Genomic DNA, 230686 nt, shown 5'->3' with positions numbered 1-230686 from the left:
TAACAATTATGAATAAAGCAGAATATTTGTCATTGGTTTTGCCCATGAAAACCCTCCATTACACTTCTTGCCTGGTAAAAATGAAAACGTATCTGAAATTGATTACACCCAGGGTTTTGAAAATTTATCTTATTTTTAAGGATTATTAAAAAAAGAAATTGGCCTTAGTCCAGATAGTTAAAAAAAACAAATGACCAATTATATGACAGGAACAGCACTCGCCAGCAGATTACTGGATAATATACAAACATCTTTAGCTTTAAGATCCCGCATCCCCTATCTGGATATGTTAAGAGAATTAAAGCAAGGGGGGATGTCAATCTCTGCAGATACTTTAAATACATCCTCAAACTTTGGAAGTTTTGACAGGGCCTTAAAAGAAGTACTCGCGCTATTGCATAGCAGTCACAGTAATCTGATTGCACCACCGGATGTTTTACCCTTACCCCTTACTCAAATCTATCAGGATCTGGCTGATAATTTTAATCTGTTAAGTCAAATACTTCAGGATGACCTGAACGATAAAGAATCAGATTCCTGGCTTCTTTTTGATCAGTTAGAGACGATTAACTTCGCGTCGGTTTAACTATCAGACCTTGCTGCCGGAACAGGTTCAATGCTAAAAGACGTTTGGTGAAAAAGAAATCTTTAATTCCATATTACGAACGTCCATACAGTTTAACCAAATCATGTAAATAAACACGTACAGCATCATTTAACTCCTTTGATTTAACACGCCATACCCAATTTTTCTTAATCGATGCAGGAACATTCATCCTTGCTTTTGCCCCTTTATTCAAAATATCCTGTATAGGAACAATGACCACATTAGCCGTTGATGCATAAGCTAACCTGATCAATACCCTTGATATGTTTCTTTTAGAAACCTTTAAACCTGTATAACTGTCAATTCTTGCCCTGTCATCCTGATCAATATCTTTCTCATACCAGTTTCTGGTTGTATTGTTATCATGAGTTCCCGTATAAACCAGGCAATTTGCAGCAGTAAAATTATGAGGTGCATGAACAGAAGCCGGACTATCTTCCCCAAAAGCAAACTGTAAAACCTTCATACCAGGCAAATGATAATGATCACGAAGCGCTACCACTTCAGTATCAATTTCTCCCAGATCCTCTGCAATAAAAGGAATATTCCCGAAATTTGCTGCTAATATATCAAAGACCTGGCTTCCCGGCCCCTGTTTCCAGTTGCCAAACCTGGCAGAGCTGCTACCCGCAGGAACTTCCCAATAAGACGAAAAAGCACGGAAATGATCCAAACGGATTAAATCATATAAATCAATATTTCTTCTGATCCTTTTTACCCACCAGTCATAATTGGACTTTTTCATCGCTTTCCAATTGTAAACCGGCATTCCCCAAAGCTGTCCATCGGCATTAAAATAATCTGGAGGAACTCCTGCAATTGCTCTCATCTCTCCTGAAGAACCGATTTCAAACAGCTCCTGGTTTGCCCATACATCACAAGAATCCAGTGCAGCATAAAACGGCAGATCGCCAATCAACTTGATATTCAGGTTAACTGCGTAAGCCTTCAATTCATTCCACTGCCTGAAAAATATAAATTGATACCATTTAACCTCATTTATTGCCTCTTCATACTGTTCTTTAACTTTCGATAAAGCAGACAACTCTCTGCCTTTCAATTCTATGGGCCATTCATACCAGTGCTTGTCGGCATTTAAAGTTTTTAAAACCTCATGCATTGCATAATCGTCCAGCCAGTAAGCCTCATCGAAAGAGAAGTCTGAAAATGCCTGATCTTTCCCCTCAGTTTTCTGTTTGAACCGCTGATAAGCTGAGCTTAACAAAAGCTTTTTCTCCTGAACAGCCGAAGCAAAATTGACTTTTCTTTTAACTTTGCGATGCTTTGCTTTTACCTCGCCGGGCTCCAGGAACCCATCTTTAATTAAGAGTTCCGGGCTAATTAAAAGAGGATTTGCAGCCATGACCGAACTGGATGCATACGGAGAATAAGCCTGCGTTTCCAGCACAGGATTTAAAGGTAATATCTGCCAGTATTTTTGACCAGAAGAAGCCAGAAAATCCATAAAATTAATAGCTTCAGGCCCAATGTCACCAATTCCAAATGCAGAAGGAAGAGAAGTGATATGCATGAGGATACCAGCTCCCCTTTCCTGATGCTCAATTTTTTGATGCAGCACGCCAAACGGTACTGATTTAAAAACATCCCGCAATACAAGCACATTATGCTCAACTTTACAAGACTGATTCTCTATTAAATCCAGGTAAGCTGCAGGTGCCCCTGCGGGTAAAACAACCTGAGTATCCCCTAATTCAAAATGCAGATTCTTCTGATCATCCAAAAGCGCCGCAACATTCACAGGTACCACAAATATCGCCCAGTCTGTTTTGTATCTGCGTGCAAAAGCAATAAAATCAGCGGCATGTATACCCGTAACTTTTAGCGGGATATATAACCCATCCCTGAATAATTCAGCATATTCCGCCCTGAACTTTAAAAGTTTTTGCAAAATCAGCAATTTGATTTCTCCTGCTGAACTTTCCTGCCACAATAACTTGATACTGAATGATTTCTTTAAAAAGTCATCCATATACTGCCTCCGCAAGGTATAATCCACAGCCCTTCTGTTATCAGGATCTACCATACTAAAATCCCAAAGTTCCGTTCCCTGATAAGTGTCAGGAATACCCGGAACCCCATGTTTAAGAATTAAAGAAGACAGTGATTTTACCATGCCCAGGTGTGCCAGCCTTCGGAAAAAATCGCTGAAGATAGTCCAGAATTCACGTTTAGTATCTAATATTTTTTTTATAAATGCACGGGTTGCAGCCTCGTAATCCATGTTCGGATTCTCCCATCCAGAATTTTCTTTAGCCTCCCGCAAGGCTTTTTCAATATACTCAAGCAATCTGTTCTGATAGACTTCACGATCTTCGCGTTCATCATAGGTAGCTACTAAAGTCTGATAAATAAAATAGGCATCATTTTCATCAGGGGCCGCGCCTTCCGTTGCATTTAACACGTTCCAATCTTTTACTTGCTGCAGCCATTCTTCTTTAAGGTCAGTAAGGATGCTTAGCCTTGCTCTTGCATCTTCCCCACGTTTGGTATCGTGCGTGGACGTGCAATTCATAGTCAGTGGCCAGTTTTCGCCCCTGTTTAAAATAGCTGCATGAAAATCTGACACCTTTAGCCCGAAAACCGCCGGAGAATCTCCAACTTCATTATTTCCAATATGCCTGTTGTAAGTATACATTAAAGTGTCTTCCACCCCTTTAGCCATTAACGGTCCGGAGAACTGCATTAACCTCTGATAAAAAGATATATGCTCGTAAAGCAGTGCTTTTTTTATGAGTTGAACCGGCTTTAATAGTTCCTTATCTTTTTCCAATGCTGCAAACACCTTTTCCATAGCCTCTATTTCCTGTGGAGGCAGTGGATAAGCATTTCCATAAAACCTGTAAACAGGACATTGAATTAAAAGCTCAGAGATGATATGCTTAAATACCCCAAAATCTCCGATTGTCATTCGTTCTGATCCCTCTGGTATAATATTCAGCAAAAGCTGGTAGAGATTTTCAAGCTCTCCCTGCATCGCAGTACTTAGAATTTTGCGTTTTTTTTCAAGGATCTGTTCTTCAACAGACTGATGATCATCAGTCAGGTTTTCATAAAATTTATTAAACTTCTTCTCTGATTGCTGATTGGTAAACAGCTGATTGGCTAGTCCAAGATAATCGTACCCTGTCGTTCCTTGTATGGGCCATGCTGCAGGCAGGACTTCCCCGGGCTCTAAAATTTTCTCCGCAACGATATAAACATCTTCACCACAAAGCGCTCTTAAGTTTTCCAGGTATTGCATGGGATCAAAAAGCCCGTCAATATGGTCTATTCTCAATCCCTGAAATACCTTTTGCGCTACAAGTTCCTGAATCAAAACATGGAAATCGTCAAAAGTAGCCCTCAACTGCATATTGAGACAAATCAAACTATTTACCGTAAAAAAACGGCGGTAGTTCATCCGTACATTGCTTTCCTGATAACAGCACAACCGGTAAAACTGCTGTTCAGCAATTTCCCGGATTGAACCATTCAGGTTAGTACCAGCTCTCAATGGCCAGTAACTCTCGTTATATTTTAAAAACCATTCTCCCTTTTGCTCTGCGATTGAAAGCTTTTCACTGGCAATCTCTTCCTCCAGATCAGTGCCCAGGAAAGGGGCCATTAATGGTTCTTGTGCTAAATCCGGTGAGATAATATCAAAATGATTCCTGTATTTTGATTTTTCCCCTTTCTTTAACACATCCATTAGCCACGGATTCCGGGGGTCATAAGCCATATGGTTGGGTACTATATCTTGTATCCAGCCCATTTTTAAAGCAGCAAGTTCTTTAGCGATCAATTTAAGTTCAGCCAGCGAACCGATCTCCGGATTAATCTGTATTGGATTTAAACCATCATAACCATGCATGCTGCCGGGAACAGCAGTAAAAATTGGGGAAGCATAAATCGTCTTTACACCTAATTGATGTAAATAAGGGATCATTTTGCGAAAATCATTCAAAGTAAAACCCGCATGAAATTGAATGCGGTAAGTAGAGATCGGATTAAACATATTTAGCGGAATAAGCTATAAAAGATTCTGAGGATACACTAATTTGACGGTTAAGACCAGTTGTGGAAGGCTCGCCGGGGCCAAGCCATACTGAGGATGAAGAGTTAACCAGCTCTTTTAAAATATGGATATGACCGGGAATATCCAGCACCAGTTTTTCAGCTGAAAAATTAAGTACACACCAGATAAGCTGTGTGGGATCAGCACATTTTCTTTCCAGCAGCAAAGAATTATTTGCCTCCAGCACACTGACTTGCGGAGCCTCATGCGAAGTAAAGCTGAAGTACTTTTTACGCAGCGCGATCAACTGCTGATAATAACGGAAAATACAGGCATGCTGATGCTCTCCGATCCTTCCCCAATTTAACCGGGATTGATTAAAAGTAGCTTCATCTTGCGGATCAGGTGCTTTTCCCTGATCAAACATCGCTGCAAATTCTTCCGCTCTCCCCTTCCTCACCTGCTGTATTAACTCCGGATCTGAATGGTCAACGAAATAAAGGAATGGGTTCGTCTCTCCCCATTCTTCCCCCATAAATAATAAAGGTAAAAAGGGAGAAAACAGTACAGCACCAGCCATTAGCTTGCACATTTCAAAACTGAACAGTTTACTGGTACGTTCCCCCAGCATCCTGTTGCCAATCTGATCATGGTTCTGTGAAAAGACAACAAACTGGTCATTAGTCTTCCCGAATGCTTTGCGTCCAAATGTTTTTTCACGCACCACCGAGTACATCCCTGTATAAACATAAGCGTCCTTATAAGACTTGGCAAGCTGTTGTATACCAGAAAAGTCTTCGTAATATCCTCTGGCAGGTTCACTGGCAGTTACCCGTAACGCATGATGAAATTCATCTGCCCACTGCGCATCCATTCCAAGTCCATTCTCACTGATCGCAGTAATATACCGGGGATCATTCAAATCACATTCAGCAATCAGGTAATGTTTGCGGCCCGTCTTTTCCAGCAATAAACTCGTATGGCACCTGATTTCTTCCAGAATATGCAGCGCACCAAAATCTTTAATAGCATGAACTGCATCAAGTCTTAAGGCATCAATGTGAAAATCACGAAACCACATCAGTACATTTTCTATAAAGTAATTCCTGACACCATCACTTCCTTTGTCATCAAAATTAATGGCGTTGCCCCAGGGTGTCTTATATTTATCCGTAAAATACGGGCCAAAAGTACTTAGATAATTTCCTTCGGGGCCTACATGGTTATAAACCACGTCTAAAACAACAGCAAGCCCTTTCTGGTGACATATATCGACCAATTCCTGCAAACCGGCTGCTCCTCCGTAAGATTCCTGTACTGAAAAAGGAAAAACACCATCATATCCCCAATTCCGCTTTCCAGGAAATGAAGCAACAGGCATCAGCTCAATGGCTGTAATTCCCAGTGCTATTAAGTGATCCAGGTGGTTTATTATTCCTTTGAAAGTACCCTCATGACTAAAAGCAGCAGTATGTATTTCATAAAAAATATAGTCGTGTAAAGGGATGTTTTCCCAGGAAGAGTCTGACCAGTTATATGCCGTATTTATAGCCTGAGAACCACCATGTACGCCATCAGGCTGTGCTAAAGATGCAGGATCGGCCAAACGTTGTTCTTTATCTATTATAAACCAGTATACATCGCCAGGCTGGATCAGTGCTGTGCAGAGCGCCCAGTATCCAGCCAGGTCAGGTTTAAGCTCCAGCAGCAATGTTCCGGTAGCCACGGAAACCTGAGTTGCGTCAGGTGCCCAAACTTTAACTACTGCCTCATTATGCGCATTAAAATTTACACCGATGCCTCTTTTTAATATATCCATAAACAATTAATCTCCCTCTTTTAATTAATTTAAGAACACCAGGTCCTAAAAAGTGTTTTAAGATTTTAATGCAGATTTTGAGAACAGGTTTAATCGGTGGAGCCCGGATCTGCCCGGCTCCCGCACGATTTCGCCAGCGTGCCCGTTTTCCCCTTTTATAAAACCTGACGTTTAGGTAGATTTAGGTATTAATAAACAATTAAACGATGAATAAACCTTTTTATAAAAGAAATACAGTAAGTGTGGCAGCCATCCTGCTGCTCTGTTCTGGTTTGCTGCAGCTTTACCGGCCTGACTTAAAAAAACAGCCTGTAAGCGCAGATTTTAACGGGCCTGAAAATGTAAAGGCCATTTTAAAAACTGCCTGTTATGACTGTCATTCCAATGAACCTGAACTGAAGTGGTTTGACCATCTTCAACCAGCTTACAGTATTGCACTTGCGGATATTGAAGCAGGTAAAGCGGGCCTTAACTTTTCTGAATGGGGCAACATGGCACCAGGTGATCAGAAGGCTAAGCTATTTGAAATCCTTAACCAGATTACTACCGGAAGCATGCCATTGAAAAGCTACCAGGTGCTGCACCGCTCAGCTAACCTGAATCCAGCTCAGATAGCCATTGTCAAAAACTATGTGGCAGGTATGATTAAAGACCATCCGGCAGACACTGCCCTGGTCAATGCAGCCCATAAACAATTCAACAATTGGAATGCGCAAAACCTTAAAGCGGATAAATTACCAGAAACCTTAACAGGCGTTCCCTATCAGCCCGACTATAAAAACTGGCAGGTGGTGAGCACAACAGACCGCATTGACAACAATACTATGCGGGTGATCTTTGGAAATCCCATTGCAATCAAAGCAATCGCCGAGCATCATATTAATCCATGGCCAGAAGGGACTATTTTCGCTAAAGTTGCCTGGGATAAACTACAGGATGCCGATGGAAATGTCAAAACCGGAGCATTCAAGCAAGTAGAATATATGATTAAAGACAGCGGGAAATATAAGCGCACAAAAGGCTGGGGCTGGGCAAGATTTAAAACCATGAAACTGCTTCCTTATGGTAAAAACATAGGCTACGCAACAGAATGTGTGAATTGCCACCGTCCTGTATCCAATAATGATTTTGTATTCACCCTTCCAGTTAAACATTAAAAATGCGATTTAAACTTCAATATGCAGCCTTTATTTTACTATTGCCAATGGCAATGGGCTGTCAGCAACAAAACAATCATGCAGGTGAATTAAATAAAGCCGCAGGCCTGCCGGAACAATTACATTTCAATCAATTGGGGCTGAAAGTAATTACCTCCACGATCAGCAAAAAGGAAGCGGCCATGTCTACCTTATATGGGAATGATCTGGCCCTGAAATATGCGAAATCAAAGGGCGACAGTACCATTGGAGGGATGGTATTTGCACTGGTTACCTGGAAACAACAGGACGATGAAAGATGGTTTGGTGCAAAAATTCCGGGGCAATTTCAAAGTGTCGAGACGGTCACTACAAAAACCAATGGAAATGCTGTCCAGACAACCTATAAAATAGATAAAGGAGAAAAATTAAACATTGGTTTTTTGAACGAAAAAGAACGGATAAAATATATCTTAGCTCAAAAAGCTTCAGTAATGCCTTAATTCATTTCATGCTATTCCAAAAAACCATTTACTCCGCCCATAAATCAGTTTTCTTTGTCTCGCCAAAAATCATTTGGTTCAGTTCCTTATTTATGGGCATACTTGCCTCTATACCAAAAATCCTGCAACTTCACGTAACCCTTTTAGAATTAGCTGCAGATGCTTCTATTGCTTTTTTATTCTCTCTTGCTACCTGGTATTTCAACATTTACGGATTACCTAAATTTTCCAGTATCCAGGTCACCAACAGGTTTTTTAACCTGAGGCTCTTTTACAGTATCTTCTTTGGACTCGTATTGATGCTGATATTGGTTGGCATTCATCAGCTGTTATTCCCAAAGTATCATTTTCAAAGTATGATTTTAATGTATCAGTTCCGGGGGATACTCATTAACCTGACAATATATATGTTCTTATATTTCTTATATCAAACATATAGAAATCATCAAATCGAACTGGAACTGGAACGTGTTAAAGCTGATCACCTGAATGCACAATACGAGTCACTGAAACAGCAGGTTAATCCGCATTTTCTCTTTAACAGCCTGAATACATTAAAATCAATGGTGGAGATTGAAGACAAGCATAGTGCTGAATTTATTCTGAACCTCTCAGATTTTTACAGATTTACACTCGAGAAACGAAAACAGGATGTTATCCCTTTAGCAGAAGAATTAAGCATTTTGCATTCGTATATGTTTTTACTGAGTGCCCGGTTTGAGGAAGGGATTAATTTTGATGATCAGCTGCCTGAAAGCTATTCAACGTCTCTGATACCACCATTTACTTTACAGCTACTGGTAGAAAATTGTATCAAACATAATGTAGTTTCACTCGAACAGCCTTTGACTATTTCCTTGTACATCAAACAAGATATGCTTTGTGTTCAGAACAACTTGCAGTTAAAAATGAACCCTGATCCCTCTTTAAAAATGGGACTGGAAAATATAAACCAGCGTTACCAGCATTTGACAAATCAAACTATAGCCATAGAAGAAAATTCCGGATCATTTACTGTTAAACTTCCATTGATATGAATATCGTCATCATAGAAGATGAGATCAAAACTGCTAAAGCATTAGCAAAAATGATTCTCTCCCTCCAGCCCTCTGCTCAAATTACGGCAACCATCCAAAGTGTCAAAACAGCAGTGGCCTATTTTTCAGCACAGGTTAGTCCTGACCTTATCTTCATGGATGTTCAATTAGCCGATGGTAACTGTTTTGAGATTTTTAAACGAACAGAAGTGCGTGCTCCGGTTATATTTTGCACGGCTTTCGATGAGTATGCACTGGATGCTTTTAAGGCAAATGGTATTGATTACATTTTAAAACCTTTCTCAGCAGACAGTCTGCAAAGCGCATTTGAAAAAGTGACCTTGCTTCAGAACTTTTTTCAGGTCAATGAACATGCTTCAGTTCAAATGAACAAGCTACTGGATCCGGTGGGTAAAACGGGTTTTTTGGTTTTTAAAAATAATAAATACAGCACAATACAAACCCAAGATATTGCCTGCTTTTATATCCGTGATGAAATCACAACCCTGGTCACAGCTGCCGGTGAAGAATATGGAATTTCACAATCACTGGAAGAACTTTATAAAGTGCTGAATCCAAAGCAATTCTTTCGTATTAATCGTCAATATTTGATTAATTATAGTGCTGTCAAAGAAGTAGAGCACTATTTTGCCCGTAAATTAATGGTTAAACTGAATATTTCCACTTCCGGGCAGCTGATTATAGGTAAAGATAAAGCCACGTTATTCTTAAACTGGCTGGATAACCGGTAGCAAAGCGTTTAAATAGGTTTTTATTAGCTGCTCAGACAGATCTTCCTGATTCATCATCTTCAGTTTCCTGATTCATTATCTTGATTTGAACGTCCATATTATTTGTTCAATCTGTATTATCTTTTATTGAATGTAAATTATCTTTTGTAAGATCTGCATTAAATTTTATTCAATCCGTATTTGTTGATATATTGCGTGAATTATTTATCACCTGAAGAAATAGCAGACATTTTATGGAAATTGTTAAAATACCGAAAAAACTCAGAGACGTATTAGACACTTTAAGAAGCGGGCAAATAGAATCCGGATTAGCGCAACTTGCAGAAATTGCAGCGTTTGAACCGCAAAAATCTATTGTTTTAGCAGAATATAACTATTTCAGCAGTAATTTTGAGTTGGCGATGGAAAATGATGAGAAGGCTTTACCATTTGACGGACAATGGTATGCGGGAAACATTTTATCTGAACATTTCTTTGCTTATACCAGTGCGGCCATCAGCAGTAATCATCAGCAAAGAGCAGCGGATTTCTACAAAACATATCTGGCAGAAAAGAAGAAGCTGGATTTGGAAGACCATCGTTTTAATACCTATAAACACCAGGTGAACCAGCATTTAGCTAAACTTAAGGGTAAAAAGAACTTAACAATTGATCCGGCACCACTTCAAATTATTAAAAATGGAAAAGAAATGCCTGACTTTATTGCACAATTAAAAAAGTACAAGCCAAAATTAACGCATGACAGCCTTAAAGGAGCAGAATATTTACTTGGCTTTATGTTTGAAGAGGGAAACACGGACGAAAGTTTAGCGTATTATGAAAAATTTGCGGAAGAACTGACTAATGAAGATAGTCACCTGCATGCCGCAAGGCTTTTCCTTTTAGCAGGTGAGCCTGAAAAAGCAAAAACGGCAATCAGAAATTATGTGAAAATATGGTATCCGGTTGAGTATATTCAAATTACGCCCATGCGGCTTTGGGAATTTGAAGACTTATATCCGATTTTGACCAGAGAATTCAAAGAAGAAATATTACGGATACCCAAAGCGAAAGCGTAAATGGACATCTCCTTATGCTAAGTTAAAGTTCCTCTTTATACTATTACAGCTCTTTTTCATTCAATTTTGAAAAGAAACCGATGAGATCATCTGCCAGTAATCCGGGTTGTTCTGAAGCAGCAAAATGTCCGCCTGCAGGCATGGGATTCCAGTGCCGGATATTAAAACTTTTTTCCACGTAAGCGCGTGGCGGAGTTGGCAATTCTTTCGGGAACTTAACAAAGCCTACCGGTACTTTTATAAAATCGTTCTTTCCGAAAATTAATGGGTTTTTACTATTTTCGTTATAAATTCTCATCGAGGAATGGATCGTTTGTGTGATCCAGTATAAAGTGACGTTAGCGAGCAGGTCATCCTTCTTAAAAGCGTGCTCGATATGACCATTGTTATCGCTCCAGCTATTAAATTTTTCAATAATCCATGCACACAATCCAGCTGGAGAATCATTTAGCCCGTAAGCTGCAGTAAGAGGCTTTGTAATATGCATGTGAATATATGCACCTTCTCTGGCAGACGAACTCAAAGATACTTTATGCCTGAACTCCAGCCCTGTCAGGACTAAAGGCAGGACTTATGAAGTATTTATAGTCTTTAAAGATGTGATGAATGATGAGGTTTCAAAAAGTGTCTATTGTGGAAGCTTTGAAAATCTATTTTAATTATTGTACGGCCCAATTCCGTTTTCAATATTAAACGGAATTGATTTTACAAATTTGGGCAATCCTGATCAGGATTGCCCGGAATACTTATGGTTGGCCACTACCGCCGGCAGCGCCATAAATCTGGCCAGTGGAATAACTTGCGTCATTCGCTGCCAGTTGTACATAGATGGAAGCTAACTCCGCTGGCTGACCCGGTCTGCCTAAAGGAGTTTCTTTGCCAAATTGTTTTACTTTCTCTTGGGTTGAACCTCCTGTAACTTGCAGCACTGTCCAGATCGGGCCAGGTGAAACACCATTGACACGGATACCTTTAGGCCCCAGTTGTTTTGCCATTGACCTCACAAAACTCGTATTTGCAGCTTTGGTTTGCGCATAATCAAAGAGATCTGGTGAAGGATCTGTAGCTTGAACTGAAGTAGTTACAATAATTGAAGAACCAGGTTTAAGATGAGGTAAGGCCGCTTTTGTAATCCAGAAAGGTGCATAAATATTGGTCTTCATTGTCCAGTCAAACTGCTCTGTACTCAGATCCAGGATAGACTGATGGCTTTGCTGTCTGCCTGCATTGTTCACTAAAATATCTAATCCACCAAGTTCTTTTACCGCATCTTTAACAAGCTTTTCGCAAAATTCTTCTGTTCTGATATCTCCGGGAATAGCTATTGCTTTACGTCCTGCTTTTTTGATCAGCTCAATAACCTCCTGAGCATCTGGTTCTTCTTCAGGCAGGTAGTTTATAGCCACATCAGCACCTTCTCTGGCATAAGCAATGGCGGCTGCTCTTCCTATACCAGAGTCACCACCGGTGATCAATACTTTGCGTCCGGTGAGTCTGCCAGAACCAACATAACTTTTTTCACCGTGGTCAGGTACCGGTGACATCTTTGAAGCGAGTCCTGGCCAGGGCTGTGTTTGTTCTTTAAATGGAGGTTTGAAATATTTCTTTGTCGGATCTTCAAACGGAGATACGTTAGTTTCAGTCCTGGTATCGATTTTACTTTCTTCTTTCATAAGATAAAGGTTTAATGTTTACTTAGGCGTCAACACTGTAATTTAACAAAAGTTTTCAAAAAAAAATGTTTACCTTAATACCTCAATAAATCAACGAAAAACTAAGCTAAAGCCCTCGAAAATCATTAATTAACATGAAATCACACGACCTGGAAAGATTTATAACTGCTCAAAAAGGGGTATTCCAAACTGCGCTTGGCGAGATTCAGCATGGTAAAAAACATACACACTGGATGTGGTATATTTTTCCGCAGATCCAGGGTCTGGGTTTTACTGAAATCTCAAAATATTATGGAATAAAGGATCTGCAGGAGGCTACTGAATTTATGCATCACCGGGTACTTGGTCCAAGGCTGATTTTGATGTGTCATACACTGCTTAATTTGGATACCAATGATGCACACCTGATACTGGATAGCCCGGACGATTTGAAACTGAAATCATGCATGACTTTATTTTCTGAAATTCCAAACAGTGATCCTGTTTTTGAAAAGGTATTAAATAAATTCTTTAACGGCCTGAAAGATCATATTACTTTAAAAATCCTCAACCTCCAGCGTTGATTTTAATGGATCAGGTTGCTGAATCATTAGCATAAACAGGCTATATTAATCAGCTAAGGGTCTGTAAATAAAAGTAAAATACTGATCCTGCTTTTTCTTCACTTTCAACCCTAATTTCACTGTCATGATAACGCAGGATCTCTGAAACAAGATATAAACCTATACCGAATCCAGGTACAGTTTTTATCCCATTATTATTGACTCTGTAAAAGCGTTCAAACAATCTTTTTTGATCGTTAGGGCTTATACCTATACCCTGATCGCTGACATAGATTTTTACTTTTCCGTTTTGTTTTTCACAACCCAGTGTAACTAAGCCTCCTTCAGGTGAATATTTAATGGCATTGCTAACCAGGTTCATTAATACCTGACCGATTTTGTCTCTGTCGGCATTGATTATAATTCCCTCACAGTCTATTAGTTTTATCGTATGCTGTGAAGTTAAAAATTTAGCATCTTCAGCAATTTCCATCATTAAAGGATGTAATTCTACTTTCCTTCTTTCTATCTGAAGCTTTCCTTCTTCCATTCTTGCCAGACTCAAAAAATCATGAATCATAGCTATCATTTTTTTGGTCTGAGCTTCTGCTCTGATTAATGATTTAATACTGAACTCATCCCCTTCTTTTTTTGAACGCATCAGTAATAACTGCAGATAACCCGTAAGCGCAGTTAAAGGAGTCTTCAATTCATGGCTCACCATGGCCACAAAATCATTTTTCCGCTGCTCTTCTTGTTTCCGCTCAGTAATATCTCTGGCAATCTTTGATAACCCGATAATTTTACCGTCCGTATCTTTAACGGGCGATATAGTCAGGGACACATCGATCGTTTTTCCGGATTTAGTAATTCTTCTGGTTTCAAAATGATTTACCCTTTCGCCTTTACTTAACCGGGAAAGAATCTGGACTTCTTCTTCCTGGCGGTCAGGTGGTATTAATTTAAGTATTGGCTGACCTATTATTTCTGCCGCACTATAGCCAAAAGTCCGCTCTGCTGAGTCGTTCCAGCTGGTAATGATTCCATTTAAAGTTTTACTGATCACAGCATCATTGCTTGAATTGACAATAGCAGCTAACTTTGCACTTTTCTCTTCTGCATATTTAACGTCTGTGATATCCAGTGTAGTTCCGATTAATAAGCTGGCGTAACGATCTGTTTTAAAGCTCCTTCTCCACTGCACTTTAATCCAGCGCATTTCGTTGTTATCCAGACGGTAAATCCTGTAAGTCAGGTGATGCGTTTCACTGTTACCGGATTCAATAGATTCATGCATAGCCTGAAGCACATTTGATCTGTCTTCAGGATAAATCATCTCACTGAATTCATCAAAAGTTATTTGTTCAGCAGCAGGATAGCCAAAGACATTTCTGCATTCTTCTGACCAGATTAAAATATTTGTTTTTGGATCCCACTCCCATGTGCCAAGGTTAGTGGATTCTATGGCTATTTTTAACTTGGTTTCATTCTGTTCCAGCTCATTTATCAGCTCTGCCTTTCTTTCCTGTTCGTGGATCAGGGGCGTAATATCCCTGGTAAAACACCGGGTATGAACAAAGTTATCTTCTTTCCAGAGTACACTTGAATTGATGAGTACGTGTTTGATATCACCATTTTTACAGCGCAGCCTGGCTGGATAATTAAGCAATGTCTGGTTGTTGGTTAGCCGGTATAGAATATCTTGTATAACTTCCTGATCTGCATGAAAATTACTGATAGGAAATCCAATATATTCTTCTTTTGTATAACCTAATGAAACAAATTCAGCTTGATTAGCCCAAATAATTATTCCTTCAGCGTTAACCCAATGTAGTGGCAATGAGGCGTTCTCCACAAAGTCATTCAACTCCGCTAAGCGAAGTTTCAGCTCTTTGTTTTCCTTCTCATATTGAGCAATTTTCCCCTGAAGTATCCTGAAATCTTCCATAAATAGTTAATAGAACAAAACTAATCATTGTTAATCTATTTCACTAAGAAAGATAAACAAAATAATCAGTTATAAATTAAGATAAATTAATGAGTAATGCTTTTGATTGTGATGCTCAGGTGTTCCATTTTAATGACTCCAAAATCTCCCGGACAGAGAAGTCAGCTCCGCATACAAATTCATCGGCAGCGCCGTAATAAATAGTCAGATGATCTCCGTGAACTATATGGCCATTGGTAAAAACAACAAAACCAAAAAAACCGCTTAGTTCATAGCTTTCTGTTGGCACCATAATTGGCTCAATACTTCTGGCCAGAACAATTGACGGATCTTCCAGATCCATTAAAAATGCACCCAGACAATATTGGTGTTCTGCGGTAGCACCGTGATAGATTTCCAGCCAGCCTTGCTCAGTTTTAATTGGTGATGCACCACCGCCAACCCTTGCACTGTCCCACATTCCAGCACGGGTTTTCAAAATACATTGATGATTTCCCCAATGCAGCCCATCAGGGGATTCTGCAAGCCAGATATAATTACCGCCAATATCTTTACTGCTTGGTCTGTGTAATGCGTAAAACATACCGCCAATTTTTTCCTCAAAAATAGCGACATCTTTATTGTGGGGAGGCAAAATCATTCCCTTACGTTCAAAGTGCTGCCAGTCTGTAGTAGTTTGCAACCCTACCCCAACCCCATTTTCAGAAACTGCGGTGTAGGTAAGATGATAAAGTCCTTCTACGAGTGAAACCCTGCAATCTTCGATACCATAACGTTCAAGTTTGCCTTTACCAAACAGACCAGGATAGTTTACATCTTCTGAAAAGTTTATTCCATCCAGACTGCTCAGCAAACGCAAGTGTGATACCGTAGTCAGGTAGTCTAATCCTTTGTAATTAAATATCCTGGCATCTGTTGCAATCAGATCCGGGTCATTTAGTGGTACCTCCATGATCTCTAAATGTCCCTCTTCGTTGAGAACAGGAATGAAGGCCCAGCCTTCAACTTGTTTTATACTTTCTGCTACCCTGACCAGCAGCCAGGTTTTTCCACCAAAAATAAACACGCCGGGGTTGAGTAAACAGATCACCTGAAGCCCCTGGGCACTAGGTGTAATATCTTTAGGCATTAGTAGTGGATTTTCGGGAAAACGTTTCGCAAGATCCTTCATTGTAATTTATTATTTTTTCGTGAACTCAAAATCAATCCTGAAAGGATGAATATGCCGCCAACTACCTGAATAAGACTAACCTGCTCGTGTAAAAACAATACTGCGATTAATACCCCAATCAGGATATCCAGATTAAGAAAATTCCCTACCATTGCAGCTGGCAACTGTTCCAGTGCTTTATTATACATTAAGTAGCACAAAGCAGAGGAAATGGCACCCAGATAAATCAAGGCAAACCATCCTTTAAGCCCAATCTGAACTGGCTGCGTTAATTGACTAAACTCATATATTGAAAGTGGCAGCAATAATACAGTACCTATACAACCACTCCAAAAAGTAATGATAATCGGCTTCAAATGATTCAATTTACGGGAAATCAAAGTATAAATTGTCCAGCAGAGTACGGCAACAATCATGAGCAGATTACCTGTTAAACTGCTTTTTTCGCCCTTATCTTCCGCAGCAATTAAACCAACCAGAATTACACCGATAAAAGACAAACAGATTCCTGTAAGCTGTAGCCTGGATAAGTGCTCTTTGAGAAAAATAACTCCAGATAAAGCAATACAAATTGGAATAAAGCCCTGGATTAATGCCCCGCTGGACGCAGAAGTATACATCAGAGAATAATTAAAAAAAACGTAGTAACCTGAAATACCTGTTATTCCCATGAGGAAAAGCCACCAATAATCAGCCTTCTTAAATTGCTGGGCAGCCATAGCTTTACGGTCTGAGAGATAAACCGGTAAAAGGCATAACAAAGCGATCATAAAACGAACAAAAGCAAAGCAACCTGGCGGCAGCACATGAACAACAGATTTGGTTACTGCATAAGTACTCCCCCATACCAGCATGATAAAAATCAGCCATAGCATGGCAGAGGTTTGTTTATTTTTCATTCGAAGTGCTACAAATTGATTGAGTAAGGTGACAAATAATTAACATGCCTTAAGATAGGATTGTTTAAATAATTTGAAAACATCAATTAAAACAAAGCTTCGGCATGGGTGTTAAATGTTCATCAAAATTAAACATAACTTATGAGGAAAGGATTATCTCCCTGGGCATTAAGCGCAAGTGCTGAATTATCGGAAATTAAAACAGTACTTTATACTCAAACAGCAGGTAGTTTTGAATTTAAGGTTTATCAAGGGAAAGACTCCATCTGGATTACGACTCAAATGCCTGATGGCGGTCTTGTCGCTTTTCGGGCAGCATTTAGCCCTGAAGGTTTTTTTGCAGTAAAAAAAGTAACAGAAGATAACCAGGGTATCGGATTTAAGCTCGATAGTTATAGTGGAACACATCAGGTAACCATCTTTATAGATGAGCAATCAGCAGTTCCTGTATTACGGTATACGACAAAGCTGACACCAGCAAAGGATCTTTTTATTCCATTCTGGCCAAGAGATATATTCTTTACCGGTAAAAAGGGCAATCCTGAAAATACAGCGGGAAAGATACACGTAAGTCAGGAAGGTACCCGGACAGGATTAATTTATCTGACCGAAACCAGACCCAGTTCCGCAGCTATTCTTTATTTGCAAAATTTAACCGCCCTTGCCGATTATTGCCAGCAAACGCTAACCTCTTGTGCAAATGTTGTTGGTGGCAGCTGGCCAGAACTGGGCTTTGCATTACCTGCGGCAACAGAACAACCTTTAAAGGCAGGAAAAGAGGTGACTATCTCAGATGCGTTTATAGCTTTCGATGAACAGGTTTCTGGTGAGGAATTTCAAATGACCAAACAATTTCCCGATCTGCTGGCCAGAATTTATCTGCTGCTTCCAAGACCAGAAACCAATTATCAGGATTGGCCTGAAATTCTGGACAAGGGTTTAAAAGACCTGATAGAAAGCCCGGGATGCTGGAGCCAGGTAGCGGGACATAAATATTTCAATGCTTATGTGAGTGATTACAGTACTCCACCAGAAATCATGGTGCAGCTTGCAGTATTGCTTCCATTACTGGATTATGTGGAATGGAGTAAAACGGAACTTGACGTCATGCAAACTATTAAAGATGGCTTACCTGCGTTTTATAACGAGAAGATAGGTTCGATTATGCGCTGGTTACCTTCTGCAGAAGAAAAGCTTGAAGGAGAAGAAGAACAGAAGCAGCCGGGTGTGATGGATTCATGGTATTTGCACCATCCTTTGCTTAATTTGTCCAGGCTTGCTTTGAAAGGCGATCGGATTGCGGAGAAACTTTTTCTGGATTCGCTTGAATTTGCAATCAAGGTAGCGCATCATTTCAACTATCAATGGCCGGTTTTTTACAAAATGGATACGCTGGAGGTACTTAAAGCAGAGACCGCTGAAGGTAAAGGAGGAGAAAAAGACGTAGCCGGGATCTATGCCCATGTGATGCTTCAGGCCTGGGAGTTGACCAAAGAACAACGCTTTTTAAATGAAGCGGAAAAGGCAGCAAAAACATTGCAGCGTTATGGGTTCGAAGTGTTTTATCAGGCCAATAATACGGCGTTTGCTGCTGGCGCATTATTGCGTCTTTACAAGATCACTGAGAATGAGCTTTACCTGAACCTTAGTTATATGTGCTTGGCAGGGATATTCCGCAATACACAAATTTGGGATTGCAATTATGGTTATGGCAGAAACTTTCCGAAATTCTTTGCACTGTTTCCGCTTAATGATGCACCATATACTGCAGTTTATGAGGAACAGGAAGTGTTTTGTGCGTTACATGATTATCTGAAACATGCGGAGGGTGTTGAAATCCTTCCGTCGCTAAAGTTATTAATCGCAGAATATATCCGCTACCTGGTAGACCGGGCAGCATATTATTATCCTGATATGCTGCCTGAAGAAATGCTGGAGGTAAAACCAAAGATCGGGGAAGTTGCCCCTAAGCTTTGGATTGCGCTGGAAGACCTGCAAGATGGCTGGCAAAAGTCTGGTACGGTTGGTCAGGAGGTTTATGGTGCAGGAAATGCCTTTGGTATTTTACCAAGACATTATCTTCGGGTACCAGATGAATCTTTTATGATCTATGTAGATTATCCAACTACAGGTTTCAAAGCTATTAAAGGGAAAAATATACATTTTTCTACCCTTGGAGATGAACGGCTGAATTGCAGAATGATGATCATTAAGGACGATGCTACCAGATTACCGGATTTCACAGTCACTATTAGTGGGGAAACAAAGCCTTTAAAAGGGAAGGTAACTCCAAAGGGGCATCTTGAATACCCCCTATCTGGAAATCAGCAAATCAATATAAGTTGGAAACCTGGAAAATAATTAATCCTGAATGGTTAATTCTTCCTCAAACAATTCAAAAAACAGGTTTTGTAATTTATGAATATGTTGCATTGTTTTAAAATCTCCTGTTTCGTCATTTGCGGGTACTTGTTTGTAACAATCGAAATATTCATCTTCTGCAACGTGATATAAAAAAAAGTTGAATTCCGGATGCTGATAATAACCCTGGCCATTATTTTTAAAGCCAAAATGATTAACCAGCCAGTTTTCAGTAATCGGGACAGGAAGGATTTCTTCTGTGTCAATATGAGTATTAATGCCTTTGTTATGAATAGATTCTACTTTTACCGGATCATTTCCAGCTAAAGTTTTAACGTAATTTCCGATTCTTAATTCGCTTGTTTTCATGGGGTAAAGCTAAGGTTTTTGATTAAAACACATATTAAACAGCAGCAAAAGTATTTGAAAAAATAGTCTTGTGTTTTATGGTTTTCCGTAAAAAAATCAAACTAGTGCTTTATATTTTTGAAGAATAAATCAACCTGTAATTCTAAAAAATATGGCCTGGAGTTTTCACAAACGCTTAAAAATCATTCCTGTAATACATTTAAACTTAAGCAAAAGTGGTATATCGACTTCAATTGGTACTAAAGGAGCAAATATACCTCACTCCTATACAACACCTTTTGCCTCCACCAGCAATATTTTTAGTGCAGATATCCATAAAATAACCAGTCAGGACAGGCAAGGTATAAAAGAAGTAATCGTTCTGGCTCATCAGCAAAAAAAAGAATTAGCGCATGATCTGTTAAGCATACAGACAACTTTAGGAACTTCAAAATTGAAGCGTATGCTCAGCTTTATATTTCTTTATGGGCTGTTTATTAAGCGTATCCCTGAGAACCTGGCGGCAGATATTGAGCTGCAAAAAGAAGCAATTCATCAGACCAAGACAGTAATTGAAAATTGTTACGTAAAACTTGATATTGATTTTGACTCAGAAATGAAAGAAAAGCATGACAAGCTGGTTAACGCATTTAAGAAATTAGCAACCAGTCATAAAATCTGGGATATTACAAGCGCACATTTTCAAGACCGTGTAGTCGCGCGTTCTTCAGCAAGTACCATCGTCAATAAACAGGAGGTCAAATGCTCGTTCAGGTCAGTTCCCGGCCTGAGATCAAATATTGAAGCGCTTTATTTCGAAAATGCAAATGGAGCAGACTTGTATTGCTATCCGGGTTTTATAATCATACATCATAACCCGGCAGATTTTGAAATTATCGGCATTGACGAAATCAACTTACAACAGCGCGCTGTACGCTTCACAGAGACAGCTACTGTTCCTGCCGACTCAAAAATAATTGATAAAACATGGGCCAGAGTTAATAAAAATGGTACACCAGATAAACGATTCAATGACAATTATCAAATTCCAATAATCAGGTACGGTGAAATCACATTATCAACTCACACCGGGTTAAATGAGGAATATGAATTTAGCAACTATGAGTTTACTGAAGAATTCAGCAACGTATTTAAGGAATATCAAATAGCAATTAAACGATCTGTAATGACTTTTTCATCATGATATCTGTTTGTTCATCTGTGCCCATTTTGAAGATGTGTTTGTCAAAAGCGATAAAGCCATTCTTTTCGTAAAACCTGATTGCACGCGGATTTTGCTCCCATACACCCAACCAGATATAGGCTTTCTGTTGAAACTTTGCTATTTCCAATGCTTTGTCATAAAGCAGCTGACCTACTTTTTTACCATGAAAAATCTTTTTGACATAAATACGTTCAATCTCCAGTCCTGTATTGTCCTGTAATTCAGTCTGTGCCTGACCGATGTTTAATTTCAGGTATCCTATAGGATTTTCATCTTCCCATGCAATAAAAAAGAGCGAATCTGAATTTGCCAGTTCTGAACTTATTTGCTGATCACTGAAACTTTCTTCCAGATAATTTTTCATGTCCTGTTCAGTGTTGTTTGTTGAAAAAGTTTCCAGAAAAGTTTGCCTGCCGATGAGCTGTACAGTTTCTTTATTTTCAATTGTAGCTTTACTTATGGTGATAGTCTTCATTTTATTCGGTTAAACAGTACAAACTTAATGGTATATTGGCTTACCTTGATAGTCCAATTAAAAGATAATGAATAGTCCATTTTTACGACAGATTTTTGAAAGTATTACGCTGGATTCTTTATTGCCAAGATCGGTATACCTGCAACTGGCCGATGCCATACTTTTATCTATTAAAAACGGTCAGCTTCAGTCTGGCCAGAAACTGCTGAGTACCAGAGATCTTTCTGATTTACTAAATATCAATCGTATCACAGTTTCCAAAGCTTATGCCGAATTGCAAATGCAGGGATGGCTGGAAAGCACAACAGGCAGTGGTACTTTTGTTTCCAAACATATTGCTGATCATATACCGGCTGCTCTGGGCAGCGAATTGGTTCATGCACCACAAAAGATAGCTGGCTTTACTGTACCTTCCATCAGTTATCCAGAGCGTTCCGGAGATGCTATTGTCACGGAGCTGCATTTAGATGATGGTTATCCTGACCCCAGATTTTCACCATTAAAAGAATTTTACCGGGCTTACCGGAATCAGCTTGAAAGAAGTGGGTTGTATCATAAATTTGGTAGCTATGGAAATCCTGCAGGCCCGTCTGCTTACAGGCAAGCTTTATCCGATTATCTCAATGAAACAAGAGGACTGAAAACAACCGCTGACAATATACTTTCAGTAAGAGGTACCTTGATGGGAATTAACCTGGTTTGTAATGCTTTGATCAGCCCTGGCGATGTAGTTGTTTCTGAAATTCCCGGATGGAAAAGAGCTGAACATAATTTTCTGCACGCAGGTGCTAAACATATCGGCGTTCCTGTAGACGAACATGGCCTGATCGTAGATGAACTTCGTAAGGTTTGTCGGCAACAAAAAATAAGAATGGTATATGTGACACCCCATCACCAATATCCTACAACAGTATCTTTAAGAATTGACCGGCGATTGGAACTGCTCAGGCTGGCTAATGAATATGGTTTTATCATTTTTGAAGATGACTATGATTTTGATTTCCATTTTAAACACCGTCCGCTGTTACCACTGGCCAGTGCAGATGAAAACGGAATGGTCATTTATTGCGGATCTTTCAGTAAAAGTTTTTCTCCGGCTTTTCGAATGGGGTACCTGGTCGCAGCAAAAAACGTCATCGAACAGCTGGCGGGAGTCCGGATATTGTTAGATAGACAAGGTGACCATGTGCTGGACAATGCAATGGCTGATTTATTGAATGACGGCACGATACAACGTTATTTAAGGAAAACATTAACTATATATCAGGAAAAGAGAGATTTTTTTTGCGGCTTACTGTATAAAGAGTTGAAAGGCGCTGTAAACTTTACCCTACCTGAAGGCGGCATGTCGGTATGGACCATGTTTGACACTTCAATTAACCTGGAAAAACTGGCTAAAAATGCCCATCAGAAAGGTTTATATTTAGCTGATGGGAAGGCACATATTTACCCCGATTTTAATGCAAATGGGATAAGACTTGGTTTTGCTTCTTCTACTAAAGATGAATTGAGCAGCAGTGTTCAAATTCTGAAAGAGCTGATCAGATGATTTTCATTTTCTCTGCCAATGATAGCCGGATGTACAAATAAAATTATCAGTTGTCAGGGATAAAATGAGTGTCTGCACCTTCCTCAAAGATCGCATAAACACGTTTCCAGGGTTCATCATTCAATAATCTCCATTTGTGCCCTGTTCCGGTATGATCAGTAGCTAACAGAATATCCCCTGGATGAAGGATAAAAGTCTCGCCATTTTTCATAGTAAATTCGAGTATACCTGACAGGGTGATCACATACTGTGGTATAGGCGCATTATGCCAGTCAAAGGTAGAATGAGCAGGACTTTCCTTAAAAAGAACGTGGTCGGCTTTAACAAGCGCCCCTTCAGCTATACTACCAATTTTAAAATGAGAATCACCGTCCTCACCAGTATACATTAAATAGGTTTTAATCATGATTTATATTTTTAGCTGGAACATTTAATGGCCATATTGAAGATCCAATGGTATCGGAATACCATTTTTTTTATGCGTAATGCCTGGTGTAAGATAACTTAGCTTCAATTTATAACCTTCCTCTTTATGGAAAGATTCTATACGAAACGGATAAAACCCTTTAGTTAGTGGTACCATATATGTGCACAATTTGCTATTAGAATCAGTTATTCGCATTAATAAGCGATTGCAAAGATATAGGTTTGCTTCTTCACCGTTCTCTAAAATAAATATATAGTATCCTTCTTCTTTACTTTCCAGTTGTCCATCAATAATTACAGCAATATTGTCTTTTTTCTGGATTTTATCCAGCTTAAAATCACCATTTGTAATTCCTGCTTTCACTGGGTTTTTCAAGTTTTTAAAGTCTGGCCAATTCGCCCATTTACCTTCGTAATAAGCATAATTAAAACCACCTGGTTTTACATTTTTCTGTTTTGAAACAGGAGGCAGAATTTTTCCTGCTGCAAAATCTCCTGTTACGGTGTGATTATAACGGGCCCTGGCAGTAAAATTTTCGGTAGTGACCTTTGCCGCAGTATTTAAAGTCAGTTCATGCTGCATTTTATCAGATAAAATTGTAGGTATTGTTCCGTCAAGGGTATAATGCACAGTTGTGGTATCATTAAAAAACCATATTTTAAAAGGTTTATCTTTCAGTATAATACCATTCATAGGACGAAATTGTGCTTTATTATTAAAGCCGGCATAGCAGAATTTTAACCCGTCATAGGTGCTTTTCAGCCTTATTGAATTATGTGTTTCATTGGGGTAAGCTATACTTTTCCAGGTTAATCCCGCAGGGGCATATTTTTTAAGAATAGTATTCATGGTATCAATTTTCATTACTTTACCTTCTTCGCCTTCTCTGCCACTTATAAAAAGTGTGAGCGCTAAACCTGCTAGTCCAGGCAATTTACTGGATGCAATTTTTTGTATATAACATTTGTCCCACCAAAGACTCGGATCAACTGCGATATACGATTTAAAAGTTTGCGGTTCATTTAATAAGGCATAAGTAACAAACAAACCGCCTAATGAGTGTCCCCAAAGTGTATTGTCACCATTTGAAGGATATTTTCTGTTAATATAAGGGATAAGTTCATTTTTGAGAAAACCCAGAAATTTATCTGCCCCGCCTGAGGTTGCCCAACCATCAACACGAGTTGGACTCAGATCTTTATTGCGGTCGATGCCCAAAACACTAACGATAATTGTGGAGGGCATAAAAGAAGTTCCTTCTAAAAAATGTTGGGCGTCTTTGATCAAACCTGTATTCCAGTTACCGCCATCCAGCACATAGAGTACATCATATTTACGATCGCTGCCCGATTTATAATCCTGGGGAAGAAATATCTCTACCATTCTTTTTTCCTTCAGCAGGTTTGAGTTTAAGGAATCAAGTATTCCATAATCAATTTCTCTAATGACAGTATCCTGAGCCTTAGCTATATCTATCAGACACCCAATCATTAAGATCAGCACAAAAAAGAAGCGGAATTTGTTTTTGATTTTCATTGTTATTGAATAGACTGGATATCCGGAGAAATGTTACTCCTGCTAGTGTTTTTTAATTGTCAATCTTGTAGCGTAATTATAATCTTTAGCGTTTAAGGACAATAAACACACCTAATCTTCCATCAATTTCATCCATATGAAGTATCTACTTACCTTATCAGCAGCCCTGTTAATCTGCCTTTCTTCCGGGACTTCTTTTGCTCAAAAGAAGTTTGCCCCTCAAAAGTCAAAAATCAATCGTACTAAACAAGCCACGTATTATTGGGCTGGTGTATTGCAAAAACAAGGAGTGACTGCTTACCAGTATGGCACGCATGTGCTGAAAGGCGAGTCTTTATCTGCTGAGCTGAATGAACCGGAAACTATTTTTGCATTAAAGGCGGGCAAAAAGATAAACCTGAATAAGTTTGTTGGCAAAAAAGTCATTATAACAGGCAAGAAGGTTAATGGTTATCCGTTAGAACTTGGCCCTGAGCTTATTGAGGTTTCAGCAATCGAACTGGATAAGGTTGTGAAGATCAATATGAACTAATTTAGTTCCGGTCAGTACCCTTTTTATTCTCCGCAATCGTTACCGGCATCGATTGCGGATTTTTATTTCTCTGTTTAACTTCTTTCCATTTTTTCAGTGATTATCTTAATAGTTAATCATTTATAAACCTAATATGAAAAACATGAAAACGAGAGTAAACTACCTCACCTCTTCGGCTGTGGCCTTGTGCATTGCCTTTATTTCCTTTGGTTGCCAGAAAAGTAAAGATCCGGGTGCTGGCACAGAAAACTTAGATGCAACAAAGCTGAAAACGGCAACTGAAGCTACTTGTACTGTGCAAGGATGGGCCTCACAAAACGGAGGGACTACAGGTGGCGGGACAGCTACGCCAACAGTAGTCACTAATTATACAGCTTTAAAAGCTGCCATACAAAATGTTAATGTGAAAGTGGTACAAGTTAATGGGACGATTATAATACCAGATGCCGGAAGAATCTCTTTCCAGGACCAGACAGGAAAAACCATCTTTGGTTCTGCCGGAGCAAAACTGGTTTCCAATGATCAAAGCAAAGCTAATTCTGGTATTATTAATGTTAAAAGATGTACAAATATTATCATCAGGAACCTGATCTTCGAAGGCCCTGGCGCTTATGATACTGACGGCTGGGATAATGCAATATTAGACGCAAGTACAAATGTATGGGTTGACCATTGTGAGTTCAGAGACGGCGTTGATGGCAACTTTGATATTAAAAATATCTCTGATTATATTACAGTGTCTAATTGCAAGTTTGGTTATTTAAAACCGCCAAGAGCAGGTGGTTCGGGTGGTTCAGATGATCATCGTTTTTCGGGCCTGATCGGTTCAAGCGATAGTGCTACTGCTGATAGAAACCGGCTTCGTGTTACATTTGTACGTTGCTGGTGGGCTGAAGGCTGTGTAGCAAGAATGCCCCGTGTAAGGTTTGGTAAAGTGCACCTGGTCAATAACTACTTTAGCAGCACAGTAAGCAAGAGCTGTATACAGGCAGGTTTTGAAGCAAATATTCTGGCAGAGGCGAACGTTTTTGAAAACGTTAAGAACCCTGTAGATTTAATGGACAATAAATCTACAGCTGTTCAGCTTAAAAATAACACGTTTACTAATGTAACGGGAAATATTCTGGGCAATGGTAATACTGCATTTACACCTTCTTACAGCATTTCAACGCTGAATTCATCCAGTGTTAAAGCTGCAGTTACTTCATCGGGTGGCGCAGGAGCTACACTGTCTGGTAATAACTGTTCCTGATTTTATACGGGAATACTAAAATAAATAAGGCGGTGTAACCTGGTAAAGGTTACACCGCCTTTGTTGTTAAATACTTTCTGTTTCTTCAATGGAGAGTGAGCAAATTTCAACTCTTAAAGTAATACACTGGCTTCAATATTTATTATTGATACCCAGGATTCTGTGTGAATTCACTTTTATTAGTAACCGCATCAATCTGTGTTCTGGGAATTGGCCTGATCAGGTTAAAGTCAGTTATACCTTTCGCATCAGGGTTAAATGCTTTGACCCTTTCCAGTAATTTACCAGTTCTTTTCAAATCAAACCAGCGTATTTGCTCACCGGCAAACTCCCTTGCCCGTTCATCTAATATAAAGTCCAAGCTAACCTGCGCTGGCGTAATCTGCATGGCAGCCACTTTACCAGATTTAGCCGCTCTGGTACGGATCACATTTAAGTAGGTTGCAGCAGCTCCCGGATTCCCCAGATTAAATTCAGCTTCAGCAGCAATCAGATATAACTCGGCAAAACGAATCACAAAGACATCTCTTGCACTCTGTGCCTCATTGATACTCGTTCTGACAGGATCTGCAAATTTATTCAGAGAAACATAATGTAATTGATCCTTAACTGTTCCGTTTGCATTGTAAACGGCATTGCGATCAAATACTTTATATATTTTACCCGTGGATGGAAATACTTTTTTAGTAGTCAGAATAGCAGTATCTCCTATTTTCATCCCTGCTGGTCTGGTCGTACCGTTTGCATACCAGACCGTTTGAAATGAACCCTCATACCTGGAATCATTGTCATCATATAGATCCAATAGAAAACGTGTAGGCATATAACGGTCAAAAGGTCTTCCGTTAGCAAGGTCACGCAACATACCTGGCTGGTCGTCGTATTTCATCGCATACAACATGTGTCCGCTATTACTGCCTCTGCTATGGCCTAATGGATTGAGGATCGGATCCAAAAGATCATTCAATGATAGATTTGTTGAGTAATTAACGGTATAAACAACTTCCTTATTTTTGAGATTCGACATTTTCCACAGGTCAGCGTAGGCAGGCAATAATGTAAAGCCATAACCACCATTAATTACTGCAACAGCCATATCCCTGGCCTCTGTATTTTTCTTTTGTGTGAGATACATTCTTGATAAAAAGGCCTGGGCAGCAGGTTTGGTCACTCTCCCATAATCTGCTGTGGTAACCGGCAGATTGGCAACTGCAAATAACAGGTCCTCAATAATTTGCTTATTAAAGGTCTCTACAGGTGTTTTATTCGCCGTGGTGATTACTCCCTGAGTTTCATTCAATGAAAAATGAACCCCTCCCCAGGTTTCAACGATATGCCAGTAATAAAATGCACGCAAAAACTTTAATTCAGCCTCTCTTATTGGCCTGGCAGTGGACGACAGCCCTGCTCCTGCGATCTTATTTATTCCTGCATTGCACAAATTAACTGCCGCATACAGTTGCTGCCATTCGGTAGTAATAGCAGCATTTGTGCCCTGAAGGTTAATATATTGGGTTAAATCAGTATTGATATCACCAGCACCACTCATCCAAAGATCTGTACCCATCTCAGAAATACTATGACCTTCTTCTTTTCCATACCACCAGCGCTGATAGGAATAGGCTGCGTTAACAAGCGTTTCAAATCCTGCCGGCGTGGTATAAACACTTTCAGCGGTAATTCCTGAGGGATTATTTTCTACAAGTGATTTTTTGCAGGAGAAAGTTACAGCCAGCCCTGCAAAGACAATCAGGCTTTTATATATATAATGTTTCATTTCTATTAATTTGAGTTAAAAAGTAACGTTTAAGCCAACGGTGTAAAGCTTGGTCATCGGAGCACCCTCTGATCCACCCCGCTCAGGATCATATTCTTTAAGCAAAGCTGATTTTGTATAAGTAAAAGGATTTCTGGCGGTAGCATAAACACGCACGCTTTTGATAAAATTCTTCTCCAGTATATTTTTGGGTACGGTATAGCCTAACGTGATATTTCTTAATCTGATAAAAGATCCGTCTGTATAACCTAAAGCAGTGGAGTATAAGGTAGAATTAAACGAGATATTCTTGTTTGGGCGTGGAAAATCATTCGAAGCGTTTTCTGGCGTCCAGTAGTTAATAATAGTAGAGCTGTTATTAATTCCCTGCGGATCGTATCTGCGTAAAAAATCAGCATATACAGTCTGTCCCATCCTGGCGAAAAGATAAATATTCAGATCCCATGCTTTATAGGTAAATGTATTTTCCAGTCCTCCACTCCAATCAGGGCGGTTAGTGCCTATAATCTTACGATCGTTAGTGGCATCAATTTTACCATCGTTATTGAGATCACGAACTCTGATATCCCCTGGTTTTTGCCCATATTTTGCCGCTTCTGTGGCATCAGCTGTTTGCCAGATCCCTATTTTGTCATAATCATAGAAAGATTGGATCGGTGAACCTACAAACCAGGAATTCAATACATCAGATTGCGCTCCTCCTGCAAGTTCAACAATCTTCTCTCTGTTTCTGCTGAAACTGATGTTTGTAGTCCACTGAAAATCTTTATGGATGATATTTTTTGAAGAAATGTAAACCTCAATACCTTTATTACGTGTTTTTGCAATATTCTGAATTACACTGATTACCCCATCTGTTGGTGGCAGACTTCTGTTTAACAGTAAATCATAGGTTTTGGAATCATAATAATCAACGGTTGCAGTTATTCTATTTTTAAAGAGTGCGATCTCTAATCCAAAATCACTTGTTTTCGTTTTTTCCCACGTTAACGCCAGGTTACCAATTCTTGGAGAGTAACCGTAAGCCAGCGCCGGAGCATCGTCATAAGCAAATGCAATCCTGGATAAGCTACTCTGAGTAGAATAAGAATTGATATTATCGCTACCTGCGATACCGTAGCTGTACTTTAATTTTAAATCACTGATAATTTTATTGTCTTTTAAAAACTGTTCATCACTAACTCTCCAGGCTACAGCGGCAGAAGGGAAAAATGCCCATTTGTTGCCTTCTGCTAATTTCGAAGAACCGTCTGTACGTCCTGTTGCTGTTAACAGGTATTTACCTTTGTAAGCATAATTTAACCTGCCAGCGAATGAAATCAGGTTATTCATGGTATAAGCTGTATTTACCGCCTGATTCTGCGTATTTCCAAGACCATAGAACAATTGTGATTTTAACAACTGATTTTCACCCGAAGCAGCAATATTATCCGATCTGTTATACAATAAACTATTAATACCAGTAACTGTAAAAGCATGATCTTTGATTTCTTTACTATAGGTAATATAGTTTTCTATGTTAATCAAATGTCCATTTGAGGCTGAATAGGTAGCTTTTGGTACAGAGCCATTGCGATCCAGGGAAAAACGGTCTGCATAAGTTCCTGTCCTGTCAGTATTTAGATTCACTCCAAGATTCGAGCGGGCAACCAATCCTTTGAAAGGTTTGAACTCCATATAGGCGGATAACAGTGTCCGGTTAATCACGGTCTTATTGGAATAGACATCTGGTTGTTCATCTGCAAGCGGACTCACAAAAGTACCTGCCAGTGGATAAACAATGAATTTGCCATCTTTGTCATAAAGCGTACCGAGTGGAGAGATTTTGTTCACCTGGTTTAATGGATCACGGCGGTTATCTTGTTCATAATGTGTAAACTGCCCTTGCATTCCTGTTGTAAAATATTTACCGATAGACTGATCAAGGTTTAAACGGGCGGTATAACGACTAGATTTATCCATTTTTAAAACACCTTTTTCATCCAGGTAATCGAGAGAGAAATATACTTTGGTTTTTTCTGTCCCGGCCCTTACGCCTAACTGGTAATCCTGCTGACTTCCGTCATGAAAGATCAGGTCCTGATAGTCCAGAAAATCTTTGTTTTGTATGGCTGTATATTCTGCGGAATTGAAAATTTTGACATCGTCGGCCGGCCCTGACCAGTTACCCGTTGTACGGTTGGCCTGTCTGCGCTGTTCAATGTATTGTTCTGCATTCATGACCGAAGGATATCTGGATACTTTTGACACGCCATAATAGGAGTTTAAGGAAACTGTAGCCTGTCCTGAGATCCCTTTTTTAGTGGTAATCAGAATTACGCCATTCGCGCCTCTGGATCCATATATTGCTGTAGATGAAGCATCTTTCAGGATTTCCATGGAAGCAATATCGTTGGGATTTAAATCTTGCAGGCTTGAATACTGTACACCATCTACAATGATCAGCGGGCCATTACCTGCCGAAATTGATCTTGTCCCCCTGATATTGATGTTTACGCCTGAAGAAGCCGCACCGCTGCTTCTGGTCACATCAACGCCTGGTACTTTACCCTGAATAGATTCTAATGGATTGGAGGAAGGAACTTTAGCAATATCTTCGCCTTTAACAGAAACTACTGAGCCCGTAAGATCTCTTTTCTTTACTGTTCCATAACCAATGACCACGACCTCATTTAAGGCTGTTTCATTGGGTGTGAGTTTAATTTGAATTTGTGTCTGACCTGCTGCATTCACTTCTTCTTTGAGATAACCTACATAGTTGATGACCAGCACTGCGTCATTACCTGAAATGTTTAAAATGAATTTACCGTTGGTATCGGTACTGGTTCCCTGGCTGGTCCCTTTCACCAGGACGCTCACGCCGATTAGTGTTTCTCCGCTTTTTGCATCAGTCACCTGCCCCGAAATTTTACGGGTTTGTGCGGATAGGAAACTGCAGAAAAAGCAGAACCCTACAATTAAAAGATAAAATTTGCTCATAAATATTTGGTTAGGATAATCGCTTAAGGGTATAATTCTTTATTCCCGGGAGAAATCAAAAAATTAAATCAATTAAGTTTTATAACAAGTCTACATAGTTTTCCTGCGAAATGAATTTAAATCCGTGAAAATAACTACGCAATCGTTGCCGAAATACTGAATCAATAATCCACATAAAAAAAGGGAGTCTGAATTGGCTTCAGAACTCCCTTTTTTACAGTGATCAATTTATTTTTTTAGAACAGATATTTAGTGCTTAAGAAATTAGAATCATTACCATCAATTATTTCATTGATTAATAGCTTATTACTTTCATTCAGCTTTGTGGCTACCAGAGACCGGATAGAGAAAGACCGAAGTGCATCTACGACCGATAAGGTACCTTCTGCACTATCTTTTCTACCAGTAAATGGAAATGCATCAGGCCCGCGCTGACATTGGCAATTGATATTTACACGACTTACCTGGTTGATCAGCGGATCAATTAATGCAGCAACTTCTATCGGGTCATTACTGAAAATACTAACCTGCTGCCCATGGGTAGATTCGATCAGGTATTCAATTGTTTCTTCCAGGTCATCAAAAGGAACAACAGGAATAACCGGTCCGAATTGTTCTTCTGTATAAAGTTTCATGTCTTTATTTACAGGATAAACAATTGCAGGATATACGAAAGATTCATTGGTAGCCCCTCCATGTTCATTGATTACTGAAGCACCATGCGCTATGGCATCTTCAATACATTCTTTAAGATAGGCTGGTTTATGTGGTTCAGGTAAAGGGGTTAAGGAAACTCCTTCTACCCATGGCATACCAAACTTTAGTTTGGATACTGCCGCTGACAATAATTTCAGGAATTCATCAGCCAGAGAACGGTGGATGAAAATAATTTTTAAAGCGGTACATCTTTGTCCGTTAAAAGACAAAGATCCCAGCACTGTTTCCTGAACTGCCAGTTCTAAATCTGCATGTGCAGTGATTATTGCTGCGTTTTTCGCATCTAATCCTAAGATAGCCCGTAGTCTGTTCACTTTTGGATGCAGTTTTTTCAGTTCATTCGCTACTTTACTGGAACCGATTAAAGTTAACACATTAATCTTTCCTGATTTCATGAGTCCGGGAATGATCACATTTCCTCTGCCGTAAATCGTATTGACTACGCCTTTTGGAAAAGAATCCCTGAAAGCTTCTAATAATGGATAGTGTAAAAGTGTACCATGTTTAGGCGGTTTAAACAATAAAGTGTTCCCCATAATCAACGCGGGAATTAATGTGGTAAAAGTCTCATTCAAAGGATAGTTAAATGGGCCCATACAAAGTACTACACCAAGTGGAGAACGCCTTACTTGTGCAACAATCCCCTGTTCGATGGTAAACCTTGATGACTGACGATCCAGATCTTTAAGGGCGTCAATGGTCGCATGAATATACTCCACTGTCCTGTCAAATTCTTTCACAGAATCGGCGTAAGATTTACCAATTTCCCACATCAGCAGTTTAACGACCTCTTGTTTCTTTTCAATAATTCTGCCTGTAAATTTTTCTACATGGGTAATCCGGTCTGCCACACTCATGGTAGGCCATTCGCCGCGACCATTGTTATAGGCTGCAACAGCTGCGTCAAGCGCTTCCATAGCTTCTTTCTCGCTACATAAAGGATAGGTACCGATCACTTTACGTTGTAAACCCTCAGGTGTTTTTACGCAAACAGGGGAAACTACAGTGTGAACTTCTCCGTCCCAGGGATGCATGGCACCATTACTTAAATACGCGCGCTGATGCAGTTCCTGCTGCAATCTGAATGCTTCGGGTATTTCATGCTCTTCAACAAAAATGGAATTGAGCTGGTCTTGAAAATTCATCCGTTAAAATTTATATTTATGAATAGTTATCAGGTACAAAATAGGAAATAGTTTATACTTAAACGTTTAAATTATATAATCATATTAATTATTTTAGAAATTAAAGTAATCTTTTGCGTTATTATAGCATATATTTTGAATAATTTCTCCTATCCAGTCCAGATGATCGGGTAATTCTCCGTTTTCTATGTCCTCGCCGAGCAAATTACAGAGTAATCTTCTGAAATATTCGTGACGGGGATAAGAAAGAAAACTTCTTGAATCGGTAAGCATTCCTATAAAACGACTTAATAAACCCATGTTTGACAGCGCATTGAGCTGCCGGGTCATTCCATCTTTCTGATCCAGAAACCACCATCCTGAACCAAACTGAATCTTCCCGGCTATAGTTCCATCATTAAAATTACCAATCATCGTTGCCATCAGTTCATTATCTGAAGGGTTCAGGTTGTAAAGAATAGTTTTGGTAAGCTGGTTACTGGTATCCAGTCTGTTTAGAAATTTTGATAACTGAGGCCCCTGCTGAAAATCACCGATAGAGTCCCATCCTGTATCTGGTCCCAGACGCTCCAGTAAACGTGAATTATTATTTCTTAATGCACCAAGATGGTATTGTTGCACCCATCCCTTTTCATGATCCCAGGTTGCGAAATGATAAAGCATGGCAGATTTAAATTGCAAAATCTCCTGCTCATTTAATTTTTGCTGATGAATAATCTTATCAAATATCAAATCGATCTCCAGATCGGTATAACCGGCCGCATATAGCTGTTCTAATCCATGATCAGAAACTGAGCAACCATTTGCCGAAAAGTAATCATGCCGGTCTTTTAAGGCCTTTAAATAGGTTTTGAAATTCGTTATCTGATGAGATGAAATGTCTTGCAGTTTCTTGATATAAGCAAGCATTGCAGGTAAATCATCTGCATTCATAGCTTTATCCGGCCTGAATGCAGGCAGCACTTTCACTTCAAAACCATCTGCTTTGATCTTTTGATGATGCACCAGGTCGTCTGTTGGATCATCGGTAGTGGCCAGGGCACTGACTTTCATTTTTCGTAACAGGTTTCGTACGGAGTAAGCTGGCGTTTGAAGTTTTACAGCACATTCATCATAAATTTTCCTTGCCGTAGCCGGAGATAAAATATCATAAATATCGAAATAGCGCTGCAGCTCCAGGTGTGTCCAGTGGTATAAGGGATTACGCAGTGTATAAGGCACCGTTTCTGCCCACTTTTCAAATTTCTCCCAGTCACTTTTATTTCCGGTGATATATTCTTCCGGAATTCCATTAGCACGCATTGCACGCCATTTATAATGATCTCCGTAGAGCCAAACCTGTGTCAGGTTTTCAAAATTCTTGTCTTCAGCAATCTGATCTGGTGGTAAGTGACAGTGATAATCTATCACTGGCATATTTTTCGCGTATTGATGATAGAGCAATACGGCCGTTTCATTATTTAATAAAAAGTTTTCATCAATAAATTTTTTCACAGCAATAAATTAGTATAAGAAATTGGTTGTTATATATTTTTAAGATATTTTAAGGCATTTCAGCAATTTCCATTTCTGAAGCAGCCAATAGAAATGCGCCTACGCCTTTAGGGTCATTGGTGATTACCTTTTCACTAATATAATAAGCATAACTGCCATCACGATATGGTTTTCCACCTAAGCCGGAAACACTTACTGTACCTTTTAAGTTGATTTGCCCGGGTTTTGCTCCAGCTTCAATGAACTCTTTTTGTATGCCCTGAAAGCCATTTTTGGCTATTGTAGAATATTTATGGTCTAAATATCCTTTGCGAACCCCTTTGCTGATCGTATAAACAAACATGCAGGATGCCGAAGCCTCTTTGTAATTTCCTTTACGTTCCGGCTGATCAAGAATATCATACCATAAACCAGAATTTTTATCCTGATATTGACCGATAGCATTTGATAAACGATCCAGAATGCCCAGCAGGGCTTTTCTTTTGGGATGATTTTCCGGAAAATAATCCAGTACATCGACTAAAGCCATCCCATACCATCCCATTGCCCTACCCCAGAAATTTGGAGAAACACCACTTTTTTTATCAGCCCAGCGTTCTTGTTTTGATTCATCCCAGCCATGATAGAGTAAACCTGTTTTAGCGTCGCGCGCATTTTTCTCCATGTAAATAAACTGGTTTGCGATATCATCATAGGCTTTATCAGCTTTAATTAAAGCCGCATATTCTGCGTAAAAAGGTTCTCCCATGTACAACCCGTCCAGCCACATCTGATTCGGATATATTTTTTTATGCCAGAACCCGCCTTCTTTGGTACGGGGCTGCTTTTTAAGCTGATCCCAGAGCAATGTGGCTGCTTTAAAATATTTCTTCTGCCCGGTTGCTTTGTATAAAGAAAGCAGTGTGCGCCCGTTTTTGACGTTATCAATGTTATAGTCTGCTTGTTTATAGCGGCTGATACCTCCATCTTCTTTGACAAAAAAATCCATAGACTTTTGCATATACTTAAAGTAGACATCAGATTTGGTTCTTTTCCAGATGGCCTCTATTCCTTCCAGGATAACCCCCTGGTCATAGGCCCATTTAACTGGTCTGGGATTAGCTGGATCAAGATTCAGGGAATCCTGCCAGATATCCATTACCGTAGCAGCCATGGCCTCACTTAGTGGTTTAGTTTGTGCAGTTGTCACTGCATTCATATACATAACGAGCAGGCAAACCAACCCTGTTTTCAGGAAAAATGATCTTTTCATAAGCGTTTATTTCAGGAGAAGTGATTGGGAAGCCGGATCAGGATTTTTATAGGAAACGTTATTTCCATGCTGTATCCTGATCAATGGTCCTGACTGTTCAACAATCAGATTGATATGATTCATTTGTATGTTTTTAGCCTCTTGTAAGTCAATGCCTTCTTTAGATTTGATAGTCAATTGATCAAAATAAATATCACTGATATTCAGCTCTGGCAAACCGCGGATGAATATGGCTTTAGCAGCACCATCGCAAACAATGTTACTGATATGAAAATCTCTGAACACAGGGGTTTCTTCCGTAACAGGCAAGAGTTTAATTTTTGGTATTGCTCTTTTTTCTCCGGATAAAACTATCGGATCAACTGCTGCGTAATACATATCAAAGAGAATAGCTTCCCCAACAATATCCTTCATATTGATATTCCTGGCATAAATGCGTTCCACTACGCCGCCTCTCCCCCTTGTGGTTTTAAACCGCAGACCAATGTCTGTACCGATAAAGGTACAGTCAGTAATATAAATGTTCCTGGCTCCGCCAGACATTTCACTGCCAATTACAAAACCTCCATGGGCATGATAAACGGTACTGTTCCGGATCACCACATTTTCTGTTGGAATCCCTCGTTTACGACCAGCAGCGTCTCTTCCTGATTTGATACAGATTCCATCATCACCTACATCAAATGTACTGCCTTCGATGAGTACATTTTTACAGGATTCAATGTCTATTCCATCACCATTCTGTGCATACCATGGATTTTTCACGTATACATTCCGGACAGTAAGGTCACTGCACATCAGCGGATGTAAATTCCATGCTGGAGAATTTTGAAAAGTAACGCCTTCCAGCAAAATTTGCCTGCAGTTATTCAGTACCAGCAAGTTTGGACGCAGAAAGTCTTTAATCGAATCGTAAAATGCAGCAGATTTATCTTTGGTGATCAGCCCTGGATCTTTCATTCCAGCTCCTTTAAATGTTTTTTCTGAAGGATACCAGATTTTTTTTTCTTCATTCACTAAACCACCGGAAGCTATACGTGCCTTCCACTGGCTTTCTGTCAATTTATCTTTCTTGACCATCCGCCATACATCTCCTGCCCCATCAATAATTCCATAACCGGTTATTGCCATATTTTCCTGCGCATTAGCCCAGATTGGTGATTGATTCCGCATTTGCGCTACGCCTTCCCAATTTCCTTCTACCAGTTTGTACTGGTTAAGGTCTTTGGTAAACTGGAGTAAAGCGTTTTTTTGCAAGTGCAGGTTTACGTTACTTTTGAGTTCAATAGGTCCGGTCAGCCACATTCCTCCGGGTATCAAAACTACCCCACCACCATTTTTACTGCTGGCTGCTATAGCCTCATTAATTTGGATGGTATTTAGTGTTATGCCATCATTTACCGCCCCGTATTTAATGATACTGATCGTATCGGTTTTGAATACGGGTTCTTTCACTATGGGCAGATGATCAAAAGGATCTGCTTTTTTATCCTGTGCGCTTATATTCAATGCCAGGCTGATGATCAGGCCTGTAAGGGTTAGATGGAAATTATTCATGAAAATCTGGTTAGCTGTTTGCTCTTCAACAGGTAACAAGTCTACATAGTTTTAGGACAGCATAAAACTATTACACTTAAAATAAATACGCAATCGTTGCCGCAGGTGTTTTCTATCATTTTACAATCAGAATTTATATGTAAACTTGTGTTAATTCTAACCAATAGAAAAAGGCGTTATGTTTGTACCCTCTACCTTAAAAGATATAGCCAGTGCTCTGGGCTATTCAACTTCTACGATTTCCAGGGCTTTACGTGATACTTATGAGATCAGCCCGGAAACCAAAAAGATTATCCGGGAGTATGCACAGAAGATAAATTACCGCCCTAATCCTATTGCACTGAGCTTAAAGGAACGCCGGAGCAAATCAATTGGTGTGGTAGTGGCTGAAGTTGCCAACCATTACTTTTCTCAGGCCATTAACGGGATTGAATCTATTGCTTATGACCGTGGTTACCATGTAATCATTACGCAGACCCATGAGTCTTATGAGCGTGAAAAAATTAACATCCATCATCTGGCTTCCAGATCTGTAGATGGCTTACTGGTTTCTTTATCTGCGGAAACAAGTGATACTTCACATCTTCAGGATTTGCATCAAAAAGGATTACCAATGGTGTTTTTTGACAGGGTTGCAGAAGAAATAATCACCCATAAAGTTATAGCTAACAATGAAAAAGGAGCTTTTCAAGCCACAGAGCATCTGATTCATAATGGATATAAAAGAATTGCACATTTAACGAGTTCTGCGCATTTATCAATTAGTATAGAACGGCTGGAGGGTTACAAAAACGCATTGGCCAAGCATCATATCCCTTTTGAGCAGGACTATGTTAAATATTGCCCGCATGGTGGGATGTTTTATCAGGAAACAGAAAATGCAGTCAAAGAATTGATGAACCTGAAGGAAAAACCTGATGCAATTTTTGTAGCAGGTGACCGGTTAAGTATTGATTGCCTGATGGTATTTAAGAATTTAAATATCAAAATTCCGCAGGATATTGTGATTACAGGATTTAGTAATTCTGATGTCCTGGACCTGATGAATCCTTCGCTGACTTCTATCCGGCAGCCTGCCTTTGAAATCGGACAGATAGCCACTCAAATGCTGCTTAAAGTCATAGAAAGTAAGTATCCAGTATATGATTTCGAAAAAAAGATACTGGATACAAGCTTATTTGTAAGGTAATAACCTGGGATGATTTATAATGATATCCCTCTTTTCCAGGGAATAAAGTCATCCTGGTTTAACAGCACAGCTTTAGGGGTCACTTCGCCGCTGGCAGCTTTAATACAGTAGGTCAAAATGTCTTCTCCCATTTGTTCAATTGTTTTCTCCCCTGCAATGATTGATCCTGCATTAATATCAATAATATCATTCATCCTGGCTGTTAAGGCATTGTTGGTCGATATTTTAATCACCGGGCAAACCGGATTTCCTGTGGGTGTGCCCAGCCCTGTAGTAAATAAAATCAGCGTAGCTCCGCTTGCAGCTTTACCAGTAGTCGCTTCCACATCATTTCCTGGTGTACAAACCAGATTCAAGCCAGGTTTCAAAGCAGGTTCAGTATAATCAAGTACGTCTTCTACAGGTGATGTTCCTCCTTTTTTCGCTGCACCATTACTTTTGATCGCATCTGTAATTAAACCATCTTTAATATTACCCGGTGAAGGATTCATATGAAAACCAGAACCTGCATTTTCGGCGGCCTGGCTATAGGCAGACATCAGCTTCATGAATTTTCTGGCTGCATTTTCGTCCTTTGTCCTGTCTATGATATCCTGTTCTGCTCCGCAGAGCTCAGGAAACTCAGCCAATAAGACTTTCGCACCAAGTCCAACCAGCAAATCTGCACAATAACCAACCGCAGGATTTGCAGAAATGCCACTAAAGCCATCGCTGCCACCGCATTTTACCCCAATACATAATTTGCTTAAAGGAGCCGGCTGACGCTCCATTTGATTCGCTTCAATTAATCCTTCAAAAGTTTGCCGGATAGCTGTTGTAATGAGCTGCTCTTCACTTTGCGATTGTTGTTGTTCAAAAATATAGAGCTTTTTATCGAATGCGGGATTACGTTCTTTTAAATCACTCAAAAAATCTTCCACCTGCAAATTCTGACAACCCAGGCTCAGTAAGGTAACACCTGCAACATTAGGATGGTCTGCATAAGCAGCCAGTAACTTACTCAATACAGCGGCATCCTGACGGATACCTCCGCAGCCCCCCTGATGATTCAGGAATTTGATCCCATCAATGTTTTTGAATGGTCTTTTATCGTTGAAGTGTCTGGTTTCCAGCGCGATTGGAATCGCTGCCATCGCTGCAGTATCAGCTCCGTTCTGATAGGCTTCTACTAATTGATGGGTATAAGATTTGTATTTTTCAGTTACAGCATACCCCAGTTCATTGTGCAATGCCTCTTTGATGACATCAAGGTTCCTGTTTTCACAGAATACAGCCGGTATAAACAGCCAGTAGTTTGCTGTACCCACATTTCCATCTTTACGATGATAACCGTTAAAAGTAAGACCTTCGAATTTACTGATATCAGGCGCCTGCCATTGATACTTAGAGGGTCTGAAAAAGTAAGGAGCAGCGGCATGTTTCAGGTTATCTGTGGTCATTAATGAACCTGCCTGCACAGGAAATTGTATTTTCCCTACCAGAGTTCCATACATGATCACTTCTTCACCTGCCTCCATAGCTGAGGTGTAAAACTTATGTTTTGCAGGAATATCTGCGGTCAGCAAATAATAATTATCCTGATATTGAACAGTTTCACCTGCTTTAAGATCAGTTAATGCGACAATCACATTGTCATTGGGGTGAACTTTTAAAATGTTAGTGTTCATAATTGATATATTTCCCAGGTACTTTCAGGGTTGTTTCTGGATTCCATCCTTTAAAAATTAAGTCTTTTGTATAACTTTTTACTTCTTCTTCACTGAGCTGGTGTGACCATGCCACACGCTGATCAGGATTAAAACCTTCGCCCTTGTTTTTATATTCTGCATAGTAAGCAGTTTTTTCATTGCTTTGCTTTCGCCAATTATCCCAGCCTTCTGTTTTGATCAGTTTTGGCAATTCGCAGTTGATATAAACGGCTTTGCTATAGGGCCGCCATGGTCTGCCCAGATAAACGGTACGTTCCAAAGCATCACCGGTGATCCGGCAATTTAAAAATACATAACCATATTTGATTGTATCCGGAGCAGAAGATGCGGTGATATAATGGGCACCTTGTTTACAAAAAATGGTACAATCTTCAAATAAAGCAGTCGCAGCACCAAAAATAAAATCTACTGTTCCTTCAATGTAACAGTTTTTGAAATATTGCCTGTTTCCTGCACCAAAAGTATAAAGTGTATCTTGAAACCCCTTTATCCGGCAATTGAAAAAGGTGGTCTGATCTCCCGATATCCAAAGTGCAACGGCCTGACCGACCGGGCCGGAGGTGTTTTGAAAGGTAATGTTATAAGCAGCAAATCCATCTCCGCAAATGTAAAAGCTTGCAGATCCTGAAGTACCCATTTCTTCACCGAAACGGTTTTTCTTTGCTGCATAGTCGTTGTAAGTTAAAATTGTTCTGGTAACGTCCTCTCCGACCAGTTTCACAAGTTTTTTTGAGGAAGGCAGGTTTAATTTCTCCTGATAGAGCCCATTCCTGATCAAGATCGTAGTCGTGACTTTTCTGAAATCCGGAACCGCATTGATGGCTTCCTGTACAGTCAGGTAATCTCCGGTCCCGTCTTTGGCAACAGTTATTGGTTTATCCTGAGCCTTTGTGAAAAATGTCAGGGATAAACAACCAAGGATAAGCAGTACTGATTTTACTTTCATAGACAATGCTAATTGTAATTTTTCAGGAATTAATTGAGCGCCGGATTTAAATCTGTGCAAACGATGCCGGACGTTGTCCTGATGCTTTTTCTGATACGAATGATTTTGTCTATTTTTAGCTATACAAATCAGCAGCAGCAGATTTGATCAATGAAAAGTTTTATGGCAACAGTATCACTCCGAAGTATCCAGGGCAAATGGGTTATGGCTTGTACGATAATGGCTTCAGCAATGGCTTTTATCGACGCCACAGCACTGAACGTGATCCTGCCTTCTTTACAGCAACATTTAAAGGCTTCGGGCCCTGACCTTTTCTGGGTATTAAATGCTTATTTACTGATGCTGGCTTCCCTGATGCTGATCGGCGGGACATTGGGTGACAGGCTGGGCCGGAAAAAGGTCTTTATGACCGGGATCTTTATTTTCATTCTTGGCTCTGCGGCTTGCGGGTTTTCTTCGACAGCCACTATGCTGATTATTTTCAGGTTGATACAAGGTATTGGTGGTGCATTAATGATTCCGGGAAGCTTATCACTGATTTCTTCTGCTATTGATGAAAAAGAACGGGGAAAAGCTATTGGAACGTGGTCTGCGGCCACTACTTTAGTGACTATGGGCGGACCTGCACTAGGCGGGGCATTAGCAGATGCGGGTTTATGGCGTTATATTTTTTTTATCAATGTGCCTATCGGAATTATTGTGCTTTTCTTTTTAGCGACAAAAGTAAAGGAGATCAAAGATGATCAAAACACAAAAAAGGTGGATTTTTACGGCGCAATTGCTATAGCTTCCGGACTGGCTCTGCTCACTTTTGGTTTCCTGCGTTTGCCAGCAGCTGGCTTTAGTCATATTCAGGGATATGGTTCCATTAGTGCAGGAATTTTATTGCTGTTTACCTTTATACTGATCGAACGTAAAAGTACACATCCAATGATGCCGCTGGATTTATTCAGCAACGCTATTTTCACCGGAACAAATCTGCTTACTTTTTTCCTTTATGCCGGTCTAGGTGCAGGAATGTTATTTATTTCATTAAATATGGTACAGGTACAGGGTTATACACAAATGGAATCTGGCCTTACTTTTCTTCCTTTTACTATTTTCATGGTTGTGAATGCACGTTTTGCCGGTAGCCTGGCTGATAAATACGGGCCAAGGTTATTTCTGATTGCGGGCCCCTTTCTAGCTGGCCTGGGTTTACTTTTACTATCTTTTATTCAACAGACGAATGGCCCTTCGGCTTATTGGACTACCTTTTTACCAGGTATTCTTGTTTTTGGTTTTGGGATGTCTCTGACTGTTGCTCCACTTACCGCAGCAGTAATGGGCTCAGTAAGTGATCAATTTACTGGTACAGCTTCAGGTATTAACAATGCAGTATCGAGAATCGCTGGTGTTTTCGCAAATGCCGTTCTGGGCTCCATGGCAGTTTTACTGTTTTCCTCAGCTTTGCAAAACGAGCTCAAAACGTTACCTTTTAATCCGCAGCAAAAGCAGGCGATAATTGCGCAGACTTCAAATCTTGGAAATGCTGAGGTTCCGGCAGGATTAACTGCAATTCAGGAAAAGAAAGTATTGGCAGCGTATCATGCTGGTTTCATAGCCGCTTACGGAAAGATTATGAAAGTGTCTGCTGGTCTTGGTTTTTTGGCTGCGTTAATGGCACTGGTCTTCATTCAGCCCCCAAAGAAGAAGCATACATGCTGACTGTAAAATTCCCTGTTAAAGGCGGAGTTCAATATGACTTAAGAAAATGGGACACCGCTGAGCTGTCCGCAAATTGCCAGTAACTTATCCTGAATATGAATATCATCAGCTGCTGCCAGATACTTCGCTTCCTTTCGATGGTAGAAATAACGGCCACTCACTCTGGCTTCTTTATCATCGCTGACTGCAAGCCATACCTGGGTCTGAAAACCTTCTTCCAGATTGTCAGGTGCTCCTGCCCCTCCCATTTTTGTTGGAACCCAACCGGGATCAACAGCATTGGAAAAAACTTCAGGCCATCTACGTGCTACAGCCCTGGAAAGCATTAAGACCTGCATTTTAGAGTCTGAATAACTGGTTTGATCAGTCTTATACGCTAAATCAACCAGCTCAGGATTACCCTGCATATGCATTTCTGAACTGAGGTAAATCATACGCTCTGGCCTGTGGATTAAAGCCGTCAGGATATAGGGAGCCATTGTATTCACAGCAAAAGTCAAATTGGCTGGGACCTGATAAACGCCTGCATTATGAATAATCACATCGAAATGTCCTATGGCATTAACTTCGGCAGCCAGCTTTTTTGTTTCTTCAATACTGGATAAGTCAGCAATGAGTACGTGCTCAGCACCAGGTACATTATCCAGGGCTAATTTAGCCCGCTCTGCATTACGTGCATGTAAAACAACCTGGTGGCCTTGTGCCACCAGTGATTTTGCTGCTAATTGTCCAAGTCCATCGGCTGAACCGGTAATAAATATTCTGGCCATCAATAAAATGTTAACTCAGTTTCCAGTCAGGTCTTTCAAAATGACAGGTGTAGCCATATGGCTGTTTCTGCAAATAATCCTGGTGCTCTTCTTCAGCATTCCAGAAATCAGTTGCCGGAACAACTTCAGTTATTACCTTTCCTGGCCATATCCCTGAGGCATCCATCTCGGCGATTAAAGTATTTGCCGTTTCACGCTGCGTGTCATCCGTATAAAAAATAGCAGACCGGTAAGAGGTTCCGATGTCGTTTCCTTGTCTGTTACGTGTTGTTGGATCATGAATCTGGAAAAAATATTCAAGTAATCCGCGATATGATAATTTTGATGGATCAAATACGATCTCTATGCCTTCGGCATGTGTTCCGTGGTTACGGTAAGTTGCATTGGGTACATCTCCCCCGGTATAGCCTACGACTGTTGAAATAACACCTGGGTAATGACGGATAAGCTCTTCCACTCCCCAGAAACACCCGCCGGCAAGAATGGCTTTTTCAGTATTCATATGATTTCCTTTTTAATTGGATAAAGGTACAGTACAGATGTGTAAAAGGCAAGTGCAATCAATTGATGGATTTTGCTTCTTCTTTAAAAATATCACCATATTTACGTATAATATCAGCAGCCTGATCCCGGGAAAGTATCAGGTAATTTTCACCATATAAGTCCTGACGAAAGAACTTACTGTCTTCTGGTAAAGGATACAGAGCATAGGGAAGTTTAGCCTCCATCAAAGCTTTGTTAATGGTATTAATCAACAAATTATTCTCCCAGAGCATATCTTCACTTTCTGCATCCATCTCATATTTTTTATGTTGCAGGTCAAAGCTTACCTTATTACGTTCACGAATTGAATAATTGGTAAAATAAGCTGTTTTGTGTTGTTGAAGCTGTTGAATTTTAGTGTCTATAAAATTTATAAACCCTTCGATTGTCTGACTTTTATCAATGGTAAATGCATTTGGCAATTCCAAAAGCAGGTTGGAAATTGATTTTGGATTTTTTTCCCTGGCTGAAGCAATTAATTGCTCTCTGTTTTGATCAATTGTGGCTTTCAAAAGTTTCTCCGCTATCAAAAAATCAACAGCGTCAGTGAGCTGAGCATGGTTGAGCCGCTCACTCAGATCGTAATATTCCCAGGCTGCATAATTATAATCACCAGGGCTTCCATTGTAGCAGGCACCTAATTTGCTGGCCAGATATACATTTTTCGCAAATCTGGCTTCGTCCTCTTTTAATAAAGTAAGGAAGAGTGTGTTTTTGTCTTGTGGTTCATAGCCAGTAAATATATCATGATTTGTAAAATACAAACGGCGCTGATCATGCTGATCTTCCAGGTAGTGATTAAGAAACTGAAAGTTCTGAGCGCTGATCCAGCTTTCTGATTCTCTTTCTTTAATTTCTTCTTTATATAATACGTTATTGATCTTTACATAAAGATAAAACTGTCTGTTACCAGATAACATCACAGATTGGTCGTCTGCCTGGTTTTTTATCACATGAACCTCAAGATCTGAATAATTAAAGTTTAAAAGAGAGGCCGCTTTTTTTAGCACTGACTCATAAAATCCCTTGATTTTATCCGGAGGAATGAGACCGTAATTATCTCTGGTCACAAAGTCAAAAGGTTTAATTTCTTTCTCTGCATCAAAAGCCATATAGTTTTTTGTTAGCAGCACAATATCATTTATATTCAGAAGCGTATCTTTTTTATAGCTTTCGGCCAATTTTTTATTAGCCGCCTGAGTTATAAAACCGCTTGCAGTCAGGCTATCCAAAAGTGCCATTTGCTGCTGTTTGTAATAGGGAAACTTATCATGATATAAAATTAATTCACTGATATCACTTATCATTTTACGATGATTAATTGCCGTATATATATCTTTTCCATTGCTGAATTTAGTTTCCATCCTGCGGTCTGAAGGATCAAGCAAACCTGCTTTCTTGATTATATTTATCCAATTCAGATAAGGTTTAACCTGATTAACCCGCTCTTGTTGCAAAGCTTCAGTATCCTCAAAGTAAGATACGCTAAACTCAATGGTACTATCATTGTAAAGTGGGCGGATAGCAGGTCCGAAATATTCACCAAACCGTTCAGCAAGAATTTTTGTAGAGTCGGTATGCGAAATATTGTCTCTATAAAAACCAGCTGCACCAGAGAGGAAGTTAAAAAGATCGGAACGATTAGGAAAATTGTCCGTCAGATAGCGTTCCTCTTTAATTGCAAGTCTCTGTTCTAAATCAGGCTTGTTATTTAAAAGGGAATCAAAGTGGCTGGTCTTGAAAATTTGCTTACCGGGAAGCATATTCTGATAGGATTTAAGAAAATATACCGGACAGTCTATTGAAACCAAAAAGTCTTCATTGAAGCCTCTGTAAATTTCTAATGGCTTTTTTTCTGAAAATCTTTGCAGTTCTGCCCTCCCCTTTTCAGTTAGCAACTGTTGATTTACTAATGATTGTCCAATCTGATTAACCTGGCCGGCAGACAGGCTCTGCGCAATTGCAGTACTGTTTAAAAACACAAATAAGATTAGGATCAGCCTTGTACGTGGCGCTATTTTAGCAGACATTGATTATAAATTTTCCTAATCTATTAAAAATCCGTTACCCGGGCACCATCGGGTAACGGATTACATTAATCTATATGGATTGTTTATGTAATGGCAGATTAAAATAGAAGGTAGCTCCATCACCAAATTCACTTTCAACCCAGATTGTACCATTATGCCGGGCAATAATTTCGGCACTGAGATACAGGCCGATTCCAAAACCAGAAACCTGACTATCATTTTCTACCCGGTAATAACGGTCAAAAAGCTTATTAATATCTTTAGTATTAATACCTATCCCATGATCTCTCACACTCACCTGGACCATTTGATTAATTATGGTACAGGTAACTTTTATATTTTTATCCACAGGTGCATATTTGACTGCATTACTCAAAAGATTAACAATCACGTTACCAATCTTATCATAATCAGCATATACGGGCGTATGGGCACAACCTTGAAATTCTATATGATGACTTGTCTCCATCATTCTGCTTTCTTCTACAACTACAGCAATCAAATCTGTTAAAGAAAAATGGCTTAGGTTAAGTACAATTTTTCCCGATTCTAATCTGGAGACATTCAGAAATCCATTAATCATACCGGTCATCTTTTTAACCTGTTTGGCAGCCATTTCCAATGAACTGTTTACAAATTTGTCCTGGAAAACAATAGCCTTACGCTGAAGTACCTGGATGTATCCGCTGAGTGAAGTCAGTGGTGTTTTTAATTCATGGCTTACCATTGCAATAAAATCATTTTTACGCTGCTCATCCTTTTTAATCATAGAAATATCCATGACTACCCCGGTAAAAGAAGAAAACTCACCTGATTTATCGGCCTTCAGATTACCTACTGCTCTAAGCCACCGGGTTTTCTTGTCCTTATATCCAATAACAGGATAAGAAACATCATAGTCTCCGTTACCATTAAGGGCATTTTCAAGTTTTTCTGCAACGTATGCCCGATATTCTTCTGTAACCTGTCCGAGTGCTTCTTCAATAGTAATTTCATGAGCCGCGTCAAATCCAAATAGCTCTCTCAAGCGTACCGAAGTTATCAATGCTCTGCTTTGGGAGTCTATATGCCAGGTTCCGAAATTAGCAGCCTCAATAGCTAATCTTAAGGCAATTTCTTTATCTTCCAGCTCATCAAAGGTGTTTTTTAAATGTTCGTGAGTTAAAACAAGCTCCTCATTTGAGGCTGCCATTTCTTCATTGATAGCTGCAAGTTCATCTGAAATTTCACGATACTTACTTTCACTGGCCGAGAGCTCTTGTACCCTGGCTTCCACTCTTCTTTCTAAACTCTCATTCATAGCCAGCAATTCTTCCTGACTTTGAGAGAGTTCCTCATTTACTGCATTGAGTTCTTCGTTAGATGCAGCAAGCTCTTCATTGAGTGCCTGTTCTCTTTCCAGTGCCACCTCCTTACTGTAGTACTCCTCCATCAGCTGGCGATTGATTACCCGCTCTGTAACATCAGTAGCTGTATGGAGAATACAGATAGTCTGGTTGAATTCATTTTTTATGGCCCGGTATTCGAAGTCAAAATAAAAGGTCCTGATTTCTCCGTTTACGTTAAGATCGGCAGCTGTATCTATACCAGAGATGGTTATTCCTTCCATCCAGACCTTTTTGAACATCTGGGCGAAAGGCTGCCCTTTGAGTTCAGGAAGTGCGTCTTCTAAAGTCTTTCCTATAACAGACTGGTCTTTATCCCAAATCGTTAACATAGCCTGGTTAGCCATCTGAATCAGTGCATCTTCTCCGATATGAATGGCAGTTGCAGTTTTGGTCTGACTCAAAACCTCGATTAATTGATTTTTATCTAATAGTTGGACGTCGCTCATATGGAAGAAGAAAAATTAGTAGTTCATATAACCAAATTCCTTGTTTTTTGTTTAGTTGCTAGTCAAATTAAATCAGATTTATGGTGAAAGCGATACTGCACAATAGCTATTTATTGCTATTGAAGCCTTATGATTTTGACAATCCGGATAGCCCTGTCAATGAGATGGAAAGGAGGCTGATCAGCCAATGAACTATGAATTCGGGGAACGGGTTTTCCCCGAATTAACAGAAAAATTAATCAGGAGTTGCTGCTATAATATTCTTCTTCGGATAATCAAACAGGATTGAAGTAATTACAGGAATAATAAATATAGCTACGGTGAAAATCGAGATCAGTAAATCTGTCTTTTCACCTTCTATCAGATGAGAGATAGGTAACGCCGGGTAGAAATGAGTAAACAAAGAAGACGTAAGTTTAAATCCCAGTACTCCAATCACAATAAACGCAACCGTCTCCAGAAAACTAAACTTCTCCATTAACTTCACAAATGCCTGTGCTACAAAACGCATGGCAAGAATCCCAATAAAAACACCAATGTAAATAAGCCAGATATGATCGGTAAATGCAACTGCTGCAAAAACATTATCTATAGAAAATGCCAGATCCATTACCTCCACTAATGCTACAGTAGCCCAGAATGCTCCGACTAAACCGACTGTAGATTTATAGATCCAGCTTTTACTTTTATCTATTTCTTCCTCCCCGCTTTCTTTCTTAGCATTCTTTTTTCTGAAGTAATCAAATGCCAGGTATAACAGATAAAGTCCGCCTAATGGTTTTAACCACCAAATCGTAACCAGCCATGCCGCAAGCAGTAAACAAATACTGCGAAATACATAGGCACCAATGATCCCGTATTTCAATGCTTTATCTCTTTGGCTTTTTGGAAGATCCATTACCATAGTCGCCAATACGGCTGCATTATCTACTGATAGCAAGCTTTCTATAACAATTAAATTCAGGATAATGAGTAATCCGGCTTGAATATCGTCGCCTAAAATAGTATGTAATAAATCCATTATATGTTATTATTTAATCGGGTGAGTGTTTAACCTGATCAGCCGGAAGTGCAATCTCAACTCTTCTATTCTTTTTCCTGCCAGCATTACTATCATTTGATGCGATTGGATTTTCAATTCCTTTCCCCGTTGCAATGATCCTGCTTTCCGCAATATGATTTGAAACCAGGTATTTTTTGAATGCATCTGCTCTTGCCTGAGAGATAGTCTGATTAATGGCTAAAGAACCTTCACTACTTGCATATCCGTTTATATGTATTAATGCAGCAGGGTTTTCAGACAAATAAGCAATAATACGTTTAATTATTTTTTTGTTTATCCTGGTAAAAGCAGAAGAGCCCTGACGAAAAGAAACGGGAATTTTACGATTTAAACTGGCTGCCTTATGAGCATTAGCTACATTTTCAACGACAGGCCTGGCTTGACTGGTAGTTGAAGCCGTAACAGATGTATCCACTATACCATGCTGTAATTTAGGCTGAGTTTCAGCTACAACTGCCGCAACCGGATCTAATGGAATGGCTTCAGTTGATGTATGCTGAATAGTGTCCGCTGTTTTTGTATGAGCTGAATAATACCAGATCCCCCCGCCTATTATTAAAACACCAATCAACCCGATAATCCATGTTTTCGATTTTGCAGGATGCGTTGTTTCGGGAACTGCTGCTGTCTCCTTTTTTGAAAGGTCAAATTTAGCTGAGCCTTTAGCTTTACCAGATGAATCCTGTGGAGCAGAATCCTCATTTTTATTTAAATTAAATGCCATAATTTCTATTGGGGTTAGGTGTACATGTCTACTAATGTTTGCAAGCTGCCGCTATGCGCTCTGCCCATAGCTTCGAATTCCCAGGTATCACCAACACGAAATAATCTGCCGAATTCAAGTGCGTCTTCATTGGTATACTGATCTTTCAGCTCATAGCGGAGAATTTCGTTTCCGCTGTTTTCATCAACAATACGGATATAGCAATCATTTACTTGTCCAAAGCTGAGCCCTAAAGTTCTACGGTCTTTTTTATTGTCATGAGGATATTTACAAATCGTACAGCAAATAATAATTTGTTCGATCTTGTGGCTGACTTTCGTTAAATCAATGAACATATCTTCATCATCATCGCCATTACTTCTGGTTCCATCGGGATCATCAATAGCCCCGACAATAGCTCCATCTTCAGTTAGCGGCCTGAACAAGCCCTTCTCTATTTTGTCTTCAATTTTATTCCCCATACGCAGCTGACCATAAAACGTGAAATAGGAATCTGAAGGGATTTTAAAATCATTGCCAATTGAAAATGCAGATACGTCAAGATCAAATTCTGGCCCTCCTGGTTCATCATTAGGATTCCATCCCATTCCGATTTTCACAATTGATAGTCCAGGCGCTGCCTTGGAAAGGGAAAATCTATCCCCTTTACTTAAATTAAAACTGCTCATAGTATGAATTTTATTGATATAAATCTATTAGTGTATTTAAACCTCCGGAGAAGGCTTGCCCAAGTGCTTCTACATTCCAATTCCCGCCATTTCTGGAAATAGTTGCAATGATCAGGGAATCTTCGGATGTGAAATTATCCTTCAACAGGTACTGACATAAAATTGAATTATCAGCCGCATTTCTGATGTTGATATAAGAGTTTAGTACGTGACCGAAATTATGCCCTCTTGTTTCACTTTGATCAATAGTAACCGCAAAATATAAAAACTCAACTTCCGGGTTTATTTTAGCTAAATCAATCTGGATAACTTCATCGTCTCCATCACCTTCACCACCTCTGCTGTCCCCGGGATAATGGGCAGACCCGTCCGGACTTGTCGCATTGTTATAAAAGATGAAATATTCATCTGCCAGGAGTTTACCATTTCCATTCAACATGAATAATGACAAGTCCAGATCTACACTTTGCCCATTAACATGGGCAGGATCCCAACCTAAACCTGCTATAATGTGTGTTAGTCCTGGTTTTTCTTTACTAATTGATATCGGTTTTTTCTTTTCTAATTGTATAGCCATTTTATAATTTATTTAGTTTGAATTATATGCCCTTTTTAGGTGGAAGTGGTGGTAATTTTACCGGATTAACTTTGACCTGAATTACAGGTTTTATTTCAGGTAACTTTGGAATGCTGACCTGCTGTTGTGAAATATTCTTCTCTTTTTTTGGTGGTAATGGAGGAGGCAGTTTTGGAAATGGAGAAGGCAGCTTTGATGCTGGTGTTGCTATTGGAACCGGTGCTGGCATCCTTGGTTTTATGGAGACTGGCGGTGTCTGCGGGGTTTTGAATTGAACAGTATAGTTTGAACTGGAAACTTCTGCAAAAATAGATTTCATAGTATCCTTGATATCAGCAGCTTTAACCTCTTTTACATAATGATATTTTTTGAGTAGTTTATCAGAAAAATAGGAAGTGCTGATTTCTTCTGTCCCCAATAAAATAATAACGTCGTGTACCATTAAACTACCTGATTTCAAAAGGTCATCTATCGCCGTATAAATCATGCTATCGTTAGCATAATACGGAAGCCTGTCTGTAAGATTTCGTTCATTGACCTTGAACCAATACTTATTGCCGTCAGATAGTTCAGCATCACCTTTGATAATGACACCCGGATTTTCAAGCAGGCTTACACAAAAAGGAAGTAAAAAAGCGATCTCGGTATCCTTATCAATTGATAAATAAGAATTCTGGCTGCTAATATATTCAACAATCATATCTGCCAGAATCTTCACTCTGGGGTCTGCCCCCTGCCCCTCTAATTTAAATGAACCAATTTCTTCAGCATTTGCATTTTTATAAAGTTTCAAATAGAGCACATCATCAATAGCACTTAGCAATAGAATAGCTTTTTCTTTACCAACGATCTCTTTTTGAACTAATACCCCGAATAGTATCTTATTGAAATGAATACGGTCTAAGTTAAAGTAACCGGCTTCCTGAAATAAGTTTTCTATCAGTGATTTCTCTTTATCCTCTATATCTGTGTCAAATAAAAAGCGAAGCGGAAAATGCTGCCTATAAGATTCAATGGAGTCAGCTTTATATAAAACAGTATTCAGAAAATAAGACAAGTATTGTTCAATTCCATAATAAAACAGCTGTTTAACAGGTTTTTTGTTCCCGTAAAGAATAAAATGTTTGCCTGGATCTTTTATAATTTCAAAGTAATTTCCGTAAGCATCAGGGTCATGTCTGTTAAACCGCTCTCTGGCAGCAGTTCCAAAAATAAAATTATGGCCACTTACATAAAAGTATAAAGGAATTTCATTTGATTCCTTTATAGTTAATGGCGCATATGCATTCCCGTCCGATTGATACCAGAAAGAAACTGAGCGTTTGGATACTTTTGCTAATACACAGAATTTCATCGATTCTATTGTTTTTGGATACCTTTAAGCAGGTGCTTTTCAAAGAATTTCATTCCTTCTAAAATGATAATCGGAGCTACATAGTCAAATTCTTTCTGGTCTTCATGTTTTCGCTTCTGGGCTTTGATAAAGCCAGGTTCCCCTTTGATATAGTTTTCCATATTCATGTCCTGGAAACCTGCCATAAAATCGGCGGAATTCATTTTTAAGCCAAACATGGTAGAAGAAACTCTATAAAATAAATCGGCAAAGTCCATAAATCTCGGACAAAGTAATTTCCCTTCCTGGGGCAGACAGATAAAGTGATTCCCTATGTGTTCTAACATTTCGGGAGTGATTGAATTCGTTGATTCCAGATATTTGAATTCACCGGCTGGTGTAACTACACAGAAATTATCTTCTCCAAGTATCTCAATAGCTTGTTTATTGGTCGGCACCAGAATACTTGTGATATTAGTGGGAATAGCTAATCCTTTGGAGACTTCGTATTTGACATCGGCATTATCAGTTCCACGCTGCGAATTAATATCAATTATTCTTAGTGGATTGGTACTGATCGGGGTAATAGTTTGCCTGGCTATTGCTTCTCCGCCCATACCTCTGATAAACATTTGAGTATAATAATCATCAGCTGCTGCTGGATTTACTGCGGTAAACCAGTCAAATATTCTTGATCCTTTTCCTGCAAAAGCAATCTTAATTTTAGGGGGAATAGCTTTAACAGCTATTGGGGCATCTTCCGATTTAACAATTTCATTCCTTAATTTACAGGCCAGCTGACCTGCATAAAACATAATTAAACCTGTAACATAAAGATTAATACTCATCATCTCTTTACATTCTGCGGCTATTAAAAGATAAAAAGTTTCGAAATCTGATGCTTCCAGCCGATCAACAACCTGTTCAAAATAATAAGGGGCCGTATTTTCAGAAAATTTATTGATCCCGTTATTTAATCCCTGAATGGAAATGTTCTTCCTTTCACACATCCTTAATAAAACATTTTTGAAGTTTGGAGAGAATTTAGTCGCTTGTGCAACCCTTTCTGCTGCAAAACGAATAGAGTTTTGCTTAATCATTGCCTTTCCACCATCCATCTGGCATAAGGCTGTGATATCAGTTGTACTACCGCCAATATCAAAGCAGAGAACCAATTCTCCCGGGTTAATGGAATAGCCTCCATTTGGCCGCACTAAATAATTCGCGACAGCACAGGCTTCTGAAAGTGATTCTTCATTGCTTAATTTTCTGAAATCAAACCGTACAGGTTTGGTTTCAGTAGCGATATGAACTGCACTGATTTTAATGGAAGATGCGTTTCCCCAACCGCCACCAGCCGCCGGAACCTTAGTCTCATTCCCCCAGCCATTGCCGCTGGCTTCAGTGGTACCCCAGCCTGAAGCTGCAACTTGCGCTTCAATGCCTTTGTTGCCCCAGCCTGAATCGGCTGCCGGACTTCCCCAAATGCTATCACCTGTAGTATCGCCAATATCTGAGAGATCTGAAGGAGGATAAGTTTTTAGTTTGACAGTACCCACAATCGGCGAGATCTCTTTTAATGAATCCCATATTCCTCTGTATTCACTCAACAGTTCTTTACCCATTGATGATGGATATGACCACTTTAAAGTATGAGGCTCATGGCCTTCAATAAATAACTGCGCGTAAACGTGTAATAATAAAGAACTTAAATAAGCAGTTTTATAACTCTTATCTATTGGCTGAGTTGACCATTTCATATTGTAAATCAACTCTGCTCTCCCTACTCTGTTATAGCTTAGAATATACCGGTTATCTTCTGCATTCTCTATGGGCAGATTTTTTTCAAAGCAAGGAAACCCACCTTTAACTGCTTGCGCCATTAAAGAGTCATTGAGCATATTATTGTCATTTATAATTCTCCTGGAATCATGAATGGTAAGCACGGACTTAATAGAGTTGGTCAGAATTTCATCGTTTTGGAAAAAGAAAATCTCATCTTCCAAAGCATGGCGTTTATCATTATTTTTGGCGTCCGTAGCTAGTAATGAAACTCTTTTGTTAGTCAATTTTAAACTTTCACAGACTTCATTTCTCTGATCTGAAAAATAAGCAATAGAGGAATTTGTACTTCCAAAATCAATACCTAAAAATGCAGGGGATAGTGTTTTGGGAGAGTTAAGCATATTTACAGGTAAAGATTGTGTATTACCAGATCCGTCATAACGGATAATCCCAAAACCACAATCAATGCCTGCATGTGCAAATTTTACACCTTTAAATGGCTTATTGCTTTCATAAATTTCATATTTGTATTTGTTGTCTGCTACCGCATTATTTGATGTTACATGGAGCTGTGCTTTAATAGCACCATATTTTTCAGCAATTACAGCTGCTCTGCCATTGCTGGCCAGATATAGGGGGATACCTTTTTCATCCAGTACTATTCTGAAAAAGTCATCATCTACATTACCAACAAATGGTGTAGCCTGAAACTGAGCATCGTTATGCGGAATTTCTGAATAAAGGAAATAGCGGTTCCATTGTTTAGAAATAAAGTTAGGCCACATTAAAATATCCTTCCCTCTGATAGATTCAGAGGTTATTTTATAGATGACCTCTTTAATAATTTCGTCACCGGTTTCTGTATACAGTTTTAAATTGACTGTTAACCGTTCGCCATTCTTATCATTCGGGTCATAAACAGCAGTGATCCTTGATTTTACGTTTGAAGTCTCCGCTATACCTACCAGTGCATCCAGTGTAGCTCCAAAGACATTCAGGGCTAATGGGGTTAGTGGCAAGGTAAAATAGGCATAGTTATTTGGCTGTCCTTTTGTTTCAGCAGCCAATAGAAGTATGGGTTTAGATTTCAGATAGTTCCTGGTTTCTAAACCTTCTTTACCAAAGTCTATTTGAGCAATCTCTGTGGTATCTGGCAAGAGCAGATCTTTAGGATCAAATAGTATTCTTGCTTCTCCCGATTCGTTATAGATGATACCTTCTGATCCAAATAATTCTGTAGAATAGTTGAACAGAATACTGAAAGGATAATTAAAAAGAGCGCCTACTTCTGGTGGTGTCTGATTCGCTAATTTCGGATATCCTTTCTTTTGCTGATAAACCACCATTTCATCAATCCATGCCTGAAGGCAAATGGACATATTGCCATATTCCGGCCTGATTAATTCTGCTAAATCTGCATAATTAAGTCTGAATTTTTCAATGTGATGAAGAATATGCTTAGCGTAACCATAAATTGTAAAGAGTTCGTGTGCGCTTAGTTCTGATTTTAAAGGATCTATAAACTTACCGTTTTGTATGTTGACAAAGGGCAGCTTGTCTTTAAGGTGGTAAGCAACCGAAGTAAATAAAAAACTGTCGGGTGAAGTACCGCCAACTACGTTTCCTTTAAAAGAGATCACATCAATAAATGGTACTTTGTCTGCGTTGTTTGCTAAAGATTGATCGCACCATAAGGGTTGACGCTCAAATAACATATTCCCGAATGCACCTGTAGGTTCATAAATATTTACAGTGTTCATCAGCTGCTGTCCGTCAGCATAGGTCAGGTGAATTCTATTCACCTCAATATCTTTATAGTTTAATGCAATACAGCTGATAAAGCCTTTCCATTCACTAAGCAAAGATTTGTAAAACAACATTAATCCAGAGGCTTCTGCATCTTTGTCCTGTATATTATCGAGTGCACTTTTAAACAAGTTAGCTCTCGCAAATACGGAAGGTATGCCAGAAACAATAGTTCCGATGTTAACGGATGAATTTCCATCTTTATCAACAGCTATTTCCGGTATTAAAATGTTTTTAGTAAAAACTTCTAATTGAGGGATTTTTTCCCAGGCAAATTCAACGCCATTTGGTTCAGTTTTAGCCTGAACTTTAATCGCCAGTGCTTTAATTCTTTTGTCTGACATGTTCCTTTAATTTATATCGAAGTTTTGTGAAATCGTAAGTGCATTAAAAATATGAGCGAGGAATTTTTCTTTTGTAGTATTTACTTTCTGCTCTTCTTTTGGATGGGTATTGATCAGTTTTTCAACAAAAGTGTCATACCTGTTTCCAAAGATCCCTCCTTTTGACCAATGGTGTTTTTCGTCCAGAAACATCGCTCCGACATCCAGTCTTTTCAATTCTGCCTGATTGTCCGGGAATGCCTTGCTATCGAATAAAAATCTGCCTGGTGCAACAGAATTTCTGATCTGATAAAGCCAGCCAGGTATAAACCTCGCATCTTTAAAAGTATAGGCGAAAAGCTTAAAGTATTCATTGATATCTTTACATGCTGCATCAGTAATGGAACTGTACTGATTTAATTTCTGATTTTCACATTGTCTGATAAATCCTTTAATACCTGAATCATTAAAAGCAGCACCGTTTTTACTTAAGGATATATGGGCCAAAGAGAAGAATGCGCCTAATTTGTTGACAAAGATTTCACCCGCTTTATTTTCCTTTCCGACAAAATCATCAAAAGAAAAATTGAATGAATTATCTTTAAATTCTACAGCTTTGTATAAGTAGTCTGCCTTTGCACTATCAAAACCCTGGGTACGGGTAAAGAAGTCATAGGCTGCACAGGCACATAACAATTCTGTTATATGACATGGATTCCTTTGTTCACTCCCTCCTGTTGTCGTTTGATTCGGTGCATTATTCCCGTCTATCTTTTTACTTTCTATTGGCCAGCCAATATGATATAATAATTTATAGCATTTTTGAACGGTAGGATCACTTTGGTAAAATTGTAATGCAGCCTGACTATTTAATGGAAAGAAAGATGAATCTGCAATAACACTATTTCCTTTACTTGATTTTTGTTTATCATCTGGTTTGTTAAAGGTGAAGTATTCGGTGAGTAAGGTAGAACCAAACTTTGCTTTAGAGAAATCTATACTTGAATTTCCATTGGAACGGATCTTTACAAAATCCTGCAGGGCTTTAGGGATCACCGGGATAGATGATGCCCCGGTTCCGCCAAATACTGATCCGAAAATAAAGACCCTGGCTAAAGCACCTGCTTTTTCCAGCTTAGCCATAAAAGAATCCAGTTCCCGCTCCTGAGATTGTACTGTGGATCCTTTCAGAATGTTTCTTGCGGCTTCCACAATTCCATGGTACATCAACATGGAACCCAGGTGTGTCTGCGCACGATAGCCATGGGCAAGGTCAAATTCTTGTACAGAACTGGTATCAAGAAATAAGTCGGAGATCAGTTTATTCGCTTTCTGCTGTTCAGGTGTTCCTGTTGAAATTTTGGAGATATTTTTATAATTCTCCCTGCCAGAACCTGAATAATTTGTCCAGAACCTGTGCAGATTAAGCTTGGCGGAAAAAAAGGTATTTGCATTTGGTGTTCCTCCCGGATTTGTATCTGATGTTTTAATCCGGTTATATAGGTTAATGAGCTCTTCAACCCGGTCTTTGTTCCCGTTATTTTGATCTGTATCTAACGTTAATACTTCTATTTCCTGGTTATCGAACATTCCAATACCACATAAATGGGTGAAAGATTCCAGACAGCGCATTCCGGTACCGCCTATGGCGATTACAAATAATTTATCCATTATAATGTTTTCGAGAATTAAAACCAGTGACCAATTTTGCCGTTAGCAAATACTTTACTCAAAATAAAGCCTAAAAGGATGTATACTATAAATCCAATAGCTGTCCCTATACTTAAAGCATTTAAATAATTGTTGATGACCATCATATTTGCATCTGGTTTGAATACAAAGTAACCCAGCAGATAGCTCAATGCCGGATTTAAAATAGCCAGAATCCAGAACCACATTTTTCGGAGTTGCGGGTCTTTCGGGTTGCTGCCGCCTTCAAATTTGATCGCATTTGCAATGATAGCTGCTAAAAGCAAAAAGATTAAAGCAGTAGTAAGTGAGATGATGTACGCTGATGTAGATTCCATTTGTTGATTAGGTTGTTGTTAATTATTGTTGAGTTTTAATGTAGTAGGAATAGATAACTTTATTTGCTGGTTTAAGCTCCTGCAAGGTGTTTTTCACAGACTCATATAAAGCTATATTAGGTACATGTTTGGCGTTGACCCATTGGAACTTTGATAGTTTCGCATTGATCAGGTTAGGAATAGCGGTATTCAGAATGATATCAACTTTAATTATCCCATTTGGATCCGGAATATTTTTCAGGTTGAACTTTGGGTCGAAAGAAACTCCAAATTCTACATTTTTATGATCCTGGTTTCTGGTATTGGTAAACAAAGTTTTATTTAATATAAAAACCTCGCTAACAGGAGTTACAGGTTGTGGTTTATAAATCCACTGTTCTTTTAACTTTCCGTCAGGCTGGTAACAGGCTAATGCAAAAACATCATTTTCATCATCGGCAAACTTATCCTGACCATCACTCCCTTTAGCTAATTTTGGTTTATGCTTCTTCACTTCAGCGGTTTTAGAAAAGTGCTCAAAATCTGCTGTGATGGACGAAACTTTCACATCAAAATCTCCAAATGTATAACTGTCATCGTTGCTGAGGTCAATGTATAGTTTTCTGAAGAAGTCGTTAAATTGCTGCTGAGCAGCGTAAGTGGTATGAAGCTGAGCGATTGTTTTCCAGTCTACACCTAAAGGATAGAATTCAAAATGATTCCCATTGTTGAGTCCATTAATGTAATTATCTTTTAGATCCAGTACATTTTTAGCGTGCTCTGATTGACCGCTGGTATCATAAAACAAACCACCAGTTTTCTCACCAGAATAAGCAGTTCGCAGTTGGTATGATTGATTAGATAAGTCAAATCTGGTAGTTAAAGAGCCCAGTTTAGATTCCAGTTTGGAAATCATGCTCGATTCATTTGGATTACCGCAATTGAAAATGGTGAAGTAAAGATGTTTGGCAACAGCACCTTCTTTATAGTCTGCAATGAAGAAATGTATTGTGTTTCCTTTTTCAAGCCATTTAGAGAAGGGTATTTTCAGGAAAGCAGTGTTTGTAACTTCGCTATTCTTTTGCCACTCTTCAAAGTCAGTAATCAGCAATGCATCATTGTTTCCATCCACGATTTTTTCAACGGCAGACTGGATTGGAGCCCAGATATCAGCATATTGGGTGGGGTCACTTACGCGCTGGCCTAATTCTGTGGTATTTGCAATATTTAAAGGAATTATTTTATTCGAGCCCAACTTATAAACATCAAAATTCTGAGCTAAAACTGTATTGAAACAGTTTGTCATCATTTCTTTAATACCAGGGTCTGCAAATGCTTTATTGATACCAGAAGAGAAATCTATGTATAATGCTGGATTGCCACTTTTTGAATTGGCATGATTTGGAGCAGCAATATGATTATAGGCTTCAATACGTTTACCTAATTCCTGATCGTATGGGTTGAATTTTCCATCTTCAAATGGATCAACTGGTACATTATTTTTTTTAGTACCGCAAGCAGCCGCTATAATTAATAGCCCGAATACTCCTGTAATCCTGACAAAACCCAAGGTCTTACCTATTTTCATAATTTATAATTTTAATAACTGTTATTTAATCAGATCAATCACTTTATGTTACCTGGCCAACTCTTCAAAAGTATCGAGGTCAAAAATGTTTTTCTTACGGGAAACCGTAAGCTGATCAATTAATCAACAATTACTAATTATCTTATAAACAGATAGTTAATTATAGTTTATGAAGAAACCGGATTCAGGTATGATAGGTAATACTAAATTGGAACGGCAGGAACAGTACCAATTTAGTATTACAGTTATAAATTTTATGGTTTTAAAACTACTTTCACACAGTCTTCTTGCTTTTCATCAAAGATTTTATAGCCGTGAGCGACTTCACTGAGTGGTAAGGTATGGGTAATAATATCATCGAGAACGACCTTCTCCTCTTTCACGAGTTCTATCAGTTTATCGATATGGTTAAGGACTGGTGCCTGACCTTGTTTAATGGTGAGTCCTTTATCAAAAATCCGGAATAGCGGGAAATTGTCATAAGGGCTTCCATAAACACCAAGAATAGAAACTGTTCCACTCCTGCGAACTGCTTCAAAGCACATTTCAAGGACTTTAATGCTACCTTTTTCAAAGTTTATAGTCGCCTTTACCTTATCCATAAAGGTACGTTCTGGCTCAAAACCTACTGCATCAATACAAACATCTGCACCTCTGCCCTGGGTCATTTCACGAATGGCTGCTACCACATCAACCTGATGCGGGTTCAGAGTGTCGACGTTATTCACAGCTTTTGCTTTATCAAGACGATAGTCTAAAGGGTCAATAGCAATAACCCGGCTGGCACCGTGTAACCAAGCTGCTTTTTGTGCCATTAATCCTACCGGGCCAGACCCGAAAATCGCAACGACTTCACCACCTTTGAGCTGTGCCCAATCTACCCCTGACCACCCGGTTGGAAATATATCAGTCAGAAAAAGTGCTTGTTCATCTGTAATATTGTCTGGAATAATTCTTGGACTCACATCACCATAGGGAACACGAACGTACTCAGCTTGTCCTCCGGAATACCCACCGTATAAATCTGTATAACCAAATAATGCAGCTCCTTTTTGATCCATCATATCTCCATTTGGCCCATAATGTTTGTAATTGGAATTCTCACAGCTTGGTGATGCACCATGGTTACAGAAAAAACAGTGTCCGCAGGCAATGGGAAAAGGAACAATGACGCGGTCACCTTTCTTCAGGTTTTTTACTTCGGCCCCCACTTCCTCCACAATACCCATAAATTCATGCCCCATCACCATATCGGTAGTTTGGGGAACTGCACCGCTTAAAATGTGAAGATCAGATCCGCAGATAGCTGTTGAAGTGACTTTCAGGATGATATCTGTGGCAAGTTCAATCCGGGGATCCGCTACAGTTGTATAACTGATATCACCTGGTTTGTGAAATACTGCTGCTTTCATAAGAATAATTTTAGTTTTCGAATAGGAAGGCAACACGTCATATCAACGATTGTTTAGAGATTTTGAATTTTGCTAAACCATAAGCAAATCCTTGTGTTATACAGAAAACAAAAAATCTAACATCATGAAAAAAATAATTTATTCGCTTGCAATAGCAACAGCTGCATTAGCATTTCAAAGTTGTAATAGTGGGACTAAAGATTCCAAAGAAACCGCTGACAGCCTCAATAAGACAAAAGATACGACCTCAAATGTGATGGCCACGGGTGGCATAGCTGTTGCGCCATCGGATGCTGAATTTGCTACAAAAGCCGCTGTTGGCGGAATGGCAGAAGTCGGATTGGGTAAACTAGCCTTAACTAAGGCAACCAATACACAGCTTAAAGAGTTTGCGAAGATGATGGTGAGTGATCATGGTAAGGCCAATGAAGAACTGATGTTAATCGCTAAACAGAAAAACATCACCTTACCTGCTGCTGTGGATGAAGATCATCAGAAAAAAATGAATGAACTTGATAAAAAAACTGGTAAAGACTTTGACAAAGCTTATGCTGAAGCCATGGTAGACGGACATGAAAAAACGCTAAAATTGATGCAGGACGAAGCAAAAAACGGTAAGGATGCCGACATTAAAGCTTTTGCTTCTAAGACTACTCCTGTTGTTCAGACCCACCTGGACATGATCAAGAAGATTCATGACAGCATGAAATAATAAACATAACAGCATGAAATAATAAAAATGGGCAGTGCTATTGAATAGTACTGCCCATTTTTAATCCGGATTAAGTTACAATTTTGCTAAAACCCGGTTGATTCTGAACATATGATGATAGTTATCATATTTTATTAAATCATAATCAGTCTGGAAATTAGCATCTATGCTATCAAAAGCTGGCTGGTCTTTGAAGCTTTTTTTAAGGTTATCTAATGATAGTAAATAAATTTCCCCATCTGCCCCTTCGCTGAAATAGTAACAAACTAAGGGTTTGAAACCATTTTGTTTATGACCCGGCTGTTTGATTTCGTAAATAACGATCTTGCCATTTTCCAGTATTTTATATGGCGTACTGTAGCTTTTATATAATCTGTAATCATTTCCCGCTTTATCTCTATAACCATAGATACTATCTTTTGAGAATTCATGATTTTGTCCTTTATGACTGATTGTAAGCGTTCTGCTACCTAAAAAATCATTTAAACGAAGTTTATTATTTGTTGACAGGTTACCTGCAAGGTGTAATTGATTATTTTTATAATCAGCAGCAGTTAAATAAATTCCACTTTCAGGATCGGCTGCTATTGTATTCAGGATAGTAGCCTGTGCAAATAGATTTGATAAAAATAAGGCAGGTAAGATTATTAAAAATTTTAAAGATTTCATATTTGAGTTTTTGATATGAATTGAAAAATAGAGTGAATTGATTATTTTACGGTTGTAAATAATCAGCGTTTAAACAAGCAGAAATACTTATTTATTGAATGGGTATGCTCAAATTCTATAGGTACAGTTAAAGATATAAATAGGCACCTCACCATGTATTGGAGGTGCATGGGCAGGGCTATTGATTGATTCACGCTCAATTGTGGTAAACACTGGCGTGCGGTAATAATTGCCACAAGCTGACAGGAACAGATTGCTCAAATGTTTGACCTGGCAGCCAGATTGACCTGAAAGAATGTGGGTGTCTTTTACTTGTAAATTATTAAACTGATTTTCACAGCACCTCTCCTTTTTACTGTGTTTGCTATATTTTTTATTGACATCCTGTTGAATGCTAAAAGTTACAGTGCTTGGTTGTTCACAACAATAAAACTCATTTACACTAAAACCGAAACTGGTTGTAGTATATAAAAGTAAAAGTAATATGGACAGTGCTTTTTTCATTTCAACGGTAAAATTATTGAAATCTCCTTAAATACATACTATAATTACCTGATTTTACACTATTTTATGACATTAATCTTTAAATACGCTCCGTCTTTAATTATAATTCCCTTATCCACACCTGCATCAATTATACCTGATAATTCCTTTCTTATCTCCTCAGTAACTCTGTTAAATCCAAATAACCTGGCAATCAATGGCACGGCTACATCAGCCTGTACTGCTATAGAATCTTCTACAATCTTTTGAATAGCCAGATCCATTTCTTCTGGTGAGATCAGCGCAATTTTTCTGGAGCCGGCAGAAAGTTTACTCCTGTCGCGTATAACCGGTGTCACCATATCAACTGGCCATAAGAAATCTCCTTTTCTCGAAAAGATAGCAGCAGTAACTGCATAATTTACTGCTGCATTGATCGTATACCTGATCCGGGAACCTATCTTACTGGCACCAGCGGCATCTGCGATCCTTCTGGCCACCTCTTCAAAATGAACTGGCCCTTCAACATTGACTACCTCACTCATCCAGCCTGCAAGCTTGCCAAAAGGAACCAGATGCAATTCTTCAGTACTGATCTCTTCTGGCAAAACGGCCAGCTTGTAAGCAGGGATTTCAACGGTTATCTCCACTTTTTCTTCACGTACCAATGTTTTTATTTCCTGTTCAAGCTCTTCATCTACAAGGTCATCTAAAGAAACCTGCGCTTTGGCATTTTCAATTGCAGCAAGCAGACGCTCAGCTTCTCTTTCAGGATTTCTATACCATTCTGTACTCCATATTTTAAAAATCTTCCAGCCTATATTTTCCAGCACTTGTTTACGAAGCCGGTCCCGGTCTGTGGCAGATTTAGCCTGACTATAAGATTCGCCATCGCATTCAATACCAATCAGATAACGGCCTGGATTAGCAGTATCTACTACAGCAAGATCAATGTAAAAACCTTCTGACCCAACTTTTTTACGGACAGTATATCCTGATTTTACCAAATGATCATAAATATGATCTTCAAAAGGACGCATTACAGGAACCGGCAGGTCTTGTTGTGTATCAAAAGTACCATGCTTTGCAAAGTATAAAAAGCTCTTTAGAGCTTTGATCCCAAATTTCGTAGCTGCAGCTGGGTTAATATCATCAGCTGTAATATTTGTAAATATCTCACATCTGTACTTAGCGCGGGTGATCAGTACATTTAATCTTTTTTCTCCCCCTTCATTATTGAGCGGGCCAAAATTCATCGGAACTTTTCCATCTTCAGTACGGCCATATCCAATACTGATAAAGATGACGTCCCGTTCATCTCCCTGGACATTCTCCAGATTTTTTACAAAAAATGGTTCATGACTATGGCTCCTGAAAAAGCTTTCAGTTTCTGGATTCTCACGTCTTTTAATCTCGATTGCATTTTGAATGGACTGCATTTGAGAAGTACTGAAAGCAACAACTCCAAGACTTTGTTCAGGATTTTTCAATGCATGCTCCATCACTGCAAAAGCTACTGCTTCGGATTCTATTGGATTGGTACGGGTTTTACCGCGGTCATATACAGCATCAGGCAAATGATGAAATACCAATCCCATGCTATGCCTGGAGCCCGGGCTTGGGAAAATCACCAGTTTGTTCTCATAAAATTCATGATTAGAGAGACTGATCAATGATTCATGTCTGCTTCGGTAATGCCAGCGCAGCATTCGCTGCGGGGCCCCTTGTCCGTCACACATGCCTAAGATACTCTGAATATCGGCAGTCACATTTTCTTCATCATCTGTCTCCATATTCATTTTATCAAAGAAATTGGTTGGCGGCAGCTGTTTGGTATCACCAACTACAACAAGCTGTTTTCCTCTAAGTAAAGCGCCTAAAGCCTCCACTGGTCTGACCTGGCTTGCTTCGTCAAAGATGACCAGATCAAAATCAATACTTCCAGGAGACAGGAAATTAGCAATAGACATTGGACTCATCATAAAAACCGGCTTAATAGTTTGAATGGCTAATCCGGCCTCTAACATGAGTTTCCTGATCGGCATATGGCGTGAACGCTTATTAAACTCACCGCGCAGTACATTCCATTGCCCTCCGCCTTCCTGCTTAGGCACCGATTCATAATGCTTTAACGCGACTCTTGCCCGGTTATATTGAAGATTCAGTAAATCAGTTTTATTGAATTTATTGATAATTTCTTCATGAGATGTACGTTCAAATCCACGCAATGCTGGCTTTTCAGTCATTATCGTTCTGATCAGATATTCATACCAGGTTTTCTGCAAAGCAATTTTGAGGTAATTCGCAGCACCTTCCCAATTTAAGGAGGCTTTGATTAAGTTATCAAATCCATCTTGTTGTACGGATTGGGAAAGATTGTTCCATTGAACTGCTTGTTGGATTTCACCAATTCTCAGCTTCCATTCGTTGAGTTTTAAGAGCTGATCTTTAAATAGTAATTCTCTGAAAGATGAGGTTGAATTATTCAATTTTTCATCTAAATCCAGTTTTTTAAATACGTTAACGATACCAGCTTGATAATCAGCAAAAAGCGTGTTCAATTTAATCAGATGCTCTTTAATCAGCATCGGATTTTCGTTCCTGCTCAGAAAATTCAGGACCAATATTGGATAATTACCCGCCGATATATTCCGATGTAGTTCAGCCATAAATGCTGATACTTCCTTTAAGGACTCCCAGTTTGTTTTCAGCTTTCGCCATCTGCTTCCAAATAAACGAAGCGCAAGTGCTGAATTTTCTTCCAGTAAATTATTTAAACGTTTAGCAGCAATGATATCATCAATATATTTAAGCTGATCATCCAGTGCATCGGGTAAAGCATTTTTTGTAAAAGATGCCAGTTGTTTAACGCTTCTTTTATAATCGCCCAAAAGGAATTTATACCATTTATGACCATGGTTAATCAGATTTTGACGCAGTTCCAATACCTGCTGATCCCAGGCTTCCGGATAAAATATGTTTTCATAAGCTGCGTGTAAATCCGAAAGCTCAGCACCTGTTTGAAAAAATTCTTCAATATCTTCATGATTCAGTATCCATGCCTGATCATTCACTGCAATCTCCCTCAGATCGGGGCTCCTGCTTAAAAAGTTCATCAGGGATATAAGCTGCACTGCATAGTCACCAGCAAATGATGGCTCTGTGCCGATAAAAGACGAAGTACGCTGGATCTCTGCTTGTAAATCCTCAGTGATGAGGATTGCCTGATCAATAATTTCAGTTGCTATCTCATTTTCATGCGGCAGGAAAAGCGTTAATCTTGTTCCATAGAAAAGTAACTTTGATGGCTCACCGATATCTTTTAGTCTGGCTTCTATTAAATCTGCATTTACAGCAGCCTGACGCATAGTACCGGCATTCCAGGATTCAATGTTTTCTATTGGTATGGCAGGAAGTTTTAATGTACCCAACTGCGCTGATATTTCTAACAGATACCCAATTACTTTCTGTGCAGAAAGTCCGCTTTGATCAATCAGATCATTAACTGAATTGCAATAGTTATTTAAGATATCTTTATAAGAGTCCAGCTGCGAAATTTCATCCTTCAAATGGGTTAATGTTGGTTTTCCCAGATCTAATACTCTTTTTAATTCTTCATGTAAATCTCTTTTATTGGCTTTATGACTATGAAGCTCTAAGCAGGCTTCTCCCAAATTAATCGAATCTAATCTCCGTTTTACTACTTCAAGGGCAGCCATTTTCTCAGCCACAAAAAGAACCTTTTTACCCTGCCCTACTGCATTTGCAATAATATTGGTAATCGTTTGAGATTTACCTGTACCGGGAGGCCCTTGTATCACCATATTCCGTCCTTCGTGGACGGCAAGCATGGCCAGAACCTGGGAACTATCTGCATCTACCACATGAAATAACTCATGTGCTTTGGTTTCTTTATCTAAATGATGTTCTTCAGTAGCTGTTGGTTTTGGTTCGTTAAACCCTCCGCCAAATAAAGACAGCAAAATTGGATGATCAAATGGTTTATTATCTTCCGGCCATTTACTGCTGTCCAGATCATGGTAAATCATAAATTTCCCAAAAGAGAAAAAACCAAGTTCAATCGCATTGGCATCCAGTTTCCAGAGTTCCTGATGACTTATTCTTTTTTGTATATCTTCAAAGTAATTATTGATATCCAGATCATCCAAATCCGGAAGATCCGGAATTGTTATATTGAAATCAGCCATCATCTTAGCCTGAAGCGAAAGATTAGCACCAACTTCACCGCCTGTAAAGCGTAATCTGAATCTTTCATTAGCACTTGACCGTTCTAAGGATACAGGAATTAATACTAAAGGGGCTAATCTGGGATCTTCGGTGTTACCTTTTTCATACCAGTTTAACATTCCCAAAGCCAGATACAGAATATTTACTCCCTGCTCTTCGATACTCGTCTTTGCAAAATAATAGGTGTTAAGAATTTTTATTTGCAGTTTTTGCTCATTTTCATTGGTCTGTAAACGGGTATCGTGCCGGGCATCCTGTATTTCCTGTTCACTAAGCACCGGAAGTTCTGGTAATTCATCGTTATCCCCTTCTTCTTTCCCAGGCCTGCCCAAAAAAGTCATCGTTTTATTCTGTTTCACCAGCATATCATAGATAGCTATTGACTTTTCCTGAACAATGCGAAGCCCTCTTGCTTTAGGTGTCTTGTAATTCAAAAGTGTATTTCGCATACCAAGATCAAGTAATTCTTTTCTCGAGGCTTCTAGCTTGGGTAAGATGTTTTCCTGCATAATATGATTAACCGTCAATTTCCTCCTGCTTTTTTTTAGGCAGGCTGTTAAATATCAATTCATAAGAATGATCTATGATCTCGCGTAATTGCTTTAAAGTGAGACGGCCGTTCATATCAACGGTATTCCAGTGTTTTTTATTCATATGATAGCCCGGAATGATCTCTTCGTATTGTTCACGTAGTGTGATTGCGCGTTCAGGATCACATTTAGCATTAAAACGATTTCCTTCGGTAAGACCAACAAGCAAAAATATTTTCTCACCAACTTTAAAAACCAGCGTTTCTTCTCCAAAAGGAAGTCCTTCTGTTGCTCCTGGTTTTGACAGACAATAATCTCTTAATTCTTCTATGTTCATATCTAAATTCAAAGATGCTAATTCTATGTAACTATTTTGCTTTTGTCAACATCATTTTAGCTGCAAGGGATACCAGAACACTATATCTAGCACCAAGTCTGCGCTATAGTTATTTTATTATATATCCCTGTTTAATCAGACTAACCATTTTTTTTCATTAATTCTGACTTTAATCTATGCTGAAAAATTAGCGGTTTAATAACGCATTAAACTCAAAGACAGGAAATAAATTATTAGCAGCAGGAAAAACATTTTGAACTATTTAATTATAGCCGGTTTTATTTTGCTAAAGCCTTTTTAAATCTTGCTTATCTGGTGGTCGGGTACCCGGGTCTTATTTGTATTAAATCCAGATAAAAGTATATTTGCCGGAAACTATTATAGATGAAACTTAAATTTTTACCCTTATTCTCTACTATTTTTCTTTTCGTATTCCCGTTGATAACAAAGGCTCAAAGCGGGCAAAGTATACTGATTGGAAGTGTAACTGATAGTATTTATCAAAAGATAAGCTATGCCACTATACAGATTAAAAAGCTGAATATAAAAACGTCTTCAGATAAAACAGGTCATTTTCAGCTCAGGGGAATTGCTGCTGGAAATTATACTGTGCGTATCTCCATGACAGGATTTGAAACTAACGAAACTCAGTTAGTAGTAAAGGCAAATGATACGCTAAAAGTAGCCTTTATACTGAAAGATAAGAATTCAGATTTAAACGAAGTGATTGTATCCGCTAGCAGAAAAGCAGAATCTCTTGCACAAACGCCATCTTCTGTAACTGTATTAACTGCTAAAGATATCAATACACAATCAGTCATCAGCCCGAACCTGGCTAATATACTGGCTTATAGTGTACCTGGACTCGGTGCCTCTACCAATCAAACAGGAAATTCCGGTCAAACCTTACGTGGAAGAAATGTATTGGTGTTGATTGATGGTGTACCGCAGTCTACTCCTTTGCGTGCAGGTGGACGTGACATCCGCAGCATTGATCCTTCGGTAATTGAAAGAGTTGAGGTGATCAAAGGTGCGACGGCTATTTATGGAAATGGGGCCGAGGGTGGGCTAATCAATTACATCACTAAAAAACCGGCATCTGGCAAGCTACTAGGGGGTTATTCACAACTTGGACTAACAGGAAATACCAAAGGAGATAGTACGCTGGGTTACCGGGTAGTACAACAATTTTATGGTAAAAGTGGCAAACTGGACTATATAGTAAGTGGTACTTATGAAAAGACCGGGGTTTTCAGAGACGCTAAAAACCAGATAATTTCCCCGGATTATGGATTAGGAGAAACAAAGACTTATAATGGATTTGTTAAAGTTGGCTATGATTTTTCTGCTAAACAAAGGTTAGAATTGATGTACAATTATTTCAGTTCGAGACAACACTCTGATTATGTTTTAAAAAATGGAATATACGACCAGGAACCAGCAATTGGGGTTCATGGCACACGCAAAGGAGAAGATGAAGGTACACGGTATAACCACAATGCTAATCTTCAATATAGCAATAAGCAAATATTCGGTCAAACGGATCTGCAGGCCAATGTCTATTTACAAGACTTTTATACTATTTATTCTAATGTAGCTTCCTTTTATGAAGGTGGTCAGTCGGCTATTAAATCTGTTAAAAAAGGTGCCAGGGTAAATTTGAATACCCCCCTTCCTGTTTCTGAAAATTTATTGATGCAATTGAACTACGGGGTTGACCTGATGAATGATAAAACATCTCAAAACCTGACAGATGGCCGGATTTGGGTACCAAATATGAACATGGTCAACGTTGCTCCATATCTGCAAACAACCGCTAATATTTTTAAGGACCTAACTATTAAAGGTGGTTTAAGGATAGAAAATATCAATATTAAAGTAGATGATTTCAATACGCTGGCTACTGGCGCAAATAATGCCGGTAGTATCGCAGTTAAAGGTGGTACGCTTAATTATAATGCACTGGTATTTAATGTGGGTGCAAGATATTCAGCAAGCAGCTTATTTAATCCTTTTATAAGTTATGCGCAGTCTTTCTCAGTATTCGAACTGGGCAGAGTGCTGCGTGCAGCTCAAAGTAATACACTTGCTCAATTACAGACCAAACCTATAATCGTCAATAATTATGAGGCTGGGTTTAGCAGTTCCCTGGGCCCGGTAAATATTAGCGCAGCTTACTATATCAGTACTTCTAAATTAGGTGCAAATTTGCTGGAAGTTAATGGAGTTTATATTTCTCAAAGGATTCCGGAACGGGTTTGGGGCTATGAGTTCCAGGCAGATTACGCAGTTACAGAGAAACTTTCAGTGGGTGGAAATTATGCTTATGTAGAAGGAAAGGGTGATGTAGATGCTGATGGGAAATTTGATGGTGCGCAGGATGTATATTTAAACACAACCCGTATCCCTCCTTCCAAATCTACACTTTACCTGAAATATTCTGGTATTAAAAACTTATCAATTGATGTGAACTGGATGAGAGTTGGAAACAGGGATCGTTTTAAACCAAATGCAACAACGGGCAAATATTTAATTGGAGAAGGGCCTGTAAAGGCTTATAATCTCTTTAACCTGGCTACGGTTTATCAGGCATCAAAAGCGTTAAAGCTAAGCCTTGGATTGGAAAACTTATTGAACAAAGCTTATTACCCAAGTATCTCCCAGTTTTACGGCAACAATTCGGTGTATACCAGGGGAAATGGACGTCGTTTTAATCTTGCTGCCAGTTATTCTTTCTAATGAAAATCAATAAAAAATTTAAGAAGGCAGTCAGGCTGATCCATTTATGGTTAGGGCTTTTTACCGGAATTATTGTGGTAATTATCGGTATAACAGGTTGTATGTATGTTTTTGAGCAGGAAATCAGAGATTACATGCAAAAGGATTATGCTTTTGTTCCGGTTCGCCAGCAACCACAGGCCAGCTTAGCTAAGCTTTTGGAGGAATTTGAAAAAATTGCTCCTGGTCAAAAGGTTACTGGCATTGAAATCAATAATACTGCTCCCAATGCGACAGTTATTTTGACAACTGGCAAACATCATGTTTATTACCTGAATCCTTACAATGGAAGCCTGGTTAAGAAAACGAAGCCAGATTTCTTAGTGACCGTTGAAGATATCCATACCTCTTTGCTTTTAGGAGATACTGGGAAATTTATTATCCGGTGGTCTGTAGCAATTTTTGTAATCATGCTGATTTCGGGTCTTATTTTATGGTTCCCCGGCCAGATCAGGTTGATTAAACAAGCTGTTACAATTAAATGGGGAGCATCTTTTAAAAGGGTCAATTACGATTTACACAATGTATTGGGCTTTTATGCTTCGGGCATTTTACTAGTAAGTGCATTGTCAGGGTTATATTTTGGTTTCAAGGAGGTAAAGACCGCAGTAAGTTTTTTTAGTGGATCAAAATTGACTGAGGGTGTTAAAGCAACACCAGCTTCACAAACCGTAATTGCGGAAACTATTCCAGAACATTATGAGCGTATTTACAGGCAGGCAATCGTTCAACATCCGGGTGCTGTACTCACCAATTTATCTATTCGTAAAGATGGAAATCTCAGGCTAAGGTTAAATTATCCTTCGGAATGGGCACGCAAACGGAATACATTTTTTTATAGTCCAAAGAATGGACAATTGATCCGCTCTAAACTTTATAAAGATTTTAACCGGGCCGATTGGATAGAAGCTGGCAACTACAATCTGCATACGGGGCAAATGTTCGGTCTGTTTGGCAAAATTATAGCGACAATAGTCAGTCTGATTGCGGCGAGTTTACCAATTACCGGTTTTATCATCTGGTTGAAAAGAGGGAAGAAAAAGAAAATAAAAGAGAGATCTTAAGGTCTTTCTTTTATTTTTAGTCCCTGGAGAAATGCCAGTTTAATAGCAAATGCGTCGACAAATTCAGCATGCATCAAATCTACCGTCTTCCCCGCTGCCAGCTCCTTATAAAGGTTCAGCAATAGCTTTTTACCAGGTGCATTAATCAAATAGTTATCAAAAAACTGCTGCGCCTCTTCTTTTGAAGCCATACAAAGCATAAAGGCTAATGGAGTTAATGATTGCGCTGTATACCGGTTAAACTTCGTTCCATTAGTAATCAAAAATTGTATAGCCTCATTTATATCTTCAAAGAGATTGAAGATAGGTATGGCATAAGTCTTTATAGTATTGACAACTTCTGCAATCGTTTTTTCCTGATTACTTTCTGAAACATTCCATGATTTCCATTCCTGGAAATGAGAGATATATCCTAATTGATCATAGTATACAATATCGTTGCTATAAACGTCATTGGTTTGTGTTTTCAACCAGTTTTTTAAACGTTTAGAAGTAATTTGAACATGTGGCAACAGCTTAATATAACCATTACTGTTCAAAGTACTGGATTGGAAACTGATCTCAAAAGTAAGGTCTTTACTGATCTTTTTCAGACAGGCTCCTTTTTGAGTGGCTTTAAACCCGAATTCAGCTAAACCCTCATTAATTTGGTTACATGCAGCTAAGAAAACTTCTCTGGAACTCATCTTTTGTGGTTTTTACTGTTCATATCTTAATTTTATAGCTTAATAACTGCATCGCAATTTAGGATTTTATTCATTTGCTGAAACTGAAAAAATGTCTATCCTGCTGTCAATTTTTCTTGCGACCTGCAAATATTTCAGCGTCAGTATACCATAAATATATAATTTCAAATTTGGCACAGGTGTTGAATATTAAACTATAAAAAATAATTTATTTAATTGATATATCATTTTTTCTAATTAAAAGGAGGATTTTATTATGTCACTTATCAAATTTAACGGAAACAGCAGTAATTCATTAAGTACAGGATTCAATGATATTTTTGAATCCATCTTTAAAGACACATTTTATTCAGACAGAATGATGTCGAGAGTGCCGGCGGTAAACGTATATGAAACACAAGACCATTATGAAATTGAAATGGCTGCTCCAGGCTTAAACAAAGAAGATTTCAATATTAAACTGGACAAGAATCTGCTAACCGTCTCTGTTGAACAACAAAATCAGGAAGTCAAAGAAAATAAGCAATACAATAGAAGAGAATTTAGTTATTCTTCATTTGTACGTTCTTTTGCACTGCCAGAAAGTGCTGATGATGCACAAATAGAGGCTAAATATAATGATGGTGTATTGCGTATTCTGGTTGTAAAAAAAGAAGAAGCCAAACAGCTGCCCAGAAAAATTGAAATCAAATAATTATTGATTCTTGCTAAATTTAATTCAACCGCCTGTACAAGGCGGTTGTTTTTTTTCTATATAACTGCGTATGAAACCAGAAGAATACGAAGAAATATTCAGCCATTTAAAGTTACCCGAAGAAATTAAGTTATGGCCAGGAGTTTATATTAGAGATATGAATAAATTCATTGAAAGTCATTTGCTTAACTTAAAAAGTGCAAGCAGTGAACGCCAAAAAGAGCAGCACATCATGCGTCTTGATCGTTTGATTGAACTGCTTAAAAACGAAGAAAGTTAAAACACAATTACAGCTGAGAACAGGTATTTTTACCAAAATTTTCTTAATCAGCTTTATAATTGTAACTTTGTTGCATCAAAATGCAGCTAAGACATCAATTCAATGTTTCGTTATTTTCCAGAATTGGAGCAATATTTTTATTGCTGATTTTTCTCAGTACACCGATGATTGAATCTTTTCACCATCATGGGAAAGCAGGTTTTAAAATAAGCATTGAAAAAAGTTCTGATAAAAAAAGCTTTTCTTCATTTGAAAAAAAATGCAAGCTATGTGAAGTGATTAAACACCGTTTTTCTCATTTTTATATGCTGGAACAACCTTTATCCAGCCTTATTTTACAACCCGATCAAAAAATGGAGTGGCATTTTTTGTTACAATCCAGTTCATCCTTTATTTTAAAATGTGCCAATAAGGGCCCGCCTGTTAAACCGATCTGGTTATTTCTTAGCTAAAAACTAAGTACCTCCTATTCTCAGAATTTCTCTAATCTCTTCATTCAGGAAAGCATATTCCTGTATCCTAATTTTATTATGCTTCAAGCTGTATCGTTATCAAAACATTACCAGGGCAACATTGCACTGGACAATCTTAATCTTCAAGTGAAACCTGGAGAAGTATTTTGTCTTTTAGGGCAAAATGGTGCAGGTAAAACTACTACGATTAATCTGTTTCTTGGATTTATAGTCCCTACCTCGGGCAAAGTTCTGATCAATAACTCAGAGGTCAAACCTGGTGCAGCAGATACCCGGAAACATCTGGCCTATATTCCAGAAGTTGTCATGCTATACGGCACTCTTTCAGCCATAGATAATTTAGATTATTTTAGCAGACTGGCAGGATTTACATATGATAAAACCCACTTGTCTGGCTTCTTATCAAAATGTGGATTACAATCGGATGCACATCAAAAACATCTTTCGGGTTTTAGTAAAGGTATGCGCCAAAAAGTAGGAATTGCAATTGCATTAGCTAAAAATGCGGATGTGATCCTGATGGACGAACCTACCAGTGGTTTAGATCCTAAAGCAACCGATGAATTTACTGAACTGGTAAAAAAACTGGGTAGCCAGGGTAAATCTATTTTAATGGCTACACACGATATTTTTAATGCAGTTAATATAGGTACACATATCGGTATCATGCGCAGAGGGCAACTGATCCATACTTTAAATGCCAGCGATATCAATGCAAATGATCTTCAGAAATTATACTTACAAACGATTTAACAGCAATGAATTTATCTATTATTACCAGCGTTAGAACTTATTTGATTTTTGGTTTTGCATTCCTGTTTAGTTTGCAGACTATTGCGCAAATAAAAGTTAGCGGAAGCCTGATCTCAGGGCAGCATGAACCTTTATCACGCGCTAATATTAAGTTTAAAAATGGAAAAGATATATTAAATACTTCCAGTGATTCCACTGGCAGGTTTCAGCTGATTTTACCTCAATCAGGTAATTATACAATGACTGTCAGTGCTATTGGCTATTTAACCTTTCAAAAGCAGTATATAATTTCAGAAAAATCGGAATTAGTATTAAAAGACATCATCCTTAACAATTCACTTGAAGAGCTGCAAACCGTAGAAATTGTAGGTACTACAGCTAAAAAATACTTTAGTGATTACTCATTTTCGGCGACTAAAACGGCGACATTAAATAAAGATATACCGCAGTCAATTTCTACCGTCTCTAAAGAATTGATTGCCGACAGACAGGCATCAACACTTGCGGATGCGGTTAAAAACGTGACTGGAGTATCTCAAAGTAGTTTTTACAATCAATTTGCTATCCGCGGAATCAATCAAAATCAGGAAGGCGCAATTATCAATGGAATGCGTACGCATCAGTATTTTTTCAATCAGCCACTGACCAGTAATCTGGAACGTATAGAAGTAATTAAAGGCCCTGCAAGTGCAACTTTCTCTAGTGTTGATCCTGGTGGGAGTATTAATATGGTTACCAAAAAGCCACTGGCAGAAGATAGAAAACAGATCAGTATCTCAGCTGGCAGCTTTAGCACCATGAGAACTGCATTGGATTTTACAGGTCCGCTGAATAAGGAAAAAACTTTATTATACAGGCTTAATGCAGCTTATGAAGACAGCAAAAGTTTCAGAGACCTGCAATATAAAAAGGCTTACCTGATCTCTCCCTCGTTTTCTTACATTCCTGATGACAAAACCAGTATGAATGTAGAGCTGGTGATGAATAACAGTAAATCAAGATTAGACCGCGGACAAGCAATATTTGGAGCAATTGCTGGTAAAACTGATTTGAACAGTACCCCTATTACTTTTAATATGGGCGGTAGTAACGATTATTTCAATAGCCAGGATTTAATGCTGATGAGTAATCTTTCGCACGCTATTACTCCTGATGTCGTTTTTAATGTAGCCTATATAAAACAGGCGTGGACTGAAGATCTGTTGGAACACCGCACAACAAATGCATTTGGTGTGGATGAAAACAATGTTGCTATACCTACCCTGGCCAGTATGCGTGCAGTTCAACGTCAGCAAAAATGGGATACCAATAACCTGAGTACTTATTTTAGCATCAATGCAAAGACCGGAATATTCAAACATAAGATCGTGGTTGGTTATGACGTGATGAGCACTCAGAAATACAGAGGTGGCGGTGAAAATTCTGCACAGGGTTACCGGTTGAAAGATGGTACAATCGCTCCTAAATACGATCCTGCCAAGAAAGACCTTTATCTTTTTAAAACAGTGAATGGCGTCAACGCACCAGTACCAAATGTTGATCATTTTAACCTGGCAAATCCGGTTTATACCATCCGTAATCTGAGTGATTATATTTTCACGAAAACTGAAATACCGCCAGCCTATTCTATAGTAAACGGGGTTTATCTGCAAGATCAGATCAGTTACCGGAAGCTGATTCTTACCCTGGGGTTAAGACAGGAATGGTATGAAGATTATAACAATTACAAGCTCAACACGGAACAGAAAATCTCGCGGAAAAAGTTACTGCCCAGATTGGGGATTACCTACGCCATCATGCCCGAAATTAATGTTTACGGTACTTATCTGGAAGGGTATCAGCCTCAGGGGAATACTTCTACGCTCGTTATCGTTCCCCCTCCCGCAGGAACCAATTACAAACCTTTGGAAAGCGATTTAAAAGAGATTGGTCTGAAATCAGGGTGGTTAAACAATACATTAATGTTTAATGTATCAATCTTTGAAATTAATCAGAGAAACCTGCTTTTAAATGCTAATGATCCTGTAGATGTTAACTTGCTTATTGAACGCGGGGCCCAGAGAAGCAGGGGTTTAGAAATAGAAGCATCTGGTTTTATCCTGCCACACTGGCAATTTAATTTGGGTTATAGTTATACTGATGCAATTATTAAACAAGACAACGATATGACTTTGATTGGTCAGCGGGTTCAGAATACACCAAAACATAGTGGCAGTGTATGGACAAGGTACGATCTGAAGGACAACAAGTTTTTTAATGGGATTGGTTTTGGTGCAGGTGTGCAGTATAGCGGTGATAAACTCCCCCTGTATATCAGAAACTTCACGCTGCCTGCTTATACAATTGCGGATGCAGCAATCTATTACGCCCCATCTAAAACAAAAGTGCAGTTGGCAATGAACATCAATAACGTTTTCAATAGTACCTACTGGGTTGGCGCACAGAATTATCTTCGTTTATTTCCGGGAACCCCCAGAAATATAATGTTTAATGTAACCTACAGATTCTGATCATCATGAAAACAATATTTATAATTTCAGGCAGAACATGGAAAACTGCCTTTGAAAATAGGGCTACAATTGCCCTGACTTTGATTTTAGGCTTGGCATTAGGCCTGGCAACTTTTATTGGCTGGCAGAATTTCAATACACAAAACAGTCAGCGTTTAAAATATAAAGAAATAGTAAGGCAAAAATGGTTGTCCAAACCTGATAAACACCCGCATAGAATGGCTCATTATGGCTATCTGGTATTCAGAGATAAGCATGAGCTGAGCTTTTTTGATTTTGGTATAGAAAGTTTTGCTGGTGTATCTATTTTTCTGGAAGCTCATAAACAAAATACCGTTAATTTTTCCGAAGCCGGCTTTTCAAATGGAATGCTCCGTTTTGGTGAACTCAGTGTTGCGATGGTACTGCAATTGCTTGTCCCTTTGCTGATCTTCTTCTTAGGATATAACAGTATTTCTTCAGAGCGGGAAGCGGGTACACTCAAAATATTATTATGTCAGGGTGTAAAATGGCATGAGCTATTATTTGGTAAGGTTCTGGGAATTATTTTTATAAGTTTCACCTTATTTATTCCGGTCATTTTAATGACTATTGTTTTATGGGCAGCATTGAGCAACTGGCACGTATCAGCAGATTCAAGTTTACGTTTATTCCTGTTGATCACTGCATACTGCCTTTACTTTATGATCTGCGCAGGAATCGCTGTACTGGTATCGGCCTTCCACCAGACATCCAGAGCAGCTTTAACCAGTTTACTGGTTTTATGGGTATTCTTCACCCTGGTCATGCCAAGAATTACACAGGCTATTGGTGTTAAAATCTATCCTTCACCAGCTAAAATTGAATTCCTGGCAGCTATAGAATCTGATTTGCAAAAAGAAGGTGACAGTCACAATCCCGATGATCCGCATTATGCAAAATTTAAGGCCGATGTACTGAAGAAATATAAGGTGGATGAGGTAGCAAAACTACCTTTTAACTATGGTGGTTATGTAATGGCTGAAGGAGAAAGAATTTCGGCAGAAATTTATAGCCGGCACCAGAAAGAATTGAATAAGACCTTTGAAAATCAAAACAGCTTTGCAGTTGCGGCAAGTTATTTAAATCCTTTTCTGGCGATAAAAAACCTGTCTATGGCACTCACAGCTTCTGATTTCAAAACTTATATTGATTTTCAGGATCAGGCAGAAACTTATCGTTATCAGCTTGCCCAGCATATGAATAAGCTTCAAATGGATAATATTAGTAATAAGAAACCTGGTGAAAAAGAAAAAGCAGCCAGTATCAGCCATAAGCATTGGGCAGAACAACCTGATTTTCAGTATATTTTTAAACCTGTGAGCTGGGTAATTACCAATCAGCTGGGCACCATTCTTTCTATTTTATTATGGTTTACAGGTATATTAATCGTCCTGACAATTTCATCAAAATGGATTAAAACATTATAATATGATTAACTATATATATCAATTAGAATTTAAGCTGTTTTTTAGCAATAAGGCAGCAAGAGTTGGCTTGTTAATCCTTTTAATAAGTGGTTTCAGCAGCCTTTATCTGGGGAAAAATTTCATAGATAAACAAAGGACTGTAATTGAAAAAGCGGAAAAGATGCAGTTGGAGCATTTAGAAAAAAACATTAAATACTTTAATAATGACCTGGGATTGTTACTGTTTTACAACAAATTTGCAATAGCTAATGTTCCGGATAACTGGGCGGCTTTTGCGAATGGACAACGCGATATAAACCCTTATCTGCTTTCTGTAACTATACTGGGATTGGAAGGACAGATGTACGATACCGATCTCAATAATCCCTCTACATTGCTACTGGGCAATATGGATCTTGCATTTGTCTTTATTTTCTTATTCCCGCTGGTCATCATTGCTTTTACTTACAATATCCTTTCCGCGGAACAGGAATCTGGTGTATGGGGACTGATCAGATCTCAATCAAAAGTCCCTCTGCGTACTATCTGGCGTAAATTAGTGGTTAGAGTTACGGTTGTTTTTACAGTGTTTCTGATATTAATGATAAGTGCGGTAATCTATCTTGATCTCAAGCCAGATCTGCGCTTTTTAATGGTTTTAATACTGATCAGCTTGTATTTGATTTGCTGGTTTTCTATTTCATTCTGGATAATTTCTTATGGTAAGGCTTCTAATTTTAATGCAGTATGCCTGATTGCTATCTGGGTTACGATGAATATAATCTCTCCTGCTATTTTGAATGTATGGCTGACCAAAAAATACCCTGTCCCGGAAGCATTGGAAAATGTAGTGAAACAGCGGGAAGGTTATCATGAAAAATGGGATCTGGATAAAAGTGCAACGATGGACAAATTCTATCAGCACTACCCTCAATTCAGACAATACCCGTTTCCCTCAGCACTTACTTTTAGTTGGTATTGGTATTATGCGATGCAGCAAATGGGAGATGAAGATGCTGCTTTGAGTTCCGCCAGGATTACTGAAAAATTAAAACAAAGACAACATTTTACCAATATTGCTTCTTTTCTTTTACCTGGAATACAAACACAAGCAGGCTTAAATGAACTTGCAGGTTCAGATCTGAAAAATCATACTGACTTTTTGCAGGCACTAAGGGTTTTTCATGAAAAAATGAGGTTGTTTTTCTATCCATCCATCTTTACAGATAGCAAAGTTGAAAGCGTAAATTGGAAACAATTTAAGATCAAATACTTCAGTAGTCATACTGCTGAACAGGTTTGGCAGAAGTTGTTTTCTTTAATTTTGTTTTCAATTATACCTTTATTAGCTGGAATTTTCAACTTCCGGAAGAGAGATAGTTTATTATAAATTAAAATGAGGCAGCTGCAATTAAGCTGCCTCATTTTAAAGCGGATTCATATTAGTCAAAACATTATTTTTCGGACTGTGTTAAAATTAATGTATGCTTTACACAAAAAACTAATTATCCGCTCATGATCAATCAATACCCAAAAGATCTTCATAAAATTATCACTTCAGTTATCTTATATACATTTGGCTTAGTTGTCCTTTTATGGTTTCTATACCAGATCATGAGCATATTTATACTATTTATATTTGCAATTGTTCTGGGAATCATTATTAATCAGCCTGTAAGCAAACTGGAAAAGAAAGGTATGAAGCGATGGCTGGCCTCACTCATCGTATTAGGGATTATTTTTATCGTCTCTACCCTGTTAGGATTTTTAGTAGTGCCGCATATCAGTGAACAGATAGATACATTAGTAGGTGATTTACCGGGATATTTTAATAGTATTTCTAATCATATTACACATATCCTCAGAAAGTATCCTGAGCTGAATAAAGAGCTTCAGGGTGATGGGATGTCAATTTCTGAAGCTGTGCCCTCTCTGGGGAAAACAGTAATCGGAATCAGCAGTATTTCTTTTAGTGTGCTTGGCGGGATATTTATGTTTATCGTGTTCTTATCAATGATTATATTTTTTGTTGGGAATCCAAGACCTATTATCAATATGTACCTGTCGGTTTTCGAGCCAGAAAAGCGTGGAAAAGCAGAAAGAGCATTACAGCATACTTCTATTATGCTGGGCGGATGGATGAAATCCAATCTTATCGGTGGTGTAGTTCAGGCCATACTGGTTTATATATTTCTAACGATTATGAACGTTCCGGGAGCATTGGTATGGGCTGCTTTAGCTTTCTTCTCAGAACTGATTCCAAAAATTGGCTTTTATATCATGGCCATTCCCCCCACCCTTGTTGCCTTATCTATAAGCCCTGCTACTGCATTTTGGTGCCTGGTGTTCTTCTTGTTATTGAATGAATTAATTTCTGACTTTGTGATGCCTAAATTAAGGTCTTCGACTATGAATATACATCCGGTATCCTTGCTTTTTCTGCTACTGGCAATGACCACAGCTTTTGGCTTGATGGGGGCATTACTTGCTGCACCAATGGCTGCCATTATCAAAGCTTACTATGAAGAGTTTTATTTGAAGAGATTTCCTGATGATCCGGAAATGGAGCAAAGGATTGATAATATCCTTTATAAGCAATAAAACAGGACATCCTAATATGAATATTTAATCACTACTTTGGGAGATTCTATAATAAATATGTTATACCAAACTCATTAATTCAACGATTTTGTAATATTTTTCGTTTCCTGATCTAATAGTTTTAATAAATCAGGAAACCTATTTTCCCCATACATTGACTTAATATTTGAAGAAGCTAAGTCCAAATCTATACCGATAGATGTTACAAATAATGGTTTTTTACTTTTACCTCTAAATACCTCAACTACATTCTTCTTATTATCATGAAAAGAAGTTTTTGCCACACCAATAATAGGCACTTTCTTTTGTAAGTAATGATATAAATATGCACCTAATCCTTCTTTACGATTATCATCAAGAAAAACATAACCATCTATTATTATAGCGTTTATTTGAGATAAATCTATTTTTAAGAACAGTTCAATAATACAAGGAAGTTCTCTTTTATAAAAACTTCCAGGTTCATAATCTTCAACATTATCTATTATGGCGGAACTAATACTAGATATAGTATTATTGTCATAAGACTCAAAAGTCACGCCTACAGCTTTTGCCTGATTATTAAAATAATAAACATCAGTAGCTAATATCATGAGACTAATACATTAATTAACCTTTTAATTCTCGAAATCTTAATAGATTTCTATATTCAGCACTATCCTCTTCTATATCTTCTCTATTAGATAAAATGCCATTTTCGTAAATCTCATAGGAAATCCCAATCCCATATTCAAAAATAATCTTCTCAATTAATTCGCCATTTTCGTCATAATATCTTGCCTCACCATGCTCTCTACCTTTTTTGTATTCAATTTGGCTTTCTAGTTTACCATCTTGATAATAGCATTTTTCAAGACCATCTTGTAATCCATTTTTCACTTCATATTCGGTTTTCAAAATATCGGTATCAGTCCAATTCTCAAAAACAAATCCTGTTAATTTATCACCTTCATAAAGATGGATCCCAAAAGTTCCGTCATTTATAGGGTTATTAAATTCTATGTCTGAAATTTTCACTTTCATTATAATTTTTATTTATGGCCTCCTACAGTTTTGACTCCATCGGTAATGACAGAGCAATTAGGACACCTATGCATTGGAATATTGTCTGGTAGTCTTCGATTGTGCAGATCAAAAGTTGATAAATCAGTTTCCGTAACAGGCTTACTTGTAGCAGCTTCTCTCGCTTTTATTGCGTCATCTAATGCTCTGACCTCTGAGTGACCTCCGGCTCTTAAATCAGTTTCAATCGGAACTTTTCCTTCATCAATTAATTTTTGTCTGGCCAGAATTCTTTTTTTAACTAAGGGGTGTGCATCCTCTACAAACTTAGCATATTCTGCTTTTCCCTTTAAGTTCTTCGTAAAGTTTTTTCCAAAAAAAGTTTTGCCGGTTACAGGGTCATAAACTGCTGATAAACATGGCCCATTTTTAGTTTTACTAAACAAAGAAATCTCCTGCGCAGCTCTTTTTGTAACATCATCAATTAATTGTGTGTTGTTTCTCCCCACCTTAAAAATCCCCTTCACCTTCGCCATCAAACCTTCCAGTTTCATCGCATTACGCAATTTAGTAATTGTCGCTGTTAATTCTGCCAGTCTTTCCGCTCCTAATGCAAATTTTGCCCCAGCCCCAACTCCTTTTACTGCTAACCCAGCTCCTTTAGTCCCAACGACAGCTTCAGCTACCGCTTCGATCAATTGTCCTCCAAGTTCACTTCGTTCCTCGGTCGTACCATTGACTACTTTCTTATCCCATGTATCTACAACAGCATCTCCAATGGCATCATGGGTGTTTTTCAGACTCGTACCAAAAGTTTCATCAAACTTCTTTAACCGTTCTGCTGGCGAAGAAATTGGATAAGTGAGTGGGCCGCCGCCATATCCAACAATAACAATACCGGCCATTGTTCCAATTCCTTTAACAGTATCAATTGGATGCGTGACCATACCAACCAATCCATTCCAGGAACTCTTTAAGCCTTTTCTAAGTCCACGGCCAATTCCCTCTGTCACATCATGGCCTCCATCAGTGAAAGCGTCAACAACAAGACCAACAGGGCCAGTCAAAGCCGCTCCAATCGCTCCATCCAACCATGGAATTCCGTCAACCCGATTGGTTTTATCATCCTCTAAAGCTTTAATTGCCTCCTTTTTATCCAGAAAGATAGTTATAGTCCCACCCTTCTGACATTTACAATAGGAGCTTTTTAGCAGTGGTGCTTTACCCAATACTTTCTGTGCACCATCATGTGTGTTTTTCCATTCCGTTCCGACAGGCGTGCATGCACTACCATTTACAGAACAAGTTACAAAACATGGAATATTTAATAGAGGTATTTTATCGGTTTCAGTCGCTATCGGTAAGCCATAAAGATTATGCTTTTTAGGGGTTACCTTTAAAGTCATAATCATTGCTCCCATATCACATTTCAGGAAAGCTCCTTCAGGAACATATAAATCATCCTTCGCCATGATTCCCCTCCTTTCCGTTAGCAGCTTGAATAATTACCTGCTCTTCCTTATACCACCCTTCAGCCAGAGTAGTTTCCAAATAACTCTCAGCGTACCTTAATAAACTAGCATTTAGCCTGGCTCCCTGTGCTAAACGATATATTTCAGAAAAATCTACCAGGATATCTGATCCCATATTTGGTCTGCCAGTAATTAAATTCAACAATTCCTGTAAATTTTGTTCCTTATATTTTTTCTCATCAAGTCCGCCAGTACGCACCCATAAATTATCATCAGTAGAAAGTAATGGCTCCTTATGAAGCCAACAAGCTTTTATAGGTAAGAGAGCTTTATTACCAAAATAACCAGGTATAGTGTAATCCTCAGCAATCTGATTAATATCACCCGACTTATTTTCTATATTGGCTATTAGTAATGTATTTATGAGTGTTTTAATAACTGGATTAAGAGGTAACATCTCTTGCACGAATTTATTGTTCCCCAGATTACCGGAGAAAAAATGTAATAATACAGACGCTTGCCTACCATCCTTTACATACTTTGAAATTAATTGTTTTTTCTCCTTTAACAGGATATTCTGACTGATCGGATAAATTTCCTCTAAAATGTTTCCGTGTGCATCAACGTAGCATTCTATACGTTGCATACAATTAAAGAACAAATAGATTTCTGGTGAACAAGGTAATGTCCAATCACATTCTACATTGTTCATCAGTATACTCCACCTTTGCACATTTCCTCCATAAAAATTGATACCCAATGCAATATCTCCTGTGATATGATGCTCCACCTGGTTTCCATCCAACCAATGTTTATGGCTATAGATAAAACTGAATTGTTGCTTGTAGGTTCCGCTTACAGATGGAAAAGCCTCCGTTTCTATTTCTGCCTCGCTTTTACCAAACCCCAGCAGATCATTCAACCAACTCATCGTTAATTAGAATTGATAATTTTAGAAGACAAGTTGATTTCATCAATACCATCCATATCGATGACTTTACCATAAATAGTAGTTTTCCCCTCTTTAACATCTCCAATTTCAACGACTTTAGCAGTCCCTTCAATTTTATCTTCTCCAATCACAGTAATTGCTTTCGCATTGAGATCAAGTGTATTAGTTACCGGAGGAGTTGGATTAGCTTTAGCATTGGCAAGCTCTTCAGCAGTTGGTGTTGGTGCTCCTTCCGCTGGTGGAGCAGATGGTGTAATATTTCCGATTGTAATTTTCGGAGATTGAATAGCTATGCTTTCAGCACCATTGATGAATATATTTTTTCCCGTTATTGCAATTTCACCAAGATGATTCATCGTAATCATGCTTTCCCCGGTTTGAATACTTACCTTATTCTTGGCCATTGTAGTGACCATGCCAGAACCGTTCTTTATTTTCATGAAATTTGCAGCACTCGTTCCTAAAATCAAACCATGAGCTAAATCATCAAATGTCAGTGCACTTCCTTTACGGGAAGTCAGTCCTTTGGTATTACTATTTTTAAACCCTTTACTATCTCCACTTTTCCCATGAAAAACACTTCCAAGAATAACAGGCCTTGCTATATTTCCTTCTTCAAAAGCAACAACTACCTGATCTCCTATTTCGGGTATTACATGAAAACCTCTATTTGCACCAGCATCCCCAGTTCCGGCATTTGGGCTCATCACCCGTAACCACTCTGTAGGGTCATTTGCCTGACATTGCCATTTAAACTTGACTTTTACACGCCCTTGCCCTTGAGGATCGTCATTATCAAGAACATCAGCCAGCTGCATATCAGCCACTGGTTTTTCTGTAGGTCTTACCTTAAGCTTTTCACTATCTGCTGCAACACCTTCAAAATTATGTTTATAATGTCCTATTCCATCAATCTCATGGTGGATAGCTGTCACGATGAATTTGCCAAAATCTTCGACTTGAAAGTCAAGTCCGCTGCGAATACTGGTACTGATATCAATGACCTTACCCAAGCCTACCTTTGGATTATCTCCACTACCATTAATATTTACCAATCCAGAGACTAAAGCTTTATGCTCATCATTGACAAAAGTATCTATCTCTTGTTGAGAATTAACTCTGACACTTAAAGGAAGATTAAATCTTTTACTAAAAACATCATTAGAAGCAGAAATTGCGTGAGATACATCTGAGAATGTAGAATTTGCCGCAGAAGGTTGAGAGCTTAACAGTTCATCCTCCTGAGAATGGTAGGCAAATTTCTTATAATTTAAAGGAGCTATTTGCATTCCATATTGTAAACTTTGCAAATCCCTTCCATAAATAAGTGGTATTTCTTCCTGTTCATCAGGCTTTCCGAAATGTAGTATTCTGCCATCATAATAAAACCATTCATGGTATTCAGACGAAAGCCTGTTGATGAAATCAAAATCACTTTCTTTATACTGTATAATATAATCAATAACCGCGGCATAAGCAGGATTGATCTGAAAATCGAGGTCATTTTGGGGCGTATCATTTGTAGCCTGTTGTAAGATCGTTTTTAGAGTCTTATGGAGATAAGATCCAAGGTCGGGACCCCTGTCCAATAAAATATCAGGACTGTAGCCTTTAATAACAATATCCCCCCTAAAGCCGTGAGTTTGGGCAATTTCTACTTTAGTAATTATTCCCGTAAAAATATTTCCAGTATCGCCTAACCGTGCAAACTGAACAGTTAAATTCTTACCTATAAAATCTTTAGATTTTGTGAGTGTAATACCGCCAGCTTCTTCAACCTGGTCATGATTGATACGAAGTTCAAAAGTATGATGTTCATTAAAACGCTGATCCAGCGTAAAACGGCTGAAATGCGTTATAGCCACCTGCTCTATGCTGATGTCTACACTCAATTTATTTACCATTGGAATGAGAGTAAGATGATTCAATAGAAAAAAGCTGCAGGAAACCGTCCCGGCTTCCTGCAGCTACAGCAGTAGATTGTACTAACTAAGCCTTAGGCCAGTCGTTGGTATGCTCAGCATTACCAATTTTAAGTTTACGCGCAGATACCACAAAACTCAAAGTCATTGGGGTATTGTCGTTCACTGCAATCCCTTCATTGTACTGGATGATGTAACCATCTTCAAAATGCAATTCTTTCATTTTTGCATCTTCTTCACCCTTTTTGAATACAATTGTTCCTGCTTGTGGTTTATACTGGTTATTTACCATAGATTCAATCACTGAAGTGTCTTCAGTTGATTCAATTTCTAAGTGAATAGTTCCACCATAAACTCCTGATGAAGGACGTCCCTTTGCGTCTACATCTCTGTTTAATGAATAGCTGCACTGCAGCACATCGAATTCTTTAGACCCTAGAGTCAATCTGGTTTTAAATGCCATGATAATTTTTTTTAAATGTTAAACTTCCTGAATTTGAATTACGCTTTTGGCCAATCATTAACATGTTCGGCATTCCCCGCTTTTAGTTTACGTGCAGAGATCTGGAATTTCAAAGTCATCGGATTATCTCCGGTGATATTGATTCCTTCGGTATATTTCACAATATACCCGTCTTCAAAATGAACTTCCTTCATTTTGGCATCTTCTTCTGATTTTTTAATCAGCAGTGTGCCAGCTAAAGGTTTGTACTGGTTGTTTACCATTGCTTCGATGACAGAGGTGTCTTCGGTAGATTCGAGTTCAATATCGATTGTTCCACCATACACTCCGGAAGAGGGTCTTCCTTTTGCATCTACATCACGGTTTAGAGAATAGGCACAGTGAAGCACATCGTACTCCTTGCCCGAAAAGTTTAATCTTGCTTTGAAAGCCATAACTTTTTGTTTTAGGGTTGTAAAATATTAACTATTTCAATCACGTCAAAAATTCTGCCATTAACAACTAGTAATCAATAGTATACAGCTATAAAAAAGGAGAAAACCTCGTTTTTAGCACCGTTATGCCTTAAACTTAAAAGAAAAAAATATGGTAAATATCTGATCTCTTGCTACAAATAATTAAGATGTCACCGCAAACGTCTGTTTTATAGTACGTTCCATTTTATATACAAAATGCAGCTATTCAAATAATGCATTTTCTTTTAGCGTAACCAAATTTTTACGAAGAAAATATAGGCAACAAAAACGTTCATTTCATATAAATGTGCCCTTTATACCTTTAAATATCAATATGTTGTTATCATACCACAGTTTCACACTTCCATATCATTGTACTATATTAGATTAGCTAATTCGACAAAGCTAACCACAACCTACTAACCAAATATGAAAAGAAAACACCTACTAACCCTTGCAGGTTTATTATTTATGAGCCTGCCTTCAACCCTGCAGGCACAAAATCAGAAATGGCAGAACCTATTTAATGGAAAAGATCTTAAAGGCTGGAAGCAACTTAACGGGCAAGCCAAATACGAAGTAATCAATGGCGAGATTGTAGGAACAACAGTTTCCAATACGCCGAATTCCTTTCTTGCAACTACAAAAAACTATGGTGACTTTATTCTCGAACTGGAACTGAAAGTAGACAATTCTATGAATTCTGGCGTGCAGATCCGAAGTGAAAGCAATGCTGCTTATCAAAATGGAAGAGTAAATGGTTATCAGGTAGAAGTTGATCCTTCCGACCGTAAGTTTTCAGGAGGTATTTATGATGAAGCAAGAAGAGGCTGGTTATATCCGCTGGATATTAATCCTACAGGACAGCAAGCCTTTAAAAATAAGCAGTGGAATAAATACCGTGTGGAATGTATTGGAAATTCTATCCGTACCTGGATTAATGGTGTGCCCACTGCCAATGTAGTGGACGCGCTTACCCCTGCTGGATTTATCGCATTACAAGTACATGCAATTGGTAAGGATGATCAGCCCGGCAAACAAATCCACTGGCGCAATATCCGTATTCAGACTGCGCAGCTGAAACCTTCAAAAGCAGATAATATTTATGTGGTTAACCTGGTACCAAATACGGTTACTCCCCAGGAAAAAGCAGAAGGCTATAGTTTACTGTGGGACGGAAAAACGACTAAAGGCTGGCGTGGTGCTTATAAAGCAACCTTCCCTGAAAGTGGCTGGGTCATTAAAGATGGAGAACTGAGTGTGCAGAAATCTAATGGTGCTGAATCTACCAATGGCGGTGATATCGTAACCGAAAAACAATATGGTGCCTTTGAGATGAAATTCGATTTTAAATTAACAGCAGGTGCAAATAGTGGTGTTAAATACTTTGTAACTCTTACCGAAGGAAATAAAGGCTCTGCAATTGGTCCTGAATATCAGATATTGGATGATGAAAGGCATCCGGATGCAAAATTAGGAAAGAATGGTAACAGAACATTGGGTTCTTTATATGATCTGATTACCAGTAAAAAGATTCCAAATGCACAACGAAAAATCGGAGAATGGAATAGCGGGTTAATCAGAGTCTATCCCGATAATAAAATACAATATTGGTTAAATGGCTATAAAATTCTGGAATATGTAAGAGGATCAGCAGAATTCCTCACTTTAGTAGCAGATAGCAAATACAAAGACTGGAAAAACTTTGGAATGGCTCCCAAGGGTCATATCCTGTTACAGGATCACGGTGATCAGGTGTTTTTTAGAAGTATTAAATTAAAACAACTTTAAATTCCGCCAGCTATGTTATCATCAAGAAGAAAATTCATCAAACAAACAGCAATTGCTGCCGCCGGAACCTATATGGGTACAATGGGGCTATCAGCTAAAAGTTATGGAAATATTATAGGTGCGAATGATCGTGTCAGAGTTGGTATAGTCGGTTTTTCAGATCGGTTTGCCACTTCACTTTTTCCCAGCTTTCTCAACCATTATAAGGAACTGAATTTTGATATTGTCGCAGTATCAGATCTCTGGAACTATCGGAGAGGATTGGGTGAAAACTTTTTAAAAGCCAAACTAGGACATGATATTACAGCTTGTCGCAACAACGATGAACTTTATCAGCTAAAAGATCTGGACGCTGTTATTGTGAGTACGGCCGATTTTCAACATGCTGTACATGCGATAGAAGCTATCAATGCTAAATGTGATGTTTACTGTGAAAAGCCTTTTGCAGAAACCATGTCTGATGCCCGTGCAGCTTTAAAAGCTGTAAAAGCATCGCGGCAAATTCTTCAGATCGGTTCACAAAGACGCAGTGGTGCTAATTATATAGCAGCCGAACAGTTTATCAAATCCGGCAAGTTCGGCGATATTACAATGGTAGAACTAAGCTGGAATGTAAATCAACCCGGACGCTGGCGCAGGCCGGAATTAGTGGCTAAATTAAAACAAGAAGATACGGATTGGAAACGCTTTTTAATCAACCGGCCATTTGAAGAATGGGATCCGCGTAAATATCTGGAATACCGCTTATTCTGGCCTTATTCTTCGGGAATGCCCGGACAATGGATGTCGCATCAAATTGACACGGTACACTGGTTTACTGGATTGAAACATCCGCGTAGTGTTGTGGCCAATGGAGGAATATATCAATGGAAAGATGGACGACGGAACTGGGACACCACTACAGCAGTATTTGATTATGGTCAGGAGAATAATCCGGAGAATGGATTTCAGGTAGTCTTTACCTCCCGCATGCATAATGGCGATGAAAACCCAGCGGAAATTTATTACGCTAATGGTGGTGAACTGAATCTGAATACAAATATGGTTTCTGCTAAAGGTGGGCTTAAAGCTGATGCTGCAAGTGCAATGCATATGCAACCGAACCTGTTGCCTGACCTGAAACTAACTAATCTGACAGAAAAAGTAGCTGCTTCTGCAAATACGGGAGGTGACAAATTAACTTCTGCCCATATGCGGAACTGGATGGAATGTATCAGGTCACGTAAACAGACTCATGCTCCTGTAGAAGTGGGCTATTACCATTCTATAGCCAATATTATGACCAATGCAGCCGTTAGAACAGGAAAAAAGGCCGTGTTTGATGAAGCAACACAGGAAGTTATGGTGGATGGCAAGATTTTTAAATACTAATTATCATAAGAAAAAGATATCCAGAAACGGAAACCCCCTACTGACTTTGAACCTATTTTATTACAAATAATCACTTATTCACCAAGAATAACATGAAAGTTCACTATGTTTGTCTAGATTCAGCAAAGTAAATCTAGACAAACCTAATGAACTACTCTATTTCTGATCTTGAACAATTATCAGGCGTACAAGTCCATACAATCAGAATCTGGGAACGTAGGTATAATGCGCTGGAGCCGATGCGTTCAGCAGGAAATACACGCATGTACAACGATGATCACCTGAGAAGGCTACTGAATATTGTAAGCATTAGTCAGACCGGTTTGAAAATATCACAAGTCTGTGCCCTCTCAGAAAAAGAGATGAATGACTTCCTGAACAAGGAAATAGAGCAGACGGTCTCAAACGATGCACATTTTGAATACTACACCTCTCAGCTTTTAAAATACGGCTTAGCTTATGATGAGGCCGGATTTGATCAGCTCATCAATAAATGTATCCTTGATCACGGGATGATCACCTCTTATAAGCAGGTAATTTATCCGCTTTTAGTAAGATCAGGGCTAATGTGGAGGAAAGATGATATCTGCCCTTCGCAAGAACATTTTTTATCCAATCTGATCAGACAAAAGCTCTATGCTGCTATTAATGATCTGCCTGTGGTGAATGAGGTAAAATCATCCTGGCTGCTTTTTTTACCAGAAGCCGAAGGTCACGATATTGGACTCTTGTTTGCTAATTATATCCTTAAACAAGCGGGGCAAAAAGTAATCTATCTTGGTAGCAGAGTTCCGCTGGACGCTGTAAAAGATGCGATGCAAAACAAGCAAATCAAACATATGTTATTGTTTATGGTGCGCAGCCAGCCATTAGAAACAGCAAATGATTATCTCAGCGAGTTAAGTACAACTTATCCCAAAAACAGAATTCATCTTGCAGGTAGCGGAAAATTGATCAGTGAACTGAAACTCGGCAAAAATATAAATTGGTTTCAATCTATTAATGAATTTGAACAAACTATCAAAAACACCTTAAATGCCAACTAAAACAGCACAGTCCTTACCCAAAATAGCAGTGATAGGTGCCGGATTTGCTGGCATCAGTGCGGCAGCTTACCTTGCCAAAAATGGTTATAAAGTGGATGTATATGAAAAAAACAGTACTGTAGGTGGCCGGGCAAGACAAATGGAAACTGAAAACGGTTATGTTTTTGACATGGGGCCAAGCTGGTACTGGATGCCAGATGTCTTTGAGAAATTCTTTAACGATTTTGGTTATCAAGCCAAAGATTTTTATGAACTGGAGCTTCTTGATCCCGGTTTTTCAGTTGTATACGGGCAAAACGATGTCCTTGATATTCCAGCAGATTTTAACGCACTCTGTGAAACTTTTGAAGCCATTGAACCAGGAAGTGCGGTAAAGCTTCAGCAATTTCTGGATGAGGCAGCTTATAAATATAAAACCGGAATTGAAAAATTAGTTTATAAACCAGGCCTGTCTTTATTGGAATTTGCGGATATGGATCTACTGAAAGGGGTTTTTAAGCTACAAGTATTCACCTCTTTCAGCAGCCATGTTAAAAAATATTTTAAGCACCCGAAACTTATTGCACTAATGGAATTCCCAGTCTTGTTTCTTGGTGCAACACCCGAAGATACGCCTGCGTTATACAGTTTGATGAATTATGCAGGTTTAAAACTAGGCACATGGTATCCTAAAGGTGGATTTGGAAAAGTGATTGAGGCCATGAAAACAGTTGCTGAAAAGAATGGTGTAAAATTCCACTTAGATGAACCCGTTTCTGCTTTAAAAATTGAGGGAAAACAAATTAAGAGCCTGAGCTCTTCCAAACAGACAAAAGTCTATGACGGATATATTGCTGCTGCCGATTACCATCACGTAGAGGAAAAACTACTTGGCGAAAACTATAGAAATTACCAGGAGAAATACTGGGATAAACGTGTTCTGGCGCCGTCCTGTCTCATTTTCTATTTGGGTGTAACCAAGAAAACAGAACGTTTAGGTCATCACACCTTATTCTTTGATGAAGACTTGAAACAACATGCTATTGAAATTTACAAAGAGCCACAATGGCCTTCTAAACCCTTATTTTATGTCTGCTGCCCATCAAGAACAGACCCTGCTGTAGCACCAGATGGACATGAAAACCTATTTGTATTAATGCCTCTGGCAACAAATATGGAAGATACAGAAGCACTAAGGGAACAATATTTTGAGCTGATTATGACACGTCTGGAAACTTATACCGGCGTTGAAATCCGTAAATACCTCGATTATAAGAGCAGTTATTGTGTAGCAGACTTTAAACTGGATTATAACTCTTACAAAGGTAACGCTTACGGTTTAGCGAACACATTAATGCAAACTGCTAACCTGAAACCTTCATTAAAAAACAAAAAGGTTGAAAACCTGTTTTATGCAGGCCAGCTTACTGTACCAGGACCAGGAGTTCCTCCATCCATTATTTCAGGCCATGTGGCTGCCAGTCAACTGATAAAATACTTTAATAAAAACCTATGAAAGAGATATTTGACCGGTTGTCTGTAGAATGCAGCAAGATCACAACCAAACGTTACAGTACCAGTTTTTCATTAGGTATCTATTTCTTAGGCAGGAAATTGCGTAATCCTATTTATTCAATTTACGGATTTGTACGCCTTGCCGACGAAATTGTAGATAGTTTCCATGACTTTGACAAACCCTTTCTGCTTGCAAAATTCAGACAGGACTGCTATGAAGCTATTGAACATAAAATAAGCCTGAATCCGATATTAAACTCTTTTCAGCAGGTAGTTAATGACTATGCCATTGACAAAGAACTGATTGAACTGTTCTTAAAGAGCATGGAGATGGATCTTGATAAAAAACAATACACTCCTGAGTTGTATGATCAGTATATCTTAGGTTCAGCAGAAGTGGTTGGCCTGATGTGCCTTAACGTTTTTACAGAAGGCAATAAAATCCAATATGAACTGCTAAAAGATTCAGCTATGAAATTAGGATCAGCATTTCAGAAAGTCAACTTCCTCAGAGATATCAATGCAGATTATTTTAACCTGAGCCGTACTTACTTCCCAAACATTGACCTTTCCGTATTCTCCAATCACGAAAAGCAAATTATAGAAAAGGAAATAGAACAGGAATTTAAGCAGGCGCTGGCAGGGATTAAACAATTACCCGCTTCTTCCAAAAATGGCGTTTATCTTGCCTACATCTATTATAAAGAACTATTTAATAAGATTAAAAATGCAACGGCCGAAAAAGTAATGTCCAAAAGAATCCGGATTTCTAACAGTCATAAAATTGGGCTGATGTGTGATTCTATCATTCGTTATAAAATGAATGCGATATGAAAATTTTGGCCCTTTTTATCCTGTTTATCTATGGAACACTACCGTCTCCGGAAATCAAACAGTTGCGTGTTTTATATTATCAGTCGGCAACTGATAAAGCAGCAGCAAGTAAACTTCAGGACCTGCTTTCCAATGTGGATGATCAATCCAGTGAACTTTTAATCTGCTATAAAGGGGTTGCCGAAATGATGCAGGCTAAATATACGATCAGCCCGATTTCAAAATACAGAAGATTTAAAAAAGGTAAAGAATTCATTGAAAGCGCAGTTGCCCTTGATCCTGAAAATTTGGAAATCAGATTTTTAAGATTTACAATTCAGTCTAACCTCCCCTCTTTTCTTGGTTACAATGACCAGATTACAGCGGACAAAAAAATATTAATTAAGAATCTTGATCAGATACATGACCAGCCATTAAAACAGCTGGTAATTAACTATTTGTTTGCCTCCAAACATATAACTGAAAAGGAACGTAACGACATTAAAAAATGAAAGATCAAGTAATACTTGTAGACCAGCTCGATCAGATGACAGGCTTGATGGAGAAAATGGAAGCGCATCAGCGTGGAAAACTTCATCGCGCATTTTCGGTATTTATTTTCAACCAGAAAGGCGAATTCCTGTTACAGCAACGGGCATTAGATAAATATCATTCGGGCGGCCAGTGGAGTAATACGTGCTGTAGTCACCCTTATCCTGGTGAAGACACAAAGGCCGGAGCAAATAGAAGACTGCAAGAAGAAATGGGCATGGATTGTACGCTTGAATTTGGATTTAGTTTTATCTATTATGCTGATTTAAAAGATGGTCTTTCTGAAAATGAGTTTGATCATGTCTATTTTGGTATCAGTGATAGCATACCAGTACCCAATCCTGATGAGGTAGCTGCTTTCAAATATATAACTTTGGAAGCGCTGGAAATTCAGTTAAAAATAAATCCGGAGCAATATACGATATGGTTAAAAATTTGCTTCGAACGTGTTAAAAGTAATTATAATCAACTGTTCAACTTATGAGTAACTGGATAATTAATACCCTGATTGTAGCGGCAACCTTTATCGGTATGGAAGGAGTCGCGTGGTTTACGCACAAATATATCATGCATGGATTTTTCTGGACTTTACACCGTGATCATCACCACAAAGATCATGAAGGCTTTTTGGAAAGAAATGATTTTTTCTTTTTGATTTTTGCTATTCCAGGTATCATTTGCCTGGGATTAGGCTCTTTTTATGGGAATACAGTTGCCTTGTATATAGGTATAGGGATTACGTTGTATGGTGCAGCATATTTTTTTATCCATGACATTTTCATTCATCAGCGATTTAAAATATTCAGGAATTCTGATCACTGGTATTTTAAAGCCATCAGAAGAGCACACAAGATGCACCATAAACACATCAATAAGGAACATGGAGAGTGTTTTGGGATGTTATGGGTTCCGTTTAAGTACTTCTTTGAGAATAAAAAAACTGGAGCATGAAATATACGTATCTCCTGATTGATTTTTTCACAATTAGTGTTCCTTTCATTTATTCTTTCCATCCAAAACTAAACTTTTATAAAACCTGGAAGGCTTTTTTTCCTGCAGTACTGTTAACAGGAATCATCTTCTTACTCTGGGATGTGTATTTTACCAGTCTTGGTGTCTGGGGATTTAATCCTGATTATCTGGTTGGTTTAAAAGTAGGTAACATGCCTTTAGAAGAAATTCTATTCTTCTTTTGTATTCCTTATGCCTGTGTATTTACCTTTCATTGTCTGGATCTGTTCATTAAAAAACCAATCCCGCTCGGCGTTGAAAAAATCCTGACACCTGTACTTATTCTGATTTGTATCCTGATGTCTATTTTATACCGGGGACATATTTATCCGGCGGCTACTTTTTTGTTATTGGCTGTCGTGCTCTTCTGTAGCAGATATGTTTTAAAGATCGGCTGGCTTCCAAAGTTTTATATCATTTACACCGTACTGTTATTCCCTTTTTTAATCGTCAACGGTTTATTAACCGGAACTTGCCTGGATGCACCTATAGTTTGGTATGATAACAACCAGATTATTGGTTTCAGAATATTAACCATCCCTGTAGAAGACGTATTTTATGGAATGGCCCTCATATTAGTGAACTTATTATGCTATAAGCATCTGCTTGGCCGCCGCTCTTTATCAAAATAGTCTATATTGCAGCTATATTTTGTTAAGGTACAACTGCAACAATTTAGCTACCCGGGAGTCTTATCATCAAACTCCCAAACATGATCGTCTTCAAAAAATCTGTAATCAGCTTAATTACCATCAGCACTCTGATGGTACCGAACCAGAAAGCCAACGCTCAAACCAGTAAATCCGCACAATTAGATTCCCTGGTTCACAAAGCAAATCGCCTCGGCCTTTTTAACGGTAATATCCTGATTGCAGAAAACAATAAAATCATCTATAAAGATGCAGTTGGTTTCGCCGGTGCGTCTGGCAAAATTAAGCTAACCGAACAATATCGTTTTCATATTGGCTCTATCGCTAAAGAATTTAATGCTGTTGGCATTATGATCTTAAAAGAACAGGGAAAATTAAAACTGGAAGATCCGGTTTCGAAATACCTGCCTGAACTGCCTACATGGGCTTCAAAAATCCGTATTATCAATTTATTGCAATACACAAGTGGTGTTCCGGATGTAAAATGGAAACTGGTTAAAAGTAATGCTGATAATATGGAAGACCTGAAAAAAATAGCAAAACTTGACTTTGAGCCCGGCAGCCAGTACGCTTATAACAACAACAATGTATTTCTGCAACGCAGGATCATCGAAAAGATTACCGGTTTATCATTTACAGCCTTTACAGAAAAGTACTTATTAAAACCTTGCGGAATGAAAGCCGCTATTGTAGATCCTCTGGCTTCAGATAAATTTGTAGCCAGAGCCTATAACAATACGCATACAGAAGATGAGCTCACCTACCCGATCAATGGCTGGGTTGCAGTTACTTTAGATGACTTCTATAAATGGAGTAATGCACTGATCAACTTTAAACTGATCAACCCGGCCTCCACTAAACAAATTCTGGAAGCTGCCGGACCCGATCAACAAGCTGGTTTGGGTGGTGGTATGATGGATGGTAACCAGATAATTGCGCACAAACACGACGGTACTGCAAGAAACTATCAGGCTTTACTCGTGAGTGCTGTACCCAAAGGCAGAACCGTAATCCTGATGACTAATAATCAGCAGAATAACTTATACAACTTTAATGTCGCTATTCAGGCAATTCTGGATGGTAAACCTTATAATCAGATCAAAAAAACTGTATTAAGTGGCTTTGGCACACAAATAGAAAAAATGAACGGTCAGGAAGTCATCGCATTCTATGAAAAAATGAAGAAAACACATAATGATGAATATAGTTTTGATGCTGAAGCCACTCTGAATGAGATCGGTTATAACTTTTTACGTCAAAACAAATTCACCGATGCCATCCTGGTCTTTGAACATAATACACAGCTCTTCCCAGAATCAGGTAATGTATTTGACAGTTTAGGAGAAGCTTATTATAAACAAGGAGATAAAGAAAAGGCTTTATTGAATTATAAAAAGTCAATCGCCTTAAATCCCGGCAATGGAGATGCAAAAAAGATTATTGCACAACTAAGCTCCCGGCTTTAAGCTGGTTAGAATTGCAAAATCCTTTTAAATCATAAATTATTTCGTTCCGATGTAACTTATTCTCCCTGCTGGTATCTTATTTACAAATAATAACAACCATGAAACCACTTTTACTAACCACATTCCTATTTTTATTTTACGGCTTCCCTAATACCTTACATGCCCAGCAAACTGTGAAGATCAACGGTACAGTAATGGACGGAAAACAAACACTGCCAGCTGCAACAGTTTTATTGTACACAGCAAAAGATTCGTCCCTGGTTACCACTGCCATGACTGACCAGAATGGAAAATTTAATTTTACAGCCGCTCCCAGTCAATATTATATTGTGTCCTCTTCCATAGGTTATAACAAAGTTAAAACTGCTCTTTTTCAATTAAGCGGCCCTGCAGCTTTGCAAATCCCGGTGATTACGCTAAAGGAGAATTCAAAAAACCTGGACGAAGTCAGCATTACAGCTGCTAAACCGGTTTTAGAACGTAAAGCAGACAAACTAATTTTTAACGTAGATGCTACACCATCAGCGGCTGGTCTAACAGCGCTCGAAGTTTTGAAAAAAGCTCCGGGAGTGAATGTAGATTACAATGAGAACATTTCTCTTTCCGGAAAAAGCAATGTACTAGTTACTATTGACGGTAAACAAACTTATCTGAGTTCAACCGAAGTTGTAAACTTGCTGAAATCAATGCAAAGCAATCAGATAGAGAGTATCGAAATTATTAATAATCCAGGTTCCAGATACGATGCCAACAGCACAGGAGGAATTATCAATATCAAAACAAAGAAAAGTCAGACAGAAGGTTTTAATGGAAGTTTAGCGTTAGGTACCGGATTCAACAAATACCTGCTTCCCAATGGCTCTTTAAACTTGAATTACCGTAAAAAGAGCTTTAATGTTTTTGGCTCTTATGGTTATAACAGAAATAAATCTCTTCAGACGCTTAAAATTGACCGTATAACTCCCGGTACAAATCCTTTGTCTTTTAGTCAGCGAAACAAAGATACTTCTGTTTACTCTTCACAAAATTTCAAAATCGGAACCGACTTCTTTTTATCGACAAAACATGCAATTGGATTTTTGGTTAAAGGAAATATCAGTGACCATAACCAGCAGAGTTTAAGTGCTGTGAATATCGGCAAATCATTTGCTGCAACAGATTCAATTTTAACAACACCAAGTTATAATTCATCTAACCGCAAGAACTTCTCTTATAATATCAACTATAAAGGAGTATTGGATACAGCAGGACAGGAAATAACTGTAGATGCGGATTATTCCACCTTTGATGGGACTAACAATGAAAACTATACGAATCGTTTTTACCTGCCAAATGGCAGCTTCTTTAAGGATGGACAGATTTATAGAAATTTTGCGCCTTCAAATATTGACATTAAAGCTATTAAGGCAGATTATACCCTGCCTATAAATAAAATGTTCAAACTGGAAGCCGGTGCTAAAATTGCGGGTGTAAAGAGCGACAACAATTATATTTATGAAAATGACGTGAAAGGAAGCTGGACTTTTGATGATACAAAAAGTAACCGGTTCTTATATGACGAGAAGGTTAGTGCGGCTTATGCAACTTTATATGTGACGCTTGGAAAAACATCTTTTTCTGGAGGATTACGTGCTGAAAATACCAATTCTACGGGAAACTCGATTACTACTAACCAATTAACCCATAGAAAATATACAGATTTGTTTCCCTCTCTGTCAGTAAGTCAGAACATAAATACAGATAACTCTTTAAATTTCTCTTACTCCAGGAAAATAAACAGACCAAATTATCAGAATCTGAATCCTTTTATATTTTTCCTGGATCAGTACACTTATAATCAGGGTAATCCCAATCTAAAACCTGAGTATTCCAATAATCTGGAAGCCAGCTATCTGTTCAAACAGAAATATAGTCTTGCTTTAAATTATAGTCGCACTAAAGATGTAATTACACAGGTATTGTTACAAAATGAAGTTAAAAAATCAATATATCAGACGATTTTAAACCTTGCTTCAGAAAATGTAGTTTCTTTAACGCTGAATTTCCCGGTACAGGTTACTAAATGGTGGGATATGAATAATAATGTGCTGGGATATTTTAAACAGATTAAAGCACCTGACTTAAACGGAGCTGATTTGAATTCTAAGCAATTCAGTGGTAATTTCTATGCACAAAACAACTTCACATTGAGCAAGCTTTTCAGTGCAGATGCAGGATTAATGTTTAGTACACCGCAAATTGAAGGTGCTTTTAAAATTAAAAGTATGTACAATGCAGATGCAGGATTACGTTATAGCTTTCCAAATAAAACAGGGAATCTGAAATTAGGGGTAAGTGATATCTTTCATTCACAAAAAGCAAGAATATTCAGCACATTACCAGGAAATGTATACAACCTGGAACAATATGGAACTACTACAAGTGTAAGGTTAACTTTCACATACCGCTTTGGAAAGATGACTGTAAAATCTGCAAGAAACAGGTCAACTGGTCTTGATGACGAACAAAAGAGGCTTGGTGGAAAATAATTAAAGACTTCAGCAATATAAAAAGGTTTGCCCTCTTAAAAAATGGCAAACCTTTTTTATGAATTAGGTATTCGGCTTTACGGCGTCTAATACTGTTCCGATATTTTTGTGTGAGCTTTCAGGAAATTCTGAAATCAATTTGTTGCTCTTGAAATTTCTAAAGTTGTATTTCTTTTCTTCCGCATTGAAGGCAGCTTCATTATGATCGAGCGCAGATGCATCCTCCGCATTAAATCCTTTTTTAACTTCTTTATGTCCTTTCACAACTAAAGTATCTCCATCAATTCTAATTACTTTCATTAAAGTAACCTGTGGTCCTGTCATCTGCTGTGAAGGCATCAGGAATACTCGAAGTACATCGCCCGGGGCAACAGCAGCAAGAGAAGCAGCCGTGGCTTCGCTCGTAGCGGCAGCTTTTTCTGCCCTGTTCTTATTTACGATTGGTGCAATCACAGACATGGCGATAAAAACACCCGCAATAATATAAATATTCCGGAAAAGCTGCCATGCAAATGGGGTATCCGCTTTTAAATTCTGAGCTTCTGATTTTAATTCTTCCGACCATTCCTTTTTCGGAATTTCAACATTGCGTTCAAGATCAATTGCTCTGACCTGTTGCATACTTATCGGACCGAAAGGGCCGAAAATTGACATGTATTGCTGATATACATCCAGCTGAACATTACTTTTACTCCTTGTTAATGGATCAATTTCTGTTAAAACTGTCCTGGAATTGAGAGTTTTTTCCTTAATATCGTAGATTATAAACATATCTTGCGCTTAAACAAATATAGTGCCAGTCAACTTTTTAAATAATTACGGTGATCTGGTTTTATATAGAAAGGATTTCTTATATTTTATTTCTATTCCTGTGGTAAGGTAATCGTATATCTTATCATTTCTTTCTTGCTCAGCATACTGTTGGAAATTAATGTAGAAACCACCTGATCATCGACGAGAATTTCCATCTTCACTGAGCCGGCATATTCCGCAATAATCCCTAAGGATAGAATAGCTGATCTTTTGATATTTCTTTTAAACTTCCTGGAGAAAGGCAGCGTTCTTTTATCTGCAACAGTAACTACCCCATTTTCATCCGTATAAATAATATCACCACCTGTGATCACATTTTTATAAGGACTTATTTTGTATTCGATCGTTACTTCTTTTTGTGCATAAACCGGCTGTCTTACCGTTTCTTTTTTACAGGAACCTATAAAGATAAGCGAAATGAGAAACGCAGTGATTTTAAGACTGTGTTTGTTAAAAATTAAAAAGGTCATGAATCATTTGTGTGTTTAGACTATATCAGTTAAACGCAATATTTGTCAATACCCCCATCCTGCTTACTGTCTCAAACTCTATTTTTTGCTTTATCAGTCTTTTTATCAATAGGTTACCACATAATTCAAATAATTTTTGATTACTGATTATATTTTATAGATTTGGTGAACCAATAATTGGTAAACCAAATATTTCCTTATGAAATCATTTATAGAAACCATCAGGTCTATCGAACTTGAAACTCCTGTAGATAAAATAATCGGACAGCTTAAACAGCTGATTACCTCTGGACAACTGCAACCAGGTGACCGTTTACCTGCCGAAAGAATACTTGCTGAAAAGTTTGGTGTAGGCCGTAGTTATGTACGCGAAGCTATTCTGAAACTGGAGTTCTATGGATTGTTAAAAACAAATCCACAAAGCGGAACTTATGTGGCTGGCCTCAGTATTAAAGTACTGGATAGTATTATCACCGATATCATCAAATTCAATAAAGAAGATTTTAATGCATTGCTTGAAGCCAGATATTACCTGGAGCTGGATGCGGTTAAACTAGCTGCTGAAAGAAGAACGGAAAAAGATCTGGAAAGCTTAAAAGAAGCCTTACTGGATTATGAAGCGAAAGTTAATGCCAATCAGAATGCAGTAGAAGAAGACATGATTTTCCATATCCGGATTGCAAAGGCCTCTAAAAACTCAGTCATTGAATCTATGATCCTGATTTTGATACCCGATCTGATTAAAAGTATTGTAGAGAATAAAATCTGTGGAGATAACAGAGGTAAACTGGCGATTGAAGAACATAGAAAAATCTTAAAAGCAATTGAAGATCAGGATATCGATGCCGCAGAAAATGCAGTAGCAGCACATTTGAATGACATGTTCCAGTTAAGCAAAGCTGGGTTTGCCGCACAAAAAATCATACAGGACAATGTTTAAAACTACACTCAGAAAATGGCATAAGCCTTAAAATTTATTATTTATAATGATATGATGAACTACTTGAAAAAGTTGGTAATGGGATTGATTTGCCTGATTTTTGGACTCTCTGTTCATGCACAGCAGCATCCTTCTATCATGCTGACTAAAGCTAATATAACTGCATTAAGGAAAGGAATTTCAACCTATCCCCTGCTTGGCAAATCGTACAAGAAGATAAAATCAGCTGCAGACAAAGCTATTCAAGAGCCCGTTAATGTGCCTGTCCCTAAAGATGCAGGCGGAGGCGCTACCCACGAGCAACATAAAAAGAATTATCTCAATATCCTGAATTGCGGGATTGCTTACCAGCTGTCCGGAGATAAAAAATATGCAGCCTATGTAGAAGCGTTATTGTTAAAATATGCTTCAGAGTACCAGAAATGGCCGCTTCATCCTAAAAGGAAAGAAGGTCATCAAGGTGGCAGGATCTTCTGGCAGAGTCTGAATGATTTTGTATGGCAGGTTTATACCATACAAGGTTATGACCTGGTTTATGAGGCGATTGCACCAGCAAAACGTCAGCAAATAGAAACAGGTTTATTTATACCTGCAGTTAAATTCTTCACTGAAGATTGTGCAGAAACTTTTAATAAAATCCATAATCATGCTACCTGGGCTGTAGCTGCCACAGGGATGACTGGTTATGTGATCAACAAACCTGAATATGTAGCCATGGCGTTGAAAGGAACAGCTAAGGATGGTAAGGCAGGTTATCTTGCGCAGATCGACCAGTTGTTTTCTCCCGAGGGTTATTACACTGAGGGACCTTATTATCAACGTTATGCACTCCTTCCTTTTTTGATATTTGCAAAAACGATTAATAATTATCAGCCGGCACTAAAAATCTTTCAATACCGCAACCAACTACTGGCTAAGGCCATTGAAACTTCATTACAATTGACTTATACAGATGGTACATTTTTCCCATTTAATGATGCAGTAAAGGGAAAAACATATGAATCTGCCGAACTGGTTTACGGAGTTGATATTGCTTATGCAGATATTAAGCCGCAACCAGAACTGCTGGATATAGTTAATAAACAGGATCAGGTGATTATTTCTGATGCCGGGTTAAAAATTGCCGCTGATGTAGCCGCGGGAAAAACTAAACCATTTGTTTACAAGACGATGTTAATTACAGACGGTGCAACTGGTAAAGACGGTGGCATTGGGATCTTAAGAGCCGGAACAAATGAGGATCAGCAGGCTGTATTAATTAAAGCCACTTCGCAGGGAATGGGTCACGGGCATTTTGACAGGCTTAACTTATTGTATGATGATAACAATGTGGAAGTATTTCCTGACTATGGTTCTGCGCGTTTCATCAACATAGAATCTAAAAAAGGTGGTGATTACCTGCCTGAGAATAAGTCGTGGGCTAAACAAACTGTTGCACATAATACGCTGACAGTGGATGAAACCTCAAATTTTAAAGGAAATGCGGATCGTGCACAGCAAACAGCGGCTGAAATCCTTTATTTCAAAGACGATGGGAAACTAAAGGTAATCAGTGCGGCAGAAAACAATGCGTATCCAGGTGTAAAGATGACCAGAACTACTGCTTTATTAAAAGTAGAAGCACTTCAAAAATCTTTGATGATTGATGTGTTCAGAGTCGATGCCGATAAAGTCCATCAATATGACCTCCCTTTCTGGTATAAAGGGCACCTGACGGATTCTTCAGTACAGCTGAAGTCTTTTACGGATCAGCTTAAAGCTTTGGGCACGCAATACGGTTATCAGCATATCTGGTTAAATGCAGAGCAGACCGTCCCTAAACAGACAGGCTACCTGACGTTATTGAACAATAAACGTTTCTATACGATTAATTTTGCCACACAGTCACCTGTAAACCTGAAATTGCTGACGCTTGGTGCTAATGATCCGGATCAGAATTTATTGGAGAGCAAAGCTTTTATGTTTTCTTCAAAAGGCAGTAAAACACAAACGTTTTTTACAGTAACAGAAACACATGGCAGCACAAATACAGTGGACGAAACTACTTATGGCGCGTCAGGTAATGTAAGTGAGTTGAAAATCATAACTGCCGGGCCAGAACAGATTTCAGTTTCCTTTAAAGTGAAAGGAAAGCTATATCAGTACCAGATCAACTTTAAAAACAAAGAAAACCTTATAAAAATAAACTAATCAATATGTTACAAAGCAATTTATTTCAAATAGAAGAAGAAACGCCTTGGCAGGATCTCGGAAACGGAGTTAAAAGACAGGTATTTGGTTATAATGATCAGCTCATGCTGGTTAAAGCAAAATTTGAAGCAGAAGCAATCGGGCAATTACATCAGCATCACCATTCGCAGGTGACTTATGTAGATAGCGGAGTCTTTGAAATGAGTATTGGCGCGGAGAAAAAGATCCTTAAAAAAGGGGACGGATTTTATGCACCTCCGCACGAAATGCATGGCTGTGTTTGTTTGGAAGCGGGCGTATTAATAGATGTATTCTCTCCGCACCGTGAAGATTTTTTATAGGCTTAACAGGTAGTGCATGAAAAGAATTATACTGATTGCCGGGCTGCTATGGACAACTCATCTTGCAGTGGCACAAGACACTATACAGGTTAAAAAAGTGAATTACCCGGTTGGATTCAGTGAACAGCTGAATGTGATTTATACCCGGGTGGATGACTGGGATGGGAAATTAGATTTATACCTCCCGTCTGCACAGCGATCACCTGCCCCACTGCTCATCAACATTCATGGTGGTGGCTGGAACAAAGGGACGAAGGAATCTCAAAGTGGTTTTACTGCCTTTTTTAAAAAGGGATATGCAGTGGCTAATCTTGAATACCGGCTCACTGCTAAAGCGACCGCTCCGGCAGCAGTAGAAGATACCAGGTGTGCCCTGATTTATTTAATCAGCCATGCGCAGCAGCTACATATTGACGTGAATAAAATCGTCATTATGGGCGCTTCCGCTGGTGGTCATCTTGCACTGATGGGTGGCCTGCTGGAAAATGATCATTTGTTTGATGGGAATTGTAAAGGCACGGAAAATATCAAGGTAGCAGCGATCATTGATAAATATGGAATTACCGATGTCTGGGATTGGGGTTACGGAAAATTAAAAACCAGTAAATCTGCGACTAGCTGGTTAGGGGCTAAAGCATTGGATCAGGAATTTGCAAAATCTGTTTCTCCACTATTCCAGGTCAAAAAGACAAGTCCGCCGGTATTCATCGTGCATGGGGATGCCGATCCGATTGTGCCTTATGAACAGTCTGTTGCTTTAAAAAACAGGCTCGATGAACTGGGTGTTAAAAATGAATTCATTACTGTAAAAGGTGGCTTGCATGGTAAGTTCCAGCCAGCAGATAACTCGATGGTCAATGCAAAGATTATGGAGTTTCTGAAAGGTCTGGGCCTATAATACAACCAGTCCATCTGGTAATCCAACCTGCCATTTATCAGAATTAATTAATAAAAAACCAAATATAACCTCATGAAGATAAAAGGACTAAGGTGGTACATTATCGCATTGATTTCACTGGCAACAGTGATCAATTACATCGACAGAAGTGCCATCAATATTATGTGGCCTTATATTTACAAAGAATTCGGTATTGCGGCGGCAGACAATAAAAATGCACTGGCCCTGATTACGACATTCTTCATGATTGCATACGCATTAGGGCAGACATTTACCGGGAAATTGATGGATGCGGTGGGTACAAGACTGGGCATGACCATCTCCATTATTGGGTGGAGTGTTTCCATAGCTTTGCATTCATTCGCTAAATCCTTATTGTCGTTCAATATCTTTCGCTTTATGCTGGGCTTTTCAGAAGCGGGGAACTGGCCTGGTGCCACAAAAAGTAATGCAGAATGGTTTCCGGTCAAAGAGAGAGCTATAGCACAGGGGATTTTTGGTGCAGGTGCGTCTTTAGGTTCAGTCATATCGGCTCCTGCTATTGCTTTTCTATATATCGTATTTGGCTGGAAAATGACTTTTGTATTCATTGCAGGATTAGGATTGATCTGGGTAATTCCATGGTTAATTATCAATAAAGCGACCCCGGATAAACATCCATGGCTCACGGAAAAGGAAAGAAACTACATTCTGGACGTGGATACTGAAGCGCAAACTCAGGTCGATGAAACTCCGGTATTGAGCTGGAGAGAATTGTTAAAGTTTAGAAATACATGGGGCATTATCATGGCCAGGTTCTTTATTGACCCTGTATGGTGGTTATTTGTAACCTGGCTGCCTACCTTTTTAAAGGAACAGTTCCTTTTTGATATCAAACAAATTGGTGCTTTTACCTGGCTCCCCTATTTATTTGCTGCTATCGGCAGTTTACTTGGAGGATATCATTCTTCCTGGCAGGTAAAAAAAGGTATAAATGCAGTAAAAGCAAGAAAAAATTCAGTAGCTGTAGGTTGTGTTTTCATGCTGCTGTCTTTAGTCGCTATTGTCTGTAAATTGGATGACCTGAAAGCAGAACCGGGTTTAGCAATGGTACTGATCGGTTTAACACTGTTTGGTTTCCAGTTCCTGATTGGAAACCTGCAAACTTTACCAAGTGATTATTTCAATGGTAAAAACGTGGGAACAGTAGCAGGAATGGGCGGTACAGCAGCTGTAGTGGGCACACTTTTAACCACCTGGTTAGTTCCTGTAATGACCAAAACAAGTTATGTCTCCTTTTTCGTACTGGCAGCAGTACTGGTACCGATTACCTGGATCTGCATCAAATATATTACCTCAAAAAGAAGCATTCATTCCTAAACAAATTATATGAGATTAAAAAACAAAGTAGCCGTAGTTACCGGTGGTTCAAGAGACATTGGCAGAGCGGTTTCCTGCCAGCTTGCCCGTGAAGGTGCGAAAGTAGTCATCAATTATTTAGATAATCTGGCGAATGCCGAAGAAACGTTAAAACTGATTCAATCAGAAGGCGGAGAAGGAATTATTGTCAAAGGTGATGTGACCAAATCTGCCGAAGTTGCTGCTTTAATTGAACAGGCCAGAGCAGCTTTCGGAGAAGAAATCCATATCCTGGTCAATGTGGCTGGCGGAATGGTCGCCAGAAAACCAACCCCCGAACTGGAAGAGGATTTTTGGGATGCAGTGATGGACTTAAATTTAAAAAGTGTATACCTTGTTAGTAAAGCAACTATCCCTTTTATGGGCTCTGGCGCATCTATCATTAACCTTTCTTCCTTAGCTGGCAGAGACGGCGGCGGTCCGGGTGCAAGTGCTTATGCCACAGCTAAAGGTGGAGTGATGACTTATACACGCGCCCTGGCTAAAGAGCTGGGCCCGAAAAATATAAGAGTAAATGCAGTTTTACCCGGAATGATCGCTACTGCTTTTCACGATACTTTCACTAAGCCCGAAGTGCGGACTAATGTAGCCAGCTCAACCCTGTTGAAAAGAGAAGGAAAGGCTACAGAAGTAGCTGATCTGGTCGTTTATTTAGCTTCTGATCAATCCAGTTATCTGACGGGTACCAATATTGACATTAACGGTGGCTTGAATTTCTCCTGATTCAGCGTTCTTGCAGGAGGGTCTGGCCTCCTGCATTAAAAAAAAACTGGCAGCTGACCTGAGCAAAACAAGCTGTTTCCTGCGGTAAAGGAGATTTTACGAAGCAGGTACAACCTCTAACCAAATATAAATTATTATGAATTCAAAAGTTTACTTTAACAGTTTACTAGTCATGATATTGTCGTGTTTTTTATACTTAAAACCGGCGTATTCTCAGACAAAAGTATCTATTCAGGGTACTGTGAAGGATCAAAAAGGGGAAGCTCTGCCAGGCGCCTCGGTTATTCTGAAAGACACGAAACAAGGTGTCGTCACTGATAGTAAAGGAGAGTTTAAGATCAAAGCTGAACCCGGCAAGTTGTTATTGATCAATTACATGGGTTATGAACCGCAAGTCTTTGCAATCAAACAAGCAGAAACAATCACGATCACCTTAAAGGAAATTCCCAATACGATGAACGAAGTGGTTGTAATCGGTTACGGCACACAAAAGAAATCTTCCGTTACCGGGGCAGTCAGTAAGTTGAAAAATGATAACCTTGATGAAATTCCAACTGCCCGTTTAGACAATTCACTGATTGGAAAAATTGCAGGTGTAACGATACAAAATGTCAGTTCTGAAGCGGGTGCTGCCCCTACTGTAAGGGTACGCGGATTTAGTTCAATTAGTGCAGGTTCCCAGCCTTTGGTTGTGGTAGATGGTTATCCTGTACCTGATGGATTGTCATTCGTTGATCCTCAGGATGTGGAAAGTATTGAAGTGCTGAAAGATGCGGCATCTGGTGCAATTTACGGATCACGGGCTGCTAATGGAGTGATCTTAATTACGACAAAAAGCGGAAATTCTGATAAGCCAAGATACGCCCTGAAGAGTTATTATGGTTTTAAAAAGCCATATAAACTCAACCCGATCATGAGCATTACAGATTATACTAAGATGCTTTATACAGAGGCTGCATTGCGTGCTGACGATCCCACAGTTCCAGCTAATATGAAAAATCTGATCACTGATCCGGAAAGAGCAGCTTATATCATTGAGAATGAAATTAGTGGCGGCCCTACCGACTGGCAGCAGGAGGCTTTACAAAATGCAGCCATTTCCAATATTCAGCTGAGCATTTCTGGCGGTAAAAAAGACCTGAGATATTATGTATCGGCGAGCGGACAAAAAGATGAAGCTGTATTAAAGTATAGTGACAACAGTAAGTTTAACCTGAAGACTAAACTGGATGGTACATTGAGTAAAAAAGTGAGTTTCAGTATCAACTTCAATCCTTCTTATGTAAAAACACAAAGACCTTCCGTAAATTTCACAGATTATTTCCGTTTCGGTTCTTTTCTGCCAGTTTATCATAGCGATTTTACCGCAGCGTATGTCCATCAGAATGCGACCTGGGCCAGTGTCCTTCCCGGTGATTTTGTGCAAGCCCGGCATTTCAATGGGCTGCAATATTCCGGAACAATGCCTGATGGCAGTAACTGGACAAGTACCGGCCCGGTAGAGCCTTTTGCTACAAGTAACAACACACCGCTTTCCATTGCAGCCAGAGAAACACGTGATCAACAGACTTACCGGATGCTCGGTGGTGGTGATATCAGCATTAAGTTTCTGCCCAACCTGATCTTTAAAAGTTCTATAGGAGGGTATTATTCACAGCAGGAAAATACAACACTGACCAGATCAAATGCCAGAAAAGATGGGGACGTGAATGAAGCTACGCTTTATACGAAAAGTTATATGGATTTGTTACTGGAAAATACGCTGAATTATAATGTAACCAGAGGTAACCACAGTTTTACAGCTTTATTGGGTTTTACAACCCAGCAAACCAAGATCAAAGAAACCAATATGGTAGGAAGAAATTTTCCTGCAGAGAATTTTGAAACCTTAAATCAGGCTGGTCAGATTGACCAGGCTTTGACCAATACACTTAAAGACCAGATTGGCCTGGTTTCTTACCTTGGCCGTTTAACCTACGACTATAAAAACAAATACTTGCTGGCCGCAAGTTTCAGGATGGATGGTAGCTCTTATTTTGCAGAGGGAAAAAAGCAAGGTACTTTTCCTGCGATTTCAGCGGGCTGGGGAATCGGAAAAGAAGATTTCATGAAGAATGTTTCCTGGATCAGCAATATGAAACTCCGGGCGAGTTATGGTGCTACCGGAAATAATAAGATCCAGAGCTTTGCTTTTCAGAACCTGTTATATCCTGGTAATTACGCTTTTGGAAGTGGTACTGGTTCGGTGAATCTTGGGTTATCACCAAATTCAGATGTACTGGCCAACCCTAATATCACCTGGGAACGTACTTTTGAATTTAATACGGGATTAGACCTTGGCTTTATGCAAGACCGTTTTGGGCTGACCATTGAGTATTATAATTCCAATACAGATAAATTACTTTACAAAAGATCCACTCAGTCTTTCAGCGGCTCTTTTGAATACTTTGATAACTCAGGTAAGGTTAAAAACCAGGGTCTTGAAGTTGAATTCAATTCGGTAAATATCAAAACTGACCATTTTCAATGGTCTACTTCACTTAACTTTTCAGCCAACAGAAATCGTTTACTGGAGCTTGGCGGAGAACCATTTCAATATAATTACGGAGAGCGCAATGAAATTTATGCAGCTATTGTCGGACAACCTGCTATTCAGTTCTTTGGTTATAAAACTGATGGCATCTGGACTTCACAGGCTCAAATTGATGCAGCCAAAGCCGGCGGACAAACCTCTACCCTGTCTAAATATTACGCACCTGGAGGTTTAAAATTTGCAGATGTGAATGGAGATGGTAAAATTGATGTGAATGACCGGACGACTATTGGAAGTCCTTTCCCTGACTTTACCTGGGGAATCAACAATTCATTTAAGTACAAAGGCTTTGATCTGAATATCATGATTCAGGGTGTACAAGGTGGAAAAATCATCAATGGAGATGCCAATTACAATGAATCCAGAAGATATAATGAGAAATTCAATCAGAACAGATGGATTAGTGCTGCGCATCCTGGTGATGGAAAAACCCCTTATTATACCAATGGTGAAAACTGGCTGCTCACAGATTACGTGATTGAAAGTGGTTCTTATGCGGCTTTAAGGAATGTGATTCTGGGTTATACGATCCCTGCTAAAATTATTAAAAAACTGGGTGTAAGCAGTGTCAGAGTCTATAGCTCTGCTGATAATTTATTTTATCTGACCGGAAGTTCTTACCGGGGTATCAACCCGGAAGCCAGAACGACTTCCTCGCAATATTCTTCTCCTTTGGTAGATGGTTATCAGCGTGGGGCATTTCCAATTTCACGCACTTTCACTTTTGGCATAGATGTTAATTTTTAATTTAAAAAGACATACGATGAGAAATCTCCGCTATATAACCGCAGGTTTAGTGCTGTGTTTAAGCATAGTATCCTGCAAAAAAGTTATTGATATTGATCCTATTTCCAATGTTGGGGTTGATAGTTTTTATAAAACATATGATCAAACTAAAACAGCTTTAACAGGCAGTTATAATGGGATGCAAAAACCCCTGGAATTTGAATGGATGCTGACCGATTTACGGACTGACAATTCTAAACAAGGGGTAGCAAACAGTTCGGCAGCCATCAATTTTGAATTCAACGATCTGGATATGTTTACGCTGAATTCTTCTCACGATAAGGTTTATCAATACTGGCTGGTGACTTATAAAAACATCAGGTCAATTAATTATGTCCTGAGAAGTCTTGGGGTTGTTTATACCTCCGGAAAAACTACCCTGGGCGAAGGAACGGCAAAAATGACACCGGAGCAAAGAAATCAGCTGGCAGGTGAGGCTTTGTTTTTACGCGCTTACCATTATTTCAACCTGGTCAGGTTGTATGGAGGTGTATTTCTGGTTACTGATCCGGTAGATCCGGAGCAATCCAAAAAGGTCAGCAGAGTTCCGCTTGCGGAATGTTATCAAATGATTGAAGCGGATCTTATAGCAGCAAAAACCTTATTGCCACAAACTGCCTTCACACCTTCTGCCAGTACTGATGCGGGCAGAGCGAATACATGGGCGGCCAGAGCTTTATTAGCCAAAGTATATTTGACATTACATCGTGGTGCTGAAGCTTTGCCACTATTGGAAGAAGTAATCAATAATAGTGGCTATGGCCTGTTGCCTTCTTTTGCAGATATATTCTCTATCAACAATGAGATGAACAAGGAAATCTTGTTCGCAGTCAGATTTAAAGCTGGAGGTTTGGGACTGGGTAACCTGATGGCTAATAATTTCGCCCCTACTTCAAGTGGCAGTGCTGTGGTAAATGGTGATGGAAGCGGGTATAATTTCCCGACCAATGAGTTGGATTTAGCGTATAAAACTCCTGTTTCAGGAGCGGCCGACAGCCGTAAAGCAGTGACTATGGCTAAATATTCATCCAAGCTTTATGTGAAGAAATTCATCTCACCTGTTTTGGTGAAGTTTGATGCGGAAAACGATTTCCCTGTACTCAGGTATGCAGATGTATTATTGATGAAAGCCGAAGCTTTAGGTTTTGGGAATACAAGCATGGAATTAATTAACCAGGTCAGGGCAAGAGCTGGTGCAACACCTTATAGTGCCGGAGACTTTAAAACTGGTTTTTATAAATACCCTGCCGATCCCTCAAATCCAAATGCAATTACTAATGAGGCGCAATTTCTGGCCGCTTTATTAAATGAAAGAAGATTAGAATTTGCTTTTGAGAACCAGCGTTTCTTTGATTTAGTAAGGATTGATCAGGCCCTCACAGTAATTAAAAATCACTTTGCACTTGAGTTTAATTCACATTATAAAAATTACAGACCGGCCTTTACACTAGCTGAACTACAAGCTAACCTGACACCTGAAAAATTATTGCTACCGATCCCGCAACGCGAGCTTGATGCAAACGATCAGCTCAAAATCACTCAAAATCCTGGTTATTAATGCTTATGAAAAATCTAATCTTATCTTTATTAATCATTTGCAGTTTAAAGGGTTATACAAAACATATTGTACTTGATAAGCGTATTGTGATCAGCAGCCTAATGAAGATTGGCAACCCCATCAGAATTGACAATTCTATTGTCGTTAACAATCCCCGGGAATTAAAGGCAGCAGTATCAAAAGCTAGACCAGGTGATATTGTCATATTAAAAGATAAAGAATGGTCAAATGCGGCGATGCAGCTCAGCGGAAAAGGTACAGCAGCACAACCTGTAGTCATTAGGCCAGAAACACCTGGAGGGGTTATTTTCACCGGGCAGTCTTATTTACAATTAAGTGGTGAATACCTGTTGGTTAAAGATTTACATTTCAAAAACGGATATACACCCAAAAGAGAAGTAATCTCTTTTAGAACCAGCGAAGATCTGCTGGCTAACCATTGCAGAGTTACGGGGATGGTCATCGAAAACTATAGCCAGCAGGAAAGGTTCAGGTCTGATACATGGGTTACGTTTTATGGAAAGAACAACCGGATAGATCATTCTACTTTTGTTGATAAGTTAAACCTTGGGCCTGTAATAATTGCGGAACTTAATGATGAACGCAGCCAGCAAAATAATCATTTAATTGATAGTAATTACTTCAAGGGCAGATCCCGCCTGGGTGCCAATGGAGGTGAAACTATCAGAATTGGGGTTTCACGTTATTCATTAACGGCTTCCAAAACAACAATAGCGCATAATTTCTTTGAGCATTGTAATGGAGAAGTAGAAATTGTATCTATCAAATCTGGTGAGAACCGCGTATGTTTTAATACTTTTTTTGAATGTGAGGGTGGATTGGTATTGCGGCATGGATCAGATAATTTAGTAGAAGGGAATTTCTTTATGGGGAATAATAAACCTTTCACCGGTGGAGTAAGAGTAATCAATCCGCGTCAAAGCGTATTTAATAATGTGTTCTATCGATTACAGGGTACGAATTTCAGGGCTCCCCTTTCTGTGTTGAACGGTGTTCCCAATTCATTGATCAACCGGTACTATCAGGTTAAGGATGCACGGATTGAACGAAACACATTTGTGGATTGTTCAAATATCCTGTTTGGTGCTGGTAAAGATGCGGAAAGAACGCTGGCACCTGAAAATGTACAGTTCAAAAAGAACCTGATTGCTACTTCAAGAGAAGAAATTTATACAGATGCGAATAATGATCAGGGAATTATCTTTTCTGAGAATGGTCTGGTTAATTCTGATAAAAAAACACCTGCCGATACTTATTATGGGAAAGTACCTGATGGTTTCTTTAAGGCAAAAGCAGACACTTATAAAATTAATGGTATAGAACTGCCATATCACAAGTTATATGGTGCAGACCTGAAAAATCTTAAAATCATTACGCCAGAAAAAACTGGTGCTGCCTGGTATCATACGGAAACAAAGAAAGCCTGGAGAAAACCCAAAATTACTTTCTTAAAAGCTTCTCAGAGCTCGTTAATGGCCATGACACTTAAAGAGGCACTGGCAGGTGATACAATTGTATTAACTGAGACTGGTTTTTATCCATTGAAAGAAGAATTGCTCATTAATAAAACACTGGTATTGATGGCAGCAAAAAGTTTAAAGAGCAGGCCTGTTTTTGTAAATGCCTCTATTAAATCGCTGCCTGCATTCATTACTTTGGAGAATGGCGGTAATCTGACTGTAAAAGGTATTGCCTTCAGGGGCAATTATGAAAGTTTCGCGAATGCAGATGCCGGGATCAGATCCACAGATAAACCTATGAATAAACCCTATAAACTAACGATAGATGACTGTGAGTTTTTTGCTTATAATGAAAGCACAAACAGTGGTTTTTATGGTTCAAAAAGTACCCTTGCCGATAGTCTGATCGTCAGGAATTCTATCTTTCATCATCTATCAGGCAGCGGAATTGATCTTTCGGCCGAGAAAGATGATAAAGGTATTTATAATGCGGAATATACATTAATCACCAATTGTGTCTTCACAAATTTAATGGGTACAGCAATTAATATTTACCGGGGTGGAAATGATGAAAGTACATTAGGTCCTTTCGTAAAAATTGATCACTGCACTTTTAATGAAGTGGAAAATAGAGAACAGGGATCAGCAGTAAAATTAATTGGTGCACAGCAGGTTTCCTTTCTCAATAGTAATTTCTCCTATTCAGGTCAGGGAGGCAGAGCGATCTTCTTCCAGGAATACAGATGGGATAATATTATTGTTGACCATTGCAATTTCTACGAATCCGGAAAAGTAGAATCTTTTTACCAGCGGGTTTTAGGAAGTCATATCTATCATATAAAACCCGAATATACTGATCTGAAGAAACTTAATCTGGAATGGACAGGGCCTGCGCCTGCTTCGGCAGATCAATTCAGGATCGGTACGTTTAGTCAGCATCGTAATGCACAGATAAATTAATATCGCAAGTGAAAAATAAAATACCATTAAAAAACAGATAACTATGTTAAAAAAAGTCCTGTGTTTTGGAGAATTGTTGTTAAGAATCTGCCCTGATCCTACAGGCAACTGGCTAAATTCAAATCATGTGCCTGCCTATATAGGAGGTGCAGAACTTAATGTGGCTACCGCACTGGCCTTATGGAATATTCCTTCAGCCTATTTAACAGCACTGCCTGAAAATGAAATGAGCTGGCAAATCAAGACTTATCTGGAAGAAAAACGAATAGATACCACTCGATTTTGCTATCAAGGTGACCGGATCGGACTTTATTACCTGGCTATGGGTACAGACATGAAAAACGCAGAAGTCATTTATGACCGTAAACATTCTTCTTTTGCCGTGCTCAGCAAACATACCGTAAACTGGGAACAAGTTTTCGAAGGTATTGGCTGGTTTCATTTCTCGGCAATCTGTCCGGCCATCAATGAAGAAGTTGCCGAAGTGTGTAAAGAAGCATTACTCATAGCAGAAAAGATGGGTATTAGTATCTCCCTGGATCTGAACTACCGGGAAAAGCTTTGGAAATATGGCAAACCTCCTGTAGAGATTATGAAAAATCTTGCTGTTCATTGCCGTCTGATTATGGGTAATATCTGGGCTGCAGAATTAATGCTGGGCATACCAAAAGCCGACAACTTTATGCTCAAACACAAGGAATTTTGTTTACAGCAGGCAGAGAAAACGTCAATGGCAATACAACAGCATTTCCCTGCATGCGAAGCTGTTGCCAATACTTTCAGGTTTGATCAGGGTGAAGGAATTAAATACTATACCACTTTATATACCGAAAATCACCTGTATATCTCAAAGGAATATAATGCTGAAAAAGTCATCAATAAAGTAGGCAGTGGAGATTGCTATATGGCAGGTCTGATTTATGGTTTTCATCAAAACTATCCCGCACAGGAAATTGTAGAATTTGCAACCGCTGCTGCATATTATAAATTATTTACACCAGGTGATTCCACAGCTATGAATGCAGACCAAATCACCAAACATTTAAATCAACTCCTATGAAACAACTGATTATCGATACCCTTTTAGCGGGAAAATTACTTCCTTTATTTTATGAAAATAGTGCAGAAACAAGTGTTGACATCTTGAGAACAATGTATAAAGCAGGAGTTAGAATTGTAGAATATACGAACCGGGGTGAGCATGCACTCCACAATTTCAAACAATTAAAAGCCTTACAGATTGCAGAAATGCCTGGCTTCTATTTAGGAATTGGCACTATTAAATCAGCAAAAGAGGCTGCTGATTTCATCAACATTGGAGCCGATTTCATTGTATCCCCTATCGTCAATCCGGCAGTTGCAGGACTATGTGATCAGCACGATATACTTTGGATACCGGGCTGTATGACTCCTACAGAAATTTATACCGCACAGCAGCTTAATGCTCCAGTGATTAAATTATTCCCCGCAAACATTCTGGGACCGGCTTTTATTTCATCCATCAGAGAATTATTCAGAGGCCAGCTTTTCATTCCTACCGGAGGTGTAGAAATAGCAGAAGAAAACCTGGAACAATGGTTCCAGGCCGGTGTTTGTGCGGTAGGTATGGGCTCCAAACTGATCACAAAAGAAATTGTATTGAACAGAAATTACCAAGAACTTTATCTGCAAACCAAAAGGGCATTGCGTATGATAGAAAGTATTGCGTATGATAGAAAAAGTAGAGCTACAACCTTTGAAAATCTAAATCCTTAAAATCATAACTAAAATCAATACTTGGAGATATCCCTCTCATTTTGAAGCTTTCTGCTTTCCCTTCTTCATCGAGACTGAAGATTGCGAAAGCATCTGCATTCAGATCCGGATACTCCCATTTAATGGCAAAAGAATTAGCATTATAAAAAGCCATCGGTCCGGAAAGTTTAGGTGACCGGTAAGATTTAAACCAAAGCTGCTTGCCTTTGAGAGAAATTTCTACTTTGCCAAACCATTTATCGGTATAAATCCCGACATAATTCGCAGGGTCAATCTTTTTCTGACTGGAAGCAGCAACCTGTTTCCAAACATCATCGGTTACTCCATCTTCATGCATCTTATCATTTTCTACCTGATCATAAATTTTATCTATCCAGTGGTTATCGTCCAATCCCATATAACTATCTTCAATAGTTTTACTCACTGCTGAGAATAAATTATTTCCACCATCTGAATTGGTTAGTATAACTATACCAAGGTCAAGATCAGGAAACAAACTGACTGAAGAAAGCATTCCGGGTAATCCTCCGGTATGCGAAACATGAAAATTGCCTTTCATATCATTTAAGAACCATCCAAGGCCGTATCCCCCAAAATGAGTTTGATAACGCGGATCGTCATTAAAACCAGTTACGGTATGGATTCTCCACATTTGTTGTTGACTGTCTTTTGAAAAAAGTTGCTGTTCCAACTGTGCTCCATACTTTCCCTTATTCAACTGCACCAGCATCCATTTACACAGATCAGCAGAAGTTGAATAAATACCACCCGGAGCCCCGTTAATCTGATCTCCAAAATTCTCTATTTGTTTGAGTTTGCCAAATTTATCTGCATGTGGCTTAGCCAGGTGGGTTTTATCTTTCATCAATGCTAATGAAGGATAGCTTTGCTCCATACCTAAAGGTTTAATGATGCGGCTTTGAACAAAATCTTCCCAACTCATCCCACTAATTTTTGCAATGACCTCTCCCGCTACATAATATAAAAGATTATCATAATCAAACCTCGTTCTGAAATCGGAAACAGGCTTAAAATATTGAAAACCTGACAATACATCTTTTATGGTAAAGTCAGATCCGCTTGGAAAGAACATCAAATCTCCCGCCCCTAAACCTAAACCACTCCGGTGCGTCAGTAAATCCTGAATAGTAAAATTTGCTGTGACATAATCATTGTACATTTTAAATTCTGGCAGTATATCTTTAACCTTAGTTTCCCAGTACAACTTTCTTTCCTCTACTAATATTGAAAGCGCTGCTGTGGTAAATGCTTTGGTATTAGAGGCAATAGCAAACTGGGTATTTCCATCTACTTTTTCTTTGGTAACGATAGATTTAACACCATAACCTTTAGTATAGATAACCTGACCATCCTTTACAATTCCAATCGAGACACCGGTTACATTAAATCTCTTCATGGAATTTTCTACCAGAGAATCCACTTTTTTAGGAGAAACCTGTGCTTTAGCCACCTGGCTGTATACGACTGCTAAAAAGGAAAGAAGGGCTATTTTAAAACTGAATTTGTTCATCTGCTCAATTAATTTTCTGGACTAATACTATAAAAGCTGCAATGAATGTCTTAACATCCATTGCAGCTTTTAAATATACGATATAAATTCTCTGACTACTTAGCCGCAGCTTTCATTTTCTGAAGTTTTTCTTCAGTATGCGGAGAATATTTAATATCCGAATCCTGAGTGAATTCTTTTTCAAGTATCCCTTTATAATGTGAAAAGGCTCTGAAACCAGCTTCCCCATGGTAATTGCCTAAACCACTAGCCCCTACACCCCCAAATGGAAGGTTTCCATTTGAGATATGCATAATGGCATCATTGATACAACCTCCACCAAAAGAGATTTCTCCAAGCACCTTTTTCTGAATATGCTCATCCTTAGTAAATACATATAAAGCCAAAGGCTTCGGTCTGTCTTTAATTTCTCTGATCACAGTATCCAAATCATCAAAGGTCAAAACAGCCATAATCGGCCCGAAGATCTCGTCTTTCATTACCTTATCTTCCCAGGTTACACCATGTAAAACTGTAGGTTCAATAAAACGTTCATCCACATTAAAATTGCCACCAATATAAACTTTGTCGGGGTTAATTAATCCCGATACACGTTCTGCATTACGCGCATTAATGATTTTTACGAAATTACCATTCTCCAGTTGATAATCAGATTTCTCAATCTCTTTTGCAACTTTTTGTAAAAACTCTTCCTCAATACTTTGGTGTACATACACATAATCGGGTGCAATACAAGTTTGTCCGGAATTCAAATATTTTGCCCAAACCAATCTTTTAACGGTCACCTCAAGATCGCTGTCCGGCATGATAATCACAGGACTTTTACCACCTAATTCAAGAACTACCGGAGTCAGGTTCTTCGCTGCAGCCTGGTAAACGATTCTGCCTACAGGAACACTGCCGGTGAAAAATATAATATCAAATTTTTGATCGAGTAAAGCAGTTGTTTCATCAATACCGCCTTCTACCACATGAAAATATTGTTCTTCAAAGTTCTCATTGATCAGTTTAGCCATAATGGCACTGCAATTTGCAGTCAGTTCACTAGGTTTCAAGATCACTGTACATCCCGCAGCAATTGCGGCAACAACAGGCGCCAAGGAAAGCTGGTAAGGGTAATTCCATGGGCCAATAACCAGACTCACCCCTAAAGGCTCTGGAATCCGATAACTTTTAGCGGGTGCATTTCTCGCATCAGTAGCCACAGGTTTAATGGCTGACCATTGTTCAAGATCTCTGATTGCAATCTTGATTTCTTCGTAAACTGTGGCAAATTCAGTTTGAAAGGTTTCAAAAGCAGACTTACCGTAGTCTTTAGCTATAGCCTCTTCCAGTAAGGCTTCATTGCTAATCAGCAATTGATATAGTTTATTTAATTGTTTGATCCTGAAGCTGACAGCTTTCGTAGTATTGGTATTAAAGTAGGCTAATTGTGTCTTTACTAATTTTTCCATTGGGTATATCAATTTATATAAAAACGTATTTAATCCCCCACTGTTCTTAAATTAGCGAAAATTTACAATAATTGTATATAAAGAAACGCCATATCATCATTTGATAATACGGCGCTTGGAAAAAGTTTATATGATTAGCAGCTAAAAATTAATAGCTTATAAGATCTCATTGCATTCCTCCCTAAATATTTTATAAATTGCATCGATTAATAAAGCAAACAATGAAAACATATATTTTGACTCTGGGTATGGTTATTGGAATGGTTTTTTTCGCCAAAGCGCAAAAAGCACCACCTACACCATCCGAAATGACCACTAAAAGTATAGAGGCCATGGACAAAAAGATTAAAATGAACCCAACTCAGAAAAATATAATTTATAATTATATGCTCGATTTGTTTAAAGAACAGGCCAGCCTGACTAAGAAACAACAAACAGGCATGTATAATGAAGATGATATTTCTAAGTTTTACAGGATGCAGAATGAAACCACTAAAAATGTAAGAAACATTTTAAAAGGAGAGCAGCAGACTCAATATGATCAATATTTAGAAGAAGTGCTGCGTGGTGGCAATAAGAAAAAGAAAAAAGGAAAACATGAGGAAGAGGAAGTTGTAACTGGTATAGACGGTCTAAAACTACCTGCTGGCACTACTGCCGGTAATCCTTAAGTACTATGGTTTCCAACTGCTAAAAAAGAGGTTGTATCATTCATAAAAAAATGATACAACCTCTTTCTGGCTAAACAATATTAATGAAAATGGATTTGTTTAGTGGATTTTAATCCGTCAACTACAGCAATTAAAGTATCTGCCTCGGCATAAGTATTGTAAAATGCCAGGGAAGGCCTGACTGTAACTTCCAATACAAATCTTCTCAAAATAGGTTGTATACAATGGTAATGCAGAAAAACACGCATTCGCCAGCTTTTCTAAAGCATGCACAAGAGGCAATTGCTTTTTCATTGATTTCCATAAAACGTATTGATAATCCTGGTGACTGCTCTCCCGGTAATCTGGCTAATAAAGCTCAACTACTCCCTGACAACTTTCTACTTTACGGATTCTTTTTGATGTTGTATTGGCACTTGATTAGAAGGAATAAGAGGAATCCCTTTACATGATAATTTGCGAGCCTAATAAAGAAACTGTTGGTGGTGGAACACCTCTCCGGTACATTCACAACCTATTTAAATAAAGAAGAAAACAACCAGGCGGTTTAGAATTTTCCCGTAGTCTTTGGAAGTAAACACCCTTAACATGTGTTAAACAGTGTTAAATAAATTTTCTTTTAAGCGAAAAGACATAGTTTAGAATTATAAATAGCTATTTCGAATTACAATTAACGCTCATTATGAAGAAAATAATTACCGTGTTGCTCCTTTGTTTTTTAAGAATCATTTCTGTCGAAGCACAAACAAATGGTCAGATTAATGGTGCTGTGGTAGACGAAAAGCACATCTCCGTAATGTATGGCGCGGTAAGCCTGATCAGGGCAGCAGATTCTGTACAGGTTAAATCAGCAATCACTACAGAAAAAGGTGAGTTTAAATTTCTGAATTTATCAACTGGCACTTATTTCATTGCTGTGGAATGGGTAGGTTATCAAAAAAAATTCAATGGCCCTTTTACAATTAGTCCTGAACATCAAGCACTGACTATACCACAAATTGTCATTTTTCCAGAAGCTAAGCAGCTCAATATGGTTAGCATCGTTGGTCAGAAACCTTTAATAGAGCGAAAAAACAACCAATTGATCATGAATGTAGCGAATAGTACGCTCGCTGCTGGCAGTACTGCACTGGAAATACTTTCCAAAGCTCCGGGAGTTTCAATAGATAATGAAGGAAATATCAGTCTGAAAGGCAAACCGGGTGTCAATGTAATGATTGATGGTAAACTCACCTATTTATCCGCAACACAACTGGCTAATTTATTACGTACAACTGATGGAAATTCCATTCAGACTATTGAGTTCATGACTAATCCTTCTGCTAAGTATGATGCAGCTGGTACCGGTGGCCTGATCAATATCAGATTGAAAAAGAATACAAATTATGGAACCAATGGTACACTGACCGCAGGTGGTGGATATGGAAATTATTATAAGTCTAATGCTGGTGTTACGTTAAATCACCGGAGTAAAAATATAAACGTATTTGGCAATTATAATTTTTCAGGCAATAAGGAGTATGAAGACCTGAATATTAACCGCAGCACCTCTTCCTCTAATGAAAAAACGTATTTTGACCAGCAGGGCCGCGATATATATATCCGGAAAAACAATAGTTATAAAGCTGGTATTGATTATTACCTGGGAGACAAAAATATAATTGGATTTGCCATGAGTGGTTATGCGAACCGTACCGATGCCAATAATAAGATTAATACCTTAGTTAGTAGCCGTCCTCCTGCAATTGATTCTACAGTAACTGCAATAAATCTGGGTAAAAGTAGGTATACCAGTCAAACTTATAACCTGAATTATAAAGCAATACTGGATACTTCCGGGCAGGAACTAAATGCTGATATAGATTATTCACGTTTCAATAACGACAATAGTGTTACCTATACTAATAATTTCTATAATGCTGCTGGTTTACTGACAAAGGCACCCCTTATTTTCAGGAACGGGACACCTGCACGAGTAAAAATACTAGCAGGTAAAGTAGATTATGTTTATCCTTTTAATCCTAAAATGAAATTGGAAACAGGTGTCAAAAGTAGTTACGTAAGTACTGACAATGATTTCAGATCTGAGAATTTTGATGATGATAAATGGGTTAACGACCTTACACAAAGTAATAGATTTACTTATAAAGAGCAGGTCAACGCTGTTTATGCAAATCTTCATAAAGAACTTAAATCCACAACGTTCCAAATTGGTCTGCGTGCTGAGCTAACACATTCGGAAGGTAACTCGGTTACGCTTCAAAATGTAGTTAAGAGGAATTACCTGGATTTGTTTCCGAGCTTATCTGTTCAGCAGAGTTTATCAAAAGATCATGAAATTGGCTTCACCTATAGCAGCAGAATTAACAGACCTGATTATCAGTCTTTAAATCCATTTATATATTTTGCCGATTTGTATACTTTTTCCAAAGGCAATCCTCAGCTGAAACCAGAATATGCGAATTCATTTGAGCTTTCTTATGGGTATAAAAAAACGACTAATGTTACCTTTGGATATATCCATACTAAGGATGTAATGACGACTACACTTTTAACAGATACGGTTAAAAAAACATTGCTGATTTTCGAACAAAATCTTGCTGAAAGAAGTACGGTAAGCATGAATGTCAACAGGCCTGTAGCAGTTACGAGCTGGTGGAACACGAATAATGATGCAACACTTTATTACAGCCGTTTTAGTTCTCCTGATTTGTTTGGCGCCCCATTTAAGAATGGAAAACTAACATTCATGATGAATACAACCCAGAATTTTACGCTGAATCGGACAATGAGTGCTGAGCTTTCCGCAAATTACCAATCTGCACAGGTTTTTGGAACTTATGTTGCCAAACCAATTTATGGTGTAGATCTGGGCATCAGCAAATCATTTGCAGACAAAAAAGCGACTATTAAGTTATCTGCCAGTGACCTGTTTAATACGAGAAAAATAGTGGTTAAAAGTGCAATTCCTTTTCAGGATTATAATCTTTCGCAAAAACAGGAAAGCAGAATGTTCAGGCTAACGTTTTCTTATAATTTTGGAAGCAGCGGTGTAAAGGCTGTAAGAGAGAGAGCAAACAGTTCTGAAATAGAACAGAATAGAGTGAAATCTGGCAATTAATAAAAGAGGTCTGCTAGTGTGATGAACTACCCCAAATAGTGTCTAACTTTTTGGGGTAGTTCATCACACTAGCAGACCTCTTTTTAGTTTATTTTGGTTAAGCTATTGGCTCAGAGTTGTTGATTCTGTTTGGCCCTTTCGTATTTTTCCAATTGTGTTTTCAGCTTAAGTACTTCTTGTTTTAGCTGACGGTTTTCCAGATAAAAGTAAATCGCGAAGCCGAGGAATATTTTTCCAAGAATAAAAACACCAATGAACAGCCATCTCCATATTTTATGTACACGCATATGACTGGAAGAAGCATCTACATCAATGAATTGTCCACTTTTACGATGGTTCCCTCCTTTTCGGTTTGGCGGCCTTCTGACTGGTATAGCATCAAAGTCAGGCACTTCTGCCAGTTCATTCAAATGGTCCTCAATTTTTAACCAAAGATCCGGAGGAGGAGGAATAGACATTTTCTGAGCCATGCTTTCCATATCTATTTCCAAATGCTGCAAGGCTTCCTGAATTTGCGGATACTTTGCTTTCAGGAATAACAGTTCCCGGGTCTCCGCTTCTGAAGTGGAACCTAATACATACGCTTCAAGTATTCCGCTTTCGATGTATTCGTTAATTTTCACAACTTTTCCTCATTATAGCGAAAGCCTCTTTTAAAGTCTTCCTGATTGATTCCTCTGTTTTATTTAATTCTATTGAAATCGCTTCAACCGATTTCCCGTAATAATAAACGCTATAGAAAATATGATGTTGTTCATCTGTAAAGTAATCAGGAAATCTGGTGTGAGATTCATGACTTTCCCGATCCTGTAATCCCAGATCTTTAAGATCACTGGCTATTCTCCCGGAATCCGTTAACTGGTTTAATTTATTTTGGGCAAGCCTTTTCAGCTGACACCAGTTATTAGTTTCATCCCAGTCTATTTCATTAAAGTGTTGTGCAACATCACAAAATACTTTCACCAGATATTCCTCCGCCAGTTTTTGGTTCTTTACAATTTCAAAAATATAGCCTAATAACATACTTGCGTGCTTATCATACAGGCTACGTATACTTGCTTGTCTATTTGCTACTAGTGTTAATGATTCAGTTTCTCGCATGATTATATTCTCGAGGTATAGCATTGTCCCTACGCACACTCAAAATGTAATGGTCTTTTGTTTTATATAAAGCTAATTTAAGCAAAAACTATTTGGAACAAAGAAATTTATATCTTTAAAATAGAATTTTATTGGGAAAATAGTTTTAGAGCTAGAAGAGACAGCTTTAAAACATGTTAAATGAAGATTTTAAGGCTTTATGGGGAAAATTTATTTCTTAATATATGAAAAATCGATTTTTTATCCTGATTTTGAATGATTTGGTAATTTCATAAAACATTGGATCAAGCTGTGTGATGAGCGAATGAAATATATGTTTAATTCATATCGTTTTTAAAGTCTTCAAATCTCTTTAAAAATATTTTAATGCGATAAGGAACAACAATCACTACTAAATTAATTAAACAATCTGTTTTGTAAGACATTAATTATGAATTCCTACCATAAACATATTTTTTAATATTTAAACTAGAATCAGGCTGTGGTATAGCAGCAAGTTGAATATTTGCAATATAATTTCTTAAACGAGCAGATATTGGAGATGTAGGATTAGATGCGCCAGGTGAATAAATCGCACAAACAATAAATCCACTTTCGCAGGTTGGCTTATTAAATGCCATATTATAACTAGTGGCTAATATAGGATCACCATAACCATTGTAAGCATACCAAAATCTTGCCATAACAAACGATTCTTTTATTCATCAAAAAGAATCAAAAAACTTTAATCCATGCCTACTCTATTTAAGGTTTTCGGCCCTCCCTTAACTATTAACTTTACATCAACCTTTCTTCTAATTTAAGCATACTTTTTCTCTTTTTTCAGGGTCACAAGCTCCCAAATTCTACCTTTCAAAATCACAATCTAGACTCCTGATTTCATAGCTATAAAGAATGCTTTTAGAGCTAAAAGGAATATTTTTAGAGGATACAGGAATATTCCAAGTTTTTTATAAAAAAAATAGTCTCCTCCAAGTTACCACCTGAAATATTTAAATGCTTTTAGCAAAAAAGAAACACAATTAATACCCAAATTATTTTACATAACTAAGTGAAGTATTTAACTTTGATTCATACACATACAATTAAAACCTGGTAAATTAATGTTATTAAAACATGTCACTTACAGCTCCTGGAACGATGCTCAATTAGTCGCATCAATGATTGCTGGCGACAAGGCTGCCTTCGATGAGATTTATGAGAGATACTGGACAAAACTCTTCAATGAGAGCTTCAAAAGATTAAAAAACATGGAGCAGGTCGAAGAACTTGTTCAATCAGTTTTCATGGATCTCTGGCTAAAGAAAGAGAAAAAGAAGATTGAAAATATTTATGGTTATCTGATTATTGCAGTTCGCTACCAGGTTTACATTTTGTATAGAAAAGGTCTCACTCTCCCCGAGTTTGAAGAACCTTTAGAACACATGGCACTTTCAAGTTTAGAAGCAGACACACTATTCAACGAGAAAGAAATCAGAAATTATATAGCGGTTTGGCTGGCTATGCAACCTGAAAAACGTGGAGAAATATTCAGAATGAAATTCATGGAAGAAATGACAACCAGGCAAATCAGTGAAAAGTTAGGTGTCAGCCAGAAAACTGTTCAGAATCAGGTCTTAATTAGTCATGCCAGCCTAAAACAGTTCTTAGAAAGATTAATGGTGCTGATGTCTGTAATGTAATCCAACTACTCCTTTTCATTATAGGATAAGTGACAGTTCTGGTATACCACAACCTAGCCACAACCCCTGCAAAACCCGGCCAGAATGAACTCATTATTGAGCTGTTTTATACAGGATTACTTAACGGTTTTTATTACTTGCCTCAATTTTGACTTTCGTACTAAACCTAACCCATAAAATATTGCTATTTTCGGCGTTCAACAGGAAGAACAGACGCATAAAATATGATTAGTGACTTTTTAAAAGAATTTGGAGTATTAACAACTGCTGAAATCAATGATTTCCATCGTCTTGGTACAACAAGACATCTTCAGAAGGGAGACTTCTTTATCAGCGAAGGAAAATCATGTAAAGAAGTCGCTTTCATTAAAAGTGGAATTTTGCGTTCTTTTTTTACCCCTGAATCCGGAGAAGAAATCACATACTGTATTACCTTTCCTAATACCTTAATGACCGCGTATTCCTCCTTGATTACTTCATTACCTACCCTGGAAAACATACAGGCAGTAGCCCCTTGTGAATTATTAATTATTCAAAAAACAGACATTGATCAGCTATCTAAGTCCAGTTTAAATTGGGTCACTTTCTTTAAAATAATTGCAGAACAGCAATACATAGAACTGGAAAAACGCTTATTCCTTTTTCAAAAAGAGAAAGCAAAAAAGCGATACATGGACCTGCTGGAAAATCAACCAGCCTATGTGCAGCAAATCCCACTACAATACCTTGCTTCCTATCTGGGAATTACTCCAAGACACCTGAGCCGTTTAAGAAAAGAGATCGTTTTTTAGACAAATGTCCAGTAGTTAGGATAAACACCCCTATACCTTTGTCCTGATTATAAAATACAGGACAAAATGAAGAAGAATATTCTGATTATTAATGGGCATCCCAATAAAGAAAGCTTTAATTACGCCTTAGCAACTGCCTATCAGCAAGGCGCACTTAAATCTAAGGCACAAGTAGATGTGATTCATATCGGCGAAGTGGATTTCAATCCTAACCTGCAATACGGCTATACGAAAAGGATAGAATTAGAACCTGATCTGCTTGTTAGCCTGGAAAAGATTAAAAAAGCAGATCACCTGGTTTGGATCCACCCAGTATGGTGGGGAGGTTTACCGGCTATAATGAAAGGCTTTATTGACCGGTTATTTTTGCCTGGGATCGCTTATCAATATAGAGAAAACTCCGTTTGGTGGGATAAATTACTGACTGAAAAAACTGCCCGGATTATTACAACCCTAGATCAGCCGGCCTGGTATTACCGGATATTTTATGGAAATCCCAGCGTCAATCAATTAAAGAAAAGCACTTTGGAATTTTGTGGTATCAAACCAGTGAAAGTCACTTATATCGGAATTATCAAAACTTCAACGGAAAAACAAAGAGCACAATGGATAGCTAAAGCTTATCAATTAGGTGAAAAACTTAAATAATCCTCTCACAATTTCGAATTACATACCCTTTATCTCCATTAAATTATGTCTAGAATTAAAGTCAAGCGCAGCGCTTTAACAGTCGATATGACTGCCATGACCGATGTTTCATTCCTTTTGCTCACCTTTTTCATCTTAACTGCGGTTGCTAAACAACCAGATCCCTTAGACGTAAAAATCCCCTCCTCTACTTATAAATTAAAAGTACCGGAAACAGATATTGCTATACTGACCATCGGCAAAGGAAAAGTTTTCTTCGAAGCCGCAGGACAGGATGTAAAAATCTCCATGTTGGAAAAAATGGGAGCGCAATATCACATTGACTTCAGCCCGGAAGAGAAAAAGAGATTCAGTGTGATCAGTTCTTTTGGTGTTCCTGTTCAAAACCTGAAAAAGTTCATTGGAATGGATGCAGACAAAAGAAAGACCTCGGGACTGGAAACCGGGATCCCTGCTGATTCGGCGAACAACCAATTAGCAAACTGGGTACTTCACTCCAGAAAAGCAGTTGCAGAATTACACACAACCGCAATGCGGGTCAGCATCAAAGGAGATGCAGAGGAAGAATATCCTGCCATTAAGAAAATTGTGGACATCCTTCAAAAGCAAAAGATTAATAAATTTAGTTTACTGACCAATCAAGAATAAAAATTAGTTGAATATTTCCATTTGATTTTTATAAATTACAGGATGAAATCAATTGAAAGTGTTCAGGAGTTCTATACACGTGTACCTTCAGCAAATCCATTAGGGTTAACTATGGACAATGCAGGAACTGGTCATTTTAACGTATTTTCCAGAGCAAATTGTTCACCAATTACTCCCTACAGCAGAAGGGATTTTTATAAAGTATCTTTAATCATTGGTACAGGCAAAATACATTATGCTGATAAATGGATTTATATAAACAAACCGGCACTCCTATTTTCCAATCCTATAATTCCTTATTCTTGGGAAGCAGAATCAGCCATACAAGAAGGCTGGTTCTGCCTCTTTACTGAGGCCTTTATACAGACTGGCGACCACAAAGAGTCTTTACAAGATTCCCCTTTATTCAGAATTGGCAGTAATCCTGTGTTTTTTCTTGACGAAATCCAGCAGAAGGAAATAGCTGATCTGTTTATAAAGATGACCAAAGAGATCACCTCAGATTACTTGCACAGATATGGTTTATTGCGAAATTATCTGCATCTGATTATTCATGAAGCCATGAAAATGAATCCGACAGAGAATTTTGAGAAACATATCAATGCGTCTTCAAGGATTACCTCTCTGTTTATGGAGCTGCTGGAAAGACAATTCCCTATTGACACCCATCATTTGTCATTGAAACTAAAAACCGCAAATGATTATGCAAAGAGTCTTTCTATTCATGTGAATCACCTGAACCGTTCTGTAAAGGAACACACAGGAAAAACGACAACGGATCATATTGCAGCAAGAATAACCAGGGAGGCCAGAGCCTTGCTTCAGCACACAGACTGGAATATTTCAGAAATTGCTTACGGCCTTGGATTTGAATATCCGGCTTACTTTACCAATTTTTTCAAAAAAAATACCGGTATATCTCCAATTGAGGTCCGGCACGCCGCAGTTTAATCAACTCATCATACCGTTTGATTATTATAACCATCTGTTTGAATAGTATAATCCATCGCCAGATCTGTACGCTAATTTTGTCCTATCAAATCTGATCATTATGAAATATAGAAATTTAGGAACAACTAAAGAAAAATTATCGGCTGTAGGACTTGGCTGTATGGGAATGAGTTTTGCATACGGTCCTGGTGATGATACTGAAAGTATTGCAACTTTACACAAAGCCCTTGACCTTGGGGTAAACTTCTGGGATACTGCGGATATGTATGCTAATGGAATAAATGAAGAGCTGATCTCAAAAGTATTAACAACAAACAGAGATAAGATATTTATTGCGACCAAATTCGGATTCCGCTTTCAGGACGATGTTGCCGGTCCCAGCAATATAAACGGAACTTATTTTGACGGCTCCCCGGCATGGATGAAAATTGCAGTAGAAAAAAGTCTGAAAAGATTAAAAATCGATACTATAGATTTATACTATGTACACCGTGTTGACCCTAATATTCCGATCGAAGAAACTGTAGGTGCAATGGCCGAACTAGTAAAAGAAGGAAAAGTACGTTATCTCGGATTAAGTGAGGCTTCTCCTGCTTCTATCCGAAAAGCTCATGCAGTGCACCCTATTGCTGCCCTGCAAAGTGAATACTCCTTGCTGACCAGAGATGTGGAAACTGAGATACTAAGCACTATCAGAGAACTCGGCATCTCTTTGATCCCTTATTCACCACTGGCAAGAGGTCTGGTGACCAACACATTGGATATAAATTCATTGTCAGCTAATGATTTCCGGAAATCACTACCACGTTATCAGCAGGAAAATCTGGACAATAACGCAAAACTGATCAGTGGATTCGCTGCGATAGCACAGGATAAAAACTGTACTCCTGCACAACTTGCGCTCGCATGGGTACTGGCACAGGGCGAAGACATTATTCCTATTCCTGGTACTAAAAAAAGAAAATATCTGGAAGAAAATTCAGGTGCTGTTGATATTAACTTGCTGTCAGCTGATTTAGAAGCTATTGATGAGCTCATTACACGTTTTCCAGTGAGTGGCGAGCGCTATAGTGAAGGGGCAATGAAATTAGTAAATAATTAATTCCGACTGGTTGTATTATATGTGACATTTTCTTCCGATAATGGACTAGAATTATTTTAGCATTATCATATGACCAAACCACAGACCATAATTTACGGATTAAGCGTATGTTTATTTGCTGCAATCCCCTTTGCAGCAAATTCACAAACAAAGGCAACCCATATCGACAAAACATGGGTGCTCCAGTGTAATCAATATACAGAGGAACTGATCAATCTGGATAAAAAATACACTCCTGAATATGGATCTTCCCAAGGCTTATCGGCGTATGATACGCTGATCGTTGTACCTACCCTTGCCAATGAACTGGCAGAAAGAAAAGAAGGAGAGTTACTGGCCTCTAAATATAAAACTGCTTTACAGACAGAAAACAACATTTCAGTTAAACAAGATTTGAACATCCTGATCTCACATTTAACCATGGGATTTAAGAATCAGGATTTTGAAACTCAAAGAAAAATACCGTTCTTAAATGCAGCCAGTACCATTTATGAAGGCTTGCAAATTTTACTGGATGACCAGACACCAGAGGCGAGACGTGCTGCCGCAGTTATCCGGTTAAAAAAATATGCAGGGCTTACACCTGGTTATCAACCTTTAACTTCCATCCTGAAAACACGTGTTTTACACCAGATGGAGGGTAAGGATATGATTTATCCTTCCCGTCAGCAAATGGAAGTGACCTTGTCACGCAATACAAGTATTATTGATGGTATCGCAGACTTATTTAAGAAATACAAACTTACAGGATGGGAAAAACCCTATGCTATACTTAAAAAACAGGTAGCAGAATACGACCAGTGGACACGTCAAAATGTACTCCCTAAAGCCCGGAAAGATTTTAAGCTGACTCATCAGGAATATGCATTACAGTTAGAAGAGTATGGTGTTGATATTATGCCTGATCAATTGGCAAAAATGGCTCATCAGGCCTTTACAGAAATTCAGCAGGAGATGAAACCTATTGCCGAACAGATAGCCAAACAGAGAAACTGGCCATCTTCGGATTATCGTGATGTAATCCGTAATCTTAAAAAAGAACAAATATTAGGAGATTCTATCATTCCTGTTTATGAAAGACATCTGAAAGATATTGAAGCTATTATCCTTGAAAAGCAATTGATAACTTTACCTTCACGTCCTGCTATCATTCGCCTGGCAAGTACTGCTGAAACCGCAAGTTCACCTGCTCCACACATGGTTCCTCCCCCATTCCTGAACAATACAGGTCAGCGTGGTGTATTTGTACTGCCATTAAATATGCCACCGGCACCAGGCGAAAAAGTGAGTGACAAATATGATGATTTCACTTTTGAAGCTGCTTCCTGGACACTAATTGCACATGAAGCGCGTCCTGGTCATGAGTTACAATTTGATAAAATGGTAGAAGAAGGAGTATCTCAGGCACGCAGTTTATATGCTTTTAATTCTACCAACGCTGAAGGATGGGGATTATATGCTGAATATATGATCAGGCCTTACATGCCGCTTGAAGGTCAGCTGGTTTCTTTGGATTACAGATTATTGAGAGCTGCCCGTGCTTTCCTTGATCCTGAAGTACAATCTGGAAAGATCACTCCGCAAGATGTTAAAAAGGTGCTGATGGAAGACGTCGTACAATCATCAGCGATGGCACAACAAGAAGTGGAACGTTATACGATCAAAGCACCCGGGCAAGCAAATAGTTATTTTTATGGCTTCACTAAGATGATCGCTTTAAGAAAAGACACCGAGAATGCTTTAGGAACGAAATTTAATGCCCTTCGGTTCCATGATTTCATCTTATCACAAGGTTTGCTTCCACCTGCATTGATCAGAGAGGCAGTATTAACAGATTTCATACCTGCAGAAAAGAAACTTTAAAAAATGAAATGATAAACGTCAGGATTTTTATTTGATTAGTTTTTCTATTAATTTAGCATGATTGCAAACGCTCCGCAGTTCAGCTAAGGCTCAGCTGCAAGAAAAATATATGATGATGAAAGGACCTGATAAAGACGAGAAATACCCAATAAGCCACTATAACAGACTCTGTTTTTTGAAGAACATCATCACCAGCCCTAATATAATTGTTGGCGATTATACTTACTATGATGATTTTAAGGATGTTTATAATTTCGAAAGGAATGTAAAGTATCATTTTGATTTTATCGGAGATAAACTGATTATCGGAAAATTCTGTATGATTGCTTCTGGTGTGACCTTTATCATGAATGGTGCTAACCATAAAATGGATGGCATCACAGCTTATCCTTTTAATATTTTTGGCAATGGCTGGGAAAAGGTGACGCACAAGATGGAAGAATTGCCTTTTAAAGGAGATACCATCGTTGGAAATGATGTTTGGATTGGTTCAAATGCAACGATAATGCCCGGAGTCAATATTGGAGATGGTGCAATTATCGCTACCAATACTACAGTAACCAAAGATGTGCCACCTTATACCGTTGTAGGAGGAAATCCTGGAAAAGAAATCAGAAAACGATTTTCTGAAGAAAAGATAGAGGAACTTTTAGAGCTTAAATGGTGGGACTGGAAAATTGAACGGATCACCGAGAATCTTCATGAGTTAACAGGACCTAAATCAAGGTTCCTATAGCCAGTTCTTTTAAAGGCAGAAGGATTTTGTCAAACGATTTTATTAAATAGCTTACTAAAATAGGATAAACTCTCAAAATATGCTTGGTAAATATTTGTCCATATTATTCCAGAAAATTAACAGAATACACTCATTTCTATCTAATTTGCGCTTATAACTGAACACCTACAATGATTGATAACATAAGGATAATAAACACAGAACTTCTTTCTGATAACTGGTATACGCTTAAAAAGATAACTTACCAATATTCATTGAAAGATGGTACGATACAAACACAAGACAGAGAGGCATACGATCGGGGAAATGGCGCAGTAATTTTATTGTATAACAAAGAACAACAAACTGTTATCCTGACCCGGCAGTTCAGACTGCCAACTTATATCAATGGAAATGAATCCGGATTACTGATTGAGGCCTGCGCCGGATTATTAGATAAAGACAATGCAGAAGATTGTATCAAAAGAGAAACAGAAGAAGAAACCGGATATCAAGTAACTGAAGTACGCAAAATATTTGAGGCTTATATGTCACCGGGTTCAGTGACAGAAATTTTGTACTTTTTTATTGCAGCTTACACCAAAGACATGAAAATACATGAAGGTGGTGGGTTAGCACATGAGCAGGAAAATATCGAAGTACTGGAACTTTCTATTGACCAGGCAATGACTATGATAGCTAATGGAGAGATTAAAGACGGAAAAACAATTATGTTACTGCAATATGTAAAACTTCACCAGATCATATAGCTCAGGTTTATGAAGAAATTCGATGCTATAATTTATGATTTGGATGACACTATTTTCCCTACAGGAACAATTACCAAAGAAGTTGTAAAACCTGTTTTAGAAGCCATTGTTAATCATAACAATGGAACACTTACTGAAGATAAGTTACAAAATGCATTAGAAGACTGCTACAGACATTCACTCAGGGATGTGGCAATGTTGTATGGATTTAATGCAAAAATGTATGGGGAGGCCGTAAAAGCCTTCTCTGCTTTAAAAATAGATTACCCTTTACAAACCTATCCGGACTATCCTTACCTCAAACAAATTCCGGGTCTCAGATTTTTGGTAACTTCCGGTTATACTGGATTTCAGCAACTCAAAATCAGCAACCTGGGTATTGACAAAGATTTTCAGGAAATATTGATTCATGACAATGAAAAGAGCAGTTTTCTTGGAAAGGCAGAACTGTTTCTGCAAATTCAGGAGAAATATAAACTTAAAGCCGAAAATGTTATGGTAATTGGCGACAATCCGGTTTCTGAAATAGCTGCTGGCAACCACCTGGGAATGGTAACCGTACAAGTGTTAAGATCAGGAGTGATTAAAGACGAAACTGCAAAATATCACATAGCGGATTTCAATAAACTTTTGCTTGATCATTTCACCGATAAATGATTAATCGGGTGATTTAAACGCATTGATAATGATAATATCACGCTCTACTATCATGCCGGCAGCATTGCTCCTGACCATTTCTTTGTGAAGATGTACTTCTCTGATCTCAAAACCACTACTGATTAATAATTCTTCAGCCTCTTCTCTGCTGTATAAGTGAAAATTATATTGGGTAAAAGGTAATTTCTCCATAAACTCACGCGGAGCGAAAGTCAGGCTAAACAAACCACCTGGCTTAAGCACCCTTAATATTTCCGTGGCATAACCTTTTGGATCTTTCCAGAAATAGAGTGTATTTACAGTAAATATTTTAGTAAAAAAACCAGCTGCAAAATTTAGTTGCATTCCATCTGATAAGGAGAAATCAGCTCTCCCTGAAGATACAGCTTCTGCATTCAGTTTAATAGCTTCCTCAACCATTAACGTAGATATATCCACTCCATAATAGAGTAAATGTTTGGTAGCGGCTAACAGCGGAATAACATGTGAACCATTTCCAGGCCCTATTTCCAAAATTACGTCATTTGATTTCGGATCCAGCGATGCTATAGTCAGCGCAATCATATGGCCATTGTTAATAGCCATCTTCTCAGCAGTCTTTATTCCATTATCCCCATTAGGGCAACTCAATTGACCGGCTATTTCTTTAAAATCGGGCTTATTAAGATGATCAGGCATAAGTAAAAAGATAAACTATTTTTATTGGAGAATGCCGGGATTTGTACCTGTATTACCCATACTCTTTTGTATGGGTAACCAGGATTTAATAAATATTAAGAACAGTATCAATTTGCTCCTTGGATCTACAAATATACACTATTTAGAACCATTCTACACTAATTAAGTCTTTCTTACATCCCAGTGACAATCTAAGATTGAATGAAACTGATAACCTGGCTCAGATATTTTTCGTCTATCTCGTCAAATTGAGCTAATTCAGCACTATCTACATCCAATACACCAAATACAACTCCGTTTATCATAATAGGTAATACAATTTCAGATCTCGAAGCCGAGCTGCAAGCAATATGCCCCGGAAATTTATCTACATCCTCCACAATAAATGTTTTAGCTTCCTGCCATGATCTTCCGCATACACCTTTACCAGATTTTATTCTTGTACAGGCTACCGGTCCTTGAAACGGGCCTAAAACCAGTTCTTCTCCTTTAACCAGGTAAAAGCCAACCCATAGCCATCCGAACTGTTCTTTCAGTGCTGCACTGATATTCGCAAGATTGGCAATTAAATCATCTTCACCGGTTATCAGGGCCTGAATTTGTGGAATCAAGGATTGATATTGTTCTTCTTTACTTTCTGTTTTTATGATCAGGAGATCTTCTGCCATTATACAAGTTTCTTTTATAATTTCTATTAATTTTTTATGCTGTTTAAGCTGCCTCTAAAATTAAACAATCACCTGCACATCGATGTAAAGGATTAGTAATATTCCGGACACCGCTTTAAAATTTAACCGAATTATTTGTTTGTGTTTCTTTTTAGCTGCAACTTCGTCAGCTTTTAATACACTAATTTAATTCTTTTTATGAGAGTAATCGCCGAACTGCCCCATCCTGAATGCAAGATCACTTTGTTCAATATGAACCAAAAGTATATTGTAAAATTTGAACAGGGAACATTTGAACAGAGCTATAAATTATCTGAGCTTGACCTGACCGGAGGAGGAGCAAATGAAATATTTCAAATGCTTGATGAGACATTTATTGCTACTGTAGTAGAACGTTTTAAGACGATGCGTTTGGATTTCTCAGCCGCTTACAAAAGACAAGAGTATTAGTTTATATAAATAATATAAATATCTGTAATACAGCGCCAATAAATACTACACAGAATAATATTCTGAATTTTATATTGTTTTAAACACAACATAACAAATATTTATTGTCAAAAAGAAACTATTACTTCAACAAAACAAATACAACAGAAAGAATAAGAATCAATTACAATATTAAACAATATTATATTCTGTCACTAAAAACCACAAAATATAATATTGTTTACACATAAATCATATCTTTTTAAACTTAAACCAAGCTAGGAAAAATTAACAAAACCGATTATTATTAATAGAATATTATTTGTTTGAAACAGGAGTAATACCCGGTTTGAATTTAGGTAAATTGAAACGAAGTACTACACAGCCCTCCTCCTTACTTGCCTTAAGCAAACCATTATTCTTTTCTACGAAGTCACGGCATAATTGCAGTCCGAGTCCTACTCCCCGTTCATTAGATGTACCGTATGAAGGTTGCAAATCTGAGTCCTCAGCCAATTGATCTATACTCAGAACACCCGCTACCGGATTGCAGACATCTATATAAATAAAGTTTTCATTGCCCCATATTTTTAAACGAATATGACCACCTAATGGAGTAAATTTAATCGCGTTATCAATGAGATTACGCATCACCAGGTTAATCTGATTTAAATCCGCATAAACATCCTGCTCATCATTTATAATCATCTCTGTCGTTATATTCTTCCTTTTGATAAGCGGTTGATAAACCAGCATTAAATCATTTGTCAAAACCGGAATACTAAAGCAGACTGGAATCGTACTAATACCCTTTAACTGACTTTGTGCCCAATACAAAAGATTATTCAATGTGTTATGAATATGATCGAAGCTTTTACGGCTATCATTCAGCAGCATTTTTACCTCTTCAAGTGATAACAAATCAAGATCATTCAGAGAATATAAACTCATCAGACTATGGAAAGGGCTTCGAAGATCATGTGCGATAATCGAAAAGAGCCTGCTTTTATCTGTATTCGCTTCCTCCAGAGACTTTACTATTTTCCGCAGCGACTTTGTTCTCGACTCTACTATCTTTTCCAACCGCTCATTCTGGGTACTGATCAGATAAAGGTTCTCCTCCTGAATTCTTATCTTTTCAGACTTCATAAGTAGTTTTGAGGCCGCCAGATCCTTTAATCTATCTCCCATTGCAAGAGACAATAAAAGTAGTTCAAGGATAAATCCCAATGGAGCAAACTTAAATGATAACTCACTATAAATAAAAAAATTAGACATACTCAGTACAACCCATACTGAAGTTAAACAAACAAATGCCCAGGCGATTATATAATATAAAGCCGGCTTATACCCCTTATAATAAACGACAACACCCAACAGCCAGATGACCAGAGATGAAGTAGCCGTTAAAACCTGCACCAGCATGGAACAATATGATTTATAACCCAGCAAACATAAAATCATCACAAAAATCCAGCTACCAATCAGCACCCTGACCAACTGTTTTGATTGTGGCAATAAAACCTTTAAATTTAGAAAACTGCTGGAAAATGCGATACCGGCAATACTCCCCAATCCAAGAAACAAATAGGGATAAGTATTAACAAATACTCTGAAATCATATCCCATATAATAACTGTACCCCCTGAAGTAGCAGACCATATAAACGAATAACGAAAGAATATAAACACTATAATAAAAATAGGCTTTATCTTTTGACCGGATAAACACGAAAATATTAAAGAAAAACAGGGTAGTCAGAATTCCGATATAAATTGATTCTACACGTTCAGTTGAATTAAGACCTTCCACCAAGCTTTCTGACACAGCTATCTTTAAAGGAACCAGGAGAATATTATTTGTTTTCAATCTCAAATAAACATCCTGCTGAACAGCATTATAATTGTAATCAGGTAAAGTAAAAATATAATTATTAGCCGCTATTAATGCTGGATTTTCAGGAGCAAGACTACCCGTATGAATTTTAGTAAATGAGCCTGAAGCATTACGCTTATAAAAGTCTACAGATTCTATACTCGACACGTCAAGTACCAAAAATGCTTTAGAACGGGCCTGATTCCGGTAAGAAACTTTTATCCAGAATGCAGCAGAAGAGTTTCCAAAATTAAGTATAGCTGCATTTGATCTGAGAAATTCACCCCTTTTCGCCTTTTCTGCGGCCTGATCTATAGTCAGCTTACCGTTGACGTCAATAAAATAACTTACAGACTTGCCAAGACTTAAATATGGTAAATTTCTGTTGACAGTAATTACCTGGCTATAAGCAGCAGTTGATAGAAAAAAAAGAAGTAAAAAGAGTGTAGAGCGCATTAATTATTCTGTCCAACAAATATAAGGTAAATAGATTTAAACATAAATAGAATTTAAGCAACCCTGGCAACCATCTGGTCAAAACAAATCTAAATCAAAAACACGCAATTAACTGAAATATAATCTTATACATAATTATCAAATGTAGAAGCAAAATAAAAGTCCAACCCCGGAACAAGAAGCCAACTATCGTATATAGAAAAAGCTGGCACTGAAACGGAATTGGACTTATCCTTCTTTTTTAGAAAACAGGATTTGTATCCATTTGAAAATCTTCATCTCTTAAATAAAGAATTTCTGTACTTTTTTCGTAGTTCGTAGATTTCTTTGAGAAGAAGTCATGCTGTGTAGTTTCACCATTCAACCCATTTAAAACTATAGAATTAACTGCTTTTATCTCAAATAGCTCTTCAAATCCAAGATTCATCATTGCCTTATTCGCATTGTATCGGACATATTCTTTTACATCAGCAGTTAAACCAACTTCAGTGTATAATTCGTCCGTATATTTCAACTCATTTTCATACAACTCCATTAATAATTCAACCAGCTCTGCCTTACATTTTTCAGGATTTGATAACTTTTTATATACATCCTGAGCAAGCAGACCGACGAACACACCATGGATGGATTCATCAGCAACAATTTTTTTGATAATATCTGCACTTGCAACCATCTGGCCCTGCCCGGCAAGCCATAGCGGCATAAAAAATCCACTATAAAACAAAAATGATTCTAGTAATACTGATGCCGCAAGCCCCATAAACAAGACTTCATTGCTTACTTTATCGGCATCCAGGTTTCTGTAATATCTATCAATCGTAGCTGCCTTAAATTGAAGGAGCTTATTATTTTCTACCCATTCGAATAATTCGTTAATCTCTGCCGTACTGTTTACGGTAGTAAAAATGGTGGAGTATGATTTCGCGTGAATAGCTTCCATCATACACATGAAAGATAATACAGCTTTATTCTGTAAGCCATCGATATGATCCAGTAGTTTTGGCATACCTGTATGGCTTTGAATCGTATCCAGCAGAGTTAAGCCGCCTAATGCCTTTTTATAGGCCTCCTGAATCTCAGGACTTAAAGATTTCCAGCTATCGATATCTTTAGAAGGAATATACTCTGTATCTATCCAGAACTGACGCAGATTCTGCTCCCAGAACATGCCCGCATAATCATTTTCAGGTGTATTCCAGTTTACTGCTTTATAGTGACTCATTGATGTCTGATTTAAATCTTATAAATTAATTAAAAACCTGATTATACGGAACAAGAAACACATTCGTCAATCGAAGCCTTACGGGTACGGGTATAGTAAAGGGATTTCAGTCCCATTTTATGTGCATAGATATAATACTTTGCAATATCACGCGTACTGTCTTTGGTATTGGTATGCAGAATAGTCGAAATCCCCTGATCCACATGCTTTTGAATAACCGAAATTAACCGCAGCACGTTTTTCTGATCCATATCATAAGCTGATTTGTAGAAGAAATAGTTATCATTGTCCAGATAAGGCATAGGATAGTAAGTTGTACTATCACCATACTCTCTGACCTCAATTACGTCTACTACAGGCATTACTGATGCCGTAGCATTCATAATGTATGATGTAGACTGATTAGGCGCTATGGCAAGCCTGTAAGCGTGATATAAACCATGTTGCTTCACCTGGTTCATTAAGTCAGTCCAGTCTGCTGCTGAAGGAATAGTCATTCCTTCAAACAAAGCGGCAATCTTAGCATTTAAAGGAACAATATCCTGGGCAACATAAGAAGCGAAGTAGTTTCCATTTGCATATTCCGAAGCTCCAAATCCTACAAAAGTTTCATTTTTCTCTTTCGCGATCTCCATTGAGCTCTGGATAGAATAAAAATTAACCATCATAAAAAAGACATTGCAGAAATCCAGTGCTTCTTTACTTTCATACATAATGAAATTTTTAGCCAGGAAGCCATGTAAGTTCATCGCTCCCAAACCAACACTATGTAATTCTTTATTCGCTTTCTGTACAGAAGGCACCATCGCAATATTGGTCAGATCTGAAACTACAGTAAGTGATCTCATAGCCGTTTTAACAGCTTCTCTGATCCTTTTGTTATCCATTACCGTTGCAATATTCAAAGAACCCAGGTTACAGGAAATACCATAGCGGATCTGATCTTCTTTACCGTAAATCTCTATGTCTGAAACCTCAGAGATCTGCATAATTTCGGTACACAGGTTGGAGAACTTAACGTTCCCCAGATCTTTCAGCGCATGTCCTCTGTTTGCATTTCCTTTAAAGAACAGATAAGGATAACCACTTTCTTTCTGGGTTTGCGCAATTTTCACCATCAGGTGACGCGCATTAATCTTTTTCTTTTTAACCAGCGGATTGGTTACGAGTTCTTCGTACATTTCATCCATATCCATCTCATCCAGATATTTACCGTATTGTTTCAATACCGTGTGTGGATGGAATAAGTAACAGGCTTCATCTTTTTCAGCAAGCTCCATGAATTTATCCGGTACAACCACGCCAATAGACAGTGATTTAATCCTCACTTTTTCATCGACATTGATCTTTTTGCAATCCAGGAACTCTTCAATATCCGTATGGAAAATATTCAGATAAACCGCTCCTGCTCCAGGACGCTGTCCTAATTGATTGGCATAAGAGAAAGTATCTTCCAGAATTTTCATAATCGGCAAGACACCTCCTGCACGGCCTTCAACATCTTTAATAGATTCTCCACGGGCACGGATCTTCGATAAATTGAAGGATACCCCCCCGCCAATTGAAGATAACTTCATAGCAGAGTCTATCGCATAACCGATACCATTCAGGTTATCACCTATTTCATCCAGAAAACAGGAAACCAATTCGCCGGAGCGTTTCTTACCTGAGTTCAAAAATGTTGGTGTTGCCGGCTGATACTCCTGATTAATCAGCATTTCTGCATAAGATTTAGCTTCAGCAACATCTCCTCTGGCTAAAAAAAGAGATACCGCAACAACCCGGTCTTCATAACGTTCCAGGAATTTCTCTCCGCTATCATCTCTTAAAGCATAGCTCTGAAAGAATTTAAACGCACTCATGAAAGACTGGAATCTGAATTTCTTTGCATAAACCAGGTCATAAACCTCTTCCATTTGTTCAAAAGTATACCATTGATAAAAATCAACGTAATATTCCTGCTCTATCAGGTAATCTATCTTCTCTTTCAAAGTATAAAAGAAGACAGTATTCTTGTTTACATAATCCAAAAAATAGGAACGAACAGCTTCTTTATCTTTATGAAGGCTGAACTCGTCGTCATTTTTAATCATGATCTCATTATTTAATAAGATCCACTTTTTCGTTACCATATCATTAGCCCTCTATTTTTTCTATAAATTTTTGGATATCTGCCATTGTTCCTGAAAGCTCAAACTGCATCAGGATGGGTAATTTAAACTGATCTGAGATCCTCGTAGCTGCCTTCGCGTAATTGGGGCCCCAGTTTTTGTTTCCACTGGAAGAGACAGATTTGATCATACTGCTGTTTTCATCCAGAAAACGTAAAGTAGAAACCGGGACTTCTCCGAATCCTGTGGTATACGTAATCAGATGTCCTTCATGTAAAGGCTTTGACGCCTCATCTATCTTTTGAATCGTCCAGTCACGGTGTAACTTCAAACGGTTTACAAATCGCTCCACGTTACCGGTTTTACTATCATAATAAATCCAGGTCATCGGCATTGTATTTTGTTGAAATTTAAACTGCTACAAGCACAGACAATTCATCCGGCTTAAAACCTATAACCCGGGACAATTCCTGCTCTTGTTCTAATAAAATTACTGTGGGTACCGAACGAACCCGGAACTGCATGGCCAGTTCTGGCTGGTTGAAGGGATTAATAGTTTCATAGATAACTCCTTTTCTATCCAGATATTCTGAAACCATATTGCATGGACTGCAATCATCTTTTTCGAATTTGATTATTCTTTTTGTGCTCATTTTGAAGGTTTTTATGTAAATCAGCCCTCTTGCCGACCTATTTTAGCGGAGCTCAAAAATGCAAAATTCTGCTTAGACAGATTCTAAATGTTATCAACACTGGTGGAAAAGAGAGCAATAATTATGACTGATTATTTACTGAAAAACCAATTAAATTAGTTAAACTTTGTAAACGCTTTTTTGCAATTAACTAGCAGGAAGAGTATTGCGTTTTATTTGACCGAAATCAATTCATCTTTGTGAATTAAGAGCGAGTGTTGAAAGTTATCAATTCCATGACCCATTTCTGGAAAGGCGGGTCATTTTTCTGCGTAAATCCAATTTGATATGGAGTTGTTGCTGACTAATCAGGATACCCATCTTTGGTAAATCAATATCTTCAGCTTTGATGTCTTTATAGTGAATACTCTTAGCCTGGATATGCGTTCCTTTACTTTCAATGGCAAGCACCGCTCCCGCTGTCCACAATACCGGATTTGGAGAAAAATTAAAACCTAACTCATCGGTATACCAAATGACAGCCTCCTCAGTAATTTCTTTTTCCACTCCCATAATTTTATGTTTAACCGTAGTTTTAGCAATCACCTGATGACAGGTAAATCCTAATATCTGTTTCACTTTATCGGATTTAACATAGTCAATTACAGGTACAATTTGTCCGGTTCCGAACTTCATTTCAGGCAGTAAGCCCATTTTGTCCTCCATTAAAAAAAGAGTGTCATTTAAATCAAAAGCCTGAATCAGCCGTTGAGCCTGGAAATCATAATAATAATCCCGGCTAAAACCACCCCCAAAAACACCCAGTCCATTATAATGTCCTGCTCTTTGCGTACTGCTATTGGGATTCTCCTGCTGTTTATAACTGGCATGGAGCTGATCAAACTTTAATTCAAAATTGGTCACTGAACTTTTAGGCATTCTTGCAGCAGCTTCACTACTGAGTTTTATGCCATTTGCAGCAGTCAGTCCTGCCGGATCAAAAGTACTTTCAAATAGTATTGTTCCTGATTTTTCAGGCTGTGCATCTACCCGGACCGAAAATGCAATCAGGCAGATGACCACAATAAATAGTCGTCTCATATCTGCTCTGCTTCTGCAAAAACAGTGCTAAATATAGTTTTGAAATGTTAAAAAAAGTTAAAGCTGAAACGCCGCAATTGTAAACTAATATTCAAGCCATCCATTCGCTAAAACATCAGCAAGATGCATAGTTTTAATAGGAAGCTGATTTTTATCGATATAGCCTTGCAAATGCATCAGACAAGATAAATCTGTAGAAATAATATAATCTGCATCCTGATCAAGGGCATTGTTCACCTTCTGTTCTGCCATAGCAGAAGAAATAGCATCAAATTTAACTGCAAAAGTACCACCAAAGCCACAGCACATGTCTGTGTCTTTCATCTCCATCATTTCCAGTCCATGAACTTTTTCCAGCAGCAAACGAGGCTCCTCTTTAATTTTACACTCCCTTAAGCCACTGCAAGAATCATGGTAAACAGCTTTACCCTCCAGTTCTGCGCCGAAATAATCCTTTTTAAGCACATTAATCAGGAAATCAGAAAGTTCGAAAATATTTCCCTGCAGTGTCCTGCATTTATTATGGACATTAGAATTGGTAAATAGATCATTAAACCCATTTTTCACCATCCCAACACACGAAGCAGAAGGAGCTACAATATAATTAGCACCTGAAAAATCGTTCAAAAACTTTGTACCTGTAGCTTTTGCCTCTTCCCAATAACCAGCATTGTAAGCTGGTTGCCCGCAGCAGGTTTGGCCGGGATTGTAACTCACCTCACAACCTGCTTTTTCTAAAAGTTTAACAGTACTAAAAGCTGTTTCAGGATATAACTGATCGACAAAACAGGGGATAAATAATTCTACTTTCATTAATAAATATTAGGATCTTACAGTGTACTAGTTTACTTTTTCCAGTTTAGCAACGCCAGATTTATTTTCATCTACTTTTTTAGGATTTCCTTTATAATAGATCGTTGTAGCGCCCGAAGTTTTCGCTTTAAGCTCATTCAGTACATTAATATTCAGCTTACCTACTCCTTCAACATCAAGGTTGTAAATACCTGTAATAAAATCAAATGCGTTCATCTGTATTACCCCTTTACTCTTTACCTGGTGTACACCTGCCTGTCCGATCAGGTTAATATGCGCCTCACCATCAGTAGTGGTCGTCAGCTTACCAGCATTCAATTCCAGGCTGATGGTAGTTGCACCAGATGACTTCACATCAAGGTCATTTACATTGATACGTGATGAAGTATAAATATGGCTCGCTCCTTTAGCTTCAAGCGTTTTAAGCTCTCCGATTCCGGCGGTCACTATAATAGAATCCTTTCCGCAATATTTTTTCGGATCAAGTTCAATAACCAGTCCATTTTTATTGACTTCAGCTTTGATCAGCCCGATTACATTAGAATCTGCCTGTATATTTACTTTAAAACTGCTGTCCTGGCGCATCAGTAATTTAACAGGCCCGTTGACTACAATTTCATTATAAGGTTTCACTGTAAATTCTTTACTGGAATGCAGACCCGAATCTTCTACACATTTAGTTTTACATGCTGTAAAAACTAAAGGCAGCGCTAAGCTAAATAGGAATAATTTCTTCATCATAATATTTCAAGGTTTGTCAAAGGTAATAGTTTTTGCCGTCTGTTTTAATTTTACCTGCATCCAGCAGCTCGCGAATGCGGTTTAGCTTGTCCTGATCGGTGCCGGTTCTGATCTGATTAATCAGCTCATCGAGTGTCCGGGGTTCCGTTTGAACCAGTGTTGCAATTTCAAAATCGATCTTATCATCCAGTTCTGCAAGGTCTTCATTCCTTTTCTGCGCTAAACAAACATCACATACCCCGCACTGGTCAGCATTCGGTTCATCAAAATAAGATAATAACTGAATACTTCTGCAAACAAATGTATCTGCATAAGCTAATACAGCACGAATCTGTTCAGACTGTATCTTTTTTCTCAATTCTATATACTTTACATCCGTATCCAGATGCAATAAGTCTACCCTCGCTAATATAAACTGCATTTGAGGCTGATCTGTTTGCGGAAGATAAGAAATCAAACCCTGATCCTGCAAGTTATTCAATTGCCGCACAACATTGTTAAAAGAGGTTTTCAGTTTGGTTGCAATATCGCTTTCGCTGATATTAGCATAATGGTCAAACATTCCGCCATAAGATCTCAATATCGTTTTAATCAAAGGATCATAGCCTGAATTCTCAATTTGAAAACGATAAACATCTTCATTTCCTGCCGTAAATAACACCCGGGAAGGTAAAAATATATTTTCCGAAAGCGTGATATAACCATCATGCTCCAAAAACTTTAAGGCGCCCATGGTCTTGATTACCCCCAACTTAAAACGCTTACAGAAATCGGCCAGATCAAAACTAAAATTAATCCCTGCCCCTGCTCCATAAGCAAGTTGAAAATAAGTTCCCAAATAATGATAGGTTTTCCTGATCTCTTCTACAGATGGAAAACTATCCGTGTATTTAGCTTTTAATGCCAGTTGATCTGAAGCATTAGCCAGTAAAACCGCAAAAGCCCTTTTCCCGTCCCTGCCTCCGCGACCCGCCTCCTGGTAATACGCCTCCAGACTTTCCGGGAGATCGAGATGGACTACAAAACGAACATCAGGCTTATCTATTCCCATTCCAAAAGCATTGGTTGCGACCATGATCCTGATCTTATTCTGCTTCCAGGCCTCCTGTTTTCTGGAACGTTCGTCTTTATCTATTCCTGCATGATAAAAATCGGCAGCTATCTGATTTCTTTGTAAAAAAAGAGCAATTTCTGAAGTTTCACGTCTGTTACGTACATAAACCAGCCCGCTCCCCTTTACATTCGTTACAATATCAATCAGCTTTTTGTGCTTATCCTCCAGCCCAAAAACTACGTAACTCAGGTTTTTACGCGCAAAGCTCTGTACAAAGATCTGCGGATTTCTGAGCGCTAATTTATCTACGATATCTTCCCTTACAAAAGCTGTCGCAGTTGCCGTTAATGCAATAAAAGGAACTTCAGGATGAATCTCTCTTAAAGCGGTAATCTGCATATAAGATGGTCTGAAATCATAACCCCACTGCGAAATACAATGAGCTTCATCTATTGCAATCAGGTTAACGTTCATATAAGAGATCCTGGTTCTGACCAGGTCAGATAATAAACGTTCCGGTGAAAGGTAAAGAAATTTGACAGGGCCGTAAATACAGTTATCCAGCAAAATATCTATTTCTCTTTTGCCCATTCCGGCATAAATAGCGACGGCATTGATTCCTTTTGCTTTTAAATTTTCTACCTGATCTTTCATCAGCGCAATCAGTGGCGAAATGACAATACAAATCCCCTCTTTTACCAGCGCAGGTACCTGGAAACATAAAGATTTCCCGCCACCTGTAGGCAAAAGTGCCATCACATCCTTTCCTTCCAATACAGCCTGGATAATATCCTGCTGTAAAGGTCTGAATGAATTAAATCCCCAATATTGTTTTAATACCTCTGTTTCGTTCATAAAAATGCGCTATATCCCCTGTGCAATCACAAAGCCACAAGCCCATGCCCATTGAAAATTATATCCGCCAAGCCATCCGGTAACATCTACACATTCCCCGCCAAAATACAGGCCTGGCATTTTTTTACACTCAAGCGTTTTAGAAGATAACTCATTGGTATCAATTCCACCACGCATCACTTCTGCCTTGTCATAGCCCTTATCGCCAGCTGGCTTTACTTTAAACCAATGAATAGTCTGATGGATTAACGCTAACTCAGTTTTCGTCAAAGCGGCTACCTGTTTGTCAACTGGCAGGTATTTATGCAGCGCATCGGTGAACTTCTTCGCATAAAATCTGTTCAGTAAGGTAGACAATAATGTCTTTCCGTGGTATTTTCTTTCTTCTTCAAGCAATGCTGTAATATCCTCGTGAGGCAGCAAATTAATATTGATACTTTCACCAGGCTGCCAATAAGAGGATATCTGCAGCACAGCCGGCCCGCTTAAGCCCCAGTGCGTAAACAAGATATTTTCCTCGAATGAAATTTTATCATTGCTAACCTCACAAAAAACTGAATTTCCTGAAAGTTGTGCATACCAGTCTTCCTCTTTTCCGGTAATCGTCAGCGGGACCAATGCTGGCGCAGTCTCCATAATCTTTAATCCGTTTTTACGCGCAAAACGCAACGCAAAATCTGTTGCACCCATCTTTGGAATCGGTAACCCGCCAGTAGCAATGACCAGTTTCGGAGTAATTAAAGTATATGTTTTACCAGATTGCTGATAAGTGACACTATAAGAACCGTCGTTTTGTATAATATCAGTTACATCAGCATTGCATTTGATCTCTTGTCCGAAGTCTGAACATAACCCTGTAAATACCTCTACAATGTCTTTTGCATTCTTATCCTCCGGAAATAATTGTCCCAATGTTTTTTCCTTACCATTAATCCCGTAAGTTTCAAAAAAGCTGATGGTATCTGCAACCGTCCACTGTGTGAAGGCCGATTTACTAAAGTGCTTGTTTCCAGAAATGAATTGTTCGTCGGTAGCGAACCTATTGGTATAGTTGCATCTACCGCCTCCGGAGATTAATATTTTAGCTCCCGCTTTACTTCCTTTTTCCAGTATAATCACCTTCTTACCAAGGTATCCAGCTTGTACTGCGCACATCAATCCGCATGCACCTGCTCCAATTATTATAGCATCAGCCTCCATCAAATCCGTTTATATTGTTATTTTTGTGCAAAATAAAGCCTGTTTAAGTTTATAGGTTAAAATTGTTTACAGCTTATTTTTCAGTGAAACAAAGTTAAATTCAATTTTGGCAGCTTTCCTGCCTAATTTGAATTTGACGAAGTTGCAGCTAAAAAGAAGCATAAACAAATTATCAGGTAAATTTTAAACAGGCGTAAAACAATAACTTTTTCATATCGACATGGCAAAACAAATAAGTGAGTTAAAATTAGGAATTCTGGGTGGTGGACAATTAGGGCGGATGTTAATTCAGGAAGCTATTAATTACAATCTGACTACGCTGGTTTTGGATCCTGATCATGAAGCTCCCTGCAAGCATCTGGCAAACTACTTTGAATGCGGATCTATCACTGATTTTGATACAGTGTATAAGTTTGGCAAAAAAGCAGATGTAATTACTATTGAAATTGAAAAGGTAAATATTGAGGCTTTAGAACAATTGGAGAAAGAGGGTAAAATGGTGTTTCCACAAGCCAGAGTTATCCGTTTAATCCAGGATAAAGGTATTCAGAAGCAATTTTTTAAAGAAAATGATATTCCTACTGCCCCTTTTCAGCTGGCCAATACCAAAGACGACTTACTGAATTCAAGTTTTCCATTTCCATATATGCTTAAACAGCGTAAAGATGGCTATGACGGTAAAGGTGTGATGCGGATTAATAACATAGCAGATCTGGACAATGCATTTGACAGCCCTTGTTTAATTGAGGAGCTGGTTGATTTCGAAAAAGAAATTGCTGTTATTGTATCCAGAAACTCCAATGGTGAGGTAAAAACCTTTCCTATGGTAGAAATGGAATTCAATGCAGAAGCAAATCTTGTGGAGTTTTTGATCTCTCCTTCCACTTATCCTGAGCATGTTCAGGAAAGAGCAGAACTGATTGCAAAAAATATTGCTGCTGCTTTAAATATAACAGGACTGCTCGCTGTAGAAATGTTTATCACAAAAGATGGAGAGATATTAGTCAATGAACTTGCGCCAAGGCCTCACAATAGTGGTCACCACACCATAGAAGGCAATTATGTATCACAATTTGACCAGCATTTACGTTCGGTATTTAACCTGCCACTGGGCGATACCCGTGCAATCAATAACGCAGTCATGCTGAATGTACTGGGAGAAAAAGGACATGATGGTGTTGCAAAATATGAGGGTTTAGAGAAGATAATGGCAATAGATGGTGTTTATGTACACCTTTATGGTAAAAAGTATACAAAGCCTTTCCGCAAGATGGGGCATATCACCATTGTAGATCAAAACAGGGAAGCTGCTATTGAAAAGGCAAATTTAATCAAAGAAACACTAAAAGTAATATCTTAATGAGCGCACAAGTAGGCATAATTATGGGTAGCAAGTCTGATTTAAATATCATGAACGATGCTGCTGATATTTTAAAGGAATTTGGAGTAGAATTTGAAATGACGGTTGTTTCAGCACACCGTACACCGGATAGAATGTTCAGCTACGCAAAAGAAGCTGCTTCAAGAGGAATTAAAGTGATTATTGCTGGCGCTGGTGGCGCTGCGCATCTACCAGGTATGGTTGCATCAATTACTGTTTTACCAGTTATTGGTGTTCCAGTAAAGAGTTCTAATAGTATTGATGGATGGGATTCTATTTTATCTATTTTACAGATGCCTAATGGTATCCCTGTAGCTACAGTAGCTTTGAATGCAGCTAAAAATGCGGGCCTGCTTGCTGTACAGATTTTATCTACCGCTGATCATGCACTTGCTGTTAAAATGCAGGGATATAAAGATGAATTGAGGAAAAAAGTGGAAGAATCTGCTGCTGAGTTAGAATCTTAAACTATACAAAAAACCTCCTGCTAATTATAGCAGGAGGTTTTTTTATGTCTTTATCATCAGGATTATCTGGTTAATTCAAATTAGGGTTTTTAGGGAAATTACTGATATGTGCATATTTCGGTCCCAGATGGATGATTACCTCTTTCCACAACTGCTCTTCATCAGCAGAAAATATCATGTCAGCGTCGTACTGATCAGAAACAATCCAGGTATTCTCTTCCATCTCTGCTTTGAGCTGAGGCCCCTCCCAGCCCGAATAGCCCACAAAAATCTTCACCTCATCTTTAGTCAGTTCTCCTTTCCCCATTAAAGCGCTGAAGCTCTCAAAGTTCCCTCCCCAGAAAATTCCTTTGGCGATCTCCTCTCCGCCTGAGATCTTTTCAGGACAACGGTGGATAAAATGGATCGTATCTGTAGCCACAGGGCCACCATAACAAACTGGAAAAGCCGGTCCGCCGATATCCTCAATCAGCTCTCCTAATAAAACAAGGCTTGGTTGATTAATTACAAAACCAAGCGTTCCCAATTCACTATGTTCGGTTAAAAAAACTACCGACCGTGTAAAATTGGGATCATTTAAAAAAGGTTCGGAAACAAGCAGTTTACCGGCTGAAGGTGCTAATCGACTTATCATTTCGGAAAATTACTTATAATTTTAAAAAAACTAAAGACTATTTTTGTCAAATGGAGCTGACCAAAGAAAATATTCAAAACCTAAGACAAGATTACCGCGCTGCTGAACTTTCAGAGGCAGATATCGACAAAAACCCAATTGTACAATTCGCAAAATGGTTCAAAGACGCGCTGGACGCTAAAATGTATGAGCCTAATGTAATGACTCTGGCTACAGCCGATTTATCAGGCAAACCTTCTTCCAGAATTCTCCTTTTAAAGGGATTTGATGAAGATGGTTTTGTTTTTTTTACCAATTACAACAGTAAAAAAGGTAAAGATCTTCAGGAAAATCCACAAGCTGCAATGCAGTTTTTCTGGCCGGAACTGGAAAGACAAGTCAGAATTGAAGGTACTGTAACCAAAGCGACAGCAGAAGCTTCTACAGCTTACTTTCACTCCCGCCCAAAAGGCAGCCAGATTGGAGCAAGCGCATCACCACAGAGCACTGTTATTCCTGATCGTGAAATTCTGGAAGAACGGGTAAAAGAGCTGACTGCGGCTTATCAGGAAACAGAGGTCCCGCGTCCTGAGCACTGGGGAGGTTATGTATTGAAGCCGGCACACCTGGAGTTCTGGCAGGGACGTCCGAGCCGTTTACATGACAGGATCACTTATACCAGCGTTAACGGCGTATGGACAATTAACAGATTAGCACCTTAAACATAAAAAATGACTAAAATAGCAGTAATAGGATCTGGTACCATGGGAAATGGTATAGCGCATACTTTTGCCCAATTTGGCTACCAGGTTAACCTGGTTGACATTAATCAGGAAGCCTTAAACAAAGGATTAAATACGATCAGTAAAAACCTTGACAGACAAGCTACTAAAGGAACCATAACTGAAGAAGATAAAGCAACAACATTAAAGAATATAACCACCTTTACAGATTTAAAATCGGGTGTTGCCAATGCTGACCTTGTCGTTGAAGCCGCTACAGAGAATCTGGAGCTTAAGCTGAAGATCTTCAGAGATCTTGATGCTTATGTAAAACCAGGAGCCATATTAGCCAGTAATACCTCTTCCATTTCAATTACTCATATTGCCTCAGTAACAACCAAGGGAGAAAACGTCATTGGCATGCACTTTATGAATCCCGTACCAGTGATGAAATTGGTAGAAGTAATTCGTGGATATGCAACCTCAGATGAGACTACTTCACTGGTAATGAGTTTATCAGAAAAATTAGGTAAAGTTCCTGTTGAAGTAAATGATTATCCTGGATTTGTAGCAAACCGTATTTTAATGCCAATGATCAATGAAGCTATTTACACTTTATTTGAAGGTGTTGCCGGTGTTTCAGAGATCGATACTGTGATGAAACTAGGTATGGCTCATCCAATGGGGCCACTGCAATTAGCAGACTTTATCGGACTCGATGTCTGTCTGGCTATTATGAATGTATTGCACAAAGGATTTGGCAATCCTAAATATGCACCATGCCCACTTTTAGTGAATATGGTTATGGCAGGCAAAAAAGGAGTTAAATCCGGAGAAGGATTTTATGATTACAGTGCGGGCGTCAAAGAGGCGAAACCAGCAGCTAAGTTTTTATCTTAACTTTACCACATGAACGAAAACCTCGATCCCTCTTCAGAAAGTCTGTCTCCCATGGAAAGGGACATAGAGAAAGTACTGCGTCCCCAGGCTTTTGAAGATTTTACCGGTCAGGAAAAAATCATGGAGAACCTGAAGATTTTCGTTAAAGCAGCTAAACTGCGCGGCGAACCTTTAGACCATGTATTACTTCACGGCCCCCCGGGATTAGGAAAAACCACGCTTTCTTATATTATCGCCAATGAAATGGGCGTTGGTATTAAGGTGACTTCCGGCCCGGTACTGGATAAACCAGGAGATCTGGCAGGACTTTTAACAAACCTGGAAACCGGAGATATCCTTTTTATTGACGAAATACACCGTTTAAGCCCTCTGGTAGAAGAATATTTGTATTCTGCTATGGAAGATTTCAAAATTGACATTATGCTGGAAAGCGGGCCTAATGCCCGTTCTGTTCAGATTACATTGAACCCGTTTACGCTGGTTGGTGCCACTACCCGTTCGGGTTTGTTAACAGCACCCTTAAGGGCAAGGTTTGGTATCAATTCCAGACTAGCTTATTATGACGCTAAATTACTGACAACCATAGTACTGCGCTCTTCAGAAATTCTTAAAACACCGATTACAGAAGAAGGTGCTTATGAAATTGCAAGACGCAGCCGCGGTACACCAAGGATCGCGAATGCTTTGTTAAGAAGGACAAGAGATTTTGCACAGATCAAAGGGAATGGTACAATTGATACCGCTATTGCGAAATATGCACTAACAGCTTTAAATGTGGATGAACACGGGCTCGATGAAATGGACAATAAAATCCTGCTAACCATTATCGATAAATTTAAAGGTGGCCCCGTTGGCTTAAAAACCATTGCGACTGCTGTTGGTGAAGACGAAGGAACAATCGAAGAAGTATATGAGCCTTTCCTGATTCAGGAAGGTTATATGATGCGTACTTCGCGCGGTAGAGAAGTTACAGAAGCTGCATACAAACACCTTAAAAGACAATATCAGGCACAGTCTGGTAAGTTATTTTAAGAAAAATATTTTTGAGGCATCATTTATGTGTAGCAACAGCTATATTAAATACCTTTCATGCCAGTTATTGTTTATAAAGTTTTAATGACTATTGATAAGCAATCACTGGCTATACTAAAATAACGCACATGAATATTGAAACAAGAAAACTGACCCTGGAAGATTATGACGACCTGAAAGAGTCAATGTTACAGGCATATGATACCCTCGGTGGACAAATATGGAGTAAACAAACCATTGCCAAATTACTCAAACTATTTCCTGAAGGCCAGCTCTGCATCGCTGTAGATGATAAAGTAGTTGCATGTTCACTGGCATTGATCGTAAATTATGATGAATATGGTGATAAACACACTTATCAAATGATAACGGGTGCTTATACTTTTTCTACACATGATCCTAATGGCGACACCTTATACGGTATCGAGATTTTTGTTTCTCCCGAATACAGAGGATTGAGATTAGGCCGCAGGTTATATGAAGCCAGAAAAGAACTTTGTGAAAGTCTTAATTTAAAAAGTATCATTGCAGGTGGCCGTATACCGGGTTACCATGAATATGCAGATCAATTAAGCCCAAGACAGTATATAGATAAAGTTAAGGCTAAAGAGATTTATGATCCTACCCTTACTTTCCAGATATCCAATGACTTTCACGTCAGAAAAGTATTAAAGAATTATCTCCCCGGAGATCATGAATCTAAAGAATTCGCTACTTTAATTGAATGGAACAATATCTATTATCAAGGTGTGGATGCTTCAGCACGTTCTGCTAAAACAATCAGAATTGGATTGGTACAATGGCAAATGAGGCTTTTCCCGGATATGGATGCTTTTTATGAACAGGTGGAGTTTTTTGTAGACGCTGTAAGTGGTTACAAATCTGATTTCATCATGTTTCCTGAACTGTTCAATACCCCGTTACTACAACCCTATAATCATTTACCAGAAATGGAAGCTATGCGTAAGCTAGCTGAGCTTACTCCGGAAATTGTAGAGAAAATCCAGAGTTATGCCGTTTCTTACAATGTGAATGTTATTTCGGGCAGTATGCCAATTTTAGAGAACAATAAGTTGTATAACGCTACTTATCTGTGCCATAGAAGCGGAAAAACTGAGGAATACAGAAAGATTCATATTACGCCAAACGAACTGAAATATTATGGCATGGTTGGAGGTGATAAAATCCAGGTATTTGATACAGATTGTGGTAAAATCGGTATCCTGATCTGTTATGATGTTGAATTCCCGGAATTAAGCAGAATTTATGCCGATCAGGGAATGCAGATACTATTCGTCCCTTTCCTGACTGATACACAAAATGGTTACACCAGGGTAAGAAGATGTGCCCAGGCCAGAGCCATAGAGAACGAATGTTATGTAGCTATAGCCGGTTGTGTAGGTAACCTTCCAAAGGTGAATAACATGGATATACAGTTTGCACAATCTGCGGTATTTACACCTTCAGATTTTGCTTTTCCAACAAATGCAGTAAAAGCAGAAACTACGCCAAACACAGAAATGATGCTTGTTGTGGACGTAGACCTGCATTTACTAGATGAATTGCACCATTTTGGTACGGTTAAAATATTGAAAGACCGCCGTACTGATCTTTATGAAGTTAAACTCCTTAAATAATAAAGGATTATTTTCTTAAGAACAACCAATAAATGAGCAGGAGCAGTATAATAATGGGTACCCCCCATTTAATTACCGGTCCTGCTCCTTTATCGTTATCCTCGTTTACAGCCTGTGGTGATGGTCCCGGGTCATCCTGATGTTTTGGATAATCAGTCTCTACTTCTTTAGGTTTGTTTTCCGGGTTCTCTTTGAATTCAGATTCAGTATTTTCCATGATTGACAGTGTTAAGTTAATTTCAGACAATTAATTTAGTTGATACATAGATAACAACGAAAGGACTCAAAAGTTTCCTTCAAAGCAGGAGACACTATTTTCCGGCTGTATTCTTTCAGCAACAGTTTACCTTAAACAAACATAAGGCTGACTATCTAAAGACAGTGACCGGCCAGTTATCAGTGCTTCTGCAATATAATCCAATGCATCAGAAGGAATATAAGCAGGATAGACACTACATACGTTTCCATCTTCATCTTCAACATCAGGTAAATAAACCGCAGACAATGTGTTACCATCTTTTAACGATGGTAATTCTACATTTGTTCTTCTGTAACTTGAAACCAAAGTCACATCTCCCCCTAAATAAGCATACCAGGAATTAGCCATAATCAATAATACTTTTATTCATCAAAAAGCATCAAAAACTTTAATTAATACCTACTCTTTTAAGGATTTTCAGCTTTCTCCTTTATATTTTTTATTGCACCAACTTATGGCTTAAAAAGTTCATTTCATAGGGTCATCTGACACAAAACAACTCCTGAATATCAAACACCAAGAAACATCAATTTTATTATAAATAACAGATGCGTACCTTCGTAAACAGAAATGTACAACAACCCTGCAAAATACAGCCAGCTCATTAAAGATGAAGCCATCAGACTGGGCTTTATGCAGTGCGGTATTGCAAAAGCAGGCTTTCTTGAAGAAGAAGCTCCGAGATTGGAAAAATGGCTCAAAGATAACCGTCACGGACAAATGAGTTATATGGAGAATCACTTTGACAAGAGGTTGAACCCTACACTATTAGTTGATGATGCAAAATCCGTCATCTCTCTGACTTTAAACTACTTTCCGCAAGAGCAGCAAACAGACCCCAATGCACCAAAAATCTCAAAGTATGCCTACGGAGCAGATTATCACGCCGTAATTAAAGATAAATTATTCTTACTGCTCAGCTTTATTCAGGAAAACATAGGTGAAGTAAGCGGAAGAGCTTTCGTTGATTCCGCACCCGTACTGGACAGAGCCTGGGCTAAACGTGCAGGAATTGGCTGGATTGGTAAAAACAGCAATATCATCAGCAAAAAAAGTGGCTCATTCTTCTTTCTCGCAGAGCTGATTATTGATCTTGACCTGGCTTATGATGAACCTTTTGCCACTGACCACTGTGGTACCTGTACCAAATGTATAGATGCCTGCCCAACAGACGCGATCTTATCCCCTTTTATTATTGATGCGACCAAATGCATCTCTTACCTTACCATTGAGCTCAGAGAAGAAATTCCTAAAAGCTTTGATAATAAAATGGAGAACTGGATGTTTGGCTGTGATATTTGTCAGGATGTTTGTCCCTGGAACAGATTTTCAGTTCCGCATACCGAACCACAATTCAAGCCTAACGAGAATTTGCTGACTATGAAAAAAGAAGACTGGCTGGATATTACCGAAGATGTATTTAAACAGATCTTTAAGAATTCGGCAGTAAAGCGGACTAAGTTTAAAGGCTTAACCCGCAATATTGATTTCATCAGGCAAATTCCTGATGAAAGTTAAGAATTGAGCTCAAATGAGCTTATTTAATAAATAAAATGTTATTATAGTCGTTTTTATCCGGTACATAAGTACTTCCAAGCACAGCTTTCTTTATTTTTTTACTGGTCTTGAATGGAAGAGAAATATTCAATTCAGGTTTCTCCCACACACCGATATTCCAATGTGCCTTTTCAGTAGAACCATCATCATAAGTAAAAGTCAGGTCAACAGGCAGAGGTTTAAGACTTTTATTTTCTATTTTGAAAACATAACCATCAGCAGTTTTATCTGCTCCGGTAATGCCCAAATCGATGTCGCCTTCTCCAAAGAACCATCTGTTCCAGAACCAGTCCATATTTTTACCAGAACCTTCATTCATACTGTAAAAGAAATCAAATGGCATTGGGTGTTTCCCGTTCCATTGCGTAATATAATTATGCAATGCTTTAGTAAACAACTCATCACCCAGATAATCCTTCACAAACAGATAACCCAAAGCAGGCTTAGGATAAGAGTTGGTAAAAGAACCTGAACCAACTAAATCCGGCGTAAGGGTCATGATTGGTGTGTCATCTTTTTTACCTGAATTAAATGCTGTTGGCTGTATTCCATATTCATCAACCATAGTTGAGTCAATCATCGGAGAAATTAACCACTCCCCTATAGTTGCCCATCCTTCGTCCATCCAGCCATATTTTGTTTCGTTGGTTCCCATGTAAAAAGGGAACATCGTATGAAAAATCTCATGGATAGTCAGCGTAATTGAATTTTCCCGTTTTTCAACAGGGTTATCATTGACCATCATTGGATATTCCATTTGATCAAGTCCATCAAAGATCGTTTCATGCGCATAAGGATATGGCCATTTCGGGAACTCATAACTCATCGCATGTACAGATTTGCGTGCAAAATCTATCACTTCATAATAATCTTTATGAATCGGATTAAATGCAGCATCAACACGGGTTCTTCTATTTGTTTTTGGGTCAACAACTAAACTTGTTGACTTCCACAAATAATGGTTACTCGTGGCAAAAACAAAGTCAGTTACATTTTTTGCTTCAAATTTCCAGGTATTAAAACTCTGATTTTTAGTAATAGTCTGAGTCGCAAGGTCATTGTCATTGATTACATTGACCACACTATCTGCCTGCTCAGCTAAAGCTAACTTATCAGCAATTTTCTTCTGAAACACATTTTTTGCGTTCATCAGATCTCCCGTTGCCCAGATTACATAGTTTTTAGGAACCGTAACCGCCGCTTTGAAAGTACAGAAGTCATTATAAAACTCTGCATCTCCAAGATAAGGATACTTATTCCAGCCATCTATATCATCGTAAACCGTAATGCGCGGAAAGAAATAGGCCACAAAATAAGAACCCTCATCTACCATACCCGTTCTATTATGAGAACCTCTGTTCAGCGTATATTGATAAGCAATTTTAACTTTTATACTCTTCCCCGGAGCCAGTGCAGCAATAGCAGTATGCATATTTGTTCCATCAATTTGAAGGGCATCTGCAGAAACCGTTTTATCATTAATTGATAACGAACCAATCTTTACCCCTTCTCCCAAATCCCTGTCTGCAACCTTACTTGCACGCGGGCTGCCCTGCTTATATAAATTTGGATATAATTTAAACCAAACCTCTTTCAGGGTATCAGGACTTTGATTCTTATAAATTACATCAACCGTACCTTTTAATAGTCCCGATACAGGATCAAAATCCACTTTCAGATCATAATCAGCTGTATTTTGCCAGTATTTTAATCCTGGTTTCCCATTTACAGCCCTTGTTCCTTTATGATAAGCTTGCTGAATATCCGCTGGGACCGGCAAACCCTGTTGCGCAAAAACGCTCAGACCTATCATACTAAATAGACTGAGCATCGTTATTTTTTTCATTGATTCTATATTTTATTTTCCTTTTAATAAAAAACCTGCATATTCATATGCAGGTTTTGCTGGCTTATTTACCGAATTTCATTTTTAATTGTTCCAGCATGTCCGGAGTAACATTAACTGCTGGTTTTTCCTTTTTAGGTTGTGGAGCAGGTTGTCTTGGTTGTCCTCCGGTTTGTTGTGGTCTTGGTTGCGCGGCCGCAGGTTTAGGCTTTACAGGATTACCAGCTGCTTCAGCTGGTCTTGGCGTTGCAGGGATTTTTGCCGCTCTGCTCAATTCCTTTTTCTTATTCCAGCGTGTCCAGATCTCTTCCAGTTTCTTTTTAGTGTATAAAGGAAAATCTCCCTGTTTCATCCAGGCATAATAACTTGGCTCGGTATCAAATACCTGTTCCACAGTTTTATTTTTATGCTTTCCAAAATTAAACACCTCTTCCCCATTTTCATTGAAAACCATTCTGCCTGCAAAATCAACAGGTTTATTCATGTTTGTAAAAGCATGAAGTGCCTCTACATCATTTTTAACCGGTTGCGAAATATTCCCCTGTTTATCTTCAAAGTCTACATTCTCATAACGGTCAAGCTGTGCAAGCAAAACATGGTAAGTCGCTTTGATATCTGCTTCTGCGGAGTGCGCATTGATAATATCCTGATCACAGTAAAATTTATAAGCCGCACGCAAAGTACGCTGTTCCATCTGATGAAACACATTCTGTACATCTACAAATCTTCTTCCGGTCATGTCAAAATCTACACCAGCACGTAAAAATTCTTCCAGTAATACAGGAATATCAAAACGATTAGAATTGTAACCTGCAAGATCCGCATCACCAATAAATTCAGCAATTTCTGCCGCTACTTCATTAAATTTAGGCGCATCAGCAATATCCTTATCATAAATTCCATGAATAAGCGAAGATTGCAAAGGAATAGGCATATCCGGGTGGATACGTAATGTTTTAACCAGCTCAGATCCATCTGGCATGGCTTTTAATATTGCAATTTCAACGATACGATCAGAACCAACGTTAATTCCTGTGGTTTCCAAATCAAAAAAAGCAAGAGGACGGATTAGATTTAATTTCATCTATTTAATTTTTTTTTTGTCAGATGGAGCCTTTGATCATTAAAATAATTATTACCCTTCGGGATTTAACAATTATTTTAATGATGTCGGGTTCATCAGTATTTTTAATTTTTTTACTGGGTCAGATGGTGTAGTCAATGATACGATTTAAATCCCTGGCAGAGAAAACAAATTTTTAGCTAAGAAAAACAATACCTAATCCTATACCAATTATCATAATAAGATACATTAATATTTCAGTAGTAGCGAATTTCTTATACTTATTCCAAAATGATATCTCGTATTTCTTGTCTTCCATCTATTATATATTATGTCTTTTTAATCTTTTACAGGACCTGCTTTGACCAGAACACGCTGATAAGCAGGCAGGTTTAAGTCATCTACAATCACACCACGTGTCGTAGAAGCATGTACAAAGAAACCGTGATTAAGATAAACGCCAACATGGTCTATTCCATTGCCCCCGAAAGAGAAAAAGATCAGATCTCCCTCATTGAGCTGCGAAACATTTTTCTCTTTAATCACCTCGGCCTGATCTCTGGATCGTCTGGGTAAGTTTAGTCCATAAATCTCCTTATTCAAAAGTAAAGCAAATCCTGAACAATCTATACCTCTTTTATCTAATCCACCAAGTCTGTATCTCACGCCTGTCCAATCCGTAATAAAACGATATAAGTCCTTACTTTTTACATTGGCCATGGCTTCAGCAGCTTTGGCACCTCTGCTTTCTTTATAAACTGTTGATCTTCTGCTTCCACAGGAAGAAAGAAAAGCCATTGCGGCCAACAATATGATCAGGTGAGAGGCGCGGATACTGCGTAAAATCATAAACCTTATTTTTATTGTTTAATTAATCGCTGAATCTCATCCAGTTTCAGTAAAGCCTCTACAGGAGTCAGTACATTCACATCAAGATTGTTCAGCATATCTCTTATTTGTACCAGGACCGGGTCATCAACAGCAAACATATGCAGCTGGTAAGCCTGGTTCTGAACCTTTTTGAAACTATCTTTGATACTCTGTCCTTCAGTTCTGTCTATTTCCAGCTTTTTAAGGATCTCGTTAGCTCTGTTAATCAGCTTAGGAGGCATACCCGCTATTTTAGCCACATGGATACCAAAACTATGCTCACTACCACCAGGAATCAGTTTACGCAAAAAGATGATCTTATTGCCAACTTCTTTAATAGACACATTAAAATTCCTGATCCGGTTCATCGTTCCGGCCAGTTCATTCAGCTCATGATAATGCGTAGCAAATAATGTTTTAGGTCTTGCCGAAGGATGCGTATGTAAAAATTCAGCAATCGCCCAGGCAATAGAAATACCATCATAAGTACTTGTACCTCTGCCAATTTCATCCAGCAGGATTAAACTTCTGTCAGAAATATTATTCAGGATACTGGCAGTCTCATTCATTTCTACCATGAATGTACTCTCTCCCGAAGAAAGATTATCAGAAGCACCTACCCTGGTAAATATTTTATCAACCAAACCAATATGAGCAGCCTTAGCAGGCACAAAACAGCCCATCTGCGCCATTAATACAATGATACCGGTTTGTCTTAAAATCGCAGACTTACCCGACATATTGGGCCCGGTAATGATAATAATCTGCTGCGTATCATTATCCAGATAAACATCGTTCGTAATATACTCTTCTCCTACTGGTAAGCGTTTTTCAATTACAGGGTGTCTTCCCCCTTTGATATCAAGTACTTTGGAAACATTCATTTCCGGCTTAACATAATGATTTTTAATGGCTAACTGCGCAAAACATAACAAAACATCAAGCTGTGCAACCAGAAAAGCATTCAACTGAATTGGCCTGATATAAGCCGCTACCTGCTGCATCAAAGCTTCATAAAGCCTCACTTCGATCTGCTGTATTTTATCTTCCGCACCTAAAATCTGTTCTTCATATTCTTTAAGTTCCGGAGTAATATATCTTTCTGCATTGACAAGTGTCTGTTTACGGCTCCATTCCGCAGGTACTTTATCTTTATGCGTATGTGTCACTTCCAGGTAATAACCAAAAACGTTATTAAATGATATCTTCAAAGAAGGAATGCCCGTTTTTGCAGCCTCACGTTTCTGAATTTCTACCAGGAAGTCTTTTCCGCCCGATGAAATCTGGCGCAGCCTGTCCAGCTCTTCATCAATTCCGCCGGCAATTACATTTCCTTTGATTAATAAAGCAGGAGGATCTTCCTGAAGTTCTTTTTGCAGTTTTTCACGGATACTCACACAAGGATCCAGCTGCTCTGCAAGCTGAATCAGGTATGGATTATCGGAAGTTAAAGCCGTATCCTTTATTTCTTCAATATGGTAAAGTGCCTTTTTAAGCTGACTTAACTCTCTTGGCCCGCATTTCTGCAAACCAACCTTAGAGATCAGCCTTTCCAGATCACCAATTAATTTAATATGTGTTAAGAATTCTTCAATCAGTCCTTCATGAGCCACCATAAACTCAACGGTACCCAAACGTTCCTCAATTGGTTTCAGTTCCTTTAATGGCATCACAATCCATTTATGAAGCATCCTGGCTCCCATTGGCGTAGAAGTCTGATCCAGCACATTAAAAAGCGTCATTGCATTTTCATTGGCAGAACTCACCAGCTCAAGATTGCGGACCGTAAAACGATCCAGCCACATATAATTATCTTCTTCCAGACGGGAAATAGCGGTAATATGCTTTAAATTCCGGTGTTCAGTTTCATTCAGGTAATGCAATACAATACCCGCAGCAATAATACCAGTCTGAATTTTATCTACACCAAAGCCCTTTAAAGAACTGACTTCAAAATGCTTATTTAAAGTTTCATTGGCATAATCAGTGGTAAAAGCCCAGTCATCCATCGGGAAAGTATAAAACTTATCACCGAACAATTCGAAGAATTCCTGACGTTTACTTTTTTGAAAGATAACCTCTGTAGGCTTAAAGCCCTGTAAAAGTTTATCTATATACTCTGCATTACCTTGGGCAACATGGAACTCACCCGTTGAAATATCCAGAAATGAGACGCCAATCATCGACTTATCAAAGTATACCGCGCCTAAATAGTTATTAGATTTCTGGCTAAGAATATTATCATTATAAGCCACTCCGGGTGTTACCAGTTCAGTAACTCCGCGTTTTACAATAGTTTTAGTTGTTTTAGGATCTTCCAGCTGATCGCAGATTGCCACCCGCTGACCTGCGCGGACCAATTTAGAAAGGTAAGTATCCAGCGAATGATGAGGAAAACCTGCAAGCTCAATATAAGCAGCAGTTCCGTTTGCCCTGCGTGTTAAAACAATCCCCAGTATCTGAGAAGTTTTAATGGCATCCTCGCCAAATGTCTCATAAAAATCCCCAACCCTAAACAATAATAATGCACCAGGATACTTTGCCTTGATCGCACTGTGCTGTTGCATTAATGGTGTTTCTTTCGTCTTATCTTTAGCCAAAATATATGTTACGTTACAAAAATGTAAATATACTATCTAAGGATTAGCTTTAGGCTTTTTTTTGAAAAATAAGGAGGAAGAATCACCACTAATATCACCTACAACTGTTCTATATAAGATAAAAACAACGATAATGCTTCTCTTTTCTTGTCCGTCAGTTCAAAATCCAGCTTATGCATCAGGTAATCATCCAGATCAAAAACAGGATTTACAGGAAGGGTTTTCAGCAATTCTTTTCTGGCAGCCAAACCATTCTTCAAAGCAGTATTAAACTCATTTATAAAGGCTTCAGGAATAACTTTATTCGCTACCCAGGCTGCATATACAAAAGGAAGTCCGGTAAAATTCATCCACTCCTCGCCCATGTCGTAAGCAAAAGCATAATCGCCCTTTTTACCAAAGGTGCGGTCACCAATTAAAACGATGGCATCAGTTTGCACATTAACATCTGTTGTATAACTTACTTCCTGCTTAAAATGAAATTTCAGCAACACTTTTGCTAAGTTATTAGAAGTTCTGGAATGGCTATCCAGACGCAAAGTCCGGATTTCACTCACCGGAACATTGCTGAATATAAATACAGAATTTACAGCACCTACAGATCCGATACAATAATCAGAGATAATATTTGCATCCGGTACATGCGGAATTGCTGCGACCGGAATCAAACCCACATCAACAGTACCATCAATTAACTTGGCGGCGCAATCTGAAGGAATATCTAAACTTAAATCTATTTGGTTTAATACATCGGAATGATTGATTCCGTAAATAAAAGGCTTGGTATTGGTATAGGCAACAGCAGAAATTCTGATCTTATTCAATTTTATACGTTTAAATGGTCGGTATTGTTTTGGGTGAGCACTGTGAAGGTATCACCCGTTAAATCAAGTCTGTAAAGACCTGTGTTCTGATGCGGAAAATCATACATTTCGGAAAGCGGCTTGTTCGTTAACAAACACATTAACAACCGCAGGGAACGTCCATGCATACAAACCAGTATCAGCTTTTCAGCGGTTCTGGATTTGATGACTTCCACGATCTCTTTTAATCTTATCGCTACATCAGCCGGGCTTTCGCCACCGGTAAAATGCGCATCATAATCTCCTGCCTGCCACTTTTCAGTGATATCTTTAAAAGCGCCGATCACCAGCTCACTGGTATGCTGCCCTTCAAACTCTCCCCAGGCAAGCTCGTCCAGTTCCGTATGTTTCTCCCAGGGAAGCCCCGCATCAATAAACTGCTGAACAGTTTGTTGTGTACGTTTAAGTACAGAAGTATAAACCTTATCAAAAGGGATGTCTTTGTATAACTTATAAAATGCAGCAGCCTGAGCTCTTCCGGTAGCATTTAAATCGCTATCTATCCCTCTGCCCTGTATAATTCCTTGTTTGTTCAAATCCGTCTCGCCATGGCGGATGATATATATTTCCTTATCCATTAATTAATAACCGGGAGCTTATAATACTGAGGCTTAACATCTTCCTCAAAAACAAAATCTGTATAATCTGTAACTACATTATAAAAGGTATCTCTTTCTATTGGCTGGCGGTTTACCTGTTTAATCAGGTTAGCCAGTTCACGCGTACTCATTCCGGGTGTCTGCTCTTCAGCGCCTGCCATTGAATAAATTTTTGTGGTATCATCCAGTGTACCATCAATATCATCCACACCAAAGTTTAAAGATAGCTGGGCAGTCTGACGGCTGATCATTGCCCAGTAAGCTTTGATATGATCAAAGTTATCAAGGTAGATACGGGCAATCGCATAATTCCTTAAATCTTCTACCACAGAAACCTCAGGAACATGTTCCATCTGGTTATTCTGATTTCTGAACTTCAGTGGAATAAATGCCTGGAAACCACCCGTTTTATCCTGTAACTGGCGTAAACGCTCCATATGGTCAACTCTGTGCTTAAACTCCTCAATATGACCATATAACATAGTCGCATTCGTTTTTAAACCCAGTTTATGTGCCTGTTCATGGATATCAAGCCACTGTTCAGCCGTACATTTATCATTCGCAATCTTTTCTCTTACTTCCGGATGAAAAATTTCTGCTCCCCCCCCTGGCATTGAATCCAGTCCGGCCTCTTTGAAATATTTTAATCCATCATAATGGCTGAGTTTTGCTTTTTTGAAGATATAATAACACTCAACCGGCGTTAATGCTTTAATGTGTAATGACGGACGATGAGCCTTCACACTTCTAAAGAAATCCGCATAAAATTCCAGATTTTGCTTTGGTACTACCCCACCCGTAACATGCACTTCCGTTACTGGTTCATTATCATATTTCTTCAGGATATCCATCATCCCGTCAACACTCATTTCCCAACCATCTTCCTTATTCTTAATTAAACGCGAATAAGAACAAAAATTGCAGGTATAGATACAAACATTAGTAGGTTCGATATGAAAATTCCGGTTGAAGTAAGTCTTGTCCCCATGCTTTTGTTCCCTTATATAATTAGCTAAAACACCTAAAAAACCTAGTTCAGCATGTTCATATAAATAAACACCTTCATCGAAAGTTATCCTTTCTTTTTGCTGAACTTTTAGTGCTATCCCTCTCAGTTCCTGAGATAAATCAGCATTGTCCAATATAAAAGTAAGCTTTGCAGTCGTATCCATCTTTGATTGAATTATACGTCAAAAGTAAGATAAAATCGACATAACAAGGCGTAACCATACTTTTAAGCTGTCAGCCTTATGTAAAAGCTAGAAGAAGCAGCATAAAAAAAGCTGCCTCTTTTTTAAAAAAGGCAGCTCAAAAAGGTATTAAAGTCTGATAGAAGATTTATTTCATCGCTTTGGTAAAGTTCAGGATAATATAAGCCGGATTTTTTCCGTAATCTACAGGTGATTTTAAGACCAGACGATCACCTGTTGCCTCCGAAAGGATTAATCTATAGCCTTCAGTTACGTTTTTAGCTTTGTCACCCTCATATAATTTCTTGAACTGGAAAGTTTGATCTGCGGTACTTACTGACCAGAAAATAGTTTGCGTTTTTGTTGGGCAATCAGCAGTTCCAGGAAGTAAATAAGATCCGTTTCCACTGTTTGTTAATTTCCAAGTACTACCAATAAAACATTTATAGGAAGCTTCGTTAAAAAGAGATTTTACATTCATCGCAGGTACACCATCAAAAGTAACATCATTCAGTACCCAGGTTCCAGATACATTTCCTCTTTTTAAACTCGCACCAGCAGTTGCACCTTTTGGTGAACAACCCTGTAAAACCATTAACGAACTACATAAAATGGCTGCTATAACTAATATTCTTTTCATATCTTGTATTTTCGAAAACAGCTTACACAAATCCTGCCAAAAAAAAACGAAAACCTAAATTCTATGCAGACTGAAACCATTGCTATACACGCCGGAAATTTAACTCGCAGTATCACAGGGGATGTAACCCCTCCTATTAGCCTTTCCACCACATTTTTCAGAGATGAAGAAGGTGGCTATCCTGGTGGACATATGTATAGCCGTGTCAGCAATCCCAACCGTTCTGCACTGGAAAAAGTAATGGCTGATCTGGAAAAAGGTGCAGATGCATGTGCTTTTTCTTCTGGAAATACAGCTGGAATGACCCTTTTTCAGGCCTTACCTCCTGGCAGCCATATCATTGCCCCCGACGACATGTACTGGGGATTTAAAAAACAATTACAATCTATCTTTGAAGGTATCCTGACCATAGATTTTATTGACCTGACTACCACATCCACGCTGGAGAATTATATTAAAAGCAATACAGTGATGATATGGATAGAAACCCCTTCAAATCCCTTATTAAAAATTACGGATCTGGAGCTTATTGCGGCCATCGCTAAAAAACATCAGCTCATTCTTGCCTGTGACAGTACATTTGCCTCACCATGTTTTCAAAACCCCATTCTACTGGGCGCGGATATTGTGATGCACTCCTCTACTAAGTATATCGGAGGTCACAGTGATGTATTAGGCGGTGTTCTGATCACGGCCACTAAAAATGAATTTTGGGATAAAATCAGGAATATCCAGCAGATCGGAGGCGCAGTGCCATCCCCCTTTGATTGTTTTCTATTACTAAGAAGTATCAAAACATTACCTTACAGAATGCGCGGACACGCAGAGAATGGTATGGCACTGGCAAAATACCTTGCTGAACATCCAAAAGTTGAAACCGTCTATTATCCCGGGCTGCCTTCACATCCTCAACATGAGATCGCGAAAAAACAAATGAGTGCTTTTGGCGGCATGTTATCTATATTAATTAAAGGTGATGCTGCAAATGCAAAAAGAATAGTGAACAAAGTGAAACTATTTGCGCAGGCTACAAGTCTTGGTGGCGTAGAAAGCCTGATTGAACACAGAGCATCTGTAGAAGGCCCTGACACCAAAACACCACAGAATTTAATTCGGATATCAGTTGGACTTGAGCATATCAATGACCTGATTGCCGATCTGGAGCAGGCTTTAGCTTAAATAAAGCCATTAAACAGATTCAAATACCCAATTTAAATAACTAGAAAACAGAATATTAATTATTTTTCAGAATATTATTTTGGAAGTTTACACAAATACGCTACATTTGTAATTATATAGCGAAAGCTATTCAAGTCAACCCGCAATCTGGGTTTGATTTATAAAGAAGTGGCGAGAGACAGGCTCCGTGACCCACTGGCAACCCTCCCAAATGGAGAAGGTGCCAATTCCTGACCAGTTTGCATAGTGCTTTCTGGAAAGATAAATTAAGACAAAATGAAAACTAACCACCAACCATCGCAATCAGGCGACTCCGTTTCTTACACGATCAAGTATCTGCAAGCCCTTGCATGTATGTGTTGTTGCATCGGCTAAAAACAATCTTCCACGTAAAATTAGTATGAGTTCAACCGGAAGGCCTCTTTTCAGAGGTATGCAATCCCATATACGGATTTTGCAATCATCTCAAATACCGTATGACGCTATAAAAATCCATTTTATCATTTTAAATCAGCGAAATCATGTCAGCAAATTATAGATTCGAAACACTACAACTTCATGCAGGTCAGGAAATTGACCCAACAACAGGTTCAAGAGCAGTACCTATTTATCAAACTACTTCCTATGGATTTAAAAGTGCCGAACACGGTGCAAATCTATTTGCATTAAAAGAATTCGGTAATATTTATACCCGCTTAATGAACCCAACTACAGACGTTTTTGAAAAACGTGTAGCTGCACTTGAAGGTGGTGTTGCGGGACTTGCAGTTGCCTCAGGACAGGCAGCTCAGTTTATTGCCTTAAACAATATCCTGGAAGCCGGTGATAACTTTGTTTCCTCTCCTCACCTGTATGGAGGCAGCTATAATCAATTTAAAGTTGCTTTTAAACGCTTGGGTATAGAAGTAAGATTTGCTGAAACAGATGACACACAAGATTTCGAAGCTAAAATCGATAAAAACACCAAAGCAATTTATCTGGAAAGTATTGGCAATCCATCATTCAGTATCCCTGATTTCGAAAAACTTTCTCTGATTGCTCAAAAATATGACCTGCCTTTAATTGTAGACAATACATTTGGTGCTGCTGGATATTTATTCAAACCACTTGAACATGGTGCTCACATTGTGGTACAATCTGCCACCAAATGGATTGGCGGGCATGGAACAAGTATTGGCGGTGTTATTATAGATGGTGGAAACTATAACTGGGGAAATGGTAAATTCAAACAGTTCACCTCCCCTTCTGAAGGTTACCATGGCCTGGTCTTTAATGACGTATTTGGAATTGGAAGTGACTTTGGAAATATCCAGTTTATTATCCGTGCAAGAGTAGAAGGCTTAAGAGATTTCGGCCCTGCAATTTCACCTTTCAATTCATTTCTTTTAATCCAGGGACTGGAAACTTTATCACTACGCGTTCAAAGACATGTTGACAATGCATTGGCACTGGCAACCTGGCTGGAAAACCACGAAGCCGTAAGTAAAGTGTTTTATCCTGGACTGGAGAGCAGCCCTTATCATCAAAATGCCAAGAAATACCTGAAAAATGGATTTGGTGCTGTTCTTTCATTTGAACTGCATGGCGGTAAAGAACAAGCCGTACAGTTTGTAAATGAACTGCAACTGGTTAGTCATCTCGCTAACGTAGGTGATGCAAAAACACTGATTATACAACCTTCAGCAACAACACATCAACAATTAAGCGACGCTGAACAAGCAGCAGCAGGAATTACACCTCAATTGCTAAGAGTATCTGTCGGAATTGAACATATTGATGATATCAAAGCAGATTTCGAACAAGCATTTGAAAAGTTGTCTTCAGGAAAATCGCTTTAAGTTTAAAACAGATAGAATAAAATGTCGTCAACACACCTATATACTTACCCAAAGCAATTTAAACTGGAGAACGGAAAAGAATTGCGTGGGGTACAAATTAGCTATCAGACTTTTGGAAAGCTAAATGCCAGCAAAGACAATGTGATCTGGGCATGTCACGCATTAACCGCCAATGCAGATGTTCTGGATTGGTGGAAAGGGCTTTTTGGAGAGAATAACCTATTTAATCCAGAAGAGCATTTTATCATTTGCGCAACCGTTATTGGTTCACATTATGGAAGTACAAACCCATTAAGCATTAACCCGGTAACGGGAAACCCCTATTACTTATCATTTCCTGATTTTACCATCAGAGATCTGGTACACGGGCATCAACTGCTTGCCGGACACCTGGGAATTCAGAAGATCCGCGTATTAATCGGCGGGTCTTTAGGTGGCCAGCAGGCCAGTGAATGGGCAATCATGGAAAGCAGCAAAATAGAGAATCTGATTCTCGTAGCCACCAATGCTTATCATTCTCCCTGGGGCATAGCTTTCAATGAAAGTCAGCGTCTGGCCATCAGTACTGACCGTAGTTTTTATGCACAACAACCAGATGGCGGAATGAAAGGCTTAAAAGCAGCAAGAAGTATCGCCCTGCTTTCTTACCGGACTTATGAAGCTTATAATGCAACACAACTGGAAAGTGTCAATGAAAAAACTGACGGCTTCCGGGCTGCCTCTTACCAGAATTACCAGGGAGAAAAGCTTTGCAAAAGATACAATGCATATAGCTATTGGTACCTAAGTAAAGCGATGGATAGCCACAATGTAGGCAGAGGAAGGAAAAGCGTTATTGATGCCTTAAAAGCTATCAAGTCCAACACACTGGTGATCGGAATTGAAAATGACTTCCTTTTTCCTTTAGTAGAACAGGAGTATTTAGCCAAACATATTCCGGCGGCAGAATTTCACAGCATCAATTCGGCTTATGGCCATGATGGATTCTTAATTGAAACAGACATACTAACTAATATAATCGGCAATTTCCTCAAAGAAAGTGTCCATAAAAAAATTGTTAAACTGCATAAAACAGCGTAAATGAGTAAGAGACTTAAAATTGGAATATTCGGTTTTGGAGTTGTCGGACAGGGACTCCATGACATCATCCGTGGCCAGGATTTAAACTTGGAAATTATTAAAATAGCCATCAAAAATCCGGATAAGAAACGTAGTCTGGATGCCGGACTATTTACTACTGATCATGATGAGATTTTAAATAATCCGGAAATTAATACGATTGTAGAACTAATAGATGATGCAGACGCTGCGTTTGCCATTGCAAAAAAAGCACTGACCAGTGGAAAACATGTAGTCTCTGCCAATAAAAAAATGATTGCCAACCATTTAGCAGAACTCGTAGAATTACAAGCTAAATATGGTGCCTCTTTACTTTATGAAGGTGCAGTATGTGGTAGTATTCCAATCATCAGAAACCTGGAAGAGTATTATGACAATGAATTACTGCATGGAATAAGCGGGATTTTTAATGGTTCATCGAACTATATTTTATCTAAAATATTCAACGAAAACATGCCATATGATGTCGCTTTGAAACAAGCACAGGAGCTTGGTTTTGCAGAGACTGATCCGATTATGGATGTTGGCGGCTATGATCCGAAGTTTAAACTGGCTATTGCAACTGCCCATGCTTACGGTTTATTTATTGATCCCGATAAAATTCTGAATGTTGGTATCCAGAATTTATCAGAGCAGGATATCCAGTACGCAAGAGAAAAGAATTACAAAATTAAACTCGTACCTACCGCTCGTAAAATCAGCACCAAACAAGTCGTAACTTATGTATTGCCTAAGTTTGTGAAATCTGATGATTTCTTATATAACGTAGAAAATGAATACAACGGAGTTACAGTACAAGCTGCTTTTGCAGACAAGCAATTCTTTTTTGGAAAAGGTGCTGGCGGACATCCAACAGGTGCAGCAGTTTTATCTGATATTGCAGCATTAAGATATGGCTACAGATATGAGTACAAAAAGTTTCATCAGCAAAATGGACTGATTCATACCGATAATGTAAATATCGAAGTTTACCTGAGATATACCCATGAATATACCGTTGAAAAGCTGAAGATTGAAAACATTGTAGAACGGTTTTCAAGAAATGACTTTAAATATGTGATTGGTAGTGTAAGCTTGAAATCTCTGTTAGCGAATAAAGATTTGCTCGTACAGAAAGATGTTTTCATAGCACATACCGGAAGGTTTACCTACACAGATAAGCAGATCGAGGTGATTGCCGGAGAAGAAGCTCTTGTTCACTAAATCCATACAGAAACGCTCAGGAGTTAACCAACAAAAAAGCCTTTCAGTTAAATTCTGAAAGGCTTTTTTGTTTATGTTTTCACTTATTAAAACGAGGTAAATGAAGCATAGTGATCTCCTGTATAATACCGGCTGCCATCGTTACCAAGAACGATACGCTCTGCTCCTCTGTTCTGTCCGCTCACTTTTGGGTTTACATCATACTCTTTGTAAGCTACCCCTTGTGGCAATAAACCTTCACGGTTCTGGAATACTGTTCCTCCAACATATCCCTGAGGTGCCTTTCCATTTTTAGCTACATAATCAGCAACCGTATAAGCTTTTTGCGGAACTGCGGCTGCTGCTTGTTGAGTCGTTTGGCCTGCAATACTAACCGTTGTTGCTTGCAGCGTGTTTACTAAAGCTAATGAAGAATTGCTGTCTTTCGTGAAAGACGAAAACAGCAAACCAAAGGTTAGCAGTGCGAATAAAATTTTAAAGTTTTTCATAGATCTTTTTTTAATGGTTATTTATTAATGAATAGATAAACTAAAGATCAGTGATTTAAGTTAAATTTTCACACGTTAAGCAAAACTTAATGCATTGTTCATCCTAAGCAAACATAGCCGTTAGCTATTACAACTAAAGATTATCCGTAATAACACAAATAAGCCACATCCTGGTCACAGCTAACCTCAAATGAAGAGCCCGCAACAACATCAAATTCCTCCTGCGCATTGTAAACCTGATATTCATCAGCTAACTTCACTTTCATACTACCTGAGATCACGATCATCTTTTCTGGCGAAGAAGTTGAAAAAACATAAGTTCCTTTCTTCATCACTCCCAGTGTAGCTTTACCTTTCTCAGTTTCCAGTCCAAGACTTTGAACTTTGCCTTCAAAATAAACATTGTGGGCCACTGTTTCATTTACAATAGCGTTATTAATCGGATTACTCATAGTTTTATGGGGGTTTAGGTTATTCAAATATATTGACTATACCCACATTTACGTAAATTACAAGCAGATATTTTGAAGATAACAGCAGATATTTTAATGAATATAATAACAGACAATTTATACGGCAAATTCAGCGTTTCTCCCCTTATTCATGAATTAATTAATTCCAGGCCTTTCCAAAGGCTTAAAGGAATACACCAGGGCGGTGGAATATTTTTGGTTAACCCAAAACTAACCTTGACCAGGCATGAACACTCTATCGGAGTTATGTTACTGATTAAACTACTCGGAGGAACTGAAACAGAACAAGCAGCAGGGCTACTTCATGATATTTCACATACCGCATTTTCTCACGTTATTGACTATGTATTTGAACATGCCGGGGAAGATTACCACGAAGAAATCTTTCAGAGAATTTTGAATAACTCTGAGATTCCGGAGATATTAAGCAAACACGGATACAGACTTTCACACTTGACAGCTCAAAACTTTAATATACTGGAGCAACCCCTGCCCAATCTTTGTGCAGACCGGATTGATTATGCTTTGAGAGATCTGTTTTATGCCGGCTTTATTACTAAAGAAGAAGTTAAAAACTTTATTTCAGCAATCTCCATTCACGAAGGAAGAATCATGGTCAGCTCCATAGCGCAGGCACAATGGTTTAAAAGCAAATTTGAAATCCTGAACAAGGACTATTTCGCCAAAAAAGAACACCTTTACGCCAATGAGAAATTAACAGAAATAATTAAGCATTTACTCAATGAAAACGTAATCACGCCAACGGACTTTGAAACAGATGATGCACAGCTGCTGAAGCAAATTGAAAATACTGTTGCCGGAAAGCAACGTATTGAAGAAATTAAAAAATTCAAAGATTTTGAAGCATACACACCCGGTTTCAGCTTAAAAAACCGCATAGTAGATCCGGAGCTTTACATTAGCGGAGTGTATTCCAGGTTAAGTCAGGTCTGATATCAAGTGGGTTGAGTGAAATCTGATATTAAATATAAACAAAAGGGGTATCCAGTTCACCAGATACCCCTTTGCTATAATTATATCCCTGTTCAGGAATTAAATTTCTCTGTTGATATCCCAGTTCTCCAGGTAATCTGCCACTCGGCGTACAAAAGTACCACCAAGCGCACCATTAACCACCCTGTGGTCATAAGACAACGAAAGGAACATGATATGGCGGATTGCAATTACATCCCCGTATTCAGTCTCTAAAACAGCTGGTTTCTTTTTAATAGCGCCTACAGCAAGAATAGCTACCTGTGGCTGATTGATAATAGGTGTTCCCATTACGTTTCCGAATGAACCTACGTTAGTCAAAGTAAAAGTACCACCCTGCGTCTCATCAGGTTTCAATTTAGAACCCCTTGCACGGTTTGCCAGATCATTGACAGATTTAGTTAATCCGACAAGATTCAGCTGATCCGCATTTTTAATTACAGGGACAATCAGGTTACCACTAGGCAAAGCAGCAGCCATACCAATATTAATATCTTTTTTCTTGATGATTTTCGTTCCGTTCACAGAAACATTGATCATTGGAAAATCTTTGATTGCTTTAGTCACAGCTTCAATAAAGATAGGCGTAAAAGTGATCTTTTCGTTCTCTCTCTTCTCGAAATTTTTCTTTACTTTATCTCTCCACAAAACCATGTTTGTCACATCAGCCTCTACAAATGACGTTACGTGAGCAGAAGTCTGCTTACTCATCACCATGTGATCCGCAATGATTTTACCCATTCGATCCATTTCAATGATTTCATCAGCCCCACTTAAACTCACTACCGGCTGCGCACTAGCAGACTTTGCAGCCGCAACAGGCGCCGGTGCAGCAGTAGTATTAACTGGCTCTTCTTTAACAGCAACAGGCTGGCTTTGTTCAGCACGGTTAGCTAATACAGCTCCCGTACTTTTACGTCCATTCTGGATATAATTTAACAGATCATCCTTAGTTAAACGGCCATCAGCACCGCTACCAGCAATATCATCAAGCTCAGTTACACTAATCTGCTCCTGAGCAGCTATGCTCTTTACTAAAGGAGAATAAAAGCGATCCGGCTCACTGCTGTGCTGCGCAGAATTTACCGGCGTATCATTCAACTGTTCAGTTCCCGGAATACTAACCGCTGGCTCAGCCGCAGCAGCCTGTTCAGCTACAACAGGTTGCTCCACCTTTTCAGCAGCTTTACTTTCAGCAGCATCTGTCTCGATTATTGCAATTACAGCACCAACCTGAACAACATCATCTTCTTTATATAATTGTTGGACCAATTTTCCAGCCACTGGTGACGGAACCTCTGAGTCCACTTTATCTGTTGCGATTTCTAACAGGGTATCATCCAAACTGATCATATCACCAGGTTGCTTTAACCACTTGATGACGGTTGCTTCTGCAACACTTTCTCCCATTTTAGGTAATAATAATTCGTATTGTGCCATTTAGTTTACAGTAAATTTGGTATTTCCTATCGGATGCAAAAGTAAGGCTTTTTTGCAGTTAATTGTTATCTTCTTTCAGCAGATTCAAAATCATTGTTAAAGCAGCGATCGCCGACCGCTCAATATTCTGTGCTCTTTTACTTCCAAAAGTAAATAACTTTGCCACTACCCCATTCTTGTTTGCCACTGCTATCCAGACAGTTCCAACTGGTTTATCTACAGTTCCGCCATCAGGCCCGGCAATACCACTTACCGCTACACTATAGTCAGTATTAAAATGAGTGATCGCACCAGCAGCCATTTCTTTTACAGTTTGTTCACTAACCGCACCATATTTTGCCAGTGTATCCGCTTTTACTCCTAAAACAGATTGCTTTAATTCATAAGAATAAACAACTGCGCCGCCCGTATAAACCGACGAACAACCCGGATGCTGCGTAATTAACTGCGCAATATATCCACCCGTACAACTCTCCGCCGTAGAAAGGGTAAGCCCCTTTTTGTCCATCATATCGAGAATAGCCTTCTCAATCGCAATATCATCCTCAGCAACAATATAAGGCTTGATCTTTTCAATAATCCGCTGCGCATAAACCTCTACCTCTTCCTTCAATTGAGCTTCATCAGTACCAGAAGTACTTAACCTCAACCTTACCTGTCCAAGTTTCGGTAAATAAGCAAGCTTAATAGCAGGAGGCAAACTATCTTCAATTTCCTCAATCTGCTGTGCCAGGAAAGACTCCCCTAAATTTGCAGTAAGTATAGTTTTGTGATAAATAAAAGGCAGTTCAAAAGCCTGCTTTAATCTTGGCAGGATTTCTTCGTCCATTAAATACATCATTTCGAAAGGTACTCCAGGCATAGAAACGAAGATTGTCCCTTCACGCTCAAACCACATACAAGGCGCTGTTCCGTTTTTATTTGGGATCACCGTACAACCATCCGGCACATCAGCCTGCCTGATATTTGACTCAATCATCGGGCGGTTAAAACGTCTGAAAATCTCTTCCACCTGTGCCAGTACACCAGCATCGCGGCGCATACCCATATTAAAATACTTTGCCAGTGTATATTTGGTAATATCATCCTTTGTCGGGCCTAGTCCACCAGTAATTAAAATAATCTTCGCTCTTTGCTCCGCCTGTGCCAGTGCTGCTATAATGTGATCAGCATCATCAGATACCGAGGTTATTTGTTTTACTTTAATGCCCGCAGCATTCAGTTGTTTGGCCATCCATGCAGAATTTGTATCCACAATCTGGCCGATTAATATTTCATCGCCAATCGTAATAATCTCAGCTAACATAAAAATTCGTTAAAAACGTGTATAATAAGCTTGTTGTTTGCTCAACTTTAAATCCTGTAAGATCGAAGCTTTGACCTTAATTGTCAAATTATAACTTCTGTAAGGGCCAATAGGAATCCAGTTAATACTCATATCCCAGCAATGTAAATCTCTGTATATCGCAAAAGATGTAGGTGACAAACCCGCACTTTTAAAATCATATCCAGAAGTAAACTGTACTTTCCACTTAGGAGTAACGTTAAAATCCCCATTAAAGTTTAGCGTATTCGTTGCTGTCGGCAATAAACCCGTTGCTTGTCTGGAATAATCAAAACGGTAAGAAAACGTAAAGTTCCATGGAATTTTAAAATCCACAAATGCATTAGGATCCTTGCTTACTTCAGCTAACTGTGCAGCCTGCTCTGGTGTCATTCCATTTTGCTGCACTTTTTTGGTTGTCTTATCCAGACTCTCATTACGCTTGCGGAAAGCTTCCGCATTTAAACTATATCCAAATGACACACTGAATCTTGTTAACCTTGGAAGTGTATACCTGTCCACCAGTTTTTTAGTTTGATATACCCCATTGATCGTTGAATCCGCTACCGCATAAGGATTAAATGACCCATCATAAGTAATCCCGAATTTATCCGTAAACTGTGAACGTCCGCTAAAACTCAACTCAGAAAGCTTAAACGCTGGTGCAAGGAAATTATAAGACCCATTAAACCCTAAACCCTGAATAATCGGTACCTTTCTCATCCCCGTACCCGTCGTGTCTTTTTTAGACAATACTTTCGCCTCTAAAGTATTATCCAGTCCAAAACTGATACTCGCATTTCTTCCCTCTCCCGGCCCGCCATATAAAGTACCCTCATGAATAGAATAACGTTTATTCCTTCCATAAAAAGGATCATACACAGGTGTACCATCCTGGTAAAGTAAAGTCTTGTAATTTCCTTTCGAAGGATCAGAAAAATCAGGACGGTAACTAAAGTTCGCATTCGGAGTCATCACTAAACGCAAAGCCTTTAAATTACCCATTTTCTTAAATTGTAAAGTATTATAGATCTTGGTAGACAAACCCATATTGATACTATATTCACCAGAACGGTTAAAACCCTGAACCGTGTCTCTGACAATCTGATCCGGCTGTACAACCCCATTTAATAAAGCCCCGCGAATTGCAGTTTGGCGAACAGACTGGAACTGCCATTTCTCTAAATAAGTTCCGCCAGCCGAAAAGTTGAAATACTTCAACGCCGTAAAGTTGATACTTACCGGAACCGTATGGCTGAATCCATTCTTCAATCTATCCAGCGCCTTTCTGGTAAAAAGTAAACTATCAGAAGTAGAAATAGAGTTAGAAGCTACCATAGAGTAACCTACCGTAATCTTGTTGTACCATTTCTGCTCCCCGACACCCTTTTGCTTAAAAAGCGGAAAAGTCTGTACCCCTAATGCAATATCCGGTAAAGTAACGTCTACCGTTTTAGACTGTGTATTCTGATTATGCCTTGCCGCTGCCGAAAAAGTAACTTTTCCATCCGCGAATGTTCTGCCATAACTTACACTGGAAGACAATGCATTTTCAGTAATCTGTCTGAAATCATAACTCGTTCCACCGGCCGTATTTAAATTGTAACCACTCGTTTTAATATTGACACTCGCTCCAAAGTTTGTTCCCGGATGCGCATTGGCATTCTGTGAATGCACCCATTGGATACTATAATCCTTACGCGGAGAATAAGCCGGAGTACCTTCCAGACCATAACGATTACTATTATAATCTACTTTGATACTACCATTATACTTATAACGCTTCACATAATTTGAAGTTACCGACATCCCATAAGAACCCCTGGTATATAATGTACCCAGGATCTTCGCATCCCAGTAATCATTCAGATTCAGATAATATCCACCATCCCTGAAAAAGAATCCCCTGGTATAATCATCTCCCACATTGGGCATGATAATTCCGGAGTTCCTTTTATTAGGTTTTGGGAAAAAAGCAAACGGCAAACCTAAAGGCAGCGGTATGTCCTCAATTTTCAGATATACCGGGCCGGTAATAATTTGTTTATCAGTTACGATACCTTTAGTAATAAAGATCCCAAAGTGAGGATGCGGTAAATTACAAGTACTATAAGTCATCCCTTTCAGGTGAATTTCATTGTCCGGTTGCCTCTTGCTCTGTCCACCAGAGAAGAATCCCCCCTCCTGTTCCGTGAAAGTATTAAACACAGTTCCCTTTCCGGACTTAGTATTATAAAAAAGTGAATCCGCTATAGAAGACCCCTGTTTTTCCATCTTAAAAATAGGTTTACCCAGATATTTACCCTTTGAATCCTTTCTTCCGCTCGCAAAAACCGTATTTGTTTTAGAATTATAGGTGATATAATCCGCATCAAGCTCGAAGGATTGGTAAATAACCCTGGCCTTTCCATATAAATAGATTATACTATTGTCCTTACTATACTTTGTGGAATCGACTGCTGAATATTCTATTTTAGAATCACCCTGTTTCACCACACCACCCTTCGCTCCGGCAGCGCCACCAACCTTAACTTTAGCCGTATCTTTTTTCGCTGTATCCTGTGGTAACCCCAATGGACTTTTAGCAGCAGTATTCGGATTAGGTATAACTTTATTAATAGCTTTTTTGGTGGTGTCCTGCTGTTGCAATATCTGGCGTGTAGAAAAACTTTCAAAGGCAAAAGCAGAGTGACCGGCAAATACCAGTAAAAAGATAGAATTCAGTAAGAGGATAGTTCGTAAAAATTTCAAATTCTTGTGTGAATGTAATAAATGCAACTGTAGTTAAAGTCTGTCTAAATTTATAGATTAAAATTGTTTAATATCCATTTTTGAATGAAACAGCTCAACTGTTGCAAAGAAAGCCATTACCTTCCCGGAGCAATTAACGCTATTGCAGCCAAAATTGTACTTAAACAAATTAATAGCTATGCTTAAAACAGCCTTTTAACCCAAAACGTCCAAAATTAGCGAAAAATATAGCATTGCCGGGGGCAAATACCATTTTGATTAAAAATATTTCCTAACACCCCTCTAAACACTGGATAACCAACAAATTGCAGGCTTTAACCAATTAAAAGCAGTTCAATAAATCCGAACAGATATCCCGGTCATACCGTGTATCCTCAGCCTGGCTGCAAAACAATTTCAAACAATAGGCACCAATTCCGTACTAAAAATTATATTATACTATCTTTGTGCGCAAATAAGCAACAATTAAGGGATAATACTACCTGTTTAAGATTATAATTTTAGACAGATCCGAAGCCATTAAACAAAAAGATTAAATGAGATTGAAAAGGAATATATTCTTATGCGCTATTTTTTTGCTGATCACTTCAACAGCTGCCCTTTCTCAGGGTTATAAAGTAAAGACCATTGTTATCGATGCCGGTCATGGTGGCGATAAACCAGGTGCAGCCGGAAGCTATTCATTAGAAAAAAACGTGACACTGCAAGTTGCCTTAAAATTAGGCCGGAAGTTTGAAGAAGATATGCCAGGCGTAAAGATCGTTTACACCAGAAAAACAGATGTTGACGTGTCCTTATACCGCAGACCACAAATTGCAACAGCTGCAAAAGCCGATTTGTTTATCTCCATTCACTGTAACTCGATGCCAGACCATAAAGTTGTAACTGGTTATACGACCAGAAAAGGAAAAAGAATTCCTAAATACGGCTATGTAAAGAACAAAACTACCAGTGGTAATGAAACATTTGTAGCCGGTAGTCACCGCTTAAACGAGCAAGACGGTGCACTCCGTGAAAATGCCGATATCAGCTTAGAAAAGGATTATAAAAAAAATTATGATGGTTACGATCCAAAGGATCCTGAAACATTTATTATACTATCTTTGTTTAAAAACATATATAGGGACAAAAGTCTGAAGTTAGCACGATTAATGCAGAACAATTATACCCGCGACAACAAAAGATTTAACAGAGGTGTTAAAGAGCAGGGAATTTTAATCTTACAAAGATGCGGTATGCCAGCCGTATTAACTGAGATTGGGTTTATTTCGAATCCAGCCGAAGAAGATTATATAAACTCAGCGAGCGGCCAGTCAGAGATTGTAAATGCAATCTTTAAAGCCGTGAAGACCTACAAACAAGAAACAGAAGTAAATTAAGTAAACTACTATAAGTGAAAATAACTAACGAAACCAAAGTAGGCATATTAGCAGCCTTTTCTATCGCCTCATTAATTATCGGATATAACTTCCTTAAAGGTAACTCATTATTTTCGAGTGAAACATTACTTTATGCCAGATATACCCACGTTGACGGTCTGGCCATATCAAAACCAGTATTAATAAACGGCTTTCAGATTGGTCGTGTAGATAAACTTGTTTTACAACCTGACGGAACCATTTTGGCTACCCTGAAAATAAAAGGCAAATATGACATTCCAAAATCGACCATAGCCAGATTAGAAAGCACTGACCTGCTGGGCAGCAAAGCAATTGTAATGGCTTTAGGTACCGGTAAAGATTTTGCTCAGGACGGTGACACCTTAAACTCTAACGTAGAGAAAAACCTGATGGAGACCGTTCAGCCCGTACAAAAGAAAGCAGAATTGATTATCGGTAAAATGGATTCTATCCTGACCAGTGTCAACTCTATCCTGAACCCTGACTTCCAGAAAAACGTCAACAAGAGTTTCAACAGTATTGCTGGTACGCTGGCATCCTTAGAAGGAACCTCTAAAAAAGTAGACGGATTAGTAGGAACTGAAAGTAAAAGAATTGCAGCTATTTTAGCCAATGCTGAGTCCATTTCAGGAAACCTTAAAAACAACAATGCGAAGATCAATGCTATACTAAGCAATATCAATAAAATCACTGATCAGGTTGCCGCTGCAAACTTCAAGCAGACAATTGACAATGCAAATAAAGCTGTAGCAGACCTTCAGGGCATCGTAAGTAAAGTTAATGACGGTAAAGGAACTTTAGGCCTGCTTGTTAACGACACCAAGATGTATGACAACCTGAACAATGCCTCTAAAAACTTAGATGAACTCATTATCGATCTTAAAGCTAACCCTAAACGTTACGTACACTTCTCAGTATTCGGCGGCGGAGGTTCGAAAAAAGATAAGTAACCCATAAAAAAAGCAAAGGCGCTTTGCTGTCGGCGTTCATGAAGAATGAACAATGTCAGCAAAGCGCCTTTCCCTTTTTTATTTAATTTCTCCCCGTACTTTCCGGGTAGGTTGATTGTTGGGAGCTTAAAGCCCCCACTTAGAACGCCTTAGGAATACCCACTAATTGCCTTATTACCTATTACCACGGACTAATACCCGTATCCGGCGCATTGTCATCACTAAAGAACTGTCCCGTAGGCCCATCAGCTCCCAGCGTTGCCGCCTTTACCACTCTTGCAGCAGCTTCCTCTACCGTCCCCGGGCCACTATGATGGTTAAAATCCGTAGCCGTATACCCAGGATCCACCGCGTTGATCTTAAATGACGTAAAACGCTGATCATAAGCCAACACAATCGTATAAGCATTAAGCGCAGCCTTAGACGCTACATAACTAGTTGGTTTAACACTATAATACTTCCATTCAGGATCATTATGCAGCGCAAGTGAACCTAACCCAGAAGTTACATTAACAATTCTTGGCTCTTCAGACTCCATCATTAAATCAACAAACGCCTGCGTAACTTCTATCACACCAAAAAAGTTAGTTTCAAACACCTCCCTGAACACCTTAACATCAGTTTCCAGTGGAGTCTGTGGCATTGCACCACCAATACCAGCATTATTAATCAATACATCCAACACCTTAACTTTCTGCCCTAACACCTCACGCGCAGCCCGTACCGATGCAACATCATTCACATCAATCGCTATCGCCTCCACCTCACTTAAGCCCTCAGCACGCAGCTGACTAACCGCCTGCTCACCCTTTTCCATATCCCTGCTGCCTAGATATACATAATACCCCTGCTGTAATAATTGTCTTGCCGTTTCAAAGCCTATGCTTTTATTTGCCCCTGTAATCAATACTGTTTTCATAATCTATTTTATATATAAACAAATCTACAGCGCATGCCCCTTCTGAACACAGGACATCCATCAGTAATCATGGTACATTTTGCGGGTGGCCATACGATACTCAACCGGTGTAACATTACACTCCCTTTTAAAAAAGCGATTAAAATAAGAAGTATCCGAAAAACCAAGATCAAAAGCAATTTCCTTCAACGAATTGTCCGTATGAAAAAGCAGGCGCCGTGCTTCCAGTACCTGTCGCTCATGTATATGTTTGATGGCCGGTTTGCCACTCTGACTCTTGACAACCTCACTTAAATGTCCCGCAGAAATATTCAGCAAAGAAGCATACTCACTCACCTCCCGCAGCTCCCGGAAGCGCTCATTGATCTTTAACTGAAAATTTTTAAGCAATACCTTATCCACAGAAACACCAATATCCCTAAACTGCTCCACATACAAACGGCTCAGATAAGTAACCAGTACTGTCAAATAAGCAGCTAACATACGCTGCTGCCACTCCCCACTACTCTGATACTCCGCATTCAGCTTAGCAATCATATCCTCCACAAAAACGACATCAACCTCACTAAGCAGAAGCTCATGCCCATTCTGAGGATTCTGAATCAACGGCAACCCACTTAAAACAGTATTTCCCTGAAGAGACAGAAACTCAGTCGTAAAAGCGATACCCGTGCTCCACAACTCCTGGAAGCCATCCTTTACAATAATCTGATTTGGTTCCGTAAAATAAAAAGTATTATCCTTAAGCGAATAAGGGTTCATATCAATCCATAAACTGCTCCCACCCCGTCTCATAAACACCAGCAGATAATGATCCTTTCTATGCGGTATCAAAAAATCCGACTCATCCGGTAAAGTACCAGTAAAATTATACATCCTGAAATGTTTATTCCTACCTACCCCATCCGGCTCCAGAGCGTAAACAGGTAACTGTTGATTATGATTAAGCATATACACCGTTAATTTAAAACTTATTAATTACCCAGGCCGTCAATACCCATAAAACAGTAACCAATAAAGCAAAGATCAAAAACAAAATAACCAATGCAAGCACAATCGTACTCTTTCCACTGCCCCTATGCTTACCCTGCTCATAATACTCCTCCATCAAGCGCATGTTCCTGGTATTTGACTTAAAGAAAAAATCCCAAACCTGTCCAACCCCCGGAATTGCCCCAATCGTCGTATCCAATAAAATATTGATACACATCAACACAACAATTTTGCTCGTGAGTCCTTTACTCGCCATAGCCAGTACTAAACCACCAGAAACAGCAAAACCAACAATATCCCCAGCAAAGGGGATTAAATTCAGCAAAGGATCCAGTCCGAACCTGTACTTTGTACCCGGAATTCTGAACTGTTCATCCATCAAAAAAGAAAGTCTTGAAACCCACCGTAAAACAGGAACATCCGGAACCGAATTTTTATAAGAAGAATCATATGGCATTATACCGTAACCAAATATCAGTCAGATTGTTTTCCCACATTTATCTTCCCACGCGTTTCCTCTATAAAGCCTCTCTTTTTATTTTGTATCAAAAAGCTTCCCTATTTTTACATCTAACAAGTTTCTTTTTTTCTGCACCAATCAAGCTTTCCTATTTTTACATCTAATAAGTTTCTTCTTTTTTTGCACCAATCAAGTTTCTCCTATTTTCTGCATCCAATAAGTTTCTTTTTTTTTACCTAATAAGTTTCTTCTATTTTTTTACCTCAATCTGCATCATGCCCAAATGGAATGAACCTTTACTAATTTTAGTGGTAAAAAAAAATGAAGAGTAGCATGTCCTGACAATGATTCATTCTTCATGAATTCCGTCAGGACATGCTACCCTTCATTTTTTTTCTAATAAGCTAAACGGTGAATGTAACACCTTCGAGAGCCAGCTCAGTATTTTCAAAAACCCCCTGCGCCTCCTCTAACAGCGGCAATAGCGCCTTATACCTCGAAGAAAAATGTCCGATAATCAACTTACCAGCACCAACCTCCTTCGCCACCAATCCCGCCTGTAAAGCCGTCGTATGATGCGTCACACCTGCCCTTTCCAGCAAATCGTCCATAAACGTTGCCTCATGATACAACATGGTGCAACCCCGGATACTCTCCAGATAACTCCCGTCCGCCATTGTATCCGAACAATAACAATAACTCTTAGGCATATCCGAATCAATCGTATAATCAGCATTCAAAATCACTTCACCACCCGGCAAAGTCAAATCCAAACCCTTCTTTAACAACTGATAATAATCCGGAGAAATATTTGCAGCCTCTAACTTATCCACTAAAACCTTACGTAACCTCTTTTTCTCCGTAAACCTGAACCCTGTACACGGGATCCTGTGATTCAGCACAATCGTTTCAACCGTTAAATCCTGATTCTGGAAAATCACTCTTGGCTCATCCGCTACAATCGGACAAAACTCAATCTCAAACCTTAAATTTGTTTCAGAATATCTGAACTGAATCTCCAGGATCTCCAGTAAAGCTGCCGGAGCAAAAATCTGGAAAGGCTTGATACGCCCATTCAAATTCATCGTCGAAAGTAAGCCGATCAAACCAAAATAATGATCACCATGAAGATGACTTATAAAAGCCACATCGATCTTACTCGCCTTAAAACCAAACCTGATTAACTGCTGCTGAGTACCCTCACCACAATCAATCAAATAAAACTTATCCTTACAATTTAAAAGCTGTGCTGACGGATTTCTATTAAAAACCGGAGTAGCAGAACTACTTCCTAAAATGGTAACCTCAAACTTCATTAATTTCCCTGATCAAAGCTCCCTAGTAATTCCTTCTCTATCTCTTCCATGAAGATCAAATCTTCCGCCTCATCCAGGCTGCCCACAATATTTAATGACTGATCAATAGACGACATTTCCAATAATTTGGCAATACACTCCGTTAACCCCGTTACCAGGAATAACCCATTTGCCTTTTTGCAAAGCCTGTCCCCAACCAAAAGACAGCTCAGGTCCTGTGAATCATCACAATTACTCACCATCGATAAGTCCAGAACGATATTACAATACCCCTCAGCATTCAATAAAATGAACTCAGACTTTAATCCGGGCGTATTCTCAGCAGTCAGTTTGTTTTCATCCAACCTGATTGCCACATACTTTTCGTGTTTATCTACCGAAAATTTCATAACATCCCCCTTTTTTATATAACAAATTAAGAATTTAATTTGATAACAAAGTATTCAGACTACCTAAAACATTCTGCTCAATTCTGTTCAGTATATCATCCTGCTCATTCTTTACAAACGTATCACCAGTAATCTGCTCATACAACTCAATATAACGCTCAGAAATTGAAGCAATAACCTCAGGAGTCATTAACGGGATCACCTGTCCATCCTTACCCTGGAAACCATTTTCAATTAACCACTTGCGTACAAACTCCTTAGAAAGCTGTTTCTGAGGAGTATTTTCCGCCTGGCGCATCTCATAGCCCTCCGCATAAAAATAACGCGAAGAATCCGGCGTATGGATCTCATCAATCAGGTAAATTTCCTCACCAATTTTACCAAACTCATACTTCGTATCTACCAGGATCAGACCACGCTCAGCAGCCATTTCAGTTCCTCTCTTATACAAAGCATAAGTATAACTCTCCAACTGATCATAATCAACAATCGAAACAATACCCTTCGCTAAAATATCTTCTCTGGAGATATCCTCATCATGCCCAACAGACGCTTTTGTTGTTGGCGTGATGATTGGCTGAGGTAATTTATCATTCTCCTTTAAACCATCCGGAAGCGCTACACCGCATACACTTCTTTTACCCGCACTATATTCCCTCCACGCATGGCCCGCAAGGTAACCCCTGATGACCATTTCTACCTTAAAAGGCTCACAAATGCGACCAATCGTCACCATTTCATCCGGTACAGCAATCACCCAATTCTGAACGATATCCGTTGTTGCCTTTAAAAATTTAGCCCCGATCTGATTTAACACCTGGCCCTTAAAAGGAATAGCCTCAGGTAAAACCACATCAAATGCAGAAATCCTGTCAGTCACTACCATGGCCATCAAACGATGATCAATAGTATACACATCACGCACCTTACCCTTGTAAAAACTACTCTGTTCAGGAAAATTAAAATTTGTTTCTTTTATTGCTTTCATGTTGTTGATGGATCACATCAATTATTGTTTATAAATTACTGTATATCTCCGTACGCCTTCAAAATCCTTTTCACCAGCTTATGCCTTACCACATCCTCCCCTGTCAGGTAGATGATTTCGATACCCGGAATATCATCCAGAATACGCAAAGCATTATGTAAACCCGACATTTGTTTCTTAGGTAAATCGATCTGCGTTACATCACCAGTCACGATGAATTTCGCAGAAGGGCCCATCCTTGTCAGGAACATCTTCAACTGTAAATCCGTTGAATTCTGTGCTTCGTCCAAAATTACAAAACAATTATCCAAAGTACGGCCACGCATAAAAGCGAGCGGTGCAATTTCGATCGTTCTGTTCTCTAAATACAACTTCAGCTTCTCTGCCGGAATCATATCATCAAGCGCATCATATAACGGACGAAGATAAGGATCTACTTTCTCCTTTAAATCACCAGGCAGAAAACCTAAGCTCTCCCCAGCCTCTACAGCCGGTCTGGTTAAAATAATTCTTTTAATCTCTTTATTTTTCAATGCTCTCACAGCAAGTGCTACCGCCGTATACGTTTTTCCCGTCCCCGCAGGGCCGATTGCAAAAAGCACATCGTTTTTCACGATACTGTCCACCATTCTGCGTTGATTAGCCGTTCGGGCTTTGATCATCATACCGCTATTCCCGAATACAATGACTTCTCCACCGCCACCACCATTCACTTTTTCTGGTGCAGCATCAGCACCATAAACATCCGCGTTATACTTAAACGCTAAAATTGATTCAATATCACCCGGACTTAAAGAGCCATATTGCTCCAGGTGACCGACCAATTTACCAAATTTTTTTTCAAAGAGTTTTTGCTCACCCTCATCACCTAACACCTTCACCTCGTTGCCTCTGGCAACAACTTTCAGTTTAGGAAATGCGTGTTTGATCAACTCATAATGCTCGTTGTTTGCACCCCAGAATTGTACCGGATCTACTGTTTCTAATGTTAGTTTTAGTTCGTTCAAAATATTGTTTTTTAGATAGGAGTGTATATTTTGATATAAAAGTTGAATATTTGTAGCGCTTTACCGCATACGCAAGAATAAGAATAAATATTCAATTTTTAATGGCCATTATCACTTTAACAACAGATTTAGGATCCAAAGATTTTTATCAGGCTGCCCTCAAAGGCAGTATCCTGACGATCTTGCCTACAGCTACTATTGTTGATATTACCCATGAAGTTCCATCCTTCAATATCTCTTACGCAGCCTTTGTTTTAAAGAATGTTTATCACTATTTTCCTAAAGGTACTGTGCACCTGATAGGTATAGATTCTGTGTTCAGTGAAAATACAAAATATATCGGGTTAAAATATCACGATCATTATTTTGTCGGCGCTGATAACGGGATTTTTTCTTTGCTATTTGACGGCAAACCAGATGAGATTGTAGAGCTGAATATTATGCAGGATCTGAAGTACCTGCACTTCCCGCTTGTTGATATTTTTGTTAAAGCAGCCATTCACCTTGCCAAAGGCGGGAAGCTCAAAGACATTGGACTGCCCACAGCAAACATTGAAGAAAAAATGCTCCTCAACCCGGTCATCGAACAAGATATGATCAGAGGAAGTGTCATTTATATCGATACCTTCTGCAATGTAATTACCAATATCACTAAAGAACTATTCACTAAAATTCAGCGTAACAGAGACTTCACCCTGTTTTTCCGGAAAAGCGAAACCATAACCCAGCTCAGCTGGCACTATAACGAAGTTTCAGAAGGAGAAAAACTATGCCTTTTCGGCATCAGCAACCATTTGGAAATAGCCATTAACAAAGGTAAAGCAAGCGGCTTACTCGGTTTACACCTTGGAGATATTGTCCGCATTCAATTCCACCCTTAAACCAGGTTCAATTGAGCTGAATCAGCCCTACCCTTTATAAGGCATAGATTTTGCTTTAAAAATCAAAATAATACAATTATGATCAGACCTCTCCTTCTATTTATCGGTTTAAGCACTACTATTAATGCCTTAGCCATACCAAGTGACACCTCTGCCTATCAGGTGCAACGTTTAAAAATAAATGCCCTACTCGCAGAGCGAAGTGCCAAATTCGGGCAGTACGACTTAAGCCTCAGTGCGAGAACCGGTATTTTCGGCTTGCAGACTAAGAACGACCTCAAGAATTCCAATGAAATACTGCGTGGTATCATACTGAATGACAACAATATATTCAGGGAACTTAAAGTATTAATGAACTATAAAGATCAGGAAGTACAACAAGTACAAACCAATGCCGGCAATAACGCAAAACGAATAGAAAGCTACATGCAGGCCATTAAAAAATTACAAGATCAGAACGAAGAATTAAAGAAAAAAACAGCAGCGATAACAGCAGAAAAAAACACAGAAACCTATTCCATTATCTTTTTAATTCTGATTATCATCACCGGTGGCCTCTACTTTTACAGCAAACTCCGTAAAAAATCTTAAATACAATAATTAGTCAGCATCCCTACCAGGAACTTAGGCTCTATCCAGGTAGACTTTGGAGGCATTGTCTTATTCGCATCCGCTACATTGATAATCTGTTCCACAGAAACCGCAAACAACGTAAATACGACTGCATAAAGGCCATTATCCACCATTTGCTGTAACGCTGACAAAGGCGTAATCCCACCTTCAAAAGTCACCCGCGCATTGGTACGCGGATCATCAATTCCTAATACAGGACCTAACAACTGATGCTGTAAAATACTAACATCCAATAGCTCTACAGGATCATTCGCATCATAAGCAGCTGGTTTTGGAGATAAAACATACCACTGTTTATCCAGGTACATTCCAATCCGGTGTAACTGATCCGGATCTACCGGCTCCTGCGATTTTTCCAGCGTAAAAGCATCCTTTAGTCTGGATAGAAAATCAACTGTCGTTAACCCATTCAGATCTCTGACCAGCCTGTTAAACTGCAGCACCCTGATCTCATCCGTATTCATAAACACAGTCGAAAAATAATCCATCTTTGACATGGCTGCCGCACGATGATGACCATCTGCAATATAAACAGCACCTATCTTTTCGATTTCACTGCTAATTAAATCAATAGCCTCCTGGTCATCAATCAGCCAGACCTTATGTTCAGTCAAATCAGTAAACGTAAAATCAATCACCGGAAGCTCCAGCATATACTTTGCAATTACCTCATCAATAGCCTGCACAGGATGATAAGTAATCAATACCGGGTTTGCATCCAGACCAGTATGGTGCAGATAATCAGCCAGCTGTTTCTCCCGCCTTTCTACCGTCAGTTCATGCTTTTTAATGCTTCCATCCAGATAACTCTGTACATCACTTAAAGTCCATAAACCTTTCTGCGTAAACCCATTACAAGTAACCTGGTAAATATAAAAACAAGGGCGGTTAACCGGAACCAGTACATTACCATTCAGAAAAGAATCGAAGTTTTCAGCAATCTTACGGAAAATCAATTCCTGGTTCATATCACGCAAATAAGCATGATCCAAAGCCGGACTAATTAAATGAAGAAAGCTATAATTGTTTTCAGAGGCAATTAATCTGGCCTCACCTGTACTGTAATATTCAAGGGGCCGTGTGACCACAGAAGACTGCAAATGTGCAGCAGGGATAAGCGCTGAAAAAGGCTTTACTAAAGGCATGAAACAGGTGTTATTTGGTTTGGGGCCAATATAATCAAATCCCCAAACCATTTAACTTATTTTCCTGTTTTAATAATTATTTTTTAAAATGTGCAATAATCAATGAAGCTAACTCTTCACCAATACGCTCCTGTGCTTCGTTCGTAGCTGCACCAATATGCGGCGTTAACGAGATCTTAGGATGTTTTAAAATAGCCTCCAAAGGAGTAGGCTCATTGTCAAACACATCTAAACCAGCAAAAGCAACTTTAGCACCATCCAACGCATTAATCAGTGCCTGCTCATCAATTGTACCACCTCTTGAACAATTCACCACACCAACTCCTGGTTTCATTAAATCAAACTCAGCAGCCCCTAAAATAGGACGGTCAGCGAAAGGCGTATGTAAAGTGATGAAATCACTATTTTTAATCACTTCTTCCAGACTAACCGTTTTAACAGGAATATCAAGACTTAAATCACCCTGAAACTTCAATGTCAATTTGCCATCAAAAGGATAAAGATCATAAGCCAGTACATTCATACCCAAGCCTAAAGCTAAAGTAGCCGTCTCTCTTCCAATTCTGCCAAAGCCAATGATCCCTAAAGTTTTACCTCTAAGCTCAGTGCCTTTTGCATAATCCTTTTTCAGTTTATTGAAACTCGTAGCACCCTCAACAGGCATTTTACGGTTAGCATCCTGTAAAAAACGAATACCAGTAAATAAATGTGCAAACACCAGTTCTGCAACTGACAAAGAAGAAGCAGCAGGGGTATTCACTACCGCACGGCCTTGTTCACGTGCATAATCCACATCAATATTGTCCATTCCTACTCCACCTCTGCCAATCAACTTCAAATTCGGGCAAGCATCAATCACATCTTTACGAACTTTCGTTGCGCTTCTAACCGTAATTGCATCATAATTCTGCAGGGCTTCAATCAGTTTATCCTGAGCAACAGTTTCTGTATCTACAATAAAACCGGCTTCTTCTAATAATCGTTTTCCGATAGGATCGATCCCATCGTTTGCAAGTATCTTAATCATTAAATTTTATTTTGGGTGTTTCTCTGCAAAAACCTGCATCAATTCCACTAGTCTGTGTACACTTGTAATTGGTAACGCATTGTAAATAGAAGCTCTGAATCCACCTACACTTCTATGTCCTTTAAGCCCTTCCACATCATTCTCTTCTACAAATTTCAGGAATGGTTTCTCCAGTTCAGGATTTTCCATCACGAAACAGATATTCATTCTTGAACGGTCCTCTACTACAGCAGTACCCTTAAATAAAGGATTTCTGTCAATTTCCATATATAAAGCATTCGCTTTCGCAATGTTCTCTTTCTCAATCTCCGCCACACCACCTTTAGATTTTAACCATCTCAGGTTTAACATCGCTACATAAATTGCAAAAACAGGAGGCGTATTGTACATAGAACCACCCTCAATATGCACTTTATAATCTAACATAGAAGGGATCTTATTAGTTGTTTTACCTAAAATCTCATCCTTAACAATTACTAAAACTGAACCAGCAGGGCCAATATTTTTTTGTGAACCCGCATAGATCAGATCATACTGTGAAACATCGATCACTCTGCTCATAATGTCTGATGACATATCACACACTACCGGTACTTGAGTTTCAGGCAAGCTGAACATTTCAGTTCCATAAATTGTGTTATTCGAAGTGCAATGGAAATAAGCACTATCTTCAGGAATTGAATATCCCTTAGGCACGTAGTTAAAGTTAGCATCCTTCGAAGAAGCCACTACATTCGCAGAACCAAAGTTTTTCACTTCTTTAATCGCTTTGTTAGCCCATACACCCGTTTCCAGATAAGTTGCTGTTTGTCCTTCACTTAACAAGTTCATCGGAACCATTGCAAACTGCAAACTTGCACCACCCTGTAAAAATAAAACAGAATATCCTTCCGGTACATTTAACAACTCTTTAACCAACTTAACAGCTTCAGCTAATACGGCCTCGAACTCTGGTGTACGGTGGGAAATCTCTAAAATCGATAACCCGTCCTTAAAATCTAAAACGGCTTGTGACGCCTGTCTAAACACTTCCTGAGGTAAAATACAGGGGCCTGCTCCAAAATTATGTCTCATTTTATATGCTAATTAATTATTGTAAATGTAATTGGTTTTATCCAAATAATATTTGGTTTTTTGAAATAACTACTAAACGAATGGATTTTATATACTGTTTAAGGAGGATACTGATTCACACTTCATCGCGGTGATCATTTCCAAAGGGGATTCAGCACCGAAAATAGCATTTCCAGCTACAAAAACATCCGCGCCGGCAGCCAGTAAATCGCCCAGGTTATGAATACTTACACCACCATCTACCTCAATCAGTAAACCCGGATTTACTATGGCAGCCATAGCTTTCAATCTTCTGATTTTAAGCAGTGTATTGGGAATAAACTGCTGTCCGCCAAAACCAGGATTTACAGACATGATCAGTACCATGTCCAGTACCGGAAGAATATCAATCAGTAACTCTACAGGCGTATGCGGATTAAGCGCTACGCAGGCCTTCGCTCCTGCTTTATGGATCACCTGAACCGTTCTGTCCAAATGTACACAAGCCTCATAATGTACCGTAATACTATTTGCTCCTGCTTCGGCAAACTGTTCAATATACAAATCAGGATTAACGATCATCAAATGAACATCCAAAGGTTTCTTCGCATGTTTTTTCACCGCTTTCATCACTGGAAAACCAAAAGAAATGTTCGGTACAAATACACCATCCATAATATCTACATGAAACCAATCTGCGTCGCTCGAATTAATCATTTCTATATCGCGTTGTAAATTGGCAAAATCAGCAGAAAGTACAGAGGGGGCAATCAGGTGTTTCATGTGTTCAGATTGTAAAGCTATTGAGAAAGTAAATATAAAAAAATAACCCGTTTATAGCACAAATTAGTCTGCATAAAAGGTATATTCAATGTAAAATGAAATCCTAAAACATGCCTTTAATTACGAAAACGCACACTCACTGTTCATTTCCGGGCAGTTTCAAATTCATCAGGATTAAAAATCACTGTTTATTCCATCAAAAACCAGTTTACAAGGGAATGGCATACGTTTAGCTTTTGGCATCAAACGGATATTAACCTTAAATACATGTTTAAACTAGACCTTAAAATAGCTTTACGCAGCCTTTGGAAAAACAAAGGATACACCTTAATTAATGTAGGAGGCCTGGCCATCGGACTGGCAAGTTGTATGATATTACTACTCTATGTGGCCTATGAGTGGAGTTACGACCGGCAGTTCACTAATTTTGATAAAACCTACATTATCTACAACAATTCCAAAGCCAGCACACAAACCTTTAGCTGGGCATGGACACCAGGCGCCATGGCAGATGAAGTAAGGAATAAAATATCAGGCGTAGCCTATTCCTCCCACTCCACTTACCCGGCCGAACAGCTACTGAGTAATGGAGAAAAGAATTTCAAAAAGAAAGCTGTTTATACAGATCCGTCATTCCTGAAAATATTCGATTATAAAATCATTAAAGGAAACTCTAATAGACTTTTAACCAATATCAACACCGTTATTTTAACCCAGACCATGGCCAGAAACCTCTTTGGCGATGAAGACCCCATCAATAAAATTGTGAAACTGCAAAATACCGAGGTCTTAAAAGTCGAAGCAGTCATCGAAGATGTACCTAAAAACAGTACCATCCAATTCGACTATCTCATGCCATACGCACTATTTGTAAAACAAAACCCATGGTCAAAAGAAATCAACTGGGGGAACAATATGTGTTTGACTGTAGTCCAGCTTAAAAGCAATACTTTTTTTGATAAAGCCAATGGTCAGATCAGGGACATTTTTAAAAACAATAGCAAAGACGCTACGAATACCGGACTGATGCACCCTTTAACCAAATGGCATTTATACGACACCTTTGAGAATGGAAAATCAGTTGGAGGAAAGATAGATCAGCTCAGGATATTTCTCATTCTGGCTTTCTGTATCCTGTTAATTGCCTGCGTAAACTTTATGAACCTCTCCACAGCCAAATCAGAGAAAAGAGCCCGGGAAGTCGGCGTTAGAAAAGCCATTGGCTCATCCAGAGGGGCCTTAATCGGACAGTTTATGCTAGAATCTATTTTACTCTCTTTTATAGCGATGCTGGTCGCGTTCACCTTAATGGAGATCAGCCTGCCCTATTTTAATGCCTTGTTAAACATTAAACTAATCATTAACTATCAGAACTGGATATTCTGGTCAGTGCTGTTTGGCCTTACTGCCTTTACAGGTTTCATTGCAGGGAGTTATCCGGCCTTTTACCTCTCCTCTTTTGAACCCGTTAAAGTATTAAAGGGCTTTAGTACCGCAGGCAGTTCATCTCTTTCTGTAAGAAAAGCCTTAGTTGTCTTTCAGTTCATATTTGCAGCCTGCTTAATTATCTGTACCATTGTTATTTATCAGCAACTCAATTACATTAAAAACAAATCAATAGGCTATGACAAAGCTGGTTTAGTAGAAATACCAATACAAGGAAACCTCTTTGGCAAAGAAAAACTGGCCTTACTCAAAGAAAGACTCCTCAAAACCGGAGCAGCTACCGGAGTCACTTATTTCAGCATGAGTATCAATCAAGGCGGAAACAATACTTTTAGTGTAGAATGGCCAGGTAAAAACCTTAAAGACGACGTGCTGTTCAATCACCGTGATGCCGGAGAAGATTTTGCCAAAACCCTGGGCTCTGGTATGGTCGAAGGAAGGGAATTTTCTTCCAGATTTACCGCCGACTCTACCAATATCGTTGTGAATCAAGCAGCCGTAAAAGTAATGGGATTGAAACATCCTATAGGTACGACCCTCAAAATTTTCGGTAAATTCCTTACTATTATAGGCGTAATGAAAGACTTTGTGATGGAATCTCCCTATAAAAATGCTGCGCCCATGTTTATCACCAATCGGATTGCAGGCGTTACCCATGCAATTATCAGACTAAACCCTGCACAAAGCATCAGTAATTCAGTAGCACAAATTGATGAAGTCGTTAAAGCCTTAAATCCAAATTTCCCGGTAGACCGGAAGTTTGTAGATGAAAGTTTTCAGCAGAAATTCCAGGATGAGCGTTTACTAGGGATTTTATCCAACTGGTTTGGTGGTTTTGCCATCTTTATTTCCTGCCTCGGTTTACTCGGGCTTGCGCTATTTATGGCAGAACAGCGAAAAAAAGAAATCAGTATACGCAAAGTACTCGGCGCAAGTACACTGAACATCTTAACCCTGCTCAACAAAGACTTTATTAAACTGGTTGCCATTGCGAACCTGATCGCATTTCCCCTCGCCTACATCATTATCAGCAAATGGCTATCAGCCTTTGAATTTAATGTAGGCATTACACTTTTACCTTTTGCCATAGCCACAGGCATATCCCTGATCATTGCCATTCTAACCGTCAGTGTACAATCTGTTAAAGTTGCAAAAGCTACCCCCATAGATTCCTTAAAACACGAATAACCAAATTTAAAGCATAAAAAAACGCCTCACGAAATAATCGTGAGGCGTTTTCTATTTATAAGATGATCAACTAAGCAGGCTTAGTCTCTGCACCTTCTGGTTTCGGTGGACGAGGCAATAAAGCTTTTCTTGAAAGTTTCATTTTACCTTGTTTATCGATATCTAACAATTTAACCTGGATTTTGTCACCTTCTTTAAGCACACCATCCATAGTTTCTAAACGTTCCCAAGCGATCTCAGAAATGTGAAGTAAACCATCTTTACCCGGCATAATCTCAACGAAAGCACCAAACGGCATGATAGATTTTACTTTACCATCATAAGTAGCACCTATGTCTGGTTTAGCAGCGATTGCATTAATACGTTTAACAGCAGCATCAATTGCAGCTTTATTATCCGCGAAGATTTCAACGATACCTTTGTTACCCACCTCTTCGATAGAGATAGATGCGCCAGTTTCACGTTGCATTTCCTGAATAATTTTACCGCCCGGGCCAATTACAGCACCTATGAATTCCTTGTCAATACTTAAAGAAACGATACGGGGAGCATGGTCCTTGTAATCTTCACGTGGAGCAGAGATAGTTTTAGCCATCTCATTTAAGATATGTAAACGAGCCTCATTAGCTTGTTTCAGGGCAGCAGTTAAAACTTCCCATTTCAAACCATTGATTTTTAAGTCCATTTGACAAGCAACGATACCTTTTTCAGTACCAGTAACCTTGAAGTCCATATCACCTAAATGATCTTCATCACCAAGAATGTCGGTAAGGATTGCATATTTACCAGTTTTCTCATCAGTAATTAATCCCATTGCAATACCCGAAACCGGAGCTTTGATTTTAATACCCGCATCCATTAATGCTAATGTACCAGCACAAACAGTTGCCATTGAAGAAGAACCATTAGACTCAAGAATATCAGAAACGATACGGATTGTATATGGGTTTTCTTCTAAACCTGGTAATACTTTTCTTAAAGAACGCATAGCCAGATGACCATGACCGATTTCACGACGGCCAGCACCTCTGTTCGGGCGAACTTCACCTGTAGAGAAACCTGGGAAATTGTAGTGCAATAAGAATTTGTTGTATCCATTAACGAAAGCACCATCAATCATTTGCTCATCATCTTTAGAACCTAAAGTAACCGTAGTTAATGATTGCGTTTCGCCACGTGTAAATACTGCCGAACCGTGAGCAGAAGGCAAGTAACTTACCTCACTCCAGATAGGGCGTACCGTACGTACATCACGACCATCTAAACGCATACCTTCATCTAAAACAAGGTTACGGATAGCATCATATTGTACATCATGGAAATATTTTTTAGCTAAGAAAGCAGTAACTGCATCAACCTCTTCACCAAGCGTGGCTACGAAAGCTGCTGAAATCTCAGCAAATTTCTCTGTACGCTCACCTTTAGAAGTCTGGCTTTTAGCTACAGCATAAACCTGGTCATAAGTAGCCGCATAAACCTGCTCCTTTAATTCCGGGTTGCTATCTTCATGTGAATACTCACGTTTTTTAGTTTTACCTACCGCTTCAGCTAATTCTTTTTGAACTTTAACCTGAACAACGATCGCTTTATGTGCGAATTCGATAGCTTCAACCATTTCTTCTTCAGAAATTTCATCAGCTTCACCTTCAACCATGACGATGTCATTTTCAGTACCAGCTACCAGGAATTCTAAAGTAGCACGTTCTAAATCACTAACATAAGGATTGATCACTAATTGACCATCAATTTTAGCCACACGAACTTCAGAGATTGGTCCGTTAAAAGGAATATCAGAAACAGCGATGGCAGCTGAAGCAGCTAAACCAGCCAATGAATCTGGCATTATATTTTTATCAGAAGATATCAATGTGATCATTACCTGAGTATCAGAGTGATAATCTTCAGGGAACATCGGGCGTAAAGCACGGTCAACCAAACGTGAGATTAAAACCTCATAATCTGATAATCTGGCCTCACGACGTAAGAAACCACCTGGAATACGACCAGCAGCCGCATATTTTTCCTGGTAATCTACAGATAAAGGTAAAAAGTCAACACCAGCCTTAGCACCTACTGAAGAAACTACAGTCGCTAATAACATAGTGTCACCCATTCTTACCACAACGGATCCATCAGCCTGTTTAGCTAATTTTCCTGTTTCAATTTCGATGGTTCTTCCATCTCCAAGATCGAACGATTTTTTTATTACATTCATTTACAAATTGTTGCGGTGTGTTTTCCTCTTTCGACACACCAGATTTATATATTATATTTTTATATTTCAATTAAAAAAGCCATCCCTAAGAATGGCTTTTCTTGATATTTTAACGCTTATTTGCTATCTCTTGTCGAACCTAATGGTTTGATAATATCTCTTAAACCTAAAGATTTAATGATAGCACGGTAACGATTGATATCTTTTTTAAACAGGTAAGCCAGAATACCACGGCGTTTACCTACTAATTTTTGAAGAGACAACTGTGTAGAAAAATCCTTACGGTTTTTCTTTAAGTGTCCTGTTAAGTGCGCGATACGGTAAGTGAATAACGCTACTTGTCCTTCAGCAGATCCTGTGTTAGTTTCTACTTCGCCGTGTGTTTTGAAAATGTCGGCTTTTACTTCTTTACTTAAATACATTGCTTGAATTATACTAAAGTGTATATTGATTAATTAATTACGCGCAAAGATAGTGTAAGTTTTCAGGATAAACACGTATACTCATAAAATATTTCAATAACAGGCCCTCAAACTTTACTTTTGCAAGATGGAAAAGACTGAATATAGTATATTTGAGACAGCGCTCAAAGTAAGACCCGATGATATAGACATGTTTAACCATGTACACAACAGTAAATACTTTGACTACGTATTGGCTGCCCGTTACGATCAGATGGAGAAATTCTATAAAATGCCGATGGAAGACTTCCTGAAAAGCGGTTTCGGATGGGTGGTCAGAACCGCTCATGTAGACTATAAAAGACCGTTAATTTTGGGTGATCAGCTTAAAATAAGAACAGGAATCCTGACCATTAATGAAAAAGGGTGCCGTGTACAATTTGAAATAGAAAACGAACGTACAGGAAAAATAGCCTCAGACGGATGGTTTGACTACGTATTAATTGATACCACTACAGGCAAAGGATGTAAAGTAAGCGATGACATGATCAGCGCCTATTCAGTATAAAACAGATAAATTACATGACCACACAACAAAACAGCTCAACCAGCCAGACCACTAAAATCTTTGACTTACTCAAACAAGCCGTTCAGGGAAAAGAATTAGACTTTACTCAGGGCAGTATGCGCAGAGCTGTTTTGCTGCTTGCCATACCGATGATGCTCGAAATGATCATGGAATCGGTATTTGCACTAGTTGACCTTTACTTTGTAGGCCACCTGCACAACAGCAGTGAAGCCATTCAGACCGTTGGTTTAACAGAATCAGTGCTGACAATCATCTATTCGCTTGCCGTTGGAATGAGTATGGCCGCTACCGCAGTAGTAGCCCGGAGGATCGGAGAAAAAGATCCCGTTGCCGCTGCAAAAGCAGGGATGCAAGCTATTCTGGTCGCTGTTGCCTTCAACCTTATATTAAGTATAGCCGGGTTTATTTACGCCCGTGAAATTCTGACGCTGATGGGAGCTTCGGCAAACACAGTAACCACAGGCACTCCCTTTATCCAGATTATGATGTGCGGCAGCACAATTATTGTCCTGCTATTTTTGATTAACGGAATTTTCAGAGGTGCCGGAAATGCAGCTATTGCCATGAAAAGCTTATGGGTAGCCAATGTGGCCAATATCATTTTATGCCCTATACTCATTAACGGCTTTGGCCCTATTCCCGCTTTTGGATTAACCGGCGCAGCTATAGCCACCACCATAGGCAGAGGACTGGGCGTTTGTTACCAGGTATATCAACTCGTTAAAGGAAACGGTCAGTTAAAAATAAAACTGGCCTACTTTACCCCTCACCTTAAACAAATTATCGCCCTGTTGAAAATTGCCGTTCCCGCTATCTTTCAATTCGTTATTGCTTCCTGCAGCTGGATTTTTCTTGCGCAACTTGTAGCTACAACCGGTGGCGATCATGGTTCAGCCGGTTACCAGACCGCATTGAGGCTAATGATGTTCTTCATGCTGCCTGCCTGGGGCTTAAGCGGCGCAGCAGCAACTCTGGTCGGACAAAACCTTGGCGCAAAAAACCTGAAACGTGCCGAAGACTCGGTATGGCAAACCACTAAATACATCCTGATTTATATGGGAATAGCCATGGTGCTCTGCCTTTTAGCCGGACACTATTTCATCTCCTTCTTTACAGACGATATACTTATTCAGCAAGTTGCTTCCAGAGGATTGAATATAATGAGTGCAGGCTTTTTATTTTATGGCGTAGGGATGGTGATGACCAGTACCTTTAACGGTGCAGGAGATACCACAACTCCAACCCTCATTAACTTCTTCGGCTTCTGGTTATTCCAGATTCCACTCGCATTTATCTTAGCCAAACATTTCAATATGGGGCCTGATGGTGTATTTATAGCTATTCCGGTTGCAGAAACAGGAATTGCCATTGCAGGATATCTCTTATTTAAAAAAGGCAGCTGGAAAACCAAGCAGGTTTAATAACCTGCTTATTCACAGCATAGTACAACTATACTATTCATGACCATTCAATTCCTTACTCCCGGCCGTTTAACTCCTTAATAATATTCCGGTAAAACCGCTGCAGCAGTGAACTTTCTTCCGTGATAATTTCGGCATTGCCCAACATGCCGTTTTTGAGCGCTATTTTGTGCAGCTTGTCTTTATTTTCAAAAGTCTTGAAACCAACCTTGGCAATAAAAACACTGTCTTTGAATGCTACATCCGAAATATAATTGATATTCCCCCTGATCATCCCAAACTGCTCATAAGGATAACTATGCATCTTAATTAAAGTACGCTGTCCAATACGTATTTTTCCCATGTTATTCTGCGGGATCTGTATCTCACCAAAAAAATCAGTATTTCCGGGATTAATTACAAATAACTCCTGATTTAACGCGACACTTTGATTCTGCTGAATCACACCCGCATAACCCAGCGTACCAGAAACCGGTGCCAGCACTACATACTGATTGATCCAGATCTCTGTTTCACTGATTACACTATTCGTGGTCTGTAAAAATTTGGCCCGCTGTTCCGCAATTGTATTCTCCAGATCCAGTATTTCCTTTTCTTTAGCCGCATAAGCTACCGTATTATTTAATAAAGCTGTTTCAGTTTGCTGTAAAGGATACTTTCCTGCTAAATATTTATTTTCCTGCTCTTGAAACTCATTTTTCGAAATCACATTTTTAGCCATTAACTTCTGATAAGAAAAGTACTGCTGCTCAATATTCGCATATTCCTTTTGCTGTATTTTCTGCTGCGTTACAATCTGACTTTTAAGCGCTTGAATAGCCTGAAGATCCTTTTCCAGGTAAATACGTTTTTCCTGGTAGTAACCACCCTTTTGAGTAGAAAGATACTGTACATATTCCTGGTAAAAATTCTGATAAGCAGCCTGCAATTCACCCAGATTACTATTTGGAGATAACAAAGACAAACTCAAAGGTTTGGCACTTAAAACCATTTCACGCAGTAATTTAAGTTGCGCCGAAAGCTTAAGTACATCCCGGTGCGAACCCGTACTTTCCAAAAACGCAAGCGGCGCACCTAACTCCACCCTTTTATTTTCAGGCCATAACAACTCCGTCAATTTACCCGCACGTTTGGCATAAACAGGCTTAGGCGCATTTAATGAATTAATTTTCAGGCTCGTGCTAATTACATCCGGATACCGGATAAAAGCAGCAAGCAGAATTATACTTAAAATAACCAAAAAGACTACCGTAATCCCACGGCGAAGTATCCATGACGGTACCGCTGTGATAATTTCATTCACCTCTTCACTATGATTCTGTTGATATATAGATTCTTCCGGCATTTTTATAAAACGTAAATTGGTCCTTTAATTTCCAAGTTCAAGCTGGTTTTTGACCAGCTGATAATATTCACCCTTCAGCGCTGTCAATTCAGCATGTGTTCCCTCTTCCAAAATCCTTCCCTTATCAATCACCACTATATTGTCTGCATTTTTAACCGTACTTAAACGATGCGCAACAACCACTACCGTACGTCCTTTAAAAAAGCTTTCCAGATTATCCATGATCACAGATTCGTTTCTCGCATCAAGCGCATTGGTCGCCTCATCAAAAAACAGATAACGCGGATCCTTATAAACAGCCCTGGCAATTAATATACGCTGTTTCTGCCCCTGGCTTATCCCGTTTCCTTCAGAACCGATTTTGGTGTTCAGCCCTAAAGGCAGGCTTTTTATAAAATCAGTAATATTAGCCACCTTTAACGCCTGCTGAAGCTTAGCATGGTCAGGATACTGATCACCAACGGCAATGTTCCGGGCTATAGAATCAGAAAAGATAAAACCATCCTGCGTGACCGCACCACACTGGTTACGCCAAAAACTAAACCCCATCTGGCTGAGATGTGTACTGCCCACATAAATATCCCCGCGCTGAACTTCATAAAAGCGAAGTAACAATTTGAGAATAGTCGTTTTTCCGCTCCCACTCATCCCTACTATCGCCGTAGTTTTACCCATTGGGATATTCAGGCTGATCGCAGACAATACCGGCTCATTACCAGCTCCGGGATAAGTAAAATCCACATTCTTCAGCATAATGCTATGATCTTCCGGCAAATCCATCACAAAGGTCTGACCAGCCGGCTCCTCATCCTCCATCTCCCGGATCTCATTTAATCTTTCCAGAGAAATTTTAGCATCCTGCAATTGCTGTAAGAAACCAATCATCTGTTCAATCGGGCTGTTCAGCTGTCCGATGATGTATTGAATAGCCATCATAGCACCAAGCGTCAGCTGCCCTTCTATCACCAGTTTGGCTACCAGAAAAGTAATCAGAATATTTTTTCCTTCATTGATAAAAAATGCGCCCACCTGCTGATACTGACCAAGCGCAAGACTTTTCACATTAAAACGGAACAACCTTGACTGTATCCGCTCCCACTCCCAGCGTTTGTCCTGCTCACAATTGTTCAGCTTAATTTCCTGCATCCCATTGATCAGCTGTACCACTGTACTCTGGTTTTTAGAAGAAATATCAAAACGCTTAAAATCAAGTTCACGTCTTTTCTTTAAAAAGATCGTAACCCAGCCCGTATATAAAGCCGTACTCATTGCGAAAACAGTAAAAACAGTCAGGTTATAATAAGCCAGTACAACAGAAAACACGACCAGGTTGAACATCGAAAAAATGATGCTCAATGTAGGGCCGGTCAGAAAAGTTTCAATACGCTTCTGGTCATCCATACGCTGCAAAATATCACCAGTCATCTTCGTATCAAAAAAAGACATCGGGAGCTTCATCAGCTTGATCAGAAAATCAGTTAAAATAGAAATATTGATCCGGGTACTGATATGCAGTAAAATCCATGCCCGTATAAAGTCCACGCTCATCCGCCCGATAAAAAGCATAATCTGGGCAATCAGAATGATATAGATAAAATTAAGATTCCGTGTATTAATCCCAACATCCACAACAGATTGCGTTAAAAAAGGAAGAATAATCTGGAGCACGCTCCCTACCAGCAAGCCAGCAAAAAGTTGTCCGATTAGCTGCTTGTACCGGTAAAAATACTTCAGCAGGTAACGGATGTCCATTCCATCTTTCTGATCCTCTTCCACCGTATAAAAATCAGGCGTTGGCGATATAATTAAAGCCACCCCTTCAACGGCCCCCTCATTAAACGAGCTCAGCCAATGGGGTAAAAACTCCTTCTCCTCATACCCGATCAGACCCTTTGCCGGATCTGCGACCATAAAGCGTTCTTTTTTGATTTGATAAAGCACTACAAAATGCTCCTGATCCCAATGCAGAATAGCAGGGAGATCTATTTGCTTTAATACCTCTAAAGATAACCGGGCACCAGTAGTACGAAAACCTATCTTCTCGGCAGCATTGCTGATACCTAACAGAGAAACACCTTCACGGTTAATGCCAGAAACAGCACGCAGGCGCTGCAAACTAATATTTTTACCGAAATATTTAGCGATCATCCGGAGGCAGGTTGGCCCGCAATCCATCTGATCAAACTGCTTATAGAAAGTGAATTTTTTCAATATTTTATTACCTAACAACACCCTGCAATTATCACAATAAGTTAATTCAGATAAACATCAATTAAAAATCAACTGTTTATTACCCAAATCATAACTCATTTTTTAAATATGCGAAATTCTTACCACATGAAGCAACTATCTTTAAAAGATAGTTTCAATAATTGGAATAAAACCTGAAGAAATATGTAATGCCGGAAAGGATAAAAGGATATTTACAATTAACAGTCCCTGCTTAGACCACAGGAACTGTTGATATGTTTTTATAACAGGAACTAATGATATGCTGTTATCATCAGCTGCCGGAAATTAAGCAGGCTTAATGACATTTTTAGGCTCATCACCACTGCCAGGAATATAACCCAGCCCTGGCGTTAACCAATGTAAAAGCATTACCCTCGAGTAGCGGTAATTGAACGGAGAACAGATAAATACTGTTAAGAGCAGGATACCCACATAGTACCACAGGTTATCATAAACAAGCGCTAAACCAAAAACATAAGTAGCTACACTTGCACTAATCATTTCTGCTACATTCATAGCATAGCTAATAAACATCGATACATAGAAAAATCCAGGCTCTCTTTCGAAACGCAGATTACAATGCGGGCAAAACTCATTAGTGATCTGTCCTTTGAACGAAAAAGAATACATTTTACCAGTAAAGATGTTACCCTGTCTGCAACGAGGACACTTACATTGGATAACAGCTTCTAATTTTGTAATAGGGACCATAACGTTAATTTTAATCGTAATAATTAATCAGACAAATCTAACCATTATAAAATATCCATTTTATGATCTGCATCATATCCTGTTTTAACAATCTTTCCGCGAATTAGTTTAAGCGCTCCGCCAGCCGCCAGTTTTTTTATCGTTCTGATTACCGTTTCCACTCTCAAACCACTCATATCGGCCAGCGTTTGCCTGGTAATGTTCAATACAGCACCCTCATCAAGATCCTGACACAGGTAATTGATCAGCGTAGACAGGCGGTGTTCTGCCTGTTCATTGGCCAGTTCTTCCAGCATCATAGATTTGTAAAATAACCTTTTACTCATCGTCATGATCAAATCCATACTAAAATCGCTGTTTTCTTTGATCATTTTCAGAAAAGCCTGCCTGTCCAGCTGAATAACTTCCGTATCCCGGGATGCAATTGTATAAGCCAGATACGGACGGTCCAGCAACACCGCAGGTTCTCCAAAAAGTTGCTTTGACTTGAAAACACCCTGTATAAACTCCCTGCCATCCTGGTTAACCGTTGCCATCCGGACCTCCCCGCTTTTAATAAAGTAGGCATATTTAGGATGCTGTCCAGGCTCATAGATCACTTCCCCTTTTTTATAAAGGGTAGTCTTGAAATGATGCACTGTTAAATACTGAATATACATTTATAACCGCCTAACCAATAGTCTCTTTAATCAGTTTCGTGTAGAAATCATTCAGCTTCATGCCATGCGCAGCTACCTGCTGAGGAATAAAGCTCGTTACCGTTTGCCCCGGAATCGTATTGATCTCAATAAAGTAGAAATCACCCTCATCGCCCAGTAAAATAAAGTCAATTCTCACTACCCCTCTGCAATTCAGTTTCGCATAAACCGCTGTAGCAATTTCCTCTACCCTTTTACGGGTTTCCGGACGTATAGGTGCCGGCGTAGTTTCCACAGCAACACCCGGCGTGTATTTAGCCTCAAAATCAAAAAACTCTTTAGCCGTTTCTACTTCAGTAGCAGGCAGGACAGTAATTTTACCATCTAACTTTACTACACCTACCGTAAACTCGCGTCCTTCAATAAACTCTTCAATCAGTACTTGTTCATCCTCTTTAAAAGCCTTATCAATAGCCGTTTGCAAATCATACTGATTTTTCACTTTACTCATTCCAATACTGCTGCCACCATTGTTTGGTTTCACAAAATAAGGTAAGGTCAGTGAACTTTTAATATCAGCTAAATTATAAGGAGTATTTTTAAAAATCTGTGCAGACTTAGCCACAAATAAATTCGGAATATCCTGTACAATTGACTTGGTATACCCTTTATTCATCGTCACAGCCGAAGTCAGCGCATCACAAGTAGTATAAGGTAAATTCAGCATATCAAAATACCCCTGCAACTTACCATCCTCTCCCGGAGCCCCGTGAATCGCAATAAACACCCCGTCAAAAGTGATTTTTCTACCATTGTAAAGCACCGAAAAATCATTGCGGTCTACCTCTATTCTTACCGAATCTACAGGCTCATAAAACCAGCCCTGCTGCGTCAGCATGATTTTGTAAACATCAAACTTATCCGGATCCAGGTTATGGGATATCGTTGCGGCGCTTTTTACAGAAATTACCCTTTCACCTGTTGTACCACCAGTTATTAATGCTATTACTTTTTTCATAAAATATATTTCTTTAACAGCCGTTATGAAGCCTTTATGCTTTCAGATTTCATTCCGGATATTCCTGATTAATCAAATTAAACGATAAGATATGGGTCAAAAATATTAAAATAGTTTATTCAGATCTCATTTAAATTCCGATAAAATATATTTTTAGTCTAAATTTGAGCCAAATAACAGGCACACAAAATAAATAAATGGCAAAATTCATCTCCTACTTACAAACTAAATCATTCAGAAACAACCTTATCGCTGCCATCGCCACTGTGGCAATACTCTTGTTCATTGCTTTCTTCAGTCTGCGTTATTATACTAAACATGGCCAGGGATTAAATGTACCAGCCGTAAAAGGCATGGCTTTTAACCAGGCCGTATCAAAATTAGAAGCTTTAGGTTTACGTTACGAAGTAGACTCCGTATATATTATGGACTTGCCTCCCGGAACTGTAATTGACCAGGATCCAGAAGCAAATACATTTGTAAAAGACAACAGAACAATTTATCTCACTATCAATACCGCGCAGGCCCCGAACGTTAAATTTCCAGATATTCAATTCAAATCTTTTATCGAAGCACAGGCAATTATTGCCAGTTTTGGCTTAAAAGTTGGTGACACTGTTTATAAAGCAGATGTGAGCAGAGATGTCGTACTGGAAGTTTCCTTCGGCGGGTCGAGTATTAAACCAGGTGATGTGATCCCTAAAGGATCTAAAATAGATCTTTTATTAGGAGACGGCAGAGGAAACGAAGACGTAGAAATCCCTACACTTTTAGGCTTCACCAAAGACGAAGCAGCCTTCTCACTCAGAGGATCAAACCTTAAACTGGGCACAATAACTTACGAAGGAAATATTACCGACACTGCAAATGCCGTTATTACTGCACAAAGCCCGGCGCTTTCAGATACACTTTCAAAAGTTAAAATCGGAACCCCGGTAAACATTACCCTATCTAACAAGCAATAAGCGCATAAATCAGAATTCCAAATTCTATGACTACTGAAACAACCAAAGAAATTAAAAAGAGTACTAAATTTATATGGGCCGCCATCTTAATCCTGCTTGCTGTGGGTGCATTTTATGGCCTGAAAACATATAAAGTATACTTCGCCCCTAACATTTCGGGCAAAGAACCCTATCTGTATATCAAAACCGGTTCTACCATTGATGACTTATATAAAGAAATCAAAAATAAAGACCTGTTGCTTGACGTTGGAAGTTTCAGCCAGGCCGCAGCGAAGATGGATCTGGTACAACGCTTAAAACCAGGACGCTATAAATTAGCCAAAGGCATGAATAACCGCAGCCTGATCAACCTGATCAAAGCCGGTAACCAGGAGCCCGTAAAACTGAAATTCCATAACATCAGGAAAAAAGAAGAATTTGCAGCCTACCTTGCTAAAAGCCTGGAAGCAGACTCAGCAACCTTTATCAAAATATTGGATTCAGCAGCACTGGTAGAAAAATACGGCTTTACAGTTGACAACAGCTATACCATGTTCATCCCGAATACTTATGAGATGTACTGGAATACTACTCCTTTAGAATTCTTTGACAGAATGCAAAAGGAATATACTAAATTCTGGACAGCAGAACGCAAGCAAAAAGCTGCTGCACTAAACCTGACACCTCAGCAAGTTACGATCCTTGCTTCTATAGTTGACGGAGAAGCACTGTATGACAAAGAAATGCCATCTATTGCAGGATTATACCTTAACCGCTTAAACAAAGGGATTTTATTACAAGCAGACCCAACCGTAATTTTCGCTAACGGTGACTTTACCGTAAAAAGAGTAACAGGCCCATTATTACGCGTAGAATCAAAATATAACACTTATAAATACGCAGGTTTGCCTCCAGGCCCGATTATGATGCCAAGTATCAATGCAATTGATGCGGTATTAAACCACGAACACAATAACTATATTTATATGTGCGCTAAAGCAGATTTCTCAGGCTACCACGCCTTTGCAGAAACCAAAGCACAACACGAAATTAACGCAAAAGCATACAGAGCAGCTCTGGACAAACGTAATATTTTCAAATAGGCCTATGTACACGCACAGCACGAAGATCAGAGTAAGATACAGTGAAACCGACCAGATGGGATATGTTTACAACGGAAACTATGCCCAATACTATGAAGTTGGAAGAGTAGAAATGCTGCGCAGCCTGGGCATGACCTATGGCAAAATGGAAGAAACAGGGATCATGCTCCCACTGCTGGAACTTAAATCTAAATTTATCAAGCCAGCACTTTACGACCAGGAGATTACGATCAAAACTTACGTGAAGGAGCTTCCGGGCATCCGCATGTTATTTGATTACGAATTATTTAACGAAAAAGAAGAATTGATCAATATCGGAGCTACTACCTTAGTATTCTTCGATATGGTCAAGAAGAAACCGTGCCCCCCACCAGATTACTTTCTGGAAAGGATTGCACCATACTATGAATAAATGAATTGGGTACACAGACAACTTTTAAGGATTAGGCTATATTCTTTGTTTATAGACTGGACAAAAGTTTATGTACTGCCAGGATTTAGCCCTATCCCACTTTACACAGTGGCTGTCTTTTTTTTTAAGGAGCTCGGCAAAGACTCTTTAGTAAACAAAGCATCATCGCTCGCCTATACCTTTATGCTGGCGATTTTCCCAGGAATCATCTTCCTGTTTACACTGATCCCTTTTATCCCTAAACGAATAGGCTTTCAGGATCAGCTAATGGTTTTACTACAACTGATCCTTCCAGCACAAGCCTACAAAGCCTTTGAAGCTACCCTATCAGAGATCATTAAAATACAAAACGGAAAATTACTATCCTTCGGTATTATACTGTCCGTGTTTTTTGCCACCAATGGGATGCACAGCCTGATGAACGCCTTCAACAAGTCATCACTAGTCGTAGAAACCAGAACATGGCTTAAACAGCGGCTTATAGCTTTAGTATTGACCTTCGTTCTTGCCGTGTCGCTGATTATTACTATTGGTGCGATGACCCTTGGAGAAATTGCACTCAACTACATCAATAAAGGCCTGCACATTAAAGGACACTTTATCGCTTATATCATTGACATATCCAGATGGGCACTGCTTGGGATTCTGTATTTCGTGACCATATCTATCCTTTACCGGTACGGCCCCGCTAACACCAAGAAATGGAGATTCTTTAGCCCCGGTTCCTGGCTTGCCACCATTCTTGCCTTTTTAACCATCTGGGGATTTTCATTTTACATCAACCACTTTGGATCATACAATAAAGTATACGGCTCTATCGGTACACTAATTGTAATTATGATCTGGTTATACCTCAACTCTCTGATACTTTTGATCGGATTTGAGCTGAATGCCAGCATGGATCTGACAAAACGCAGCGTCAGAATCATCAAACAACCCTTTAATCTGTTCAAAAAAGGCAGTTAAAAGCGTATTAAATATTTTTTTCTACCTCAGCATTAACCAGTTATCAATTAATTGTTAAAAAATCAACACCATTGTTTGCAAAATCAAGCCGTATTTGTACTTTTGTCGCGGAGAGTTGGCAGAGTGGTCGATTGCGGCAGTCTTGAAAACTGTTGACTTGTCAAAGGGTCCGCGGGTTCGAATCCCCCACTCTCCGCTGTGAGGGGAGATCGTAAGATCTCCCCTTTTTTGTTCATACACAAGGTATCCTTTCTCTTTCATTAACACCGAATTACCAGTAAAAACCCCCATCATTGTAGGTGTTCGATAAATCCCATTTTGATAGTATAAGTTACTGTCGAACACCAGCTTCAAAAGTTCTCTCTTATCTAAAGTGTTTAAATGCGTGTAAACATAACCCATGTTACCAAGATGATCTAAGTACTTGTTTAAAATTTTAAAGGCTTTATTGTGATCTTGACTGAGCCTTTCTACAGCTGCCTTTAAATCATTTATATTCCGAATTATAAGATAAATGCCACCGATCATAGGTTTCTTTACTGATATCACTTCTTATCCACTTTTCCTCTAATGCAAATAGTTTTTCTTGTTCTGCTTCAAGTAATTGCTTTTTTGAGTTAACAGTCTTAGCATTGACAGCTATTTCATGTTCAATGGATTTTTGTGAACCGACACGAATTTCTTTTATCTGATTTTTAGAAAGACTCATTAATTCCCATGCACCTAACAGTTGGTCATGTGATTTAATTGCACTTATGTTATTGTGACCGGAAAATCGGCACTTATAGTAATAAAAATAATTTCCAAGCTTCCCTCTTGATGGTGCTCCAGTAAGTGGATTTCCACAATGGCATTTTAAAAGCCCTCTCAATGGTAATGAATCGTCAATGATTGTTTTATGAACTATAGGTTTCTTTAATTTACTCTGAACTAATCGCCAGGTAACGTCATCAATTAATGGCTCATGTAGGCCAGGAAATAATCCACCAGGGTATTCTTTAAAAGGAATAACATAAATCAAACCTGCATAAACAGGGTTTGACAATACTTTAGCCATAGCCACATTCCCCTTACGATCATAACCCATCTGACGTGCCAATTCTTGGATTTTTTTGAGTGGAACATCTTTAAGGAAAGAATCAAAAATAAATATAACTATCTTCGCCTCCTGTTCATCAATAACTAATTGACGTTCCTTATTCTCTCCCACTTTCCTATATCCAAATGGTGCTACTCTTGATAAGTATCGACCTTCGGTCTTAGCAGTATAAATTCCGCCACGAACTTTTATACTACGGTTGATATTATCTTCTTCTGCCAATAACAGCTGTAGTCCTGCTCTAAAAAAGCTTCCCGGTGTATCATAATCAAATGTAATACCCTCGGTTACACTTACAATTTGAATACCATATTTTTTTTGAAGCTCTTTTACCATACTAAGTGCTTCACCAGCAATCCGACTAAATCTATCAAACTGATCCACTACCAAATAATCTACTCGTTTATGATGCTTGACCACAAATTCCTGAAGTTTTATAAAATCTGGTCGATCAAAGTTTTTTGCCGTTTTTCCGTTATCAATAAAGCTATCAACAAGCTCAACGTCATGATTTTTTAGCCACTGATCAGTGTATATCTTTTGTCTTTCAATTGATCCATTACTTTGGCCAAGATTGCTAAAACGTAAATATCTAATTGCCTTTTTCATAAAATTCTTTTAATGTCAATTTTACAATCATTTTAATTATTAAATCTACTAACTTCCTTTCTTTTTCATCTATAATTTCTTCGTTAGAACCTACCTCTATGTCTTTTTCTTGCTTATTGAATTCCACCTCATCTTCCATCACATACCCCTTATTTAATAAATAAAGCCTTAAAAAAGGCTTTAAACTACATTTTAAAAAACACGAATTATTTTACTTAACTCAAATAAATTTTACTCTGGAGTTTTCAAACAACCATTAATTAAATAGACCTTACTTCCTTTATTCCTTTTAAAAGATGGTTCATACTTCAAATAGCCAAAATCGCTTAAATCTTTAATACTCTTTAGATAAGTCGCACTTGCTGATATTTTTGCTATCTGCATAATTTCGTGACTAAATACATACATAGGATTATTAGATCCGTGCTCTTTCCAATATTGTAATAACGCAGCAAAAACCCCGATATGCGTTATACTTATGCGTGGATCTGCTTTAATTGCAGCAAAGAAAGAAGATAATGGCTGTAAATTTTCCATCATAAGAGTTAATGGATGTCCGCTAACCAGCGGACATCTTAGTTTTCTTTTTTGCATTTCTCACAACCTTCAATGTCGGCTCTTTATGGCTCGCCTTTGCATCCGAAGAAACATTAGGCGATTCTGTTTGCTTACTCCCCATTTCTTCCTTAATCACGCTTTCAGTTGCTTTTATTGAAACAGCATCCTTCAAAGTGATTTTTTTATGATGCTCGTTATAAATAGTGAATGACTTTTGTCCTGGGTTAGCTTCAATATAGAAAGTCTCTTCTACCCCATTTTTCAAAAAAGTAACCTGCTCCCGATTACCGTTCAGGATACCATGTTCTAGTTTTGATAAAAGAGTGCGGGTCTTGTCTTTCAAAGGAAGATCATAAATTTGCCCTGCATAATCAAAATCAAGAGGAAATTCTTTAATTCTGAAATTTCCGGATACATCCTTGTCTGTAAAATCAAGCATACTCATACTTGATTGTTTCTGTCCATCAATAGAATACGTATGGGCAACAGCTCTACCATTTAATTGATTATAAGCACTTTTAGCCGTATAGGGTTTATTTTCATCCCATTTATAGCGTTGAGATAAAGCTTCCTTACCATCCAAAGTAATTTGAAATCCAAGAAATTGGAAATTACCTTCTTCATCTTTTTTAAATTCAGCCTTGTAACTAGTTTTTTCACCCGGTTTGAAGTATATGGTAGCAGAAACAGAAAACTCATCTTTACCTTGTTTTATCTGCTCTTCCAATTCACTGATACAGCTACCTAAACCAGCCTGAATAAGCTGCTTTTTAACATCTTTAAGGGAAGCTTCATTATTACCAGGAAAAGATTCTGATAAAGTTACTGGCGCCGAAAACACTTTGGGCTTAGAAAACACATCAAAAACCTTTTTCAAAAACCTAACTGTACTGCTGGGATATATGTCCCGTTCTAATTTAACTTTTTGTTCACCTAAGAAGCGCGCAGCGAGACGGTCGTTCGGATCTGGAGAATTTATATACTTAGCATGTACATATTCATAATACTCGAGTTTTTCTAATTGGAATGCTCTGCTTTCTAATGCTTTTGGATACTTTTTAAATGTTTCTTTAAACCACTCTTCTCTTTTATCCCACTCCCCCTGTTCAACCTCCACATGATTGATTGGCTTTTCATTTTTCATATTAACAGACTATTGATTAATTAATAAAACTAAAATCTGGCTTAGATCCCTTTACCTTTCCGCTTACTTTTATTAATCTTTTTTGCAGTAGGATCAACCTGTTTAGCGTTTTTTTTTGAATCCTCATGGGTAATTTTATTATCCGTTTTAACTTCTTCAGCATTATGATGACCCAATCGATTCATATTAGAATCATAAATGGCTATAGTTTTAGCCACAGCATCTAATGCAAGAAAATGTTTTACCTCTTCCCCACCGACTATTAAGATGACAGATTGTACGTTACCTTTTTCAAGTGATTCAACAAGAACATTTCTGTTGTCATTTTTATCCAAATCTTTAACAGGGATAGAATTTATCTTACTTTCAAAATCAAAATCCGGCAGCTTTACAATTTTAAAATCACCATTCGTAACTTTCTCATTAAAATCGATTTTAATATGAGCCTTGTAATGGGATTTCAACTGATTTTGTTCTTTAATAAACTCTTTTAGCGGATATCTACCCTGCATTGCGTTAAAAGCTTCTTTTTTACTAATTGTACTATTAACTTTCTTCTCTAATGGTTTCCCGTCGATCATTACCTTCTGACCATTAACGATTAAGTCCATTGCCTGCCAGTTCTGAACTCTAAAATTTTGAGTTAATGGCTCTTTTCCCGGCTCCATTAGAGCCATATCATATGAATTAAAGAAAACCATATCAGAATCCCCTTTCCCCCTTATAAAATTCAGGGTCGTAAAAGTATCGATACCATTAATTTTCTCATTATGAGCAACAGAAAAGGAATTTTTCTCAGGGCCTAAAGAGGCTATTCCTTCCCCAATTTCAAACCTGTGCGTGTCCCCAAAACCTGTATAAAATACTTGACTGTTTAGGTACTCCTGATTTTTGACATTGATTTCCATAATAAATTAGTTTTATTGTTAAAAATTATTTTAGGTGCTACTTAATGGAGCGATTTTGCTTGGATTATCTTTTTATTGGAAACATTTAATTCCAAATGCCTGCCCCCTCCTTTCTCCACTAGCTGAATCGTTAAATATTTCTTCTCAGGAATAGTCAATTTTTTAATTACATAGACGTAATCCTGTTCAGAGTTCCCTTGTATGGTCTTATTAGAATTATTAATATATAATGGCATCATTTCCTGCTCCTGGATTGCAGTGCGCTTTGATCTCTTTTCGTCCCTTACAAAGAAGCGTAACTGATCAATATCATACTGGACGTTAGTCGTGTTTTTAATGTGCAGCTTATAATACATTAGATTACCCTGAACAAAAATCCCATCAAGCCCAAACTGGAGCCCATACTTCCGTTCCTTAATCTTAATAGATTCGCCCTTACTTATGGAAACCTTCTCTGAATTCTTTTGAACGCTGGCTTCATTTAAGCTATTTTCACCCGAAAACGTGATTATGGGCCTCCCAGATGTAACCTGATATTTATGATTGATTACAATTAATTCATTCGAATACCCAATTACAAAGGAGTAAAACTGACCATCTGTAGTAACCACTGATACATTTGTTAATGGAAAATCTTTCTTGTTGGCTTTAAGGAGTAATATATTGTCAACACCCTTAAACTGCTGAACAGAGATTGCGGTGCTTACCCATTGTGCCCGTTTAACAGGAAAAGGAAAAATTAAGTTAACAGCCATGTTTTCATTTACAGCAACATAATTTGGCTGCATATTTGCGTATTTCAGCGAAAGTGCCCCAGCTGTTCCGGGTCAAACTGACCCCCGAATTAGCTGCCGAGCGTGGTAGCGAACGCCCCACTAGGTACTACCAAAGATAATAAATTCTCGCCGACCCGATCTGGCACTCGACAAAAAGCAGCTCAGACCTGGCTATTTTCCCTTCACCCGCCTTTTTGCAACAAACCAGATGTTCTAAAATAGACCGTACTACCACAATTTTCACAAACCCCACAAATAAGCCGTTATAAACGATTCGACTATCGATGTGGACTAACACCCTACCATTGGGGCACATCAAAGCCCAGAGGCCGTTATTTAGCCTCAAAATTTCAAGATTAATAGAGTAATTGATAATCAAAAAAAGCGGCCTAAAGGCTAAAAGGGGTCACTTTCCACCGAAATGAGGAGGTCAATTTGGAGCGGAATGAAGCGTCAGTTTAATTGCGGAATGAAGGGGTCAGTTTTGGCGAAACTCCCACTATTACTAAGGATAAGAGATAATCAATTGATATCTCTTATCCTTAAACAATATCAAAAAAATATAAAAAACTGAATTTGAGCCACTTGACCCTTTTATTCGAAATAAAATCTTTCGATATTAGTATTACATTATCTGATGATACAACCTTTTGAAAAGCAAATTAAACATGCAGTTTGCATGGCAGTTAGTAAAAAGGAAAATGCTGAATATCCTTAACATAGTAGGCAAAGGGCTAGCTGAAAACCTTGAAAAGAGTAGGCAGTTAATGAATTAGAGTTTACACTTTTATATTAAAAGTGAAATATTATGAACTGGTTTAAATTAAATACAGGTGCTACTAATCCTTATCTTCCAGCTAATTATACGCTCAACAATAATCCGGGCTGTGTTGGATCAGAAACTTTATGTTCTATCAATGCGCAAACTGATGCAAATAACAAGCCTATTATAACTGGGCAAATTCAAACAGCCATCACTAACGCTTTAAATGGCATAATTACACCAAATGTGACTCAGCTGAAAGCTGCTTAGTCTTTAGCCAAGTGGTAATTTGATAAGGACCACTTGGCTTATTTTAATTTTGATAAAATATTTAAAACTTAAAATTATGAATTGGTTTAAATTAAATGCAAATGGAGACCCTTATGTAGCATCTAACTATATAATTAACAATAATCCTGGTTGCATAGGTGGTGAAACACTATGTGCAATTTTTGCAAATAGTGATGCCCATGCGAAACCAATTATAACAGGAGATATTCAAAATGCAATTACAAATGCTTTAAATGGTATAATTACGCCTGATGTGACTCAGCTTAAATATGTATAAAATATTTAAAGCCGAATTAACATAAAAGTCTGGCCATCATGAGAATCCAGACTTTTAAAAGTTCCCAAATTAAATATATACCATTTTGAAAATGAATATCATAACTGTGCATTACAATAAATCATTTTCCATTCAATAGACTATTTTTCGGTCAATACAAACACATCAAGCTCACGTTCTTCTTCTTTAAAATCAAGACCGTATTGCCGAAGTACTTTCTTTATGGTTTTTATATCAGTCCAGGAATCTATCTTAAGCTCAATATCTACAGGGTCTTCATATCCGGTTTCATTAATTATTGGTGGATTATTTTCATAATCGTTTAACTTATAGACCAAATTATCAAATGGGGTGTTTTTGAACTCTTTAACCGATTTATCAAAAGATAAAATAGTTTCTCCGCCTTTTGATTTAATTTTGTCAGCGGAAGATGTTCTGGTCAACACAAGACATTTCATTAATCGTTTTTCCCACCGTGCATCTAATCCAAATAAGCGATTCAGATCAGCAATCATCAACTCATATTGTTTTTTATCATCACCAACTCTATCTGGAGTAATAGACTCATAACAAAATTGATTTTTTCTGTTCCATTCCTCTTTAGTACCTAACGCCCGATCATAAATGTACTTAGATTTGTCCTTTACGTTTAAAATAAGCCGGTTGCGACTCCCACTTGATAAAGGAATTTGAACCAAATAGCTCCATAAAGCTTTATAAGCTGATAATATACCCAAATTCAAAAAATAATTTCTGCGGGTTTTAGTATTGGAATCCAAACTGCTTATGATTTTTTTGTCGTGCACACCTTCTCTAAGTGGTGTTATAACAGTATAACTCACAGTTTGACCGAATCCCCCTTTACTGATCAGGGGTTTGCTGTCATCAAGTTGCTTAAAATCATCTTTAACAGGCCATTCAGGTAAATTCCCATCCAGTACATATTGGATATTTTTTGCCGTAACATATTCACCCCCGGTAAGTGCAATGACTTTTCCTCTGTAAATCCAAGCTTCGTGGGGTATTGCCCAATGTTTAAACCATTTTTTTAATACATTATCTTCTACCACAGACGGTAGCATCGTTGTTTTTGCATATTTATTATTTTTAAAAAATGAATTAATATGGCTTTCAGCTTCATAAGTAACCGCAAGTATTTTAATCTGATCGCCAAATACTTTTTGTAAAGAATCCATTTTAGGAAATTCAGCAATGCAGGCGGTACAGCCTGTTGTCCAAAAATCCAGAATCAATAATACATCTTTGTAATCTGACAGATGTGTGCTTCGCTGTTTATCATTAACTATCTTTTTAATAATAATGTCCGGTACAACATCTCCGACATTCAAACTCTTTATTGTATCAGTAAAGGTACTTACTTGAAGATTATCACTGTGGATTGGATTAGCATTCAACACCAAATGGGTAGATAAAATAACTGCAATCATCATACTTACCCAGCCAAAGAAAGGAAGATTTTTTAGTTTTAATTTCATCTGGGATTTTGTTGGAGATTTGAATTATTGATAACTTGCTGATCAATTAGTAATACATAACGTTTATCATTTGGCGGAAGTGAATAGGTTGTCCCATCAAGATTGCGATATAGTGTTTTTTGAAATTTAGTATCCTTATTTAATCTCCTTAGATCAGACCATCTTAGCCCTCTGAATAAAAGTTCCTTTCTTCTCTCTTCAATCACTTTACTTAATGCTTCATCTACAGTAGTAGCCCCAATCGTAGGATAAACAACATTATCATCCCACCTTGTTTTCATTAATGTATTGAGATCTGCCATAGCCAGATCTATTTTTCCATTTCGGGCATAACATTCTGCACGTATAAGGTATACCTCATCCGTAGCAAATCCATTAAAAAATGCGGCAATAGTAACCGGGTTATAATTTCCGGTAAATCTTTGCCCGGCAGCGACAGGGTTAAAAAAAATTTCCTTTCGCAGATCATGGTCGTTATAAGACCTATAAAGCAAGGTATCTATTAGTGCTATTGACGGGCGCACAGGGCCAGCTGCATTCGTGGTACTATGAAATATCACTTCATCATTAAATCTGGTAAAAGGTGTAAGAGAAGTTCTGCTGATAGAATTATAGTCTAGTAAGGTCTTATGGTATTTTAAGCAGGAGTCTGCATATATACCAGCATTATTGTAATCTTCCATAGCCAGAAATGTTCTTGCGAGCGCAGCAAATGCCGCTACCCTGTTTGGACGTGACTTAATGCTACTTGTTAAAGGTAATAAGGTGATTGCCTCTTTAAAGTCCTGTATGATCCGGTCATAGGTTTGCTTTACAGTTCCTCTCTCAGATTCAACTTCTAAATCTGGTTCTGTCCGTACAGGAATTCCAGGATCTGAATTAGTAGAATTTTGATCGTAAGGTTTTGCATACAACTGGGCTACTTGAAAAAAAGCGTGTGCCCGAAAAAACAATGCAGATCCCCTTAAAGTATTTATTGTTATCTGGTTGAGATTACCCGGGTCATCTTGAAGTACCTTTATTACCAGGTTCGCATTATATACAACGGTATAAGGTGCAATCCAACTGCTGTTAGCGCCATTCCTTCTAGCATCAGAAGCCCATCTGTGTATATCTTTGTCTGCCTGATCAAAAAGTCCGTTATATGTAGAAGTCAGCAGGTAATAATTATCTGATGATAACTCACCATCTATAGGATAGAGGGCATTCATTACATCAAAATTATCTAATAAAGCCTGGCAATCAGCAGCAGAAAACTTCACTTCTTTACTGTTTGGCCTAACATCCAGAAAATCCTTTTTACAGGAAATAGAGCATACACAGATTAAAATGAAGAGTGTTAAAAATATGTTTTTCCGATTCATAATTAGTTTTACTAAAAATTAAAAATTCGCTGTTAGTCCCATTGAAAATGTACGTGGAGAACGGTAGCCACTGATGATATCTGGATCAATACCTTTTTTATTAGCCCTCCATAGAATTCCAACATTATTCACATTTGCATAAAGTCTGACAGATTTCAGACCTGGTATCCTATTTTGGAGCAGATAAGCAACTGTAATATCTTGCAGGCGAATATGGTCAGCCTTTTCTACAGTAGCCGCAGAGCCATTATAAAAATCATCACGTTCAGAGTTTGGAGGATAGATCATAGCAGGTATATCTGTGATTTTTTCATCTCCTTGTTTTTGCCATCTTCGTGAATATTCTTCATTACCCATACCTATGGCATAAAGATTATTGTAGTTTATCCCGGGTCTTTTAAAATAATAATCAAATTTATAAAGGATATTAGCTGACACTTCTATTCCTTTAAAGGAAAATGTATTACGAAACGCTCCATAATAAACTGGCGTGGCAGAGCCAAAATACCGAAGATCCTCTATTTTAGCATTCAATAAGTTTGAATAATCTTTACTCACTTCGCCATTAAGATAACCTTGAGGCTCTCCATTGGAAGAATCAAGGCCAGCCCAATTATATGCAAGAACAGCATACGCATCCTTTCCCTCAATTGGATTGAGAAAATTTGACCGACCAATGTAATCCAGAGCAGTATTTTCCTTTAATAAATAACGGGTCACTATTGTTCTGCTATAATTAAATATTAAAGTGCTCCTCCATTGAAAATCGGACATATTCATGTTCAAAGAATTTAAAGTTATATCAATTCCTTTTCCATGCAGGTTAGCAGAATTTAAAGTTTGTGTATATGATCCCTTGGTAAGATCAATTGGTGCGTTAGTGACCAGATCTTTTGAGCGCTTATCAAAATACTCAATACTTCCTGTAAGCCGGTTATTCTTCATACTAAAATCTAATCCTATATTTAACATTCCGACCTTTTCCCATCTTAAATCTGGATTAGGGGGATTAGTAGTCTGTGCATAAGGAAGTCCTGTTATAGAATTACTGCCAGGATAAGTGACAACTGCATACGCAGGAACTCCAGTTACAACGTTTCCGCTATAGCCATATGTTCCCCTAAGTTTCAAATTAGGTATGAATTCAAATCTATAAAAGTTCTCTTTAGATATATCCCAACTTGCACCTCCAGACCATAAAGGAGACCCTCGTTTATTGGCATTATCTCCAAACACATTTGAAGCATCTTTACGAACACTTGCAGATATTGAATAACGATTATTATACGTGTATGCTGAGTTGAAAAATAAAGAAGTGAATCTATTGTTATTATCATTTATTGATGGCTGGTTAGGTATTAATTCTGTTCCTCCATAATAAGTTTGGACAGGGTTCTTGTAGTCTACATTTAAAAAAGAATTGGTATTAGGATCAAAACCATATAATGTATTTTGAATTGTTGTCAATCCATAATTTTTTCGAGCTTCGGCACCAGCAATTGCATTAAGTTCATGTTTATTATTCCAGATTTTGTGCCCATTGACCTGTGCACGGATAGTTTGGGCTTTAAATATTGATTCCCTTGGAATATTTATTGCACCAGAAGGAATAGCCCGCTCAAAGGTAATTGGATCAGTATAGGTGTTTACCAGATTCCGTACATAGTAGGAATCTTTGTCGTACAATGTTTTGGAATCTGTATTAGTTTGCTGATATTGATATTTGATGTCTGCTGACAGTATTGAATTTAAATTGTATGTAACGCCAAGGTTGAATAGGATATCCTGTGAATTTCCAGTAAAGACAGTTTTATGAAGATCATCCAAAGGCTTAAATCTCCAGTCAACCAGTCGGGAATCCTTACTTAAGTTGTCAAGATAAGTCGGATTATAGATCATGCCAGGCGCGAGATGGTTGCCGGAGCCGTCAGCCAAACGAGCATAAGGGTAGAACAATCCAGGATCATATGATGTCGCGCCAGCAGCTGCCTCGTCAGAATTTACGTCTTTTGTTCTTGTGTATAAAAAACTGGTTTGAATATCAAGCTGTTTAATTGGTTTAAAAGTGACATTAGATCGGAAGGATGTTCTATTATAAGTAGAAGTTACTAAACTATTTAAGTTTCGGTCATACCCTGCAGATAACATATAGGTAACTTGTTTACTACCACCATTTATGTTAAGTGAATACTGTTGGTTTATAGCGTCCCTATACATATATTTTAGATAATCGTTACGTACATCATACTGACGAAAGGCATTAATCTGATTATCTATCAGTGCTCTTCCTTCTGTATCTGATAAAGGCAGTTCACGTTGCTTTGCTAATAGTTCAACTACGGGGGTTAAAAATGGAGGATAAGGACTGGTGGTTGTTAATTTGTTATCATAATACTGATTGGCAAATAAAAACCTCTCAACATCAATGGCATCTGAACTACTTATTTGAGGCAGGTAAAATAAATCTGGCTTTTCTGAAATAGTGACATTTCCATTGAATGATATAGATAGAGGTTTATCATATGCGCCTTTTTTTGTAGTTATTACGATTACACCATTACCAGCTCGTGTTCCCCAGATAGAAGCAGCAGCAGCATCTTTAAGAATTGTGATATTTTCAACATCATTTGGGTTCAAATTAGATAGATCTCCTTCATAAGGGATATTATCCAATACTACCAGCGGCCTGGTAAGAATGGTATTATTATTTAGTGAACTTATTCCCCTTATTGATATCGCATCACCAGTTGGAGATGTTGCCGATCTATTATTAAAATACACCCCTGCAACAGTTCCAAGTAATCTTGATGTGACAGTGGTTCCTGTTACGCGATTAAATAAATTATTGTCTATCTTTTCAAATGAACCAGTTGTACGTTCTTTTGGTAAAGTTTGGTATCCTGTACTCACAATTTCTACACCTTCAAGGTCTGAGGGTTGAAGTTCAAGTTTAATAATTAAAGGCCCAGATTGCTGGGCTGGTATCTGCTGTGATTTGTAGCCAATATAACTTACAATTAAAATTGCTTTTTCATCAACATTTAATAATTCAAAATACCCTTCATTATTCGTTAAAACTGCTTTATTGCTATTTAACACTTTAACTGTTGTCCCAACTAAAGGCAAATTGTTATTATCAACGACATGTCCCCTGATATCAATTTCAGTAAACAATTCAGACAGTGCTTTATTTAAGCTTTTAATAATTGATGGGCTTTTAGGTTTTAAAGAAACCGCTTTATTACGGATTTCAAATGTGAAAGGCTGATTAATGAAGCATTTAATTAATGCTTCTTCTAAAGATGAATTCCTTATATTAATTGTAATTGGGCTGGTTTTCTCAATCAAATCATTATTATAAAAAAACTCGTAGCCGCTTTGCCTGCTTATTTCTTTAATGACATTGTTTAATGGCGCATTCTTAATGTTGAGAGAAATGCGCTGGCTATAGCCAGTAGCACTCAACTGCATTATGGTTGCTATTAAGATCAAAGTAGTTAATCGCATAATTAGCAATAATTTACTGATGTGCCGATTAAGCACACCATCTTTCTTAGTATAAATTTTATACATTTGTAGTTCTGGTTTAAGGTTGATAACTATCTCAAATTTTTATTATCGGAACCCAGACTTAGCCAGCAGTGTTTCGAGCACTTCTGGCTTATTTTTTGGATTCTTAACAGTTAAGTATTTAATTTATCGTAATTGTAACCCTCCTTCCTTCAACTTTAAAGTTTACTGCTCCTGTTCTTTCCATAATTCCAAGTACTTCACTTAGACTTCTACTTCTGGCAATTTTACCTTGAAAAGCAAGCTTAGGGTCTGGCTCATTTTTATAGAAAATTTCTACATTATACCACCTTGCCACCTTATTCATAATGCTCTTAAGATTTTCATTGAAAATAAAATATCCATCTTTCCATGCAACAATGTCGTCCAGATCAACATTGCTTAAAATCTTAATCTGGCCTTTTCTGATTTGGGACTGTTGACCAGGTTTAATAACTACAGTTTTATTTTCAGCTATTCCGCGCTGATATAGATGATTTATCTCCTTTTTAGAGGTCACTTCAATAGAGCCCTCTAATAAAGTGGTTTGAACAGAAAATTCATCATCGTATCCATTGATATTGAAGTGCGTCCCCAGAACTTTTACTTTCTGACCTCTGCTGTAAACGATAAAAGGACGTTTTTTATCCTTTGCTACCTGAAAATAGGCTTCGCCGCTCAACTCTACTACCCTGTCTTTGAGTGACGCAAAAGATGAAGGGTATTTGAGAGCTGAGGCAGCGTTAAGCCATACTATCGAACTATCCGGCAAACGCACCTGATATTGTTCGCCCCTGGCTGTTGTCAGAGTATTATAGTGTAATTCCCCCCATCCATTATCAGAAGAGGAATTCGAAACTTCATAAATAAGTTGTCCATCAGTGGACTTAGTAATTTTTACGCCCGCCTCTTTAGCAAGAATTCCGTTTATAGCATTTGATAAGGTAATATTCTTACCATTTGCCAATGTTAGCGTAGCACCATTCTTTCCTGGCCTGATTTCGTTTTTAAAAGTGATTTCAGTTCGGACAGTACCTACGCTTTTATAAAAATAAAACCAAATGCAGATTGAAATAATTATTGATGCTACAGCAGCTATTTGGGGCCAGAGCTTATTCTCTCTCTTGTTAGCAATGATATTAGGAACTGAAGTGTTGATTTCTTCAAATTGGAATTCTGTTAAATGGGGAATATCATTAAGTTCAAATTTGTTATACCAGGATTCCAGCAGTATTTTTTCACCTTCAGTACAAGTGCCATTACTATACTTCTTTATTAATTCGATTAATTCCGATTTATTCATAAGCCCCAGCTGTTTTTTCTAATTTTAACTAAGACAGGTAACGCTATGGCAAAGGGCTAGTCATGCTGAAAAAATATTTTATTTTCTCAAACACAATCATAAAAACATTGTATAGGCAAAGATTAAGCTATCCGATTAAGAAAAGTAAATAATTAGAATTTTAAAAGCAGAGCTAGGTAAAGAATCAACCCTAGTTTTGTTCTGAGAATCTTTAATGAACTTTTTATCTGATTTTTCACTGTATGTTCAGAGACTCCCAGGGTATTGGCAATCTCTTTATGGCTCATATTTTTTCTGCGGCTCAAAATAAAGACTTCTCTCATTTTTGGTGGCAATGCATTGATTTCCTTCTCTATGATGCTAGCCAGATCCTTTTCACGCATGATCAAATCAGTAGTGAAATTATTATCATCAATGAAGCTAGTGATAGAATCCGTATATTTTGATATTACCTTTTTATGAGCAATTATATTAAATATCTTATTCCTGATCGTTATATATAGATAACCAGAGATATTTGTAGTTAGCGGCATATCCTTATGCTTTAACCATAAAGTGGAAAATAAATCCTGTATAACATCTTTAGCTTCTTCGAAGTCACCTAGCTTTTTATAAGCATGAACGTGAAGGATTCCTTTGTATCTATGGTAGATTTCGCTGAATGCGGTTTTATCACCATCACGGAGCAAGACAGCCAATTCATCATCAGAAAGTTTACTATACAAAATCATTACAATGGAATTATTTTTTGTAAACACAATAACAATAAATCTTTGGAGATGATCTTGTAAAATTAGGTAATATTTAAATCATTGTTAAATTATTATTAATCGCAAACATATAAGTTTTATAACTTTAGCGATTGATTTATTAAAAAACATCAAAGGAATATCAAAGAAGCAACATTCTGGGAATTATTAATTGGTCAAATAATAGGATCTAATATTATTCTATCAGATGAATACAATTGAAGTAGTTTGTTTTGTATAGTGTATGTTTCGTCAAAACTGGTCAGTTAATGTACAATTAAACTGAACATCCAATACGCTTCAAAGTGTACACTAAATACGCTACAAAGTGGTCACTTGGCTGATTTTCAGCGCTTTTAAATACCGGAAATTACTGAATAAGGGATTATGTCAGGACAGGGGGCGAACGCCGTCTGTGGTTGTTTATTTTGGCCTATACGGAAGAATATTTATCAATCGAGGGAACAGGTTTCTCTAACCTCTGAAAAATTGCTTTGGATACCCCGATTTGGTGTTTGGGATCAATGATCTGTCGCTATAGCGGGCTGATGACCGCAAAATGGTGAAAGTACAGAAGGCTTGGAATTGGAGCAGGTACAGAACGCACCTGTGGGAAATTAATTATATTTGGCCTGGCTGTAATAGCATTCGCTACCACACATGGCAGCCAAGGGGGTGTACAGTTTGCCCCGAAATGGAGTGACCACATTCATCATAATATACACTAAGGTTTCAATAAGAATGCAATCGATGGTGGCAATCAAAAAACCACAGTTGTTCCGTATTTCGAAATCCTCATGTTTCTGGAGAACTTCGATTTGATCGAAGTACCGCTTATTGTATCGATCCCAGAAAAAGTCAATCAGGGGTTTCCATTGCTCATCTTGATAAACCTCTTCGCTAGCATTATTTATTTCTTCAATGGTCATTATCCAAAATTAAAATTGCCTTAATGTCGGAATTAATATTGAAATCTTTGTAGATAGATGTAGTCAATGCAATCTGTTCATTTATCTGCTTACATTTATACAATGGTGCCACCGTGAAAAATCTATATTAAATATTTTTGGTGTTTCATTCTGCAAAATCCTTGATGTTAGCAGCAGCAATGATTTTGGGGCACTCCAGTTTGAACTCATTGATGAAAACTTCTTTTATTACCGAAATAGATTGGACATACTCTTCTTCCGGTACTTCGAACAGTGCAGCATCATGCATTGGCAAAAGAAATTCTATTGAGGGGTGATTGCTTCGCAGGTTGATGATTGCTTTTTTTAATATCAATGAGGCGGTGCCTTGGATTCTTTGGCTAAGGGCCCATGAAATATCATTTTCATTGTCCAGTTTATACCTGAAGTTTCCATTATGGGTACCTATAGCACCTTCAATTAAAAGCTGATCATTGATATTATTCCGGTACTGTTCCAATTGCCCATACTTGCTAAACGCTTGGATAATAAGTGGAGAGAGCTCATTTCTACAGGCATATAAATTAAAATCTTTTAGGACATTACTGTGTTTTTTAATATCCATACCGTATGAGTATTTATAGAACAGACTTTTACAGAATTTCCGTTGGCTTTCCTGATCTGTCAAAAATTTGGAAATCTCTATACGGTTACCGATTTCTGTATATATATCAGAGGCATTATATTCGGAAATTAATTGGGGGTCATTAGCATCGTTGGCTAAAATTCCAGCTTCGAACTGGGCATAGTCCACATAAATCAACCGCTTTCCTTCATGGGCAGCAACAATGGATCTATATTTCCTACTCATGTTCTGTAGGTTCGGACTACTTACCATCGTACGTGCGGTAATGGTACCGAATGAATCGTACGAGGGATGGATATTTTTTCGGTTTGGATTCAGTGCGCCGATTGAAAGCAATGCATTTAGATCTCCTGTGGCTCTTTTTTCAAGGTACAACAGTTTAATGAGTTCATGCCTAGCTGATGAATCCTTCAAAAAATAGTAATAACCTTTTTCTCTTATTATGCTGTCAAGATCTGTTATTTTAGCATGTTCTTCAATTCTTCTCAAAATTGTCTGGCGATCGGTTAACGATATGATCCTATAGTCAAGCTGAAGTCTATTACGCAAACGGTAAACTTCTCTGGTCAACAGACCGATCCAGTCTGCGACATTTGTTGTATTTAATGCAATGCCCTTATAAGTCCGTTCAAGATTGATAATCCGTATCAGTTTTTCAACCTTTATAAAACGGCCTAGCTCGGTTTTGGTCCTCAATTCCTCAACTAAGGCTTTATAACAATCAGACATTGCAATCAGCAGGCGATGGTATAGTTTTTCAACCTCCTCCTCGTCCACTGAGTTCATTCCGTAATAAACATGCGAAGCATTAGCCAGATCTTCTTGCTCTGATTCGTCGTACAATGGTGAAACCATGGTCCAGATACTTCCCGGACCGTTTTCTTTTTTCTTTCCACTGGCCTGCTTAGCCATTTGCTCCAGGTCCTCTATTTTCATGGGCATGGTTTCTTTTCTTATCCTCAACCAATTGATCAGTGTATCCCAATCGAAGGAAACCAGAGTCGTATTGGATGTATAAAGTGCATCAATTGTGGATAGCGTCTCGAATACCCCGTTGCAATAAGAATAATATGTCGCTGGGTCCAAGCCGTTACTGTTGCTAAGCCTGCTGATGAAGAATTTTTTCTGGTCTTTCATAAAGAAACAAATAATGGTAGATCCCTTGGGATATCTTTTAATTTTATCTCACCCGGTCCGGAAACCAGGTCTGATTTTTTTCCAGTTGTCAAAAAGGCCACGTAAGCATTCTGGTGAACGGTCTTTAGGCCCCTGTCGAGCTCAGCAGTAAGATTGATCTGGGGAACAGACTCCAGGCATAACAAAGCACTTCGTTGAGAAATATAGGTATTGAAAAAGCCTTTATTAAAACTACGTTTGATAATCGACACTGCGCCCGGGCTTAATGCGGCAAAATAAATGCACGCCCCGGCAACCTCTGGAGCTTTTTCAGTTCCCTGGGAATTGGTAATCAGCTTTTCCGCATAAAGCAACAACGCTGGGTCTGTAATTTTATGGTAGGCAAGCAGTTTAAATATTGAGTAGGATTGCCATGTGTAGATGTTTTTACCCGGATCAGTGATGGAGGTAATCAGTACATCCAAGAGTGATTTGGTTATATAATCTTTATCTATCGCCATCAGGAAGCGTATGTATGTCTCCGCATGCCAGGGGCTGTCCTCGAACCATTTTGCGATAGCGGAAACAATGTCGGAAAAGTTGATCAGATCGCGGAACCCAGGCGTCCTTGCAAACCGCTGTAAACGCTCAATGGAAAACCTGAATTTTTTCGGGCTACCCAGCTCCTGATAATGTTCCACTGAGTAATGAAATAGATCATTGACCATGCCAACCGCAATCTGAAGTTCTCGAGGCTTATTTGAATTATTTAACGTACATATCTGGTCTATCTGCCTATCGGTTATGGGCGTGTATTCTTCTATTTTTTTCCTTTCTTCCGGATCCGACCAGTTTAAGACATTGGTTTTCTGCGAATTTAGGTTCAGACCAATCTCCGAAAGTTTATCTATCAAGGACATAAGTGCTTTCCTTGCCTGATACTTGTCCTCGCATACAATTCTTATGTCATCCATAAACCGGTAGTAATTTGGAAACTCCCCTACCATCTGCCTGTCGATGTGCGCCATAAAAAGATTGGCAATAAAAGCAGAGGCATCCCGGTTCTGTGGGATGCCATTGCTTGTATACCCCATATTGGACTGCCATTTAGCTATCAGTTGGGTAAGAAGCGTAATAGCATTCCTATATTCTGCAGGATTTTTAACATCAGAAATATGATCGTCCAATTTTGTTTTCAGTGCCGCAAGTGAGATGTTGTCATAGTAATTAGTGATGTCGGTCACCACAAGATAGGGACTCTCTATGTTTATCGATTCTAAGATCTGATGTTGGAATTTTTGCCATTGCTCTACAGAATTGTTAAAGAAATAAGTGTGGTTACTGCTTTTATCATAGTTATATCTTGCGGAGTATACCGTGTTGATCAATATGTGATCAAGTTCTTGGGCAATCACGTCCGTTACCGCCTGATAGATTACACGGTCAATTATACTGTTCTGCACAGCGCGTCTGGTCGTAAACCCTTCTTTTGGAACGGTATATATTTCCGGAGCTTGAGGTACGTAGCTTCCATCAACGATATTATCTTGGATAATCTGGTAAATTGTCCCCGAATAAAGCATATCCGCAAACCTGACTGGATCCTGGAACCAGTCGTCATTTATATCGCTCTTGATGTTACCTACAGCTTTCCAAATATCGAGATGAACACCATTAACCTCTATGCGGCTTAGATCAATGAGATTTTCCTGTTCATCAACTATGATTTTTTTTGCATTATTTGTATAGTTAACCTCTTCTAGGTTTTCATCTACTTCTAAGAGAATCTTATTTATATCTACAAAGCTCAAATCCAGTGCGTGAATATTGTTTGCAAGGGCAGACTCATCGGCAAGTTTCGTAATAATCCCGACCAGAACCGGGCCCTTGCTCAGCAACAATCCACTACCAGAGTATCCACTGATCAAATCAATTGCACCGTCGGAATGTATTGTGCCCTCTGATCGGATAACAATAATCCCATCGGGAGAAGAACTGGAAAAAGTATAAGTAAGTGGAGAGTAAATAT

General features: G+C 38.6%; 197 protein-coding genes, 1 tRNA gene and 1 riboswitch (1 of these 199 cut by a window edge). Of the genes, 85 read left to right on the top strand and 113 right to left on the bottom strand.

Annotation, left to right across the window (positions count from 1 at the left end):
• The first annotated feature begins 190 nt into the window (after positions 1-190).
• Complete coding sequence (locus AB3G38_RS04435) at positions 191-586, top strand: hypothetical protein (protein WP_367867290.1); 396 nt, start codon at positions 191-193, stop codon at positions 584-586.
• Positions 587-659: 73 nt separating this feature from the next.
• Here AB3G38_RS04435 and treY read toward each other — a convergent pair whose 3' ends face one another.
• Positions 660-4622, bottom strand: coding sequence for a malto-oligosyltrehalose synthase (treY, locus tag AB3G38_RS04430; RefSeq protein WP_367867289.1), 3963 nt, complete (start codon positions 4620-4622; stop codon positions 660-662).
• Positions 4615-6441 carry a malto-oligosyltrehalose trehalohydrolase gene (gene treZ, locus AB3G38_RS04425; protein WP_367867288.1) on the bottom strand — a complete coding sequence of 609 codons (1827 nt, stop codon included), beginning with the start codon at positions 6439-6441 and terminating at the stop codon, positions 4615-4617. Before treZ ends, treY begins: the two co-directional genes overlap by 8 nt.
• Before the next feature lie 206 nt (positions 6442-6647).
• On the opposite strand from treZ, the gene AB3G38_RS04420 reads away from it, so the two are divergent.
• From AB3G38_RS04420 to AB3G38_RS04400, 5 genes are all read left to right on the top strand, one after another.
• Entirely contained in the window at positions 6648-7598 is a 951-nt protein-coding gene (locus AB3G38_RS04420; RefSeq protein WP_367867287.1) for a cytochrome P460 family protein, read from the top strand.
• 2 nt (positions 7599-7600) lie between these two features.
• On the top strand, positions 7601-8080 hold the full coding sequence (locus tag AB3G38_RS04415; protein WP_367867286.1) for a hypothetical protein: 480 nt from the start codon (positions 7601-7603) through the stop codon (positions 8078-8080).
• Positions 8081-8172: 92 nt separating this feature from the next.
• Positions 8173-9117, top strand: a complete 945-nt coding sequence (locus tag AB3G38_RS04410) for a sensor histidine kinase (RefSeq protein WP_367867285.1) — start codon at positions 8173-8175, stop codon at positions 9115-9117.
• Positions 9114-9869, top strand: coding sequence for a LytR/AlgR family response regulator transcription factor (locus AB3G38_RS04405; protein WP_367867284.1), 756 nt, complete (start codon positions 9114-9116; stop codon positions 9867-9869). Before AB3G38_RS04410 ends, AB3G38_RS04405 begins: the two co-directional genes overlap by 4 nt.
• A 233-nt stretch (positions 9870-10102) precedes the next feature.
• Positions 10103-10927 carry a hypothetical protein gene (locus tag AB3G38_RS04400; protein ID WP_367867283.1) on the top strand — a complete coding sequence of 275 codons (825 nt, stop codon included), beginning with the start codon at positions 10103-10105 and terminating at the stop codon, positions 10925-10927.
• 43 nt (positions 10928-10970) lie between these two features.
• On the opposite strand, the gene AB3G38_RS04395 is transcribed toward AB3G38_RS04400, so the two are convergent.
• On the bottom strand, positions 10971-11414 hold the full coding sequence (locus AB3G38_RS04395) for a hypothetical protein (RefSeq protein WP_367867282.1): 444 nt from the start codon (positions 11412-11414) through the stop codon (positions 10971-10973).
• A gap of 259 nt (positions 11415-11673) precedes the next feature.
• Positions 11674-12600, bottom strand: a complete 927-nt coding sequence (locus AB3G38_RS04390; RefSeq protein ID WP_367867281.1) for an SDR family oxidoreductase — start codon at positions 12598-12600, stop codon at positions 11674-11676.
• A 134-nt stretch (positions 12601-12734) separates the two neighbouring features.
• On the opposite strand from AB3G38_RS04390, the gene AB3G38_RS04385 reads away from it, so the two are divergent.
• Positions 12735-13163 carry a DUF1810 domain-containing protein gene (locus tag AB3G38_RS04385; protein ID WP_367867280.1) on the top strand — a complete coding sequence of 143 codons (429 nt, stop codon included), beginning with the start codon at positions 12735-12737 and terminating at the stop codon, positions 13161-13163.
• A 49-nt stretch (positions 13164-13212) separates the two neighbouring features.
• Here the strand turns inward: AB3G38_RS04385 and AB3G38_RS04380 are convergent, their stop codons facing one another.
• From AB3G38_RS04380 to AB3G38_RS04370, 3 genes are all read right to left on the bottom strand, one after another.
• Positions 13213-15090: a PAS domain S-box protein gene (locus tag AB3G38_RS04380; RefSeq protein WP_367867279.1), complete on the bottom strand. Its 1878-nt coding sequence runs from the start codon at positions 15088-15090 to the stop codon at positions 13213-13215.
• A 115-nt stretch (positions 15091-15205) separates the two neighbouring features.
• Complete coding sequence (locus tag AB3G38_RS04375; protein WP_367867278.1) at positions 15206-16261, bottom strand: glycoside hydrolase family 130 protein; 1056 nt, start codon at positions 16259-16261, stop codon at positions 15206-15208.
• A complete protein-coding gene (locus AB3G38_RS04370) occupies positions 16258-17160 on the bottom strand; it encodes a DMT family transporter (protein ID WP_367867277.1) in 903 nt (300 codons plus the stop codon). Before AB3G38_RS04370 ends, AB3G38_RS04375 begins: the two co-directional genes overlap by 4 nt.
• A gap of 141 nt (positions 17161-17301) precedes the next feature.
• Between AB3G38_RS04370 and AB3G38_RS04365 the strand changes: the two genes are divergently transcribed.
• Positions 17302-19521: a hypothetical protein gene (locus AB3G38_RS04365; RefSeq protein ID WP_367867276.1), complete on the top strand. Its 2220-nt coding sequence runs from the start codon at positions 17302-17304 to the stop codon at positions 19519-19521.
• On the opposite strand, the gene AB3G38_RS04360 is transcribed toward AB3G38_RS04365, so the two are convergent.
• On the bottom strand, positions 19522-19890 hold the full coding sequence (locus AB3G38_RS04360) for a hypothetical protein (protein ID WP_367867275.1): 369 nt from the start codon (positions 19888-19890) through the stop codon (positions 19522-19524).
• 151 nt (positions 19891-20041) lie between these two features.
• Between AB3G38_RS04360 and AB3G38_RS04355 the strand changes: the two genes are divergently transcribed.
• A complete protein-coding gene (locus AB3G38_RS04355) occupies positions 20042-21073 on the top strand; it encodes a DUF4236 domain-containing protein (RefSeq protein WP_367867274.1) in 1032 nt (343 codons plus the stop codon).
• On the opposite strand, the gene AB3G38_RS04350 is transcribed toward AB3G38_RS04355, so the two are convergent.
• A complete protein-coding gene (locus tag AB3G38_RS04350) occupies positions 21042-21569 on the bottom strand; it encodes a GNAT family N-acetyltransferase (RefSeq protein WP_367867273.1) in 528 nt (175 codons plus the stop codon). The two genes, AB3G38_RS04355 and AB3G38_RS04350, sit on opposite strands and share 32 nt — an antisense overlap.
• 67 nt (positions 21570-21636) lie before the next feature.
• On the opposite strand from AB3G38_RS04350, the gene AB3G38_RS04345 reads away from it, so the two are divergent.
• Positions 21637-23118 carry a PLP-dependent aminotransferase family protein gene (locus AB3G38_RS04345; protein ID WP_367867272.1) on the top strand — a complete coding sequence of 494 codons (1482 nt, stop codon included), beginning with the start codon at positions 21637-21639 and terminating at the stop codon, positions 23116-23118.
• A 46-nt stretch (positions 23119-23164) separates the two neighbouring features.
• On the opposite strand, the gene AB3G38_RS04340 is transcribed toward AB3G38_RS04345, so the two are convergent.
• Positions 23165-23524 (bottom strand): hypothetical protein, encoded by a 360-nt coding sequence (locus AB3G38_RS04340; protein WP_367867271.1) that lies wholly within the window; start codon positions 23522-23524, stop codon positions 23165-23167.
• A gap of 24 nt (positions 23525-23548) precedes the next feature.
• Complete coding sequence (locus AB3G38_RS04335; protein WP_367867270.1) at positions 23549-25081, bottom strand: alpha/beta hydrolase-fold protein; 1533 nt, start codon at positions 25079-25081, stop codon at positions 23549-23551.
• Positions 25082-25217: 136 nt separating this feature from the next.
• Between AB3G38_RS04335 and AB3G38_RS04330 the strand changes: the two genes are divergently transcribed.
• On the top strand, positions 25218-25613 hold the full coding sequence (locus AB3G38_RS04330) for a hypothetical protein (protein ID WP_367867269.1): 396 nt from the start codon (positions 25218-25220) through the stop codon (positions 25611-25613).
• A 142-nt stretch (positions 25614-25755) separates the two neighbouring features.
• Positions 25756-26865, top strand: a complete 1110-nt coding sequence (locus AB3G38_RS04325; RefSeq protein ID WP_367867268.1) for a polysaccharide lyase family 1 protein — start codon at positions 25756-25758, stop codon at positions 26863-26865.
• 142 nt (positions 26866-27007) lie between these two features.
• Here the strand turns inward: AB3G38_RS04325 and AB3G38_RS04320 are convergent, their stop codons facing one another.
• The 6 genes from AB3G38_RS04320 to AB3G38_RS04295 form a co-directional block, all read right to left on the bottom strand.
• Positions 27008-28642 carry a RagB/SusD family nutrient uptake outer membrane protein gene (locus AB3G38_RS04320; RefSeq protein ID WP_367867267.1) on the bottom strand — a complete coding sequence of 545 codons (1635 nt, stop codon included), beginning with the start codon at positions 28640-28642 and terminating at the stop codon, positions 27008-27010.
• Positions 28643-28657: 15 nt separating this feature from the next.
• On the bottom strand, positions 28658-31621 hold the full coding sequence (locus tag AB3G38_RS04315) for a SusC/RagA family TonB-linked outer membrane protein (RefSeq protein WP_367867266.1): 2964 nt from the start codon (positions 31619-31621) through the stop codon (positions 28658-28660).
• A gap of 236 nt (positions 31622-31857) precedes the next feature.
• Positions 31858-33483, bottom strand: coding sequence for an NADP-dependent glyceraldehyde-3-phosphate dehydrogenase (locus AB3G38_RS04310; protein WP_367867265.1), 1626 nt, complete (start codon positions 33481-33483; stop codon positions 31858-31860).
• Between the two features lie 93 nt (positions 33484-33576).
• Positions 33577-34977 carry a glucuronate isomerase gene (uxaC, locus tag AB3G38_RS04305; RefSeq protein ID WP_367867264.1) on the bottom strand — a complete coding sequence of 467 codons (1401 nt, stop codon included), beginning with the start codon at positions 34975-34977 and terminating at the stop codon, positions 33577-33579.
• A 49-nt stretch (positions 34978-35026) separates the two neighbouring features.
• Positions 35027-36229 carry a glycoside hydrolase family 105 protein gene (locus AB3G38_RS04300; RefSeq protein WP_367867263.1) on the bottom strand — a complete coding sequence of 401 codons (1203 nt, stop codon included), beginning with the start codon at positions 36227-36229 and terminating at the stop codon, positions 35027-35029.
• Positions 36230-36235: 6 nt separating this feature from the next.
• On the bottom strand, positions 36236-37786 hold the full coding sequence (locus tag AB3G38_RS04295) for a glycoside hydrolase family 28 protein (RefSeq protein ID WP_367867262.1): 1551 nt from the start codon (positions 37784-37786) through the stop codon (positions 36236-36238).
• A gap of 178 nt (positions 37787-37964) precedes the next feature.
• On the opposite strand from AB3G38_RS04295, the gene AB3G38_RS04290 reads away from it, so the two are divergent.
• Positions 37965-38975: a LacI family DNA-binding transcriptional regulator gene (locus AB3G38_RS04290; protein WP_367867261.1), complete on the top strand. Its 1011-nt coding sequence runs from the start codon at positions 37965-37967 to the stop codon at positions 38973-38975.
• Positions 38976-38989: 14 nt separating this feature from the next.
• On the opposite strand, the gene AB3G38_RS04285 is transcribed toward AB3G38_RS04290, so the two are convergent.
• Together AB3G38_RS04285 and AB3G38_RS04280 are read right to left on the bottom strand one after the other, a co-directional pair.
• On the bottom strand, positions 38990-40642 hold the full coding sequence (locus tag AB3G38_RS04285; RefSeq protein ID WP_367867260.1) for a UxaA family hydrolase: 1653 nt from the start codon (positions 40640-40642) through the stop codon (positions 38990-38992).
• Positions 40632-41630 (bottom strand): pectinesterase family protein, encoded by a 999-nt coding sequence (locus AB3G38_RS04280; RefSeq protein ID WP_367867259.1) that lies wholly within the window; start codon positions 41628-41630, stop codon positions 40632-40634. Before AB3G38_RS04280 ends, AB3G38_RS04285 begins: the two co-directional genes overlap by 11 nt.
• Positions 41631-41792: 162 nt before the next feature.
• Between AB3G38_RS04280 and AB3G38_RS04275 the strand changes: the two genes are divergently transcribed.
• Positions 41793-43337 (top strand): MFS transporter, encoded by a 1545-nt coding sequence (locus tag AB3G38_RS04275; RefSeq protein WP_367867258.1) that lies wholly within the window; start codon positions 41793-41795, stop codon positions 43335-43337.
• Positions 43338-43375: 38 nt separating this feature from the next.
• On the opposite strand, the gene AB3G38_RS04270 is transcribed toward AB3G38_RS04275, so the two are convergent.
• The 14 genes from AB3G38_RS04270 to AB3G38_RS04205 form a co-directional block, all read right to left on the bottom strand.
• Positions 43376-44107 carry an SDR family NAD(P)-dependent oxidoreductase gene (locus AB3G38_RS04270; RefSeq protein WP_367867257.1) on the bottom strand — a complete coding sequence of 244 codons (732 nt, stop codon included), beginning with the start codon at positions 44105-44107 and terminating at the stop codon, positions 43376-43378.
• 10 nt (positions 44108-44117) lie between these two features.
• Positions 44118-44609 carry a peptide-methionine (S)-S-oxide reductase MsrA gene (gene msrA, locus AB3G38_RS04265; protein ID WP_367867256.1) on the bottom strand — a complete coding sequence of 164 codons (492 nt, stop codon included), beginning with the start codon at positions 44607-44609 and terminating at the stop codon, positions 44118-44120.
• A gap of 58 nt (positions 44610-44667) precedes the next feature.
• Positions 44668-46680 carry a hypothetical protein gene (locus AB3G38_RS04260; protein WP_367867255.1) on the bottom strand — a complete coding sequence of 671 codons (2013 nt, stop codon included), beginning with the start codon at positions 46678-46680 and terminating at the stop codon, positions 44668-44670.
• Between the two features lie 70 nt (positions 46681-46750).
• Positions 46751-48514 carry an ATP-binding protein gene (locus AB3G38_RS04255; RefSeq protein ID WP_367867254.1) on the bottom strand — a complete coding sequence of 588 codons (1764 nt, stop codon included), beginning with the start codon at positions 48512-48514 and terminating at the stop codon, positions 46751-46753.
• Between the two features lie 235 nt (positions 48515-48749).
• Positions 48750-49535, bottom strand: a complete 786-nt coding sequence (locus tag AB3G38_RS04250) for a DUF475 domain-containing protein (protein WP_367867253.1) — start codon at positions 49533-49535, stop codon at positions 48750-48752.
• 13 nt (positions 49536-49548) lie between these two features.
• Positions 49549-50301, bottom strand: a complete 753-nt coding sequence (locus AB3G38_RS04245; RefSeq protein ID WP_367867252.1) for an OmpA family protein — start codon at positions 50299-50301, stop codon at positions 49549-49551.
• Positions 50302-50315: 14 nt separating this feature from the next.
• A complete protein-coding gene (locus AB3G38_RS04240) occupies positions 50316-50969 on the bottom strand; it encodes a TerD family protein (protein ID WP_367867251.1) in 654 nt (217 codons plus the stop codon).
• 10 nt (positions 50970-50979) lie between these two features.
• Positions 50980-51546, bottom strand: coding sequence for a TerD family protein (locus AB3G38_RS04235; RefSeq protein ID WP_367867250.1), 567 nt, complete (start codon positions 51544-51546; stop codon positions 50980-50982).
• A 22-nt stretch (positions 51547-51568) separates the two neighbouring features.
• Complete coding sequence (locus tag AB3G38_RS04230) at positions 51569-52900, bottom strand: hypothetical protein (RefSeq protein WP_367867249.1); 1332 nt, start codon at positions 52898-52900, stop codon at positions 51569-51571.
• A 5-nt stretch (positions 52901-52905) separates the two neighbouring features.
• Positions 52906-56814: a hypothetical protein gene (locus AB3G38_RS04225; protein ID WP_367867248.1), complete on the bottom strand. Its 3909-nt coding sequence runs from the start codon at positions 56812-56814 to the stop codon at positions 52906-52908.
• 6 nt (positions 56815-56820) lie between these two features.
• Positions 56821-58464 (bottom strand): hypothetical protein, encoded by a 1644-nt coding sequence (locus tag AB3G38_RS04220; protein ID WP_367867247.1) that lies wholly within the window; start codon positions 58462-58464, stop codon positions 56821-56823.
• 17 nt (positions 58465-58481) lie between these two features.
• Positions 58482-58820 (bottom strand): hypothetical protein, encoded by a 339-nt coding sequence (locus AB3G38_RS04215; protein WP_367867246.1) that lies wholly within the window; start codon positions 58818-58820, stop codon positions 58482-58484.
• Between the two features lie 22 nt (positions 58821-58842).
• On the bottom strand, positions 58843-60387 hold the full coding sequence (locus tag AB3G38_RS04210; protein ID WP_367867245.1) for a hypothetical protein: 1545 nt from the start codon (positions 60385-60387) through the stop codon (positions 58843-58845).
• A gap of 254 nt (positions 60388-60641) precedes the next feature.
• Positions 60642-61799: a zinc-dependent alcohol dehydrogenase gene (locus AB3G38_RS04205; protein ID WP_367867244.1), complete on the bottom strand. Its 1158-nt coding sequence runs from the start codon at positions 61797-61799 to the stop codon at positions 60642-60644.
• A gap of 124 nt (positions 61800-61923) precedes the next feature.
• Between AB3G38_RS04205 and AB3G38_RS04200 the strand changes: the two genes are divergently transcribed.
• The gene (locus AB3G38_RS04200; RefSeq protein WP_367867243.1) at positions 61924-62511 is read left to right on the top strand and encodes a DUF4142 domain-containing protein; all 588 of its coding nucleotides are present in this window, start codon (positions 61924-61926) and stop codon (positions 62509-62511) included.
• A gap of 75 nt (positions 62512-62586) precedes the next feature.
• Here AB3G38_RS04200 and AB3G38_RS04195 read toward each other — a convergent pair whose 3' ends face one another.
• From AB3G38_RS04195 to AB3G38_RS04180, 4 genes are all read right to left on the bottom strand, one after another.
• The gene (locus AB3G38_RS04195; RefSeq protein ID WP_367867242.1) at positions 62587-63180 is read right to left on the bottom strand and encodes a hypothetical protein; all 594 of its coding nucleotides are present in this window, start codon (positions 63178-63180) and stop codon (positions 62587-62589) included.
• A 108-nt stretch (positions 63181-63288) separates the two neighbouring features.
• Positions 63289-63684 carry a hypothetical protein gene (locus AB3G38_RS04190; RefSeq protein ID WP_367867241.1) on the bottom strand — a complete coding sequence of 132 codons (396 nt, stop codon included), beginning with the start codon at positions 63682-63684 and terminating at the stop codon, positions 63289-63291.
• 59 nt (positions 63685-63743) lie between these two features.
• Positions 63744-68420: a DUF3320 domain-containing protein gene (locus AB3G38_RS04185; RefSeq protein WP_367867240.1), complete on the bottom strand. Its 4677-nt coding sequence runs from the start codon at positions 68418-68420 to the stop codon at positions 63744-63746.
• Between the two features lie 7 nt (positions 68421-68427).
• The gene (locus AB3G38_RS04180) at positions 68428-68778 is read right to left on the bottom strand and encodes an MmcQ/YjbR family DNA-binding protein (RefSeq protein WP_367867239.1); all 351 of its coding nucleotides are present in this window, start codon (positions 68776-68778) and stop codon (positions 68428-68430) included.
• 384 nt (positions 68779-69162) lie between these two features.
• Between AB3G38_RS04180 and AB3G38_RS04175 the strand changes: the two genes are divergently transcribed.
• On the top strand, positions 69163-71517 hold the full coding sequence (locus tag AB3G38_RS04175; protein WP_367867238.1) for a TonB-dependent receptor: 2355 nt from the start codon (positions 69163-69165) through the stop codon (positions 71515-71517).
• Positions 71517-72620 (top strand): PepSY-associated TM helix domain-containing protein, encoded by a 1104-nt coding sequence (locus AB3G38_RS04170; protein ID WP_367867237.1) that lies wholly within the window; start codon positions 71517-71519, stop codon positions 72618-72620. The genes AB3G38_RS04175 and AB3G38_RS04170 overlap by 1 nt, the downstream gene beginning before the upstream one ends.
• On the opposite strand, the gene AB3G38_RS04165 is transcribed toward AB3G38_RS04170, so the two are convergent.
• Positions 72617-73306 (bottom strand): DUF4304 domain-containing protein, encoded by a 690-nt coding sequence (locus tag AB3G38_RS04165; protein WP_367867236.1) that lies wholly within the window; start codon positions 73304-73306, stop codon positions 72617-72619. The two genes, AB3G38_RS04170 and AB3G38_RS04165, sit on opposite strands and share 4 nt — an antisense overlap.
• Before the next feature lie 256 nt (positions 73307-73562).
• Here AB3G38_RS04165 and AB3G38_RS04160 point away from each other — a divergent pair, with 256 nt between their 5' ends.
• The 7 genes from AB3G38_RS04160 (at position 73563) to AB3G38_RS04130 (ending at position 82044) form a co-directional block, all read left to right on the top strand.
• Positions 73563-74000 (top strand): Hsp20/alpha crystallin family protein, encoded by a 438-nt coding sequence (locus AB3G38_RS04160; protein WP_367867235.1) that lies wholly within the window; start codon positions 73563-73565, stop codon positions 73998-74000.
• A gap of 70 nt (positions 74001-74070) precedes the next feature.
• Positions 74071-74280, top strand: a complete 210-nt coding sequence (locus AB3G38_RS04155; protein ID WP_367867234.1) for a hypothetical protein — start codon at positions 74071-74073, stop codon at positions 74278-74280.
• A 530-nt stretch (positions 74281-74810) separates the two neighbouring features.
• Positions 74811-75506 (top strand): ABC transporter ATP-binding protein, encoded by a 696-nt coding sequence (locus AB3G38_RS04150; protein ID WP_367867233.1) that lies wholly within the window; start codon positions 74811-74813, stop codon positions 75504-75506.
• A gap of 5 nt (positions 75507-75511) precedes the next feature.
• Positions 75512-78016 carry a TonB-dependent siderophore receptor gene (locus AB3G38_RS04145; RefSeq protein WP_367867232.1) on the top strand — a complete coding sequence of 835 codons (2505 nt, stop codon included), beginning with the start codon at positions 75512-75514 and terminating at the stop codon, positions 78014-78016.
• Between the two features lie 5 nt (positions 78017-78021).
• The gene (locus AB3G38_RS04140) at positions 78022-79464 is read left to right on the top strand and encodes an ABC transporter permease (protein ID WP_367867231.1); all 1443 of its coding nucleotides are present in this window, start codon (positions 78022-78024) and stop codon (positions 79462-79464) included.
• Between the two features lies 1 nt (position 79465).
• Complete coding sequence (locus tag AB3G38_RS04135; protein WP_367867230.1) at positions 79466-80833, top strand: DUF3526 domain-containing protein; 1368 nt, start codon at positions 79466-79468, stop codon at positions 80831-80833.
• Between the two features lie 125 nt (positions 80834-80958).
• Complete coding sequence (locus tag AB3G38_RS04130; protein ID WP_367867229.1) at positions 80959-82044, top strand: AI-2E family transporter; 1086 nt, start codon at positions 80959-80961, stop codon at positions 82042-82044.
• A gap of 74 nt (positions 82045-82118) precedes the next feature.
• On the opposite strand, the gene AB3G38_RS04125 is transcribed toward AB3G38_RS04130, so the two are convergent.
• From AB3G38_RS04125 to tssD (AB3G38_RS04095), 7 genes are all read right to left on the bottom strand, one after another.
• Positions 82119-82637: an endonuclease V gene (locus AB3G38_RS04125; RefSeq protein ID WP_367867228.1), complete on the bottom strand. Its 519-nt coding sequence runs from the start codon at positions 82635-82637 to the stop codon at positions 82119-82121.
• Positions 82638-82653: 16 nt separating this feature from the next.
• A complete protein-coding gene (locus AB3G38_RS04120) occupies positions 82654-83067 on the bottom strand; it encodes a toxin-antitoxin system YwqK family antitoxin (RefSeq protein WP_367867227.1) in 414 nt (137 codons plus the stop codon).
• 8 nt (positions 83068-83075) lie between these two features.
• Positions 83076-84518 (bottom strand): PAAR-like protein, encoded by a 1443-nt coding sequence (locus tag AB3G38_RS04115; protein WP_367867226.1) that lies wholly within the window; start codon positions 84516-84518, stop codon positions 83076-83078.
• A complete protein-coding gene (locus tag AB3G38_RS04110) occupies positions 84505-85449 on the bottom strand; it encodes a hypothetical protein (RefSeq protein ID WP_367867225.1) in 945 nt (314 codons plus the stop codon). Before AB3G38_RS04110 ends, AB3G38_RS04115 begins: the two co-directional genes overlap by 14 nt.
• A 2-nt stretch (positions 85450-85451) precedes the next feature.
• Positions 85452-87374 (bottom strand): type VI secretion system Vgr family protein, encoded by a 1923-nt coding sequence (locus AB3G38_RS04105; protein WP_367867224.1) that lies wholly within the window; start codon positions 87372-87374, stop codon positions 85452-85454.
• A gap of 85 nt (positions 87375-87459) precedes the next feature.
• Positions 87460-87855 (bottom strand): type VI secretion system tube protein TssD, encoded by a 396-nt coding sequence (gene tssD / locus AB3G38_RS04100; protein WP_041878824.1) that lies wholly within the window; start codon positions 87853-87855, stop codon positions 87460-87462.
• Positions 87856-87893: 38 nt separating this feature from the next.
• On the bottom strand, positions 87894-88289 hold the full coding sequence (gene tssD / locus AB3G38_RS04095; RefSeq protein WP_068398956.1) for a type VI secretion system tube protein TssD: 396 nt from the start codon (positions 88287-88289) through the stop codon (positions 87894-87896).
• Between the two features lie 450 nt (positions 88290-88739).
• Here tssD (AB3G38_RS04095) and AB3G38_RS04090 point away from each other — a divergent pair, with 450 nt between their 5' ends.
• From AB3G38_RS04090 to AB3G38_RS04040, 11 genes are all read left to right on the top strand, one after another.
• Positions 88740-90101: a DUF1080 domain-containing protein gene (locus tag AB3G38_RS04090; protein ID WP_367867223.1), complete on the top strand. Its 1362-nt coding sequence runs from the start codon at positions 88740-88742 to the stop codon at positions 90099-90101.
• 12 nt (positions 90102-90113) lie between these two features.
• Positions 90114-91472, top strand: coding sequence for a Gfo/Idh/MocA family protein (locus AB3G38_RS04085; protein WP_367867222.1), 1359 nt, complete (start codon positions 90114-90116; stop codon positions 91470-91472).
• A gap of 146 nt (positions 91473-91618) precedes the next feature.
• Positions 91619-92518 (top strand): MerR family transcriptional regulator, encoded by a 900-nt coding sequence (locus AB3G38_RS04080; RefSeq protein ID WP_367867221.1) that lies wholly within the window; start codon positions 91619-91621, stop codon positions 92516-92518.
• Complete coding sequence (locus AB3G38_RS04075; protein WP_367867220.1) at positions 92508-94013, top strand: phytoene desaturase family protein; 1506 nt, start codon at positions 92508-92510, stop codon at positions 94011-94013. The genes AB3G38_RS04080 and AB3G38_RS04075 overlap by 11 nt, the downstream gene beginning before the upstream one ends.
• The gene (locus AB3G38_RS04070) at positions 94010-94846 is read left to right on the top strand and encodes a phytoene/squalene synthase family protein (RefSeq protein WP_367867219.1); all 837 of its coding nucleotides are present in this window, start codon (positions 94010-94012) and stop codon (positions 94844-94846) included. The genes AB3G38_RS04075 and AB3G38_RS04070 overlap by 4 nt, the downstream gene beginning before the upstream one ends.
• Positions 94843-95337 (top strand): hypothetical protein, encoded by a 495-nt coding sequence (locus AB3G38_RS04065; RefSeq protein ID WP_367867218.1) that lies wholly within the window; start codon positions 94843-94845, stop codon positions 95335-95337. The genes AB3G38_RS04070 and AB3G38_RS04065 overlap by 4 nt, the downstream gene beginning before the upstream one ends.
• Positions 95334-95861: an isopentenyl-diphosphate Delta-isomerase gene (idi, locus tag AB3G38_RS04060; protein ID WP_367867217.1), complete on the top strand. Its 528-nt coding sequence runs from the start codon at positions 95334-95336 to the stop codon at positions 95859-95861. Before AB3G38_RS04065 ends, idi begins: the two co-directional genes overlap by 4 nt.
• Entirely contained in the window at positions 95858-96328 is a 471-nt protein-coding gene (locus AB3G38_RS04055; RefSeq protein ID WP_367867216.1) for a sterol desaturase family protein, read from the top strand. The genes idi and AB3G38_RS04055 overlap by 4 nt, the downstream gene beginning before the upstream one ends.
• Positions 96325-97020 carry a lycopene cyclase domain-containing protein gene (locus AB3G38_RS04050; RefSeq protein ID WP_367867215.1) on the top strand — a complete coding sequence of 232 codons (696 nt, stop codon included), beginning with the start codon at positions 96325-96327 and terminating at the stop codon, positions 97018-97020. The genes AB3G38_RS04055 and AB3G38_RS04050 overlap by 4 nt, the downstream gene beginning before the upstream one ends.
• An 80-nt stretch (positions 97021-97100) precedes the next feature.
• Positions 97101-98504, top strand: coding sequence for a serine hydrolase (locus tag AB3G38_RS04045; protein ID WP_367867214.1), 1404 nt, complete (start codon positions 97101-97103; stop codon positions 98502-98504).
• Between the two features lie 98 nt (positions 98505-98602).
• A complete protein-coding gene (locus AB3G38_RS04040; RefSeq protein WP_367867213.1) occupies positions 98603-101032 on the top strand; it encodes a TonB-dependent receptor in 2430 nt (809 codons plus the stop codon).
• A 63-nt stretch (positions 101033-101095) separates the two neighbouring features.
• Here AB3G38_RS04040 and AB3G38_RS04035 read toward each other — a convergent pair whose 3' ends face one another.
• Together AB3G38_RS04035 and AB3G38_RS04030 are read right to left on the bottom strand one after the other, a co-directional pair.
• Positions 101096-101803, bottom strand: coding sequence for a hypothetical protein (locus AB3G38_RS04035; protein ID WP_367867212.1), 708 nt, complete (start codon positions 101801-101803; stop codon positions 101096-101098).
• 92 nt (positions 101804-101895) lie between these two features.
• Positions 101896-102315, bottom strand: a complete 420-nt coding sequence (locus AB3G38_RS04030) for a hypothetical protein (RefSeq protein WP_367867211.1) — start codon at positions 102313-102315, stop codon at positions 101896-101898.
• Positions 102316-102514: 199 nt separating this feature from the next.
• On the opposite strand from AB3G38_RS04030, the gene AB3G38_RS04025 reads away from it, so the two are divergent.
• The 11 genes from AB3G38_RS04025 to AB3G38_RS03975 all read left to right on the top strand — a co-directional run bounded on the left by AB3G38_RS04025 (position 102515) and on the right by AB3G38_RS03975 (position 117938).
• Positions 102515-103255, top strand: a complete 741-nt coding sequence (locus AB3G38_RS04025) for a FadR/GntR family transcriptional regulator (RefSeq protein WP_367867210.1) — start codon at positions 102515-102517, stop codon at positions 103253-103255.
• 51 nt (positions 103256-103306) lie between these two features.
• On the top strand, positions 103307-105445 hold the full coding sequence (locus AB3G38_RS04020) for a heparinase II/III family protein (protein WP_367867209.1): 2139 nt from the start codon (positions 103307-103309) through the stop codon (positions 105443-105445).
• A gap of 5 nt (positions 105446-105450) precedes the next feature.
• Complete coding sequence (locus AB3G38_RS04015) at positions 105451-105786, top strand: cupin domain-containing protein (RefSeq protein ID WP_367867208.1); 336 nt, start codon at positions 105451-105453, stop codon at positions 105784-105786.
• A gap of 16 nt (positions 105787-105802) precedes the next feature.
• Entirely contained in the window at positions 105803-106684 is an 882-nt protein-coding gene (locus tag AB3G38_RS04010) for an alpha/beta hydrolase fold domain-containing protein (RefSeq protein ID WP_367867207.1), read from the top strand.
• 72 nt (positions 106685-106756) lie between these two features.
• On the top strand, positions 106757-108043 hold the full coding sequence (locus AB3G38_RS04005) for an MFS transporter (protein ID WP_367867206.1): 1287 nt from the start codon (positions 106757-106759) through the stop codon (positions 108041-108043).
• A gap of 9 nt (positions 108044-108052) precedes the next feature.
• Positions 108053-108805 (top strand): SDR family NAD(P)-dependent oxidoreductase, encoded by a 753-nt coding sequence (locus AB3G38_RS04000; protein WP_367867205.1) that lies wholly within the window; start codon positions 108053-108055, stop codon positions 108803-108805.
• A gap of 136 nt (positions 108806-108941) precedes the next feature.
• Positions 108942-112145 carry a SusC/RagA family TonB-linked outer membrane protein gene (locus tag AB3G38_RS03995; protein WP_367867204.1) on the top strand — a complete coding sequence of 1068 codons (3204 nt, stop codon included), beginning with the start codon at positions 108942-108944 and terminating at the stop codon, positions 112143-112145.
• 16 nt (positions 112146-112161) lie between these two features.
• Positions 112162-113742, top strand: coding sequence for a RagB/SusD family nutrient uptake outer membrane protein (locus tag AB3G38_RS03990; protein WP_367867203.1), 1581 nt, complete (start codon positions 112162-112164; stop codon positions 113740-113742).
• Positions 113743-113747: 5 nt separating this feature from the next.
• Positions 113748-116183, top strand: coding sequence for a chondroitinase-B domain-containing protein (locus AB3G38_RS03985; RefSeq protein ID WP_367867202.1), 2436 nt, complete (start codon positions 113748-113750; stop codon positions 116181-116183).
• A gap of 43 nt (positions 116184-116226) precedes the next feature.
• Positions 116227-117243, top strand: a complete 1017-nt coding sequence (locus AB3G38_RS03980; RefSeq protein WP_367867201.1) for a PfkB family carbohydrate kinase — start codon at positions 116227-116229, stop codon at positions 117241-117243.
• The gene (locus AB3G38_RS03975) at positions 117240-117938 is read left to right on the top strand and encodes a bifunctional 4-hydroxy-2-oxoglutarate aldolase/2-dehydro-3-deoxy-phosphogluconate aldolase (protein WP_367867200.1); all 699 of its coding nucleotides are present in this window, start codon (positions 117240-117242) and stop codon (positions 117936-117938) included. The genes AB3G38_RS03980 and AB3G38_RS03975 overlap by 4 nt, the downstream gene beginning before the upstream one ends.
• Here the strand turns inward: AB3G38_RS03975 and AB3G38_RS03970 are convergent.
• Positions 117910-119469 (bottom strand): serine hydrolase, encoded by a 1560-nt coding sequence (locus tag AB3G38_RS03970; protein WP_367867199.1) that lies wholly within the window; start codon positions 119467-119469, stop codon positions 117910-117912. The two genes, AB3G38_RS03975 and AB3G38_RS03970, sit on opposite strands and share 29 nt — an antisense overlap.
• Before the next feature lie 95 nt (positions 119470-119564).
• On the bottom strand, positions 119565-120923 hold the full coding sequence (locus AB3G38_RS03965) for an aldehyde dehydrogenase (protein WP_367867198.1): 1359 nt from the start codon (positions 120921-120923) through the stop codon (positions 119565-119567).
• 221 nt (positions 120924-121144) lie between these two features.
• Here AB3G38_RS03965 and AB3G38_RS03960 point away from each other — a divergent pair, with 221 nt between their 5' ends.
• A complete protein-coding gene (locus AB3G38_RS03960) occupies positions 121145-121594 on the top strand; it encodes a hypothetical protein (RefSeq protein WP_367867197.1) in 450 nt (149 codons plus the stop codon).
• 80 nt (positions 121595-121674) lie between these two features.
• Here the strand turns inward: AB3G38_RS03960 and AB3G38_RS03955 are convergent, their stop codons facing one another.
• Positions 121675-121842, bottom strand: coding sequence for a hypothetical protein (locus AB3G38_RS03955; protein ID WP_367867196.1), 168 nt, complete (start codon positions 121840-121842; stop codon positions 121675-121677).
• A 434-nt stretch (positions 121843-122276) separates the two neighbouring features.
• Here AB3G38_RS03955 and AB3G38_RS03950 point away from each other — a divergent pair, with 434 nt between their 5' ends.
• Positions 122277-124715 carry a TonB-dependent receptor gene (locus tag AB3G38_RS03950; protein WP_367867195.1) on the top strand — a complete coding sequence of 813 codons (2439 nt, stop codon included), beginning with the start codon at positions 122277-122279 and terminating at the stop codon, positions 124713-124715.
• Positions 124716-124825: 110 nt separating this feature from the next.
• Here the strand turns inward: AB3G38_RS03950 and AB3G38_RS03945 are convergent, their stop codons facing one another.
• The 3 genes from AB3G38_RS03945 to AB3G38_RS03935 all read right to left on the bottom strand — a co-directional run bounded on the left by AB3G38_RS03945 (position 124826) and on the right by AB3G38_RS03935 (position 126499).
• The gene (locus AB3G38_RS03945) at positions 124826-125338 is read right to left on the bottom strand and encodes a hypothetical protein (protein WP_367867194.1); all 513 of its coding nucleotides are present in this window, start codon (positions 125336-125338) and stop codon (positions 124826-124828) included.
• Positions 125328-125816 (bottom strand): RNA polymerase sigma factor, encoded by a 489-nt coding sequence (locus AB3G38_RS03940; RefSeq protein ID WP_367867193.1) that lies wholly within the window; start codon positions 125814-125816, stop codon positions 125328-125330. Before AB3G38_RS03940 ends, AB3G38_RS03945 begins: the two co-directional genes overlap by 11 nt.
• A 428-nt stretch (positions 125817-126244) precedes the next feature.
• Positions 126245-126499 (bottom strand): hypothetical protein, encoded by a 255-nt coding sequence (locus AB3G38_RS03935; RefSeq protein WP_367867192.1) that lies wholly within the window; start codon positions 126497-126499, stop codon positions 126245-126247.
• 420 nt (positions 126500-126919) lie between these two features.
• Here AB3G38_RS03935 and AB3G38_RS03930 point away from each other — a divergent pair, with 420 nt between their 5' ends.
• The 10 genes from AB3G38_RS03930 to AB3G38_RS03885 all read left to right on the top strand — a co-directional run bounded on the left by AB3G38_RS03930 (position 126920) and on the right by AB3G38_RS03885 (position 135643).
• On the top strand, positions 126920-127498 hold the full coding sequence (locus tag AB3G38_RS03930) for an RNA polymerase sigma factor (RefSeq protein ID WP_367867191.1): 579 nt from the start codon (positions 126920-126922) through the stop codon (positions 127496-127498).
• A gap of 224 nt (positions 127499-127722) precedes the next feature.
• Complete coding sequence (locus AB3G38_RS03925) at positions 127723-128289, top strand: Crp/Fnr family transcriptional regulator (RefSeq protein ID WP_367867190.1); 567 nt, start codon at positions 127723-127725, stop codon at positions 128287-128289.
• Between the two features lie 66 nt (positions 128290-128355).
• Entirely contained in the window at positions 128356-128937 is a 582-nt protein-coding gene (locus tag AB3G38_RS03920; protein WP_367867189.1) for an NAD(P)H-dependent oxidoreductase, read from the top strand.
• 45 nt (positions 128938-128982) lie between these two features.
• On the top strand, positions 128983-129585 hold the full coding sequence (locus AB3G38_RS03915) for an ExbD/TolR family protein (RefSeq protein WP_367867188.1): 603 nt from the start codon (positions 128983-128985) through the stop codon (positions 129583-129585).
• A gap of 42 nt (positions 129586-129627) precedes the next feature.
• Positions 129628-130536 (top strand): helix-turn-helix domain-containing protein, encoded by a 909-nt coding sequence (locus tag AB3G38_RS03910; protein ID WP_367867187.1) that lies wholly within the window; start codon positions 129628-129630, stop codon positions 130534-130536.
• Positions 130537-130636: 100 nt separating this feature from the next.
• Positions 130637-131638 (top strand): aldo/keto reductase, encoded by a 1002-nt coding sequence (locus AB3G38_RS03905; protein WP_367867186.1) that lies wholly within the window; start codon positions 130637-130639, stop codon positions 131636-131638.
• A gap of 69 nt (positions 131639-131707) precedes the next feature.
• Entirely contained in the window at positions 131708-133501 is a 1794-nt protein-coding gene (locus tag AB3G38_RS03900) for a DUF885 domain-containing protein (RefSeq protein WP_367867185.1), read from the top strand.
• Positions 133502-133610: 109 nt separating this feature from the next.
• On the top strand, positions 133611-134237 hold the full coding sequence (locus AB3G38_RS03895) for a Vat family streptogramin A O-acetyltransferase (RefSeq protein ID WP_367867184.1): 627 nt from the start codon (positions 133611-133613) through the stop codon (positions 134235-134237).
• A gap of 170 nt (positions 134238-134407) precedes the next feature.
• Positions 134408-134986 carry a GDP-mannose pyrophosphatase NudK gene (nudK, locus tag AB3G38_RS03890; RefSeq protein ID WP_367867183.1) on the top strand — a complete coding sequence of 193 codons (579 nt, stop codon included), beginning with the start codon at positions 134408-134410 and terminating at the stop codon, positions 134984-134986.
• 9 nt (positions 134987-134995) lie between these two features.
• Positions 134996-135643 (top strand): HAD family hydrolase, encoded by a 648-nt coding sequence (locus AB3G38_RS03885; protein ID WP_367867182.1) that lies wholly within the window; start codon positions 134996-134998, stop codon positions 135641-135643.
• Here the strand turns inward: AB3G38_RS03885 and AB3G38_RS03880 are convergent, their stop codons facing one another.
• Both AB3G38_RS03880 and AB3G38_RS03875 read right to left on the bottom strand, forming a co-directional pair.
• Positions 135644-136321, bottom strand: coding sequence for a class I SAM-dependent methyltransferase (locus AB3G38_RS03880; RefSeq protein WP_367867181.1), 678 nt, complete (start codon positions 136319-136321; stop codon positions 135644-135646).
• A gap of 191 nt (positions 136322-136512) precedes the next feature.
• Positions 136513-136989 carry a GAF domain-containing protein gene (locus AB3G38_RS03875; protein WP_367867180.1) on the bottom strand — a complete coding sequence of 159 codons (477 nt, stop codon included), beginning with the start codon at positions 136987-136989 and terminating at the stop codon, positions 136513-136515.
• A 198-nt stretch (positions 136990-137187) separates the two neighbouring features.
• Between AB3G38_RS03875 and AB3G38_RS03870 the strand changes: the two genes are divergently transcribed.
• Positions 137188-137439, top strand: coding sequence for a hypothetical protein (locus tag AB3G38_RS03870; protein WP_367867179.1), 252 nt, complete (start codon positions 137188-137190; stop codon positions 137437-137439).
• A gap of 297 nt (positions 137440-137736) precedes the next feature.
• Here the strand turns inward: AB3G38_RS03870 and AB3G38_RS03865 are convergent, their stop codons facing one another.
• From AB3G38_RS03865 to AB3G38_RS03820, 10 genes are all read right to left on the bottom strand, one after another.
• On the bottom strand, positions 137737-139749 hold the full coding sequence (locus AB3G38_RS03865; protein ID WP_367867178.1) for a 7TM diverse intracellular signaling domain-containing protein: 2013 nt from the start codon (positions 139747-139749) through the stop codon (positions 137737-137739).
• Between the two features lie 241 nt (positions 139750-139990).
• Positions 139991-140974 (bottom strand): class 1b ribonucleoside-diphosphate reductase subunit beta, encoded by a 984-nt coding sequence (nrdF, locus tag AB3G38_RS03860; RefSeq protein WP_367867177.1) that lies wholly within the window; start codon positions 140972-140974, stop codon positions 139991-139993.
• A gap of 41 nt (positions 140975-141015) precedes the next feature.
• Positions 141016-143106 (bottom strand): class 1b ribonucleoside-diphosphate reductase subunit alpha, encoded by a 2091-nt coding sequence (gene nrdE / locus AB3G38_RS03855; RefSeq protein WP_367867176.1) that lies wholly within the window; start codon positions 143104-143106, stop codon positions 141016-141018.
• 4 nt (positions 143107-143110) lie between these two features.
• A complete protein-coding gene (nrdI, locus tag AB3G38_RS03850; protein WP_367867175.1) occupies positions 143111-143473 on the bottom strand; it encodes a class Ib ribonucleoside-diphosphate reductase assembly flavoprotein NrdI in 363 nt (120 codons plus the stop codon).
• Between the two features lie 22 nt (positions 143474-143495).
• Entirely contained in the window at positions 143496-143738 is a 243-nt protein-coding gene (locus AB3G38_RS03845; RefSeq protein ID WP_183869888.1) for a thioredoxin family protein, read from the bottom strand.
• 267 nt (positions 143739-144005) lie between these two features.
• Positions 144006-144818: a hypothetical protein gene (locus AB3G38_RS03840; RefSeq protein WP_367867174.1), complete on the bottom strand. Its 813-nt coding sequence runs from the start codon at positions 144816-144818 to the stop codon at positions 144006-144008.
• A gap of 84 nt (positions 144819-144902) precedes the next feature.
• On the bottom strand, positions 144903-145631 hold the full coding sequence (locus AB3G38_RS03835; RefSeq protein ID WP_367867173.1) for a (Fe-S)-binding protein: 729 nt from the start codon (positions 145629-145631) through the stop codon (positions 144903-144905).
• A 27-nt stretch (positions 145632-145658) separates the two neighbouring features.
• Entirely contained in the window at positions 145659-146372 is a 714-nt protein-coding gene (locus tag AB3G38_RS03830) for a head GIN domain-containing protein (RefSeq protein ID WP_367867172.1), read from the bottom strand.
• A 16-nt stretch (positions 146373-146388) separates the two neighbouring features.
• Entirely contained in the window at positions 146389-148281 is a 1893-nt protein-coding gene (locus AB3G38_RS03825; RefSeq protein ID WP_367867171.1) for an ATP-dependent DNA helicase RecQ, read from the bottom strand.
• Positions 148282-148290: 9 nt separating this feature from the next.
• Complete coding sequence (locus tag AB3G38_RS03820; RefSeq protein WP_367867170.1) at positions 148291-149481, bottom strand: NAD(P)/FAD-dependent oxidoreductase; 1191 nt, start codon at positions 149479-149481, stop codon at positions 148291-148293.
• 220 nt (positions 149482-149701) lie between these two features.
• Here AB3G38_RS03820 and AB3G38_RS03815 point away from each other — a divergent pair, with 220 nt between their 5' ends.
• The gene (locus tag AB3G38_RS03815; protein ID WP_367867169.1) at positions 149702-150841 is read left to right on the top strand and encodes a 5-(carboxyamino)imidazole ribonucleotide synthase; all 1140 of its coding nucleotides are present in this window, start codon (positions 149702-149704) and stop codon (positions 150839-150841) included.
• On the top strand, positions 150841-151329 hold the full coding sequence (purE, locus tag AB3G38_RS03810; RefSeq protein ID WP_367867168.1) for a 5-(carboxyamino)imidazole ribonucleotide mutase: 489 nt from the start codon (positions 150841-150843) through the stop codon (positions 151327-151329). Before AB3G38_RS03815 ends, purE begins: the two co-directional genes overlap by 1 nt.
• Positions 151330-151399: 70 nt before the next feature.
• On the opposite strand, the gene AB3G38_RS03805 is transcribed toward purE, so the two are convergent.
• Positions 151400-151963 (bottom strand): YqgE/AlgH family protein, encoded by a 564-nt coding sequence (locus AB3G38_RS03805; RefSeq protein WP_367867167.1) that lies wholly within the window; start codon positions 151961-151963, stop codon positions 151400-151402.
• A 50-nt stretch (positions 151964-152013) separates the two neighbouring features.
• On the opposite strand from AB3G38_RS03805, the gene pdxH reads away from it, so the two are divergent.
• From pdxH to AB3G38_RS03785, 4 genes are all read left to right on the top strand, one after another.
• Positions 152014-152664 (top strand): pyridoxamine 5'-phosphate oxidase, encoded by a 651-nt coding sequence (gene pdxH, locus AB3G38_RS03800; RefSeq protein ID WP_367867166.1) that lies wholly within the window; start codon positions 152014-152016, stop codon positions 152662-152664.
• A gap of 9 nt (positions 152665-152673) precedes the next feature.
• The gene (locus AB3G38_RS03795) at positions 152674-153564 is read left to right on the top strand and encodes a 3-hydroxyacyl-CoA dehydrogenase family protein (protein WP_367867165.1); all 891 of its coding nucleotides are present in this window, start codon (positions 152674-152676) and stop codon (positions 153562-153564) included.
• Between the two features lie 9 nt (positions 153565-153573).
• On the top strand, positions 153574-154596 hold the full coding sequence (gene ruvB / locus AB3G38_RS03790) for a Holliday junction branch migration DNA helicase RuvB (protein ID WP_367867164.1): 1023 nt from the start codon (positions 153574-153576) through the stop codon (positions 154594-154596).
• A 128-nt stretch (positions 154597-154724) separates the two neighbouring features.
• A complete protein-coding gene (locus AB3G38_RS03785; protein ID WP_367867163.1) occupies positions 154725-156233 on the top strand; it encodes a GNAT family N-acetyltransferase in 1509 nt (502 codons plus the stop codon).
• Positions 156234-156240: 7 nt separating this feature from the next.
• Here the strand turns inward: AB3G38_RS03785 and AB3G38_RS03780 are convergent, their stop codons facing one another.
• Positions 156241-156450 (bottom strand): hypothetical protein, encoded by a 210-nt coding sequence (locus AB3G38_RS03780; RefSeq protein WP_367867162.1) that lies wholly within the window; start codon positions 156448-156450, stop codon positions 156241-156243.
• A gap of 126 nt (positions 156451-156576) precedes the next feature.
• Positions 156577-156840 (bottom strand): hypothetical protein, encoded by a 264-nt coding sequence (locus AB3G38_RS03775; protein WP_367867161.1) that lies wholly within the window; start codon positions 156838-156840, stop codon positions 156577-156579.
• 222 nt (positions 156841-157062) lie between these two features.
• Here AB3G38_RS03775 and queG point away from each other — a divergent pair, with 222 nt between their 5' ends.
• On the top strand, positions 157063-158010 hold the full coding sequence (gene queG / locus AB3G38_RS03770) for a tRNA epoxyqueuosine(34) reductase QueG (protein ID WP_367867160.1): 948 nt from the start codon (positions 157063-157065) through the stop codon (positions 158008-158010).
• A 19-nt stretch (positions 158011-158029) separates the two neighbouring features.
• Here queG and AB3G38_RS03765 read toward each other — a convergent pair whose 3' ends face one another.
• The 8 genes from AB3G38_RS03765 to AB3G38_RS03730 form a co-directional block, all read right to left on the bottom strand.
• Entirely contained in the window at positions 158030-159895 is a 1866-nt protein-coding gene (locus AB3G38_RS03765; protein ID WP_367867159.1) for a M1 family metallopeptidase, read from the bottom strand.
• 64 nt (positions 159896-159959) lie between these two features.
• On the bottom strand, positions 159960-160979 hold the full coding sequence (locus AB3G38_RS03760; protein WP_367867158.1) for an exonuclease domain-containing protein: 1020 nt from the start codon (positions 160977-160979) through the stop codon (positions 159960-159962).
• Between the two features lie 318 nt (positions 160980-161297).
• Positions 161298-161807, bottom strand: coding sequence for a C40 family peptidase (locus AB3G38_RS03755; RefSeq protein WP_367867157.1), 510 nt, complete (start codon positions 161805-161807; stop codon positions 161298-161300).
• 11 nt (positions 161808-161818) lie between these two features.
• Positions 161819-164428, bottom strand: coding sequence for a DNA mismatch repair protein MutS (gene mutS / locus AB3G38_RS03750; RefSeq protein ID WP_367867156.1), 2610 nt, complete (start codon positions 164426-164428; stop codon positions 161819-161821).
• Positions 164429-164526: 98 nt separating this feature from the next.
• On the bottom strand, positions 164527-165252 hold the full coding sequence (locus AB3G38_RS03745) for a menaquinone biosynthetic enzyme MqnA/MqnD family protein (protein ID WP_367867155.1): 726 nt from the start codon (positions 165250-165252) through the stop codon (positions 164527-164529).
• A 2-nt stretch (positions 165253-165254) separates the two neighbouring features.
• Positions 165255-165869 (bottom strand): histidine phosphatase family protein, encoded by a 615-nt coding sequence (locus tag AB3G38_RS03740; protein ID WP_367867154.1) that lies wholly within the window; start codon positions 165867-165869, stop codon positions 165255-165257.
• On the bottom strand, positions 165869-167062 hold the full coding sequence (gene mqnE, locus AB3G38_RS03735) for an aminofutalosine synthase MqnE (protein WP_183869866.1): 1194 nt from the start codon (positions 167060-167062) through the stop codon (positions 165869-165871). The genes AB3G38_RS03740 and mqnE overlap by 1 nt, the downstream gene beginning before the upstream one ends.
• A gap of 166 nt (positions 167063-167228) precedes the next feature.
• Positions 167229-167720, bottom strand: a complete 492-nt coding sequence (locus AB3G38_RS03730) for a lipocalin family protein (RefSeq protein ID WP_183869865.1) — start codon at positions 167718-167720, stop codon at positions 167229-167231.
• 63 nt (positions 167721-167783) lie between these two features.
• Between AB3G38_RS03730 and AB3G38_RS03725 the strand changes: the two genes are divergently transcribed.
• The 4 genes from AB3G38_RS03725 (at position 167784) to AB3G38_RS03710 (ending at position 173059) form a co-directional block, all read left to right on the top strand.
• Complete coding sequence (locus AB3G38_RS03725; protein WP_367867153.1) at positions 167784-168899, top strand: PLP-dependent aspartate aminotransferase family protein; 1116 nt, start codon at positions 167784-167786, stop codon at positions 168897-168899.
• 155 nt (positions 168900-169054) lie between these two features.
• Positions 169055-169167, top strand: a riboswitch (SAM riboswitch).
• Positions 169168-169420: 253 nt separating this feature from the next.
• Positions 169421-170737, top strand: coding sequence for an O-acetylhomoserine aminocarboxypropyltransferase/cysteine synthase family protein (locus AB3G38_RS03720; RefSeq protein WP_367867152.1), 1317 nt, complete (start codon positions 169421-169423; stop codon positions 170735-170737).
• Between the two features lie 21 nt (positions 170738-170758).
• Positions 170759-171817 (top strand): homoserine O-acetyltransferase, encoded by a 1059-nt coding sequence (gene metX, locus AB3G38_RS03715; protein ID WP_367867151.1) that lies wholly within the window; start codon positions 170759-170761, stop codon positions 171815-171817.
• Positions 171818-173059 (top strand): homoserine dehydrogenase, encoded by a 1242-nt coding sequence (locus AB3G38_RS03710; protein ID WP_367867150.1) that lies wholly within the window; start codon positions 171818-171820, stop codon positions 173057-173059. It begins immediately after the preceding gene.
• 86 nt (positions 173060-173145) lie between these two features.
• Here the strand turns inward: AB3G38_RS03710 and AB3G38_RS03705 are convergent, their stop codons facing one another.
• Positions 173146-173547 carry a ribonuclease domain-containing protein gene (locus tag AB3G38_RS03705; RefSeq protein ID WP_367867149.1) on the bottom strand — a complete coding sequence of 134 codons (402 nt, stop codon included), beginning with the start codon at positions 173545-173547 and terminating at the stop codon, positions 173146-173148.
• A 140-nt stretch (positions 173548-173687) separates the two neighbouring features.
• Entirely contained in the window at positions 173688-173999 is a 312-nt protein-coding gene (locus AB3G38_RS03700) for a pyrimidine/purine nucleoside phosphorylase (protein WP_367867148.1), read from the bottom strand.
• A gap of 96 nt (positions 174000-174095) precedes the next feature.
• Here AB3G38_RS03700 and AB3G38_RS03695 point away from each other — a divergent pair, with 96 nt between their 5' ends.
• The gene (locus AB3G38_RS03695; protein ID WP_367867147.1) at positions 174096-174974 is read left to right on the top strand and encodes an HD domain-containing protein; all 879 of its coding nucleotides are present in this window, start codon (positions 174096-174098) and stop codon (positions 174972-174974) included.
• Positions 174975-175073: 99 nt separating this feature from the next.
• On the opposite strand, the gene AB3G38_RS03690 is transcribed toward AB3G38_RS03695, so the two are convergent.
• The 3 genes from AB3G38_RS03690 to AB3G38_RS03680 are packed head-to-tail and all read right to left on the bottom strand — an operon-like array spanning position 175074 to position 180528.
• Positions 175074-176453, bottom strand: coding sequence for a dihydrolipoamide acetyltransferase family protein (locus AB3G38_RS03690; protein WP_367867146.1), 1380 nt, complete (start codon positions 176451-176453; stop codon positions 175074-175076).
• Between the two features lie 58 nt (positions 176454-176511).
• Complete coding sequence (locus AB3G38_RS03685; RefSeq protein ID WP_367867145.1) at positions 176512-177759, bottom strand: competence/damage-inducible protein A; 1248 nt, start codon at positions 177757-177759, stop codon at positions 176512-176514.
• Between the two features lie 9 nt (positions 177760-177768).
• Positions 177769-180528, bottom strand: a complete 2760-nt coding sequence (locus AB3G38_RS03680; RefSeq protein ID WP_367867144.1) for a putative LPS assembly protein LptD — start codon at positions 180526-180528, stop codon at positions 177769-177771.
• Positions 180529-181064: 536 nt separating this feature from the next.
• Here AB3G38_RS03680 and AB3G38_RS03675 point away from each other — a divergent pair.
• Together AB3G38_RS03675 and AB3G38_RS03670 are read left to right on the top strand one after the other, a co-directional pair.
• On the top strand, positions 181065-181907 hold the full coding sequence (locus AB3G38_RS03675) for an N-acetylmuramoyl-L-alanine amidase (RefSeq protein ID WP_367867143.1): 843 nt from the start codon (positions 181065-181067) through the stop codon (positions 181905-181907).
• Between the two features lie 14 nt (positions 181908-181921).
• Positions 181922-182878: an MlaD family protein gene (locus AB3G38_RS03670; RefSeq protein ID WP_367867142.1), complete on the top strand. Its 957-nt coding sequence runs from the start codon at positions 181922-181924 to the stop codon at positions 182876-182878.
• A gap of 181 nt (positions 182879-183059) precedes the next feature.
• Here the strand turns inward: AB3G38_RS03670 and AB3G38_RS03665 are convergent, their stop codons facing one another.
• From AB3G38_RS03665 to AB3G38_RS03635, 7 genes are all read right to left on the bottom strand, one after another.
• Entirely contained in the window at positions 183060-183797 is a 738-nt protein-coding gene (locus tag AB3G38_RS03665; protein ID WP_367867141.1) for an SDR family oxidoreductase, read from the bottom strand.
• Between the two features lie 60 nt (positions 183798-183857).
• Positions 183858-184748 (bottom strand): helix-turn-helix domain-containing protein, encoded by an 891-nt coding sequence (locus tag AB3G38_RS03660; RefSeq protein WP_367867140.1) that lies wholly within the window; start codon positions 184746-184748, stop codon positions 183858-183860.
• 13 nt (positions 184749-184761) lie between these two features.
• On the bottom strand, positions 184762-185247 hold the full coding sequence (locus tag AB3G38_RS03655; protein WP_367867139.1) for a DUF4112 domain-containing protein: 486 nt from the start codon (positions 185245-185247) through the stop codon (positions 184762-184764).
• 407 nt (positions 185248-185654) lie between these two features.
• A complete protein-coding gene (locus AB3G38_RS03650; RefSeq protein WP_367867138.1) occupies positions 185655-186566 on the bottom strand; it encodes a ribonuclease Z in 912 nt (303 codons plus the stop codon).
• Entirely contained in the window at positions 186566-186955 is a 390-nt protein-coding gene (locus tag AB3G38_RS03645; RefSeq protein WP_367867137.1) for an STAS domain-containing protein, read from the bottom strand. Before AB3G38_RS03645 ends, AB3G38_RS03650 begins: the two co-directional genes overlap by 1 nt.
• Positions 186956-186989: 34 nt before the next feature.
• Entirely contained in the window at positions 186990-187943 is a 954-nt protein-coding gene (locus AB3G38_RS03640) for a phosphoribosylaminoimidazolesuccinocarboxamide synthase (protein WP_367867136.1), read from the bottom strand.
• A 35-nt stretch (positions 187944-187978) separates the two neighbouring features.
• Positions 187979-188950: a PhoH family protein gene (locus AB3G38_RS03635; RefSeq protein WP_367867135.1), complete on the bottom strand. Its 972-nt coding sequence runs from the start codon at positions 188948-188950 to the stop codon at positions 187979-187981.
• Between the two features lie 101 nt (positions 188951-189051).
• Here AB3G38_RS03635 and AB3G38_RS03630 point away from each other — a divergent pair, with 101 nt between their 5' ends.
• Together AB3G38_RS03630 and AB3G38_RS03625 are read left to right on the top strand one after the other, a co-directional pair.
• Entirely contained in the window at positions 189052-189831 is a 780-nt protein-coding gene (locus tag AB3G38_RS03630; RefSeq protein ID WP_068399230.1) for an S-adenosyl-l-methionine hydroxide adenosyltransferase family protein, read from the top strand.
• Between the two features lie 78 nt (positions 189832-189909).
• Positions 189910-190422 carry a hypothetical protein gene (locus tag AB3G38_RS03625; protein WP_367867134.1) on the top strand — a complete coding sequence of 171 codons (513 nt, stop codon included), beginning with the start codon at positions 189910-189912 and terminating at the stop codon, positions 190420-190422.
• Here the strand turns inward: AB3G38_RS03625 and AB3G38_RS03620 are convergent.
• From AB3G38_RS03620 to rpe, 4 genes are all read right to left on the bottom strand, one after another.
• Entirely contained in the window at positions 190419-191609 is a 1191-nt protein-coding gene (locus AB3G38_RS03620) for a DUF1015 domain-containing protein (RefSeq protein ID WP_367867133.1), read from the bottom strand. The two genes, AB3G38_RS03625 and AB3G38_RS03620, sit on opposite strands and share 4 nt — an antisense overlap.
• Positions 191610-191685: 76 nt before the next feature.
• Positions 191686-192636 (bottom strand): D-2-hydroxyacid dehydrogenase, encoded by a 951-nt coding sequence (locus AB3G38_RS03615; RefSeq protein ID WP_367867132.1) that lies wholly within the window; start codon positions 192634-192636, stop codon positions 191686-191688.
• Between the two features lie 6 nt (positions 192637-192642).
• Positions 192643-193710, bottom strand: a complete 1068-nt coding sequence (gene serC / locus AB3G38_RS03610; RefSeq protein WP_367867131.1) for a 3-phosphoserine/phosphohydroxythreonine transaminase — start codon at positions 193708-193710, stop codon at positions 192643-192645.
• Positions 193711-193797: 87 nt separating this feature from the next.
• Complete coding sequence (gene rpe, locus AB3G38_RS03605; RefSeq protein ID WP_367867130.1) at positions 193798-194472, bottom strand: ribulose-phosphate 3-epimerase; 675 nt, start codon at positions 194470-194472, stop codon at positions 193798-193800.
• A 267-nt stretch (positions 194473-194739) separates the two neighbouring features.
• Here rpe and AB3G38_RS03600 point away from each other — a divergent pair, with 267 nt between their 5' ends.
• A complete protein-coding gene (locus AB3G38_RS03600) occupies positions 194740-197106 on the top strand; it encodes an ABC transporter permease (RefSeq protein WP_367867129.1) in 2367 nt (788 codons plus the stop codon).
• A gap of 70 nt (positions 197107-197176) precedes the next feature.
• Here AB3G38_RS03600 and pnp read toward each other — a convergent pair whose 3' ends face one another.
• The gene (pnp, locus tag AB3G38_RS03595) at positions 197177-199321 is read right to left on the bottom strand and encodes a polyribonucleotide nucleotidyltransferase (RefSeq protein ID WP_367867128.1); all 2145 of its coding nucleotides are present in this window, start codon (positions 199319-199321) and stop codon (positions 197177-197179) included.
• A gap of 116 nt (positions 199322-199437) precedes the next feature.
• Positions 199438-199743: a 30S ribosomal protein S15 gene (rpsO, locus tag AB3G38_RS03590; RefSeq protein WP_367867127.1), complete on the bottom strand. Its 306-nt coding sequence runs from the start codon at positions 199741-199743 to the stop codon at positions 199438-199440.
• Between the two features lie 127 nt (positions 199744-199870).
• Here rpsO and AB3G38_RS03585 point away from each other — a divergent pair, with 127 nt between their 5' ends.
• Positions 199871-200290, top strand: a complete 420-nt coding sequence (locus AB3G38_RS03585) for an acyl-CoA thioesterase (protein ID WP_367867126.1) — start codon at positions 199871-199873, stop codon at positions 200288-200290.
• A 14-nt stretch (positions 200291-200304) separates the two neighbouring features.
• Complete coding sequence (locus AB3G38_RS03580; protein ID WP_367867125.1) at positions 200305-201732, top strand: MATE family efflux transporter; 1428 nt, start codon at positions 200305-200307, stop codon at positions 201730-201732.
• 55 nt (positions 201733-201787) lie between these two features.
• On the opposite strand, the gene AB3G38_RS03575 is transcribed toward AB3G38_RS03580, so the two are convergent.
• The 5 genes from AB3G38_RS03575 to AB3G38_RS03555 all read right to left on the bottom strand — a co-directional run bounded on the left by AB3G38_RS03575 (position 201788) and on the right by AB3G38_RS03555 (position 207676).
• Positions 201788-203077: an HlyD family secretion protein gene (locus AB3G38_RS03575; protein WP_367867124.1), complete on the bottom strand. Its 1290-nt coding sequence runs from the start codon at positions 203075-203077 to the stop codon at positions 201788-201790.
• Positions 203078-203101: 24 nt separating this feature from the next.
• Entirely contained in the window at positions 203102-205288 is a 2187-nt protein-coding gene (locus AB3G38_RS03570) for a peptidase domain-containing ABC transporter (protein WP_367867123.1), read from the bottom strand.
• 306 nt (positions 205289-205594) lie between these two features.
• Positions 205595-205939, bottom strand: a complete 345-nt coding sequence (locus AB3G38_RS03565) for a DUF983 domain-containing protein (RefSeq protein WP_367867122.1) — start codon at positions 205937-205939, stop codon at positions 205595-205597.
• Between the two features lie 125 nt (positions 205940-206064).
• Entirely contained in the window at positions 206065-206679 is a 615-nt protein-coding gene (locus AB3G38_RS03560) for a Crp/Fnr family transcriptional regulator (RefSeq protein WP_367867121.1), read from the bottom strand.
• 10 nt (positions 206680-206689) lie between these two features.
• The gene (locus tag AB3G38_RS03555; RefSeq protein WP_367867120.1) at positions 206690-207676 is read right to left on the bottom strand and encodes a D-alanine--D-alanine ligase; all 987 of its coding nucleotides are present in this window, start codon (positions 207674-207676) and stop codon (positions 206690-206692) included.
• A 197-nt stretch (positions 207677-207873) separates the two neighbouring features.
• Between AB3G38_RS03555 and AB3G38_RS03550 the strand changes: the two genes are divergently transcribed.
• The 5 genes from AB3G38_RS03550 to AB3G38_RS03530 all read left to right on the top strand — a co-directional run bounded on the left by AB3G38_RS03550 (position 207874) and on the right by AB3G38_RS03530 (position 211297).
• A complete protein-coding gene (locus AB3G38_RS03550) occupies positions 207874-208641 on the top strand; it encodes a PASTA domain-containing protein (RefSeq protein ID WP_367867119.1) in 768 nt (255 codons plus the stop codon).
• Between the two features lie 26 nt (positions 208642-208667).
• Entirely contained in the window at positions 208668-209723 is a 1056-nt protein-coding gene (gene mltG, locus AB3G38_RS03545) for an endolytic transglycosylase MltG (RefSeq protein WP_367867118.1), read from the top strand.
• Positions 209724-209727: 4 nt separating this feature from the next.
• Positions 209728-210135 carry an acyl-CoA thioesterase gene (locus tag AB3G38_RS03540; RefSeq protein WP_367867117.1) on the top strand — a complete coding sequence of 136 codons (408 nt, stop codon included), beginning with the start codon at positions 209728-209730 and terminating at the stop codon, positions 210133-210135.
• A complete protein-coding gene (locus tag AB3G38_RS03535; protein ID WP_367867116.1) occupies positions 210136-211101 on the top strand; it encodes a YihY/virulence factor BrkB family protein in 966 nt (321 codons plus the stop codon).
• 109 nt (positions 211102-211210) lie between these two features.
• Positions 211211-211297 (top strand) — tRNA-Ser (locus AB3G38_RS03530).
• 291 nt (positions 211298-211588) lie between these two features.
• On the opposite strand, the gene AB3G38_RS03525 is transcribed toward AB3G38_RS03530, so the two are convergent.
• From AB3G38_RS03525 to traN, 6 genes are all read right to left on the bottom strand, one after another.
• Positions 211589-212809, bottom strand: a complete 1221-nt coding sequence (locus tag AB3G38_RS03525) for a recombinase family protein (protein ID WP_367867115.1) — start codon at positions 212807-212809, stop codon at positions 211589-211591.
• Positions 212793-212951: a hypothetical protein gene (locus AB3G38_RS03520; RefSeq protein ID WP_367867114.1), complete on the bottom strand. Its 159-nt coding sequence runs from the start codon at positions 212949-212951 to the stop codon at positions 212793-212795. The genes AB3G38_RS03525 and AB3G38_RS03520 overlap by 17 nt, the downstream gene beginning before the upstream one ends.
• A gap of 89 nt (positions 212952-213040) precedes the next feature.
• Positions 213041-213349: a hypothetical protein gene (locus tag AB3G38_RS03515; protein WP_367867113.1), complete on the bottom strand. Its 309-nt coding sequence runs from the start codon at positions 213347-213349 to the stop codon at positions 213041-213043.
• A gap of 19 nt (positions 213350-213368) precedes the next feature.
• The gene (locus AB3G38_RS03510; RefSeq protein WP_367867112.1) at positions 213369-214511 is read right to left on the bottom strand and encodes a hypothetical protein; all 1143 of its coding nucleotides are present in this window, start codon (positions 214509-214511) and stop codon (positions 213369-213371) included.
• Between the two features lie 41 nt (positions 214512-214552).
• Positions 214553-215419 (bottom strand): hypothetical protein, encoded by an 867-nt coding sequence (locus AB3G38_RS03505; RefSeq protein WP_367867111.1) that lies wholly within the window; start codon positions 215417-215419, stop codon positions 214553-214555.
• Between the two features lie 41 nt (positions 215420-215460).
• Positions 215461-216207: a conjugative transposon protein TraN gene (gene traN / locus AB3G38_RS03500; RefSeq protein WP_367867110.1), complete on the bottom strand. Its 747-nt coding sequence runs from the start codon at positions 216205-216207 to the stop codon at positions 215461-215463.
• A 796-nt stretch (positions 216208-217003) separates the two neighbouring features.
• On the opposite strand from traN, the gene AB3G38_RS03495 reads away from it, so the two are divergent.
• Positions 217004-217228 (top strand): hypothetical protein, encoded by a 225-nt coding sequence (locus AB3G38_RS03495; protein WP_367866956.1) that lies wholly within the window; start codon positions 217004-217006, stop codon positions 217226-217228.
• Positions 217229-217304: 76 nt separating this feature from the next.
• The gene (locus AB3G38_RS03490) at positions 217305-217526 is read left to right on the top strand and encodes a hypothetical protein (protein ID WP_367866955.1); all 222 of its coding nucleotides are present in this window, start codon (positions 217305-217307) and stop codon (positions 217524-217526) included.
• A 140-nt stretch (positions 217527-217666) separates the two neighbouring features.
• Here AB3G38_RS03490 and AB3G38_RS03485 read toward each other — a convergent pair whose 3' ends face one another.
• From AB3G38_RS03485 to AB3G38_RS03450, 8 genes are all read right to left on the bottom strand, one after another.
• A complete protein-coding gene (locus AB3G38_RS03485; RefSeq protein WP_367867109.1) occupies positions 217667-219022 on the bottom strand; it encodes a TlpA family protein disulfide reductase in 1356 nt (451 codons plus the stop codon).
• On the bottom strand, positions 219019-220386 hold the full coding sequence (locus AB3G38_RS03480) for a RagB/SusD family nutrient uptake outer membrane protein (protein WP_367866953.1): 1368 nt from the start codon (positions 220384-220386) through the stop codon (positions 219019-219021). The genes AB3G38_RS03485 and AB3G38_RS03480 overlap by 4 nt, the downstream gene beginning before the upstream one ends.
• An 18-nt stretch (positions 220387-220404) precedes the next feature.
• Complete coding sequence (locus tag AB3G38_RS03475) at positions 220405-223959, bottom strand: SusC/RagA family TonB-linked outer membrane protein (protein WP_367867108.1); 3555 nt, start codon at positions 223957-223959, stop codon at positions 220405-220407.
• 118 nt (positions 223960-224077) lie between these two features.
• On the bottom strand, positions 224078-225238 hold the full coding sequence (locus tag AB3G38_RS03470) for a FecR family protein (RefSeq protein WP_367867107.1): 1161 nt from the start codon (positions 225236-225238) through the stop codon (positions 224078-224080).
• A gap of 152 nt (positions 225239-225390) precedes the next feature.
• Positions 225391-225969 carry an RNA polymerase sigma factor gene (locus tag AB3G38_RS03465; RefSeq protein WP_367867106.1) on the bottom strand — a complete coding sequence of 193 codons (579 nt, stop codon included), beginning with the start codon at positions 225967-225969 and terminating at the stop codon, positions 225391-225393.
• 635 nt (positions 225970-226604) lie between these two features.
• Positions 226605-226916, bottom strand: a complete 312-nt coding sequence (locus AB3G38_RS03460) for a hypothetical protein (protein ID WP_367867105.1) — start codon at positions 226914-226916, stop codon at positions 226605-226607.
• Between the two features lie 145 nt (positions 226917-227061).
• Complete coding sequence (locus tag AB3G38_RS03455) at positions 227062-228678, bottom strand: DNA polymerase (protein ID WP_367867104.1); 1617 nt, start codon at positions 228676-228678, stop codon at positions 227062-227064.
• A protein-coding gene (locus tag AB3G38_RS03450) for a reverse transcriptase domain-containing protein (protein ID WP_367867103.1) crosses the window boundary here: on the bottom strand, positions 228675-230686 show its 3' portion. It continues 466 nt past the right edge of the window; 2012 of the gene's 2478 nt are visible here — the last part of the coding sequence; the start codon falls outside the window, past its right edge — the gene reads right to left on this strand; the stop codon is at positions 228675-228677. Before AB3G38_RS03450 ends, AB3G38_RS03455 begins: the two co-directional genes overlap by 4 nt.

The sequence above is a fragment of the Pedobacter sp. WC2423 genome (assembly GCF_040822065.1).
GTDB lineage: Bacteria > Bacteroidota > Bacteroidia > Sphingobacteriales > Sphingobacteriaceae > Pedobacter.
Note: the sequence above shows the minus strand (reverse complement) of the source record. Positions and strands in the feature narration are given on the sequence as shown.

Excerpts from the sequence above, each read along its gene's own strand:
- AB3G38_RS03550 (WP_367867119.1), top strand. The coding sequence starts at position 207,874 with ATGGCAAAATTCATCTCCTACTTACAAACTAAATCATTCAGAAACAAC.
- idi (WP_367867217.1), top strand. The coding sequence starts at position 95,334 with ATGAAAGATCAAGTAATACTTGTAGACCAGCTCGATCAGATGACAGGC.
- AB3G38_RS03505 (WP_367867111.1), bottom strand. The coding sequence starts at position 215,419 with ATGGAAATCAATGTCAAAAATCAGGAGTACCTAAACAGTCAAGTATTT.
- AB3G38_RS04420 (WP_367867287.1), top strand. The coding sequence starts at position 6,648 with ATGAATAAACCTTTTTATAAAAGAAATACAGTAAGTGTGGCAGCCATC.
- ruvB (WP_367867164.1), top strand. The coding sequence starts at position 153,574 with ATGAACGAAAACCTCGATCCCTCTTCAGAAAGTCTGTCTCCCATGGAA.
- AB3G38_RS03725 (WP_367867153.1), top strand. The coding sequence starts at position 167,784 with ATGCAGACTGAAACCATTGCTATACACGCCGGAAATTTAACTCGCAGT.
- AB3G38_RS04080 (WP_367867221.1), top strand. The coding sequence starts at position 91,619 with ATGAACTACTCTATTTCTGATCTTGAACAATTATCAGGCGTACAAGTC.
- AB3G38_RS03555 (WP_367867120.1), bottom strand. The coding sequence starts at position 207,676 with ATGAAAAAAGTAATAGCATTAATAACTGGTGGTACAACAGGTGAAAGG.
- AB3G38_RS04090 (WP_367867223.1), top strand. The coding sequence starts at position 88,740 with ATGAAAAGAAAACACCTACTAACCCTTGCAGGTTTATTATTTATGAGC.
- AB3G38_RS04345 (WP_367867272.1), top strand. The coding sequence starts at position 21,637 with ATGAATAGTCCATTTTTACGACAGATTTTTGAAAGTATTACGCTGGAT.
- AB3G38_RS03740 (WP_367867154.1), bottom strand. The coding sequence starts at position 165,869 with ATGGATAAGGAAATATATATCATCCGCCATGGCGAGACGGATTTGAAC.
- AB3G38_RS03630 (WP_068399230.1), top strand. The coding sequence starts at position 189,052 with ATGGCCATTATCACTTTAACAACAGATTTAGGATCCAAAGATTTTTAT.
- AB3G38_RS03920 (WP_367867189.1), top strand. The coding sequence starts at position 128,356 with ATGAAGAAGAATATTCTGATTATTAATGGGCATCCCAATAAAGAAAGC.
- AB3G38_RS04155 (WP_367867234.1), top strand. The coding sequence starts at position 74,071 with ATGAAACCAGAAGAATACGAAGAAATATTCAGCCATTTAAAGTTACCC.
- AB3G38_RS04200 (WP_367867243.1), top strand. The coding sequence starts at position 61,924 with ATGAAAAAAATAATTTATTCGCTTGCAATAGCAACAGCTGCATTAGCA.
- queG (WP_367867160.1), top strand. The coding sequence starts at position 157,063 with ATGTACAACAACCCTGCAAAATACAGCCAGCTCATTAAAGATGAAGCC.
- AB3G38_RS04170 (WP_367867237.1), top strand. The coding sequence starts at position 71,517 with ATGAAAATCAATAAAAAATTTAAGAAGGCAGTCAGGCTGATCCATTTA.
- AB3G38_RS04210 (WP_367867245.1), bottom strand. The coding sequence starts at position 60,387 with ATGAAAATAGGTAAGACCTTGGGTTTTGTCAGGATTACAGGAGTATTC.
- AB3G38_RS04005 (WP_367867206.1), top strand. The coding sequence starts at position 106,757 with ATGAAGATAAAAGGACTAAGGTGGTACATTATCGCATTGATTTCACTG.
- AB3G38_RS04290 (WP_367867261.1), top strand. The coding sequence starts at position 37,965 with ATGTTTGTACCCTCTACCTTAAAAGATATAGCCAGTGCTCTGGGCTAT.
- AB3G38_RS04380 (WP_367867279.1), bottom strand. The coding sequence starts at position 15,090 with ATGGAAGATTTCAGGATACTTCAGGGGAAAATTGCTCAATATGAGAAG.
- AB3G38_RS04225 (WP_367867248.1), bottom strand. The coding sequence starts at position 56,814 with ATGTCAGACAAAAGAATTAAAGCACTGGCGATTAAAGTTCAGGCTAAA.
- AB3G38_RS04300 (WP_367867263.1), bottom strand. The coding sequence starts at position 36,229 with ATGAAAAGATCATTTTTCCTGAAAACAGGGTTGGTTTGCCTGCTCGTT.
- AB3G38_RS03975 (WP_367867200.1), top strand. The coding sequence starts at position 117,240 with ATGAAACAACTGATTATCGATACCCTTTTAGCGGGAAAATTACTTCCT.
- AB3G38_RS04075 (WP_367867220.1), top strand. The coding sequence starts at position 92,508 with ATGCCAACTAAAACAGCACAGTCCTTACCCAAAATAGCAGTGATAGGT.
- AB3G38_RS03650 (WP_367867138.1), bottom strand. The coding sequence starts at position 186,566 with ATGAAGTTTGAGGTTACCATTTTAGGAAGTAGTTCTGCTACTCCGGTT.
- AB3G38_RS04195 (WP_367867242.1), bottom strand. The coding sequence starts at position 63,180 with ATGAAATCTTTAAAATTTTTAATAATCTTACCTGCCTTATTTTTATCA.
- AB3G38_RS03940 (WP_367867193.1), bottom strand. The coding sequence starts at position 125,816 with ATGCGAGAAACTGAATCATTAACACTAGTAGCAAATAGACAAGCAAGT.
- AB3G38_RS03930 (WP_367867191.1), top strand. The coding sequence starts at position 126,920 with ATGTTATTAAAACATGTCACTTACAGCTCCTGGAACGATGCTCAATTA.
- AB3G38_RS04270 (WP_367867257.1), bottom strand. The coding sequence starts at position 44,107 with ATGGCCAGAATATTTATTACCGGTTCAGCCGATGGACTTGGACAATTA.
- AB3G38_RS04015 (WP_367867208.1), top strand. The coding sequence starts at position 105,451 with ATGTTACAAAGCAATTTATTTCAAATAGAAGAAGAAACGCCTTGGCAG.
- AB3G38_RS03830 (WP_367867172.1), bottom strand. The coding sequence starts at position 146,372 with ATGATGAAGAAATTATTCCTATTTAGCTTAGCGCTGCCTTTAGTTTTT.
- AB3G38_RS03760 (WP_367867158.1), bottom strand. The coding sequence starts at position 160,979 with ATGAAATTAAATCTAATCCGTCCTCTTGCTTTTTTTGATTTGGAAACC.
- AB3G38_RS04400 (WP_367867283.1), top strand. The coding sequence starts at position 10,103 with ATGGAAATTGTTAAAATACCGAAAAAACTCAGAGACGTATTAGACACT.
- AB3G38_RS04120 (WP_367867227.1), bottom strand. The coding sequence starts at position 83,067 with ATGAAAGTGAAAATTTCAGACATAGAATTTAATAACCCTATAAATGAC.
- AB3G38_RS04315 (WP_367867266.1), bottom strand. The coding sequence starts at position 31,621 with ATGAGCAAATTTTATCTTTTAATTGTAGGGTTCTGCTTTTTCTGCAGT.
- AB3G38_RS03690 (WP_367867146.1), bottom strand. The coding sequence starts at position 176,453 with ATGGCACAATACGAATTATTATTACCTAAAATGGGAGAAAGTGTTGCA.
- AB3G38_RS03625 (WP_367867134.1), top strand. The coding sequence starts at position 189,910 with ATGATCAGACCTCTCCTTCTATTTATCGGTTTAAGCACTACTATTAAT.
- AB3G38_RS03780 (WP_367867162.1), bottom strand. The coding sequence starts at position 156,450 with ATGGAAAATACTGAATCTGAATTCAAAGAGAACCCGGAAAACAAACCT.
- treZ (WP_367867288.1), bottom strand. The coding sequence starts at position 6,441 with ATGGATATATTAAAAAGAGGCATCGGTGTAAATTTTAATGCGCATAAT.
- AB3G38_RS03700 (WP_367867148.1), bottom strand. The coding sequence starts at position 173,999 with ATGAGTAATCCGATTAATAACGCTATTGTAAATGAAACAGTGGCCCAC.
- AB3G38_RS04395 (WP_367867282.1), bottom strand. The coding sequence starts at position 11,414 with ATGCATATTACAAAGCCTCTTACTGCAGCTTACGGGCTAAATGATTCT.
- AB3G38_RS04085 (WP_367867222.1), top strand. The coding sequence starts at position 90,114 with ATGTTATCATCAAGAAGAAAATTCATCAAACAAACAGCAATTGCTGCC.
- AB3G38_RS03815 (WP_367867169.1), top strand. The coding sequence starts at position 149,702 with ATGGCAAAACAAATAAGTGAGTTAAAATTAGGAATTCTGGGTGGTGGA.
- AB3G38_RS03660 (WP_367867140.1), bottom strand. The coding sequence starts at position 184,748 with ATGCTTAATCATAATCAACAGTTACCTGTTTACGCTCTGGAGCCGGAT.
- AB3G38_RS03655 (WP_367867139.1), bottom strand. The coding sequence starts at position 185,247 with ATGCCATATGATTCTTCTTATAAAAATTCGGTTCCGGATGTTCCTGTT.
- traN (WP_367867110.1), bottom strand. The coding sequence starts at position 216,207 with ATGCAGCCAAATTATGTTGCTGTAAATGAAAACATGGCTGTTAACTTA.
- msrA (WP_367867256.1), bottom strand. The coding sequence starts at position 44,609 with ATGAATACTGAAAAAGCCATTCTTGCCGGCGGGTGTTTCTGGGGAGTG.
- nrdF (WP_367867177.1), bottom strand. The coding sequence starts at position 140,974 with ATGAGTCACTATAAAGCAGTAAACTGGAATACACCTGAAAATGATTAT.
- AB3G38_RS03915 (WP_367867188.1), top strand. The coding sequence starts at position 128,983 with ATGTCTAGAATTAAAGTCAAGCGCAGCGCTTTAACAGTCGATATGACT.
- AB3G38_RS03880 (WP_367867181.1), bottom strand. The coding sequence starts at position 136,321 with ATGCCTGATCATCTTAATAAGCCCGATTTTAAAGAAATAGCCGGTCAA.
- AB3G38_RS04235 (WP_367867250.1), bottom strand. The coding sequence starts at position 51,546 with ATGGCTATACAATTAGAAAAGAAAAAACCGATATCAATTAGTAAAGAA.
- AB3G38_RS04410 (WP_367867285.1), top strand. The coding sequence starts at position 8,173 with ATGGGCATACTTGCCTCTATACCAAAAATCCTGCAACTTCACGTAACC.
- AB3G38_RS04140 (WP_367867231.1), top strand. The coding sequence starts at position 78,022 with ATGAAAACAATATTTATAATTTCAGGCAGAACATGGAAAACTGCCTTT.
- treY (WP_367867289.1), bottom strand. The coding sequence starts at position 4,622 with ATGTTTAATCCGATCTCTACTTACCGCATTCAATTTCATGCGGGTTTT.
- AB3G38_RS03490 (WP_367866955.1), top strand. The coding sequence starts at position 217,305 with ATGAATTGGTTTAAATTAAATGCAAATGGAGACCCTTATGTAGCATCT.
- AB3G38_RS04115 (WP_367867226.1), bottom strand. The coding sequence starts at position 84,518 with ATGGCGAAGGATGATTTATATGTTCCTGAAGGAGCTTTCCTGAAATGT.
- AB3G38_RS03905 (WP_367867186.1), top strand. The coding sequence starts at position 130,637 with ATGAAATATAGAAATTTAGGAACAACTAAAGAAAAATTATCGGCTGTA.
- AB3G38_RS04325 (WP_367867268.1), top strand. The coding sequence starts at position 25,756 with ATGAAAACGAGAGTAAACTACCTCACCTCTTCGGCTGTGGCCTTGTGC.
- AB3G38_RS04375 (WP_367867278.1), bottom strand. The coding sequence starts at position 16,261 with ATGAAGGATCTTGCGAAACGTTTTCCCGAAAATCCACTACTAATGCCT.
- AB3G38_RS04205 (WP_367867244.1), bottom strand. The coding sequence starts at position 61,799 with ATGAAAGCAGCAGTATTTCACAAACCAGGTGATATCAGTTATACAACT.
- AB3G38_RS03970 (WP_367867199.1), bottom strand. The coding sequence starts at position 119,469 with ATGAACAAATTCAGTTTTAAAATAGCCCTTCTTTCCTTTTTAGCAGTC.
- AB3G38_RS03460 (WP_367867105.1), bottom strand. The coding sequence starts at position 226,916 with ATGACCATTGAAGAAATAAATAATGCTAGCGAAGAGGTTTATCAAGAT.
- AB3G38_RS04355 (WP_367867274.1), top strand. The coding sequence starts at position 20,042 with ATGGCCTGGAGTTTTCACAAACGCTTAAAAATCATTCCTGTAATACAT.
- AB3G38_RS03720 (WP_367867152.1), top strand. The coding sequence starts at position 169,421 with ATGTCAGCAAATTATAGATTCGAAACACTACAACTTCATGCAGGTCAG.
- AB3G38_RS04035 (WP_367867212.1), bottom strand. The coding sequence starts at position 101,803 with ATGTTTATAATCTACGATATTAAGGAAAAAACTCTCAATTCCAGGACA.
- AB3G38_RS04220 (WP_367867247.1), bottom strand. The coding sequence starts at position 58,464 with ATGGATAAATTATTTGTAATCGCCATAGGCGGTACCGGAATGCGCTGT.
- AB3G38_RS04050 (WP_367867215.1), top strand. The coding sequence starts at position 96,325 with ATGAAATATACGTATCTCCTGATTGATTTTTTCACAATTAGTGTTCCT.
- AB3G38_RS03995 (WP_367867204.1), top strand. The coding sequence starts at position 108,942 with ATGAATTCAAAAGTTTACTTTAACAGTTTACTAGTCATGATATTGTCG.
- AB3G38_RS04030 (WP_367867211.1), bottom strand. The coding sequence starts at position 102,315 with ATGACCTTTTTAATTTTTAACAAACACAGTCTTAAAATCACTGCGTTT.
- AB3G38_RS03825 (WP_367867171.1), bottom strand. The coding sequence starts at position 148,281 with ATGAACGAAACAGAGGTATTAAAACAATATTGGGGATTTAATTCATTC.
- AB3G38_RS04025 (WP_367867210.1), top strand. The coding sequence starts at position 102,515 with ATGAAATCATTTATAGAAACCATCAGGTCTATCGAACTTGAAACTCCT.
- AB3G38_RS04260 (WP_367867255.1), bottom strand. The coding sequence starts at position 46,680 with ATGTCTGCTAAAATAGCGCCACGTACAAGGCTGATCCTAATCTTATTT.
- AB3G38_RS03870 (WP_367867179.1), top strand. The coding sequence starts at position 137,188 with ATGAGAGTAATCGCCGAACTGCCCCATCCTGAATGCAAGATCACTTTG.
- AB3G38_RS03510 (WP_367867112.1), bottom strand. The coding sequence starts at position 214,511 with ATGAAAAATGAAAAGCCAATCAATCATGTGGAGGTTGAACAGGGGGAG.
- AB3G38_RS03865 (WP_367867178.1), bottom strand. The coding sequence starts at position 139,749 with ATGCGCTCTACACTCTTTTTACTTCTTTTTTTTCTATCAACTGCTGCT.
- AB3G38_RS03645 (WP_367867137.1), bottom strand. The coding sequence starts at position 186,955 with ATGAAATTTTCGGTAGATAAACACGAAAAGTATGTGGCAATCAGGTTG.
- AB3G38_RS03835 (WP_367867173.1), bottom strand. The coding sequence starts at position 145,631 with ATGAAAGTAGAATTATTTATCCCCTGTTTTGTCGATCAGTTATATCCT.
- AB3G38_RS03465 (WP_367867106.1), bottom strand. The coding sequence starts at position 225,969 with ATGATTTTGTATAGTAAACTTTCTGATGATGAATTGGCTGTCTTGCTC.
- AB3G38_RS04370 (WP_367867277.1), bottom strand. The coding sequence starts at position 17,160 with ATGAAAAATAAACAAACCTCTGCCATGCTATGGCTGATTTTTATCATG.
- AB3G38_RS03785 (WP_367867163.1), top strand. The coding sequence starts at position 154,725 with ATGAATATTGAAACAAGAAAACTGACCCTGGAAGATTATGACGACCTG.
- AB3G38_RS04125 (WP_367867228.1), bottom strand. The coding sequence starts at position 82,637 with ATGATATTAGCTACTGATGTTTATTATTTTAATAATCAGGCAAAAGCT.
- AB3G38_RS03985 (WP_367867202.1), top strand. The coding sequence starts at position 113,748 with ATGAAAAATCTAATCTTATCTTTATTAATCATTTGCAGTTTAAAGGGT.
- AB3G38_RS04175 (WP_367867238.1), top strand. The coding sequence starts at position 69,163 with ATGAAACTTAAATTTTTACCCTTATTCTCTACTATTTTTCTTTTCGTA.
- nrdI (WP_367867175.1), bottom strand. The coding sequence starts at position 143,473 with ATGACCTGGATTTATTATGATAGTAAAACCGGTAACGTGGAGCGATTT.
- AB3G38_RS03900 (WP_367867185.1), top strand. The coding sequence starts at position 131,708 with ATGACCAAACCACAGACCATAATTTACGGATTAAGCGTATGTTTATTT.
- AB3G38_RS03585 (WP_367867126.1), top strand. The coding sequence starts at position 199,871 with ATGGAAAAGACTGAATATAGTATATTTGAGACAGCGCTCAAAGTAAGA.
- AB3G38_RS04295 (WP_367867262.1), bottom strand. The coding sequence starts at position 37,786 with ATGAATAATTTCCATCTAACCCTTACAGGCCTGATCATCAGCCTGGCA.
- AB3G38_RS04435 (WP_367867290.1), top strand. The coding sequence starts at position 191 with ATGACCAATTATATGACAGGAACAGCACTCGCCAGCAGATTACTGGAT.
- AB3G38_RS03925 (WP_367867190.1), top strand. The coding sequence starts at position 127,723 with ATGATTAGTGACTTTTTAAAAGAATTTGGAGTATTAACAACTGCTGAA.
- AB3G38_RS04055 (WP_367867216.1), top strand. The coding sequence starts at position 95,858 with ATGAGTAACTGGATAATTAATACCCTGATTGTAGCGGCAACCTTTATC.
- AB3G38_RS04415 (WP_367867286.1), top strand. The coding sequence starts at position 7,601 with ATGCGATTTAAACTTCAATATGCAGCCTTTATTTTACTATTGCCAATG.
- nrdE (WP_367867176.1), bottom strand. The coding sequence starts at position 143,106 with ATGGTAACGAAAAAGTGGATCTTATTAAATAATGAGATCATGATTAAA.
- AB3G38_RS03495 (WP_367866956.1), top strand. The coding sequence starts at position 217,004 with ATGAACTGGTTTAAATTAAATACAGGTGCTACTAATCCTTATCTTCCA.
- AB3G38_RS04320 (WP_367867267.1), bottom strand. The coding sequence starts at position 28,642 with ATGAAACATTATATATATAAAAGCCTGATTGTCTTTGCAGGGCTGGCT.
- pnp (WP_367867128.1), bottom strand. The coding sequence starts at position 199,321 with ATGAATGTAATAAAAAAATCGTTCGATCTTGGAGATGGAAGAACCATC.
- AB3G38_RS03600 (WP_367867129.1), top strand. The coding sequence starts at position 194,740 with ATGTTTAAACTAGACCTTAAAATAGCTTTACGCAGCCTTTGGAAAAAC.
- AB3G38_RS04350 (WP_367867273.1), bottom strand. The coding sequence starts at position 21,569 with ATGAAGACTATCACCATAAGTAAAGCTACAATTGAAAATAAAGAAACT.
- AB3G38_RS03935 (WP_367867192.1), bottom strand. The coding sequence starts at position 126,499 with ATGGCAAGATTTTGGTATGCTTACAATGGTTATGGTGATCCTATATTA.
- AB3G38_RS03845 (WP_183869888.1), bottom strand. The coding sequence starts at position 143,738 with ATGAGCACAAAAAGAATAATCAAATTCGAAAAAGATGATTGCAGTCCA.
- AB3G38_RS03950 (WP_367867195.1), top strand. The coding sequence starts at position 122,277 with ATGAAGAAAATAATTACCGTGTTGCTCCTTTGTTTTTTAAGAATCATT.
- AB3G38_RS03795 (WP_367867165.1), top strand. The coding sequence starts at position 152,674 with ATGACTAAAATAGCAGTAATAGGATCTGGTACCATGGGAAATGGTATA.
- AB3G38_RS03705 (WP_367867149.1), bottom strand. The coding sequence starts at position 173,547 with ATGAAAAACTTTAAAATTTTATTCGCACTGCTAACCTTTGGTTTGCTG.
- nudK (WP_367867183.1), top strand. The coding sequence starts at position 134,408 with ATGATTGATAACATAAGGATAATAAACACAGAACTTCTTTCTGATAAC.
- AB3G38_RS03620 (WP_367867133.1), bottom strand. The coding sequence starts at position 191,609 with ATGCCTTTAGTAAAGCCTTTTTCAGCGCTTATCCCTGCTGCACATTTG.
- AB3G38_RS04165 (WP_367867236.1), bottom strand. The coding sequence starts at position 73,306 with ATGAGTTCCAGAGAAGTTTTCTTAGCTGCATGTAACCAAATTAATGAG.
- AB3G38_RS04145 (WP_367867232.1), top strand. The coding sequence starts at position 75,512 with ATGAATTTATCTATTATTACCAGCGTTAGAACTTATTTGATTTTTGGT.
- AB3G38_RS04045 (WP_367867214.1), top strand. The coding sequence starts at position 97,101 with ATGATCGTCTTCAAAAAATCTGTAATCAGCTTAATTACCATCAGCACT.
- AB3G38_RS04335 (WP_367867270.1), bottom strand. The coding sequence starts at position 25,081 with ATGAAAATCAAAAACAAATTCCGCTTCTTTTTTGTGCTGATCTTAATG.
- mqnE (WP_183869866.1), bottom strand. The coding sequence starts at position 167,062 with ATGGATACGACTGCAAAGCTTACTTTTATATTGGACAATGCTGATTTA.
- AB3G38_RS03990 (WP_367867203.1), top strand. The coding sequence starts at position 112,162 with ATGAGAAATCTCCGCTATATAACCGCAGGTTTAGTGCTGTGTTTAAGC.
- AB3G38_RS03910 (WP_367867187.1), top strand. The coding sequence starts at position 129,628 with ATGAAATCAATTGAAAGTGTTCAGGAGTTCTATACACGTGTACCTTCA.
- AB3G38_RS04405 (WP_367867284.1), top strand. The coding sequence starts at position 9,114 with ATGAATATCGTCATCATAGAAGATGAGATCAAAACTGCTAAAGCATTA.
- AB3G38_RS04250 (WP_367867253.1), bottom strand. The coding sequence starts at position 49,535 with ATGGATTTATTACATACTATTTTAGGCGACGATATTCAAGCCGGATTA.
- AB3G38_RS04070 (WP_367867219.1), top strand. The coding sequence starts at position 94,010 with ATGAAAGAGATATTTGACCGGTTGTCTGTAGAATGCAGCAAGATCACA.
- AB3G38_RS03535 (WP_367867116.1), top strand. The coding sequence starts at position 210,136 with ATGAATTGGGTACACAGACAACTTTTAAGGATTAGGCTATATTCTTTG.
- AB3G38_RS03455 (WP_367867104.1), bottom strand. The coding sequence starts at position 228,678 with ATGAAAGACCAGAAAAAATTCTTCATCAGCAGGCTTAGCAACAGTAAC.
- rpsO (WP_367867127.1), bottom strand. The coding sequence starts at position 199,743 with ATGTATTTAAGTAAAGAAGTAAAAGCCGACATTTTCAAAACACACGGC.
- mltG (WP_367867118.1), top strand. The coding sequence starts at position 208,668 with ATGACTACTGAAACAACCAAAGAAATTAAAAAGAGTACTAAATTTATA.
- AB3G38_RS03820 (WP_367867170.1), bottom strand. The coding sequence starts at position 149,481 with ATGGAGGCTGATGCTATAATAATTGGAGCAGGTGCATGCGGATTGATG.
- AB3G38_RS03515 (WP_367867113.1), bottom strand. The coding sequence starts at position 213,349 with ATGATGGAAAATTTACAGCCATTATCTTCTTTCTTTGCTGCAATTAAA.
- AB3G38_RS03525 (WP_367867115.1), bottom strand. The coding sequence starts at position 212,809 with ATGAAAAAGGCAATTAGATATTTACGTTTTAGCAATCTTGGCCAAAGT.
- AB3G38_RS04385 (WP_367867280.1), top strand. The coding sequence starts at position 12,735 with ATGAAATCACACGACCTGGAAAGATTTATAACTGCTCAAAAAGGGGTA.
- AB3G38_RS04275 (WP_367867258.1), top strand. The coding sequence starts at position 41,793 with ATGGCAACAGTATCACTCCGAAGTATCCAGGGCAAATGGGTTATGGCT.
- AB3G38_RS04365 (WP_367867276.1), top strand. The coding sequence starts at position 17,302 with ATGAGGAAAGGATTATCTCCCTGGGCATTAAGCGCAAGTGCTGAATTA.
- AB3G38_RS03565 (WP_367867122.1), bottom strand. The coding sequence starts at position 205,939 with ATGTATTCTTTTTCGTTCAAAGGACAGATCACTAATGAGTTTTGCCCG.
- metX (WP_367867151.1), top strand. The coding sequence starts at position 170,759 with ATGTCGTCAACACACCTATATACTTACCCAAAGCAATTTAAACTGGAG.
- AB3G38_RS03885 (WP_367867182.1), top strand. The coding sequence starts at position 134,996 with ATGAAGAAATTCGATGCTATAATTTATGATTTGGATGACACTATTTTC.
- pdxH (WP_367867166.1), top strand. The coding sequence starts at position 152,014 with ATGGAGCTGACCAAAGAAAATATTCAAAACCTAAGACAAGATTACCGC.
- AB3G38_RS04360 (WP_367867275.1), bottom strand. The coding sequence starts at position 19,890 with ATGAAAACAAGCGAATTAAGAATCGGAAATTACGTTAAAACTTTAGCT.
- AB3G38_RS03580 (WP_367867125.1), top strand. The coding sequence starts at position 200,305 with ATGACCACACAACAAAACAGCTCAACCAGCCAGACCACTAAAATCTTT.
- AB3G38_RS03965 (WP_367867198.1), bottom strand. The coding sequence starts at position 120,923 with ATGGAAAAATTAGTAAAGACACAATTAGCCTACTTTAATACCAATACT.
- AB3G38_RS04240 (WP_367867251.1), bottom strand. The coding sequence starts at position 50,969 with ATGAGCAGTTTTAATTTAAGTAAAGGGGATAGATTTTCCCTTTCCAAG.
- AB3G38_RS03765 (WP_367867159.1), bottom strand. The coding sequence starts at position 159,895 with ATGAAAAAAATAACGATGCTCAGTCTATTTAGTATGATAGGTCTGAGC.
- AB3G38_RS03485 (WP_367867109.1), bottom strand. The coding sequence starts at position 219,022 with ATGAAATTAAAACTAAAAAATCTTCCTTTCTTTGGCTGGGTAAGTATG.
- AB3G38_RS04230 (WP_367867249.1), bottom strand. The coding sequence starts at position 52,900 with ATGAAATTCTGTGTATTAGCAAAAGTATCCAAACGCTCAGTTTCTTTC.
- AB3G38_RS04150 (WP_367867233.1), top strand. The coding sequence starts at position 74,811 with ATGCTTCAAGCTGTATCGTTATCAAAACATTACCAGGGCAACATTGCA.
- AB3G38_RS04105 (WP_367867224.1), bottom strand. The coding sequence starts at position 87,374 with ATGGTAAATAAATTGAGTGTAGACATCAGCATAGAGCAGGTGGCTATA.
- AB3G38_RS04160 (WP_367867235.1), top strand. The coding sequence starts at position 73,563 with ATGTCACTTATCAAATTTAACGGAAACAGCAGTAATTCATTAAGTACA.
- AB3G38_RS03980 (WP_367867201.1), top strand. The coding sequence starts at position 116,227 with ATGTTAAAAAAAGTCCTGTGTTTTGGAGAATTGTTGTTAAGAATCTGC.
- AB3G38_RS03615 (WP_367867132.1), bottom strand. The coding sequence starts at position 192,636 with ATGATTAAGATACTTGCAAACGATGGGATCGATCCTATCGGAAAACGA.
- AB3G38_RS03840 (WP_367867174.1), bottom strand. The coding sequence starts at position 144,818 with ATGAGACGACTATTTATTGTGGTCATCTGCCTGATTGCATTTTCGGTC.
- AB3G38_RS03730 (WP_183869865.1), bottom strand. The coding sequence starts at position 167,720 with ATGAAAAGAATATTAGTTATAGCAGCCATTTTATGTAGTTCGTTAATG.
- AB3G38_RS03695 (WP_367867147.1), top strand. The coding sequence starts at position 174,096 with ATGAATATAATAACAGACAATTTATACGGCAAATTCAGCGTTTCTCCC.
- AB3G38_RS04000 (WP_367867205.1), top strand. The coding sequence starts at position 108,053 with ATGAGATTAAAAAACAAAGTAGCCGTAGTTACCGGTGGTTCAAGAGAC.
- AB3G38_RS04215 (WP_367867246.1), bottom strand. The coding sequence starts at position 58,820 with ATGGAATCTACATCAGCGTACATCATCTCACTTACTACTGCTTTAATC.
- AB3G38_RS04130 (WP_367867229.1), top strand. The coding sequence starts at position 80,959 with ATGATCAATCAATACCCAAAAGATCTTCATAAAATTATCACTTCAGTT.
- AB3G38_RS03895 (WP_367867184.1), top strand. The coding sequence starts at position 133,611 with ATGATGATGAAAGGACCTGATAAAGACGAGAAATACCCAATAAGCCAC.
- AB3G38_RS03710 (WP_367867150.1), top strand. The coding sequence starts at position 171,818 with ATGAGTAAGAGACTTAAAATTGGAATATTCGGTTTTGGAGTTGTCGGA.
- AB3G38_RS03775 (WP_367867161.1), bottom strand. The coding sequence starts at position 156,840 with ATGGCTAATTCCTGGTATGCTTATTTAGGGGGAGATGTGACTTTGGTT.
- AB3G38_RS03470 (WP_367867107.1), bottom strand. The coding sequence starts at position 225,238 with ATGAATAAATCGGAATTAATCGAATTAATAAAGAAGTATAGTAATGGC.
- AB3G38_RS04330 (WP_367867269.1), top strand. The coding sequence starts at position 25,218 with ATGAAGTATCTACTTACCTTATCAGCAGCCCTGTTAATCTGCCTTTCT.
- AB3G38_RS03665 (WP_367867141.1), bottom strand. The coding sequence starts at position 183,797 with ATGAAAACAGTATTGATTACAGGGGCAAATAAAAGCATAGGCTTTGAA.
- AB3G38_RS04390 (WP_367867281.1), bottom strand. The coding sequence starts at position 12,600 with ATGAAAGAAGAAAGTAAAATCGATACCAGGACTGAAACTAACGTATCT.
- AB3G38_RS04255 (WP_367867254.1), bottom strand. The coding sequence starts at position 48,514 with ATGAGCGACGTCCAACTATTAGATAAAAATCAATTAATCGAGGTTTTG.
- AB3G38_RS03960 (WP_367867197.1), top strand. The coding sequence starts at position 121,145 with ATGAAAACATATATTTTGACTCTGGGTATGGTTATTGGAATGGTTTTT.
- AB3G38_RS04190 (WP_367867241.1), bottom strand. The coding sequence starts at position 63,684 with ATGAAAAAAGCACTGTCCATATTACTTTTACTTTTATATACTACAACC.
- AB3G38_RS04010 (WP_367867207.1), top strand. The coding sequence starts at position 105,803 with ATGAAAAGAATTATACTGATTGCCGGGCTGCTATGGACAACTCATCTT.
- AB3G38_RS03675 (WP_367867143.1), top strand. The coding sequence starts at position 181,065 with ATGAGATTGAAAAGGAATATATTCTTATGCGCTATTTTTTTGCTGATC.
- tssD (WP_041878824.1), bottom strand. The coding sequence starts at position 87,855 with ATGGCATTTAAAACCAGATTGACTCTAGGGTCTAAAGAATTCGATGTG.
- AB3G38_RS03560 (WP_367867121.1), bottom strand. The coding sequence starts at position 206,679 with ATGTATATTCAGTATTTAACAGTGCATCATTTCAAGACTACCCTTTAT.
- AB3G38_RS04020 (WP_367867209.1), top strand. The coding sequence starts at position 103,307 with ATGATGAACTACTTGAAAAAGTTGGTAATGGGATTGATTTGCCTGATT.
- AB3G38_RS03540 (WP_367867117.1), top strand. The coding sequence starts at position 209,728 with ATGTACACGCACAGCACGAAGATCAGAGTAAGATACAGTGAAACCGAC.
- AB3G38_RS04040 (WP_367867213.1), top strand. The coding sequence starts at position 98,603 with ATGAAACCACTTTTACTAACCACATTCCTATTTTTATTTTACGGCTTC.
- AB3G38_RS03640 (WP_367867136.1), bottom strand. The coding sequence starts at position 187,943 with ATGAAAGCAATAAAAGAAACAAATTTTAATTTTCCTGAACAGAGTAGT.
- purE (WP_367867168.1), top strand. The coding sequence starts at position 150,841 with ATGAGCGCACAAGTAGGCATAATTATGGGTAGCAAGTCTGATTTAAAT.
- AB3G38_RS04180 (WP_367867239.1), bottom strand. The coding sequence starts at position 68,778 with ATGAACATAGAAGAATTAAGAGATTATTGTCTGTCAAAACCAGGAGCA.
- serC (WP_367867131.1), bottom strand. The coding sequence starts at position 193,710 with ATGAGACATAATTTTGGAGCAGGCCCCTGTATTTTACCTCAGGAAGTG.
- AB3G38_RS03480 (WP_367866953.1), bottom strand. The coding sequence starts at position 220,386 with ATGAATCGGAAAAACATATTTTTAACACTCTTCATTTTAATCTGTGTA.
- AB3G38_RS04135 (WP_367867230.1), top strand. The coding sequence starts at position 79,466 with ATGATTAACTATATATATCAATTAGAATTTAAGCTGTTTTTTAGCAAT.
- AB3G38_RS03805 (WP_367867167.1), bottom strand. The coding sequence starts at position 151,963 with ATGATAAGTCGATTAGCACCTTCAGCCGGTAAACTGCTTGTTTCCGAA.
- AB3G38_RS03755 (WP_367867157.1), bottom strand. The coding sequence starts at position 161,807 with ATGATTTTACGCAGTATCCGCGCCTCTCACCTGATCATATTGTTGGCC.
- AB3G38_RS04280 (WP_367867259.1), bottom strand. The coding sequence starts at position 41,630 with ATGAAAGTAAAATCAGTACTGCTTATCCTTGGTTGTTTATCCCTGACA.
- AB3G38_RS03955 (WP_367867196.1), bottom strand. The coding sequence starts at position 121,842 with ATGCGTGTTTTTCTGCATTACCATTGTATACAACCTATTTTGAGAAGA.
- AB3G38_RS03575 (WP_367867124.1), bottom strand. The coding sequence starts at position 203,077 with ATGCCGGAAGAATCTATATATCAACAGAATCATAGTGAAGAGGTGAAT.
- AB3G38_RS03475 (WP_367867108.1), bottom strand. The coding sequence starts at position 223,959 with ATGTATAAAATTTATACTAAGAAAGATGGTGTGCTTAATCGGCACATC.
- AB3G38_RS04285 (WP_367867260.1), bottom strand. The coding sequence starts at position 40,642 with ATGAACACTAACATTTTAAAAGTTCACCCCAATGACAATGTGATTGTC.
- AB3G38_RS04310 (WP_367867265.1), bottom strand. The coding sequence starts at position 33,483 with ATGAATTTTCAAGACCAGCTCAATTCCATTTTTGTTGAAGAGCATGAA.
- rpe (WP_367867130.1), bottom strand. The coding sequence starts at position 194,472 with ATGAAACACCTGATTGCCCCCTCTGTACTTTCTGCTGATTTTGCCAAT.
- tssD (WP_068398956.1), bottom strand. The coding sequence starts at position 88,289 with ATGGCTTTCAAAGCAAGATTAAACTTTTCGGGCAAGGAGTACGATGTG.
- AB3G38_RS03685 (WP_367867145.1), bottom strand. The coding sequence starts at position 177,759 with ATGTTAGCTGAGATTATTACGATTGGCGATGAAATATTAATCGGCCAG.
- AB3G38_RS04110 (WP_367867225.1), bottom strand. The coding sequence starts at position 85,449 with ATGAGTTGGTTGAATGATCTGCTGGGGTTTGGTAAAAGCGAGGCAGAA.
- AB3G38_RS04245 (WP_367867252.1), bottom strand. The coding sequence starts at position 50,301 with ATGGCATTTAATTTAAATAAAAATGAGGATTCTGCTCCACAGGATTCA.
- AB3G38_RS04185 (WP_367867240.1), bottom strand. The coding sequence starts at position 68,420 with ATGCAGGAAAACATCTTACCCAAGCTAGAAGCCTCGAGAAAAGAATTA.
- AB3G38_RS04340 (WP_367867271.1), bottom strand. The coding sequence starts at position 23,524 with ATGATTAAAACCTATTTAATGTATACTGGTGAGGACGGTGATTCTCAT.
- AB3G38_RS03875 (WP_367867180.1), bottom strand. The coding sequence starts at position 136,989 with ATGGCAGAAGATCTCCTGATCATAAAAACAGAAAGTAAAGAAGAACAA.
- AB3G38_RS04065 (WP_367867218.1), top strand. The coding sequence starts at position 94,843 with ATGAAAATTTTGGCCCTTTTTATCCTGTTTATCTATGGAACACTACCG.